General features: G+C 63.3%; 216 protein-coding genes, 2 tRNA genes, 1 pseudogene and 1 riboswitch (2 of these 220 running past the window's edge). Of the genes and pseudogenes, 108 read left to right on the top strand and 111 right to left on the bottom strand.

All coding sequences use genetic code 11. The features are described 5' to 3' along the window. Nucleotides 1-1,250, top strand: the 3' portion of a protein-coding gene (locus tag ACTJK6_RS06375) for a Wzy polymerase domain-containing protein (protein ID WP_440838559.1). Its footprint begins 487 nt before the window's first position; only the last 1,250 of its 1,737 coding nucleotides appear in the window; its start codon lies beyond the left edge, outside the window; it ends in the stop codon at nt 1,248-1,250. A gap of 169 nt (nt 1,251-1,419) precedes the next feature. Further along, nucleotides 1,420-1,902, top strand: coding sequence for a pilin (locus ACTJK6_RS06370; RefSeq protein WP_440838558.1), 483 nt, complete (start codon nt 1,420-1,422; stop codon nt 1,900-1,902). Between the two features lie 43 nt (nt 1,903-1,945). Here the strand turns inward: ACTJK6_RS06370 and moaC are convergent, their stop codons facing one another. Continuing rightward, nucleotides 1,946-2,422 (bottom strand): cyclic pyranopterin monophosphate synthase MoaC, encoded by a 477-nt coding sequence (moaC, locus tag ACTJK6_RS06365; protein ID WP_433866370.1) that lies wholly within the window; start codon nt 2,420-2,422, stop codon nt 1,946-1,948. 105 nt (nt 2,423-2,527) lie between these two features. On the opposite strand from moaC, the gene ACTJK6_RS06360 reads away from it, so the two are divergent. Beyond that, a complete protein-coding gene (locus tag ACTJK6_RS06360) occupies nt 2,528-4,231 on the top strand; it encodes a beta-barrel assembly-enhancing protease (RefSeq protein ID WP_440838557.1) in 1,704 nt (567 codons plus the stop codon). 15 nt (nt 4,232-4,246) lie between these two features. On the opposite strand, the gene ACTJK6_RS06355 is transcribed toward ACTJK6_RS06360, so the two are convergent. Genes ACTJK6_RS06355 through ACTJK6_RS06335 form a run of 5 tightly spaced genes read right to left on the bottom strand, consistent with a single transcriptional unit; the run spans nt 4,247 to nt 7,670 of the window. Beyond that, the gene (locus tag ACTJK6_RS06355; protein ID WP_440476248.1) at nt 4,247-4,828 is read right to left on the bottom strand and encodes a DUF2946 family protein; all 582 of its coding nucleotides are present in this window, start codon (nt 4,826-4,828) and stop codon (nt 4,247-4,249) included. Then, nucleotides 4,821-5,897, bottom strand: a complete 1,077-nt coding sequence (locus tag ACTJK6_RS06350) for a YheT family hydrolase (RefSeq protein WP_440838556.1) — start codon at nt 5,895-5,897, stop codon at nt 4,821-4,823. The genes ACTJK6_RS06355 and ACTJK6_RS06350 overlap by 8 nt, the downstream gene beginning before the upstream one ends. A gap of 34 nt (nt 5,898-5,931) precedes the next feature. Next, nucleotides 5,932-6,372: a YybH family protein gene (locus tag ACTJK6_RS06345; RefSeq protein ID WP_009239042.1), complete on the bottom strand. Its 441-nt coding sequence runs from the start codon at nt 6,370-6,372 to the stop codon at nt 5,932-5,934. 25 nt (nt 6,373-6,397) lie between these two features. Continuing rightward, nucleotides 6,398-7,423 carry a lipopolysaccharide heptosyltransferase II gene (gene waaF, locus ACTJK6_RS06340; RefSeq protein WP_027678124.1) on the bottom strand — a complete coding sequence of 342 codons (1,026 nt, stop codon included), beginning with the start codon at nt 7,421-7,423 and terminating at the stop codon, nt 6,398-6,400. Between the two features lie 49 nt (nt 7,424-7,472). After that, nucleotides 7,473-7,670 carry a zinc-finger domain-containing protein gene (locus ACTJK6_RS06335; protein ID WP_232042057.1) on the bottom strand — a complete coding sequence of 66 codons (198 nt, stop codon included), beginning with the start codon at nt 7,668-7,670 and terminating at the stop codon, nt 7,473-7,475. A 328-nt stretch (nt 7,671-7,998) separates the two neighbouring features. Here ACTJK6_RS06335 and ACTJK6_RS06330 point away from each other — a divergent pair, with 328 nt between their 5' ends. The 11 genes from ACTJK6_RS06330 (at nt 7,999) to ACTJK6_RS06280 (ending at nt 19,046) form a co-directional block, all read left to right on the top strand. Beyond that, nucleotides 7,999-8,793, top strand: a complete 795-nt coding sequence (locus ACTJK6_RS06330) for an AzlC family ABC transporter permease (protein WP_232042058.1) — start codon at nt 7,999-8,001, stop codon at nt 8,791-8,793. Further along, entirely contained in the window at nt 8,790-9,113 is a 324-nt protein-coding gene (locus ACTJK6_RS06325; RefSeq protein ID WP_232042059.1) for an AzlD domain-containing protein, read from the top strand. The genes ACTJK6_RS06330 and ACTJK6_RS06325 overlap by 4 nt, the downstream gene beginning before the upstream one ends. A 2-nt stretch (nt 9,114-9,115) precedes the next feature. Next, complete coding sequence (gene rarD / locus ACTJK6_RS06320) at nt 9,116-10,012, top strand: EamA family transporter RarD (RefSeq protein WP_440838555.1); 897 nt, start codon at nt 9,116-9,118, stop codon at nt 10,010-10,012. Nucleotides 10,013-10,130: 118 nt separating this feature from the next. After that, nucleotides 10,131-11,342: a phosphoglycerate kinase gene (locus tag ACTJK6_RS06315; protein WP_440838554.1), complete on the top strand. Its 1,212-nt coding sequence runs from the start codon at nt 10,131-10,133 to the stop codon at nt 11,340-11,342. Between the two features lie 49 nt (nt 11,343-11,391). Next, nucleotides 11,392-12,831, top strand: coding sequence for a pyruvate kinase (gene pyk, locus ACTJK6_RS06310; protein ID WP_322017690.1), 1,440 nt, complete (start codon nt 11,392-11,394; stop codon nt 12,829-12,831). Between the two features lie 90 nt (nt 12,832-12,921). Continuing rightward, nucleotides 12,922-13,986, top strand: coding sequence for a class II fructose-bisphosphate aldolase (gene fba, locus ACTJK6_RS06305; RefSeq protein ID WP_004636117.1), 1,065 nt, complete (start codon nt 12,922-12,924; stop codon nt 13,984-13,986). 137 nt (nt 13,987-14,123) lie between these two features. After that, nucleotides 14,124-15,047: a phosphoribosylaminoimidazolesuccinocarboxamide synthase gene (locus ACTJK6_RS06300; RefSeq protein ID WP_232042063.1), complete on the top strand. Its 924-nt coding sequence runs from the start codon at nt 14,124-14,126 to the stop codon at nt 15,045-15,047. A 15-nt stretch (nt 15,048-15,062) separates the two neighbouring features. Further along, nucleotides 15,063-15,572, top strand: coding sequence for a 5-(carboxyamino)imidazole ribonucleotide mutase (purE, locus tag ACTJK6_RS06295; RefSeq protein ID WP_232042064.1), 510 nt, complete (start codon nt 15,063-15,065; stop codon nt 15,570-15,572). Nucleotides 15,573-15,591: 19 nt separating this feature from the next. Continuing rightward, nucleotides 15,592-16,827: a 5-(carboxyamino)imidazole ribonucleotide synthase gene (locus ACTJK6_RS06290; RefSeq protein WP_260803006.1), complete on the top strand. Its 1,236-nt coding sequence runs from the start codon at nt 15,592-15,594 to the stop codon at nt 16,825-16,827. Between the two features lie 13 nt (nt 16,828-16,840). Further along, nucleotides 16,841-17,854 (top strand): L-threonylcarbamoyladenylate synthase, encoded by a 1,014-nt coding sequence (locus ACTJK6_RS06285; protein ID WP_343618048.1) that lies wholly within the window; start codon nt 16,841-16,843, stop codon nt 17,852-17,854. 145 nt (nt 17,855-17,999) lie between these two features. After that, complete coding sequence (locus ACTJK6_RS06280; protein ID WP_232042067.1) at nt 18,000-19,046, top strand: SGNH/GDSL hydrolase family protein; 1,047 nt, start codon at nt 18,000-18,002, stop codon at nt 19,044-19,046. Between the two features lie 67 nt (nt 19,047-19,113). Here the strand turns inward: ACTJK6_RS06280 and ACTJK6_RS06275 are convergent, their stop codons facing one another. The 5 genes from ACTJK6_RS06275 to ku all read right to left on the bottom strand — a co-directional run bounded on the left by ACTJK6_RS06275 (nt 19,114) and on the right by ku (nt 26,100). Continuing rightward, on the bottom strand, nt 19,114-20,286 hold the full coding sequence (locus tag ACTJK6_RS06275; RefSeq protein ID WP_440838553.1) for a tetratricopeptide repeat protein: 1,173 nt from the start codon (nt 20,284-20,286) through the stop codon (nt 19,114-19,116). A 77-nt stretch (nt 20,287-20,363) separates the two neighbouring features. Next, on the bottom strand, nt 20,364-20,891 hold the full coding sequence (gene mobB / locus ACTJK6_RS06270; protein ID WP_440838552.1) for a molybdopterin-guanine dinucleotide biosynthesis protein B: 528 nt from the start codon (nt 20,889-20,891) through the stop codon (nt 20,364-20,366). Beyond that, nucleotides 20,888-22,426 (bottom strand): D-alanyl-D-alanine carboxypeptidase/D-alanyl-D-alanine endopeptidase, encoded by a 1,539-nt coding sequence (gene dacB, locus ACTJK6_RS06265; protein WP_343618054.1) that lies wholly within the window; start codon nt 22,424-22,426, stop codon nt 20,888-20,890. The genes mobB and dacB overlap by 4 nt, the downstream gene beginning before the upstream one ends. A gap of 137 nt (nt 22,427-22,563) precedes the next feature. After that, a complete protein-coding gene (gene ligD / locus ACTJK6_RS06260; RefSeq protein ID WP_440838551.1) occupies nt 22,564-25,167 on the bottom strand; it encodes a DNA ligase D in 2,604 nt (867 codons plus the stop codon). Nucleotides 25,168-25,185: 18 nt separating this feature from the next. After that, nucleotides 25,186-26,100 (bottom strand): non-homologous end joining protein Ku, encoded by a 915-nt coding sequence (ku, locus tag ACTJK6_RS06255; protein WP_440838550.1) that lies wholly within the window; start codon nt 26,098-26,100, stop codon nt 25,186-25,188. Between the two features lie 156 nt (nt 26,101-26,256). On the opposite strand from ku, the gene ACTJK6_RS06250 reads away from it, so the two are divergent. The 3 genes from ACTJK6_RS06250 to ACTJK6_RS06240 all read left to right on the top strand — a co-directional run bounded on the left by ACTJK6_RS06250 (nt 26,257) and on the right by ACTJK6_RS06240 (nt 28,871). Next, nucleotides 26,257-27,441 (top strand): MFS transporter, encoded by a 1,185-nt coding sequence (locus ACTJK6_RS06250; protein ID WP_414561386.1) that lies wholly within the window; start codon nt 26,257-26,259, stop codon nt 27,439-27,441. Between the two features lie 205 nt (nt 27,442-27,646). Beyond that, nucleotides 27,647-28,036 (top strand): hypothetical protein, encoded by a 390-nt coding sequence (locus ACTJK6_RS06245; RefSeq protein ID WP_232042074.1) that lies wholly within the window; start codon nt 27,647-27,649, stop codon nt 28,034-28,036. Nucleotides 28,037-28,055: 19 nt separating this feature from the next. Continuing rightward, nucleotides 28,056-28,871: a hypothetical protein gene (locus ACTJK6_RS06240; protein WP_232042075.1), complete on the top strand. Its 816-nt coding sequence runs from the start codon at nt 28,056-28,058 to the stop codon at nt 28,869-28,871. Here ACTJK6_RS06240 and ACTJK6_RS06235 read toward each other — a convergent pair. Next, nucleotides 28,861-29,649 carry a DUF1045 domain-containing protein gene (locus tag ACTJK6_RS06235; protein ID WP_440838549.1) on the bottom strand — a complete coding sequence of 263 codons (789 nt, stop codon included), beginning with the start codon at nt 29,647-29,649 and terminating at the stop codon, nt 28,861-28,863. The two genes, ACTJK6_RS06240 and ACTJK6_RS06235, sit on opposite strands and share 11 nt — an antisense overlap. Nucleotides 29,650-29,657: 8 nt before the next feature. Beyond that, complete coding sequence (locus ACTJK6_RS06230; RefSeq protein WP_440816146.1) at nt 29,658-30,833, bottom strand: alpha-D-ribose 1-methylphosphonate 5-triphosphate diphosphatase; 1,176 nt, start codon at nt 30,831-30,833, stop codon at nt 29,658-29,660. Nucleotides 30,834-31,002: 169 nt separating this feature from the next. Here ACTJK6_RS06230 and ACTJK6_RS06225 point away from each other — a divergent pair, with 169 nt between their 5' ends. Then, nucleotides 31,003-33,726 carry a sensor domain-containing protein gene (locus ACTJK6_RS06225; protein ID WP_316868394.1) on the top strand — a complete coding sequence of 908 codons (2,724 nt, stop codon included), beginning with the start codon at nt 31,003-31,005 and terminating at the stop codon, nt 33,724-33,726. A 150-nt stretch (nt 33,727-33,876) separates the two neighbouring features. After that, entirely contained in the window at nt 33,877-35,289 is a 1,413-nt protein-coding gene (locus tag ACTJK6_RS06220) for a methyl-accepting chemotaxis protein (protein ID WP_440838548.1), read from the top strand. A 546-nt stretch (nt 35,290-35,835) separates the two neighbouring features. On the opposite strand, the gene ACTJK6_RS06215 is transcribed toward ACTJK6_RS06220, so the two are convergent. The 4 genes from ACTJK6_RS06215 to ACTJK6_RS06200 form a co-directional block, all read right to left on the bottom strand. Further along, nucleotides 35,836-37,158: an MFS transporter gene (locus ACTJK6_RS06215; RefSeq protein WP_440838547.1), complete on the bottom strand. Its 1,323-nt coding sequence runs from the start codon at nt 37,156-37,158 to the stop codon at nt 35,836-35,838. Between the two features lie 169 nt (nt 37,159-37,327). Beyond that, a complete protein-coding gene (locus ACTJK6_RS06210) occupies nt 37,328-38,686 on the bottom strand; it encodes an amidase (RefSeq protein ID WP_440838546.1) in 1,359 nt (452 codons plus the stop codon). Nucleotides 38,687-38,713: 27 nt separating this feature from the next. Continuing rightward, entirely contained in the window at nt 38,714-39,391 is a 678-nt protein-coding gene (locus ACTJK6_RS06205) for a DUF2848 domain-containing protein (protein ID WP_440838545.1), read from the bottom strand. Between the two features lie 45 nt (nt 39,392-39,436). After that, nucleotides 39,437-40,159, bottom strand: a complete 723-nt coding sequence (locus ACTJK6_RS06200) for a GntR family transcriptional regulator (RefSeq protein WP_147216420.1) — start codon at nt 40,157-40,159, stop codon at nt 39,437-39,439. Nucleotides 40,160-40,335: 176 nt separating this feature from the next. Between ACTJK6_RS06200 and ACTJK6_RS06195 the strand changes: the two genes are divergently transcribed. From ACTJK6_RS06195 to ACTJK6_RS06185, 3 genes are all read left to right on the top strand, one after another. Beyond that, entirely contained in the window at nt 40,336-41,601 is a 1,266-nt protein-coding gene (locus ACTJK6_RS06195; protein WP_440816161.1) for a flavin-dependent oxidoreductase, read from the top strand. Nucleotides 41,602-41,649: 48 nt separating this feature from the next. Continuing rightward, nucleotides 41,650-42,783, top strand: coding sequence for an ABC transporter substrate-binding protein (locus ACTJK6_RS06190; RefSeq protein WP_260802987.1), 1,134 nt, complete (start codon nt 41,650-41,652; stop codon nt 42,781-42,783). Between the two features lie 73 nt (nt 42,784-42,856). Continuing rightward, complete coding sequence (locus ACTJK6_RS06185; protein ID WP_232042084.1) at nt 42,857-43,372, top strand: MarR family winged helix-turn-helix transcriptional regulator; 516 nt, start codon at nt 42,857-42,859, stop codon at nt 43,370-43,372. Between the two features lie 74 nt (nt 43,373-43,446). Here ACTJK6_RS06185 and ACTJK6_RS06180 read toward each other — a convergent pair whose 3' ends face one another. Further along, the gene (locus ACTJK6_RS06180; RefSeq protein WP_147216428.1) at nt 43,447-43,788 is read right to left on the bottom strand and encodes a hypothetical protein; all 342 of its coding nucleotides are present in this window, start codon (nt 43,786-43,788) and stop codon (nt 43,447-43,449) included. Nucleotides 43,789-44,131: 343 nt separating this feature from the next. Between ACTJK6_RS06180 and ACTJK6_RS06175 the strand changes: the two genes are divergently transcribed. After that, a complete protein-coding gene (locus ACTJK6_RS06175; RefSeq protein WP_232042085.1) occupies nt 44,132-45,346 on the top strand; it encodes an HD-GYP domain-containing protein in 1,215 nt (404 codons plus the stop codon). Nucleotides 45,347-45,363: 17 nt separating this feature from the next. On the opposite strand, the gene ACTJK6_RS06170 is transcribed toward ACTJK6_RS06175, so the two are convergent. Continuing rightward, the gene (locus tag ACTJK6_RS06170) at nt 45,364-45,525 is read right to left on the bottom strand and encodes a hypothetical protein (RefSeq protein WP_260802985.1); all 162 of its coding nucleotides are present in this window, start codon (nt 45,523-45,525) and stop codon (nt 45,364-45,366) included. Nucleotides 45,526-45,754: 229 nt separating this feature from the next. On the opposite strand from ACTJK6_RS06170, the gene ACTJK6_RS06165 reads away from it, so the two are divergent. The 3 genes from ACTJK6_RS06165 (at nt 45,755) to ACTJK6_RS06155 (ending at nt 49,554) form a co-directional block, all read left to right on the top strand. Next, nucleotides 45,755-46,741: a DUF6685 family protein gene (locus ACTJK6_RS06165; RefSeq protein WP_232042087.1), complete on the top strand. Its 987-nt coding sequence runs from the start codon at nt 45,755-45,757 to the stop codon at nt 46,739-46,741. A 105-nt stretch (nt 46,742-46,846) separates the two neighbouring features. Further along, nucleotides 46,847-47,263 (top strand): hypothetical protein, encoded by a 417-nt coding sequence (locus tag ACTJK6_RS06160; protein WP_440838544.1) that lies wholly within the window; start codon nt 46,847-46,849, stop codon nt 47,261-47,263. Between the two features lie 86 nt (nt 47,264-47,349). Continuing rightward, on the top strand, nt 47,350-49,554 hold the full coding sequence (locus tag ACTJK6_RS06155) for a TonB-dependent receptor (RefSeq protein WP_440838543.1): 2,205 nt from the start codon (nt 47,350-47,352) through the stop codon (nt 49,552-49,554). 54 nt (nt 49,555-49,608) lie between these two features. Here the strand turns inward: ACTJK6_RS06155 and ACTJK6_RS06150 are convergent, their stop codons facing one another. Then, entirely contained in the window at nt 49,609-50,241 is a 633-nt protein-coding gene (locus tag ACTJK6_RS06150) for a hypothetical protein (RefSeq protein WP_440838542.1), read from the bottom strand. Between the two features lie 134 nt (nt 50,242-50,375). Beyond that, a complete protein-coding gene (locus ACTJK6_RS06145) occupies nt 50,376-50,963 on the bottom strand; it encodes a hypothetical protein (protein ID WP_260802982.1) in 588 nt (195 codons plus the stop codon). Between the two features lie 173 nt (nt 50,964-51,136). Here ACTJK6_RS06145 and ACTJK6_RS06140 point away from each other — a divergent pair, with 173 nt between their 5' ends. Then, nucleotides 51,137-51,442, top strand: a complete 306-nt coding sequence (locus tag ACTJK6_RS06140; protein WP_232042092.1) for a hypothetical protein — start codon at nt 51,137-51,139, stop codon at nt 51,440-51,442. Further along, nucleotides 51,439-51,639, top strand: a complete 201-nt coding sequence (locus ACTJK6_RS06135) for a hypothetical protein (protein ID WP_232042093.1) — start codon at nt 51,439-51,441, stop codon at nt 51,637-51,639. Before ACTJK6_RS06140 ends, ACTJK6_RS06135 begins: the two co-directional genes overlap by 4 nt. Nucleotides 51,640-51,656: 17 nt before the next feature. Here ACTJK6_RS06135 and ACTJK6_RS06130 read toward each other — a convergent pair whose 3' ends face one another. Beyond that, nucleotides 51,657-51,998 (bottom strand): hypothetical protein, encoded by a 342-nt coding sequence (locus ACTJK6_RS06130; protein WP_322017673.1) that lies wholly within the window; start codon nt 51,996-51,998, stop codon nt 51,657-51,659. A 219-nt stretch (nt 51,999-52,217) separates the two neighbouring features. Between ACTJK6_RS06130 and ACTJK6_RS06125 the strand changes: the two genes are divergently transcribed. Beyond that, complete coding sequence (locus ACTJK6_RS06125) at nt 52,218-53,681, top strand: aminotransferase-like domain-containing protein (RefSeq protein WP_232042973.1); 1,464 nt, start codon at nt 52,218-52,220, stop codon at nt 53,679-53,681. A gap of 9 nt (nt 53,682-53,690) precedes the next feature. On the opposite strand, the gene ACTJK6_RS06120 is transcribed toward ACTJK6_RS06125, so the two are convergent. Genes ACTJK6_RS06120 through ACTJK6_RS06105 form a run of 4 tightly spaced genes read right to left on the bottom strand, consistent with a single transcriptional unit; the run spans nt 53,691 to nt 57,551 of the window. Then, on the bottom strand, nt 53,691-54,359 hold the full coding sequence (locus ACTJK6_RS06120; protein ID WP_260802978.1) for a PqiC family protein: 669 nt from the start codon (nt 54,357-54,359) through the stop codon (nt 53,691-53,693). After that, entirely contained in the window at nt 54,356-55,999 is a 1,644-nt protein-coding gene (locus tag ACTJK6_RS06115; RefSeq protein WP_232042096.1) for a PqiB family protein, read from the bottom strand. Before ACTJK6_RS06115 ends, ACTJK6_RS06120 begins: the two co-directional genes overlap by 4 nt. Beyond that, a complete protein-coding gene (locus ACTJK6_RS06110) occupies nt 55,996-56,733 on the bottom strand; it encodes a paraquat-inducible protein A (protein ID WP_322017671.1) in 738 nt (245 codons plus the stop codon). Before ACTJK6_RS06110 ends, ACTJK6_RS06115 begins: the two co-directional genes overlap by 4 nt. Continuing rightward, the gene (locus ACTJK6_RS06105; protein WP_394372361.1) at nt 56,730-57,551 is read right to left on the bottom strand and encodes a paraquat-inducible protein A; all 822 of its coding nucleotides are present in this window, start codon (nt 57,549-57,551) and stop codon (nt 56,730-56,732) included. Before ACTJK6_RS06105 ends, ACTJK6_RS06110 begins: the two co-directional genes overlap by 4 nt. Before the next feature lie 194 nt (nt 57,552-57,745). Between ACTJK6_RS06105 and ACTJK6_RS06100 the strand changes: the two genes are divergently transcribed. Then, a complete protein-coding gene (locus ACTJK6_RS06100) occupies nt 57,746-58,240 on the top strand; it encodes a hypothetical protein (RefSeq protein ID WP_440838541.1) in 495 nt (164 codons plus the stop codon). Nucleotides 58,241-58,263: 23 nt separating this feature from the next. On the opposite strand, the gene fghA is transcribed toward ACTJK6_RS06100, so the two are convergent. Continuing rightward, nucleotides 58,264-59,127, bottom strand: coding sequence for an S-formylglutathione hydrolase (gene fghA, locus ACTJK6_RS06095; RefSeq protein WP_440838540.1), 864 nt, complete (start codon nt 59,125-59,127; stop codon nt 58,264-58,266). 22 nt (nt 59,128-59,149) lie between these two features. Then, nucleotides 59,150-60,256: an S-(hydroxymethyl)glutathione dehydrogenase/class III alcohol dehydrogenase gene (locus ACTJK6_RS06090; protein ID WP_316868412.1), complete on the bottom strand. Its 1,107-nt coding sequence runs from the start codon at nt 60,254-60,256 to the stop codon at nt 59,150-59,152. 232 nt (nt 60,257-60,488) lie between these two features. Between ACTJK6_RS06090 and ACTJK6_RS06085 the strand changes: the two genes are divergently transcribed. Further along, nucleotides 60,489-62,291, top strand: a complete 1,803-nt coding sequence (locus tag ACTJK6_RS06085) for a methyl-accepting chemotaxis protein (protein WP_232042101.1) — start codon at nt 60,489-60,491, stop codon at nt 62,289-62,291. A 7-nt stretch (nt 62,292-62,298) separates the two neighbouring features. Here the strand turns inward: ACTJK6_RS06085 and ACTJK6_RS06080 are convergent, their stop codons facing one another. Continuing rightward, the gene (locus ACTJK6_RS06080; protein ID WP_260802970.1) at nt 62,299-62,967 is read right to left on the bottom strand and encodes a glutathione S-transferase family protein; all 669 of its coding nucleotides are present in this window, start codon (nt 62,965-62,967) and stop codon (nt 62,299-62,301) included. A gap of 131 nt (nt 62,968-63,098) precedes the next feature. Between ACTJK6_RS06080 and ACTJK6_RS06075 the strand changes: the two genes are divergently transcribed. Next, nucleotides 63,099-63,911: a DUF6597 domain-containing transcriptional factor gene (locus tag ACTJK6_RS06075; protein ID WP_440838539.1), complete on the top strand. Its 813-nt coding sequence runs from the start codon at nt 63,099-63,101 to the stop codon at nt 63,909-63,911. Between the two features lie 13 nt (nt 63,912-63,924). Here ACTJK6_RS06075 and ACTJK6_RS06070 read toward each other — a convergent pair whose 3' ends face one another. Both ACTJK6_RS06070 and ACTJK6_RS06065 read right to left on the bottom strand, forming a co-directional pair. Beyond that, nucleotides 63,925-65,682, bottom strand: a complete 1,758-nt coding sequence (locus ACTJK6_RS06070; protein WP_440838791.1) for a GGDEF domain-containing protein — start codon at nt 65,680-65,682, stop codon at nt 63,925-63,927. Nucleotides 65,683-66,035: 353 nt separating this feature from the next. Further along, entirely contained in the window at nt 66,036-66,317 is a 282-nt protein-coding gene (locus tag ACTJK6_RS06065; RefSeq protein ID WP_004629803.1) for an antibiotic biosynthesis monooxygenase family protein, read from the bottom strand. 252 nt (nt 66,318-66,569) lie between these two features. Between ACTJK6_RS06065 and ACTJK6_RS06060 the strand changes: the two genes are divergently transcribed. After that, nucleotides 66,570-67,619 (top strand): AI-2E family transporter, encoded by a 1,050-nt coding sequence (locus ACTJK6_RS06060; protein WP_232042105.1) that lies wholly within the window; start codon nt 66,570-66,572, stop codon nt 67,617-67,619. A 30-nt stretch (nt 67,620-67,649) separates the two neighbouring features. On the opposite strand, the gene ACTJK6_RS06055 is transcribed toward ACTJK6_RS06060, so the two are convergent. After that, nucleotides 67,650-68,894 carry a saccharopine dehydrogenase family protein gene (locus ACTJK6_RS06055; RefSeq protein WP_440838538.1) on the bottom strand — a complete coding sequence of 415 codons (1,245 nt, stop codon included), beginning with the start codon at nt 68,892-68,894 and terminating at the stop codon, nt 67,650-67,652. Between the two features lie 442 nt (nt 68,895-69,336). Here ACTJK6_RS06055 and ACTJK6_RS06050 point away from each other — a divergent pair, with 442 nt between their 5' ends. Then, nucleotides 69,337-70,923, top strand: coding sequence for an isocitrate lyase (locus tag ACTJK6_RS06050; RefSeq protein WP_232042107.1), 1,587 nt, complete (start codon nt 69,337-69,339; stop codon nt 70,921-70,923). A gap of 1 nt (nt 70,924) precedes the next feature. Here ACTJK6_RS06050 and ACTJK6_RS06045 read toward each other — a convergent pair whose 3' ends face one another. Continuing rightward, complete coding sequence (locus ACTJK6_RS06045; RefSeq protein ID WP_440838537.1) at nt 70,925-71,191, bottom strand: hypothetical protein; 267 nt, start codon at nt 71,189-71,191, stop codon at nt 70,925-70,927. A gap of 29 nt (nt 71,192-71,220) precedes the next feature. Between ACTJK6_RS06045 and ACTJK6_RS06040 the strand changes: the two genes are divergently transcribed. Together ACTJK6_RS06040 and ACTJK6_RS06035 are read left to right on the top strand one after the other, a co-directional pair. Continuing rightward, nucleotides 71,221-72,516, top strand: coding sequence for an MFS transporter (locus ACTJK6_RS06040; RefSeq protein WP_440838536.1), 1,296 nt, complete (start codon nt 71,221-71,223; stop codon nt 72,514-72,516). Nucleotides 72,517-72,571: 55 nt separating this feature from the next. Further along, on the top strand, nt 72,572-73,354 hold the full coding sequence (locus tag ACTJK6_RS06035) for a substrate-binding domain-containing protein (protein ID WP_232042109.1): 783 nt from the start codon (nt 72,572-72,574) through the stop codon (nt 73,352-73,354). Between the two features lie 36 nt (nt 73,355-73,390). Here the strand turns inward: ACTJK6_RS06035 and ACTJK6_RS06030 are convergent, their stop codons facing one another. After that, nucleotides 73,391-74,308, bottom strand: a complete 918-nt coding sequence (locus tag ACTJK6_RS06030) for a LysR family transcriptional regulator (protein ID WP_232042110.1) — start codon at nt 74,306-74,308, stop codon at nt 73,391-73,393. A gap of 550 nt (nt 74,309-74,858) precedes the next feature. Here ACTJK6_RS06030 and ACTJK6_RS06025 point away from each other — a divergent pair. After that, nucleotides 74,859-76,130 carry a hypothetical protein gene (locus ACTJK6_RS06025; RefSeq protein ID WP_440838535.1) on the top strand — a complete coding sequence of 424 codons (1,272 nt, stop codon included), beginning with the start codon at nt 74,859-74,861 and terminating at the stop codon, nt 76,128-76,130. A 5-nt stretch (nt 76,131-76,135) separates the two neighbouring features. Here ACTJK6_RS06025 and ACTJK6_RS06020 read toward each other — a convergent pair whose 3' ends face one another. Further along, a complete protein-coding gene (locus tag ACTJK6_RS06020; protein ID WP_440838534.1) occupies nt 76,136-77,638 on the bottom strand; it encodes a diguanylate cyclase in 1,503 nt (500 codons plus the stop codon). 842 nt (nt 77,639-78,480) lie between these two features. On the opposite strand from ACTJK6_RS06020, the gene ACTJK6_RS06015 reads away from it, so the two are divergent. Beyond that, nucleotides 78,481-78,843, top strand: a complete 363-nt coding sequence (locus ACTJK6_RS06015; protein ID WP_440838533.1) for a hypothetical protein — start codon at nt 78,481-78,483, stop codon at nt 78,841-78,843. 64 nt (nt 78,844-78,907) lie between these two features. Here the strand turns inward: ACTJK6_RS06015 and pdxR are convergent, their stop codons facing one another. Continuing rightward, on the bottom strand, nt 78,908-80,440 hold the full coding sequence (gene pdxR, locus ACTJK6_RS06010; protein ID WP_440838532.1) for a MocR-like pyridoxine biosynthesis transcription factor PdxR: 1,533 nt from the start codon (nt 80,438-80,440) through the stop codon (nt 78,908-78,910). Nucleotides 80,441-80,628: 188 nt separating this feature from the next. On the opposite strand from pdxR, the gene ACTJK6_RS06005 reads away from it, so the two are divergent. From ACTJK6_RS06005 to ACTJK6_RS05990, 4 genes are all read left to right on the top strand, one after another. After that, entirely contained in the window at nt 80,629-81,384 is a 756-nt protein-coding gene (locus tag ACTJK6_RS06005) for an SDR family oxidoreductase (protein WP_414560251.1), read from the top strand. A 93-nt stretch (nt 81,385-81,477) separates the two neighbouring features. Then, nucleotides 81,478-81,957: a carboxymuconolactone decarboxylase family protein gene (locus ACTJK6_RS06000; RefSeq protein ID WP_322018993.1), complete on the top strand. Its 480-nt coding sequence runs from the start codon at nt 81,478-81,480 to the stop codon at nt 81,955-81,957. Between the two features lie 4 nt (nt 81,958-81,961). Beyond that, nucleotides 81,962-82,366, top strand: coding sequence for a cupin domain-containing protein (locus tag ACTJK6_RS05995; protein ID WP_440838531.1), 405 nt, complete (start codon nt 81,962-81,964; stop codon nt 82,364-82,366). A 219-nt stretch (nt 82,367-82,585) separates the two neighbouring features. Then, a complete protein-coding gene (locus tag ACTJK6_RS05990) occupies nt 82,586-82,981 on the top strand; it encodes a hypothetical protein (protein ID WP_440838530.1) in 396 nt (131 codons plus the stop codon). Nucleotides 82,982-83,056: 75 nt separating this feature from the next. Here ACTJK6_RS05990 and ACTJK6_RS05985 read toward each other — a convergent pair whose 3' ends face one another. Next, nucleotides 83,057-83,836, bottom strand: a complete 780-nt coding sequence (locus ACTJK6_RS05985) for a TetR/AcrR family transcriptional regulator (RefSeq protein ID WP_316868435.1) — start codon at nt 83,834-83,836, stop codon at nt 83,057-83,059. Between the two features lie 120 nt (nt 83,837-83,956). Between ACTJK6_RS05985 and ACTJK6_RS05980 the strand changes: the two genes are divergently transcribed. The 8 genes from ACTJK6_RS05980 to ACTJK6_RS05945 all read left to right on the top strand — a co-directional run bounded on the left by ACTJK6_RS05980 (nt 83,957) and on the right by ACTJK6_RS05945 (nt 93,568). Next, nucleotides 83,957-85,642 (top strand): bifunctional 3-(3-hydroxy-phenyl)propionate/3-hydroxycinnamic acid hydroxylase, encoded by a 1,686-nt coding sequence (locus ACTJK6_RS05980; protein WP_440838529.1) that lies wholly within the window; start codon nt 83,957-83,959, stop codon nt 85,640-85,642. A 9-nt stretch (nt 85,643-85,651) separates the two neighbouring features. Next, entirely contained in the window at nt 85,652-86,722 is a 1,071-nt protein-coding gene (locus ACTJK6_RS05975) for a VOC family protein (protein ID WP_440076717.1), read from the top strand. A 33-nt stretch (nt 86,723-86,755) separates the two neighbouring features. Continuing rightward, nucleotides 86,756-87,712: a fumarylacetoacetate hydrolase family protein gene (locus ACTJK6_RS05970; RefSeq protein ID WP_440076718.1), complete on the top strand. Its 957-nt coding sequence runs from the start codon at nt 86,756-86,758 to the stop codon at nt 87,710-87,712. Then, nucleotides 87,709-89,673, top strand: coding sequence for an acyl-CoA synthetase (locus tag ACTJK6_RS05965; protein ID WP_440476606.1), 1,965 nt, complete (start codon nt 87,709-87,711; stop codon nt 89,671-89,673). Before ACTJK6_RS05970 ends, ACTJK6_RS05965 begins: the two co-directional genes overlap by 4 nt. Nucleotides 89,674-89,731: 58 nt before the next feature. Beyond that, nucleotides 89,732-90,619: an OmpW/AlkL family protein gene (locus ACTJK6_RS05960; RefSeq protein ID WP_232042123.1), complete on the top strand. Its 888-nt coding sequence runs from the start codon at nt 89,732-89,734 to the stop codon at nt 90,617-90,619. Nucleotides 90,620-91,031: 412 nt separating this feature from the next. Further along, nucleotides 91,032-91,334 carry a hypothetical protein gene (locus tag ACTJK6_RS05955; RefSeq protein WP_294868013.1) on the top strand — a complete coding sequence of 101 codons (303 nt, stop codon included), beginning with the start codon at nt 91,032-91,034 and terminating at the stop codon, nt 91,332-91,334. An 11-nt stretch (nt 91,335-91,345) separates the two neighbouring features. Continuing rightward, the gene (locus ACTJK6_RS05950; protein ID WP_440838528.1) at nt 91,346-93,085 is read left to right on the top strand and encodes a DUF2334 domain-containing protein; all 1,740 of its coding nucleotides are present in this window, start codon (nt 91,346-91,348) and stop codon (nt 93,083-93,085) included. A 351-nt stretch (nt 93,086-93,436) separates the two neighbouring features. Beyond that, complete coding sequence (locus tag ACTJK6_RS05945) at nt 93,437-93,568, top strand: hypothetical protein (protein WP_414560254.1); 132 nt, start codon at nt 93,437-93,439, stop codon at nt 93,566-93,568. Nucleotides 93,569-93,579: 11 nt separating this feature from the next. Here the strand turns inward: ACTJK6_RS05945 and ACTJK6_RS05940 are convergent, their stop codons facing one another. The 3 genes from ACTJK6_RS05940 to msuE all read right to left on the bottom strand — a co-directional run bounded on the left by ACTJK6_RS05940 (nt 93,580) and on the right by msuE (nt 96,411). Continuing rightward, nucleotides 93,580-94,605: a methionine synthase gene (locus tag ACTJK6_RS05940; protein ID WP_440838527.1), complete on the bottom strand. Its 1,026-nt coding sequence runs from the start codon at nt 94,603-94,605 to the stop codon at nt 93,580-93,582. Nucleotides 94,606-94,800: 195 nt separating this feature from the next. Continuing rightward, on the bottom strand, nt 94,801-95,784 hold the full coding sequence (locus tag ACTJK6_RS05935; protein ID WP_343618924.1) for a DUF1852 domain-containing protein: 984 nt from the start codon (nt 95,782-95,784) through the stop codon (nt 94,801-94,803). 45 nt (nt 95,785-95,829) lie between these two features. After that, nucleotides 95,830-96,411, bottom strand: a complete 582-nt coding sequence (gene msuE / locus ACTJK6_RS05930; protein WP_440838790.1) for an FMN reductase — start codon at nt 96,409-96,411, stop codon at nt 95,830-95,832. Between the two features lie 108 nt (nt 96,412-96,519). Between msuE and ACTJK6_RS05925 the strand changes: the two genes are divergently transcribed. The 10 genes from ACTJK6_RS05925 (at nt 96,520) to ACTJK6_RS05880 (ending at nt 105,558) form a co-directional block, all read left to right on the top strand. Next, nucleotides 96,520-97,443, top strand: a complete 924-nt coding sequence (locus tag ACTJK6_RS05925; RefSeq protein WP_316868445.1) for a LysR family transcriptional regulator — start codon at nt 96,520-96,522, stop codon at nt 97,441-97,443. Nucleotides 97,444-97,667: 224 nt separating this feature from the next. Then, on the top strand, nt 97,668-97,958 hold the full coding sequence (gene groES, locus ACTJK6_RS05920; protein ID WP_009238929.1) for a co-chaperone GroES: 291 nt from the start codon (nt 97,668-97,670) through the stop codon (nt 97,956-97,958). A gap of 101 nt (nt 97,959-98,059) precedes the next feature. Next, nucleotides 98,060-99,703, top strand: coding sequence for a chaperonin GroEL (gene groL, locus ACTJK6_RS05915; protein ID WP_232042130.1), 1,644 nt, complete (start codon nt 98,060-98,062; stop codon nt 99,701-99,703). A gap of 232 nt (nt 99,704-99,935) precedes the next feature. Further along, a complete protein-coding gene (locus ACTJK6_RS05910) occupies nt 99,936-101,009 on the top strand; it encodes a YjgN family protein (protein ID WP_232042131.1) in 1,074 nt (357 codons plus the stop codon). Nucleotides 101,010-101,036: 27 nt separating this feature from the next. Beyond that, on the top strand, nt 101,037-102,122 hold the full coding sequence (locus ACTJK6_RS05905; RefSeq protein WP_232042132.1) for a M48 family metallopeptidase: 1,086 nt from the start codon (nt 101,037-101,039) through the stop codon (nt 102,120-102,122). A 118-nt stretch (nt 102,123-102,240) separates the two neighbouring features. Then, nucleotides 102,241-102,687, top strand: coding sequence for a GtrA family protein (locus tag ACTJK6_RS05900; protein ID WP_232042133.1), 447 nt, complete (start codon nt 102,241-102,243; stop codon nt 102,685-102,687). A 221-nt stretch (nt 102,688-102,908) separates the two neighbouring features. Beyond that, nucleotides 102,909-104,153, top strand: coding sequence for a pilus assembly protein TadG-related protein (locus ACTJK6_RS05895; RefSeq protein ID WP_440838525.1), 1,245 nt, complete (start codon nt 102,909-102,911; stop codon nt 104,151-104,153). 9 nt (nt 104,154-104,162) lie between these two features. Then, nucleotides 104,163-104,660, top strand: a complete 498-nt coding sequence (locus tag ACTJK6_RS05890; RefSeq protein ID WP_316868485.1) for a TadE/TadG family type IV pilus assembly protein — start codon at nt 104,163-104,165, stop codon at nt 104,658-104,660. Then, nucleotides 104,653-105,099, top strand: a complete 447-nt coding sequence (locus ACTJK6_RS05885) for a TadE/TadG family type IV pilus assembly protein (protein WP_045203584.1) — start codon at nt 104,653-104,655, stop codon at nt 105,097-105,099. Before ACTJK6_RS05890 ends, ACTJK6_RS05885 begins: the two co-directional genes overlap by 8 nt. A 267-nt stretch (nt 105,100-105,366) precedes the next feature. Continuing rightward, nucleotides 105,367-105,558, top strand: a complete 192-nt coding sequence (locus tag ACTJK6_RS05880; protein WP_440838524.1) for a hypothetical protein — start codon at nt 105,367-105,369, stop codon at nt 105,556-105,558. A 385-nt stretch (nt 105,559-105,943) separates the two neighbouring features. Here the strand turns inward: ACTJK6_RS05880 and ACTJK6_RS05875 are convergent, their stop codons facing one another. The 12 genes from ACTJK6_RS05875 to ACTJK6_RS05820 form a co-directional block, all read right to left on the bottom strand. Continuing rightward, entirely contained in the window at nt 105,944-106,906 is a 963-nt protein-coding gene (locus tag ACTJK6_RS05875; RefSeq protein WP_232042137.1) for a type II secretion system F family protein, read from the bottom strand. 70 nt (nt 106,907-106,976) lie between these two features. After that, nucleotides 106,977-107,954, bottom strand: a complete 978-nt coding sequence (locus ACTJK6_RS05870; protein ID WP_316868488.1) for a type II secretion system F family protein — start codon at nt 107,952-107,954, stop codon at nt 106,977-106,979. Between the two features lie 64 nt (nt 107,955-108,018). After that, entirely contained in the window at nt 108,019-109,383 is a 1,365-nt protein-coding gene (locus ACTJK6_RS05865) for a CpaF family protein (protein WP_373407659.1), read from the bottom strand. A gap of 39 nt (nt 109,384-109,422) precedes the next feature. Further along, nucleotides 109,423-110,631: an AAA family ATPase gene (locus ACTJK6_RS05860; RefSeq protein WP_232042139.1), complete on the bottom strand. Its 1,209-nt coding sequence runs from the start codon at nt 110,629-110,631 to the stop codon at nt 109,423-109,425. 116 nt (nt 110,632-110,747) lie between these two features. Continuing rightward, nucleotides 110,748-111,086 carry a hypothetical protein gene (locus ACTJK6_RS05855; protein ID WP_232042140.1) on the bottom strand — a complete coding sequence of 113 codons (339 nt, stop codon included), beginning with the start codon at nt 111,084-111,086 and terminating at the stop codon, nt 110,748-110,750. 25 nt (nt 111,087-111,111) lie between these two features. Continuing rightward, nucleotides 111,112-113,103: a type II and III secretion system protein family protein gene (locus tag ACTJK6_RS05850; protein WP_440838523.1), complete on the bottom strand. Its 1,992-nt coding sequence runs from the start codon at nt 113,101-113,103 to the stop codon at nt 111,112-111,114. A gap of 109 nt (nt 113,104-113,212) precedes the next feature. Then, nucleotides 113,213-114,064 carry a Flp pilus assembly protein CpaB gene (cpaB, locus tag ACTJK6_RS05845; protein WP_440838522.1) on the bottom strand — a complete coding sequence of 284 codons (852 nt, stop codon included), beginning with the start codon at nt 114,062-114,064 and terminating at the stop codon, nt 113,213-113,215. 49 nt (nt 114,065-114,113) lie between these two features. Then, the gene (locus tag ACTJK6_RS05840; protein ID WP_343620006.1) at nt 114,114-115,553 is read right to left on the bottom strand and encodes an ATP-binding protein; all 1,440 of its coding nucleotides are present in this window, start codon (nt 115,551-115,553) and stop codon (nt 114,114-114,116) included. 61 nt (nt 115,554-115,614) lie between these two features. After that, nucleotides 115,615-116,160, bottom strand: a complete 546-nt coding sequence (locus ACTJK6_RS05835) for an A24 family peptidase (protein ID WP_316868493.1) — start codon at nt 116,158-116,160, stop codon at nt 115,615-115,617. 89 nt (nt 116,161-116,249) lie between these two features. Beyond that, a complete protein-coding gene (locus ACTJK6_RS05830) occupies nt 116,250-116,420 on the bottom strand; it encodes a Flp family type IVb pilin (RefSeq protein ID WP_024976443.1) in 171 nt (56 codons plus the stop codon). Nucleotides 116,421-116,466: 46 nt separating this feature from the next. Next, entirely contained in the window at nt 116,467-116,637 is a 171-nt protein-coding gene (locus tag ACTJK6_RS05825; protein ID WP_004629689.1) for a Flp family type IVb pilin, read from the bottom strand. A gap of 148 nt (nt 116,638-116,785) precedes the next feature. Beyond that, entirely contained in the window at nt 116,786-116,953 is a 168-nt protein-coding gene (locus ACTJK6_RS05820; protein ID WP_039600933.1) for a Flp family type IVb pilin, read from the bottom strand. 963 nt (nt 116,954-117,916) lie between these two features. Between ACTJK6_RS05820 and ACTJK6_RS05815 the strand changes: the two genes are divergently transcribed. The 4 genes from ACTJK6_RS05815 (at nt 117,917) to ACTJK6_RS05800 (ending at nt 122,793) form a co-directional block, all read left to right on the top strand. Then, entirely contained in the window at nt 117,917-119,188 is a 1,272-nt protein-coding gene (locus ACTJK6_RS05815; protein ID WP_440838521.1) for a glycosyltransferase family 87 protein, read from the top strand. Between the two features lie 124 nt (nt 119,189-119,312). Beyond that, entirely contained in the window at nt 119,313-120,512 is a 1,200-nt protein-coding gene (locus tag ACTJK6_RS05810) for a glycosyltransferase family 87 protein (protein WP_440838520.1), read from the top strand. Then, entirely contained in the window at nt 120,512-121,525 is a 1,014-nt protein-coding gene (locus tag ACTJK6_RS05805) for a glycosyltransferase family 2 protein (protein ID WP_232042977.1), read from the top strand. The genes ACTJK6_RS05810 and ACTJK6_RS05805 overlap by 1 nt, the downstream gene beginning before the upstream one ends. Nucleotides 121,526-121,527: 2 nt before the next feature. Beyond that, on the top strand, nt 121,528-122,793 hold the full coding sequence (locus ACTJK6_RS05800; protein ID WP_440838519.1) for a glycosyltransferase family 87 protein: 1,266 nt from the start codon (nt 121,528-121,530) through the stop codon (nt 122,791-122,793). Nucleotides 122,794-122,827: 34 nt separating this feature from the next. Here the strand turns inward: ACTJK6_RS05800 and ACTJK6_RS05795 are convergent, their stop codons facing one another. The 7 genes from ACTJK6_RS05795 to ACTJK6_RS05765 form a co-directional block, all read right to left on the bottom strand. After that, nucleotides 122,828-123,868: an acyltransferase family protein gene (locus ACTJK6_RS05795; RefSeq protein ID WP_440838518.1), complete on the bottom strand. Its 1,041-nt coding sequence runs from the start codon at nt 123,866-123,868 to the stop codon at nt 122,828-122,830. Next, nucleotides 123,865-125,061 (bottom strand): glycosyltransferase family 87 protein, encoded by a 1,197-nt coding sequence (locus tag ACTJK6_RS05790; RefSeq protein ID WP_322019009.1) that lies wholly within the window; start codon nt 125,059-125,061, stop codon nt 123,865-123,867. The genes ACTJK6_RS05795 and ACTJK6_RS05790 overlap by 4 nt, the downstream gene beginning before the upstream one ends. A 187-nt stretch (nt 125,062-125,248) precedes the next feature. Further along, the gene (locus ACTJK6_RS05785; protein ID WP_232042978.1) at nt 125,249-126,628 is read right to left on the bottom strand and encodes a sigma-54 dependent transcriptional regulator; all 1,380 of its coding nucleotides are present in this window, start codon (nt 126,626-126,628) and stop codon (nt 125,249-125,251) included. Nucleotides 126,629-127,752: 1,124 nt separating this feature from the next. After that, a complete protein-coding gene (locus tag ACTJK6_RS05780) occupies nt 127,753-128,277 on the bottom strand; it encodes a TPM domain-containing protein (RefSeq protein ID WP_232042151.1) in 525 nt (174 codons plus the stop codon). A gap of 15 nt (nt 128,278-128,292) precedes the next feature. Further along, complete coding sequence (locus tag ACTJK6_RS05775; protein ID WP_260802918.1) at nt 128,293-129,156, bottom strand: TPM domain-containing protein; 864 nt, start codon at nt 129,154-129,156, stop codon at nt 128,293-128,295. Nucleotides 129,157-129,169: 13 nt separating this feature from the next. After that, nucleotides 129,170-129,796, bottom strand: a complete 627-nt coding sequence (locus ACTJK6_RS05770) for a LemA family protein (RefSeq protein WP_260802917.1) — start codon at nt 129,794-129,796, stop codon at nt 129,170-129,172. A 105-nt stretch (nt 129,797-129,901) separates the two neighbouring features. Then, nucleotides 129,902-130,105 (bottom strand): hypothetical protein, encoded by a 204-nt coding sequence (locus ACTJK6_RS05765; RefSeq protein WP_260802916.1) that lies wholly within the window; start codon nt 130,103-130,105, stop codon nt 129,902-129,904. A gap of 91 nt (nt 130,106-130,196) precedes the next feature. On the opposite strand from ACTJK6_RS05765, the gene dapA reads away from it, so the two are divergent. Beyond that, the gene (gene dapA / locus ACTJK6_RS05760; RefSeq protein WP_440838517.1) at nt 130,197-131,105 is read left to right on the top strand and encodes a 4-hydroxy-tetrahydrodipicolinate synthase; all 909 of its coding nucleotides are present in this window, start codon (nt 130,197-130,199) and stop codon (nt 131,103-131,105) included. A gap of 93 nt (nt 131,106-131,198) precedes the next feature. On the opposite strand, the gene hemL is transcribed toward dapA, so the two are convergent. Then, nucleotides 131,199-132,500 (bottom strand): glutamate-1-semialdehyde 2,1-aminomutase, encoded by a 1,302-nt coding sequence (gene hemL / locus ACTJK6_RS05755; RefSeq protein WP_433866512.1) that lies wholly within the window; start codon nt 132,498-132,500, stop codon nt 131,199-131,201. Nucleotides 132,501-132,714: 214 nt separating this feature from the next. Here hemL and ACTJK6_RS05750 point away from each other — a divergent pair, with 214 nt between their 5' ends. The 6 genes from ACTJK6_RS05750 to ACTJK6_RS05725 all read left to right on the top strand — a co-directional run bounded on the left by ACTJK6_RS05750 (nt 132,715) and on the right by ACTJK6_RS05725 (nt 143,337). Then, the gene (locus ACTJK6_RS05750; protein WP_003261842.1) at nt 132,715-132,897 is read left to right on the top strand and encodes a rubredoxin; all 183 of its coding nucleotides are present in this window, start codon (nt 132,715-132,717) and stop codon (nt 132,895-132,897) included. Between the two features lie 293 nt (nt 132,898-133,190). Continuing rightward, nucleotides 133,191-133,688 (top strand): response regulator, encoded by a 498-nt coding sequence (locus tag ACTJK6_RS05745; RefSeq protein ID WP_045204650.1) that lies wholly within the window; start codon nt 133,191-133,193, stop codon nt 133,686-133,688. A gap of 30 nt (nt 133,689-133,718) precedes the next feature. Then, nucleotides 133,719-134,087 carry a response regulator gene (locus ACTJK6_RS05740; protein WP_004629647.1) on the top strand — a complete coding sequence of 123 codons (369 nt, stop codon included), beginning with the start codon at nt 133,719-133,721 and terminating at the stop codon, nt 134,085-134,087. Nucleotides 134,088-134,163: 76 nt separating this feature from the next. After that, nucleotides 134,164-134,709 carry a chemotaxis protein CheW gene (locus ACTJK6_RS05735; protein ID WP_147216855.1) on the top strand — a complete coding sequence of 182 codons (546 nt, stop codon included), beginning with the start codon at nt 134,164-134,166 and terminating at the stop codon, nt 134,707-134,709. Nucleotides 134,710-134,968: 259 nt separating this feature from the next. Next, nucleotides 134,969-137,206: a methyl-accepting chemotaxis protein gene (locus tag ACTJK6_RS05730; RefSeq protein WP_232042157.1), complete on the top strand. Its 2,238-nt coding sequence runs from the start codon at nt 134,969-134,971 to the stop codon at nt 137,204-137,206. Nucleotides 137,207-137,295: 89 nt separating this feature from the next. Continuing rightward, nucleotides 137,296-143,337, top strand: a complete 6,042-nt coding sequence (locus ACTJK6_RS05725) for an Hpt domain-containing protein (RefSeq protein ID WP_440838516.1) — start codon at nt 137,296-137,298, stop codon at nt 143,335-143,337. A gap of 67 nt (nt 143,338-143,404) precedes the next feature. On the opposite strand, the gene ACTJK6_RS05720 is transcribed toward ACTJK6_RS05725, so the two are convergent. Beyond that, nucleotides 143,405-144,961, bottom strand: a complete 1,557-nt coding sequence (locus ACTJK6_RS05720) for a cryptochrome/photolyase family protein (RefSeq protein ID WP_440838515.1) — start codon at nt 144,959-144,961, stop codon at nt 143,405-143,407. A 79-nt stretch (nt 144,962-145,040) separates the two neighbouring features. On the opposite strand from ACTJK6_RS05720, the gene ACTJK6_RS05715 reads away from it, so the two are divergent. The 7 genes from ACTJK6_RS05715 (at nt 145,041) to ACTJK6_RS05685 (ending at nt 150,620) form a co-directional block, all read left to right on the top strand. Next, the gene (locus ACTJK6_RS05715; protein WP_316878212.1) at nt 145,041-145,787 is read left to right on the top strand and encodes a pseudouridine synthase; all 747 of its coding nucleotides are present in this window, start codon (nt 145,041-145,043) and stop codon (nt 145,785-145,787) included. 96 nt (nt 145,788-145,883) lie between these two features. Further along, nucleotides 145,884-146,456 (top strand): YqgE/AlgH family protein, encoded by a 573-nt coding sequence (locus tag ACTJK6_RS05710; RefSeq protein ID WP_232042161.1) that lies wholly within the window; start codon nt 145,884-145,886, stop codon nt 146,454-146,456. Continuing rightward, nucleotides 146,449-146,880, top strand: coding sequence for a Holliday junction resolvase RuvX (gene ruvX / locus ACTJK6_RS05705; protein ID WP_440838514.1), 432 nt, complete (start codon nt 146,449-146,451; stop codon nt 146,878-146,880). Before ACTJK6_RS05710 ends, ruvX begins: the two co-directional genes overlap by 8 nt. Beyond that, entirely contained in the window at nt 146,877-147,395 is a 519-nt protein-coding gene (gene pyrR / locus ACTJK6_RS05700) for a bifunctional pyr operon transcriptional regulator/uracil phosphoribosyltransferase PyrR (RefSeq protein ID WP_440838513.1), read from the top strand. The genes ruvX and pyrR overlap by 4 nt, the downstream gene beginning before the upstream one ends. A 65-nt stretch (nt 147,396-147,460) precedes the next feature. Continuing rightward, on the top strand, nt 147,461-148,432 hold the full coding sequence (locus ACTJK6_RS05695) for an aspartate carbamoyltransferase catalytic subunit (RefSeq protein WP_065856972.1): 972 nt from the start codon (nt 147,461-147,463) through the stop codon (nt 148,430-148,432). Nucleotides 148,433-148,558: 126 nt separating this feature from the next. Beyond that, nucleotides 148,559-149,836, top strand: a complete 1,278-nt coding sequence (locus ACTJK6_RS05690) for a dihydroorotase (protein ID WP_232042164.1) — start codon at nt 148,559-148,561, stop codon at nt 149,834-149,836. Further along, nucleotides 149,823-150,620: a lysophospholipid acyltransferase family protein gene (locus tag ACTJK6_RS05685; protein ID WP_440838512.1), complete on the top strand. Its 798-nt coding sequence runs from the start codon at nt 149,823-149,825 to the stop codon at nt 150,618-150,620. Before ACTJK6_RS05690 ends, ACTJK6_RS05685 begins: the two co-directional genes overlap by 14 nt. 9 nt (nt 150,621-150,629) lie before the next feature. Here the strand turns inward: ACTJK6_RS05685 and ACTJK6_RS05680 are convergent, their stop codons facing one another. The 16 genes from ACTJK6_RS05680 to rfbB are packed head-to-tail and all read right to left on the bottom strand — an operon-like array spanning nt 150,630 to nt 165,685. Then, nucleotides 150,630-151,478, bottom strand: a complete 849-nt coding sequence (locus ACTJK6_RS05680) for a symmetrical bis(5'-nucleosyl)-tetraphosphatase (RefSeq protein WP_440838511.1) — start codon at nt 151,476-151,478, stop codon at nt 150,630-150,632. Nucleotides 151,479-151,528: 50 nt separating this feature from the next. After that, entirely contained in the window at nt 151,529-152,407 is an 879-nt protein-coding gene (locus tag ACTJK6_RS05675) for a Wzz/FepE/Etk N-terminal domain-containing protein (RefSeq protein WP_440838510.1), read from the bottom strand. 11 nt (nt 152,408-152,418) lie between these two features. Beyond that, the gene (locus ACTJK6_RS05670) at nt 152,419-153,510 is read right to left on the bottom strand and encodes an MraY family glycosyltransferase (protein WP_440838509.1); all 1,092 of its coding nucleotides are present in this window, start codon (nt 153,508-153,510) and stop codon (nt 152,419-152,421) included. 54 nt (nt 153,511-153,564) lie between these two features. Further along, entirely contained in the window at nt 153,565-154,413 is an 849-nt protein-coding gene (locus ACTJK6_RS05665; RefSeq protein ID WP_440838508.1) for a glycosyltransferase, read from the bottom strand. Nucleotides 154,414-154,425: 12 nt separating this feature from the next. Further along, nucleotides 154,426-155,352: a glycosyltransferase family 2 protein gene (locus ACTJK6_RS05660; protein WP_440838507.1), complete on the bottom strand. Its 927-nt coding sequence runs from the start codon at nt 155,350-155,352 to the stop codon at nt 154,426-154,428. A 2-nt stretch (nt 155,353-155,354) separates the two neighbouring features. Beyond that, a complete protein-coding gene (locus ACTJK6_RS05655; protein WP_440838506.1) occupies nt 155,355-156,659 on the bottom strand; it encodes a hypothetical protein in 1,305 nt (434 codons plus the stop codon). After that, nucleotides 156,659-157,741 (bottom strand): acyltransferase family protein, encoded by a 1,083-nt coding sequence (locus ACTJK6_RS05650; RefSeq protein WP_440838505.1) that lies wholly within the window; start codon nt 157,739-157,741, stop codon nt 156,659-156,661. Before ACTJK6_RS05650 ends, ACTJK6_RS05655 begins: the two co-directional genes overlap by 1 nt. Further along, complete coding sequence (locus tag ACTJK6_RS05645; protein WP_440838504.1) at nt 157,738-158,679, bottom strand: glycosyltransferase; 942 nt, start codon at nt 158,677-158,679, stop codon at nt 157,738-157,740. The genes ACTJK6_RS05650 and ACTJK6_RS05645 overlap by 4 nt, the downstream gene beginning before the upstream one ends. Further along, complete coding sequence (locus ACTJK6_RS05640; protein ID WP_440838502.1) at nt 158,676-159,923, bottom strand: O-antigen translocase; 1,248 nt, start codon at nt 159,921-159,923, stop codon at nt 158,676-158,678. The genes ACTJK6_RS05645 and ACTJK6_RS05640 overlap by 4 nt, the downstream gene beginning before the upstream one ends. After that, entirely contained in the window at nt 159,920-161,044 is a 1,125-nt protein-coding gene (locus ACTJK6_RS05635) for a DegT/DnrJ/EryC1/StrS family aminotransferase (protein ID WP_440838501.1), read from the bottom strand. Before ACTJK6_RS05635 ends, ACTJK6_RS05640 begins: the two co-directional genes overlap by 4 nt. 44 nt (nt 161,045-161,088) lie before the next feature. Then, on the bottom strand, nt 161,089-161,856 hold the full coding sequence (locus ACTJK6_RS05630; protein WP_440838500.1) for an acyltransferase: 768 nt from the start codon (nt 161,854-161,856) through the stop codon (nt 161,089-161,091). Next, nucleotides 161,853-162,263 carry a sugar 3,4-ketoisomerase gene (locus ACTJK6_RS05625; RefSeq protein WP_440838499.1) on the bottom strand — a complete coding sequence of 137 codons (411 nt, stop codon included), beginning with the start codon at nt 162,261-162,263 and terminating at the stop codon, nt 161,853-161,855. Before ACTJK6_RS05625 ends, ACTJK6_RS05630 begins: the two co-directional genes overlap by 4 nt. Next, complete coding sequence (rfbD, locus tag ACTJK6_RS05620; protein WP_440838498.1) at nt 162,253-163,173, bottom strand: dTDP-4-dehydrorhamnose reductase; 921 nt, start codon at nt 163,171-163,173, stop codon at nt 162,253-162,255. Before rfbD ends, ACTJK6_RS05625 begins: the two co-directional genes overlap by 11 nt. Then, the gene (rfbC, locus tag ACTJK6_RS05615) at nt 163,170-163,724 is read right to left on the bottom strand and encodes a dTDP-4-dehydrorhamnose 3,5-epimerase (RefSeq protein ID WP_440838497.1); all 555 of its coding nucleotides are present in this window, start codon (nt 163,722-163,724) and stop codon (nt 163,170-163,172) included. The genes rfbD and rfbC overlap by 4 nt, the downstream gene beginning before the upstream one ends. Next, nucleotides 163,721-164,605: a glucose-1-phosphate thymidylyltransferase RfbA gene (gene rfbA / locus ACTJK6_RS05610; protein WP_232042179.1), complete on the bottom strand. Its 885-nt coding sequence runs from the start codon at nt 164,603-164,605 to the stop codon at nt 163,721-163,723. The genes rfbC and rfbA overlap by 4 nt, the downstream gene beginning before the upstream one ends. Nucleotides 164,606-164,620: 15 nt before the next feature. Next, complete coding sequence (rfbB, locus tag ACTJK6_RS05605; protein WP_440838496.1) at nt 164,621-165,685, bottom strand: dTDP-glucose 4,6-dehydratase; 1,065 nt, start codon at nt 165,683-165,685, stop codon at nt 164,621-164,623. Between the two features lie 177 nt (nt 165,686-165,862). On the opposite strand from rfbB, the gene ACTJK6_RS05600 reads away from it, so the two are divergent. The 4 genes from ACTJK6_RS05600 to ACTJK6_RS05585 all read left to right on the top strand — a co-directional run bounded on the left by ACTJK6_RS05600 (nt 165,863) and on the right by ACTJK6_RS05585 (nt 170,391). Beyond that, complete coding sequence (locus ACTJK6_RS05600) at nt 165,863-167,251, top strand: phosphomannomutase/phosphoglucomutase (RefSeq protein WP_440838495.1); 1,389 nt, start codon at nt 165,863-165,865, stop codon at nt 167,249-167,251. Between the two features lie 43 nt (nt 167,252-167,294). Beyond that, nucleotides 167,295-168,293, top strand: coding sequence for a lipopolysaccharide heptosyltransferase I (gene waaC / locus ACTJK6_RS05595; protein ID WP_322016273.1), 999 nt, complete (start codon nt 167,295-167,297; stop codon nt 168,291-168,293). After that, complete coding sequence (waaA, locus tag ACTJK6_RS05590; RefSeq protein ID WP_440838494.1) at nt 168,293-169,609, top strand: lipid IV(A) 3-deoxy-D-manno-octulosonic acid transferase; 1,317 nt, start codon at nt 168,293-168,295, stop codon at nt 169,607-169,609. Before waaC ends, waaA begins: the two co-directional genes overlap by 1 nt. A 101-nt stretch (nt 169,610-169,710) precedes the next feature. Next, nucleotides 169,711-170,391, top strand: a complete 681-nt coding sequence (locus ACTJK6_RS05585; protein WP_440838493.1) for an META domain-containing protein — start codon at nt 169,711-169,713, stop codon at nt 170,389-170,391. Here ACTJK6_RS05585 and ACTJK6_RS05580 read toward each other — a convergent pair whose 3' ends face one another. The 4 genes from ACTJK6_RS05580 to ACTJK6_RS05565 all read right to left on the bottom strand — a co-directional run bounded on the left by ACTJK6_RS05580 (nt 170,392) and on the right by ACTJK6_RS05565 (nt 173,819). Further along, entirely contained in the window at nt 170,392-171,828 is a 1,437-nt protein-coding gene (locus ACTJK6_RS05580; RefSeq protein WP_343618300.1) for a TolC family outer membrane protein, read from the bottom strand. Between the two features lie 145 nt (nt 171,829-171,973). After that, nucleotides 171,974-172,306 (bottom strand): rhodanese-like domain-containing protein, encoded by a 333-nt coding sequence (locus ACTJK6_RS05575; protein ID WP_440838492.1) that lies wholly within the window; start codon nt 172,304-172,306, stop codon nt 171,974-171,976. 23 nt (nt 172,307-172,329) lie between these two features. Continuing rightward, complete coding sequence (locus ACTJK6_RS05570; protein ID WP_232042187.1) at nt 172,330-172,980, bottom strand: protein-L-isoaspartate O-methyltransferase family protein; 651 nt, start codon at nt 172,978-172,980, stop codon at nt 172,330-172,332. A gap of 95 nt (nt 172,981-173,075) precedes the next feature. Then, complete coding sequence (locus ACTJK6_RS05565) at nt 173,076-173,819, bottom strand: TetR/AcrR family transcriptional regulator (RefSeq protein ID WP_343618295.1); 744 nt, start codon at nt 173,817-173,819, stop codon at nt 173,076-173,078. A 179-nt stretch (nt 173,820-173,998) separates the two neighbouring features. Here ACTJK6_RS05565 and ACTJK6_RS05560 point away from each other — a divergent pair, with 179 nt between their 5' ends. From ACTJK6_RS05560 to ACTJK6_RS05545, 4 genes are all read left to right on the top strand, one after another. After that, complete coding sequence (locus ACTJK6_RS05560) at nt 173,999-174,256, top strand: YkgJ family cysteine cluster protein (protein WP_316878162.1); 258 nt, start codon at nt 173,999-174,001, stop codon at nt 174,254-174,256. A gap of 6 nt (nt 174,257-174,262) precedes the next feature. Continuing rightward, on the top strand, nt 174,263-174,856 hold the full coding sequence (locus tag ACTJK6_RS05555; protein WP_260802895.1) for a DUF1439 domain-containing protein: 594 nt from the start codon (nt 174,263-174,265) through the stop codon (nt 174,854-174,856). Nucleotides 174,857-174,908: 52 nt separating this feature from the next. After that, nucleotides 174,909-175,790, top strand: coding sequence for an undecaprenyl-diphosphate phosphatase (locus ACTJK6_RS05550; protein WP_027677989.1), 882 nt, complete (start codon nt 174,909-174,911; stop codon nt 175,788-175,790). A 119-nt stretch (nt 175,791-175,909) separates the two neighbouring features. Further along, the gene (locus ACTJK6_RS05545; protein WP_414560300.1) at nt 175,910-177,022 is read left to right on the top strand and encodes an NADH:flavin oxidoreductase/NADH oxidase; all 1,113 of its coding nucleotides are present in this window, start codon (nt 175,910-175,912) and stop codon (nt 177,020-177,022) included. 25 nt (nt 177,023-177,047) lie between these two features. Here the strand turns inward: ACTJK6_RS05545 and trmB are convergent, their stop codons facing one another. From trmB to ACTJK6_RS05530, 3 genes are all read right to left on the bottom strand, one after another. Then, nucleotides 177,048-177,821: a tRNA (guanosine(46)-N7)-methyltransferase TrmB gene (trmB, locus tag ACTJK6_RS05540; protein WP_440838788.1), complete on the bottom strand. Its 774-nt coding sequence runs from the start codon at nt 177,819-177,821 to the stop codon at nt 177,048-177,050. Between the two features lie 86 nt (nt 177,822-177,907). After that, nucleotides 177,908-177,981: transfer RNA gene (locus ACTJK6_RS05535), tRNA-Gly, on the bottom strand. 178 nt (nt 177,982-178,159) lie between these two features. Then, entirely contained in the window at nt 178,160-178,666 is a 507-nt protein-coding gene (locus ACTJK6_RS05530) for an Lrp/AsnC family transcriptional regulator (protein ID WP_440838491.1), read from the bottom strand. 118 nt (nt 178,667-178,784) lie between these two features. Between ACTJK6_RS05530 and ACTJK6_RS05525 the strand changes: the two genes are divergently transcribed. Together ACTJK6_RS05525 and ACTJK6_RS05520 are read left to right on the top strand one after the other, a co-directional pair. Further along, a complete protein-coding gene (locus tag ACTJK6_RS05525; RefSeq protein ID WP_440816407.1) occupies nt 178,785-179,711 on the top strand; it encodes a DMT family transporter in 927 nt (308 codons plus the stop codon). A gap of 31 nt (nt 179,712-179,742) precedes the next feature. After that, on the top strand, nt 179,743-180,948 hold the full coding sequence (locus ACTJK6_RS05520) for an amino acid aminotransferase (RefSeq protein WP_440838490.1): 1,206 nt from the start codon (nt 179,743-179,745) through the stop codon (nt 180,946-180,948). An 82-nt stretch (nt 180,949-181,030) separates the two neighbouring features. On the opposite strand, the gene ACTJK6_RS05515 is transcribed toward ACTJK6_RS05520, so the two are convergent. The 4 genes from ACTJK6_RS05515 to ubiD form a co-directional block, all read right to left on the bottom strand. Then, nucleotides 181,031-181,744 (bottom strand): hypothetical protein, encoded by a 714-nt coding sequence (locus ACTJK6_RS05515; protein WP_440838489.1) that lies wholly within the window; start codon nt 181,742-181,744, stop codon nt 181,031-181,033. Nucleotides 181,745-181,873: 129 nt separating this feature from the next. After that, nucleotides 181,874-183,928: an acetoacetate--CoA ligase gene (locus ACTJK6_RS05510; RefSeq protein WP_440838488.1), complete on the bottom strand. Its 2,055-nt coding sequence runs from the start codon at nt 183,926-183,928 to the stop codon at nt 181,874-181,876. 80 nt (nt 183,929-184,008) lie between these two features. After that, on the bottom strand, nt 184,009-185,520 hold the full coding sequence (locus tag ACTJK6_RS05505) for an NAD-dependent succinate-semialdehyde dehydrogenase (protein WP_232042198.1): 1,512 nt from the start codon (nt 185,518-185,520) through the stop codon (nt 184,009-184,011). 123 nt (nt 185,521-185,643) lie between these two features. Further along, on the bottom strand, nt 185,644-187,155 hold the full coding sequence (gene ubiD, locus ACTJK6_RS05500) for a 4-hydroxy-3-polyprenylbenzoate decarboxylase (protein WP_440838487.1): 1,512 nt from the start codon (nt 187,153-187,155) through the stop codon (nt 185,644-185,646). 538 nt (nt 187,156-187,693) lie between these two features. On the opposite strand from ubiD, the gene ACTJK6_RS05495 reads away from it, so the two are divergent. Next, nucleotides 187,694-188,881, top strand: a complete 1,188-nt coding sequence (locus ACTJK6_RS05495) for a lytic transglycosylase domain-containing protein (protein WP_232042200.1) — start codon at nt 187,694-187,696, stop codon at nt 188,879-188,881. A gap of 80 nt (nt 188,882-188,961) precedes the next feature. Here the strand turns inward: ACTJK6_RS05495 and ACTJK6_RS05490 are convergent, their stop codons facing one another. The 18 genes from ACTJK6_RS05490 to glyA form a co-directional block, all read right to left on the bottom strand. Then, entirely contained in the window at nt 188,962-190,146 is a 1,185-nt protein-coding gene (locus tag ACTJK6_RS05490) for a pyridoxal phosphate-dependent aminotransferase (RefSeq protein WP_440838486.1), read from the bottom strand. 43 nt (nt 190,147-190,189) lie between these two features. Continuing rightward, on the bottom strand, nt 190,190-190,657 hold the full coding sequence (nusB, locus tag ACTJK6_RS05485; protein WP_009238860.1) for a transcription antitermination factor NusB: 468 nt from the start codon (nt 190,655-190,657) through the stop codon (nt 190,190-190,192). A 27-nt stretch (nt 190,658-190,684) separates the two neighbouring features. After that, nucleotides 190,685-191,185, bottom strand: a complete 501-nt coding sequence (gene ribH, locus ACTJK6_RS05480; protein ID WP_004629552.1) for a 6,7-dimethyl-8-ribityllumazine synthase — start codon at nt 191,183-191,185, stop codon at nt 190,685-190,687. A gap of 81 nt (nt 191,186-191,266) precedes the next feature. After that, nucleotides 191,267-192,406, bottom strand: a complete 1,140-nt coding sequence (gene ribBA / locus ACTJK6_RS05475; protein WP_260802884.1) for a bifunctional 3,4-dihydroxy-2-butanone-4-phosphate synthase/GTP cyclohydrolase II — start codon at nt 192,404-192,406, stop codon at nt 191,267-191,269. 127 nt (nt 192,407-192,533) lie between these two features. Then, complete coding sequence (locus ACTJK6_RS05470; RefSeq protein ID WP_316868548.1) at nt 192,534-193,187, bottom strand: riboflavin synthase; 654 nt, start codon at nt 193,185-193,187, stop codon at nt 192,534-192,536. A gap of 6 nt (nt 193,188-193,193) precedes the next feature. Next, nucleotides 193,194-194,306, bottom strand: a complete 1,113-nt coding sequence (ribD, locus tag ACTJK6_RS05465) for a bifunctional diaminohydroxyphosphoribosylaminopyrimidine deaminase/5-amino-6-(5-phosphoribosylamino)uracil reductase RibD (RefSeq protein WP_260802882.1) — start codon at nt 194,304-194,306, stop codon at nt 193,194-193,196. Nucleotides 194,307-194,327: 21 nt separating this feature from the next. Beyond that, on the bottom strand, nt 194,328-194,909 hold the full coding sequence (locus ACTJK6_RS05460) for a GspH/FimT family pseudopilin (protein ID WP_440838485.1): 582 nt from the start codon (nt 194,907-194,909) through the stop codon (nt 194,328-194,330). After that, complete coding sequence (locus ACTJK6_RS05455) at nt 194,897-195,301, bottom strand: prepilin-type N-terminal cleavage/methylation domain-containing protein (RefSeq protein WP_260802880.1); 405 nt, start codon at nt 195,299-195,301, stop codon at nt 194,897-194,899. Before ACTJK6_RS05455 ends, ACTJK6_RS05460 begins: the two co-directional genes overlap by 13 nt. Then, entirely contained in the window at nt 195,298-196,053 is a 756-nt protein-coding gene (locus ACTJK6_RS05450; RefSeq protein WP_440838484.1) for a pilus assembly PilX family protein, read from the bottom strand. The genes ACTJK6_RS05455 and ACTJK6_RS05450 overlap by 4 nt, the downstream gene beginning before the upstream one ends. Before the next feature lie 29 nt (nt 196,054-196,082). Further along, the gene (locus ACTJK6_RS05445; RefSeq protein ID WP_440838483.1) at nt 196,083-197,015 is read right to left on the bottom strand and encodes a PilW family protein; all 933 of its coding nucleotides are present in this window, start codon (nt 197,013-197,015) and stop codon (nt 196,083-196,085) included. A gap of 304 nt (nt 197,016-197,319) precedes the next feature. Then, a complete protein-coding gene (locus ACTJK6_RS05440; RefSeq protein ID WP_440838482.1) occupies nt 197,320-197,919 on the bottom strand; it encodes a pilus assembly FimT family protein in 600 nt (199 codons plus the stop codon). A gap of 5 nt (nt 197,920-197,924) precedes the next feature. Then, on the bottom strand, nt 197,925-198,401 hold the full coding sequence (locus ACTJK6_RS05435) for a type IV pilin protein (RefSeq protein ID WP_433866584.1): 477 nt from the start codon (nt 198,399-198,401) through the stop codon (nt 197,925-197,927). 14 nt (nt 198,402-198,415) lie between these two features. Beyond that, entirely contained in the window at nt 198,416-202,348 is a 3,933-nt protein-coding gene (locus ACTJK6_RS05430; protein ID WP_440838787.1) for a pilus assembly protein, read from the bottom strand. Between the two features lie 63 nt (nt 202,349-202,411). Then, the gene (locus ACTJK6_RS05425; RefSeq protein ID WP_316868560.1) at nt 202,412-203,056 is read right to left on the bottom strand and encodes a pilus assembly PilX family protein; all 645 of its coding nucleotides are present in this window, start codon (nt 203,054-203,056) and stop codon (nt 202,412-202,414) included. After that, entirely contained in the window at nt 203,050-204,006 is a 957-nt protein-coding gene (locus ACTJK6_RS05420) for a PilW family protein (protein ID WP_440838481.1), read from the bottom strand. The genes ACTJK6_RS05425 and ACTJK6_RS05420 overlap by 7 nt, the downstream gene beginning before the upstream one ends. Then, nucleotides 204,006-204,641 (bottom strand): type IV pilus modification protein PilV, encoded by a 636-nt coding sequence (gene pilV / locus ACTJK6_RS05415; protein WP_316868563.1) that lies wholly within the window; start codon nt 204,639-204,641, stop codon nt 204,006-204,008. Before pilV ends, ACTJK6_RS05420 begins: the two co-directional genes overlap by 1 nt. Before the next feature lie 170 nt (nt 204,642-204,811). Beyond that, entirely contained in the window at nt 204,812-205,261 is a 450-nt protein-coding gene (nrdR, locus tag ACTJK6_RS05410) for a transcriptional regulator NrdR (protein ID WP_027677963.1), read from the bottom strand. Nucleotides 205,262-205,386: 125 nt separating this feature from the next. Then, nucleotides 205,387-206,634 (bottom strand): serine hydroxymethyltransferase, encoded by a 1,248-nt coding sequence (gene glyA / locus ACTJK6_RS05405; RefSeq protein ID WP_440838480.1) that lies wholly within the window; start codon nt 206,632-206,634, stop codon nt 205,387-205,389. Between the two features lie 134 nt (nt 206,635-206,768). Continuing rightward, nucleotides 206,769-206,898: riboswitch (ZMP/ZTP riboswitch) on the bottom strand. 139 nt (nt 206,899-207,037) lie between these two features. Between glyA and ydfG the strand changes: the two genes are divergently transcribed. From ydfG to ACTJK6_RS05320, 17 genes are all read left to right on the top strand, one after another. Beyond that, nucleotides 207,038-207,790, top strand: coding sequence for a bifunctional NADP-dependent 3-hydroxy acid dehydrogenase/3-hydroxypropionate dehydrogenase YdfG (ydfG, locus tag ACTJK6_RS05400; RefSeq protein ID WP_260802874.1), 753 nt, complete (start codon nt 207,038-207,040; stop codon nt 207,788-207,790). Between the two features lie 69 nt (nt 207,791-207,859). Then, nucleotides 207,860-208,264 carry a tol-pal system-associated acyl-CoA thioesterase gene (gene ybgC / locus ACTJK6_RS05395; protein WP_322016294.1) on the top strand — a complete coding sequence of 135 codons (405 nt, stop codon included), beginning with the start codon at nt 207,860-207,862 and terminating at the stop codon, nt 208,262-208,264. After that, nucleotides 208,261-208,953: a protein TolQ gene (tolQ, locus tag ACTJK6_RS05390; protein ID WP_004629517.1), complete on the top strand. Its 693-nt coding sequence runs from the start codon at nt 208,261-208,263 to the stop codon at nt 208,951-208,953. The genes ybgC and tolQ overlap by 4 nt, the downstream gene beginning before the upstream one ends. A 12-nt stretch (nt 208,954-208,965) precedes the next feature. Then, nucleotides 208,966-209,400 (top strand): protein TolR, encoded by a 435-nt coding sequence (gene tolR, locus ACTJK6_RS05385; protein ID WP_092971767.1) that lies wholly within the window; start codon nt 208,966-208,968, stop codon nt 209,398-209,400. A gap of 52 nt (nt 209,401-209,452) precedes the next feature. Then, nucleotides 209,453-210,481 (top strand): cell envelope integrity protein TolA, encoded by a 1,029-nt coding sequence (gene tolA / locus ACTJK6_RS05380; protein WP_260802873.1) that lies wholly within the window; start codon nt 209,453-209,455, stop codon nt 210,479-210,481. Between the two features lie 67 nt (nt 210,482-210,548). Continuing rightward, complete coding sequence (tolB, locus tag ACTJK6_RS05375) at nt 210,549-211,853, top strand: Tol-Pal system beta propeller repeat protein TolB (protein ID WP_232042218.1); 1,305 nt, start codon at nt 210,549-210,551, stop codon at nt 211,851-211,853. Nucleotides 211,854-211,882: 29 nt separating this feature from the next. Next, nucleotides 211,883-212,404: a peptidoglycan-associated lipoprotein Pal gene (gene pal / locus ACTJK6_RS05370; RefSeq protein ID WP_440838479.1), complete on the top strand. Its 522-nt coding sequence runs from the start codon at nt 211,883-211,885 to the stop codon at nt 212,402-212,404. Between the two features lie 68 nt (nt 212,405-212,472). After that, complete coding sequence (ybgF, locus tag ACTJK6_RS05365) at nt 212,473-213,258, top strand: tol-pal system protein YbgF (RefSeq protein ID WP_147216960.1); 786 nt, start codon at nt 212,473-212,475, stop codon at nt 213,256-213,258. Nucleotides 213,259-213,420: 162 nt separating this feature from the next. Next, nucleotides 213,421-214,095: a 7-cyano-7-deazaguanine synthase QueC gene (queC, locus tag ACTJK6_RS05360; protein ID WP_260802872.1), complete on the top strand. Its 675-nt coding sequence runs from the start codon at nt 213,421-213,423 to the stop codon at nt 214,093-214,095. Between the two features lie 6 nt (nt 214,096-214,101). Continuing rightward, nucleotides 214,102-215,217, top strand: a complete 1,116-nt coding sequence (locus ACTJK6_RS05355) for a YeeE/YedE family protein (protein ID WP_440838478.1) — start codon at nt 214,102-214,104, stop codon at nt 215,215-215,217. Between the two features lie 52 nt (nt 215,218-215,269). Then, a tRNA-Lys gene (locus ACTJK6_RS05350) sits at nt 215,270-215,345 on the top strand. A gap of 258 nt (nt 215,346-215,603) precedes the next feature. Beyond that, the gene (locus tag ACTJK6_RS05345; RefSeq protein WP_440838477.1) at nt 215,604-216,374 is read left to right on the top strand and encodes a sugar phosphate isomerase/epimerase family protein; all 771 of its coding nucleotides are present in this window, start codon (nt 215,604-215,606) and stop codon (nt 216,372-216,374) included. A gap of 29 nt (nt 216,375-216,403) precedes the next feature. Then, entirely contained in the window at nt 216,404-217,393 is a 990-nt protein-coding gene (locus ACTJK6_RS05340) for a sugar kinase (RefSeq protein WP_433866598.1), read from the top strand. A gap of 58 nt (nt 217,394-217,451) precedes the next feature. Next, nucleotides 217,452-218,732, top strand: a complete 1,281-nt coding sequence (locus ACTJK6_RS05335; RefSeq protein WP_433866600.1) for an MFS transporter — start codon at nt 217,452-217,454, stop codon at nt 218,730-218,732. A gap of 4 nt (nt 218,733-218,736) precedes the next feature. Beyond that, entirely contained in the window at nt 218,737-219,711 is a 975-nt protein-coding gene (locus ACTJK6_RS05330; protein WP_440838476.1) for an NAD(P)-dependent oxidoreductase, read from the top strand. 79 nt (nt 219,712-219,790) lie between these two features. Then, on the top strand, nt 219,791-220,855 hold the full coding sequence (locus ACTJK6_RS05325) for a LacI family DNA-binding transcriptional regulator (RefSeq protein WP_440838475.1): 1,065 nt from the start codon (nt 219,791-219,793) through the stop codon (nt 220,853-220,855). Further along, a complete protein-coding gene (locus ACTJK6_RS05320) occupies nt 220,852-221,337 on the top strand; it encodes a nucleoside 2-deoxyribosyltransferase (protein ID WP_440816473.1) in 486 nt (161 codons plus the stop codon). The genes ACTJK6_RS05325 and ACTJK6_RS05320 overlap by 4 nt, the downstream gene beginning before the upstream one ends. 144 nt (nt 221,338-221,481) lie before the next feature. Here ACTJK6_RS05320 and ACTJK6_RS05315 read toward each other — a convergent pair whose 3' ends face one another. Together ACTJK6_RS05315 and ACTJK6_RS05310 are read right to left on the bottom strand one after the other, a co-directional pair. Further along, a complete protein-coding gene (locus tag ACTJK6_RS05315; protein WP_232042228.1) occupies nt 221,482-221,943 on the bottom strand; it encodes an NUDIX domain-containing protein in 462 nt (153 codons plus the stop codon). A 1-nt stretch (nt 221,944) separates the two neighbouring features. Beyond that, a pseudogene (locus ACTJK6_RS05310) lies at nt 221,945-222,130 on the bottom strand (ABC transporter permease); the annotation flags it as partial. Between the two features lie 421 nt (nt 222,131-222,551). On the opposite strand from ACTJK6_RS05310, the gene ACTJK6_RS05305 reads away from it, so the two are divergent. Continuing rightward, the gene (locus ACTJK6_RS05305; RefSeq protein ID WP_260802864.1) at nt 222,552-222,917 is read left to right on the top strand and encodes a hypothetical protein; all 366 of its coding nucleotides are present in this window, start codon (nt 222,552-222,554) and stop codon (nt 222,915-222,917) included. Between the two features lie 65 nt (nt 222,918-222,982). Here the strand turns inward: ACTJK6_RS05305 and ACTJK6_RS05300 are convergent, their stop codons facing one another. The 3 genes from ACTJK6_RS05300 to ACTJK6_RS05290 all read right to left on the bottom strand — a co-directional run bounded on the left by ACTJK6_RS05300 (nt 222,983) and on the right by ACTJK6_RS05290 (nt 224,351). Continuing rightward, nucleotides 222,983-223,510, bottom strand: coding sequence for a DUF3318 domain-containing protein (locus tag ACTJK6_RS05300; RefSeq protein WP_440838474.1), 528 nt, complete (start codon nt 223,508-223,510; stop codon nt 222,983-222,985). Further along, nucleotides 223,507-223,884 (bottom strand): phage holin family protein, encoded by a 378-nt coding sequence (locus ACTJK6_RS05295; protein ID WP_024976342.1) that lies wholly within the window; start codon nt 223,882-223,884, stop codon nt 223,507-223,509. Before ACTJK6_RS05295 ends, ACTJK6_RS05300 begins: the two co-directional genes overlap by 4 nt. 140 nt (nt 223,885-224,024) lie before the next feature. Further along, nucleotides 224,025-224,351, bottom strand: a complete 327-nt coding sequence (locus ACTJK6_RS05290) for a DUF883 family protein (protein ID WP_009238780.1) — start codon at nt 224,349-224,351, stop codon at nt 224,025-224,027. 282 nt (nt 224,352-224,633) lie between these two features. On the opposite strand from ACTJK6_RS05290, the gene ACTJK6_RS05285 reads away from it, so the two are divergent. Further along, nucleotides 224,634-224,730, top strand: partial view of a peroxiredoxin gene (locus tag ACTJK6_RS05285; protein ID WP_440838473.1) — the start only. The gene runs 542 nt beyond the window's last position; the window shows 97 of its 639 coding nt (coding positions 1-97); its start codon is at nt 224,634-224,636; its stop codon lies off the right edge, out of view.

Raw genomic sequence — 224,730 nt, 5'->3', positions numbered from 1 at the left:
TGTGGGGCAATCTGAATCAACCCAATCACGTCGGCTCGTATCTGGCGTTCGGGTTGGCGGCATGTCTCTTCTTGGGCAATCGGCACAAGAAGTGGCTCGGGTTGCTAATGGTCGCGATGCTCACCTTACTGCTGGGAATGGCATTGACCTTCTCGCGAGTGACTTGGCTCCATATTGCGGTGGTTGGGCTGCTGGCCGGCATACCGCTTGCTGCAGAAACGCGTGGCCGTGCATGGCCGATCCGATTGCTTGCACTCAGCGCCCCTGTACTGCTGCTGGCACTGGCGTATCAGACCTGCGGCTGGCTGGTCGCACTCGCCAATGGCGCTTGGAATCTGGATCTGCCAGGATCCATGGGGCAACGCATGCACGAGGGCGTCGGCTTGCGCCCGCTGCTTTGGAAGCATGCTTGGCATATCTTCCTGACACATCCTTGGCTCGGTGGCGGCTGGGGCGATTACGCATGGAATCAATACGTCCAAACGGACACGGTCGGCCCAGTCGAGATGTCGATGAATGCACACAACATCGTGCTGGACTTATTGGCAAAGGTTGGCGTGGCCGGTTTGCTGGCGGTGGTGGTTCCGCTTGCTTGGTGGGCGCTTCATCTACCCAAGCGGCTGCGGTCTCCGGAGGTGGCATTCCTGTCCGCCGTGATTGCCGTGATGGTTGTGCACTCGCTGGTGGAATACCCCCTTCACTACGTGTTTTTTCTATTTCCGTTTGCCTTTGCTTTGGGATTGCTCGACAGCAAAACCCTGCGATTTCCTTCCCCGCCCGTAGCGTGGGTTTGCTCGGGTGTGATCGTTGTATTGGGTGCGGTGCTTCTTGCCCGTCTGTGGGCGGACTACCGCTCGGTGGAGCGGCTCTATTTCGTACCAGGTGCGCGCGGCGCATCGGCGGGATACCCGGGCGGCGGCCCCCTGTTGCTAACCCCTTATGCAACGTTGGTCGTCGCTATGAACGCCTCCGTCAACGAGCAGACTGCGCCGATGCTGGTGAAGCTGGAGCGACAAGCGGTGCAGTTCTACCCCGCATCGTCGACGATCCAGCGGTACGCCTTGGCGTTGGCATTTGAAGGTAGGACCGAGGAGGCAGTCATTCAGGTTCGACGCCTCCATAGTCACTACTGGACGGATTTTGCTGCGCAGAGCTTCTTGCTGAGCCAGACCTGTCAACGCAACTTTGGCAGCTTAAAGACGTTTTGTTCGCGCCTGAAATCAGAAAAGCTAATCGCGAACGCAGAGTGATGGAAAATTCAATCGAGGTTTTCTGAATTTAATGCAGCGACTTTTCTTTAAGATTTGGATTATGCGCTGGTAAAAATTCGTTGTCGGACGTCGAACTTGCAAAGTTGTCCACTACTCTCGCTTCACTCTCGGTTTCGAGTGAAGTGAAATCATAAATTGTGGAGAATCTATGCGAGTTCAGTATCGAAGCAAATCTCGTCGGCAACGAGGCTTCACCCTCATTGAGCTGATGATCGTGGTTGCGATTATTGGCATCTTGGCTGCTATTGCTGTCCCGCAGTATCAAGACTACGTGACGCGTTCAAAGTGGGCGGAAGTGTATACACAGATACAACCTTTGAAACTGGCAATTGCGGAGTGTGCCCAAAAGAATGGCGGCACGATTGCCGGAACGTGCGATACCCCCGACCTCTTAAAATCCGAAATAGGCTACGAGAATCTTCCAGATCCTGTAAATGCGAAGGTGACTCTCGACAGCGGGGGTGTCATTAACATGGCGGGAAAACCGGCTGTTGGTAGTTGCACGGTTACCGCCACTCCCGACAATAAGACCAACGCGAATGTGCTCGCGTGGGTTATGGCTGGGGTAGGAGCTCAGCCGTGCAGCAAATCGAAGACTGGTGTGTCTGCAGCGGAAAAGGCTGAAACTTAATACAGCAAGCAAGAGCGCTCGATGAGCGCTCTTTTCTTGTGCATCAATCGGCCACCCAGTCCCCCGACTTCCCCCCATGCTTTTCCAATAGCCGCACATCCCCAATCACCATCCCCCGATCCACAGCCTTGCACATGTCGTAGATGGTGAGCAGCCCCACCTGCACCGCAGTCAGTGCTTCCATTTCAACACCCGTTTGCCCTCGCGTCTCGGCACGAACCGTGCAGCGGACGCTGTGTTCGGTCTCGTCCAGTTCAAACTCCACCCCCACCTTCGTCAACGCCAACGGATGGCACAACGGAATCAAATCCGACGTCCGCTTGGAGCCTTGAATTGCCGCAACGCGCGCAATCCCCAGCACATCGCCTTTCTTGGCGTTGCCATCGCGCACCAGCGCAAACGTCTCGGGCAACATGCGGATCGTGCCGGTGGCGACGGCCACGCGGTGCGTGACGGCTTTGTCGCCGACGTCGACCATATGGGCTTGTCCAGCGGAATCGAAGTGGGTGAGTTGCGACATGAGTGACAGCGCGTTTTGCGGGGCAGGGTGCGAAGCGTTTTATGATAGCAAGCACCCGGCTTGCGGCGATGTGGCCGCGCTGATTCCGCTCTCCGTGCTTTCCGTATGACGCTTTCACTTTTTCGGCCGCGCGTCCGCAAGCTGACGGCCGCTGTGTTGTTGTCGACGTGGCTGGCGCCCCTGCCGTTGCCTGTGCTCGCGCAGGCGGCGGCGTCTGCGCCGGCGGCTTCGATCAACCCTGGCCTGGGTTCTACCGGGGCAGCCGATCAGGTGCAGAGCAACCTGAATCGCAGCGTGCAGATCGGCCGGCAGTCGCCGTATTTGCCGAAGGAGCCGGCCGTCATTGACGCGCCGACGTACGAGTTGCCCGATATGGGCGATCCGTCGACGGCGTCGTTGTCGCCCGAGATGGAGCGCCGTCTGGGCGACCGTGTGATGCGCCAGATACGCCGCGATCCGGACTTTGTGCCCGATCCGCTGATCACCGACTACCTCAACGGCATCGGCTACAAGCTGATCGAAGCGGCGCGCCGTCAGCACGTGGCGGGCAGCACGTCGGCGTCGAGCTTTGAGCTGTTCGCCGTGCGGGATCCGGGCATCAACGCGTTTGCGCTGCCGGGCGGCTACATCGGCGTGAACACGGGGACGTTGGTCGCGACCGAGAGTGAATCGGAGCTGGCCTCGGTGCTCGGCCACGAAATCGGCCACGTGCTGCAACGGCACATTGCACGCGGCATCGATAAATCCGGTGAGTCAATGTGGATTGCGCTGGCGTCGATCCTGCTGGCGGGTCTTGCTGCCACCAAGAGCGGTGACGCCGCCCAGGCGCTGGCGATGGGTGGGCAGGCGGCGGCAGTGTCGAACCAGCTCGCCTTCTCGCGCGGCGCGGAGCGCGAGGCGGACCGCGTCGGTTTCACGCTGCTCACCGGAGCTGGCTACAACCCCGACGGCATGCCGGACTTCTTCCGACGCCTGCAGCGCGTGACGAACATTGCGGATACCGGCGTGATTCCCGGTTATGCGCGCACTCACCCGCTGACCGGCGAGCGCATCGCCGACATGGAAGACCGCGCGCGTGGCTTGCCACATCCGCGCCAACCGCGCCGGCCAGAATTTGGTTTTGCGAAAGCGCGTGCGCGCGTGCTGCAGGAAACGTCGACGAGCGCCTATATCGACGTGCGAAATGCGATACGCTCGCAGTTGTCGTCGGCACCGGATGCGCCGGTCGAGAAGCGCGCGGCGCTCTGGTACGGCGTGGCCGTCGCCAACCAGATGGCCGGCCGGCTGGATGACGCTGAGCAGGCGCTGCAGGAGGCGCGACGCCTGTACGGCAACATTCCCGGCATCACATCCGGCAGCGTCGAGCTGGACGTAACGGCCATCGAACTGGCACGCGCTCGTAACCGCGCATCGGAGGCGTTGACGTTGGCGCGCGCAGCACTCACTGCGTATCCGCTGTCACGCGCGGTGGGCATCACCTATGCGCAAACGCTGCTGACAGCCGGCCGGGCCGATGACGCGATTCCGTATCTGAAAGACAAGACCCGCGAAGACACCGCCCAGCCGATCTGGTGGGACATGCTCGCTCGTGCTTATGCCGACAAGGGCAAGCGCGTTGAGCAGCATCGCGCGCTGGCGGAGAAATACGCACGGGATGGGGCGTGGGGCTCGGCGGTGGAGCAATTGAAGCTCGCCCGCGATGCGGGGGATGCGGACTTCTACACGCTATCCGAAGTCGACGCGCGCTTGCACCAGATGGAGCGGCAATACCGTGAAGAGAAGGCCGAAGACAAGGCGTTGCCCAAATAGGGCGCGCAGTTGAGGCTATTCCGCCGGCCGGGTTACGAAACCATAGCGCTTTGCGACTTCGGCGCTCGCAATTGGCTCAATGTCGAACGTCCGATCCCCCAGATTCAGCCTACCAAGCGCGGCTCCGCATGCTTCTCCGTGCCATTGGGCCAACGAGGAGAACGGCTCAAGATCGTGGTCGTGCAGCAGGGCAATGGTCTCTTCCGCGTCGCATCCGCCGACGCGGCCCGAGAGCAGCACGCTGCCGTGCTCGTCGACAAAACAGCCGCTCGGCGAGAAAGCAGCGCCCGTGGTTGTCGTAAATGCGGGCGGCGCGCCATCGGCAGACAGCCGTGCAACCCACGGCGTGTAATCGAGTTCAACAAACACCCGCTGCGGCCCGTTCTGGAAGAACCAGCGCCCGGCATCGTCATGCGCGTAGTTGCGCACGATGAAGTCGATGAGCGCCGCATGGCGAATTGGCTCGCCGGACAGTTTGTTGGCCTGCGCGTATTCGTTGCGCATGCGCCATTGGCCGCGCCGATCCAGCGCCAGCCAGCCGAAGCAATTCGGCACGTTCGGCCACTTGGCCATGGCCTGGCGGACGATGTCATCCATGAGCATCCTCCGCGTTGGCTTGGCGGCCCAGTACGTCATCGAAAAAGCGCAGGACGCGGGCCGGCATCCAATCCACGCGGCCAGTCTTGCCATGGCGCAGAAGGAAGCCGACATGGCCGCCGTGCAGCGGCTGGTCCAGCGTGATGTCGGGCGACACGTCGGCCGCGCCGGGCAGGTGTTGTCCGGGCAGGAACGGATCGTTGCGTGCGTTCAGCACCAGCGCCGGCACACGTACCTCGCGCAGCACGGGTTTGGACGAAGCGCGTGTCCAGTAGTCGAGAACGTCGCGAAAACCGTGCAGCGGTGCGGTGACGAGATTGTCGAATTGGCCCAGCGTGCGCGTGGCCATCATGGCGGCGCGGTCGTACAGACCGGGGTGCTGGTCGAGCTTGGCGTTGGCCTTGCCCTTGAGAGTGCGCAGAAACATCCGCGTGTAGACCATGTTGAAGCCCTTGGACAACGCTGCGCCGCCGGCCCGCATGTCCAGCGGCGCAGACACCGTCGCTGCGGCGCTCACGTAGCGGGCATCGGTACCGTGCTCGCCGAGGTAGCGCAGCAGCGCATTGCCGCCCAGCGAGATGCCGACGACCAGCAACTTGCGGCCCTGCGGCTGGCAAACCGTCCGATACAGGCGTTCGAGGATCCACGCAACCTCCGCGCCATCGCCGCAGTGGTACATGCGCGGCGCGAGGTTCATCTCGCCCGAGCAACCGCGGAAGTGTGGAATGACACCTTGCCAGCGGCGTGCGCGCAGCGCGTCCATCAGCAGCCGCGCGTAATGGCTGCGCGAATCGCCTTCCAGGCCATGAAACATGACGACGAGCGGCGCGTTCGCGTCGGTCTCATGCGTGGTCCAGTCGAGGTCGATGAAGTCGTGGTCGGGCGTGTCCCAGCGCTCACGCCGATACGCAATGCGCGGAAAGCGCCACAGGCGCGCGGGCACGATCGTTTGCGCATTGCCGCCGATCAGCCACCACGGCGAGCGGAACGCGTGCGGCTCGAACGGCCCCGCAAGCAGGGCGCGCAGATTCAGTTCAAGAGGAGTGGCGTGGCGAGACGGGTGGGTCATCGAAAGAGACGGTGGCCACGCCGAGCGCGGCAGCTTAGTGCAGAGAGTGCGTGACGCTGGCGATGGAAGCGGCCACGCGTTCTTCGGCGGCCTGGCTGGAATGCACGTGGGCGATGCGCCAGCCTTCGTGGTTCTGCATCAGCACGTAGGTGGTGTGCACGTACAGGTCGGCCTCGGTGGCGGTGGCCGAGAAGCGCAGCGCTTCCGTGGCTTCGAAGATGGATACGCCCAGCGACGAATGCACCTGCTGCGAGAGGCATTCGATCCAGACCGGATTCTTCTCGACCAGCGCATCGAGGCAGCCGCGCAGCTGCTCGTGGCCGTGCAGGCGCTGGCCATCGGGCAGGATGAAGCTCACCGAATCCTCATCGAGCCACAGCTTGAGCGCGCCATCGGCATCGCGGCGCTTGAGCGCATCGCGATAGGCTTCGAGGATGTCCTCGGCGGCTTCGAACAGGCGGGCAAATCGTGGCATGGCGGTGAACGTTAAGGAGAGCGTATTACTGCGGCTGCAGCAGCCGGCGCAATTCATGAAACACCATCTCGGGGCCGATGTCGCGCAGGCAGCGCAAGTGGCCCAGCGGGCATTCGCGCGCGAAGCACGGGCTGCACTCCAGATGGAGCCACATGATACTCGCAGCGGGCGACAGCGGCGGCGTGTGGCGGGGGTCGCTGGAGCCGAACACGGCCACCTGCGGGCGTCCCAGGGCAGCCGTCACGTGCATCAGGCCGGAGTCGTTGCAGATGGCGGCTTCGGCGCGGGCGAGCAGCTCGATGGCCTCGTCCAACGAGGTCTCGCCGCACAGGTTGCGCACGAACGGCGCACGCTCGACGATGGCGTTGGCCATGTCGCGGTCCTTGCCCGAGCCGAGCGCGACGATCTGCGCATAGGGGAACGAGCGGCGCAGCATCTGGGCCAGCTCTGCGAAGTGCTCGGCTGGCCAGCGCTTGGCCGGGCCGTATTCCGCGCCGGGGCAGAACGCAATCAGCCGCGCGTTGCCCGGAATGCCGAACTTGGCGGACGTGGCGGCCACGCGCTGCACATCAACGTCCAGCTTCGGATCGGGCAGCGTGTCGGGCAGCTTGGCGTGGGGCTTAAAAGCCAGCGCCGCGTAGTGCTGCACCATCGGCGGACGCGCGTTCTTGGGCGGATTCGGGTAGCGCACGTTCAGCACGCCCAGGCGCGACTCGCCCTTGTAGCCGATGCGCAGCGGAATGCCGGCCAGCCACGGGATCAGCGCGCTCTTGAACGAGTTCGGCAGCACGTACGCTGCGTCAAAGGTTTCGCCCTTGAGCTGCTGGGCGAACATCGTGCGGCTGCCGAGCTGCAGCTTGCCATGGGCGAGCTCGGTGGGCAGCACGCGCGCAATCTCCGGCATGCGCGCGAGCACGGGCGCCACCCATTTCGGGGCAATCGCGTGGATCTGCGCGCGCGGGTGCCGCGCCTTGAGTTGCGCGAACAGCGGCTGCGCCATCAGCGCATCACCGATCCAGTTGGGGGCGACGACGAGGATCTTGCGCATCATCGAATCGCCAGGCGGAAGCTGCGACCGGTGTCCTGCAGGTGAATCGGGCTCAATGGTGGCCCTTCAGTTCAACGCCGGGGGCCAGCTTGTAGACGGTGCCGCAGTACGGGCACTTGGCCTCGCCGGTGTCGGCGATGTCGAGAAACACGCGCGGGTGGTAGTTCCAGGCCGGCGTCTTGGCGGTCGGGCAATGCAGCGGCAGGTCGTCTGCGCCGACTTCGATCGTGGGTGCGGTTTGCGTGGTCATGGTGAGTGAGGAGTGCCGGCGCGGTCTGAGCAGGTCAGCCACACCGTGATATGGGCCGCAGGTTCAAAAACCGACAAAGGCGAAATTGTAAGGGGTGGGCGCAGGCGCGCCAACGCCGATTGTTGCAGTGCGTGGCGCCCGGCACGAATCCCGGCATAGGGCGGGGCACGGGCGCATTGTCGTTAAGCGGATGCTTAACATCAAAAGTATAATCGTGTGTTTCCTACGAGCCACCCATGTCGCCCCCGACGTTCCTGCGCGCCCGCGCTGCCGGCCGCCCCTGTCCGGTTGATCAAAAAGAGCCTGATTCGCCACTTCTGGGGGCGCCATGGCGCTAGTTCGCTGGGCGGCTGCGTTGCAGCGCCGCTGGGAGGCCATCGATCCGGCCGAGCGTGCGGGCTTCTTTGCAGGCGTGCGCGCCTATATGCCGTCGATGCCGCCGGTGCTGGCCTGGGGGCTGGTAACGGGCGTGGCGATGAGCAAGTCGGTGCTGACCATCCCGCAGGCCATCGGCATGACGATCTTCGTGTATGCCGGGTCGTCGCAGTTGGCGGTGCTGCCGCTACTGGCGGCGGGGTTGCCGATCTGGACGGCACTGCTGACGGCTTTCATCGTGAACGTGCGCTTCATTATCTTCAGTGCCGGGCTGATGCAGCATTTCGGCCACTTGCCGTTCATGCGGCGTGTGGTTCTGGGTGTGTTCAACGGCGATCTGCCGTTCGTGCTGTTCACCCAGCAGTACCCCTCGGCCGCGCCGCAGGCGGGCAAGGAGGGCTATTACTGGGGCATGGTCCTGCTGAGCTTCGTGGGCTGGCAGGTGTCGTCCATCCTGGGCATCGTCGCGGCGAGCCTGTTTCCTGACGCGTGGGGCCTGGCGCTGGCCGGGACGCTCGCGCTGATTCCTGTCATGGTGTCAACCATTCGTAGCCGTGCCACCCTCATGGCGGTGGCCGTGGCGGCGGTGCTGGCGCTGGTTGCCTTCAAGTTGCCGTATCGATTGAGTCTGGTGATTGCCGTGACCGGTGCCATGGCCGCCGGCCTTGCCGCCGACGAGGCTGCAGCGCGCCTGCAGTGGCAGCGCCGACGGGCCGCACAGGCGGCAACTGACGAGGGCGAAGCATGAGCGCACTCGAAATCTGGCTGGTGATTGCCGGGATGACCGTGGTGACGATCGTCACACGTTCGCTGTTCCTGATCGTGGGCAACCGCATGACCCTGCCCGTGCGCATCCAGCACGCGCTGCGCTTTGCGCCGGCCGCGGCGCTCGTCGCCATCGTTCTGCCCGACCTGCTCTTGAATCACGGGCACTTTGACGCGAGCTGGACCAACCCGCGCCTGATGGCCGGCGTTGCCGCCACCGCGTTCTATGTGGCCACGCGGCGCATGCTCGGCATGATCTTCGTCGGCATGGGCGTCTTTACCGTGCTGCGTCTCTGGGGATGAACATGTCGGGCTCCAATCGCAACGGCGCAATCTTCGCGTTTCTGGCCTACACGATGTGGGGCCTGTTTCCGCTGTACTTCAAGCTGCTCAAGGCGGTGTCGCCGGTGGAGATTCTCTCGCACCGGGTGATCTGGTCATTGGCGGTGATGGTGATGATCCTGCTCGTGAAGCGGCACTGGGCATGGCTGTGGGCGCTGCGCACGCAACCGCGTGTCGTGGGGCGCTATGCGGCCAGCACGAGCCTGTTGGCCGCCAACTGGCTGACCTACATCTGGGCCGTCAACCACGACCACGTGATCGATGCCAGCCTGGGCTACTTCATCAACCCGCTGGTGGTGGTGATGCTGGCGCTGCTGGTGCTCGGCGAGCGGCTGCGGCCAGTGCAGTGGGTGTCGGTAGCCCTGGCGGCGGCAGGCGTGGCGTGGCTGACCTGGCAGGCCGGCACGCTGCCGTGGATTGCTCTGGCGCTGGCGTTTTCGTTTGGGTTCTACGGCTTGCTGCGCAAGACTTCGCCGCTGGGTGCGCTAGAGGGGCTGACGCTCGAGACGCTGCTGCTGTTTCCGCTGGCGCTGGCCTACCTCAGCTGGCTGGCTTCGCAGCATCAGAATGCCTTCCTGGCCGCATCGCCGGGCACGCAGTTGCTGCTGGCGCTGGCCGGCCCGCTGACAGCACTGCCGCTGCTGCTGTTTGGCGCCGGCGCGCGGCGTATTCCGCTGTCGCTGTTGGGTTTGCTGCAATACGTGAGCCCGACGCTGCAGCTGCTGCTGGGCGTTTGGCTCTACAACGAGCCGTTTGCGGGCCCCAAGGTGGCCGGCTATGTGCTGATCTGGGCAGGTCTTGCTGTGTATTCAGCCGAAGGCTGGATGCGGCTGCGCCGCCGCACGCCGCTGCCGGCGTAGCCCCACCGATCGGCCTCGGCAAGACGGTCGAGCCCGGCAGGTTCGGCCGAGAAACGCACGTTTTGACCAGTCGCATCGGGTAAAATCGTTGTTTTCCGCGATTTCTTCCGAAGCTGCCATGCCTCACGTCCTGCGTCTGTCCGATCTCATCTCCGAAGGAAAGCTTGCCGGTAAGCGCGTGTTCATCCGCGCCGACCTCAACGTGCCGCAAGACGATGCCGGCAACATCACCGAAGACACGCGCATCCGCGCATCCGTGCCGGCCGTCAAAGCCGCGTTGGACGCCGGTGCCGCTGTCATGGTCACCTCGCACCTGGGCCGTCCGACCGAGGGCGAATTCAAGCCCGAAGATTCGCTGGCACCGGTTGCCAAGCGCCTGTCCGAGCTGCTGGGCCGTGACGTGAAACTCGTCCAGAACTGGGTGGATGGCGTGGATGTCGCGCCCGGCCAGGTCGTGCTCCTGGAAAACTGCCGCGTGAACAAGGGCGAGAAGAAGAACAGCGACGAACTGGCCCAGAAGATGGCCAAGCTGTGCGACGTCTACGTCAACGACGCCTTCGGCACTGCCCACCGCGCGGAAGCCACCACCCACGGTATCGCCAAGTTCGCGCCCGTCGCCTGCGCCGGTCCGCTGCTGGCTGCCGAACTGGATGCGCTGGGCAAGGCGCTGGGCCAGCCGGCCCGCCCGCTGGTGGCCATCGTGGCCGGGTCGAAGGTGTCGACCAAGCTGACTATCCTGAAGTCGCTGGCCGACAAGGTGGACAACCTGATCGTCGGCGGCGGCATTGCCAACACGTTCATGCTGGCTGCCGGCCTGAAGATCGGCAAATCGCTGGCGGAAGCAGACTTGGTGGGCGATGCAAAGGCCATCATCGAGATGCTGGCGGCACGTGGCGCGTCTGTGCCCATCCCGGTCGACGTGGTGTGCGCCAAGGAATTCAGCGCCACCGCGGCCGCCACCTTCAAGGATGTGGCGGATGTGGCGGACGACGACATGATCCTCGACATCGGCCCGAAGACGGCCGCACAACTGGCCGAACAACTGAAGACCGCCGGCACCATCGTCTGGAACGGCCCGGTCGGCGTGTTCGAATTCGACCAGTTCGGCAACGGCACCAAGGTGCTGGCCGAGGCGATTGCTGCCTCGTCGGGTTTCTCGATTGCGGGCGGCGGCGACACGCTGGCTGCCATCGCCAAGTACAACATCGCCGACAAGGTGGGCTACATCTCCACCGGCGGCGGTGCGTTCCTCGAATTCCTGGAAGGCAAGACCCTGCCGGCCGTCGAAATCCTGGAACAACGCGCGCAGAACCAGGCCGCTGTCGCCTGAGCGCAAGCGCCGCCATCATCCCCACCACAACAACGAGACACCGCCGCCCATGACCCGCGCTACCAAGATCGTCGCAACGCTCGGCCCCGCGTCCAGCACGCAGGAAGTCCTGACCCGCATGATCGCCGCGGGGGTGGACGTGGTGCGGCTGAACTTCTCGCACGGCGCGGCGCAAGATCACATCGATCGTGCGCAACTCGTGCGTGAAGTGGCGCGCTCGGTGGGCCGCGAGGTGGCCATCATGGCCGACCTGCAAGGTCCGAAGATCCGCGTTGGCAAGTTCGAGAACGGCAAGATCACCCTCGAACCGGGCGATCGGTTCACGCTTGATGCCCGCTGCGAGCTGGGCAACCAGGAGCGCGTCGGCCTCGACTACAAGGAACTGCCGCGCGACGTGGGCCCGGGCGATCTGCTGCTGCTCAACGACGGCCTGATCGTGCTGCAAGTCGAGCGCGTGGTGGGTGAAGAGATCGAGACCGTCGTCAAGATCGGCGGCGATCTGTCCAACAACAAGGGCATCAACCGCCAGGGCGGCGGGCTGTCGGCGCCGGCGCTGACCGCGAAGGACATGGACGACATCAAGACCGCGATGGCGCTGGGCGCCGATTACGTCGCGGTCAGCTTCCCGAAGAACGCGACCGACATGGAAATGGCGCGCCAGCTGGCCGCGGTGGCCGGCGCGCCGCACAACCACAAGACCCGCATGATCGCCAAGATCGAGCGCGCCGAGGCCATCCGCCCGGGCGTGCTCGAAGAGATCCTGGCTGCGTCCGACGGGATCATGGTCGCGCGTGGCGACTTGGCGGTGGAAGTCGGCAACGCTGCCGTGCCGGCGCTGCAGAAGCGCATGATCAAGCTGGCCCGCGAAAACAACAAGCTGGCCATCACCGCCACACAGATGATGGAATCGATGATCGTCAACCCGGTGCCAACGCGCGCCGAGGTGTCGGACGTCGCCAACGCCGTGCTGGATGGCACCGATGCGGTGATGTTGTCGGCGGAAACGGCCGCCGGCCGCTACCCGGTCGAGACCATCGAGGCCATGGCTGCCATTTGCGTGGAAGCCGAGAAGTCGCAATCCGTGCATCTGGACGCCGACTTCCTCGACCAGACCTTCAGCCGCATCGACCAGTCGATCGCCATGGGGGCGCTGTTCACGGCGCATCACCTGCAGGTCAAGGCGATTGCCGCGCTGACCGATTCCGGCGCCACGGCGCTCTGGATGAGCCGACACGGCATCAACATTCCCATTTATGCGATGACGCCCAACGTGGCCTCGCAGCGCAAGATGGCCCTGTACCGCAACGTGCAATCGCTGCCGCTGGCCAACAGCGCCGACCGCGACGAAGCGCTGCATCAGGCCGAAGAACTGCTGGTCGCGCGCGGTGTCGTGCAGCGCGGCGACTTCATCGTCCTGACCGTCGGCGAGCCGATGGGCCAGGCCGGCGGCACCAACACGCTCAAGATTGTTCGCGTCGGCATGCACTGACGCCCACGACGGAACGCCGTTTGCTACGTCGTTTAGATCGACCGGACGCGTTCCTGAGACCGAATACAGATCGATCCATAGGAGAAAACCATGCCACTCGTCTCGATGCGCCAACTGCTGGACCACGCCGCTGAAAACGGCTACGGCCTGCCGGCATTCAACGTGAACAACCTGGAGCAAGTCCAGGCTGTGATGGAAGCTGCCAAGGAAGCCGGCGCACCGGTCATCCTGCAGGCCAGCGCAGGCGCCCGCAAGTACGCCGGCGAATCGTTCATCAAGCACCTGATCCAGGCCGCTGTCGAGGCTTATCCGGAGATCCCGCTGGTCATGCACCAGGATCACGGCCAAAGCCCGGCCATCTGCCAGGGCGCCATCGACCTGGGCTTCGGCTCGGTCATGATGGATGGCTCGCTGCGCGAAGACGGCAAGACCCCGGCCGATTTCGACTACAACGTCGACGTCACCCGCCGCGTGGTCGAGATGGCCCACAAGGTTGGTGTGACCGTGGAAGGCGAACTCGGCTGCCTGGGCTCGCTTGAGACCGGAATGGCCGGTGAGGAAGATGGCCACGGCGCGGAAGGCAAGCTCGACCACTCGTCCCTGCTGACCGATCCGGAAGAGGCTGCCCAGTTCGTCAAGGCGACCCAACTGGACGCGCTGGCGATCGCCATCGGCACCAGCCACGGCGCCTACAAGTTCACGCGCAAGCCCACCGGCGACATCCTCGCCATCAGCCGCGTGAAGGAAATCCACGCGCGCATCCCGAACACCCACCTGGTGATGCACGGCTCGTCGAGCGTGCCGCAAGAACTGCTGGCCATCATCAACCAGTACGGCGGCAAGATGAAGGAAACCTACGGCGTGCCCGTCGAGGAAATCCAGGAAGCCATCAAGTACGGCGTGCGCAAGATCAACATCGACACCGACATCCGCCTGGCCATGACCGGCGCGGTGCGCAAGTTCCTGGCCGAAAACCCGGACAAGTTCGACGCCCGCGAATGGCTGAAGCCGGCGCGCGAAGCCGCCAAGCAAATCTGCAAGGCACGCTATATCCAGTTCGGCTGCGAAGGCCAGGCGGGCAAGATCAAGCCGATCGGCCTGTCGGTGATGGCGCAGAAGTACCAAAGCGGCGATCTCGCCCAAGTGGTGCAATAAGCATTTCGCGTCACATTTAGCAAACGGCTGGCACTGCGCCAGCCGTTTTGCATTGCATGGGCCAGCTTATGGGTCACCCCATGGGCCACGTATAATGCTGGCCTTCCACGTTTTCTTATCTCCTCCCGGGTTCCGCCGTGTCCGCCACCCCTTCATCCTCCGCCCTTTACGAATCGTCGATCACCAGCCTGCCGTTGCTCGGCCGTGGCAAGGTGCGCGAGAACTACGCTGTCGGCGACGACAAGCTGCTGATGGTCACCACCGACCGCCTCTCGGCGTTTGACGTGATTCTCGGCCAGCCGATTCCGGACAAGGGCCGTGTGCTCGCGCAGATGTCGGACTTCTGGTTCAACAAGCTGCGCCACATCGTGCCGACGCACGAGACGGGCATCGCCCCGGAAACCGTGGTGGCCCCGAATGAAGTCGACCAGGTGCGCGGCCGCGCGATCGTGGTCAAGCGCCTGAAGCCGATCCTGGTCGAAGCCGTGGTGCGCGGCTACCTGGCCGGCAGCGGCTGGAAGGATTACCAAGCGACCGGCGCCGTCTGCGGCGTGCATCTGGCCCCAGGCCTGCAGAACGCGCAAAAGCTGCCCGAGCCGATCTTCACCCCCGCCGCCAAGGCGGAGATGGGCGAGCACGACGAGAACATCTCCTTCGATGAAGTCGAGCGCCGCATCGGTCCGGACCTCGCCGCGCAGATCCGCGACGTGAGCATCCGCTTGTACAAGGAAGCCTCCGACTTTGCCGCCACGCGCGGCATCATCATTGCCGACACCAAGTTCGAGTTTGGCCTGGACGAAAACGGCACGCTCACGCTGATGGACGAGGCGCTCACCGCAGACTCGTCGCGCTTCTGGCCGGCCGATTCGTACCAGGTCGGCACGAACCCGCCGTCGTTCGACAAGCAGTTCGTGCGCGATTGGCTCGAAGCCGTGCGCATTGATGGCAAGCCGTGGCCGAAGACTGCGCCGGCACCGCAACTGCCCGCCGACGTGATCGAAAAAACCGCCGACAAGTACCGCGAAGCGCTGACCCGCCTGACCGGCGAATCCCTGCGTTAAACCGGAGCGATGACGATGACCGCACAGCAATCCGCTCCGCTCGTTGGCGTGGTGATGGGCTCCAGTTCCGACTGGGAAGTGATGCGCCACGCCGTCGACATGCTCACGCAGTTCGGCATTCCGTTCGAGGCGCAGGTCGTCTCGGCGCACCGTATGCCGGACGACATGTTCCGCTACGCCGAAGGCGCACGTGGTCGGGGTTTGCGCGCCATCATCGCCGGTGCTGGTGGGGCGGCGCATCTGCCGGGCATGATCGCCGCCAAGACGATCGTGCCGGTGTTCGGCGTGCCGGTGCCGTCCAAGTACCTGCGCGGCGAAGACTCGCTGCTCTCCATCGTGCAGATGCCCAAGGGCATTCCGGTGTCGACGTTCGCGATTGGCGAGGCCGGTGCGGCCAACGCAGCGCTGGCTGCCATCGCGACCATCGCCACCACCGACTCGGCCCTTGCCGACAAGCTCGAAGCCTTCCGCGCCCAGCAGACCGAAGTCGCGCGCGGCATGACGCTCCCCGTGCATGGCGCTTAAGTAACCTACGACCCGATTCATGGCCGACGACCTGAACCCGCGCCTGGCGCAAGCCCACACCGCGGAATCCCGCGCGCTGAACGTTCCCAACGCGATCCTGCCCGATGCCTGGCTTGGCATGCTCGGCGGTGGCCAGCTCGGCCGCATGTTCACGCACGCCGCACAGGCGATGGGCTATAAGGTTTGCGTGCTCGACCCGGACCCGAACAGCCCCGCTGGCACCATCGCCGAGCGCCATCTCTGCGCCGGCTACACCGATGAAGCCGCATTGGCCGAGATGGCCGCGCTGTGCCCGGCCGTCACCACCGAGTTCGAGAACGTGCCCGCGCAAGCGCTCGACAAGCTTGAGCAGCTCGGCGCGTTTGTTGCGCCGCGTGCCAACTGCGTATCGATCGCGCAGAACCGCATCGCCGAGAAGAAATTCTTCGCGCTGTGTGCCGCCCGCACCGGCATCCACCCCGCACCGAGCTGGGTGATCGAGCACGAAGCCGATATCGAACAACTGCCCGCCGACCTGCTGCCCGGCATCCTGAAGATTGCCCGCATGGGCTACGACGGCAAGGGCCAGGCGCGTGTCTCAACGGTTGAAGAACTGCGCGCTGCCTGGGGCGCCATGCAGCACGTGCCGTGCGTGCTGGAGAAGATGCTGCCGTTGGCGTACGAGGTGTCGGTGCTGGCCGCGCGCGGCGCCGATGGCACGACCGCCACCTGGCCGCTCGCCGAGAACGAGCACCGTGACGGCATCCTGTTTTCAACGATCATGCCCTCGCGCAGCGTGTCGGACGACATTGCCACGCGCACCCGCGCCGCCGCGGCGATGGTCGCCGAAGAGATGGGCTACGTCGGCGTGCTTTGCATCGAATTCTTCGTCTTGCAGGACGGCTCGCTCGTCGCCAACGAGATGGCGCCGCGTCCGCACAATTCCGGCCACATCACCATGGACGTGTGCGAGACCAGCCAGTTCGAGCAGCAGGTGCGGGCCATGGCCCGGCTGCCGCTGGGCAGCACGCGCCAGCACTCGCCGGGCCGCATGCTCAACGTGCTTGGCGACGTGTGGTTCGAATACGGCCTGGAACGCACGCCTGCATGGCAGGAGGTCATGCGCCACAGCGGTACCAAGGTCCACCTGTACGGCAAGGCCGATGCGCGCCCGGGCCGCAAGATGGGCCACGTGAATTGCGTCGGCACCTCGCCGGAAGTGGTGGACGAAGCGTTCCGCCATGCCGCGCACGTGCTCGGTCTGCAGCCCGCCTAAAGACGAGTCGCCCATGCCGCATCGGACCAAAACGCCCTACACCATGCCTTCCGCTGAACGCCTTGATGAGGCCGCGCGCAGGCTGGAGGCCGGCGAGCTGGTCGCCTTCCCGACCGAGACCGTGTACGGACTCGGTGCCGATGCCGAAAATCCGCAGGCGATCGCCAAGATCTACGCAGCCAAGGGCCGGCCGTCCAGTCACCCCGTCATCGTGCACGTGGTGGATGGGGCCGACATTTCCTACTGGGCCGACGATGTGCCCGGCATCGCGCTGCAGCTCATCGAAGCGTTCTGGCCGGGGCCACTGACGCTGATCCTGAAACGTGCACCGCACATCCCGGCCGCCGTGGCAGGCGGGCAGGACAGCATCGGGCTCCGTTGCCCGTCGCACCCGGTGGCGCAGGCGTTGCTCTCGCGCTTCAAGCGTGGGCGCGGCGGTATTGCGGCGCCGTCGGCCAACAAGTTCGGTCAGGTCAGCCCGACCACCGCGCAGCACGTGCGGGATGAATTCGGTGATGCCGTGTTCGTGCTCGAAGGCGACGGCGTGGACGTGGGCATCGAGTCGACCATCATTGATCTTTCACGGCTGGACCAGGGCATTGGCCCCGTGCTGCTGCGCCCGGGCGCCATCACGCCTGAAGACATCGAGCGCGTGACTGGCGAAGTGCCTGCGCTACCGGACGCCGCTGCGCCGCGTGCTTCCGGCACGTTGAAGGCGCACTACGCGCCGCGCACGCCGTTGTATTTGGTGCCCGCGGCCGATGTGCCTGCGCGCTTGGCTGCACTGCCCGCTGACAAGCGCATCGTGTGGCTTGGTGCCCCCGTGGCACTGCGTGATGGTTGCGACCAGCGCGCCGCTCCCGCCACACCCGCCGCCTACGCCAACGCGCTCTATGCGCTGTTGCGCGAACTCGATCGCGGCGCTTACGACGCCATCTGGGTGGAAACCCTAGCCGACACGCCCGCCTGGGCTGCTGTCAACGACCGCCTGCGTCGCGCGGCCGCCGCGTTCGAGACGGACCTCTAATTCTTACGGGGCGCGCGTTCGCCGTGCGCCCGGCAACCTCGCTACACTTGGGCGTTGTGTCGTTCCGCGTGCTTCAAACGCGCACGGCGAGGTTACGCACCGCGGCACCACAGACCAAAAAAATTCCACACGGGAGACAGACATCATGAAGTTGCGTCAATGGATGGGCGTCGTCGCATCGGCGGCCCTGGCCTTGAGCCTGGCGGCTTGCGGCGGCGGTGAAAGCGATCAGAGCGGCAACCCCAACGTCGCCAAGGTGCAGCGCATGGTGGTATTCGGCGACAGCCTGAGCGACGCCGGCACCTACACGCCGGCCGCGGCTGCCGTAGGCGGCGGCAAGTTCACCACCAACCCCGGTCCGATCTGGGCGGAAACCGTGGCCGGACAACTTGGTGTGGCGCTCACGCCGGCCGTGATGGGTTACGCCACCTCGGTGCAGACCTGCCCGAAACCCGGTTGCTTCGACTACGCGCAAGGCGGCTCGCGCGTGACCGACCCGAATGGCATCGGTCACAACGGTGGCGCCGGGGCGCTCACGTATCCGGTCAAACAGCAACTCGCCAACTTCTACGCGGCCAGCAACAATACGTTCAACGGCAACAACGACGTGGTGTTCGTGTTCGGCGGCAACAACGACATCTTCTACTGGGCTGCCGCTGTCGCGACCCCCAACTCGGGTGTGACGCCCGCCATCGCGACCGCACAGGTGCAGCAGGCGGCGACCGATCTGGTCGGTTACATCAAGGACATGATCAGCAAGAACGCGACGCAGCTCTACGTGTTCAACCTGCCCGACAGCAGCCTGACGCCGCAGGGCGTGGCGGGCGGCGCGACAGGCCAGGCACTGCTGCATGCACTGGTGGGCGCGTTCAACACCACGCTGCAAACCGGTCTGGCCGGCACCAGCGCGCGCGTGATCGACTTCAACTCGCAGCTGACGGCCGTGATCCAGAACGGCGCGACGTTCGGGTTCAGCAACACGAGCGTGCCTGCGTGCGATGCGACCAAGATCAACGCGCTCGTGCCGGGCGCGGGCGGCAGCTCGCTGTTCTGCTCGGCCAACACGTTGGTGGCCACGGGGGCCGATACGTCCTACCTGTTCGCAGACGGCGTGCATCCCACCACGGGCGGCCATCGCCTGATTGCAAGCAATGTGCTGCAGCGCCTGCTTGCAGACAATCTGGTGCATTGACGCTGCGCATCGCGCTTAGCAAAACGCCCGCTTCACGCGGGCGTTTTTGTTTGCAGCGATGTCTGCGTTACTTTGCGTCGGCCGTCGGCAATGTCACCGCCAGGCGGGCTAGCGTGGCCTTGAGCACATCGTTTTGCGGCGAGATGGCGAGCCCCTGCTTGAAGCAATCGTGCGCTTCGTCTGCGCGACCCAGCTTCCACAGCACTTCGCCCTTGTGTGCGAGGCCTTCCGCGCGTGCTTCGCGTACCGCGTCATCGCTCGCTTCATAGTCGCCGTCGGGTTGCGTGAACACGGCGATGGAGCGGTCAAACCACGTCAGCGCTTCGTCGTTCCGGCCGAGCCGGTACAGCGCCCAGCCCTTGCTGTCGAGGGCGAATGGGTCGTTCGGGTGCTGGGCCAGATACGCGTCGATCATTGACATGCCGCGCTCCACGCGCAGGCCCGCGTCAACGAGTTCATAGCCGTAGCTGTTGAGGCGGTCTTCCGGCACCGGCTGCAAGTCGAGGGCGAGGTCGATGCGCGCGGCATCGCGTTCCGCAATCGCCAGCGACATCAGTTTGCGCGCGATGCGGCTCTGCAAGTCTTTGCTCAGTGTCGCCGCGTTGGCCGTGAGCGTGCCGAGGTACTGCGTGTAGAGATCGGGTGCGCCGGGGGTGTTGCCGCTGTCGGCAATCGCGCGCGCCTCGCGGGCACACCACGCGTCGTCGGCCCGGCTGAAGGCCAACGTGTTTTCAAGCTGCACGGTGCGCGACTCGCGCGATTGCACATAGGCGGTATACCCGCCCGCGCTGGAGTGGCCGCAGAACAGGTATTCGCCGACGACATCGACCAAATATGGGTGCCCCTCGATCGGCGCGCCGCCGAGCGAATCGACCAGGCGGAACGATTCGCCAAGCTCGCCATGGCCGACCACCGGATTGAGCACCCAGCGTGCCGCCGCATAACGCTTCGACAACCGAACCTTGGCCGTGCGCCCGGCGCTGTCGGTCGTGCCGAAGATCACGCTGTCGGTTTCGCCCACCTGCGGCGGCTTGCCGGCGATGGTGTGGTCGGGCAGGAACAGGCGGTAGCGCGCGTTGGGCATTGCGCGCCCGGTCGCCGGGTCGACGAGCACGAACTGGTGGACCTGCGCGCCGTGCCCGAGGGTGGCATTCGGGGCGACCCAGTCACGCGCAGCGACTGGCAGGGCCGAGCAAAAAAATGCCGCGCCAAGCAGCGCGGCCGATAGACGGGAAAGCATGTTGTTGGGAGGGGGCTGGCGAAAAACTGAACCGCCCCATCATAGCCAAGCTGCCGTGCCCGGATGTTAAGAGTGCTTCATATGGGTGCATTGGCCAATTGCTGTACGGCAAACCGGTACACCGCATCGACATCGTTCAGATCCAGCACGACTACGCCTTCAGGCGGTTGCACGGCGTCAGGCGAATCGGTGGCCACCGCCACCACGCCGCCAATCTCTGGCCACAGTGGCGCGCGGCCCAGTGAAGGGCGAAACACTTCGATTTTCGGGAAGGTGCTGCGCTTATAGCCTTCTACGATGACGAGGTCGGTGGCAGGCGAGAGCAGCGCCAGCACGTCGTCAAGTTCGGGTTCCACGGCGTTGGCGTATTCGCGCATCAGCACGAGGCGTTCACCGCCCACAAGCACGACTTCGGCGCTGCCGGCTTCGCGCATACGGTACGAATCCTTGCCCGGCGAATCGAGATCGAAGCCGTGATGCGTGTGCTTGATGGCCGCCACGCGCCGCCCGTCGCGCACGAAACGGACGATGAGCTGCTCGACGAGCGTGGTCTTGCCGCTGCCCGACGTGCCGGTGATGCCCAGGAGTGCCTTGCGTGAACTCATCGCGGCGCGCCCTGGTAAATCCATTGCAGCAGTGCGTCGTGGGCGGCCTGGCCGCCGCTGGCGTTCGGGTGGTTGATCATGCTGACCACCACGAAGCGCTCGCCGTTTTCACCTTCCACGTAACCCGCGATGGCGCGCACGTCGTTGAGCGTGCCAGTCTTGATCTCGGCATTGCCCGCTACCCCGGCCCGTGTCAGGCGGTTGCGCATGGTGCCGTCCACGCCGACAACGGGCAGCGCATCGCGCAGCACGCCGCCGTTCGGGTTGGCATCAGCCTGCTGCAGCAGGCGCCCCATGTTGCGTGCGCTGATGCGCTCGATGCGCGACAGGCCCGAGCCGTTCTCCAGCACCAGTTCCGGCATCGTCAGGTTCTGTTTTGCAAGCCACTGGTTGATGACCTCGGTCGACTGCCGAACCGATGCGGGCTTGCGGCCGATTTCCGCGCCAATCGTCAGGAACAGCTGGCGCGCCATCACGTTGTTCGAATACTTGTCGATGTCGTGCACGACTTCCGACAACGGCGGGCCGTAGTGCGTGGCCAGCAGAACAGCCTGACGTGGCACCTTGCCTTCGCGCAGGCCCGGCGTGAAGCGCGTCGTGCCGCCGGCTTGCTGCCACAGCGCCAGGAAGCCGCCCCAGATGAAGTCGGCATGCGTGAGGGCGGCGATATTGAAGACGCGTTCGCCGCACGCGGCGGCATAGTGGCCGTCGAAGCTGGCAAGCACATGGCCGTCGGTTTGCGTGGAGATGTTCGCGCCGGAGGTCGTCTTCCAGTCGCCGCAGCCGCCGCGCGTGGTGCGCAACTGGTTGTCGATCTGCAACTGCGCCAGCGGCGGCGATACATCGATGTTGACCGCGCCGTTACCGGCATCCGGCGACAGCGTGAACGTCAGCGTCTTGAACGAATACAGCAGCGCGTCGGGCGCAACGTTGTAGGCGCGCGCGCTGTCACCGTCCAGCGGCGGCGCATCCGACAGGCCGCCCTCGAAGTAGGTGCGATCGAGCACGATGTTGCCGGCCAGTTCGTCCACCCCGGCGCGGCGCACGTCGGTCACCAGCTTGACGAGTTCTTCGGGAATCAGCTTCGGATCGCCCTGGCCGCGCAGGTACAGGTTGCCGTTGAGCGTGCCGTTGACCGGCGGGTTGTCGGCATAGGCCCTGGTCTTCCAGCGAAAATCCGGGCCGAGCAGGTCCAGCCCTGCGAAGGTGGTCAGCAGCTTCATGGTCGACGCCGGGTTCATTCCGGTGTCGGCATTCCACTGCAGGATGGGCGTGGCGCTGCCGGTGCGGATCACGAACACGCTCACCGCATCCAGCGGGATGTGTGCGCGTGCAAAGGCCAGCGCCACGTTGGCAGGCAATCCGGCGGGGTTGTGCGCGGCTTGGCGAGCTTGTGCCGCGGTGGCGCGCGGCGCCGCGTGGGCCTTGGCCTTCTTGGCGTGGGCCAGCGGCGAGGCCGCAATGGTCAAGAGCAACGCGCAGGCAAGCGCACTGCGCGACAGATTCAGCAAACGGGTCGGACGAATTCGGGCCATCGGCGGGGGGCAGAGTAGGGCGCACAGGTGCGCCAAGTGCAGACGCAGGCATGTTAACGCAGCAACCCCGCACCTCGGCCGACAAGCAACGGGCCGTTCACCGCCTAATTCTTTCAGGAACGCCGATGTGTGGCGAGTCAGTCATTGGCGCCGATGCGCTTGCGCATATCGGCCGTGACCGATTGGCGCGTGCCGGCGTAGTCGGCCCACGGATCACCCTTGAGCTTGGCCAGCCGCTCCGGCAGCGTGCGCAGCGTCCACTGGGCAGACGCCTGCAGCCCCTCCAGTTCGTCATGGCGGATCGGCACCGACACCGGCAGCCCAGTCCGCGCGCGCACCGAATACGCCGCCACCGTGCTTGCGCCGCGGTTGTTGCGCAGATAGTCGATGAAGATTTTTCCCACACGGTTCTGCGGGCCCATCTTGGCGACAAAGCGGTCATGGAAAGTTGCGGCCATGTGCTGCACCACGGCTTGCGCGAAGGCTTTGAGCGTGTCCCAGCCGGCCGCCTCGCGGCGCGTGAGCGGCACCACCACGTGCATGCCGTTCCCGCCGCTGGTTTTCAGGAACGCCTTCAGGCCGAGTTCATCGAGCAGCGCGAGCGTAAGCTGCGTGGCCTCGATCACCCGTGCGAAGGGTAACGCCGGGTCCGGGTCGATATCGAAGACGATGCGGTCGGGCTGCTCGATGCGGTCGGCCAGCGCATTCCACGTGTGGAATTCCACCGTGCCCATCTGCACTGCGCCGACCAGGGCTTCCGCCGAGTTGATCGCCAGCAGCGACGGATGCCCCGGATCAAGCGACGGGTCCAGCTGCGTGATGCCCTGCAGCTTGAGCGCGGCGGAATGCTTCTGGAAGAAGCGCTCGCCGTCGATGCCATCGGGCGCGCGCACCAGCGACGTCGGCCGGTTGTGCAGATGCGGCAGCATCCATTCGGCCACGCTCGCGTAATAGCGCGCAAGATCCGCCTTGGTGGTGCCGCTGGCTTTCTCGATCACGCGATCGGGGTGCGTGACATCCACACCGGCGATGCGTTCGGCGCCAGGGCGTACCTTGCGTTCGGGGGCATGCACGGCGCGGGTCTCCTTGCGGGCGGTGGCGCTGGGCGGCTTGGCTTGTTCACGCACGATGTTGCGCGCGGGTTTGTCGTCGCGCAAACCTTGAAACACCGCCTGCCGCACGATGCCTTCGCGCGTCCATTCGGCAAAGGCGATTTCGGCCACGCGCTCCGGCTTGACCCATTGCACGTCGCGCGCGTCGCTGCCGGTGGGTGGGTTGGCAAAGGGCGGCGTGTCGATGGTCTGCCCTGTCAGGTCGTGATGCAAAGCGTGCAGGCTCGTCTCGTTGAAGCCGGTGCCAACGCGCCCCGCATAGCGCAGCTTGCCCGCGTCGTCATACACCCCGAGCAGCAGCGCACCGAAGCCGCTGCGACTGCCCTTGGGCGCGCTGTAGCCGCCGATCACGAACTCCTGCCGCTGCCCGCATTTGAGCTTGATCCATGCCGGGCTGCGGCCGGCGCGGTACGGCGCATTCGCGCGCTTGCCGATCACGCCTTCGAGCGACATGCTGCACGCGGAAGACAGCAAATCTTCGGGTGCCGCGTTGAACGTGCCTGAGAACAGCACCGCATCGCGGTCCAAGTCACCCGGCGCGGCATCGAGAATGCGTTGCAGCAGCGCCCGCCGCTCGCGCAACGGCACACCGCGCAAATCCATGCCGTTGCAGAACGGGATGTCGAACAGGTAGTAGGCAATGTGTTCGGCATGCGCGGTTTCAAAGGCGTTCTGCAGCGCCTGGAAGTCGGGCACGCCGCGTTCGCCCATCACCACGACTTCGCCGTCGAGCCACGCCTCACGCAGGCCCAGGGCATGCAGCGTGCGCGCCTGGCGCGGCAGCTTGGCCGTCCAGTCGCGGCCGTTGCGGCTGAACAGGCGCACGGTGTTGCCGTCGATGCGCGCAAGGATGCGGTAGCCGTCGAATTTCACTTCGTAGTCCCACTCGCCGTGGGTTGGCGGCCCATCGACCAGCGTGGCGAGTTGGGGCTCCAACGTTCTGGGCAACGCGCTCGGCACGGCACCCACGGGCGGCTGGACTTGCGCCGGTTCTGAACGCTCAGTCTTGGCGCCATTGGCTTTGGCCTTTCCTTTGGCCCGGGGCTTTGCGCCGACGGTTTCCCCGGTGATCACGCTGGCGGGCAGTGCCTGCGTCACGTCGTAGTCTCTGGATGCGCGAACCTGATCGTCGCGTTCCTTGATCAGCAGCCACTGTTCTTTCGGATGCTTCCCCGTGCCGCGCAAATGCGTGCGCACCAGCGCCCATGCGCCGTGCAGCTTCTCGCCGTCGAGATCGAATTTGAGCTTGCCGTCGCGGTACGCCTTGCGCGGATCGCCATGCGGGCGCCAAGTGCCGCGGTCCCACACGATCACGTCGCCACCGCCGTATTGGCCTTCGGGGATGTGGCCTTCGAAATCCGCGTAGTCCAACGGGTGGTCTTCAACATGCACGGCGAGACGCTTGTCGGCGGGGTCCAGGCTCGGGCCCTTGGGGACGGCCCAACTCTTGAGCGTACCGTCGAGTTCGAGCCGGAAGTCGTAATGCAAACGCGTGGCGTCGTGCTTCTGGATCACGAAGTGCAGGGCGCCGTTTTCACGCTGCTCGTCGGCTTTGCGGCGTGCACCCGCGGGTTCTTGTGTCTGCGTGAAATCGCGCTTGCGGCGGTAGTCGGCGAGATGGCGTGGCATGGCGTCGGCTCCGTCTTGTTATGCGCGCTTGCGCGTGGCTGTCTTGCGTGCCGTCTTGGCGGCCGTCTTGCGTGGTGCCCGCTTGCGCGGGGCGGGTTCGTCGTCCGCCTCGTCGTTTGACGCTCCTTTGCCCTTGCCGCGCTTGGCAAGGCTCTGCCGCAGCAGGTCGGTCAGGTCGATCACGTTGCCGGTGCGCGGTGCAGCTTGCTCGGCTTCCATGGGCTCGACGGATTCCGTGCGGCCTTCACGCACCTTGCGATCGACCAGCGCAAGGATGTCGTCGCGGAAGGTGTCGTGGTATTCGGCAGGGTCCCAGGTGCCGCTCATGTCGTCGATCAGCTTTTCAGCCATGTCGATTTCCTTGGCCGTGAGCTTGGCGGCCTTCGCGCCTTCTTCCGGCACGTCGAGTTCGGACCAGTCGCGCACCTCGTTGGACCAGCGCAGCGTATGCAGCACGAGCACCGGCCCCATCGGGATCAGCGCGGCCAGATGCTGCTTCGTGTGCAGCACGACGTTGGCGACACCGATCTTCTGCGAGCGTGTGAGCGCCTCGCGCAGCAGTGCGTAGACCTTTTCGCCGCGCCGGTCGGGCGCCAGAAAGTAGGGCGTATCGAGATAGAGAAACGGAATCTCCGCCGCATCCACGAAGGTCAGCAAATCGACCGTTTGCGTCGAGACCGGGTTGGCGGCGCGGATGTCCTCGTCGGTGAGGATGACGTAGCGGTCTTTCTCGTAGGCGTAGCCACGCACGATCTGCTCGCGCGGCACCTCTTTGCCGGTGGTCTTGTTGATGCGCTTGTAGCCGACGCGGTCCATGGTGCGGCGGTCGAGCCAGTCGAAGTCGAGGTCGTCGCTGCGGGTGGCCGGATACAGCGCAACGGGAATGTGGACGAGGCCGAAGCTGACGGCGCCCTTCCAGATCACGCGGGGCATGGCGGGTCTCCCGATGCGGTGGATTCGACCGTGGTGACGCAAACGGCATACCTGCCTGCCGCGGGGCCGCGTCATACGCTCATCAGCCGGGCGCGGTAGCATGACGCCTTTGCGGCGCGACACATTTGCGCCGTGCGTTTTTCTCAGCGGTCCTTCATGCCTTCCGAATACGTCCAATCTGCCGGCGCGTTGCGGCCTCGCCGGCTTCCCCTGTCGGCTCGCGCGGCGACGATGGCCCTCTTTTTCGCCAACGGTGCAACGTTTGCGACGTGGGGCGTTCACATTCCGACGGTGAAGGCGCGTTTCGGGTTGTCCGAGGCATCGCTGTCGCTGGCGATGTTCATGGTGGCCGCCGGTGCCATCGTCGCGATGAAGTTTGCGGGCAAGTGGGCGGCGCGCGTCGGCACGCGGCGCGCGAGTGTGCAGGGCGGCGTGGCATTTGGTGTGATGACCGGGCTGCTCATGCTGATGCCGAGCTACCCCGCGCTGTTGGCCGTGCTGCTGCTGTTCGGCATCACCAACGCTGGTTTCGACGTGGCCATCAATGCGCAGGCCGCCACAGTGGAGGCCAATCATCACAAGCCGATCATCTCGTCGCTGCACGGTATGTTCAGCCTCGGCGGCATGGTGGGTGCGGCGGTGGGCGGCGTGCTGCTGGAACTGGGCGTGCCGCCGGCCGTGCACTGCGGCGGCATGGCGCTCGTCACCATGGCGGCTGCCTTGTGTGCCGGACCGTTCATGCTGCCCGACCACATGCATGCCGAAGGCGAACCCGCGCATCCGACCACGGGCCGCACGCTGTTCCTGCTCGGCGTGCTGGCCTTCCTGGGGCTGGTGGGCGAAGGCGCGATGTACGACTGGACGACCGTGTACATGCGCGAGATCGCTCAATCTCCGGAAGCTGTTGCCAGCGCGGGGTACGCTGCATTTTCGGGCGGGATGGCGCTCGCGCGTTTCGGTGGCGATTTCGCACGCGGGCGCTGGGGCAATATGCGCGTGCTTGGCGGCAGTGGCGTGCTGGCAACGGGCGGAATCCTGCTTGCTCTGCTGTGGCCCGCGCCGATTGCTGTCCTGACAGGTTTTGGGCTGATGGGCGTGGGCGCCGCCAACATGGTGCCGATCTTCTTCATCACCGCGTCGCGCCTGCCGGGTGTGCCGGCAGCCGAAGGCATTGCTGCCGTGGCGCGCTTTGCCTACGTGGGCTTGCTGATCGGCCCGGTCATCATCGGGCTGATTGCGCATCGCTCCGACCTGCGCTGGGGGCTGTCGGTGGTGGCGCTCACCATGGCGTTGATTGCGGTGATGGGCCCGAGTGCGATCCGCCAGCCGGAACGTCACTGATTCACCTGCGGTTCAGCACGCAATTGCCCAAAAAATATGCAGTTTCTGTGCGTTGACTTTCCTGTGCGCTTGCCATAGCTTACGACGAGGAGAGGGGGTTTCCCGGCGCCGTCGCCAACATGCCAGTGCGCATGACACCGGGATGCGTTCAAAACGAGGCTGCGCTTTCAGCCAGCCCAAACGACCCATAGGAAAGGAGCTTCAGATGCCGTACAAACGTCTTACCCTCGTGGCAGCGGTCGCTGCCGTAGCAGCCATCGGCACCGTAGCCCACGCGCAGACTGACCAGAAGAAGTTCGACCCGTATACCCAAGGCGCAAAGGTCGGCGACAAGTTCGATCCGTACCAGCAGGGTGCGAAGGCCGGCGACAAGTTCGACCCGTATTCGCAAGGCGCCAACAAGAACGACAGCACGGCCAGCGCTCTGAACCCTGGCGCCCAGCCGGCCAATGTCGAAAAGGGCAAGTACGACACGTACACCCAGGGCGCCAAGGCCGGTGAGAAGTTCGATCCGTATAGCCAGGGCGCGAAGGCCGGCGGCAAGTTTGACCCGTACAGCGAGGGCGCCAACAAGAAGGACGCGCCCAAGCAGTAAGCCCGTGCCGATCGGGTTCATGAAGACGCTGATGCATCGCCCGATGCATCGGCGTTTTTCTTTATGGAGCGCCGCCGTAGCCGTGGCCGCGATTGCACTGGCGTTGCCTGCGCAGGCAGCAGGGCTATGCTCCGCGCCTTGGGTGCACGACGGCAGCCGCGTGCGCCTGGACGGCAACGGCAAGACGCCGATGATCGTGGAGTTCACCCTGCACGACGTCAATCGCGACATGCAGGACGGCTGCGAAATCGGCCTGCACATCTACGCCAAATCGGGCTTGGTGGCGCTGGGTGGTCGGCCCATCGAGACGGTGCAGGAGCACCAGCTGTTGGTGGACGAGGCTGGCGTGGTCACGCGCATCGTCAGCATCAACGGCCGGGTGTTTGCGCAAAGCGAACATGCCGATCTGGTTGGCACCGTGAGCACGGCCATTTCCGGCATGTTCCTGTACGGTGCCGGCCTGGCGCCCGAAGCGCAGATGCTGCCGGGCGATACGTACGAATCCAGCTTCGATTTCGATGTGGTGTCGCCTCGGCTGGGGATCTCCGTCGGGCGCATGCAAGCCGAGCATGCCAAGGTGGAGGTGTCGGAGCGAGAGGTGGGGCCGCCGCAGCCGATGGACACTGTGGTCGGCCAGTTGCAGTGCCGGCCGATCCGCTACACGCGCACGGCGCGCCTCGGTGTGCTGCGGTTGGGCAATGAAACGCTCGAGCCCGACCCCACCGTTGCCCACATCACCGATTGGTACTGCCCTGAAGCGGCCGTGGTGATGCGCCAGGAGGTTGAGCAGCACGGCCAGACGCAGGTGATCGACGTGGTCGAACTCAAGCGCTGAGCGCGCTCTGCGCAGCGTCGAAGTCTTCGACGCTCCCATCAAAGCGGTACACACGTGCCACGTTGAACGGCGCGTCGGGCGCCGCCTGCGAAAACAACGCGATGTGGTCGATGGGCATGGCGGCCGGCAGCACCACGCGCGATGCTTCCAATGCGCGGTAGCACGCGAGCTGCTCGGCATGGTCGAGCCGCCCGGTCAGCGTGATGTGGAACGTGAACGTCCCAAACACATACGGATAGCCCCAGCGCTCTAGATGGCGCTCCTGCGCATCCGACAGGCCTGCACGACGGCGCCGCGCGAGTTCAGCAGGCGGGGGCGGTGCGCGGAAGGCATCGAACTCGGCGACGCACGCATCGGCGAACGCGTGGAGCGTGTCGCGCGCAGGGTCGCCATGACGCAGCCGCCAAGCGAGAAAGCCGCGCAGCGTCTGCAAGGCCGGCTCGATTGTGAAGGCGTGCTGCTGCTGCGCGAAGCGGCGCAGCGCAGCGTCCAGTTCGACGACCGTGCGATTGCCTGCCAGGCGGAAAGGCGGTTTGAACGTGGCGTGCAGGCCGTACTGGCGCGGCGCTTCGGTCCAGCGGTCGAGCGTGGCGAGATCGATACCGGCCTCGCTGACAAACGCCTCGCGCTGATCTGCGGGGATGGCGGTGTTGGAGCGCACACAGCGGCCCAGCCAGCGCGTGCCCAGGCCGTACCAAGGCTCGGGCGGCAGCAGGTAGAGCGCGTACCGCCAGGCTTCCAGTATCACTGACGGTAAAGGTGCCAGCGCTTGCTCCATGGCGCTGCTCAGCCGATCAGCGGCAACTGCCCGGCGGCATGGCGCAGTCGTCCGCCCACCACGGCCGCCACCACGCGCGGCAGCCCCGGGCGGCGGTCATCGACCACGATGGCATCGGCTCGCAGCCCTGTTGCGAGCGTGCCGCGATCCCTCAGTCCTGCGGCTTCGGCCGGGTTGGCCGCCACCAGCGCCCAGGCCTCTGCCAGCGGCACCACGCCGCGCTCGGCCAGCTTGAACGGGGCGGCCAGCAGTGCGGGGTAGTAATAGTCGGAGGCCAGCACGGTGCCCAGGCCCGCGGCCACCATGGCGGTCGCATCGGGTGCGCCGTGATGGCTGCCCCCGCGCACGACGTTGGGCGCCCCGAAGACGATATGTCCACCATGCGCGCGCGCCGCCTGCGCAACATCGGCGGTCAACGGAAATTCGGTGACGGTGCAGCCGTGCGCGTGAAACGTGTTGCGCGTGGCAATGTCGGGTTCGTCGTGCGATGCCATGCAGATGCCGCGTTGCTGCGCTGCCCGCGCGAGCGTGCCGGTCACCTCGGCGAGCCGTGGGGCGTTGACTGCGGCGGCATTCAGACGGGCGAGGAACGTGTTGATGTCGCACTCGGCCCGATCGGCGTATTGTGCGAGCTTGCGCGCGTCGCCCAGCTTGTCGCGCATCCCGGGCAGGTGATCGTTGAACGACAGGAAGTGCACGCGGCCGGCGTCCATCCAGGCGAGCGCATCGGCAACCCCGTCTGCGTGGTGCAATTCGAAGCGCAGGTGCATCAGGTGCTGGGCCCCCAGATGCGGGCGCATGGCGTCTAGGGTGTCCAGCATGCGCAGCGCGTAGGGGCGGCCGCGCAAGCCGCCTTCCCAGGAATAGGTCACGCCGTGGAATTCGGTGGTGATGCCGCAGGCCAGCAATTGGCCGTCAACGTCGGCCAGGGCGGTTTCGTAGGGAAAGGCCACGCCGGGGCGCGGCATGACCGCGCGTTCGAAGGCATCGCCGTGCAGGTCGACGATGCCGGGCAGGACGAGCAGGTCGCCGCAGTCGATCATGCCGCGCGTCGGGTTGGCGTCACAGGCGGCAATCTGCCCATCGCGAAATTGCACGGCAGCTTCCGCCAGCCCTGCGGGTAGCAAGGTACGTCGCGAAATCAAGCCGGCCACGTGGCCGACGGAAGACGAAAACGATTGCATAAGGCCGAGGTGCGAAAAGTGCGCAGAGACGTCGTGCGGGCATTGTGCCGCAACTGGCGTGCCGCTTATCCGCACATCCGCCATTTGCCCCACCCTGAAGAGGGGAGGGCCAGCCAAACGCCTTAACTTTCCCGACACATTGGTCGATATCTTGAAAAACAACCCAGATATGGACGCCACCTCTGCTGAGCGGCCTGACCGTCCCGAACCGGATGTGATCGATCAGGACAGCCCCAGGCCCTTACCGCTCGCTGATGACCGTTACGAGGCGCTCGTCCGGCAAATGCCGGATGCGCTGTACATCGTGGCGGACGACATTATCGTTTTCGTCAACGAGGCGGGCGTTCGGCTGTTTGGCGCGCAAACGGCGCGCGACATCGTCGGCCACGAGCTGGACGAGTTCGTCCACGACAATTCGACGCACCTCGCACGCCAGCGCCGGGAGTGGATGGTCACACACGGCGCAGGTTTGCCGCCCGTCGAGCAGACCTTGCTGCGCTGCGATGGCACGCCCGTGGAAGTCGAGGTGCTTTCGGCGCCGGTGCAGCTCGGCTGGCGCACCGCCATCCAGGTGGTGGCGCGCGACATCACGCAGCGCAAGCAGGCCGAACAGGCTCTGCGCGAATCCGAAGCCAATTACCGGGCACTGGCCGCCGAAACCGCACGCGCGAAGGAGTTGCTGCGCTGCGAAAAGACCGTGCTGGAACTCAGCTCGCGCAACGTGCCGCTCCCTGACCTGCTGGCCGAAGTCTGCCGGCTGGTGGAGGTACTGCTTGATGACGGCGCGATGTGTTCCGTCCTGCTCAGCGGTGACGGCGAGCACATCACGCAGGCCGTGGCCCCATCGCTGCCTTTCATCCTCTCGCAGTTGCTGGTTGGGATCGCGCTCGGCCCTTCAGTTGGTTCGTGCGGGACGGCCATGTTCCTGAACAAGACCGTGGTGGTGGAAGACATCGACGCCGACCCGCTCTGGGATGGCTACCGCGACATCGTTGCGCCGCTGGGCCTGCGCGCATGCTGGTCGACGCCCATTCGCGGCGACAACGCGCAGATGATCGGCGCGATGGGCATCTACTACGACACCCCGCGTGCGCCCACGCGCGACGCCATGGGGCTGCTCGACGGCATTACCGACATCATCGGCGTGGCCGTGCAGAAGGCGCATATCGCCCGCGATCTGCAAGAGAGCGAAGAACGCTACCGGCTGGCCGTCGACAACCTCACCGAAGGCATCGTCGTGCAGGCAGCCGACGGCACCATCCTCGCGTGCAACCCAAGCGCACGCCGGATTCTTCGGGCGGGCAACGTGTCGCCCGTCGGCACCAGCCATCTGACGCTGATGCGCCGTTCGTTGCGCGAAGACGGCAGCGAGATCCCGCTCAATGAACGCCCAACGCGCGTGGTGTTGGCCACCGGCAGGCCGCTGCTCGGCTTGACCGTCGGCCTGGAGCTGGTGGATGGCGACATTGTGTGGGTGCACGAAAACGTGCTGCCCATCGTGCGTCCCGGCGACGACGCCCCGTCGGCCGTGCTCATCTCGTTCAACGATATTGGCCCCGCGCGTGCGGCCCAGCAGCAGCTCACGTTCCTCGCGCAGCGTGATGCGCTCACCGGCTTGTACAACCGCGCTTATTTCTCGCAGCGCATGCAGGCCGTGATGGAGCAGGCGGCCAGTCAGCCCAACGAGGCACGCCAGGTCGCTGTGCTGTTCCTGGATCTGGATGGCTTCAAGAAGGTGAATGACACGGCTGGCCACGAAGCCGGTGACCACCTGCTGCGCATCGTCGCGCAACGCCTGTCGGCCTGCGTGCGCCAGAGCGATACGCTGGCGCGCCTGGGCGGCGATGAATTCGTCGTGCTGCTGGATAACGTGCGCTCGTTGGGCGAGGCGGAGCGTCTGGCCAAGCGCATCGTCCATTCCATCGCGCAGCCGTTTTCGACGAGCGGCACGGAGTATTACCTGGGCGCATCCATCGGCATTGCGGTGTACCCGGAACACGGCAACGATGCCGCCACGCTGCTGCGCTGTGCGGATGCCGCCATGTACAACGCCAAGCAGAACGGCCGTAACCAGCATCGCGTGTACACCGCGCGCTTGTCGCAGCGTGCGCAGCGCCGCTTCCAGCTGGAATACCACCTGCGCCGCGCGCTGACAGCGGGCGAGCTGTCGCTGCGCTTCCAGCCCATCGTCGATGCCACGTCGATGGACATCGTCGGCGCTGAAGTGCTGCTGCGCTGGCACAGCACGGAACTGGGCGAGGTGTCGCCCGCCGAGTTCATCCCCGTGGCGGAAGACGCCGGCCTCATCGGCGACATCGGCGAATGGGTGCTGGCGCAGGCGTGCCGCCAAGCCGCGCATTGGCGCGCCACCTGCATGCCCGAATTCTTTGTCGCCGTGAATTTGTCGCCGCGCCAGTTTGGCGAGGGGCTGGTGCCGACCATCTCGCGCTGCCTGACCGAGGCCGGCTTGCCCGCCAGCGCGCTGGAAATGGAGATCACCGAAGGCTTGCTCATGCGCGACACCGCCGCCGTGATGCCGATGCTCGACGCGCTCACGGCGCTGGGCATTCGCATCTCGATCGATGATTTCGGCACGGGGTATTCGTCGCTGTCGTATCTGCAGCGCTTCCCGATCGACAACCTGAAAGTGGATCGCTCGTTCGTCTCGGGCATTCCGCGCCACCGCGATTCGGTGGTGATCTCGCGCGCCGTGGTCGCGATGGCTGCGTCGCTGGACATGACCGTCACGGCGGAAGGTGTCGAGACGCTGGAGCAGGCCGAGTTCCTGCAAGCCGCCGGGTGCGACAAGTTGCAAGGCTTCCTGTTCGGCCCCCCCATGACGGCCGCCGCCTACGAGGCCCGGCTGCGCCGCGATCGCTCGGCACAGGCTTAGTGCTGCGCAAGGCGCATGTAATGCCCGCGTAAGCCGGTGCGGGTAGCGTCGCTCAAGCGCGCACCGCTCGCGCCGATACTCCCCGTAGAGGGTTTGCTTCGCCATCAGCGCGAGCGCACAAACAACAACGACATCTGGAGACAACCGCACGTGAAGCCATTCGTCTGGGGCCGCGGCCCGAAAGCCTCTCCCGACCTTGTAGCCCGCATTGCCGAAGAGGCCGGCCGCGTCGGCATGGGCATCTGCGAGGTCTCCGGCAACGTGGAAGACGTGGCCGTGCGGCTGCGCCGGCAGGCCGACGTGTTCGACCAGTTGCGCAACGCAGCCGATGTCACCATGCGCGGCAACCACGACATCGCCGTGGCCGCGCGGCATGCGCGCGAAGTCGCATCGCATGCCAGCGAAGAGGTGAGCGGCTCACGCGCAACGGTCGATGCATCGCTGCGCGACATTCGCGAGCTGGCCGTTGGCGTGGCGAGCATGGAGCAGCAGATTGCTGCACTGCGCGAAGCGCTGGTCCAGGTGGCGCAGGCGGCCGAGCAGATTTCGCAGATTGCCAAGCAGACCAATCTGCTGGCGATCAACGCGGCCATTGAAGCTGCACGCGCCGGCGAATCGGGCCGCAGCTTTGCCGTGGTGGCGGGCGCGGTGAAGCAGCTCGCGGGCCAGACCGCCGAAGCGACGCAGCGTATCGAAACCACCTTGGCGGATTTGTCCGGCCAGACCGACAAGCTGATCGGCGACAGCAGCGCCAACGTGGCGCGCGCCCAGCGCGTGGATGCCGGCACGCAGGCGATTGGCGCGGTGATCGGCGTGGCGGGCGAAGCCATCGCGCGCTTCGACGTCGAGGCGACGAGCATTGCCGAATCCACCGCCGCCATTGAAGGCGAATGCGCGTCGCTCGCGCGTGAGGTGGATGCCATGGCCGAGGGCGTGAAGCAATCGAGCCACAACATCGACAACGCGCAGCGGCAGCTGTCTGGGTTGCTAGGCGCGTCGGAAACGTTGATCCGGCTGACGGCTTCAACCGGGGTGCAGAGTGCCGATACGCCGTTCATCGAAGCGGTGCAAGCGGCGGCCGGCAAGATCAGCGCGCTGTTTGAATCGGCGCTGGCGCGGGGTGATATCACCGAGGGCGATCTGTTCGACCGCACCTATGCGCCGGTCCCGAATACCGACCCGCCGCAGCACATGACGCGGTTTACGGCGTTCACCGATCGCGTGCTGCCGGCGGTGCAGGAGCCTTTGCTCCAGCTGGATCCGCGCGTGGTGTTTTGTGCGGCGGTCGATACCAATGGCTATCTGCCGACGCACAACCTGAAGTTCTCGCAGCCGCAGGGTAGCGACCCGGCCTGGAACGCTGCCAACAGCCGTAACCGCCGGCTGTTTACCGATCGCACGGGGCTGGGGGCGGCGCGCAATACCGAGGCGTTCCTGTTGCAGACATATCGTCGCGATATGGGGAACGGGACGTTCGCGATGATGAAGGATGTGTCGGCGCCGATTTACGTCAAGGGCCGGCACTGGGGTGGCGTGCGGATAGGTTACAAGGTGGCCGGTTAAGGTCCGTAACGCCGTCGGTGGGGTTCCGAACTTCTCTGATGGGGTTCGGAACCGCATTCGTGAGGTTCAGAACTGCATGTGTTGGGTTCGGATCTTGGGGCCTTGGCGTTTGGAACGCCATGAATGGGGTTGGGGACCGCTTTGGGCGAGTTCGGAACCTCATCGGTGAGGTTCGGGACTGCGTTGATGGGGTTCGGAACGTCGAGGGGTGGGGTTTGGGACCTCGCTGGTGGGGTTTGGAACCTTGCTGGCGGGGTTTTTGGTGTTGATGGTGCATCCCTTGTTTCGTCCCCTGCCGGGGCCGACTTACTTTCTTTGTCTTGCCAAAGAAAGGTAAGCAAAGAAAGGCGCGCCCGAGATGGCGACTTCCCCTTGAATTTATGTCGCAGGGAGGGGAAGGAGCCAAACTCGCTGCGCTCAGACAGGGCTCCTTCCTTTTTCCTCCCTGCAACAGAAATTCAAGGCGCCATCTAGGGCAGGAACGTCAACGGCCAAACCATCGTAGTGCGTGCGGTTGCGCCACGATGGTTTGTTTGCTGTTGGGGCTTAGTGTTTGCGGGTGCCCAGGATGACCAGGACGGCGGCGCCCAGCTCCAGTGCGGCTACGAAGTAGAGGCCGGCGGAGAGGTGGCCGGTGCTCGTCTTCAACCAGCCGATCATGTACGGCGCGACGAAGCCTGCAAGGTTGCCGATGGAGTTGATGAGGGCGATGCCGCCTGCGGCTGCGGTGCCTGCCAGGAACACGGCCGGGATGGACCAGAACACCGGGAACGCGGCGAGGATGCCGATGGCGGCGAGGGTGAGCGAGATCAGCGCAAGCGCCGGCGAGCCGAGCATTGCGCCTGTTGCGACCAGGCCGGCGGCTGCGATGACGGCTGCAATGGCGCAGTGCATGCGGCGCTCGCCGGTGCGGTCGGAATGCGCGCCGTTCCAGACCATCGCAATCGTGCCGGCGATGAACGGAATGGCCGAGATCAACCCGATGTGGAAATTGCCCTGCACGCCCAGCTCTTTGATGATCGACGGCGTCCAGAAGGCGATGGTGGCGTTGCCGCTCACCACGCAGAAGTAGATGGCCGCGCAGATCCACACGCGGGCGTTGGCCAGTGCGGCGCCAAACGAGGCGTGCTTGGCGGGGTCGCGGTTCTCCACTTCAACGGCGCGCACGACGGCGTCTTGCTCGGCGGCAGAGAGCCACTTGGCCTGACGCGGCGTTTCGGGCAACCACGCCAGCACGGCAAAGCCGGCCAGCACGGACGGAATGCCCTCCAGCAGGAACAGCCATTGCCAGTTGGCGAGGTGGCCCACGCCTTCCATGCGGCTCATGATGAAGCCGGCGACCGGGCCGCCGACCACCCCGGCAATCGCAAACGACGTCATGAACAGGCCGTTGATGCGCGCGCGGTGTGCGGAGGGAAACCAGTACGTCAGATACAGCACCACGCCCGGGAAGAAGCCCGCTTCAAAGATGCCCAGCAGAAAGCGCATCACGTAGAACGAGGTCGGCGTCTTCACGTAGATCATCGCCATCGAGGCCAGGCCCCACAGGATGGTGATGCGCGCGAGCGTCTTGCGTGCGCCGATCTTTTCGAGCAGCAGGTTGCTCGGCACTTCAAACAGGAAGTAGCCGATGAAGAAGATGCCGGCGCCCAGGCCGTATACCGCTTCGCTGAACTGCAGATCCTGCAGCATCGACAGCTTGGCGAAGCCGACATTGACGCGGTCGATCCACGCGAGGATGAACAGCACCACCAGGAACGGCACCAGCCGGTACGCAATGCGGCGGTAAGTCACATCCAGCTCGGTGCTGGGGAATGGGCGGCTGGCCGGGTCCGTCGGGGTGGCCGGCATGGCTTGGGTTTGCGACATGGTTTCCTCCAATAGCGTGTGAGGGCGCCGGCGTCCCGTGTGCTGCTGTGCTTTACGAAACGCAGGCATGAGTTGGGCCCGGCGCGTCTGCTGCGCGCCTTTTTTTGGCTTGGCTTGGGGAACCGCCCGCGTGGCCCGGACGCAGGCGGCGAATGTTCTGGCTAGTCGATCAACGCAGGGCAGCCTCCACCGCCCGGCCGACGCGCAGGATGCGCGCGTCGTCGTTGGCGAGACCGCAGAGCGACAGGCCGACCGGCAGTTCACCGGCAGCGTGTACCGGCAGCGTCAGCGCGCAGCCGTCCAGGAAATTGATCACACTCGGATTGCGCAGCGCGAGGGCGTTGACGCGGAAGAACGCTGCGTCGTCAGCCTCAAGCGGTGCGACTTCGGGTGGCACGATGGCCACCGTCGGCATCAGCCATGCATCGAAGTTGCCCAGGCGCTTGCGTGCGGCGGCAATCATGCGCACGCGTGCGTTGATCACGTCGATATAGGCGGCCGCGCTCATCTGTTCACCACGGCGGATGCGCGTGGCGACGCGCGGGTCGTACTGCGCTTCGGCACGCGCGAGCAGCGAGCGATGCCATGCCCAGGACTCCGCCGCCGAGAAGCCGCCGCCGCTGTTGATTTCTGGCAGTAGCAGCAGCTCGGGAAACTCGAAACGCACGATGTGTGCACCGGCACGTTCGAGCCGTTCAACGGCGCGGTTGAACGCGACGGCGACCGTGTTGTCGAGGTCTGCGCCTACAAAGTCCTGCGTGATGCCAAAACGCAATCCGGCCAGCGGCACTGCGGTGGTATCGCATGCGTCGTTGCCGGACTCGCCGCTCAACACGGCATCGACAATGGCACAGCAATCGACCGAGTTGGCGAGCGGGCCGCCGGAATCGAGCGACGTGGACAGTGGCACCGCGCCCGTCATCGGCACACGGCGCGCGGTGGGCTTGAAGCCCGTCAGATTGCAGAACGCAGACGGAATGCGGATCGAGCCGCCGGTGTCGGTGCCCAGTGCCGCCACGGCCATGCCGCCCGCAACGGTGACGGCACCGCCCGAGGTGGAACCGCCCGCCGCGCGCGCGCCGTCTGCCGGTGTGCGCGGCGTGCCGTAGTGCGGGTTCAGGCCCAGACCCGAGAACGCAAATTCGCTCATGTTGGTGCGGCCGAGCAGCACGGCTCCGGCTGCACGCAGGCGTGCCACGGCAGCCGCATCGGCAGTGGCGCGCGGCTGGTCGGCCAGGGCGCGCGAGCCGGCTGCAGTCACCTGGCCGGCCACGTCAAACAGATCCTTGATCGACACCGGCAACCCCGCCAGCAGCGAAGGCACGTTGCCTGCCGCACGCGCGGCATCGGCGGCGCGCGCCATGGCCAGCGCGGCTTGCACGTCGATGCTCACGTAGGCGGCGCCGCCGGCGGCGCGGTGCGATTCGGCACGTTCCAGCGCGGCTTCGGTCAATGCGACGCTGGTGGTGCGGCCGGCAGCCAGGTCAGCGGCTAGCGAGCGGATCATGTTCGGACGGGGCGTCATCATGCAGTGGTCTCCGTTGGGTGGGGCGCGTCAGCCTTCAACAGGCAGCGTGTCGACAGCATAGCGATGGCGCAGCTCGGTGCCCGACACGGGGTCGATCAGGGCCATGTCGAAGGCCTCGCCAAAACCGAGTTCGCCGATGATGGGTTGCGTGCCGCAGAACATGGCGGTGCATACCGGCAGCGTGTCGTTGCCGGTGTAGCGGCGGATGAGGTCGCGCGGGTCGAGCATGCGCGTGACGCCGCCTTCCTGGTACAGCGCGGTCTGGCCGTCGCGGGTGCGCCAGGTCTTCATCTGCAGGCTGTCCCAATGGTCGGCCAGCGCTTCGAAGCGCCACACGTCGCGGCTGACGGGCTTGGCGCACATCTGCTTGGAGACCGTCACACCATAGGCTTCGACCTTGCGGTCGGTGTGGTCCGAGCCAATGCCGACCAGCAGGCCCATCGGCGTGGAATACAGCACGAACTCGGCTTCGCCGGACGAATCGGCGCCGGGAATTTCCACGGTGGCATCGGTGGTCAGCAGCGAGGCCGACACGCGGTAGAAGCACGGCACGCGCGCCGGACGCGCCACGCCGATCGCTTCAAGCTCAGCAATGTGGTGTTCAACGGCCTGCGCATCGCGGCCGGTCCAGCCGGCAATGACAAGGTGGTCCACGGTCACGTCGATGGGGCCGTGGCCAATCAGGTTCAGGTGCAGCGTGGTCATGCGGAATCCGGAAGAGACGGGGAAAGCGAACGGGGGAAGTCGGGATCAGAGCGTGCGGATGATCGTGCGGCGGAACTCGTCGATGTGCTCGCGAATGGCTTCGCGCGCCGCGGGCACGTCGCGGCGCTCCAGCGCGTCGAGCACGGCGAGGTGCTCGTCGTAGACGTTCTGCAGGTGTTGCGGCTCTGACAGCGAGAGGAACCAGAAGCGCGCCTGCTTCTCGTGCAGGCCACGCAGCAGTTCGGCCAGCACGCGGTTGCGCGAGGCAGCGGAAATGGCGAGGTGGAACTTGAGGTCCAGCGCGGCCAGCGCGGCAATGTCGCGGTGCTCGATCAGTGCGGGCGATGCATCGACGATGGCGCGCATGGCTTCGAAATCGGCCGGATGGGCGCGCTCGGCGGCCAGCGTCACGCACAGGATCTCGTTGGTGGCGCGCACCTCGATCATGTCGAGCACGTCGTTGAGCGACAGCGGCGTCACCAGCACGCCCTTGCGCGGCAGGATCTGCACCAGCCCCTCCACCTCCAGCCGATGCAGCGCCTGGTGGATGGGCGTGCGGCCCAATCCCAGAATCGTGCCGAGCTGCGCTTCGTTGAGCGGCTCGCCGGGGCGGAATTCGCACGCCATGATGCGGCGCTTGATCTCGTTGTAGGCGAGTTCACGCATGGCGGCGCCCTTGGGCGCGTGCGCCGCAGGTTCAACGGCAAACGGTGCAGACGCGGGCGACGGTGTGGAAGCACCCGAAACCAGCTTGATGGGACGCGACATTGGGGCGGCCTCGAATCTCGTAAAAGTCGAGTGATGGTATTGTGATATCTCACAGAGCGTCAAGCGGTCAACGCGCCGCATTCAGCCGCCTTCGTCTAGGTATTTGCCCTGATATGTCGCCCGCAGGATGCCGTTGCGATTCGTTATAGACTGCAACAAATTTCAGGGAGACAGCCATGAAGATCGCCATCATCGGGGCGGGCATCGGCGGCCTGACGCTCGCGTTGATGGCCGAGCGCCAAGGTTTCGAAGTCGAAGTGTGGGAGGCCGTGCAGACGCTGCGGCCGCTGGGTGTGGGCATCAACCTGCTGCCGCACGCCGCGCGCCAGTTGTGCGAACTGGGGCTGGAAGACACGCTGAGCGCGCTGGCGATTCGTACCTCCGCGCTGGCCTATTACAACCGGTTCGGCCAGCCGATCTGGCACGAGCCGCGCGGGCTGGCCGCCGGGTACGACTGGCCGCAGTTCTCCATTCACCGTGGCGAATTCCAGATGGCCCTGGCCGACGCTGTGGTTGAGCGGCTCGGTGCGGATTGCATCCGCCTGGGTCACAGCTTCGAGGCAGTCCAATCGACGGGCGAGAAGGGCGGCCCCGTGCGATTTACGCTGCGTGATCGCACCAACGACACCGTTGTCGAATCCTCGGCCGATGTGCTGGTCGGCGCCGATGGCATCCACTCGGCTGTGCGCCGGCACTTCTACCCGACGGGCGATGCGCCGCGCTTTGCGGGCCGCATGCTGTGGCGCGCCGTCACCGAGGCCGAGCCGTATCTCGATGGCCGGACCATGTTCATGGCGGGCCACCAGGACCAGAAGTTCGTCGCCTATCCGATTTCAGAACCGCTACGCCAGCAGGGTCGCTCGCGCATCAACTGGATTGCCGAGCTGCGCGTGCCCGACGAGGCGCCGCCGCGCAGCGACTGGAACCGCGAGGTCGACCGCGCGATCTTCCGCAGCGCCTTCGCCGATTGGAAATGGAGCTGGATCGACATTCCGGCTTTGATCGACGGCGCACAGGCTGTGTACGAATTCCCGCTCGTCGACAAAGACCCGCTGCCGCGCTGGACCTTCGGCCGCGTCACGCTGCTGGGCGATGCGGCGCATCCGATGTATCCGATCGGCTCGAACGGCAGCGCGCAGGCCATTCTCGATGCGCGCGCGCTGGTCGATTGCCTGCTCGCCTCGCGCGACACCGGCGTTGCCCTGCGCGAGTACGAGGCAGATCGCCTGCCGCGCACGGCCGGCATCGTGCTGCGCAATCGCCTCAACGGGCCGGAGCAGGTCATGCAGCTCGCACATGAACGCGCGCCCCGAGGCTTTGCGCGCATCGATGACGTGATCCCGCGCCCGGAACTGGAAGGGATTGCGATGCGCTACAAAAAGCTGGCCGGATTCGATCCGCAGTCGCTGCGCGATCAACCCCCCATGCCCGGCCGCGCCTGAAACAGCCGTACGTTCACACGCCAAAAACCAAAAGAGGAGAGGGGCCCCATGACCATCCGCCGCACCATCTGCGCCGCTGCTGCGCTGTTGCTCGCCACCGCTGCCCATGCCGACATCGTCGTTGGTGTGAGCCTGTCGACGACAGGTCCGTCGGCGTCGCTCGGCATCACGCAGAAGAATTCGCTGGCGTTCTATCCGGACACCATCGCCGGGGAAAAGCTCCGCCTCGTGGTTGTGGATGACGCCTCCGACCCGAGCACCGGCACGCGCCTGGCGCGCAAGCTCGTGACGGAAGACCACGTCGACATCATCGTTGGCTCGTCGGCGGTGGCGCCGTCGATTGCGATTGCCGAAGTCGCCACCGAATCGCACACGCCGCAATTGGCGTTGGCGCCGGTCGAGCTGAAAGCGGGCAAGGGCGATTGGACCTATCGTCTTGCGCAGCCGATCTCGCTGATGGCCGAGGCGATTGCCGCGCGCATGGCGGCGTCTGGTATCAAGAACGTCGGCTTCATCGGCTTTGCCGATGCGTACGGCGAGAGCTGGCTCAAGGACTTCACCGCCGCTGCCACGCCGCGCGGCATCAAGATCGTCGACGTGGAGCGCTATGCCCGCGCAGATACCAGCGTGACGGGGCAGGTCGCCAAGCTGGTCAGCATCAAGCCCGACGGGATCCTCGTGGCCGGTGCGGGCACGGGCGCCGCGTTGCCGCACACCGCGTTGCGCGAGCGCGGCTATGCAGGCCCGATCTACCAGACGCACGGCGCGGCCACGAAAGACTTGATCCGCATCGGCGGCAAGGCGGTTGATGGGGCCATCCTGCCGGCGGGCCCAGTGATCGTGGCTGAGCAGTTGCCCGACAGCCACCCCAGCAAGAAGACCGCGCTCGAATATGTGACGCGCTATGAGAAGGCCAACGGCCCCGACACGCGCACGCAGTTCGGTGCCCATACGTGGGATGCACTGCAGGTGCTCCAGCGCATCGTGCCGGTGGCGCTCAAGAAGGCCAAGCCGGGCACGCCCGAATTCCGCCAGGCGCTGAAGAACGCGCTGGAATCGGAGCATGACATCATCGTTTCGCACGGCGTGCTCAACTACACGGCCACGGATCACTTCGGCTTTGACGCACGCGGCCGCGTGCTGCTGACCATCGACCACGGCAAGTGGAAGTTGTTGAACTGAAACGCACACGCGTGCATGGCCGGCGGGCGCATCGCCGACGATAATCGAGGGGTCTTTCACCATCGACACCGCCATGCCGCGCACGCCCAAAGCAGACGACCTGTATCCCGCCGTGGCCCCTTCGGGGCACTTCAATCCGCATCTGGCGGACGTGGAGTATGGCGCGCTCGATGGGTTGGTCGGCTATGCCGTGCGGCGGGCGCAGCTACACATCTACGAAGATTTCGTGCGCTCGCTGCACGCGTGGAACATCACGCCGCCGCGCTTTTCGGCGATGACGGTGATCGCGCATAACCCAAATCTCAAGCTGACGGAGTTGGCCAACATCCTGGGTGTGGCGCGCTCGGGTGCGGTGCTGCTGGTCGATACGCTGGAAGACATGGGCATGGTCGAGCGCCTGCCCGCGCCCAAGGACAAGCGCGCCTTCCGGCTCGTGCTGACCGCCAAGGGCGCGACCACCCTTGACGACATCACCCGGGCCGTCACCGCACACGACGCCCGCGTAACGGCGCATCTTTCCAAGGATGAACGGCACACGCTGCTGGCACTGCTCAACAAGTTGGCTTCGGGGCCGGATTCCGCTTCCTGATTTGTAGCCGGTACGTACAAATGACAAGCGGCCCGAAAGTGGGCCGCTTTGCTTTGGTGCGAGGTGCGAGCGCTTCAGCGCTTGTTGGCGTCGATGGCCTTCTGCCAGAGGTCTTTGTCCGGCGGATACAGCGAGTCGAAATACTCGCGCAGCGCGCAGATTTCCTGGACGATCTCGAACGGAAATCCCTGGCGGCCGCCTCGATCGTCAATCTGCAGGCTGTTCAGGTAGCGCCGGCAGCCGATGAAATCGGCCCACTTGGCGGCGATCGTGTTGATGATGCGCGGAAACTTTCGGCCGAGTTCGATCGGCCGCACCTCGTCGGGCAGGGACGCGAGCCACCGGATGGCGTCGCGGTTGAGCGCGAAGTCATCGGCGTTCTGCTGCTTGCGTTGGGAGGTGGGATCTTGAGTCATGTCGGATGCGCATCCTTGAAGTCTAGTGTACCCCTCCCGCGCCGGGCTGCCAGCCCGACAGGCGAGGGTCTTGACGCATCACCTGTTTGATTCGACCGCCGCCACAGCCAGTGTCCCGCCGTTTGCTTGCGAAGGCTGCGGTATGCCGCGCGCCGCCGAATCCACATTTGCCTCAAGTTTTGCTCAGGCTTGCCGATAAGCCAAGCGCGGTTTGGCGCGCTGATGGACCAGAGCATCCACCAGCGTAAAGCGCCTAGACTGCGAAACACGAGCCAGTGTCGGCTGGCACGCCGCTCCCCTAATTCAATCAAAAAACCGGACTTCGAGCCGAGGTAGGCAGGGTATGAAGCGAATCGATGCGAGCCAATTGCGGGTCGGCATGTTTGTAATGAAGCTGGGTGGGTCCTGGCTCAAGCATCCGTTCTGGCGTGCGCAATTCCAGTTGTCGCACCAGGGCCAGATTGACGACATCCGCCGCGCGGGTATCACCGAGATCTGGATCGACCCCGAGCGCGGCGAAGACGTCATGGTAGAGACGCTGATGCCCGTGCCGGCGCCGGCGCCCGCACCCGAGCCGCTCACGCGAGAGACCCTGGCCGCGCGGCCACCGATCACGCCAACGTCGCTCAAGGAAGAGTGGAAGCACGCCCAGCAGCTGATGCAAAACGGCAAGGCGACGCTGGGGCACATGTTTTCCGAAGCCCGGATGGGGCGCGCGCTGGAAACCGAAAAGGCGCTGCTGCTGGTGGACGACGTGTCGAACTCCCTGGCACGCAACTCGTACGCGCTGATTGCCCTCGCGCGCCTGAAGAACAAGGACGACTACACCTACCTGCATTCGTTTGCCGTTTGCGCACTGATGGTGGCGCTGGCGAAGACGCTGGGCTTGCCTGAAGACGAGATCCGTGAATGCGGACTGGGCGGGCTGGTGCACGACATCGGCAAATCGGCCATGCCGCGCACGCTGCTCGACAAGAGCACGGCGCTGACCAAGGACGAACTGGCGCTGCTGCAGACCCACGCCGTGGGTGGCCATCACCTGCTGCAGGGCACCGGCCAGTTCAGCGAGATTGCGCGCGAGATCTGCCTGCACCATCACGAGCGCATCGACGGCAGCGGCTACCCTGACGCCCAGAAGGCCGAGGGCATCAGCCTGTGGGCCAAGATGGGCGCCATCTGCGATGTGTACGACACGCTCACGTCAAGCAGCCCGTACCACCATGCATGGTCTCCGGCGCAGGCGTTGAAATACATGATGGCGCGCACCGACACGCAGTTCGATCGCACCGTTTTCCAGGCCTTCACGCGCAGCGTAGGCATCTACCCGGTGGGCACGCTGGTGAAGCTGCGCACCAATCGGTTGGGCGTGGTGGTCCACCAGAACGAGGCGTCTGCGCTCAAGCCGGATGTGGTGGTGTTCTATTCGGGTAACACCAAGACGCGCGTGCGCCCCGAGCGCATCAGCCTGGGCAAGTCCGACGACTCCATCGTCACCGTGGAAGATGCCACCACGTGGGGTTTGTCGGACGAGGAAGTCTCCGACATGTGCCTGGTCTGAGCCGCGGGCGGCCAGGTTCAGACGTTCTCCACGGGTGGCTCATTCTGCTCGGCGGGATTCGGGCGGGTATCGCGGGGCACCAGCGGGTCGCCAGGCTTGCGCTTGGCGGGCTCGGGCTGGGCTTTCGGATTGGCGGGCTGCGTCGAATCGGTTTCTGAACGATCTGGCTGGGTGGGCATCGCGGTCTCCTGATTTGCGGATGCCTCTCTTCCAGCATGTCGCGCGCCTGGCAAGTCCCCACGTTTCATGTGTATTTTTCTTAACACGGACTTCAACAAACTTCATGGCACACCCCTCTAAAGTGGGGTACGTTTGAGTCGTTGGTTTTTACATTGCTGAACAATCGCCACACATTCAGAGCGACGTCGGCAATCCGCAAACAAACGATTCAGTCTTCCGGGGGGTGACATGAACGTTTCCAATCTCCTGCATGCGGCGTCGAACTGGGTCGTCCAGTCGCGCGCTTTCAATGTCACGCAATCGGTGGCGCACCACCGCACGCCCAGCGATGCGTTGGCGCACTGGAAACTCGATATCTGGCACAAGAGCGTGCCGTTCCTGTTCGAGGGCGGCCTTGCCGAGCCCGCGCACCAACTGTTTCCCAAGCATCTGGCGCATGCCGAATGGGTGGACGAGTTGCACCACCATCTGAGCCAGCTCGTGGGGGTGCGCCGGGAGCACTGCAAGATCGACATTCGGGCGGTGACGGGGCTTGCGCAGTCGCCGTGCTCGGTGCATTCGTTTCCGAGCATGCTGGTGTTTGCGCATCAGCATTGCCGCCGCATTCCGCACAGCACCGATGCCGACTTTGCCGCCAACCGGCGCCACGTATTCCGCTACGCAGATCAGGCCAACGTGTTTCGCGCCTACGACTTTGCCGGCGGCGAGCTGTTCTACATGAATGAGTGGGGCGCGCACCATTTTGCTGCGCTGGCACTGCAGGCTCGCACGCAGAACCGTGAGCTGCTGGTCGATGCCGAGGTGCGCCACGCGCGTTCTGCGCTCGGGTTGCGTCGGCTGCTTGACGGCTTCTACGTGATCGGCGCGCGGCGGCAAGGGCAGCAGCGCTACGGCACGCGTTTGTCGGAAGCGCTGGCCAGCCACCAGGTGCCGCATCGCTGGATGCATGGCCGCCGCGAGGCCGAAGGCTTTGAACTGTGCTTCCTACCCAAGTCGGATCGCTTTGCCAATTGCGTGGGCGAACAGCTCGTGCGCGACGGCTGGTTCGACTACGGCGCCTGGCTGGCCAGCCTGCACGATGCCACCGAGGTGGGCGCCCCGGCGCAGCGTGCCGAGGCCGCTCGCAAGACGCGCCCGAACTGGAAGCGCGTGCAGGTGCCGAGCCTGGGCGTGCCGACGGGTCTCATGCCGGGCTTCGCGCACACGCGTTTGTAATACTGGGGCGCTACGCTTGCGGGCTGTTCTGCCCCTCCACCTGACGGATTGCTGAATCAGGCGGCTGGTGTCAGAATTCGCAACTTAGTTGCATTGAGGCGCGCAATGTCGAGTGACATCGTGCGTCTGCATCTGCGCCCAACCTTGCGTTCCTTCCGCTCCTCCTTCCTCCACCTGCGTTGGCTGGCTTGCCTGCTGGCGGTGTTCCTGCTGTTTGGTCAGCAGGGCGCGCTGCGGCATGCGCTCTCGCATTGGAGCGAACTGAGCGAAGGGACTGCTCCCCAGTTCAACGCTGCCGCCATTGCCAAGCCGGCCGGCGCTGAGCGCAGCCAGCCCGCGCAGGAGCACGCCGCGTGCTTGCAGTGCGCAGCCTATGCTGCGCTGGCGGCTGCCTTGCCGATGCTGGTGGCGCTGCGCCTGGCGCATACGCGGCGCTGGCACTTTCCGCGCATCGGCTTTCATGCGGGCGCGCCGGTCTTTCCGGTGGCCGTCTGCTCGCGGGATCCTCCATTCCGCCTTTGACTCCTGCCTTGCCCCTCGGCCCGCGCGTTGTGTTGACGCATGCGCGGGCCGCTGCTTAACGCATCCGCTCGATTCAAAGGTCTTTCATGATTCCGTTCCAGCCCCGCAAGCTGGTGATGGCGCTTGCCGCCGTCCTGCCGTCCGTCGCCTCGGTTTCCGCACTGGCTCAGCAAGCGACGCCGCCGGCGTCCACGTCCGCTACGCCCGCCACGACGGCACCTGCTGCACAGCCGAAACCGGCCGCCACCAATGTGCGCGACCTCAGCGAAACCCGCGTCACCGCCAAGCGCCTGGACGCCGCACGCAATGCGCTGTCGCCGGATACCGGCAGCTCCGTCTACAAGTTCGACACCGATGACATTGCCCGCCTGCCGCTGGGCGATGCCACGCCGCTCAACCAGGTGCTGCTGCAGGCGCCGGGCGTGGTGCAGGATTCCTACGGGCAACTGCACGTGCGCGGAGACCACTCCAATCTGCAGTACCGCATCAATGGCGTGATCGTCCCCGAGCCGATCAGTGGTTTCGGGCAGATGCTCGACACGCGCTTCGCCAACCAGATCAATGTGCTGACCGGCGCGCTGCCTGCACAGTACGGCTACCGCACTGCCGGCATTGTCGACATCACCACCAAAGGTGCTTCTACCGACGAGGATGGAGAGCCGAAGGCCTTTGGCGGCGAGATCGGCACCGTGCTGGGCAGCAATGCCACGCACGAGGTCAATGCGCAGATCCAGGGCACGAAAGACCGCTTCAGCTACTACCTCTCGGGCGTGTTTGCCGAGAACAACCTCGGCATTGAAAACCCCACGGGCAACCGCAACGCCACGCACGATCACACCACGCAAAACAAGTCGTTCGGCATGCTGTCGTATCTGCTTGATAACGACAGCCGCGTGAGCTTCATGTTCGGCACGTCGAACGGCCGTTTCCAGATTCCGACGCGCCCGGGCCTGACGCCGCAATTCACGCTCGATGGCGCGGTGCCGCCGGCGTCGGAAGCGCTCAACGCCAATCAGCGTGAGAAGACCGACTTCCAGATCCTGACGTATCAGCAGAAAGTGTCGCCCAAGCTGGACTACCAGGTGTCGGTGTTCCGCCGTGCAAGCCGCATCGATTACATGCCCGATCCGATCGGTGATCTCGTCTACAACGGCGTGGCCGCCGACATCACGCGCCGCAACGAGGCCTACGGCGTGCAGGGTGACGCGAGCTACAAGCTCAGCGACAAGCACACGCTGCGTGCCGGCGTATTCGTGCAGCGCGAGCGCTACGTGGCCGACAACACCGCCAGCGTGTTTGCCGCCGACAGCACCGGTGCGCAGACCAGCACCACGCCATTCACCATCGTCGACAACCACAGCGGCAGCGGCACCACCATGGGCGTCTACCTGCAAGACGAGTGGAAGCCCACCGACAAGCTCACCGTCAACTACGGCGCACGCTACGACCGCGTCAACACCATCGTCAGCGAGCAGCAACTGAGCCCGCGCCTGGGTATGACGTACGACCTGACGCCGCGCACCCGCGTCCATGCCGGTTACGCGCGCTACTTCACGCCGCCGCCCACGGAGAAGTTCGATACCACGTCGGTGCAGGCCTTTGCCGGCACGACCAACGCGTTGCCGTCGGACGCCAACACGGCCGTCAAGTCGGAGCGTTCGAACTACTTTGATCTGGGAGTTTCGCACCAGCTCACGCCGCATCTGACGCTGGGTCTGGATGCGTATTACCGCGACGTGCGCCATCTGCAGGATGAAGGTCAGTTCGGCAACGCGCTGCTGTACTCGGCATTCAACTACGAGCGTGGCCGGATCTACGGGCTGGAAGGCAGCGCGAACTATCGCAACGGCAACTTCGGGGCGTATCTGAATTTGGCCGTGTCGCGCGCGCAGGGCAAGGGCATCGAGACCGGCCAGTTCAACTTCGGTGCCGACGAGCTGGCCTATATCAACAGCCATTGGGTCAACCTCGATCACGACCAGCGCCTGACCGCGTCGGCAGGCGTGTCGTATCGGTATTCCGGCACGACGTATACGAGCGACGTGCTGTTCGGTACGGGTTTGCGCAACGGCTTCGCCAACACCGAGCACCTGCCGGCCTACTGGCAGATGAACCTGGGCGCTGCCCGCGATTTCAACCTGCCGACGCTGGGCAAGTTCAAGACGCGCCTGATCGTGCTGAACATCTTCGACCGCAGCTATCAACTGCGCGACGGCACGGGCATCGGCGTGGGTGCGCCGCAGTTTGCGCCGCGCCGTACGTTCCTGCTGTCGGTCAGCAAGCCGTTCTAAGCAAATCGGGCCAGCACATGTGGCTGGCCCGATGCTGTATCGATTACTTCGTCATCACATCGGCGGGATCATCCCGTCCTTGCCGACCAGCACGCGCTGCGCGACCAGCGTGCCTTGCGCATCGGCGCGCACGAACATGACAACGTGCGCGCCGGCTTTCAGGTCATCGCGCCGACCCGGCTCGAAGGTGACGATCGGCACTTGCGGCGGCACCACGATGCGCTGCTCCCCATCCTTGTATTTGACCGACAGCGTGCGGCCCTGCGCGCCGGTGACGGCACCTGCCTGTTCGACGGTGCCGTTCGTCATGCTGCTGTTCGGGCCCATGTCGTACGGGCGATGGCCGCCCCCGGTGCCACGCATGGCTTCCGGAAACACGTGGACTTCGAGCGCACGCAACGTGCCGTCGGGCTGCTTGACCGCCGCCGTACCGATATAGCTGCCGGCGCGAATGGCCGACGGCTCGATCGGCGCAACCTGCGTGACGTTGATGTCCACCGGCAGTGTCACGGTGGCCTTGTTGCCGGAGGCGTCGGTCACATCGACAGCAGTGCTGTGGACGGCGTTGATGGTGGCGCGTACGCGGGTGGGCGCAGCGGTACTTTGCGCGGAGGCGGCCAACGGGAAGAGTGCTGTCACGACGGTGACAACTGCAGCGGTACGGGCTGAGAGACGTAGTCGGTTCATTTGGCAGGGGCGTGAAGTTGGCTCAAGGGGAGCGGGGTGGGCCAGCGCAACTCGCATGTGCTGCGGGGCGGCCCGCCAGTCTAGACCGGACCGCGCCCACGTGCAGGCGCGGTCCCCGTTCCGTCCGATACGGCTCAGCCACGATGCTGGCCGGGCACGCGCTTGCCTTTGTACGTCGGGCGGCTTCGGCGCATGTTGTCGGACCAATCGGTTCCGCCCTCGGTGGGCGAGTGCACCGGCACATCCCGGCTGCCCGGCTGCGGGTCGATCGGCGCTTCGTCCAGGTCGACGGCGTCCGGTGCATCGGCATCGTCGTTTTCACCGGCCAGGCCCGTGGCGTGCTCGAAGTTCTCGTCGTCGATCGGTGTGTCGACGTCGGGGTGATGGATGTCGTGTATGGCGTCGGGCATCAGGTCGCCGCCTTCGCGTATGACGGGCTCATGCCCGGCGGCGCGGCGCTCGCCGGTGCCGGTGGAGTCTGTGTCGCTGTCGAGGTTGACGTCCCCCAGGTCCGCGCCGGCCGTGCGGTTGGCTGCATTGCCGTGCGGGTGCACGGCGGGATCCTCGTCAAAGCGATCTTCAACGTCGCTGCCCAGGCCCGGGCCGCCCACCACGTCGCTGCCCGAGTCCGAACTGTCGGAGGGGCCGAGTGCGTCGGTTCCGTGACCTTTGCCGGTCTGTGCAGGTGCTTCGCCGGTGCGATACAGGTTGCTGGTTGCCATGTGGTTTCTCCATGCGTGCTTGTGCGCCAATGCGCGACACAGTGAGCGCAGCAAGGTGGATACCCGGGGCAGGGGCGCTGCACGCGTACATCTCGCACTGTTACGGCGGCACGCTGGTTGCGACGCGGTTGGGTACGGGCGATTCGTCCGTGAACCGAACCAGGAGGCTGACGATGAAGCAACACGCACAGCAACCGCACAAGCCCGCTGCCCACGCGGCGGAAAATGCGGGGGAACGCAAGAGCGAGAGCAAGAAGGGCGAGCGCGGCGATCAGGCACAGCAAGGACGGGGTGCCGCCAAGGACCGCGCTGATTCCGACCGCGCCGAGCGCACTTCTATGCAGCACGGCACAGACCCATCGGCAAAACGTCCGATGCAGGCGCCCGCCGAGGATGGCCGTGCCGCCGCGCAAGAAGGGCAATTGCCGCAGAATCAGCAACGTCTGGGGCAGCACCAGAACAGTCGGAAGCAGCCATGAGCGCCACCAAGAAGCCTCATGGCGATGACAAAGCCAAGGCGCCTTCGGGTGACGCCGCCAGGCCCGTCGTGCCGGCCATCCCAAGTGAAAGCGGCGTAGGCGAAGAAGATCCGGGCGACTTCGAGAACGCGTCGATCCATTCGGACGACGGGAAACGCCCCGGCGCCTCGCCGGCCAAGCCAGACGGGCGGCGGTAACAGCTCACCTCGTCATTTCAGCCGCGCGACGTCCGGCGCGGCTGAACCACGTTAGCCAACCAACGCCACATTGCAGACCAGGCCGGGCGCTGTGTGCGGGCGGTAGCGGCGACGATGCGCACGTGCGCGCCGATGCGGCTGTCGGCATGCAGGTGCCACCACCCGGACGTTTCCACAACGTGCGCGTGGCCGGCGCCGAGCGTGTACCGCGCTGCTGCAATCGAGCGTGATGGTGGCTCCAGGTGCAAGCAGCCTTCCAATGCCACAAGCACGGTTCCAGCGGGTAGCCAGCGCAGGCCCGCTTCTCCGGGGCAAAGCGCCAGCCATTCGGGTTCGGAAGCGGGTGCCGTTGCAGTCATGTCGATCTCCTGAACATGGCTCAAGCGTAGGGACGCGACCCAAAGCTCAACAGACACAGAAACCGGCAATGTGCGGGGCAACAGGCGTGCCCCTGTGACAATCTGTTGCGGTACAGTTTGACGTTGTCTGTATCTGTTGCGGTGGCGGCCGTGCCGGCATGATGTGTCGGATCCCTCTCCTTGCCGCCTGTCGCCGTCCGCTCGCCGCCCCTCGCCGCCATGTCCGTCACCGAGTTGACTTCCCCGCCCGCGCAGCCGCTGTACCGGACACTTGCCGATCATTACCTTGGTGCGATCCGCAGCGGGGTGTTGGCGCCGGGCGAGCGCATGCCGTCGGTGCGCATGCTGATGCGCACGCACGCGGTGAGTCTGTCGACCGCGCTGCAGGTGTGCCGGCATCTGGAGACGGAAGGCTGGCTGGAAGCGCGCGAGCGCTCCGGCTACTTCGTGCGCCAGCCGCGCCGCGCCTTGCTGGCCCCCGTCAAGGAGCCCGAAGTTTCGACGCCGGATCCTGCGGCCTACGTGGGTGTGCATGCGCGCGTGTCGGCCATCGTGGCGCGCGGGCAGCAGGCTGCTGTGCACGTCGACCTCTCCGGCGCAAGTGGAGCGGCTGCGCTGTACCCGGCGGCAGCGCTCAATCGGATTGCGTCCCAGGTGCTGCGGCGGTATCCGTTGCTGCTGACGCAGGCCGTCATCCCGAACGGTCATCCCGAATTACAGACCGCCGTGGCGCGCCGGGCGCTCGACATGGGCGTGCAGGTCGCGCCGGACGACGTGATCGTCACCCACGGCTGTATCGAGGCGGTGAACCTGGCATTGCGCGCGGTGGCCCAGCCGGGCGATACGGTGGCCGTGGAATCGCCGACTTACTACGGGCTGCTGCAGGTGCTGGAAAGCCTGGGCATGCGCGCGGTGGAAATTCCTACCAGCCCACGCACCGGCATGTCGCTTGAAGCGCTCGAGATGGCCGTGCAGGCCTACGGCAACATCCGCGCCGTGGTGGTGGTGCCCAACCTGCAGAACCCGCTCGGCAGCATCATGCCGGACGCGGCCAAGCGCCGGATGGCCGCCTTTTGCGACGCCAACCGCATCGCGCTCATTGAAGACGATACCTACAGCGCGCTAGGCGACAGCCCCACGCCGCTGAAGGCCCTCAAGGCGTGGGACCGCACGGGCAACGTCATCTATTGCGCGTCGTTGAGCAAGGTGCTCGCACCCGGGCTGCGCCTGGGCTGGATGGCGGCCGGCCGCTGGCAGGGGCGCGTGCAGATGCTGAAGTTTGCGCAGTCGCGGCCGAACGATTCGTGGTCGCAGGTGCTGGCGGGGCGCTTTATCGCCTCGGGCGCGTACGACCGTCACCTGCGCACGCTGCGCCAGACGTTGCGTGAGCAGCGCGAGCGCATGGCCGAGTCGATTGCGGGATGCTTTCCCGCCGGCACGCGGTTGTCGGTCCCGTCAGGCGGATTGGCGATGTGGGTGGAGTTGCCTGCGAACGTGTCGTCGATGGAACTGTTCGATGCGGCGCTGGCACAGGGAATCCGCATTGCGCCGGGGACGATGTTCTCGAACCTGAACCGCTTCGATCATTTTTTCCGCATCTGCTTCGGGCTGGCGCCTTCGGCCAACCTTGAAGCTGCGCTTGCCACGCTCGGCCGGCTCACGCAGGAACTGGCCGAGCGCTGACGTATCGCCTTACCGGCACCACGCCGGCACAGCGGAAGGTGTTTCCAGACCCTGCACGCTCTGCGCAATCTGTTGCGACCACTGCTGCACGAGCCGTTGCGTGGATGACACCACCGCATCTACGCCCGCATTCGCATCCGCACCTGCAGGTTGCCCATTCACGGGCAGCGCAAGCGTCGTCTGGCAGGTCAGGGCGGCGGTGCTCGCGCCTTGGGTGGCCGCATCGCGTGATACGCGCCAGGTCACCAGCGCCGTCACGCCTTGTCCGGGCCGCGCGTCATAGCTGCGCATTTCAGCGCCGATGCGGTAGAGGGGCACGCCCGCCGGTGCAGCAGCGCCTCCCACGTCCACCGCAGACAGCGTTGTCGCCAGGTCCGCAGACAGCGCATCGCGCAGTTCCGAACCGAACGGCGCGGCCCAGCGCTGCTGCTCAAGCGCCACCACTTCGCTGTCGGACGTACGCAGCACGATCTGCGGCTTGTCCAGCCGATCGGGCACCCGCACGCCCGAGAGGCGGAAGGCGCGCTGGAAACGGCCGGTGCCCGAGGCTTCGGGGCGCACCGACAGCGTATGCAACGTCGGCTCGGGCGAAGCGCACGCCCCAACCAGCAACGCCACGGCGGCGGCGCTGGCCAGGCGAAGGGAAGAAGACAGCATCGTCGTTTGCATCGGCATCATTGCGCGTCCTTTGCCTTGCCGCGGATCAGCGCTTCCGGGTGGCGGTCCAGATAGTCGGTCAGCACGCGCACGGACGCGGCGGCCTTGGCCACCTGTTCCAGCGTGTCGCGCGCATTGCGTTGCAGCGGGGCATCGTCGGAGAAGACCTGACGCGCAGAATCCAGCGTGCGGCGCGCCTCGGCCAGCGTTTCCTTCATCTGCGGGGCGAGATCGCTGTTGACGGTCTTGGCCAGTTGCTCGGTTTGCTTGAGCGTGGCGTCGAGCGTCGTCAGCGTGCGGTGCACGTCCTGCCCGATCTGCTCGAACGGCACTTTGTTGAGCTTTTTAGCGATGCCGGCAATCTGTTCTTCGATGTCGTCGGTCGGGTTGTCGGCGGTCGGGAACACATAGGCGCCGTCGCGCTCACGCATGCCGAAACGCGGCGGTGTCTTGTCGCGATCGGCCGAGTCGATGAAGTCGAGGTTCACGAACTGCTGGCCCGTCAGCAGGCTCGCGCTCTTCAACTGCGCGCGCATGCCGTTCTTCACCAGCACGTCGAACTGCGTGCGGACGTCCTCGGCGGCGTGCTGCGGATTGTCGTCGCGGATGTCCATGCCGAAGCGCGTGGGATACAGCGTGGCCGTCACGGGCAGCACGAACTCGTGGCGCTTCTTGCTATAGTGGATGCCGATCGATTTGATCTCGCCCACGTTGATGCCCTTGAATTCCACCGGTGCCCCCACGTTGAGGCCGCGCAGCGAGCGGTGGAAGTACATCACCACGGTCTGCGACAGGTGTTCGGGGTCCTTCAGTGCCATGGTCTCGTTGCGCACGAGCGGGAACTCGGCGTCGGAGGCAGCGGGCGCGTGATCGGCTTCTTCAGGCGTCTGGAAAGCGATGCCGCCCAGCGCCACGGTCAGCAGCGATTGCGTATCGACCTTCAGGCCGCTGGCGTCGAGCTTGAGGTCGATGCCGCTGGCGTTCCAGAAACGCGTGCCGCGTGCCACAAACTTGTCGAACGGCGCGTTGACGAAGATGTGCAACGTCACGCCCTTGCCGTCGGTGTCGATGTCATAGGCCGTGACCTGGCCCACACGCACGCGGCGGAAGTACACCGGCGCGCCGATATCGAGCGAGCCCAGGTCGGGCGCATGCAGCGTGAACTGTTTGCCGGGCGCATCCGCGGAAATGGCCGGCGGCGTGTCGAGGCCCTTGAAGGTGGATTTCTTCTCCTGCGAGCGGCCCCCGTCCACGCCGATGTACGCGCCGGAGAGCAGTGTGCCGAGGCCGGAAATGCTGCCGGCCGCCACGCGCGGGCGCACCACCCAGAAGCGTGTGTCCGATGCGGCAAACGCCTTGCCATCATGCGTCAGTTCGATCAGTACCACGGCGCCAGACCGGTCCTCCGTGAGGCCCACCGCCTTGACCACGCCGATATCGACGCTCTTGTATTTCACGCGGGTCTTGCCGGCTTCGATGCCCTCTGCCGAGCTGAAGGTGACGGTCACCTGCGCGCCGCGCGCCAGGATCACGCGCGCCATGAGCGTGGCGCCCACCAACAGCGCCACGATCGGCACCAGCCAGATCAGCGAGGGCAGCCAGCGCTTGCGCTTCGTGCGGCGCGGCCCGGGAATGTTTTCGTTATCGACGGGGTCGGTCATACATCGGTCTCTTCAGGATCGGGCTCGTCGATGACGTCCCAGATCAGGCGGGGATCAAAACAGCGGGCGGCGAACATGGTCAGCACCACCACGGCGGCAAACGGGCCGACACCAGGGCCGGGCTTGATGATGGCCAGCGTCGACAGATGTACGAGTCCCGCCAGCAGTGTCACCACAAACACATCGAGCATCGACCACCGGCCGATGATCTCGACCAGCGCATACAGGCGCGTGCGCAGTCGCGGGTTCCAGCGCCAGCGCTGCTGCACCGACAGGCAAAGCACCGCCAGGATCCCGAGCTTGGCCAGCGGCACCAGGAAGCTTGCAATGAACACGATGATGGCCAGGTGCCACGAACCCGACGTCCATAGATAGACGATGCCGCTCATGATGGTGTCCTGCTGCGTGCCGAGCAGGGTGTCGGTAATCATCACGGGCAGCAGGTTGGCCGGCAGGTACATGGCGGCCGCCGCAATCAGCAGCGCCCAGCAGCGCGCCAGGCTGTCGGGCTTGCGCACGTGCAGGGGCGACATGCAGCGCGGGCAGACCGGCGCCGCGGCGGTCTCGTCGGGTGCATCTTCGTGGGTAAGCACCGCTTGCGTGGCGGCCTCCGATTCGGGCATGCGCGCCAGCAGGCCGCAGTGCTCGCATGTCGCCAGGCCATGTGCGGCGGCGCGCAGCGGGCGGGCTTGTTGCGCCGGCTGTGCGGAGGCAGACGTCGTGGCGCTGCTCATGGGCGGTCCTCGCCGGGGCGGGCCGCGGCATCCGCGCCGGTGGGCGCATCGACGTGTGAGCCCGGCGGCAGCGTGAGGCCGATCTCGCGCCAGAACGGTCGCAGGTCGATCGACAACGCCACCGTCAGGAACACGGTGAGCGCGGCAAACGCCCACAAGCCCGCATCGGCTTCCAGCGACACCATGCGCGCGACTTTGATGAGCGCCACCACCACGCCCAGCATGAAGATCTCGACCATCGCCCACGGGCGGATCAGCGCTGCCGCGCGCAGCACCAGCGCTGCGGCCGGATGCTGGCGCCCACGCCATCGTGCAATGAGCAGTGGGGCAAGCACCGACATGTACATCAGCGGGAAGAACACCGTGGTGAGCGCCACCAGCACGGCGGCGAACAGCATGTCGTAGTCGTACAGCGCCACGATGGCGCCCCACAGCGTGGTGGCGTGCCGGTTGCCGCCACCGTTCATCTCGGCAATCGGAAAGATGTTGGCGACGATGTAGACGATCAGGCCCGTCAACACCAGCGGCAGCAGTACCGAGAGCCGCTCGCTCTGGTTGCGGTACAGCTTGACGCCGCAGCGTGTGCAATGTGCCTCTTCATCCAGCGCAATGACCTCGTGGCGATGCAGGGTGTCGCAGTGCTCGCACGCGATCCAGGCATCGGGATCGCCGGGCAGCGGCTGTGCGACCGGGGCGGCCTTGGCGTTGGGGGCGTCGCCCGCTGCGCGCCAGGACTGCGGCAGCGGGAAGGGGAATTTCACGTTAACAGCTCCATCGTCGGGCTGAAGGCGCGGTGGCGGCGTTGCAGATGCAAGCACCGGAGCACGGACAGCCGGGCAGGCGATTATACATACACGATTGAATGTATAGCTGAGTGCGGACCTCCGCATTTTGACGCACGGTCACAAGCAAATATCCCGCCAATCCGCACGATCGACATGACATGGCGTGACGGCGGAACGGGCCTTGCTGCCGTCGAAGGGGCACGTTCTCAACCTCAAAGGAGCAATTCATGACGTATCTCCGTGCCTCTTCTTTAATCGTCGCACTGGCGCTGGCGGGCGGTACCGCCGCGGCGTATGCCCAGACGGGGGCAACCCAATCCAATAGCACGGCTGGCGGCAGCAGCATGTCTCCAGCGGGTAGCACCAGCACCGGCGCAACTGCGACGGGCACGGGGGGTGCCGCCGCCGACAGCAATTCCGCCAACAGCGGCCGGGACGCCACCCGCAACCGCAACGCCACCGGTAAGCAAGGGCACTCCAGCAATATGCGCTCGCGCTCGAGCGGCGGTTACGGCGGTAGTGCCAATGATGCGACCGGCAGCGCGACCGGTGGCGGTTCGGGTGGAATGGGCGTAGGCGCCCCAGATAACGGCGGGTCGATGGGCGCGCCCGGCGGCGGTAGTGGCGGTGGGGCTGCTGGCCCGGGCGGCGGCAGTGGCGGTGCGGGTACCGGAGGCGCCGGCGGGGCGGCGGGCGGCAGTGCCGGTGGTGGCAGCCGCTAGCCCAGCCGCGCGCTTACCTGCGGCTAGCGCAGTTGTGCTGCGTGATGCAGCAGGTGGTCTTCGATGAAGCTCTCGATGAAGTAGTAGCCGTGATCGTATCCCGAGTGGCGGCGCAGTTGCAGCGGTTGCCCGGCTGCGGCGCACGCCGCGGCAAAGTCATCGGGGTACAACTGCTCGGCGAGAAATTTGTCGGCCTCGCCCTGATCGATCAGGATGCCGCCGGGGAACGGGCACGATGCCTGCCGCATCAACTGGGTGGCGTCGTGGGCTGCCCAGGCGGCGCGATCGTCCCCGAGATATCCGGTGAACGCCTTGATGCCCCACGGGCACACAGACGGATGCGCGATGGGCGCAAACGCAGAGACGGAAGCGAAGCGCTCCCGGTGGCGCAAGGCCAGCGTCAACGCGCCGTGGCCGCCCATCGAATGCCCAAAGATGCCGATGCGTCCCGGTGCCACCGGAAAGGCCACGCGCGCGATGTGGTGCAGCTCGTCGGCAATGTAGCTTTCCATGCGGTAGTGCTGGCGCCACGGTGCCTGCGTGGCGTCGAGGTAGAAGCCGGCGGCGATGCCGAAATCCCAGCTATCGGTTTCGCCGGGGATGTTCGCGTCGCGCGGGCTGGTGTCAGGCGCGATGAGGATGAGGCCTTCACGTGCCGCCACGCGCTGCGCGCCGGCCTTGATGGCGAACGTCTCCTCCGTAGCCGTCAGGCCGGCCAGATAAAACACGGTGGGGCACCGCGTGCCTGCCAACGCCTGTGGCGGCAGGAAGACGGAGAAGCGCATCGGCAGCCCGATTGCCGTCGAGGTATGCCGATAGAAGCGCTGCACGCCGCCAAAGCAGGCGTGCTCCGAAAGTAGTTGAAGTTCCGGTACCGGGATCGTCATCGCGTGGCTCCATCCTCAAGGTTCAATACAGCACGACCGAACGGATCGACTCGCCGCGCTTCATCAGCTCGAAGCCTTCGTTGATGCGCTCCAGGGGCAGCCTGTGCGTAATGAGATCGTCGATGTTGAGCTTGCCTTCCATGTACCAGTCGACGATCTTCGGCACGTCGGTGCGGCCACGTGCGCCGCCGAAGGCCGAGCCTTTCCATTCGCGGCCGGTGACGAGCTGGAACGGGCGCGTGCTGATCTCCGCGCCGGCCTCGGCCACGCCGATGATGATCGACTGGCCCCAGCCCTTGTGGCAGCACTCCAGCGCCTGACGCATGACCTTCGTGTTGCCGATGCACTCGAACGAGTAATCCGCGCCGCCATCAGTCAGCTGGATGATGTGGTCCACTACGTTCTCCACATCGTCTGGGTTGATGAAGTGCGTCATGCCAAATTTGCGTGCCATCGCCTCGCGTGCGGGGTTCAGGTCCACGCCGATGATCTTGTCGGCGCCGACCATCTTCGCGCCCTGGATCACGTTCAGCCCGATGCCGCCCAAGCCGAACACCACCACGTTGGCGCCGGGTTCCACCTTGGCCGTGTACACCACCGCGCCCACGCCCGTGGTCACGCCGCAGCCGATGTAGCAGACCTTGTCGAACGGGGCGTCGGGGCGGATTTTTGCCAGCGCAATTTCCGGCACGACGATGTGATTCGCAAACGTTGACGTACCCATATAGTGGAACAGCGGCTTGCCATCGAGCGAGAAGCGCGACGTGCCGTCCGGCATCAGGCCCTTGCCCTGCGTGGCGCGAATCGCCTGGCACAGGTTGGTCTTGCGCGAGAGGCAGAACTTGCACTGGCGGCATTCCGGCGTGTAAAGCGGAATCACGTGATCGCCCGCTTTCAACGACGTCACGCCGGCGCCCACCTCCAGCACGACACCCGCGCCTTCATGGCCGAGGATCGCCGGGAAGATGCCTTCCGGGTCAGCGCCCGAGAGCGTGTAGTAATCGGTATGGCAGATGCCCGTCGCCTTGATCTCGACCAGCACCTCGCCGGCACGCGGTCCTTGCAAGTCCACTTCTTCGACAGTGAGCGGAGCACCGGCTTTCCAGGCGATAGCGGCTTTGGTTTTCATGCGCATTCCTTTTTTTGAAGTGGGGCCTGCCCGACGTGGGCAGCGTAGGGAGGGCGATTGTAGAACGTTGCCTGCTCCGGCAACGTGATAGCAGAGTCATGTCACGCAGATCAGACTTCAGATTTCCTTATGACGGCCGTTTCTTGTGCGACGGCATGGCCGACAGGGTCGTGTGCCGCATGCCTTACATGGTGGAATCCCTGCCATGGGCCTCGTAGTAGGAAACCATACCGTGCTTGCATCCATCCGTACCCGCATTTTGCTGACTTGTGTTGCCATCGTGGTCGGCGCATTGACCTTCGCTGGCGGCCTCAACTATCTCGTCACGCGTTCGTACAACGACGAGTCCATCCGCCAGAACCTGCAGTCCGTCGCACGCGGCCACATTGCCGGTATCGACGACTGGGTAGCGTCCAAGACGCAGATGATGGTGTCGCTGCAGGACGTGGCAGTGTCTGCCGATCCGATTCCGGTTTTCAAGGCCGTGCATAAGGCCGGCGGCTTCATCAACGTCTATGTCGGCTACCCCGACAAGTCGTACAAGTTCTCCAACCCTGAAGGCATTCCGCCCACGTATGACCCGACCGCGCGCCCCTGGTACAAGCAGGCGGTGGAGGCCGGCAAGCCCGTGGTGACGCCGCCGTACGTGAGCGCCAGCACTGGCCAACTCGTCGTGACTTTCGCGGTGCCCATCCTGGAAGGCAGCACGCTCAAGGGCGTGATTGGCGGTGACGTGGCGATGGACAGCGTGATCGCCAACGTCAAGGCCATTCACCCGACGCCGGCCAGCTTCGGCTTCCTGGTCAATGCGGCCGGCAAGATCGTCGCGCACCCGAATGACAAGCTCACGCTCAAGCCGGCAACCGATCTGTCGGCAGGGCTGAACGAAGCCACGCTGGCATCGCTGGCGCAGGCGGAGAAGCCCGTGGAAGTCACGGTGGATGGCGCGTCCAAGCTGCTCTACCGCCAGGGCGTGAAGGGCACCGACTGGGGCCTGGTGGTGGCGCTGGACAAGTCGGATGCCACTGCCGGCATGCGCTCGCTGGTGATGACGTCGATCGGCGCGCTGGTGGGTGTGGCCATCGTTGCCGCCCTCATCGTCGGTGCGATGACGGCACGTGCGTTCCGCCGCCTGTCGATGATCCGCGATGCCATGGACGACATCGGCTCGGGCAGCGGTGACCTCACCAAGCGTCTGCCGTCCGATGGCGAAGACGAAGTCGCGCAGATCGCCCGCTCGTTCAATACGTTTGCCGACAAGCTCACGGCGGTGATGCAGCAGATCCGCCTGGGCAGCGATTCGGTGCGCTCGGCCGCGCAAGAAATTGCTGCCGGCAATGCAGATCTCTCACAGCGCACGGAAGAGCAGGCCAGCTCGCTGGAAGAAACCGCATCGAGCATGGAAGAACTGACGAGCATCGTGAAGCAGAACGCCGATAACGCGCGTCAAGCCAGCCAGCTTGCCGTGACGGCATCTGACGTGGCCACGCGCGGCGGCAACGTGGTCGGCCAGGTTGTTCAGACCATGGGCGGCATCAACGAGAGCAGCAAGAAGATCGCCGACATCATCGGCGTGATCGAAAGCATTGCGTTCCAGACCAACATCCTGGCACTGAATGCCGCGGTGGAAGCCGCACGTGCCGGCGAGCAGGGCCGCGGCTTTGCCGTGGTGGCCAGCGAAGTGCGCAGCCTGGCACAGCGCTCGGCCGGCGCGGCCAAGGAAATCAAGGCGCTGATTCACGATTCGGTGGATCGCGTGAGCAACGGCACGGCGCTGGTTGATCAGGCCGGGGTGACGATGGCGGAGATCGTCGATGCGGTGAAGCGCGTGACCGACATCATGGGCGAGATTTCGTCAGCGTCGGAAGAGCAGAGCAGCGGCATCGAGCAGGTCAACCAGGCCGTCAACCAGATGGACCAGGTGACGCAGCAGAACGCGGCTCTGGTCGAGCAGGCCGCGGCCGCTGCGGAATCGCTGGAGGAACAGGCCCACAACCTCAACGAGGCCGTGGGGCAGTTCCGCCTGTCGCACTGAACCGGGCTCAGGCCTGGGGAGCGGCTGCGCCGGCGGCCGCTTTGGCCTGGTCCTGTTCTTCCGCCAGAGCGAGGTCTGCGGCCCGGGCGCGCTTGACCGCGGGCCGTGCCAGGATGCGGTCGATATACGCGCGCACCACGGGCGTTTCAGGCATCAGCTTGAACATCGTGATCCAGTCCAGTGCGGCGCCCCAGAGCACGTCTGCCGCCGTGAAGCGCTCGCCGAGGAAGTAGGGCCCTTTGGCCAACTGGGCGTTGATCGCGGCAATGACCGTATCGAAGTCGCCATAGGGTGAGGTCGAATACGCGGCAGGCGGGCGGCCCATTGAATGGTCGACGACAGCGGGCTCGAAGCACGAACCGTAGAATGCCATCCAGCGCAGATATGCGCCGCGCAGCGGGTCGCCCACCGCGGGCGACAGCCCGGCTTCCGGATACAGTTCTGCCGCATAGAGATACACCGCCACCTGCTCGGTGACGACCACATCGCCGTGACGCAGCGTCGGCACCTTGCCTAGCGGGTTCATCGCGAGAAACTCCGGCGTCTTGTGCTGGCCCGTGGTCAGGTCGAAGGCGTGTACCTCGTAGTCGGCACCGAGTTCTTCGAGCAGCATGCGCATGCCCCGCGAGCGGCTGCGCGGCGAGTGGTAAAGGATCAGGTGGCGGTCTTGGGGCATCGTCGGCTCCGTATGCGATGGAAACGGGTGAGGAAAGACTGTCACTGTAGGCGCGGGGCATGCCTGCGTCTTGGAAAAATCCGCTGCGGCGGTGCATCATCGCGGCATTGTCTTCGCCCCCCGCCGCTTCCATGACCGATCTACGTGACGTTGCCGCCAAGCCAAAGGGTGTGGTCGATCCGCTGGCATTTCGCCAGCGCTTCCGCCTGAACCGTTACGAGCCGAGTGCTGCGTTGGCCGGGGTGCTCGAGCACCACTGGATTGTCGAATGGGACTTGCGCGGCCAGCCGCCCTATACGCAGCGCACGCTGCCGTATCCGTGCGTCAACCTGGTGTTCGACCGTCGGCAGACCGCTGTCTTTGGCGTGGTGTCGGGCGCGTTTGAAACCACATTGGCTGAGACGGGCCGCGTGATCGGCCTGCGCTTTCGGCCAGGTGCGTTTCGCGCGTTCTTCGGCAAGCCGGTGCGTTTGCTGACCGACAAGACCGTGCCGGTTTCCGATGTGCTCGGCATTGGCGATGCGCAGGCAGAAGAGATTGTGCTGGGTGCACGGGACGACGCCGGCATGGTGTCTGCCGCCGAAAGGCTGCTGCTACGCGTGCTGCCGCCGCCCGATCCGCAGGTTGAGCGCATCCACAGCATCTTGCAGTCGCTTCACCAGGACGCACGCCTGACCCAGGTGCGCGACCTTGCCGAGCGCGCCGGCATGAGCGAACGCACGCTCCAGCAATTGTTCTCGGAGTATGTTGGCGTGACGCCCAAGTGGGTGATCCGCCGTTACCGCTTGCATGAAGCGACTGACCAGCTTGCCAACGGCGCGGACGTGGATCTGGCTGAGCTTGCGCACGGGCTCGGTTACTTTGACCAGGCCCACTTCACGCGTGACTTCCGCCGCCTTGTCGGTAAGGCGCCCGCGGAGTATCGGCGCGCCAATCAGGCCTAGCGCGCCCGGCGCATCAATCCGCCGCGAGCGCCACGTCTGGCGACGCAGGCGGGCGGTCCGTCATGACGCAGTTGCGCCCCGCCAGTTTGGCGGCATACAGCAATCGGTCTGCACGCCGCAGCAGTGGCTCCAGTTCGGGGCCATCGGCCGCAGGTGCCGCCGCCACGCCAAAGCTGGCCGTCATGCGGCACGGCAGATCGGTGCCGGTGGGCACCGTCACCTCGGCAATGCGATGGCGGAGGTGATCGGCCACCGCGCGCGCCTGCGCGAGGTTATCTGCCCACACCATCACCGCGAATTCTTCGCCGCCGATGCGCGCCACCATGTCGGCGGACGGGCCCTCGGCGCGGCACAGGCTTGCAACCGTGCGCAGCGCTTCGTCGCCCACGGCATGGCCGTACGTATCGTTGATGCGCTTGAAGTGGTCGATGTCGAACATGATGAGCGCAATGAGCCGCGCTTCCGGCTGCGGCGATTTGCACATCGCGCTGGCGCGGTCTTCAAAGGCGCGGCGGTTGAGCAGATGCGTGAGCGGGTCGGTCTCGGCCATGCGCGCAAGTTCCCGCATCAGGTGCGCGCGCTCCAGTTCCAGCCGGCGGCGCTCGATGCTGTTGATGCGCAGCACGCGGATCGCCTCGAACATCGCGCGGATCTCGCGTCGCGCGAAACCGGTCGGGATGTGCACGCTCAAGTTGCCGCGCGCAATCCCGTCGATCAGCCGCGTGGCATTGACAAACGGCCCCACCACATTGCGGCGGAACGAGATCGTCATCCATGCCAGGGCGCCCAGCACCGACACCACGGCGGCCGCCGAGCCGATAAGCACCAGCAGCATCGCGCGCCGATGTTCGCGGATGTCGTCAACCGCCAGGCCCAGCACGATGTCGCGGAAATCCGTGATGGCGCGCATGGTGGGCACGTAGCGCTCGGCAAATGCGGCAGGGGTGATATCGACGCCGCCGGGCTGGCTGGCCTTCTCACGCACGGTGGCCACGTAGCGCAGCCCGTCGCCGAAGTATTGCGCGCCGAGCGTGGTGACGGCGTGCTGGTTCAATGCCGCCTGCGCGCCCACGCGGGTCTCGATCATGCTGCGCAGCTGGTCAATGCGGCCTTGTGTGCGTTCGATGGCAAGCTGCTCTTCAAATGTGAGCATGCGGTGCATGGCCAGCGCACCGGTAAAGCGCGAACCGAGCTGGCCCGCGTATTCACGCAAATCGGCCGACAGCCGCGCCAGCGTCAGGCAATTGAGCACGTCAGGATCGCCGCGCGTGATGTTGGCCGTGCGCGCGTTGACGATGGGCAGGAATTCCGGGATCACCGCGATCATGCGGTTCACGCCGTCGGCCAGGTCGCTGCTGCTGCGCGAGCGCAAGGGCAGGGCGGTCAGCCGGTCGATGTTGGCGCGGGCCGCGGCCAAGTGCGTTTGGGCGCGGCCTGCTGCCTTGATGTCGGCTTCGCAGCCTGGGCAATGTTCCGGACCCAACGCGTCGAGTAACTCGGCGATGTGTTTGTCGCTGGCGGCGCGCATGTGTTGCAGGGCCGCGATGCGCTCGGCCAGTACCGGCAAGTCTTCGCCCAGCACGCCGTTGGTCGGGCCGCGTTCGGCTGAAACCTTCTCCATGGCCAGCAGTGTCATGCGCAGCGCCTGGACGCTGCGGGCTGCATTGTCGGCGCGGCCGTACGCCAGCCACGCGTAGCCCAGCAGCCAGCACGATAACGACAACACCGGAACGAGGACGATGGCGACGCTGGCGCCAAAGCGCCTGTCCATCGACGTTTCAGAAGACATGAACGGAGTGGTTGAGCGTCTTGGCGGGCGGTTGGGCAGAGCCGGGAGGCTGTTGCGAACGGGTGGCACAGGTGCCCGCGCTCATTGCCGCACGCAGTGCACATCTCTGGCTAACGGCAGCATCGGGGGCTTCTTTACGCTGCCATTCAACCCGCGCCGCGGGAGCGGACTGCAAACAAATGCAAAAGGATTCTTACGAGATGTTCAGGCCAGAGCGCAGAAAAAGGAGCTGGACGGTCAGGCGCGTAACGCTGGCAAGGCACGAGATGAGTGCAAGCTGAGAACGCCGCGTATCTCGTGCCTTGGGGGAGGATCGATGGATTCGGGCGGGCCGATTACTTGACTGCCACCTCCGAGTGCACGACTTCCGGCGCCTTGGCGAAGAACGGCCCTACCAGCTTGCGCCATTCCTGGAAGTCGTCGGACTCGCGAAAATCGACCATATGGTCTTCCACGGTGTTCCAGCGCACGAGCAGCACGTAACTGGTGTCGCGCTCGACGATGTGGTGCAACTCGGCGCCGTGGCAGCCCTTGGCGCGGGCAAACAGCGGCAGGGCTTGCTGGACGGCGGCTTCAAACTCGCGCTGCTTGCCGGCGAGGATCTCGATGTGGGCCATTTCGAATACCACGTTGTGCTCCGTTCGGTTGGATGGGTGAGGAGACTATAGCTGGCAATGCCCGTTGCCATAGCCCGGCCGGCTTCGGGGTTGTTCGACCGTGGGCGCCAGCCTTCGACGGGCTTCGTAAGCCTGTCTGCCCCGCCGGCCGCCCCTATGACAACCGCGGTTGCGCGGGCATACTCGGATTTCATTGCCTGGCCTGGATCCTGCTCGGGCCTTTTAGACGTCACCTTCAAGCGAAAGCAACCCATGGATAGCGGAAACGACCACCAGAAATTTTTCTACCTCTTGCTGTTCGTCGTCACGCTCGGGCTCTGCTGGATCCTCTCGCCGTTCTTTGGCGCGGTGTTCTGGGGTGTCATCCTCGCGATCCTGTTCCAGCCCGTGCAGCGCGCGCTGGTCGCCCGGATGGGCAAGCGGCGCAATCTTGCTGCGCTCACCACGCTCGCCCTCATCATCCTGATCGTGATCCTGCCCGTCATCTTTGTGACGGCGACCATCGTGCAGGAAATCGGTGTTGCCTATCAGGAGATTCAGAGCGCGCAGCCGAATTATTCCCGGTACCTTTCGGAGGCGGTGCATGCGCTGCCAACCTGGGTGCAGCAGTTGCTTGCCAAAGCCGGCCTGACCAACATTCCAGGCATCCAGAAAAAGCTGGCCGACGGCGCCGCGCAGATCAGTCAGTTTGCCGCCACGCAGGCGCTGAGCATCGGGCAGAACACGTTCCAGTTCGTGGTCGGCTTTGGCGTAATGCTGTACATGGTGTTCTTCCTGCTGCGCGATGGCGCCGATATCGGCCGCCGCGTGCGCCGCGCGCTGCCGATGGATGAAGAGCACAAGCGCCTGCTGCTGAGCAAGTTCACCACTGTCGTGCGCGCCACCGTGAAGGGCAACATTGCCGTTGCGCTGGTGCAGGGGGCACTTGGCGGGCTCATCTTCTGGTTCCTCGGCATTGACGGCGTGGTGCTGTGGGGCGCGTTGATGGCATTCCTGTCGCTGCTGCCCGCGATTGGCGCGAGCCTCGTGTGGATTCCGGTCGCGGTCTACTTCCTGATGGTGGGCGCGATCTGGAAATGCGTGATCCTCGTTGCGTTCTGCGGCGGCGTGATCGGCCTGGTCGACAACTTGCTGCGTCCGCTGCTGGTCGGCAAGGACACCAAGATGCCCGACTGGGTCGTGCTGATCTCCACCCTGGGCGGAATGGAGCTGTTCGGCATCACCGGCTTCGTGATCGGGCCGCTGGTCGCCGCACTCTTCATGGCCAGCTGGGACATCTTTGCGCGCGGGCAGAACGATTGATGCCTCGGTCGAGCGGGTGTTTTATCGCGCTTATATCCGCTCGAAGCGCAGACCGGCATGGCGGGTCAGGCGCTCGATGAAACGCTCATCAAACATCGTGGCCGGCGTCCAGAAGCCGCCCGGGCGCCCGGTCTTGGTGCCGTCTTTTACGTGGTCCAGCGCGAGGCTGGCGGCCGCCTGACCCAGCATCTTGCCGGTCGAGCCATAGCCGGGGTCGCGATCCCCGGTCACCTTCACGCGCAACGTGTTTCCTTGATCGGTGCGGCCAAAGAGGCGCAGGTCGTAGCGGCCTGCCAGCTGTGCCGCTAGCGTGGGGCCTTCGCCGGGTTTGGGCAACAGAAAGCGCTCCATCACGATGCGGGCGGGCTTGACGACAATGCCGAGCATGAATGCGCCCAGGCCGGCGACCATCGCCACGGCCCTCAAACGGCCGCTCAGGCCGGACCCCGTCATCACCGCTTCGTCGTAGATGAATGGGTTGCCATAGGCGTTGCCGGACAGGGCGTTGGAGCGGTGCACCACGCGCTCGTTAATGGCCGCCATGACGAAGGGCGCAATCCACACATCGAAATCGGCATCGAATGCTGCGCCCCGGACCGAGCGCTGGCGTGCAGTGAAGCCGTGGCCCTTGGGGCATAGGGAGTAAGGGTCGGCCAGTTCCCTGCGCAAAGCGGGGTCGGCAGCGGCTTCTTGCACGACGTTGATCAGGCTGGCCACCGTGCCGCCAGATGCGCCGCCCTTGAGTGTCTTGACCCGCAACTTCACCTGCGTGGCCGGCGTACCCCATTCCCGCATGGCTTGTTGCTGCAGGAAGTAGACGCCCATGTCCGATGGCACCGAGTCGAAGCCACAGCAATGCACGATGCGTGCTCCCGATTGCTGCGCCGTCGCTTCATATTTGTCGATCATGCGCCTGATCCATTGGGTCTCGCCGGTGAGGTCGCAGTAGTCTGTCCCGCTTTCGGCGCAGACCTTGATCAACGGCTCGCCGTATAGCGCGTAAGGGCCCACCGTGGACACCACTACCCGCGTTTGCGCGCATAGGACGCGCAATTGGGCTTCGTTGGCAGCATCCGCCACGATGATCGGAACCGACTCTCCTGCTGCACCCAGTGAACGTTTGACCTCCAGGAGCTTTGCTTCGGATCGTCCGGCAATGGCCCAGCGCAGCGTTTCCGCATCGCCCGAGAAATGTTCAGCCAGATATCGGGTCAGGATCTGGCCGACAAAGCTGGTGGCGCCAAAGACGACCACGTCGTAGTCCGGAGCGAGCATGGAGTCTTCCTTTTGCTGTGGGCGGATGAGGGCGCTGGCCTGCGCCACTTCGATCGTTGAGCGGCAAGCACATAGTGGGGGCGCCGAGCCCGCCCGGCAACTGGCTGCGCGGGTATCACCGCTCCAGGTTGACGCGCGTCGCTCGGTGCTGCACCGGTGAATTTGCCGGACTTCAGCACCTGAAAGGCCGTTTCATATTGCGGAATTTGCCCCGAAATTCTTCGTTACCGCCGTCCCGTTTGCTGAAAACACGTTCCGCATCGCAAAATTTGTTTGCTATCTCTTTGAAAAATAAAGAGAAACTAAGTCTTATGTCTTATATAAGACCTTGCTGCGACGCGTCAAAGCCGACCTACAATAAATCCACGCTGCTCGCTTCGAACTCCGTAGCTGCACACGCAACCGATTCTTCTCAAACGCGCTTTATTTCCAGGAAATTGACATGGCCCAGTATCAAGACGACATCAAGGCAGTTGCCGGTGTGAAAGAAACCTACGGCAGCGCATGGAACGCGATCAACCCCGAGTACGCTGCGCGCATGCGTGCCCAGAACAAGTTCAAGACGGGTCTGGACATCGCCAAGTACACCGCCAAGATCATGCGCGCCGACATGGCCGCCTACGATGCCGATCCGGCCAAGTACACGCAGTCGCTCGGTTGCTGGCATGGCTTCATCGGCCAGCAGAAGATGATTTCCATCAAGAAGCACTTCAAGAGCACCGAACGCCGCTACCTGTACCTGTCGGGCTGGATGGTCGCCGCACTGCGCTCGGAGTTCGGCCCGCTGCCGGACCAATCGATGCACGAGAAGACTTCTGTCAGCGCGCTGATCCGCGAGCTGTACACGTTCCTGCGCCAGGCCGACGCCCGTGAACTGGGTGGCCTGTTCCGCGAACTGGACGCCGCCAAGGACGCAGCCGCCAAGGCCGCCATCCAGGAAAAGATCGACAACCACGTCACCCACGTGGTGCCCATCATTGCCGACATCGACGCCGGCTTCGGCAACGCAGAAGCCACGTACCTGCTGGCCAAGCAGTTCATCGAAGCGGGCGCCTGCTGCATCCAGATCGAAAACCAGGTGTCGGATGAGAAGCAGTGCGGCCACCAGGATGGCAAGGTCACCGTGCCGCACGAAGACTTCCTGGCCAAGATCCGCGCGATCCGTTACGCGTTCCTGGAGCTGGGCGTGGACGACGGCATCATCGTCGCCCGTACCGATTCGCTGGGCGCAGGCCTGACCAAGCAGATCGCCGTGACGAACACGCCGGGCGACCTGGGCGACCAATACAACGCGTTCCTCGACTGCGAAGAGCTGTCGGCCGACCAGCTGGGCAACGGTGACGTCGTCATCAAGCGCGACGGTAAGCTGCTGCGTCCGAAGCGCCTGCCGAGCAACCTGTTCCAGTTCCGTGCCGGCACCGGCGAAGCACGTTGCGTGCTGGATTGCATCACCTCGCTGCAAAACGGCGCAGACCTGCTGTGGATCGAAACCGAAAAACCGCACATCGGCCAGATTGGCGGCATGGTCAAGGAAATCCGCAAGGTCATCCCGAACGCCAAGCTGGTGTACAACAACAGCCCGTCGTTCAACTGGACGCTGAACTTCCGTCAGCAGGTGTATGACGCCATGAAGGAAGCGGGCAAGGACGTCTCGGCCTACGAGCGCGGCCAGCTGATGAGCGCCGAGTACGACGACAGCGAACTGGCGAAGCTCGCCGACGAGAAGATCCGCACGTTCCAGGCTGATGCATCGCGCGAAGCCGGCATCTTCCACCACCTGATCACGCTGCCGACGTACCACACCGCCGCGCTGTCGACCGACAACCTGGCCAAGGAATACTTCGGCGACCAGGGCATGCTCGGTTACGTGGCTGGCGTGCAGCGCAAGGAAATCCGCCAAGGCATCGCCTGCGTCAAGCACCAGAACATGTCGGGCTCGGACATCGGCGACGACCACAAGGAATACTTCAGCGGCGAAGCAGCGCTGAAGGCTGCGGGTAAGGACAACACGATGAACCAGTTCCACTGATTCATTGATGGACTGATCCGGTCATACCCCAAGCAAAACGCCAACCCATTCCGGGTTGGCGTTTTTTATTTTGCAGTTCCGACGCAGTGAATTGCTTGAGCCCGTCTTGCAGCAGTGCGGCCCCCGAGTTGCGCGGCGAAAACGTGGCGATGCAGGCCAGAAACGATTGATAACCAAAGCACATCAATCCTTCCGAAAATTGCACTTCTCGTTTGTCGGTCTCCCGGTGAATATTGCCAAAACGACAAAGCGCCGTTCGACGGTGCATTCTTTTTTTGGCTTCCAGGAGACACCTCGATGCACCCCCAGTCCAGCCTTTCGACCGGGCAATCAAAGGCCGCCGCGGTCTTCCGCGTCACTGCCGGGAATTTCCTGGAGCAGTTCGACTTCTTCCTGTTTGGCTTCTACGCCACGCAGATCGCCAACGTCTTCTTCCCAGCCCAGAGTGAGTTCGCCTCGCTGATGATGACCTTCGCCGTTTTTGGCGCCGGCTTCCTCATGCGGCCGCTGGGCGCCGTCGTGCTCGGTGCGTACATTGACGATGTCGGTCGCCGAAAGGGCTTGATCGTCACACTGTCCATCATGGCAAGCGGGACCGTGCTGATCGCGTTCGTTCCCGGCTACGCCACGATCGGCCTCCTGGCGCCTGCGCTCGTGTTGCTCGGGCGCCTCCTGCAGGGCTTCTCGGCGGGTGCCGAGTTGGGCGGCGTATCGGTGTATCTGGCCGAGATGGCCACGCCGGGCCGCAAGGGTTTCTTCACGAGCTGGCAGTCGGCCAGCCAGCAGGTCGCAATCGTCGTGGCGGCGGGCCTGGGGTTTGTGCTCAACCAATGGCTGAGCGCACCGGCCATCGCCGCATGGGGATGGCGCGTGCCGTTCTTCGTCGGTTGCATGATCGTGCCGTTCATCTTTGTGCTGCGCCGTAATCTTGAAGAAACGCAGGAGTTCAAGGCACGCAAGCATCGCCCGAGCATGAAAGACGTATTCAGCACGCTGGCGCAAAACTGGGGTGTCGTCATCGCCGGCATGATGCTGGTTGCCATGACCACCACGAGCTTCTACCTCATTACCGTGTATGCGCCCACGTTCGGCAAAACGGTCTTGCACCTGAGCACGGCCGACAGCCTGCTCGTCACGCTGTGTGTGGGGGTGTCGAATTTCGTGTGGCTGCCGATTGGGGGTGTGCTCTCTGACAGGGTCGGCCGCCGCCCGCTGCTCATCAGCATGACGGTGCTGACCATCGCCACCGCCTATCCGGCGCTTTCGTTCCTCGCGCACGCGCCGAGCTTCATGAACATGCTGCTCGTGCTGCTGTGGCTGTCGTTCATGTACGGCATCTACAACGGCGCGATGGTCGTTGCGCTCACGGAAGTGATGCCCGTGGAGGTGCGCGTTGCGGGTTTCTCCCTGGCCTATAGCCTCGCAACAGCAGTGTTTGGCGGTTTTACCCCCGCCATCTCGACAGCCATCATCCACATGACGGGCGACAAGGCCGCCCCCGGCTACTGGATGAGTTTTGCCGCCGTGTGCGCGCTCCTGGCGACGTTGACGCTGTATCGCCGTCGCGCGGTAGCGCTGGCTCCGGCCCACTGACGCAGAGCGCGTTCCGCATATTCACAAACACGTACGACCTGGCATGACCATCACCATGAAGACTCTGTTTCTGAAACTGTGCGCAGCCGCGCTCGTCGCAACCTCCGCAGTTGCGGCCCACGTGCAGGCGGCCGAGCTGCACGTCATGAGCTCCGGTGGCTTTACCGCCGCCTACAAGGTGCTCGGGCCGAAATTTGCATCGCAGACGGGCAACACGCTCAACACCGCGCTTGGGCCCTCGATGGGCAAGTCGCCCGAAGCCATTCCGAACCGGCTTGCGCGCGGTGAGCCTGCCGACGCCGTCATCATGGTCGGCTACGCGCTCGACGATCTGATCAAGCAGGGCAAGGTCATCCCGGACTCACGCGTGGAACTGGCCGACTCGCGCATCGGCATGGTCGTGCGCGAAGGCGCGGCCAAGCCCGACATCAGCTCCCCGGAGGGGCTCAAGCAAGTGCTGCTGCATGCCAAGTCGATTGCCTACTCGGACAGCGCAAGCGGCGTCTATATCGAGCGCGAGCTGTTCAAGAAGCTCGGCATTGAAGATCAGGTCAAGGCGAAGGCGAAGATGATCCCGCGCATTCCGGTGGCGTCAGTGGTGGCCACCGGCGACTACGAAATCGGCTTTCAGCAAGTGAGCGAGTTGCTGCCGGTGCAGGGCGCAACCTTTGTCGGCAAGATTCCGGAGTCGCTGCAATCGGTCACGCGCTTTGCCGCGGGCATCCCCGTTGGTGCGCAGCATCCGAAGGAAGCCAAGGCGCTTCTCGACTATCTTGCTTCGCCCGGTGTGCAGGCAGATGTGAAATCGACTGGTCTCGATTCGGTACTTGCCCATTGAGGCACCGCGCCCGCGTGGCACGTCAAGCGGCGCTGGCTATGCATTGCTTGCTGTCACGCCGCCACGCTTCGCTTCAATGATCATCCGGTGAAAAGCCTCGGCGGCCGGTGTGAGCGCCCGGCCGCGCCGCTTCACGATCCCCACGCGCCGGTTCACCACCGGCTCCACCAGCGGCACGCTCGTGAGAATCGGGTGGTCGCGCCCCGGCATGGCCATCGATGGCACCGCGGCAACGCCAAGCCCCGCTTCAACCAACCCCAGCATGGTGGTGACGTGCCGCGTCTCGCACACGCTGGGCGCTCGCGGCGCCACCGCTGACAGCGCCTGGTCCAGCAACAGGCGGTTGCCTGACGTCTTGTCCACCGAGACGTATTCGTGCGTGTAAAGCTCGTTCCACGTCACGCGCTTCTTTCGGGCGAGCGGATGATCGCGTCGGCACGCTGCAACAAACCGCTCCTGCAGCAGCATCTTGAATTCGATCTCGGGCTCCTGGCTGCCCATGAAGCTCACGCCAAAATCTGCCTCGCCGCTGATGACGGCGCCGAGCACTTCGTTCGCGCTTGCATCCAGCAGCTTGACCCTGATGCGCGGAAAGCGGCGGTGGTAGGTCGCAATCAAGTTCGGCAGAAAGTAGTAGGCCACCGACGGCACGCATGCGATGGTCACGTGCCCGAGGCGGCTCGATGAAACGTCGCGGATGCCGAGCAGGGCGACGTCCAGATCGTCGAGCAATTGTTCAGCACTGCGGGCAAACACGCGCCCGACGGTGGTGAGCGTGACGCTGCGCGTGGTGCGTTCGAACAAGGGCACACCCAGCGCGCTCTCGAGCTTGTCGATCCGACGGCTCAACGCGGGCTGGGAAATGCTGATCGCCTCGGCGGCCTTTCGGAAGTTGCCCAACTCCACCACCGCCCGAAAGGCCTGCAAGTCCGTCAAATCGAAATTGATGCCCACCGGCTTGCCTCCACATCGCAGATGCGCAGCATTTTGCGCGATTTATCACCGGGTGACACGGGGCGGACAAGGACGGAAGCGATGCGGCGGTCACGGTGATGCGCCCATTTGCGCAAGAGACCGTGCCCGAATGTTGGCCGGCATGCGACCCGGCGCTTTATCAAAAAAGCTCATCAAATCTGCCAATGCATTGAAATGTGCTGACGCTTCGTGTCACATGTCGCACCAAACCGCATCACCCCTCTTTCGTAGGGGGTGTGGCACGGTTCGTGCAATCTTGCGCGCGGTTTGACGACAACAAGAAAGTCGGGAGGTGTGTGAGCAACAAGCAGGTACCCCGGGGTACCGCTGTTGGAAGAGGCTTGCCCCACGGGCAGCATGGTGAAAATTTCGCGCCGACACTTCGACGTTCGACGGCCTTGTCGATGATCTCCGCATCTATCACGACGCGCTCAGCGCTGCCCAGATTGCGTCACTCATGGCGAGTTGATTGCCACGGGCCCGATGGGGCCCAGCAATCAGATGCACCTTTTCTTTCAAGGATTTTTTGATGACCGTGTTTTCTCAACGATGGATTGCCGTCGCAGCGATTGCGTTTGCGCTAGCGGGCTGTGGTGGCGGATCCGATAGCACACAGCCCAGCAGCACGACCGGCACGGGCAGTGGCACAGGGGCGCAAGGCGGTACCAGCGGTGGCACCAGTGGAGGGAGCACCGGCGGCCAGACCGGCGGAAATGGCGGTGGAACCACCGGCGGCAGTACATCGACCCAGTCGGCCAGCGCCGCCCTCGTCCAGAAATTGGGCAAGCCTTCGCGCGTGCTCGTGGGCCTCGGTTCGGGCCAGTCGATTTCGGATATGCAAAGCCAGGGCATTCGACCGGACATCATCGATGTCTACCTCGTGGGTGCGGGGCCTGGCTCGTGGCCCTACTGGAACAGCCCCGACGGCGCCTACATCACGTACAGCGCGCAGGCCGCGCAGGCCTATGGCGCAACGCCGATGTTCACCTTCTATCAGATGGCGCAGAACGGTGACGGCAACCTCAGCGGCATCACCGATGCGACGTTCATGAACACGTACTGGAGCCAGGCGCGATTGATGTATCAACGCATTGCCGCCCTGAACGCGCCCGTGCTGGTCAACCTGGAGCCCGATTTCTGGGGCTACGTGTGGGCGCAAGCCCCGAGCCATGACCCCACGCAGATGGCCGCGGTGGTGAACAGCCAGCCAGAATGCAGCAGCCTGCCCAACACAGCCGCCGGCATCGGGCAGTGCCTGGTGCAGATGGCGCGCCAGATCGCACCCAAGGCGCTGATCGGCTTCCCGCCCGCGTTCTGGTCAGGATCGCCGACTGCGGTGGCGGGGGAAATGCGTGCTGCGGCCGCGCACCAAGCCGACTTCATCGTTGCGCAGACCAGCGACCGTGACGCCGGATGCCTGGAAGTTGCCGCCGTGTCGGAGTGCACGGGCCGCAGCGGCACGTTCTACTGGGACGAGGCCAACATCAACACGCCGAATTTCCACCAGTCGCAAAGCAGCTACCTGGACTATCGGACCGCATTGGGCAATGGGCTGCCGATTCTCTGGTGGCAGACGCCGCTGGGTGTGGCGTCCAGCACGCCGGGTGGCACCAACCAGCACTATCGCGATAACCGCGTCGATTACATGCTGCGCAACACGCAGGAATACGGCGACGGCCATACCTTCGCCATCGTCTTCGGCTCGGGCGGTACGTACCAGACGACGATCAACACCGACGGTGGCCAGTTCGCGCGCCTGCTCGGTCTGTATCTGGGCGGGGGCGGGGCCACGCTGCAATAACCGGGCTAGGCAGCCGTCGCACAGTCAACGCGGTTGCGGCCTTTGCGCTTGGCCTCGTAGAGCGCATCGTCCGCAGCCTTGGTCAATGCGTCCAGCGACGCGAAGCTCGCGCGCCGCGCCGTAGCGCAACCGATGCTCACCGTGAAGGGGGCCAAGCCTGTGTTGCCGGTGCCGGCGCGGGTTCCTTCCACTTCGGCGCGGATCGCTTCGGCGATCCGCGTGGCGCCGGCTTCGTCCGTATCGGGCAACAACACCACGAACTCTTCACCGCCGTATCGGGCTGCGAGGTCGCCGCGCCGTCGCGCATGCTTGGAAATGCAGTTGGCGAGGACCTGGAGCGCGGAGTCGCCCTGGGCATGCCCGTGCTCGTCGTTGTAGCGTTTGAAGTGATCGGCATCGACAAACAGCACAGATAGTCGACTGTCATTGCGCTGCAGGCGGTCCCACTCGTTTTCCAGTGCGACATCCAGTGCGCGCCTGTTCTTCAGTCCGGTCAGCGGGTCGGTTTGCGTAAGCTCGCGCAGATGGCTTTCGGCCATCACGCGCCCACGCAGTGCAAAAGCCAGCAGCCATACGCCCGCGCAGAAGGCGAGGCTGACCGACAGCGACGACAACCCGACGATCCACGACAGCCGGTGCCAGGGTGCAAGTGCATCGCTCATTGCCGGGGCCACCACGGCGATGAAGGGTGTGCCCGGCACACGTTGGAATGTATAGAGGCGCAGCACGCCGTCGCTGGCCGACCGTGCTACGTAGAAGCCGGATTCCTGATTCACCATGCGCGGGAACGTCAACGATTTGCTGAAATTGAGCGTGCGGGCTGCGCCGGGAGGCGGATTTCTCGCCACCAGCGTTCCGTCGGTGCGGACAATGGCCGTGATGCCACGCGGCCCGACATCGAGCTTCCCAAGAAGCTGCTTGAAGTAATCGAGGTCGATTGCCACCAGCGCGGTGCCCGCGAACGTCCCGTCGGCTCGGTTCATCCTTCGGCTCAGTGCAATGGCCTCCACGCCTGCGCGTGAGCGCGCCTTATAGACGGCGGAGATATAAAGGCCAACGTTTGCGTGGTCGCGCTGGACGATGAAGTAATCCCGATCGCTGAAATCCCAGTGGTGCGTCGAGGAGCAGCAACCGTCAACGAGCCGGCCCTTGTCGTCGGTCACGCCCATGCCGGTGACATATCGGGCGGAGGCCGTCTGGCTGAAAAGCAGGTCGTGCTGTACCTCTGGATCGAGTTGCCGGATGCCGGGCTTGTCGAGCGCGGCAATCAGCATCAGCAGAGACTGATCCGCCGATTCAACGGTGCGCGAGATGTGGCTTGCCAGAACGGCGGCGACATTCCGCGAGGTTTCGTTAGCGTGCTCGATGGCCGTTTCGCGGTTGGCCCACAGTGTCAGCGCACTGATTGCCAGGACAATCAACGTCAGCAGCGTTCCCAGCGCACCAACGATAAAGGGATGGTGGCCTGCCGATGTGGCCAGCCGTCGGGCAAGGGGGCGAAGGGGCATGTCGTGGTCTTGGGCGCAACGACCGGCCGCATGTCTGCCTTTTCGACGGGGCAGACCGCGGTCGGTCTGGGGCGCGCGCGCGGCACGCCGTCACCGCTGGTAATCGGCACAAGACAGAAGAACTGCAGTCCGGCGAGCCGCTTTTATTGCGGGCCTTTCCCATTCGGCCGAGATGCCGCCACGCCTGTATGCGGCTCAGCCGGCGATCGCGGCGGCGAAGTCACGATACGAGCTCGACATCGCCGGCCTGCGGGACCATGCCACCGCTTACGTCGCTCTCAGCATCCAAGCGCGGAGCACGAGGCCCAGACCGTGGAGTTCGAGTGTTGGAGAGTGAAGCTCGACTCTGGAACCGTGGAGGGCGATCTTCAGACAGTGACGCTCCACTGTGTGAGCTTCAGGCGCCAGTCTCAAACCGTCGGAGGGCCACGCTTTGACACTGACGCCCGACCCTCGAACGGTGGAACGCCAGTGTTTGACCCTGAAGTTCGACTGTTTGAGGGTGACACTCCACTGTCTGAGAGTGGAGCGTGACCTTCCGACTGTCGCTGCGCGTGAATCAATAATCCAACTTTCGCCGCTGCTCCCATCGCTATAATCCATCCCGCTGCCGCACCAACGGCAGCCGGGTTTGGCGACCTGCATAGCAGTTCTTAGAGAGGCTATCGCGCAAGCGATGGTCCGCTCCTGCTCGCATGCGTTTTTTATGGCGGGCCGGGCGGGGAGACCTTCGGGTCTGCCGGTCGTTCTCTAAGGGCCGGTTCGCCAGCCCCGCCGTCAGGCCCGCCACCCCTCGTCTGGCGACGAATGGCGTGCCTCCACTGCAACTTAGAGAGGCCGACATGCCACCTGTCGAAAGCGGGCACCGCCCCGCGTCTTACCCATCTCCACCCGCACCACCCACGCCCACGTCATCCGACACAGGCAGGCTCACCAAAAACCGCACCTACCTGAACGGCGCCATCGCAGCGCAGGCGTATCTCAAGCGCACGCGCACCGCCATGTGCACACACGGCCAATGCCGGCCGGGCATGCTGCGTGAGCAGCTTCAGCACCTCTCCACACACGCGTTCCCACCGGCTTTTATCAAAGGCTTTATGGATGCGATTGATGCGTACGTATCAATGTCGCTCTGGGGCCGCGATGTCGATCCGCAGACGTGGGACGTGCTAGCCGCCATAGAGCGGCGTGGCTACAGCCAATAACAACAGATTGACGCATTCCCGGGACGGGCGGGAATGCCCAGGCCAGCCGGGCGGAACCATCGTGTCAGTCAGGCAAGCACGTACGCAACGTTTGAGCGAGTCGGGCCGCTTCACCTGCATCGGCAATGTTGGCGAAGCCGATCACAAGACCGCGCGGCACATGGGGTGTCCGACCATTCGCGTACCAAATTGAAAGTGGCAGCACGGCGAGCCCGGCCTCACGCGCACGCGCGGCAACGGACACATCGTCGACCGGCCCGGCTGTCCCGTCGGTGAGGTGCACCGCGAACTGGACGCCGCCGGGCGGCAATTCGACGCGCAATCGCGGGCCGAACGCATGCTCCAGCGCGTGCGCGATCAGCATGCGGCGCTGCGCGTACAACGCACGCATGCGCTTTACATGGCGCGCGAAATGTCCTTCGTCCATGAAATCTGCAACGGCCGCCTGCAACAGGGTTGGCGAGCCGGCGTTCATGCTGCACGCCACCCGCCCGACGCGCTCGATGGCGCGCTCCGGCACGACCGCATACGCGAGCCGCAAACCGGGAAACATCATCTTGCTGAACGTGCCGCAATAGATAACGTGATCATGGCGGTCAAGGCTCTTCAATGCCGGCAATGGCCGGCCTTGATAACGGAACTCGCTGTCGTAGTCGTCTTCAACAATCCAGCGAGACCCTTTCTCGGCCCAATCCAGCAGCGCCATGCGTCTGGCGAGCGAAAGCGTGTGCCCCAGCGGGCTCTGATGAGACGGCGTCACCAACGCAAAGCGCGCTTGCGCGTCCAGTGCGATACCGCGTTCGACGTTGAGGCCTTCTTCATCCACCGGCACCGGCACAAGTTGGATGCCCGTTTCGGCAAGAAAGCTGCGCGCCAGCAGGTAGCCAGGGTCTTCAAACCATACGCGATCGTTCGGTTGCGCGAGACTGCGCAGCACGAGTTCCAGCGTTGCGCGATAGCCGCCGGTGACGAACACCTGCTCGGGCAAGCAGGTGACGCCGCGTGCCAGCCCGAGATAGGTGGCGATGTGTTCGCGCAGCGGCCGGTAGCCAGCCGGATCGGGGTACGCAAGCACGGCACGTTCGCCGCTGCGCGCGCGGCGCGATACGAGCCGATTCCATACCTTGCGCGGAAAGGCGTCCAGCGCGGGCAGGCCGGGTTGCAACGGGCGCGGCTCGCCGCTCATTGCGACGGCGATTGTCAATGGGCGCGCGGGGGTTTGCGGCATCCGATCTGACGCGTCGGACATCTTTTGTGCGCGCTTTTTTCCCACGTCCCGCTTGCCGCTTGCATCTTCCGCCGCGGCCCGACGTGATGAGCGCACCACCGCGGCCGGCAGCGACGGCGACACAAACGTGCCGGCCGCCCCGCGCATCTGCAGGTAGCCCTCATCAACAAGGATCGTATAGGCCAACTCGACGGTGCCGCGCGCCGTGTTCAGTTGTGCCGCCAGGCCCCGCAATGCGGGCACGCGATCGCCGGGGCGCAGATGCCCAGCCGCGATCGCCGTCCTGAAGCGCTCGCAAATCTGCTGATAGACGGGCAATGCCTCTTGCCGATCGATTTCGATGGTCAGCGCGGGTGTGGGAGCGGTCATGGCGGCCTCGTCTGCAAGAGAGGTGGAAACGACTTGGACTAGTCATTTCGACAATTCTTGGCCCTTATTTATAGGGCGTGATTGTTCCACACTGGCCTCAAGCGATGCGACGACAGCGACATGTTCGGACGGCGCCGCGCCCCTCCAGCACCTTGTGCGTTCACTGACTCTCATCCGGAGAAGTTGCCATGAAGATTGTCGTCATCGGTGGTTCGGGCCTGATCGGCTCACGTGTTGTCACGCTGCTCAGCGAAGCAGGACATGCGGTGCTTGCCGCCTCGCCGCGCAACGGCGTCAACTCCGTAACGGGCGAGGGCCTGAGCGACGCACTCACCGACGCGGATGTCGTTGTTGATGTGACGAATGCACCGTCGTGGGAGCCGCAAGCGGTGCTCGACTTCTTCCGCAGCTCGGCGCGCAATCTTGGCAAGGCAGAAGTTGCCGCGGGTGTGCGCCATCACGTTGCGCTGTCCATCGTCGGCACGGATCGGATGGCGGACAACGCCTATTTCACTGCCAAAGTGGCGCAGGAAGAAGCCATCGAAGCGGCCGGCGTGCCGTACACGATCGTGCGTGCAACGCAGTTCATGGAGTTCATCGGCGGCATTGCCGACTTCAGCACGGTCGCAGGCACGGTACGCGTGGGCGACGGCCTGTTCCAGCCGATCGCGGCGGACGATATTGCGGCAATCCTCGCTCAGGTGGCACTCGCGGCACCGCTGAACGGCACGGTCGACATTGCCGGACCGGACCGCGCGCCCTTCGCCCAGATCATCGCGCGCTATCTGGAATCCATCGGCGACGCACGCCAAGTGGTGACCGATCCCGACGCGCGGTACTACGGCGGCCTGGTCGAGGAACTGTCGCTCGTGCCGCTCGGCGAGGCTCGAATCGGTCGCATCGGTCTCGATCAATGGCTTGGCACGCAGGCAAAAGACCGTTGATCAGCGGCTGACATATCCCAAACAACAAGCCCAGGGCGGCGCATCTCGCCGTTGCCGGGCACGACCACTCGGTCTTCTCCACTGGAGCGCTTCATGACGCAACGCCTCAACTACTTTCAGCAATCCCCGGAACTGAGCAAGAAGCTCGTGGAACTCAACACGCTGCTTCAGAAAACCACAATCGAGACGTACATCCGTGAGCTTGTCGAACTGCGCGTGTCGCAAATCAACGGCTGCGCATTCTGCGTCGACATGCACGTCAAGATGGCGAAGATCCACGGCGAGCGTGAACTGCGCCTGTACCACGTGGCGATCTGGCGGGAGTCGACGCTGTTCTCGCCGCGCGAGCGTGCTGCGCTGGCGTGGGCTGAAGTGCTGACCCAGATTCCCGCCTTGGGCGTGTCGGACGACATTTACGACAGCGTGCGCGCCCAGTACTCCGAAAAGGAGCTGGCCGATCTGACCTTCTTGGTGGGCGCGATCAACAGCTGGAACCGGCTGAACGTGGCGTTCCGCATGGTGCCCGGTTCGTCGGACAAGGCATTCGGCCTGGACAAGGCCCACCTGGAGTAATGCCATGAAAAATCCAGTGTGCTTCGCTGCAGCCGTGGTGTGTTCGTGCCTGCTGATGGCGCAGTTGGTCAAGGCGGCGCCAGAAGCAAGCGTGACGCCGTTGCGCTCGGAAGCGTTGCCCGAGTTCCCGGGCAAGGAGGCCGAGATGATCGTGGTGGACTATCCGCCGGGCGCGGTCGACCCCGTGCATCGTCATGACGCGCACGCCTTTGTCTATGTGCTCGAAGGCAGCATCGTCATGAGTTTGAACGGCGGCAAGGAGGTCACGCTCAAGGCCGGCGATACGTTCCACGAAGGTCCCAACGATGTCCACACCGTCGGGCGCAACGCCAGCGCCACGCAGCCAGCCAAGTTTGTGGTGTTCCTGATCAAGAAGAAAGGCGCGCCGATCCTGACACCGGTGAAGTAGCGCTGTCGTCCACGCCCGTATTGGCGATCCAGGTGTCGGTTGTGCTGTCGCCCCCAATGACAAATCGAATGGCGCGCGAATCTTGAGCTATCTCAACGGATGAGCAGAACAGCCGCCTAGCATGAAAGGGACGGCGTGCGTGACAAACGCATGGCGCTCATCCACTGCTTGCGTCGCGCTGGGAAGCAAGATGCAAGCGGGTTGTTCACGGAGATTGTCATGCGAGGCTGGCTTATCCCCATCATGCTTGCGGCGACGCTGAGCGGCTGCGCGTCGACCGAGTCCGTCAAGGCGTCGCAGCAAGAAAGTGTGCATCGGGTCTACGCGGCACCCTACAACTCGGTCTACGCTGCCACACTTGCTGCGGCGAAAGCGCAGAAACTCGAACTCGTGGAAAGTGACCCGGCGGCAGGGCGCATTGTTGTCTCCCACGGCATCTCCTTGTGGAGCTGGGGCGAACGCATTGCGATATGGCTGCATCGGCTGAACGAGTCGAACACGGACGTGGCGATCGTGAGCAAGCCGATCCTCGCGCCGCTCAACTTTCCGCCGGACTGGACATCGAAGCTGTTCGAGCAGATCGCGACTGAGCTAAAGGCTCCTCCGGCAACCTAGTAAGGTTGCGCGCCACCATCGTCCCGGCACCGGTCGTAAGCGGGACCGTTCTGCCGTATAAGTTCGCAGGGTCTTCTACGGTTGCGCTTGTAAAACCTCGGCGTTTGCGCCCATCTTTGGCAATGGGCGATGCGCAATCTCTTCGGCTTCTGTGTGGCTCAATCCGAGCATGCGCAGCAGCGCGGATGCCGCCCGTTCCGGAAGATCGCTTTCATTGGGGGCTAGGTCTTTCAGCAGCGTGGCTGCCGGCTCCGATTGCGCATCGATCTGCACGCCTACAGCCACGGCGGCGAGGACGGTGCCGCCAACGGAAATCAGGCTCATCAATGGATCGGGTGCGTCAAACCGACGTGCCGCCACGCCCCGCCCGATGTCGCGAAGCAGCCGCTGGCCAAGCCCACGGCTGAGGATGCGCGGCGAGAATCCTTCGCGAATCAGGAATTGCCCCCACACCGGCTCACGTCGCGCGCGTAGCAGCGTGTGCCGCACGGATACGGCAATCACTTCGGCAGGGTCGGCAAGGCCGCCGGCAATCCGGTCCAGCGTGTCTGCGAACTCCTCGAACACCCAGTCCGTCAGCGCCAGGTAGATCGCCTCTTTCGATTCGAAGTGGTTGTAGAACGAGCCAAAGCCGACATCCGCGGCCTCGGTGATCTCGTTGATCGCAACGCCCTCCATTCCCTTCTCGGCCATCAACTTGAGCGCTGCCTCTAACAGGCGCGACCGTGTCTCGCGTTTGCGACGCGCTCCACGTGGCTCCTTTTCTTCAACGACGGTGGCGGCTCGTGCGGCCGCGGTAGCCGCTGTGGCGGATTTGGAGGCCTTGGCGGGGCGGGGCGGGGAAGTCCGGGGCATGGAGTCGAGTCGATGAAGCGGGGGTTAGAGTTTAACCTGATCAAAGTTGACAAAGTTATCAGTTATGATTTGAATATCGAAAACGCCCAGCCCATGGGCGATACAAGAACAGGAGTTCGCGTGGAGACAGCTGCACACGAGGCGCAGGAAGCGCTTCCGTTCGCGCCTCGATCAACTCAGGCGGTCGATTTGCCTTCCGCAGTCGACGTGCTGATCGTGGGTTTCGGCCCAGTAGGCGCCATGGCGGCAAATCTGCTGGCCAGATACGGCGTACGGGTACTGGTCGTGGAAAAATCCACCGAGATCTTCATGGCGCCCCGCGCCATCGCACTCGACAACGAAGCGCTGCGCATCCTGCAGATGGCGGCTATCGGCGAGCGCGAACTCGACACCATCGCGATCCCGTTTGTGCGTATGCGCTCGCCGGTGTTTGGCGAATTCGCACGCGTCAATACGCTCGGCGGCGCCGATGGCCATCCAAAGCTCGTCACGTTCTACCAACCCGATCTCGAGCGCAGCCTGCGGCGCCAGCTCCAGCAGTACGACGGCGTGCACACCGCGCTGGGCGCCGAGTGCAACGGGCTTGAGGCCGCCGACGACCACGTCGTCGCCTCAGTCGCGTTGGCTTGCGGACAGACGCATCGCGTGCGTGCGCGCTACGTCATCGGCGCAGACGGCGCCAGCTCCGTCGTTCGCGGGTTGATCGGCCAGGCCTTCAAGGGCAAGACGTTTGCCGAAGACTGGCTCATCGTCGATGCGCGCAACGTGCCGAGCCCGATCGACCACGTTGAGTTCCTCTGCAACCATCGCCGCCCGACGCCTCACATGACAGCCCCGGGCGGCCGCGAACGCTGGGAGTTCATGCTCAGTCCCGGTGAGACGCGCGCCGAAATGGAATCGGACGAACGCATCCGCACCTTGCTCAAGCCTTGGTGCAACGTCGACGACATCGTCATCGAGCGCAAGGCCGTCTATCGCTTCCACGCGCGCGTGGTCGATACGTTCAGCAGGGGGCGTGTCTTTCTTGCCGGAGACGCAGCGCACATTACGCCGCCCTTCGTTGGACAGGGGCTTGTTGCTGGTCTGCGGGATGTGGCCAATCTCTGCTGGAAGCTGGCATGGGTCGTCCAGGGCCGCGCGGCGCCGGGCATTCTTGATTCGTACGATCGCGAACGCCGCCCGCATGCGAAGGCGATGATCAATCTCGCGAAGTTCATGGGCAAGCTCGTGATGCCGCGCAACGCCGGCGTTGCGTTGCTCACGCACGGGCTCATGCGCTTTGTGCGCATGGTTCCCCCGTTGCGTACCCAGCTCGAAGAACTCGGCATCAAGCCGAAGAACGCGTTCGCACGGGGCCTGTTCGTCAATGGAAAAGGTGGTTCCCGGTTGCGCCGTGGCGCCGTGCTTGCCCAAGGCTGGGTCCGCGGCAGCGATGGCACGGCTCAACTGAGCGATGACGTATTCGGCGGCGCGCTCGCGTTGATCGGCTTTGGCCAAGACGTCAGCACACAACTGGATGCCGACACGGCCAACACGTTTGCCGCCGCCGGCGGCAAGGTGTTCCGCATCACGCATCGCGGCCAGCGCCTGCACGTGGCGCAAGGCGAGTCGTGGGAAGACCTGGAAGGGGTTTTCCTGCCGCGTTCGGTGCCCTTTGGCTGGGCCGCTGTCGTCCGCCCCGATCGCACCATCGTCCATGACGGCCCGGCACAGGACGCCGCGCGCCTTGTACGAGAAAGCCTCGCATTGCTCGGCGCATCGGCCGGGCAGGCGTCTTCCCTGGCACCCGCCGCACGCGCCGCTTGAGGTCTCACCATGAAACTCACGACTGCCCAACCTGCCCGCCACCCGAACCCGACCACCAAGGCGATCGAACTCGCTTACCTGATTTTCGAGCGGCCAGACCTGACCAAGGCAGAGCAGTTCCTGACCGACTTCGGTCTGCACACCGTGGCGCGCGATGACGAACGGCTGTTCATGCGAGGCACCAGTGCCGCCCCGTTCTGCTACGTCGTCCACAAGGCAGATACAGACCGCTTTGTCGGATTCGGCTTGCGTGTTGCCGACAGCAAAGACCTGGAATCGCTGGCCCGCGTGCCGGGTGCGTCAGCCGTGGAGCCCATCACCGCACCGGGCGGCGGACTGAGCGTACGCCTGCGTGATCCGTCTGGCTTTCGCGTCGACGCCGTCTGGGGCCAGGCGCCCAGCGGCACGCTGCCGCACCGTTCGGCCATGGCGCTCAACACGGCTGACAGCATTGTTCGGGTGAATGACACGCAGCGCGTTCAGGCGAAGCCGCAGGAGGTCATCCGCCTGGGCCACGTCGTGCTGGAAGTGGCCGACTACCAGGCCACGAGCGCTTGGTACACACAGCACTTTGGCTTCATTCCCAGCGATGTGCAGGTGCTGCCCGATGGCTCACCGGCGGTGGCGTTCATGCGGCTCGACCTGGGCGCAACGCCTGCCGATCACCACACGCTCGCGCTCGCCCAGGGCTTCGCGCCCATCTACAGCCACAGCGCATTTGAAGTGATCGACGCCGATGCCATCGGCATGGGGCAGCGCATCCTGCGCGAACGCGGCTGGAAGCATGCGTGGGGCATCGGCCGGCACATCCTGGGCAGCCAGATCTTCGACTACTGGCAAGACCCCTGGGGCGACAAGCACGAACACTACTGCGACGGCGATATGTTCACCGCCGACCAGCCGACCGGCATCCACGCCGTGAGCCGCGAAGCGATGTCGCAATGGGGTCCGGTCATGCCGCGCAGCTTTACGAAACCCAAGCTCTCCCTCTCCAAGCTTGTCGCCCTGCTGAAGAACCTGCGGAACAGCCCCGACCTGACAGTCGGCAAGCTGCGCACGCTGGCCAAGCTCTTCGCGTAACCCCGCTTCATTTACCGACAGCCCCGATACGCCATGACATTGAATGTTCTGCATTACCGATACCAGGGTCGCGCCCAGTGGGGAGTGATCCGCGCCGGCATGATCACGCCCGTCCCGGGGGAGTATCCGACCACCTCCGCCTTTCTCCAGTCCAACACGGTCGAGGCGCTGTCCGGATTGGCCGGCCACGCCATCAAGGTGTCGGAGGTTGAGATCCTCTCGCCGGTCACGCGCAACCAGCAGTTCATCTGTCTGGGTGCGAACTATCGGCAGCACATGATCGAGTCGGGCATGAATCCGGACGCCAAGCACTTCAACATGGTGTTCACCAAGGCACCGGGCTGCATTGTTTCGGCCACTTCGGATCTTGTGCGGCCACGACACGTGCAGTTTCTCGACTATGAGATCGAACTCGGCCTCGTCATGAAACGCGAGGTAACAACGCGCCAGCCGGTAACCGACGCCAACCTGCACGAGTACGTAGCCGGCATCGTCATCGTGAACGACTACTCGGCGCGCGACATCCAGATTCCGCAGATGCAGTTCTACAAGGGGAAGAGCTATCGCACGTTCGGCCCGGTAGGCCCGTATCTGTGTCTGCTGCAGCCGCGCGACTTTGGCCGGCTGCGCGACCTGCAACTCAGGCTGACCGTCAACGGCGTGACGCGGCAGAGCGACTGCACCGCCAACCTGGTTCACGGCCCCGCAGAGACCTTGACCGAGTTGTCGGGCGTTCATGATCTGCACACCGGCGACCTGATCGCCACGGGCACACCCGCCGGCTGCGCGCTGAGCGTTCCGTCCCCCGCGAAGCAGCGCATCGCCGCGCTGTTGCCGGAAGTTACCAAGTGGCGGATGTTCATGAAGGTGCAGGCTGCGCGCCCGCAATACCTGAAGCCCGGCGACGTTGTCGAAGCGCGCATCTTCAGCGCAGACAGCGAGATCGACCTCGGCACGCAGCGCAACCGCGTGGTGGAAGACGCAGCATGAACGGCATTGCAAACCAGAGCGACATCCTCGCCATTGAAGCGCGGGGAATGCCCGCAGACCTACCGACCAGTACGTACGAGATGATCCGGCGCGGCGCCGCCATCAATCCGTCTGCTCCGGCGCTCTCGTTCTTCCTGCGCGCGGCAGATCATCGCAAGGCGCAGACGTGGACGTATCACGAGCTGGTGCGAGACATCACGCGCACGGCCAACCTGTTGACGCGGCTCGGTATTCGCCGCGATGAAGTGGTGGCCTACGTGCTGCCGAATCTGCCCGAAACACATTTCGTGATCTGGGGTGGTGAGGCAGCAGGCACGGTCTGCGCCATCAACCCGCTGCTTGAAGGGCCCGCCATTGCCGATCTGCTCAAGGCTGCCGGCGCGCGCGTGCTGGTCACGCTTGCGCCGTTTCCGGGCACCGATCTGTGGCCGAAGGTGCAGCGCATTCTGGGCGAGGTGCCATCGCTGGAGCATCTGGTGCTCGTCAACCTGGCCGACCGCGTGCGCGGGCCCAAGGGCTGGATGGCGCGGCTCGTGCAGCGCCGGGAATGCAAGCGGCTGTATGGCCGGGAAGGTGTGCGCGCCGCCGTGCCGCGACATATCCACTTGCACGACTTCGGCACGGCGATGGCGCGTGAATCTGGCGCAACGCTGGCGTTTCCGCGCGTCTTCAAGGCGGGGGATACCTCTTCATATTTCTGCACAGGCGGCACCACCGGCCTGCCCAAGATTGCCATGCGCAGCCATGGCAACGAGGTAGCCAATGCGTGGGCCGCAGGCCAGTTCCTGGGCAACAGCGTCGGCCCTGGCAAAACGATCTTCTGCGGGCTGCCGCTGTTTCATGTGAACGCGGTGCTGGCGACCGGGCTTCTGCCGTTCTCCAAGGGGGCGCACGTGGTGCTCGGCACCCCCCAGGGGTACCGCGGCGAAGGCGTCGTCCCCCGCTTCTGGGAGATCGTCGAGCGCCACCGCATCAACTTCTTCAGCGCCGTGCCAACGCTTTATGCAGCATTGCTCGATGTGCCCGTTGGCAAGCGCGACATCAGCTCGCTGCAGTACGGCCTGTGCGGCGCGGCACCCATGCCCGTCGAAGTCTTCCGCACGTTCCAGCAGCGCACCGGCGTCAAGATTCTGGAGGGCTACGGCCTGACCGAAGGTACGTGCGTGAGCAGCGTCAACCCACCGCTGGGCGACCGGCGACTCGGCTCTATTGGCCTGCGCGTACCGGGCCAGCGCATGAAGGCCGTAGTGCTCGGTGAAGACGGCCGGTATGTGCGTGATTGCGGTACGGATGAACCTGGTGTCCTCGTCATCTCGGGCCCGAACGTATTTAGCGGCTACGTGCAACCTGAGCACAACAAGGGCCTGTGGATCGACCTGGGCGATGGCCGGGCGTGGCTCAACACGGGTGATCTCGGCCGCATGGACCATGACGGCTACTTCTGGCTGACCGGCAGAAAGAAGGAGCTCATCATCCGCGGCGGCCACAATATTGATCCGGCCACCATTGAAGAGCCGCTGCACCGGCACCCGGCTGTCCAGATCGCGGCGGCCATCGGGCGACCCGATGCACATGCCGGCGAGCTGCCCGTGGCGTACGTCCAGCTCAAGCCCGGCGCCACAGCCAGCCGCGAAGAACTTGCCGACTTCGTCCGCCAGACAATCCTTGAGCGCGCCGCGCAGCCAAAGCAGATCCACATCGTTGATGCCATGCCGCTCACGGCGGTGGGCAAGATCTTCAAGCCCGCGCTCAAGCGCATGGAAACCGCCGATGCCTTGCACTGCGCACTGCGCGAGGCAGGCATCGAGGGCGTGCGCCTCGTGCTGGACGAAGACAAGACCACCGGCATCTCGGTACGTGCCGGCCTGCGTGACCCAGCATCGCACGACGGCGTGGCAGCGGTCCTTGGCCGATTCCCGTTTTCGTTTTCTATCTCGCCAGACGGAGGCGCGCCTCCCTAGTCCGTCACGCCCCAGCCTGCCTTAGCCAATACAACGATTTCAAAACAGGAGACACACCATGGCGCACTTCACTCTGCGCTTCGCCCCCGCTCGTTCTTTTTTTGCCGTGGCAGCCGCCATCGCAATGGCAGCGCCCGTGGCGCATGCCCAATCCAACGAGGCGCAGACCGCCAGCGATGGCAGCTTCTTTGACCGCTACATCCGCGGGCGCAACGTGCTTTCGGTTGGGGTGCTTCATATTCAACCCACGGATTCGTCAACGCCGCTGTCCACCTCGACCAGCGCGCTCGGCCTGGGCACCTATGAATCGCCTGGCACCAGTGCCAAGACGGGCAGCTCAACCACGCTGTCGCTCACGCAGACGTATTTCGTTAACGACAACTGGGCCGTCACGGCGGTCGGCGGCATCCCGCCCACCACGAACATCTACGGCCGCGGCAAGGTCGTGGCGCCCGTGCCGGGGCTTGGAAATCTAACGCTCATTGATCTGGGGCTGCCTAAGAACAACCCCGTTGCATCTGCCCGTGCGTGGAACCCGGCGCTCATTGGGCAGTACTACTTCGGCACCGCGCAGAGCAGGCTGCGCCCGTTCATTGGCGCGGGCGTCAGCTACAACTTCTTCACCCAACTGCGCCTGAACTCGAATTTCGTCAGCGCCATGCAGAACCTCGGCCAAGTCCTGCAGTTGGGCATGGGCCAGATCCCGACCGGCCCCGCCAAAGTGTCAGCAGCGACCTCCAGTTCCTGGGCGCCCGTAGCCAACATCGGCATGTCGTACGAGTTCGCCCCGAACTGGACGCTTGTCGGTACCGTCGCCTATCTGCCTTTGAAGACTACATCCACCATCACGCTGCGCAGCCAGGAAGGCCAAGTGCTGGCCGTCAACAAGACGCAGATCAACGTGAAGCCGGTCGTCTTCAGCCTGAATGTTGGATACCGGTTCTAGTGGATCGAGAATGGAAGGCCAATAGCCAGCGTCGAAACTCTGCGGGCGGCATGCGGCCCTCAAACAGTCGCATTCCACTGTCTGAACTCCGAATTTTCGACCTCCGGGGCGACTCAGGCCAGCCTGTTTCACGGTTGAATCCGTTTCGGCGTTTTTTTTGAAGAAGCGCCATCGCCAAAGCGCTCAGGTGTAGTGCGTTCGAGCCTTTAGCCGACTTGGTGTGATTTTTGCACGGCTCATACGACCTCAGCGCCATCAGCCCTTTACATAGCGCGGTCAGAACGTTCGACAAGTGGCATCGAGAGGGAATGGCACGAGGGCCGTCAAATCTCGTTGTTGCGGCAGTGTTTGGAAAACCGGGACGAGCGCTTCCCTGAGGTGAGGGAGGCACGTTTGGTCAAGGGGACAAATCATGACATCCAAACATTGCGCGCCAGCGTGGGCATGCACGGGCCTGCTGGTAGCCGTGATCGGGCTTGTGGGGACAGCAGAGGCGGCGGGGCCGACAAGCGTACCCAACAATGCCGGCTTGAACCCGCCGCATATGCAGAACGGCAAGGTGGTCCCGCCGCCGCGCCCGAGTGTGCCGACGGTGATCGTGCCGGGCATGCCGCGTTCGCTCATGCGTGAGGCAGAGCACGGCCATAGCACGGGCGGCACGATCGCCTCTCCGGCGTCGGTACATCGCCAGGACGGCAAGGTCTGGGTCGACTAAGGGGCACGATCATGAAAAAAGTCATCCTGGCGTGCCTACTCGCGCTCAGTCTTCTTATCGTGTATCGGCCGATCACGATGCCATCGGCGCAGGCCGCAACGACCTTGAAGGTGCTGGTGCTGTATGACGCACCGCCAAACGACCCCTACAGCAATCTGGGGTTTGCCTACGCAATCATGCTGCGTAACCTGCTCGGGCACTGGAATACGACGGTCAGTCTGGTGCCGATCCAGAACTACACCGCTGGCTCGGTGCAAGCCAACCAGGCCACGTTCTATCTGGGCGATTACTACAACAACACCATCCCCGCCGCGTTCCTCAAGGACGTAATGTCGACCACCTCCACGGTGGTGTGGTTCAAGTACAACCTGTGGGAACTGGCTTGGGACACGGTCGATTACACCAATCCGACCTTCACCCAGAAATTCGGAATAGCCTTCGACCAGGTCTTCGGCTTCAACGGCAACGTCTATCCGTCGTCGAGCAATCCGAATCCGGGATTCTTCGATACCGTGACGTACAAGGGCATGTCGATGGTGAAGTACTACAGCTTCAATGCCACGACAGGTGCCGTCAGCGCTGACCCGGACATCGGCATCACGCAGGTGACGGACGCCACCAAAGCACAGGTGCTAGTGAACATCACTGACAGCCAGAGCGGGGCGGTTGCGCCCTATGTGGTTCGCTCGGGCAACTTCTGGTATTTCGCCGATCAACCGTTTTCATATATCGGCCCGCGTGACCGCTACCTGGCGTTTTGTGATCTGTTGCACGACATTCTGGGGGACAGCGCGTCAACGGCGTACACCCACCGGGCCATGGTGCGCTTTGAAGACATGAACGCTTATACGAGTACCAGTTCGATGAAGAAGCTCACGGACTATCTGTACAGCAAGCACATTCCGTTTTCGATGGCGACCATCCCCGTCTATACAGACCCGAACGGGTACTACAACAACGGCGTGCCGGAGACGATTACGCTCGCTAACGCGACCGGGTTGAAATCTGCAATCAACTACGCGCTCAAGCGCGGGGGTAAGGTGATGATGCACGGCTACACGCATCAGTACGAGAACATTCCCAATATCGACAACGCAGTGAGTGGCAATGATTTCGAGTTCTGGTATGCGACCGCCAATACCCCGACCGACGACGACTCACTTCAGTGGGCTGGAGGGCGGCTGGATGCGGGCCTCCAGCAGTTCACCAATAACGGTTACAAGCCGTTTGCGTGGGAAGCCCCACACTACGAATCGTCGCCGCTGTCGATCGCTGCAGTGCCGCCACGCTTCAACTCAACGTACCAGCGCGTGGTGTATTTCGCCTGCACCAACAACACCACGAGTAGCGTCACCAATACCAATACCATTTGTAGCAATGGCGATCTGTACACGCTCAATTCAACGGCCAACAACCATGCGTTTGCGGTCGGGCAGTTCTTTCCGTACGTGATCTATTCCGATTACTACGGCCAACGCATCATTCCTGAAAACCTGGGCAACATCGAATACAACATCTGCAATATCGATCCGTTCTCGTGCCTGACCTACACTTGGCAAGATATTTACCTGAATGCTCAATATGCTCGGGTGGTGCGCGACGGTTTTGCCTCGTTCTTCTTTCACCCGTTCTGGCTGGACTCCGATATGTCAGGCACGGCTGCTTCCAACGCGTTCCAGGATTTCCAGAGCCTAGTGAGCGGCATCACTGGCCTGGGTTACCAGTGGGCGGATGCAAGCACGCTTAAATAGGGTGCCTGGATGTAAACCGGCAAGGCGGCGGAGCCCACACCGCCGCCTTGCAGGCGGCGCGAAAAGCCGTTGCTATAGCCAGTCTGCGAGTTTCACCGAGGCCGGTTTACCGTCAATCATCGTTGCCGGTCGGTCGGGGCAATTGTCGGTGGTTAGTCGGGCATGGTTGTCGCTAGATGGTTGTCGGCGGCACCCGGTCTGTTTGTCGCTGGTGGGGTGCTTCCAAATATCTCGCGCCAGGAGTTCGAGACCTCCTGCATGCAAGACGTCATGCCGGGCCGCCTCGTTATCTGCAAAGACGAGGTGACCGAATCGGTGGACCCGGAAGCCTTCTAGCTGCGGCTGTGGAACATGTTCATCCAGCCGCTCCACTGCCTGCTTGAACTGCCGCAGATCGACCGCATCCGCTGGCACCTCTTTACCGATGTGCGCATCGTCAGCCGGCAAGGCAGCCCGTTTGAGGCGGATGACCGGTCGCGATGACCGGGCGGACGTTACGCCTTAGCAAGCCGCTCCTTGGCCAGTCTCGTGCCTTCTGCCAGCGCTTCCAGCTTGCGCCACGCCACGTCCCGCGCCATCGGCGCCAGGCCGCAGTTCGTGCACGGGAACAGTCGCTCCTTCGGCACGAACGCCAGCGCCCGGCCGATGGTGTCAGCCACTTCCTCAGGTGTCTCGACCACGTCGCTGGCCACATCGATCACGCCGACCAGCACGTCCTTGCCGACCAGCAACTTCATCAGGTCGGGCGGCACATGGGAGTGGATGCATTCCAGGCTCACCTGGTCGATGCGGCTGCGGGCAAGCGCAGGGAATACCGCCTCGTACTGACGCCATTCGTCGCCCAGGGTGCGCTTCCAGTCGGTATTGGCCTTGATGCCGTAGCCGTAGCAGATGTGCACCGCCGTCGTACAGGTCAAGCCCTGCGCCGCGCGCTCGAGCGCCTGCACGCCCCAGTCAGCGGCGTCCTTCATGTAGACATTGAACGCGGGTTCGTCGAACTGGATGATGTCCACGCCATCGGCTTGCAGTGCGAGCGCTTCCTGGTTGAGCAATTCCGCAAACGCGAAGGCCATCTTGACCTTGTCGCCGTAGAAGCGGTCTGCCACGGTGTCGACAATGGTCATGGGGCCGGGCAGCGTAAACTTCAGCTTCTTCTTCGTGTGGGCGCGCGCCAGCTGGGCTTCGAAAGCGTGCACGCGGCCCTTCAGGCGCAGGGCAGAAACCACCTGCGGCACCATCGCGTCGTAGCGGTTGTCGCGGATGCCCATCTTCACCTTGTGCTCGAAGTCGATGCCCTCGACCTGCTCGAGGAAGCCGTGCACGAAGTGCTGGCGCGATTGCTCGCCGTCGCACACGATGTCCAGGCCCGCGTCTTCCTGGGCTTTGATCCACAGCAGCGTCGCGTCGGCCTTGGCCTGGAGCAGCGCATCGCCTTCAGCCCTCCACTGAGGCCAGAGTTTGTTGGTTTCAGCCAGCCAGGCAGGCTTCGGCAGGCTGCCGGCGATGGAGGTTTCAAACATCGGAGGATTCCTTTCAAGAAAGATGGGTGTGGCAAACGTGCTTCGGGACCGTTTTGCCAGAGCAGCCGCGGGATGGTGTGTTATGTGGGGCAGGACTGCCGGCAGCGCCGATGCGAGTGCCGCTAGACAGGGTCATTCGCTTCGGCAAGCCTGGTCAACGAGATGTCGGAAGAATGGCCCATGTATTTTGGCCAGTCAGAGCGCGAAATCGGTCGCCCATTGTTCAAGGACGCGCTTATAGGGCTTGATGAAATGCTCCTCTGCAAACTTCCCTTGTTTGACAGCCAACTGGCTGCGTTCTTCCCGGTCATAGACAATCTGCGTCACCGAGTAATCCTGATGCTTCAGGCTCGGTTGATAGAGTTTTCCTGCTGCAGCATTGGCGTTGTAAATTTCCGGACGATAAATCTTTTGAAAGGTCTCCATGGTGCTGATGGTGCCGATCAATTCGAGATTCGTGTAATCACCCAGCAGGTCGCCTTGAAAGTAGAAAGCCAAGGGTGCAACGCCATTCGGCGGCATGAAAAACCGAACCTGCATCCCCATCTTTGCGAAATACTGGTCAGTTGAGGACAGTGCATTCTGTTGGTACTCCACACCCAGTACGGGATGCTGGTTCCCGGTCCGCCGATAGGTCTTGCTGGTCGAGGCGCTGATGCAGATGACAGGCGGCTTGCTGAAGCGCTCCTTGTAAGCGCGCGAGTTGACAAATTGCTGGAACAGCTTGCCATGCAAGTCGCCAAAATCGTCTGGAGTGCTGAATTCCGCTCGATGGGCGTTGTACTCCGGAAGCAGGACGCTGAAGTCGTAATCGCGCACGTAGGAAGAAAAATTGTTTCCCGCGATGCCGTCGATGCGCTTGTTCGTTGTCCTGTCGAGAATGCTGGTTTTCAGTATCTCGATCAGCGGAAATACATCGTTGCTGCTTTGGGCGTCAAGGTTCATCTCGACAGAGATGATCTCGAGTTCGACAGCGTAGCGATCTCCCGTGGGATTGTCCCAATGCGCCAAATCATTGAAGCGATTGTCAATCATCCGCAGTGTGTTGCGCAGGTTCTGCTGCCGATTCTTTCCGCGGGCCAGGTTGGCAAAGTTTGTGGTGATGCGAGTGCTGTCCGATGGCTGATAGTTTTCATCGAAACAAATGCTTTTGAGGCTAAAGGTGAGTTCTTGGTTCATTGTGATCCAGTGACCTAATTTCGGAGAGAAAAGCCAATTCGTGTTTCAGGCCACAACCACCGCATCGGCCAGAGACGACCTGGCGTTGTGCGTCAATTCGACCAACGGCAATGCCCGTTGGACGGCCAGTCTTGCCCGCTCAGTCAGGGCCTCGTCCTGCAGGCGGTAATCCACGAAATCCTTGTCGGTCGCGTAGACGCCCAGCGGCAACGTGCGTGCCTGGAAAAAGCTGAACAGCGGCCGCAACTGGTGGTCGATCACCAGGGCATGGCGCTCACTGCCGCCGGTGGCTGCCAACAGAACGGGTTTGTCGATCAGGGCGTCCTGGTGAATGAAGTCGAAGAAATGCTTGAACAGCCCGGTGTAAGAGCCGCGGTAGACCGGCGTTGCCACCACCAGGACGTCAGCTTGCTCGACCGCCGCGAGCTCCCGCTCCACCGTATCGGGCAGTTGGGATCGCCAGACCGCGCCGGCAAGCTGTGGTGCGAGTTGGCCCAGTTCGATCAGGCGTTGTTGGCACGGAACCTCGTCGGCGATCAGATCCAGCAGGTGCTCTGCCAGGGCTGCAGCCTTGGAGGGGCGTTGCAGTCCGCCGGAAACCGCTACTACTCGAAGTGGACGTGTCATTTTTGCTTTCAGATGGCTGCGATCGAACAATCGGAACGCATGGTATTGATGTGGATCAATGAAGTAAAATGGTTTTATTTCACAAATTCATGAATAGGAATCATGTGAATGCTTGAGCGCATCCACCTCAGCATCGTTCAGCAGGTCGAGAAGCAAGGGTCGTTGACGGCCGCCGCAGGCGTACTGAACCTGACCCAGTCGGCCCTGAGCCACAGCATGAAGAAACTAGAGCTTCAGCTGGGCACCGACATTTGGCTGCGCGAAGGACGAAGCCTGCGCCTAACGCAGGCCGGCCAATATCTGTTGGCCGTGGCGAACCGGGTGCTGCCGCAACTGGACTTGGCCGAAGAGCGCCTCGGCCAATTCGCGCAGGGCGAGCGCGGGGCGCTGCGTATCGGCATGGAATGCCATCCCTGCTACCAGTGGCTGCTCAAAGTGGTGTCTCCCTATCTGGCCGCATGGCCCGACGTGGATGTGGACGTCAAGCAGAAGTTTCAGTTCGGCGGGATCGGTGCGTTGTTCGGCTACGAGATCGACCTGCTGGTCACGCCGGACCCGTTGTTCAAGCCGGGGCTGAAGTTCGAACCCGTATTCGACTACGAGCAGGTGCTGGTCGTGGCCCGGGGCCATGCCCTGGCTTCGGCGGCCTATGTGAAACCCCAGCAGTTGACCGGGGAAGTGCTCATCAGCTACCCCGTGGACATCGAGCGCCTGGACATATACAGCCAGTTCCTGTTGCCGGCCGGTGTAACGCCCAGGCGCCACAAAGCCATCGAAACCACCGACATCATGCTGCAGATGGTGGCCAGCGGCCGCGGCGTGGCCGCCCTGCCGCGCTGGCTGGTCGAGGAATACGCGGCCAAGATCGACGTGGTGCCCGTGCGGCTGGGCGCGCGCGGCATCGCCAAGCAAATCTTCCTGGGCGCACGCGAAGCGGACACCGCCATTGACTACGTGCGGGCCTTCATTGAACTGGCCCGCGAGCCTGCAATTGCTACCAACACTGCCATTGCCCAAGGAGCCAAGGGATGAACACCGATCGGCAAGCTGGGTGGTCACCGGGAGCGCTTGCTGTCATCGACATCTCGACATGAATTTCAGCGCCCGTTCTTGAAATCGTCATACCCCGTCCCTATAATTAGCACTCGCCGGGCAGGAGTGCTAACAACGCCTCCGGTCCCCGATGCTTTCCCGATGCGCCGCGTTCTGCGGCGCGTTTTGTGAATAAACACTCACTTTGCATTGAGGAGTTGTGTATGAACCTGCGTCCTTTGCACGACCGCGTGATCGTGAAGCGCCTGGACAACGAAACCAAGACCGCTTCGGGCATCGTCATTCCTGACGCCGCCGCTGAAAAGCCGGATCAAGGCGAAGTGCTGGCCGTCGGCCCGGGCAAGAAAGACGACAAGGGCAATGCGATCGCGCTGGACGTGAAGGTCGGCGACCGCGTGCTGTTCGGCAAGTACGCCGGCCAGGGCGTCAAGGTGGATGGTCAGGAAGTCCTGGTCATGCGCGAAGAAGACATCATGGCCGTGGTGCAAAAGTAAGCACGCGCTCTGTCGCATCGCTTACCTGTAACCCAATCCTCATTGCCGGCGCCGCTGACTGAGCGCGCGGGCAACATCCAAAGATTTCGGAGATTCTCAAGATGGCAGCTAAAGACGTAGTGTTCGGCGACGCCGCACGTGCCAAGATGGTCGAAGGCGTGAACATTCTCGCCAACGCAGTCAAGGTGACCCTGGGCCCGAAGGGCCGTAACGTGGTGCTGGAGCGCAGCTTCGGTGGCCCGACCGTGACCAAGGACGGTGTGTCGGTCGCCAAGGAAATCGAGCTGAAGGACAAGCTGCAGAACATGGGCGCGCAAATGGTCAAGGAAGTCGCTTCCAAGACCAGCGACAACGCCGGTGACGGCACCACCACCGCAACGGTGCTGGCCCAGTCGATCGTGCGCGAAGGCATGAAGTACGTTGCCGCCGGCATGAACCCGATGGACCTGAAGCGCGGCATCGACAAGGCTGTGACGGCCGCCGTCGAAGAGCTGAAGAAGATCAGCAAGCCGACCACCACCAGCAAGGAAATCGCCCAAGTTGGCGCCATCTCGGCCAACAGCGATGAATCCATCGGCCAGCGCATCGCTGAAGCCATGGACAAGGTTGGCAAGGAAGGCGTGATCACCGTGGAAGACGGCAAGTCGCTGGCCGACGAGCTGGACGTCGTGGAAGGCATGCAGTTCGACCGCGGCTACCTGTCGCCGTACTTCATCAACAACCCGGAAAAGCAAGTTGTCCAGCTGGACAACCCGTTCGTGCTGCTGTTCGACAAGAAGATCAGCAACATCCGCGACCTGCTGCCGGTGCTGGAGCAAGTGGCCAAGGCTGGCCGTCCGCTGCTGATCATTGCTGAAGACGTCGAAGGCGAAGCCCTGGCAACGCTGGTGGTCAACAACATTCGTGGCATCCTGAAGACCGCCGCCGTCAAGGCTCCGGGCTTCGGCGACCGCCGCAAGGCCATGCTGGAAGACATCGCCATCCTGACGGGCGGCCAAGTCATCGCTGAAGAAGTCGGCCTGACCCTGGAAAAGGCAACCCTGAACGACCTGGGCCAAGCCAAGCGCGTTGAAATCGGCAAGGAAAACACCACGATCATCGATGGCGCAGGCGACGCCCGCAACATCGAAGCCCGCGTGAAGCAAGTGCGTGCCCAGATCGAAGAAGCGACTTCGGACTACGACCGTGAGAAGCTGCAAGAGCGCGTGGCCAAGCTGGCCGGCGGTGTTGCCGTGATCAAGGTTGGCGCTGCCACTGAAGTCGAAATGAAGGAAAAGAAGGCCCGCGTGGAAGATGCGCTGCACGCAACGCGCGCTGCCGTGGAAGAAGGCATCGTGGCTGGCGGCGGTGTTGCACTGCTGCGCGCCCGTGCACTGATCTCCGGTCTGAAGGGTTCCAACCCTGATCAAGACGCCGGCATCAAGATCGTGCTGCGCGCCATGGAAGAGCCGCTGCGCCAGATCGTCACCAACGCTGGCGACGAGGCTTCGGTTGTGGTGTCGAAGGTGATCGAAGGCAAGGGCAACTACGGCTACAACGCCGCCACCGGCGAGTACGGTGACCTGGTGGAAATGGGCGTGCTGGACCCGACCAAGGTGACCCGCACCGCGCTGCAGAACGCCGCTTCGGTTGCTTCGCTGATGCTGACCACGGATTGCGCCGTGGCAGAACTGCCGAAGGACGATGCAGCTCCGGCAATGCCGGGCGGCATGGGTGGCATGGGCGGCATGGACGGCATGATGTAATTTGCCGCACCGGCCCTGGCCCGGCCATCCTCCGGGATGGCTGTTCCAAACAAAAAAACCCCGTGGGTGCGAGCCCGCGGGGTTTTTTGTTGCCTGCTTTGTTAAGACGACGTTAACGCTGCAACGCAGTGGGCTTGGCTACAATCGGCCCACCCGCGAGCCTCAGCGTCGTTGAATATCGATACGCGTCCTGAAGCGGGGCACGACAACAAATCAGGGAAGGGAAAAACAGATGAACGACATCGCACGCGAGTCCATCCTGGGCAGCGCCCCCGCTCCAGCAGCGCCGCAACCCTTGCGACTGCGCTTTATCGGCAGCGGCTCGGAATACTTCCGTATCTGGATCGTCAACCTGCTGCTGACCATCGTCACGCTGGGCGTCTACTCGGCATGGGCAAAGGTGCGCACGCTGCAGTATTTCTATCGCAACACCCAACTGGCCGGATCGAGCTTCGATTATCACGGCAGCCCGATTGCCATTCTCAAGGGCCGCGCGATCATTTTCGTGTTGGCGCTTGCGTTCAACTTGCTCGGCCATTCGTCAGCTGCGGTGGGGCTGGTACTGCTTGCGTTGATGGCCGCTGCGTTCCCGTGGCTGCTCGTACGGTCGCTGCGCTTTCGCATGGCCAACTCCAGCTACCGTGGGCTGCGCTTCGCCTTTACGGGCAAGGATGCCGAGGGCTACATGGTGTTCCTGGTGTGGCCGATCCTGAGCGTGTTCTCGCTCTACCTGTTGGCGCCGCTGGCGCATCAGCGCTTCAAGCGCTATCAGCACAAGAACACGCGCTTCGGTACCGCGCCGTTTGATTTCTCGGCCACGCCGGGCAACTTCTACGGCGTGTATCTGCGCACGTTCGGGCTGGCAGTGCTGGCCGTTGTGGTGGCTGGTGTGCTGTCGCTGTTGCTGGGGGTGTCGTTCCATCGTGCGCCAGGCATCGGCCAGATCTTCGGCTTCATCGTCATCGGCTTGTTCATGTATGCGGCGATGCTGTTCCTGACCCCGTACGTCCTGTCGCGCCTGCAGAACCTGGTGTGGAGCAACACGACGCTGGGCGCGCACCGTTTTCAGAGCCAAGTCGGTGCTGGCAAGCTGTTCTGGATCTTCGTGTCGAACGCGGTGATGATCGTGATCACCGTCGGCCTGTTCACACCGTTTGCACGTGTGCGTACTGCACGCTACAAGCTCGAATCCGTGACGATGTTTGCATCGGGATCACTCGACACCTTCGTGGCTGGCGAGACCACCAAGGTGAGCGCCCTGGGCGACGCCACCGTGGACTGGTACGACATCGATATCGCGCTGTAACCGCGCTGCAAGGCAAAGGCACCCGCTGTGATTCTCGCGACCTACTTCGACGGCCGTACCTCGCGTGCGCAACCGGTGCGCCTTGCTGTCGAGGCGGGCGAGGCGGTGTTGTTCGACCCCGAAGGCACGCCACTGCGCCGTGCACCGCTGTCTACGCTGCGGGTGTCGGAACGCGTCAAGCATGCACCGCGCCTGATTACGTTCGAAGACGGCGCGTTTTGCGAGATCACCGACCCCGCGGAGCAGACGTCGTTGAACGCGCTGCTGCATCGCACCGGCTATCGGGAGGGGTGGGTCGTGCTGGCGCAGAACAGCTGGAAGCTGGCGCTGGGCGCGCTGCTGGCCATGGTGGTGGTGCTGGCACTGGGGTATCGCTACGGCTTGCCATGGGGTGCCAAGGTGGTGGCCAACATGGTGCCGCAGCGCGCCGAAGCACAGCTCGGGCGCAGCACGCTCAAAGCCATGGATGAACGCTGGCTCCGGCCAAGCAAGTTGCCCGTCGCGCAGCAGGACCGCATCCGCGCACGCTTTGCGGCGCTGCAGAGGCCCCCGCAGGCCACGCACACGTATCACATCGTCTTTCGGGATGCCGACATCGGCGCCAATGCCTTTGCGCTGCCGGGCGGGGACATTGTCGTGACCGATGCGCTGGTGAAGCTGGTGGGTGAGGGCGATGGTCTGACGGGTGTGCTGGCGCACGAGGCTGGTCACGTGGAATATCGCCATGGGCTGCGGCAGGTGATTCAGTCGTCGGCCATTGGCGCAACGGCGGCGCTGTTGTTTGGCGATGTCTCGACGATCCTGTCGGGTGTGCCGGCGGCGCTGCTCACGCTGCGCTATTCGCGTGACTACGAGCGCGACGCCGACCGCTATGCCGCGCTGCTGCTGCAGGAGAACGGCTTGTCTGTCGGCGCGTTTGCCGACGTGCTGCAGGCGCTGGAAGACACGCATGGCGGTACGCGCAAGGCGGATGCCGCCAAGAAGGGCGACGCCGCCAGCGATGACGATGCTTCGGCGTTTTTCTCATCGCACCCGCTCACGCGCGAGCGCATCGACACGCTGCGCCGCTTTGACCGCACGCACGGCGGCAGTGACAGCGGCGACGCGGACTGAGGTGTCGCGCACTCCGCTTATCAAGCTCGTCCAATTCCTGACAGCTTCGTCATCCGTTTGATCGATTTTCCCCCTGCCTCGTGCCACCAAGAATGGTGACAGAGGGACGGGGGACATCATGCGACACGCTGAAACGGGCGTCATGAACGCATTGGCAGGTCTGCTGCCGCCAACGCTTGCGCAGCGGCTGCCGGACCGCATGATGGTGATCCGAGTGCTGCGCTTCGGGGTCTCGGGTGTTGCGGCAACCGGCATGCACGTTGCCATCGCCACCACGCTCATCAACGGCTTTTCTGCCTCCCAGGTGACGGCCAACGGCGTAGCGTTCGTCTGCGCCAACGTCTGCTCGTACCTGCTCAACGCGCTGTGGAGCTTCTCGGCCAAGCCGGGGCGCGCCAATTTCCTGCGCTTCTACGCCGTCTCACTGCTCGGCTTGGCGCTGACGCTTGCGATCTCGTGGCTGGCGCAGACGTTGGGCCTGAGCTACTGGGCCGGGCTTGCGGCCATCCTGTCAGTGGTGCCGCCGCTCACCTTTTTATTGCATCGGTTCTGGACGTTCCGCTAGCGGAGGGCAACATGGGCTGCCTGCACAAACCGCCCGCTATGCAAGCCACCAAGCGGCTTCGCGTTTCATCGCTGAATCATACCTACGGCCAGTTTCGGACTGCGTCCGTGGCGGCTACAACTGACGATAAGGGACGGGGAGATCTGCAAGCGACCGGCGAGCCGCGGCAGGTAGTCGATACAACGCCCGATAGCCATTCACACCGGCGGAGGCGAAGGCATATGCGCACGCATACCAAACAGAGAGAACGCGGGGCGGTGCTCCCGATGGTTGGCCTGATCCTTGCCGTGTTGCTGGGAATGGCAGGCCTGGTCATCGACCTGAGCGGCCTGTTCGTGGCCAAGACGGAGCTTCAGTCAGCGGTGGATAGCTGTGCCTTGTCTGCAGCGCAGGAACTGGACGGAGCATCAGATGCGCTGACCCGGGCGACGAATGCGGGGCTGACAGCGGGCAACGCCAACCGCGTCGTCTATCAAGCATCGTCGGCGTCGTTGGCGAACGCGGATGTCACGTTCAGCACGGCACTGAACGGGACCTACAGCGCAGCCGGCGTGGCGTCGAGTTCGTCGAGCTACGTCAAATGCACGCATACCAAGAGCGGGATCACCGCGCGTCTGATCAAGTTCGTTGGCGGCGCCACAAGCAATGCTGTTGCCGCACTGGCGGTGGCCACGCGTGTACATGCGCAGAGCACGTGCCCCATTCCCGTGGCCCTGGTCCCGAAAGCCGTTGGGACCGCCCCCAACTATGGCTTCCAGATCGGTGAGTGGGTCAGCATGCTGTATGCCGGTGGCTCCCCCACGCCTGGGGAGATGGGTTGGTACAACCTCGACGGCTCCACCAATGCCAACGAGACGAAAACCGAAATGGATCAGGGCTACTGCAATTCCAAGATCGGTGACCAGCTTGGTACACCGGGTGCGAAGGTGTCAGTTGACGACAACTGGAATGCACGCTTTGGCATCTACAAGAACAAGTCAAATGCATCGCAACTGCAGCCGGATTTCACGGGCTACTCCTATACATCGACCAACTGGACGAACGCAGTGCCGCAGAACGCCTACAGCGGCACACCAGCATCGGGCTCGGACACGAGCGCTGCAAATTTCAAGAACAAACGGCTTGCCTATGCCAACTACGACGATACCGGGACGAGTGTCACCGGCGGCGACAAGATCACCGGGCTCAACGTCAAGGGCGGCTACAAAAGTCTTGCGACAAGCGGAAGCAGCGGAGATCTTGCCACCTATGGGGCGAACCGGCGTGTCGTCCTGGTGCCCGTCATCTCCTCCACGTCAAAGATCATCGACTACGCCTGCATGCTGATGTTGCAGCCCATTGACGGTGTCCACAATACGCCGCAGTTCGAGTTCCTCGGCAACGCAGGGTCCGCCAGCAGCCCGTGTTCACCCAGTGGTCTGGCTGGCGGCAGCAAGGGCCCCTTGGTTCCAGCATTGGTGCAGTAGGAGCGAACCATGAAGACACGACAACGACAACATGGTGTGGCGCTGGTCGAACTGGCCATCATGCTCAGCCTGCTGCTGGCCATCACCTTTGGGATAACGGAGTTCGGCCGGGCGATCTACACCTACAACACCCTGGCAAAGGCCACGCGAGACGCCGCCCGTTACCTGAGCACGCAGGCCGCCGGCAACGCGACCTCCTATACGACGGCAACCAATCTGGCGGTCTACGGCACGCCGACTGTCGGCAGCACGCAAGCGCCCCTCGCACCAGGGCTGACGTCCAGCATGGTTTCCATTTGCGATGCGTCCAACACGAGCTGCACGTCCAACATCGCACAAGGGACCAACCCGGCCATCAATACCGTCACCGTCACGATCTCGGGCTACACGTTCAACCCGGTAATCGACATGATGGCGTTCCTGCGCTTCTATGCGGGCGGCAGCGGGTCGATCACGTCGTTTCCGTTTGGGAACATCTCAGTGACCATGAGGCAGTCCTATGAATAAGCATCAGAAAGGTACGACGGCGGTTGAGTTCGCCATTGTGGTGGCGCTCTTTCTGACGGTGCTGCTTGGCATCCTCGACTTTGGGCGCATTCTATTTACCTGGAACGCCGTGGGAGAAGCGACGCGCTGGGGCGCGCGACAGGCGGTGGTTTGCGGTCAGGGCTCGACATCTGTGTTGAGCAAGATGCAGACCATTCTGCCGACGCTCACGTCCGCGAATGTGTCGGTGCAGTGGTACGACACCAGTGGGGCGGTGAGCACCAGCTGTGATGCTACGAGCTGCGGTGGTGTTGCCGTCAGCGTGACCGGTATGACAGTGGCACCTTACTCGCCTGCTACCTGGATTGGTTTTTCTCAACTCGCTGTGCCGGGGTTTTCGACTTACTTGCCGCGAGAGGTCATGGGGCAGGATCCAAATAGCAGTAGCGTTTGCTCTTGAGGGTTCTTTTCTCGCTGCTGGTTGGATTCATTTTTTTCTTGAGGGATGGGCTTTGGGGTCTGTCCCTTTTTCGTTTTCTGCAGGGGTGTTTTTTTTTGTTCTTGGTGCATCCCTTGTTTCATCCCCTGCCGGGGCTGACTCGCTTTCTTTGTCTTGCCAAAGAAGTAACCAAAGAAAGACACGCCCGAGGTGGCGACTCCCTCCTAGGATTTTTGCCGCGGGGAGGGGGGTGAGCCAAACTCGCTTCGCTCAGACAAGGCTCCTTTCTTGATCCTCCTCGCAACGAAAATCGAAGGCGCCATCAAGGGCAGGAACATCAACGGCCACACCAACGGTGTGCTGGCCCAGGGGGCGCCAATTTTTGCTGTTGTTGCCCGCCTTGCTTCGCGTTGTGTTGTTGGTTCCTGCTGCGCTGGTGATCGATGGTTTGGCCTTTCCCTGCCCTATGCGGCGACTTGAATTTCTGTGAGCGGGCGGAAAAAGGAAGGAGCCTTGTCTGAGCGCAGCGAGTTTGCCTCCTTCCCCGCGCGGTCACATAAATTCAAGGGGAAGTCGCTGCATCGGGCGTGCCTTTCTTTGATTACGTCTTTGGCAAGACAAAGAAAGCGAGTCAGCCCCGGCAGGGAATGAAACAGGGGGGGAACACAAAGGTCTGCACCGGCAGAGGATGCAAGGGAGGCAAACCACCGGGCTCAATCCCCAAGCAGAAGCACCACTAACCCCAACCGCTCGAGATACAAAGGAAAAAACCCGGCGCGCGTCCGGGAACTGGACCACCGCGCTAGCACATACGCCAGGTGATAGTCCGGGGGCCTTTACTACCAGCTATGGTTGCGCGCGCATGTCAGCCTCCCGAGCCTGTCATGGTCGGCAGCAGCACACGGTAGATCTGGATGAATGCAGGGCCGAGCAACACCAGCAGCAGCGTCGGGAAGATGAAGAAGATCAGCGGGAAGAGCAACTTCAGCGCGATCTTGGCGGCTTGTTCTTCCGCACGCATCCGGCGCTTGGTGCGCAGCATGTCGGACAACACGCGCAGCGAGTCGGCAAGGCTGGTACCGAAACGGTCTGCCTGGATCAGCATCGATGCAAACCGGTCGACGTCTTCCACACCGGTGCGCAGCGCCAGGTTGGTGAGTGCTTTTTCCTTGGGAAACCCCGAACGCAGTTCCAGCAGCGTGAGTTCCATTTCTTCAGCCATGACGGGGCAGCGCAGTGCGAGTTCGTCCGACACGCGCATCATGGCGGCGTCCAAGCCAAGTCCGGCTTCTACACACACCGTGAGCAGGTCGAGCATATCGGGAAACTCCTCAAACACATCGCGCTGACGATGCTCGACCTTGCGTGCCAGTGCCGCATTGGGTAGGTAATAGCCGATGGCGCTCAGTAGCCCCAGAACGGCGAGGACCACCTCCTGGTCGTGATGTTCCGGTCGGCTGCTCAGCACCAGCAGTGCCGTCAGCGGGAAGAGGATTGCCAGCACCGTCTTCACACCAAAGTACAGCGACGGCGCCCACGGTTGCCGCCAGCCGGCATTCATGAAGCGGGTGCGCAGTTGCGAGTTCTCCCAGCCGTCTTTGGGCAACGACAGTTGCGAGACCGGCTTGGCCCAGGTGGCCAGTTTCTCTACCCAGGCATGGTCCGGGCCGCCGGCCAGGTCTGTGCCCACGGTCTGGCCGCCGATCTGTTGCATCCGGCCGCGTGCGCGGTTCGGAGAGAACAGGTGCAGTAGCCCAAGTGCACCGCCAAAGGCAGCCACGAAGATCAGGACCAGGATGAAATATTGATTGGAATAGAGCGCTTGCATGATCGTCTCCCCCCAAGAAAACGAAATCACGTTGTCAGGTCAGGTCACCGTGCTGGATATCGCACGTCCGTCAGACCCGGATGCGGATGATCTTGCGCATCCAGATCAGCCCCATCACCATGTTGAACAGCGCCAGGCCGATCATCTTCAGGCCCATCGGGTCTGTCCATAGCACTTTCATGAAGTCCGGATTGACGAAGAGGATCATGCCGGCCGTGCCGAAGGGCAGCAGCCCGAGAATCCATGCCGACAACCGCCCTTCGGCTGAAAGCACGCGGATCTTGTCGTACAGCTTCAGGCGCTCGCGCACAAGGTTGCCGATGGTGTCGAGAATTTCCGCCAGATTGCCGCCGCTCTCGCGCTGGATGAGCACGGCAATCACGAAGTAGCGCAGGTCATTGACGGGCACACGCTTGGCGAGGTTGGTCAAGGCTTCATCGAGCGACACGCCGTAGTTGATCTCTTCGAATGTGGTGCGGAACTCGGGGCCCATCGGCTCCTTGATCTCCTGCCCGACCATGCCCAGCGCGCTGGCGAAGGAGTGGCCGGCGCGCAGTGCACGGGCGATCATGTCCACCGCGTCGGGAAGCTGCGCTTCCAGCTTCTTCAGGCGTTTGCGCCGCTGCGATGCGATGTGCAAGACCGGCAGCGCAGACATGAGCAGCGCGCAGGCCGTCACGATGCCAAACGGGAACGGCAGCAACGCACCTACTGCCAGCACTCCGACGCCAATCAGGATGGTGTATCCCAGGAGCTGCGCGACCGACCAGGCGCTGCCGGATTGCTCCAGCCAACGGTCGATCGTGCTCACGCGAGGCAGATTCATCAACCAGCGCTGGAACTGCGGTGACTCGCTCAGCAGGCGTTTCTTGAGAATCGAGAGCTGTTCGGTGCCGATGTGTCCGCCCGCGGACAGCGCACGGATGCGGGCATCAACACGCTTGGCCTCGGGGCCGTGGTAGTTGTTCCACCACTGGTAGACCCCCTCGATGCAGAGCACGACGGCCGCGAACAGCAGGATTGCGAACGCGTAGAAGATTTCGTTCATTTAGGGTGCCCCCGTTTCTAGATCGCGCCTGGGCCACACTGGCGGTGGCTTTGGCTTCAAGCCTTTAGACCTCAAAGTGCCTTTGCGGGTCAAAGGTCTCGTCTGGCAAGCCCACCCCGAACACGCGCAGCCGCTCGGCAAATTTCGGATAGACCCCCGTGGCGCGGAAGTGCCCCTTGACCGAGCCGTCTTGCGCGATGCCCGTGCGCTGGAAGGTGAAGATTTCCTGCATGTTGATGACATCACCTTCCATGCCGGTGATCTCCTGGATGCTGATGACTTTGCGGCGCCCATCCGTCAAACGCGCCACTTGGATGATCACGGTGATGGCCGAGGCGATCTGCTGCCGGATCGTCTTGGGTGGCAGGTTCAGGCCTGCCATGTTCACCATGTTTTCCATGCGCGTCAGCGCATCGCGCGGGGTGTTGGCGTGCACGGTGGTGAGTGACCCTTCATGACCGGTATTCATGGCGTTGAGCATGTCCAGGGCCTCGCCGCCCCGCACTTCGCCCAGGAGGATGCGGTCTGGCCGCATGCGCAGGGCGTTGCGCACCAGTGCACGCTGCGTGATCTCGCCTTTACCCTCGATGTTGGGCGGGCGCGTTTCCAGGCGCAGCACGTGCGGTTGGCGCAGTTGCAGTTCTGCGGCATCTTCAATGGTGACCATCCGCTCGTCCGCCGGGATGAAGCCTGAGAGGATGTTCAGGAGTGTGGTTTTGCCGCTGCCCGTGCCGCCAGACACCAGCACGTTCACCTTGGCCTGTGCCAAGGCTTGCATCAGCTTGGCCATGGGGGGCGTGAGTGTCTTGAGATCAATCAGGTCCGACACCTGCAGCGGGTTGGTCGCAAACCGGCGGATCGAGAGCAGCGGGCCATCGATGGCCGAGGGCGGAATGATGGCATTCACCCGCGAGCCGTCGGGCAGGCGCGCGTCCACCATCGGGCTGGTTTCATCAATGCGACGACCCACGCGCGAGACGATCTTCTCGATCACCTTCATCAGGTGTGCATCGTCGTAGAAGGTGACGTCGGTGAGTTCCAGCTTGCCACGGCGTTCGACGTAGACCTGCTTTGCCGTGTTGACCAGGATGTCAGACACCGTCGGGTCCTGCAGCAGCGGCTCGAGCGGGCCGAAGCCGAACATCTCGTCATACACATCGGTGGTCATCTGCCGGCGCTCGGTGTCGTTGAGCAGCAGCTTTTCCTCGTCGATGATGTTGTTGACCAGGGTGCCGATCTCGTGGCGCACCTGCTCGGTCGGGAAGCGGGCCAGCCGTTCCAGATCCACGCGGTCCAGGACCACTTCGTGCACGGTTTTCTTGAAGTCTCGATAGGCCGGATGGCCCGCCACCTTGTGGTGGTATGGCGCGTGCCCGTTCATGGACATCGGCGCGTGGTCCGGGCGGGAGAGTTGGTCGCGGATCGACATGATGGGCTCCGTCTGACTGGCGAAATGGACAGGAGAAACTCAGGCAATGTTCGGAGACGACGTCTTGGCCCGCGAGAAGAACTTGCTCAAGGAGAAGCCTTTCTCTTGGGATGCGTGACGATCGTTCTCGCGCGCTGTGGCGAAGACGTTGGCTAATGCCGTGAGTGCCTTGGCCATGGCGCTGCTGCGGTGATGCTGGGCAATGGGCATGCCCTGGCAGATGGAGTCATCCACCGAGGCAGCATCTTCGGGAAGCACATGGAAGAGCTTCTGTCCGAAGACTTGCTCCAGCGTGCTGCGTGGCAGCTCGTCGCGCTTGCCATGCCGGTTGACCAGGATGCGCAGCTTTTCGGCGGGGTAATGCAGGCCGTGCAGGATATCCAGCAGGCGCCGCCCCGTGCGGGCAAAGGCAATGGTCGGCTGGACCACGACGCAGATCTGGTCGCAGTGGTCGAGCACCGCAATCGACAGCGGGTTGATCGCCTGCCCGACGTCCACCAGGATGAAGTCGTAGATCGGTGACACCAGCGAGAGTACGTACTCGATCTTGTCCTTCTTGATCTCGCCCGCCTTGATGGGGTCGCTGGCGCCGGCCAGGACGTCAAAGTCCTTGGCCACGCGTGTCAGACACGCTTCCAGGAAGGCATCGTCCAGGCGGTCGACCTGTGCGCACACTTCGGACAGCGTGGCGGGTGGTGTCTTGTTGCTCACCAGAAAGTGCGTGTCGCTGAACTGCGTGTTCAGGTCGATCAACAGCACGCGCTTGTGTTCGTGTGCGGCCAGCGTGTAGCCGACGTTGCTGGCGATGAAGCTGGAACCGGCGCCGCCCTTGCTGGAGATGAAGGCAATCACGCGCGCTTCCTCGCGTGTTCTCGGGATGTGGTTGGTTTCCAGCCGCGTGAGCGCTGTCGTCAGTTGGGCGCGTTCCAGCGGCCAAGTCAGTATGTCGCTGACGCCGGCGCGCAGTGCGCGAATCAGGTCGTCGCGCTCCTGGGTTTGCGTGACGAGGATGCAGGGCAGGTCAGTGAACTGCTGCCGCAGCAGTTCGATGCTCAGCATCTGGCTCGGGCCACCGCTTGGCTGGTCGATGATGAGCGCATCCGCGCCGCGCAGTTGGCAGGCATGCGTGGACAGGCTGCCCGGTGCAGCATGCAGGTGCATGACCTGGTAGCTGCCGGCGGCGGCTACCAGGCGTGCAAGGTCCGCCAGGCGTTCACCGTCTTCGGAGGCAATCAAGATCTTGAGCATGGCAAAGCTCCCCGTTCGATCGTGTGTTCTGTATGTCGTTGCTTCGCGCCGTGACAGGGCTGGCCTGGTATCAGGCTGGCGATGGCGGATGCTGTTTGGGCACCCGCCAAGTGCTGTCAGCGCGAGAAGCTGCCGGACATCCCGCTACCGCCGTACCCACTGCTGCCGAATCCGCCGTACCCACCGCTGCCGGTGCCAGTACCCCCAGCGGGGAAGCGGGTCATCGAACGGTCATAGTTGCTCATGGCGGCTACTGCGGCTTTGCCGTCATAGCCATTCAGCGCGGGCAACCCGGCAGGTGCGTCGGGATTGATCACCTGTGCTTGCTTGACGCTGGTGACGGCCTCACCGAAGTGCTTGTCCCAGTTGGGTGTCGTGGTCATGCAGGCAGTCAGGGCCTGGCAAGCCAGGATCGCGAGTGCGGCGCGTTGCAGGTATTTGAGATTGGTGTTCATGGCATTTCTCCACATGGTTCCCGGGTTAGCGTGTCTGCGGGGTTGTGGTCGTGTCGGCCACTGCCGTCGGCCGGCCCTGCGTCTTGGTTCTGGCCTGGGCCAGCCGTGCTGCGGTGGCTTCGATTCGGGCGACACGCGCGGCGTTGTCGTCCGTGGACACCGTGGCCGAGGTTGTGGCGGACGCGGGTTCCACAACCGGTTGCGTGGCCGCTAGCTTTTCGGGCGTGGCGTTTGCCGGCTGCGTGGGCGGGGCGATGCTCACCTCAGTGCGTGGTGCAGGGGTGGCTGGGGCCACCGGGGCGGGCGTAACCGGAGCCGGCATCGGCGCCTGCGAGCTGGGCGCAGCGGGTGCGCTCGGTACCTGCGCAGGTGCTTGCGGTGCCGTTGCAGGTGCGGCAGCCGTTGCTGGTTTGGCCGTACGGTTCTTGGCGCCGGAGCCTTCCATGTTGCCCGTCAGGTAGACGGCAAGGTCGCTGGGCGTCGAGAAGCTGTCAGTCGGCAGCGGATACGAGGCTGTCTGCATTGGCTGCACCAGGCGCGGCGTGATGACGATGACCAGCTCCGTCAGATCATGCTGGAACTGCGTGCTGCGGAAGAGCGTGCCCAGGACGGGGATTTCACCCGCGCCAGGCAGTGCCTTCAGCGAGCCGCGTGCGTTGTCTTGCAGCAGCCCACCGATGGCGAAGCTCTCGCCGTCACGCATCTGCACAGTGGTGGAGGCGCGCCGCGTGGTAATGAGCGGCAGGATGGTCTGGCCGTTCGTGTTGGCACCGGTAACAGTTGCGCCCGTGGGTGAGAGTTCCGACACCTCCGGTGCCACCTTGAGGTTGATGCGCCCATTGGCCATCACGGTCGGCGTGAACTTCAGGCCAACGCCGTATTCCTCTTCTTGCAGCGTGATGGTGGGTGCACCACCTGAGCTGCTGCTCTGCGCAACCGGGATGTAGATCTTGCCGCCTGCCAGGAAGCTGGCTTCCTGCCCACTGAGCGTGACGAGATTCGGCTCGGCAAGAATCTTCACCAGGCTATCGTTCTTTTGCGCATCCAACTCAACCTGGAAGGGCCGGTTGTTCGCCTTGTTGGCAAAGAGCGCGGTAGACGATCCGGTTAGCAGGGAGGTCAAGAGGCCGCCGCCCCAAGAGCCGAATCCGCCTTGGATATTGAGTGCCGAGCCCAGCTGGTTCAGCAGGGTCTTCGACACTTCCGCCACCTTCACTTCCAGCATGACCTGCTGCGGTGTATCTACGATCATCATGTTGATGACGCTGGCACCGCCGGCGGCACCACCACCGCCGAGTGCACCTGCCGCGCCGCCGCCCTTGTCCGCACCGCTTTGTGCAGAGGCTGCATAGGCGTGGGCGATTTCCATGGCTTGCTGTGCCGCCTGTGCGCTCGACACGTTGCCGGCCAGTACCAGGCTGTCTGCCGCGGTCGTCACGCGAATCTTGCTTTCACCCGGCATCAGTTGCGCGAGCGAAGTCTGCAGGCCACCGGCATCGGCGTTGACCACCACATTGACGATGCTGCAGGCGCCGCTGCGACCCTGCACGATCATGTTGGTGGTGCCGACACTGCGGCCCAGCAGATACATGGATTGCGGCGACACCATGGTGGCTTGCACCACGGCTGGGTTGCCGAGGGTGCGATTGCGCACCGGCTCCGGCAGCGAGATGAGCGAAGACTTCCCAACAGGCACCACCACGCTGCTTTCGCCGCGCACGGCGCCTGTGCAGTTTGGGCCCCGTACGTCAGCGACCGGCGCGGTCGCCAGCGCCGGGTTCATGCTGATCGTCATCTGCACCGGTGCGGTTGCCCCGGCACGAGACTGCACCACGACCGGTGCTGTGGTGGACTTGGCTACGGCGCCTGCTTCCATGGCCGTTTGTGCTGTCGCGTGCGTTGGCATGCAGAGCATGGCACCGGCGGCACTTGCCAGGGCGAGCATGCGCGTGCTGCCGAGGATCTGTCCGCTACGTAGCGCGACAGTGGCGACATTGGTTTTTTGGTTCGTATTCATATCTCCCCCCCCGAGGGTCTGCTGCACAGGATGAAAATGCGGTTGATACGCTGTGGCTGGTTAACCTCTACGTTGCAATGCGTGTTGAAGGACTGTCAGGTGTAGCGGGTCAGAAGCACTCCATGCTGCCTTGCACGCCAGCCAGTACACCGATGCAGTCGCGTTGCCGGCTCGGACCCGAGGCAACGTGGCGCACCTTGGCGGTTGCACGGGTCGTGCTGACCATCACCACCTTGGGTGTGGGCTCGGCTGCGGGCGTGCCCAGCAACGTGCCCTTGGTGGCGCCGCCGGTTGCCGTGGCGGCCACGTCGACCTGATTGCGCAGCACCAGCGAGAGCGTTCCGACGCTGCGTGCCACATCGAGCTTCTCTGCCTGCTCGGGTGTGACTTCCAGCGTGACCGCGTTGACGACCTTGGGTTGCGTGTCGTCTCGGCTGACTTGCTGTGCGACTGCCAGCACCAGGATCTTTTCCAGCACGATCTTGGAGATGCTGTTGCTATTGTTGTTCGCGCTCTTCGCGTCTTCATTGGTGTTGACGATCACGTCGACCAGGTTGCCTGGCAATGCGAAGCCCGCTACGCCCACCACGTCATTCACACGCACGGTGATGGCGCGCTTGCCTTCCGCGATGACGGCGGAAAGGCCGCCCTTGGTACCGATCGGTGCGAGCTTGCTCTCCAGGATCGGTTCGCCTTTCTGCAGGCTCGCGCGCACCACACGCCCTTGCAGCGCCTTGGGATCGTCAAACGTGCCCGGCGGCAAGCTGCCGGCTGGCCAACTGACCATGCGCAATTGCTCATTGCCCAGCGGTTGGCCAAGATCCATGTCGCTGGCGGCCACCGCGACTTGTTTGACGGAGCTGGATGACTGCTGAGACAGCCAGCGTGATGCAGAGACAACGGCCGCGATCCCTGCCACCAATGCGACGACCAGCATCACGATTGCACGCGCGTTTTTCATGATGAGTTCCCCCTTCTGAGATCAATAGAGCGGATCGGATCGGCAAGGCTCAGGTGAGCGCCTGCTTGTCCTGCCGCCAGCCCATGCCCGCACTCATGGAGTCGGTTGTCTTGAAATCTGTGTGCGAACAGAAGTAGATGTCCCACGCCCGGCGCAGTGCCTCTGGGGTTACCTCGGACGGCCCGCCGTGGTACTGGACGGCCGAGGCCACCAAGCGCAGCAGATCGCGTGGAATGCAGGCCAGCAATGGCTTGCCGCTGACTTCGTGCAGCGCTTCGCGCAGATAATCGAAGGCGGCATCTGCGTTCTCCAGGCCGAGTTCCTGCGCAGCGCGCAGATAAACCTCCCGATAGTCGGCCACCGAGAGCGGCCCTACGTAAAGCTTGCTGCCGAGCCGGCGCAGGAAGGCGTCGTCGCCCAGCTGAGCCGGTTCAAGGTTGGTCGAGAAGATCGGCCAAACATCGAACGGCACGGAGAACCGCACGCCATTGCGCAGCGAGAACATGTCGACGCGGCGGTCCAGTGGCACGATCCATCGGTTGAGCAGCTCGCTCACGCCCACTTGCTGGCGGCCAAGGTCATCGACGATGTAGATGCCGCAGTTGGCCTTCATGTGAGGGGGCGCTTGATAGAAGCCGGTCGTGCCGTCATAGCGCAACTCGAGCATCTCCAGCGTCAGCTCGCCCCCGGAGAGCACCGCGGGCCGATGGCACATCTGCCAGCGGCGGTCCAGTGGACGTCGGGCCACGGGGCTCTCTTCATCTTCCTGCGCTACGTGCACGAGGGGGTCGAAGATCTGGATGATCTCGCCCGCGATCGTGATGGCGTGCGGTACCGGCACGGCGCCGGGCAGCAGCATCCCGAGGTGCTGGGCGAGATAGGTCTTGCCGCCGCCGGCAGGGCCGTAGAGCATCAGCGCGCGGCTCGTGTTCAGTGCGACGCCGACATCGTCGAGCAGGTCCGGCGGCATCACGAACGTGCTGAAGGCCGCGGTGACATCAGACTTGGACAACGAGGCAAACTGGATGGAGTGCCGTTGAACGGATTCAACATAGGCTTCCAGCGTGACGGGTGCGGCGCCGACATAGCTGCAGCGTGCAGTGAACTCAGCCGCGCGCACATAGCCGGCGTCGGTCAGGTGAAAGCGCACGTCCAGGTCGTTGGCGCCACGGTGGGCGACTTCCAGCATGCGCTCGCGCACGGCGTAGGCCGCCACTTCATTGATGACCATGGCGGGCAGCTTGATGGTGTCCATCAGCATGACCAGCGTGGCGCTGCGATGCAGGTAGGCCACTTTCATGAGCAGGCCGAGCAGCAACGAGATGTCCAGGCCCGTTTCGGCCACGGTGCGCGGCAGGATGTGCCAAGGGGCAGCGGGCTCGCGACGGGAGGCGTCCAGCCCGGTGGGCGATGGCACAGCTTCCAGCGAGCGCGGCGCATGTTGGACGCCCCCGAATTCTGTGTGCTCGATTTTTTGGTCCCCGATCATCTTCATCACCATTTGGCTGTGTGAATACGAAGTGCGTGCCCAGATGTGCAAATTGCGCGCATCAAGCCGATGCAAACAGGACTGCAATCGTGCCGGCGGCAATCGCAACGCCGTACGGCAACGTGCCCACCGACCAAGAGGCATCGGCTTGCGGCGTTGGTGCGCCGGCTTCCCTGCTGATCTGCCCCGACGTCAACAGGACGTCGCGCAGGTTGCGGCGCAACTGCGCCATGCGCTTATGTCGAAGGGTCAATACCAGCGCCCAGATGCCACCGATCACGAACGTGGCCATTGCAATCTCAAAAGCCATGAACGCACCAAGCCATGCGCCTACTGCCGCCATGAGCTTCACGTCGCCCGCAGCCATGCCGCGCAGCAGATAGAAAGGCAGGAAGATCGCCAGGCCCGTAAGCCAGCCGCACGTCCACTCCAGGGCGCCGTTGCCGAAGCCATGGATTGCTACCTGCAACGGCAGCGCCGCAAGCCATGCACCGAAGGTCAGCCAGTTCGGGATGCGGCGATGCTGCGCGTCGATGGCCGCCGCTATCAGCGCTACGCCCATGGCAACGGGGCCAATCATTGACGAGAGCAGGGTGGCGTCGTTCATGGTGTCCTCGGGTTCTTTGGTGCGACTGCGTGTTCAGTTCAATGAGGTCGGGACTCGCAAGCGTTGTTGCTATTCGGTGCGGAGCAACATCACGGGATGGCCGCAGCGATCATTTCGTAGAGAGACTTCACACTGCTACCCAGCGCCACGACGGAGCCGAGAATGACGATCGCGATAAGTGAACCCAGCAGTGCGTACTCGATCGAGGTAACGCCTTGATCGTCGCGCAGCCACTTCCTGGGGTTGATTGGCTTATGCATGCCGGTCTCCTGCGTAGCGCTGGTCGCTGACCGTGTTGGCAGTCCGCTAGAGCGCGGCCGCAATGTTGGAAAACACCGTACTCAGGTTCGTGCCGACGAGCTGAACTGAGGCGATGATCACCACGGCGATCAACGCCGCGATCAGGCCATATTCGATTGCAGTGACGGCTTGTTCGTCGTACAGGAACTGCTGTAGAAGCGTGCTGTAGCGGTTCATGACAATCTCCCTTTTGCCTAAGGCAGAAGTTCTGCCGGTTGTTGCTGGAGCGTGGGTTGCCACGTTCATGGCGACCCACGCTTGCACTTGCTTGGCATGCATTGCTGGGCAGCAATGCGGTGGGCCTCGCGTTTGCAACATCAGCGCGTTAAAGCGCGTTTGCGATGTTGTTGAACACGGTGCTCAGGTTGGTGCCGACCAGCTTGACCGAGGCGATGATCACGACAGCGATCAGGGCGGCGATCAGGCCGTATTCGATGGCGGTCACACCATCTTCGTCACGGGCGAATTGCTTGAGTGCGTTGAGGTAGTTCATGACAATCTCCTTCAGTGGAAAAAATGCGCGTTCGAAAAGCCAGAGTGAGGGAGGTCATGTCGGCGGCGCACAGATGGCACAAGCATGAAACGGCCAGCAGCCCTTGCTGCCGTCACCTGCCCGCAGGAACTCACGTGACACGCACCGGGCGGCGTCGCGCAGGGTGCTGTCCCGTATGGGCGATGTGAGCGTGTTGTTGGTCGGCATTTCTCTCGATCCCTTTTTCAATTCGTTGCTTTGAATTGGAGATTCCGTTTCGCTTCGCCGTCTGCTGTGAACTTGCTGCTCCCCGTTCAAGGCGGCGGTGACGATGTCCTGCGATCTGGCATAGGCAAAAGCCGGGCCACCCCCGTGCACTTCCATGTGCGACAAGGCTTTGCGGGCGATGGGCTGAATTCGAGGGGGCGTGCCTGACAGTTGGTTCCGGCGTTCTCGGGGGCGGAGTTGCCAGGGGGAAACGCGTAGCGAGGCCCGTCGATTTGGATGAGGCTACGTAGGGATGACGCAGCACAGGGGTGTCCTCATTCAAACGGACAGGTGGGGGGGTAGCGTAGTGGATGGTGGAAATCGCCGCTGGGTAGGCTGGGGGTCTGCGTGAGGCTCGTCGCCGGGCCCCAGCTGGCGGTGTGCCAATGGCCGGGCGACGTTTCCGGATGGAAACGTTGATGGATCCTCCTTGCGTATCGCTTGGATGGTTGCGCGTAGCAAGGCCGCAGCAACAACGCATCGCGGGAAATGTCCCCGTGCTTCAGTGCTGAAACGTCGATGCAATTTCGACGCTTGGGCGGCGCTCAACACAGACCGCAGGCGCGTGCCGTCCCTTGCCTTATCCGAGTGAGCGAACAAGACTGGGCTCTAAGACCCGCACGCGGCGTGAAGCCGTCGCGCGCGTGACGAAGCCCCACTCAGCGCAGCGCAGACATCGTGTGCCGCGCATCACCCGGAACCGACGCGAGGAGCAGCATGAGCCAGAGATCTGTGCGTCTGCCAGCCACGCGCAGTGCCGCTGCAGCAATTCGTGCAACCGGTGAGGATGCTGCCGGCCACTGGATCGATCTGGCCCGAGTGCGCGCCTACAGCGGTGCGCTGCTGGTTCTGTTCTGCGTGCTGCTGCTTGGCTGGGCCTGGACGAGCAATGGCTTTACCGATGTGACGATGTCGCGTCCTGGAACGGATTTCTCGGCGTTCTGGGGGGCCTCCCATCTCGCGCTGACGCAGGGGCCCCTGCATGCATATGACGTGCGCGAACTGACTGCGGTGATTGCCGAGCATGGAACGTTGGGAAAGGGGGCGGAGCTGATCCTTCCCTGGCTCTATCCGCCGACCTTTCTGCTGATGGTCTTGCCGCTGTCGTTGTTGCCGCTGACTTTGAGCTACCTGCTGTTCCTGGCCGGCACGGGGCTCGTCTATTTCAAATCGATCGGCATGTTGACGCGGGCACAGCACCCCTGGCGCCAAGGGTTGTGGTTGCCTGTGCTGGCCGCTCCGGCAACGCTTATCACCATTCTTGCTGGCCAAAACGCGCTGTTGACAGCCGGTGTGGCAGGTGCTGCGGTGTATCACCTGAACAAGCGCCCCGTACTTGCCGGTGTGCTGATCGGCTTGCTTGCCATCAAGCCGCAGCTGGCGGTGTTGTTCCCGCTGGCCCTGGTGATGGCGCGTGCATGGACGGCGCTGGCCAGCGCGCTGCTGACAACCGTAGCGTTTGCGAGTGTCAGCGTGCTGGTCTGCGGCTGGCGGACGGTGCCGGCGTTCCTTGCCAACGCGCAATGGGTGCGGGCGAGCTTCATCGAGGGCGGCGCCAACCTATGGTGGGGCATGCCAACGCCTATTGCAGCCGCCCGGCTGGCCGGGTCGAGCGTGAACGGTGCGTACGCCGTACAGGTGCTGACAGCGCTGGCGATGGCCGCCGCGATGGCCTATGTCTGGCGGCGGACGACGGCGTTTGAGTTACGTGCTGCGGCGCTGGCGATTGCCACGCTGATGGTGTCGCCATATCTGCGTGACTACGAACTGACATGGTTGGGGCTGGCCATTGCCGGTCTGGTTGGCGCCGGTGTGCATGAGGACAGTGGCCATGGCCTGGCGAGCGGCGAGCGGGCGCTGCTCGTTGTGGCCTGGCTGCTGCCGATCTATGAGCACGCTAATCCTTATCTGAAACTGCCGCAGATCGGGCCCCTGGTTCTGATCGCCATGATGGCGCTTGTTGTGCGGCGCGTGGCAAAGCGGGTGTGAGGGTGCCATGTCCATCGCCTTGAACCTTCTAAAGCACAGGGCGCCTGAGGTGTCGACAGCGTCTCCAGTGGCCGCCGCGGGTGCTCGCCACTGGTTGGGCGCGGACCGCCTGCGCGTGTACTCGATGGCTGCGCTGGCCTGCTACGTCGCGTACTTTGTAATCTGGGCCGTTCGCGCCAGTGTGTTGAAGGTCGCGGGTGTCTTTCCGCTTGGCGGCGATTTTCTGGTGTTCTGGGGCGCCGCGCAGTTGGTGCTGCAAGGGCACCCACTCGCTGCCTACGATGTGGCTGTGCTGCATAACGTGGAGCTGGCAACCGTCCCGCTGGTGGCGACAACCCAGGGGTTGTTGCCCTGGTTCTATCCGCCAACCTTTCTGCCCTTCGTCGCCCCCTTCGGGCTGCTGCCGTACTGGCTTGCCGTGCTCGTCTTCCTGAGTATGAGCGTCGGGTGCTTCCTGTGGGTTGTCGGCCGGATCGTGCCATTGCGGCAGGCATGGCTGCCGTGCGCGGCGTTTCCGGGGATTGCGGTCGTGCTTGCAACCGGGCAGAACGCGTTGCTCTTGGCGGCGTGTGCTGGTTTGGCGCTCACATTGCTGCATTCCCCTCGCCCCAAGCGGCCCGCAAGCCCGATCGCCGCGGGCATGTTGCTCGCCCTGCTGACAGTGAAACCGCAATTGGCGGTGATGTTTCCGGTGGCGCTGATGTGCGCCAGAGCCTGGAAAGCGTTGATTGCAATGGCGCTGACCTCGCTCGCATTGGTAGTGCTGGCGCTGCTGGCGTTCGGGCCGCAGTCGTTCATTGCCTTTCTTCACAACGCGGCGTTTGCACGGTCGGCGGTGGAATCCGGCGCAGTCCATCTGGAGCGCATGCCCACCCTCTTTGCCATGGTCAAGATGCTGCACGGCAGCGTGATGCTGGCCTACGTGCTGCATCTGATGGGGGCCTTCACGGCCTGTGCCGCAGTCGCCTATGCCTGGAGTCGGCCTTGCAGCTTTGCACTGCGCGCCGCAGCCGTGCTGACGGCAACCATGCTCGCCAGCCCCTACCTGTACGACTACGACTTGGCCTTCCTCGGTCTGGCCATTGCCTGGCTGGCCTCCTACGCGTTGCGGGATGGGTGGCTGCCCGGTGAACGTGAAGGGCTCATCCTGCTGTGGCTTCTGCCGCTGGGCGGAATGCTCTTGATTGACCGACTCGGCTTTCAGCTGATGCCGCTTGTATTGCTGCTTGCACTCGCGCATATCGCGCGCCGTATTCATCTTGAGCGCACACGCAACGCGTCACGCAGCCGCGTGCCAAGGCGCCTTGGACGGGGAGAACAATGATGTTGGATTACAAGAGAAACCAACTCCTTTCGCTGGTCGTACCGTTCTATAACGAAGGCGAGGCGCTAGAGTCCTTCTTTGCACGGGTCGTGCCGATCCTGGAGTCGATCGAGTTCACGCAGTTCGAGATCGTGTGCGTGAACGACGGTAGCAAGGACGACACCCTGCAGAAGTTGATCGCCGTGTCACGCACGGACGAGCGTGTACGGGTGATCGATCTGACACGCAACTTCGGCAAGGAAGCCGCGTTGACGGCCGGCATTGACGAGGCACTTGGTGATGCCGTCATCCCAATCGATGCTGATCTGCAAGACCCGCCGGAACTGATTCCCACCCTGGTAGCGCACTGGCAGAAGGGGGCGGAAGTGGTCCTTGCACAGCGCGCCAGCCGGGCCTGCGACACCTTTCTCAAGCGGGTGACTGCCGCCGCGTATTACCGCGTCCACAACACGTTGTCCGACCTGAAGCTGCCGGAGAATGTTGGCGATTTCCGCTTGATGGACCGCGCGGTCGTCAATGCGCTCAAGCAGTTGCCCGAGCGGCACCGGTTTATGAAGGGCCTGTTTGCGTGGGTGGGTTTCAACACCGTGATCGTTCCGTACGAGCGCGAGGCACGCAGCGCAGGTCAGTCGAAGTTCTCCGGCTGGCGCCTGTGGAACTTCGCGCTGGAAGGCATCACCAGTTTCAGCACCTGGCCGCTGCGGAGCTGGACGTATATCGGTTTGGCCATTGCAAGCCTGGCATTCGTGTACGGCAGCTACATCATCGCTCGCACCATGGTTCTGGGTGTGGATGTGCCGGGCTATGCCTCGCTGCTGTCGCTGCTGCTGTTTTTTGGTGGCTTGCAATTGATCGGGCTGGGCGTGGTGGGCGAATACATTGGCCGCATCTACGACGAGGCCAAGGGGCGCCCGATCTACCTGGTGAAGCGCCGCTATCAGGAGCGCCGGCTGCGCAACCGGTTCACGGGTGAGCGGCGCGTCATTCAGATGGTGCGAGGTCAGCGCGGTTAGGCGTGTTCCAGCAAGAGAGGCGCGTCATGTCGGCAATGGATTCTGGGCGCCTGGCCCGTCGCCTGACCATCTACGCGATGGCAGCATTGGCGCTCCAGATCCTGGCGTTGATGATCTGGGGGATCCGGTTTTACCTGCTGCACGACTGGACAGCGCCAATGCTCGGCTACGACTTTTCGGTATTCTGGTCTGCCGCCCGGGTGACGATGGAGCACAACGCAACAGCCGTGTTTTCTGCGCAATGGATGCAGCCGCTGGAAGAGTCGCTGCGGCACCAGATCGGCTACTCCCCATGGCCTTATCCGCCCACCTTCTTGCTGGCAGTCATTCTCTTCGGACTGCTGCCATTCGGGGCCGCCCTCATCCTTTACTTTGTGCTCGGCTTGTCCGCTTATGGCGCGATGCTTGTGCGTATCAATCGCAACGTCGATCGTGCATGGTTGCCTTGGTTCGCCGCGTTCCCGGGGGTGCCTGTCGCGCTGGGGTTGGGCCAGAACTCGCTTCTGACAGTGTCTGCAGCGGGTGCCGCGCTTGTCTTGCTTGAGACAAACGCGGGCGTTGCCGGACTGTGTATCGCGATACTGGTGATCAAGCCGCAGTTTGGCGTGCTGTTTCCGCTGGCGCTTGTGTGCGGTCGGCAATGGAAGGCGCTTGTTGTGGCGGGTCTGTGCACCTTGGCCTTCGTTGGAGGCAGCGTTGCTGTCTTCGGAGTTGACGCATGGCGCGCGTTTGCAGCGTATCTTCCCGAGTTCAGCCGGATCGCGGTGGAGCAGGGCGGCCGTGAAATGTGGCTCGGCATGCCAACCGTGTTCGCCGTGAGCCGCGGCGTGGATCTACCCGTGAGCGTGGCTTATGTTGTGCATGGCTTGGTCGCTGCGCCTGCCGTGATCGTCATGACCTTCCTGTGGGTCAGGCGCGCGAGGTTCGAGCTTCGCGCAACGGCCTTCGTCGTGGCCACGCTATTGATGCAGCCCTACATCATGTTCTACGACCTGGTCTGGTTGATCCTGCCGATCGTCTTTCTGATGCGCGATGCCAAGGTCCAAGCGTTGAATCGTCTGGAGTGGATTCTGCTGATTGCGGCGTGGCTGGCACCTGTGCAGGGCGTTCTCGCGGCCTATGTCGGCCGCTATCTTCAGGTGCTGCCTGCGGTGCTGGTTGCGTTACTGGTGATGGTGATGCGGCGTCATTTTGCATCCATTGCAGGAAGCACGCATGCTGCTGACTGTCTTGCCGACCATGTGGCAGGCGTATCCCGCGTCGTTTAAGTGTTTGTTGCCGAGTAAGTTGCGCCCCCATGCGTTAGCGTTGTGGCACCTGCGATGACGTTGCACGCGAGAGCATTTGAGACCACGCATTGAACCGGTTACGAAACGGCAGCTCGACGTAGTTGTGCAGCACATGGGCGGCGGCAAACGCCCAGAAGAGAAACAGCGCGTAAGTGACAAGTTGATCCGCGAGCCCGACGTCCGCCGGCATGCTCACGACAAGCGGCAGCATGACGCCATGTGCCAGATACAGCGGATATGACACCTTGCCAAGATACTGCGCCGCCGGCGTTTGGAGGATGTGCGAGACGGGGCCGCGATCACTGATGAGCGCACCGATCAGCGCGCCGAACGTCAATGGCGCGGTCAGTGCAGACCCGGGAAGGGCATCTGCCGAAATGAGCAGGAACAGCGCTGCTGAAAATGCCGTCACCTGAAAGACGGGGTGGCTCGCCCAGGTAATAAGGCGATCTCGGAACTCATAAAGGAGGGCGCCGATGAAGAAGCCTGCAATACACCGCAGCCAGCCGAATTGGTGAACCAACTTACTGAGGCAGCCGCCCTGGAGAAGACAGCGTCGGTCGATCTCGATCCAGGCGGCCAGCGCCCACGCGGTCAAGCCTAACGCTGCGAATACCACCATGCGGGTGCGGCCGCGCATCAGGATGCAACCCGCACCGAACACAAAGTAGACGTACATTTCGTCGCTGGCGCTCCAGCTCACGGCGTTGCCGATGCCAGCCTGGAAGACGTTTAGGCCCTGCGACATGGTGGCGAGTGCCAGCGCCTCGCCAAACGCCGGCAGATGGCGGGCCACAATGAGGGCCAAGGCCGTGGTTGCGATGTGCGTTGGCCACAGACGGCCAATGCGGCGGATCATGAACGTGCGCAGCGATGCAAGATTCGACAACTGCGGGCCACACGCGCTGCTGATGACGAAGCCGCTCAAGACAAAGAAGAGGTCCACAGCAAGATAGGCGTTGGCAGAAAGCGGGTGCGGCCATGCGCAGAACATGTGATGCACAACGATAAACAAGGCCGCGATGCCGCGCAGGCCCTCAAAGCTTCTGTTCACGCCGTTGTCCCCTGCGCCGGGTTGGATGCGTGTGCGCCAATCGCGGCTGCGGGTGGTGTTGCAGCGTCGGAGCATTCGTGGCGTGCGATCACGCGTTGTGGTGCCCGCGCCCGCCGCACGATGATGGCGAGCAAGGCCACCAGCACGATCGGCGCCCATTGCCCTGTCCGGTGCGAAAGCACGGCGAACAGGCCTTGTGCAGGTACCAGCCAGGCGGCAAGCAGCACCGCATTTTCGAAGCGGTTGCTGCTGTGGCGCACGAAATCGACCGCAAGCCAGGCCATCGGCAAAGCGAGCCAGGCGAGGTCGTAGTAGATGAGATAGGGCTGCACCATCAGCGTTGCAACGGGCAGTGAGGCAGCGCGCAACTCAAAGCGGCAGGCGCTGCGCCATAACCAAACGCAGACGGCAATCACGAGCATCGCCACGCCGGCGTGAGCCGCATATGACACCGTGGTCGAGCACCCGGCAGATCGCAGCGTGCCGAATACCGTCGGCGCGCCATACAGGATCACACCACCATTCTCGACAATGGCGTGGCGGAACATGGCCATGCTTCTTGCGGCGGCTACAAAGGTGGCTGTGCCAAATGCGAGCCAACTCACCGCCAAAGTCAGCACCGAGAAGAACGCTGCCGATGCAAGCGCGCGCCACTGGCGCTCGCAGAGCAGGTATAGCGGGAACAGGATGCCCAGTTGCGGTTTGATGCACAACATGGCGATGCAAGCACCTGCCGCCACCGGAGATCGCCGCAGCAGCACCAGCGCCGCACCCGCAGCCGCTGCGGTGAAGAGCGAATTCTGACCCGTGACCAGCGTGACCCACACGCCTGGGAACGCAACCGCCGGAATGAGCCAGGGCAGCCGCAGCGAGTCTGGCACCGACCGCAGCGTTTTGTTGAGTATCCCCAGAAAAAGCGCAATGCCGCAGCCTGAGAAAACCACCGTGGCTGCACCAAACGACAACGCGCCAATCGGGTAGATCAGCAGCAGAAACGTTGGAGGATAGGAGAACGGCCCAAAGATGTCGGGCGGCAGGATGGCGGCTTCCGCAGCACGCAACAACCCCCAGTCATAAGCTGCTGCCGCGCCGTGCGTGATGGCCAGGTTGGCGGCACTCCAGAAGACAGCCAGATCCCACCCCGGCGACGGAATGGTGGTGTTCTGCAGGATGTGGTGGCCCCACCACCACATGCCGAGCAGGAAGTACTCAAGGAAGAGCAGGGCCCCGCCATAAACATGCAGCCGGCGGGACCCCTGCCAACTTCCCCCCCTCGCTCCCCTCGACTTCGGCGCTGGTTCAACCCGCGCCGTATCCTGCTGGCTGACTGACATGGTCCGCCCCTGTTATTTTTTCTGTCCCCGCCTTTCCCCCTTGCCTTTACCCCTGTACGCACACCATCCCAAGTTCGCCCTTGCGGATCTGCAGTTTGTGCTCGCGCATCATCCGGAACAGCGTGACGCGTGAGATGCCGAGCTCTTCGGCCACGTCGATGAGCCGTTCATGATTGCGTTGCAGGGCTTCTTTTACGGCACAACGTTCGGCTGCTTCCCGGGCCTCAGCCAGGGTAGGCGGGCGCGACGGCTCGACGGGCGGCTGCAGGTCGAGATCGGCCGGCTTGATGATGCCGTCTTCGCACATGGCTGCGGCGTGCCGGATGCGGTTGATCAGCTCCCGCACGTTGCCCGGCCACGTGTGCGCGCTGAGGGCGCGCAGCGCCGCTGGTGAGAACCCCTTGATGTGTTCGGGCGAATGGCTGCGCACGCTGTTGAGGATGTGTTCGGCCAGCAGCAGGATGTCGGTGTCGCGCTCGCGCAGTGCGGGTTGCTTGACGCGCAGCACGCACAGGCGGTGATAGAGATCGCCGCGAAAGCGTTCCGCCGCAATGGCTGCTTCCAGGTCGACATGCGTGGCTGAGATGACGCGCACGTCGACGGCAACCGACTCTGTGCCGCCCAGTCGTTCGATGCAGCCGGTTTCCAGAAAGCGCAGCAGGCTGGTCTGGCTTTCTAGCGGCATGTCGCCGATTTCATCCAGGAAGAGGGTGCCCCCGTGCGCCATCTCGATGCGGCCGAGTTTGCGCTTGACCGCGCCAGTGAAGGCACCGCGTTCATAGCCGAACAGCTCGGACATCAGCAGCGTGGGCGGAATCGCCGCGCAGTTGACGGCAATGAATGGCTGGCCGGCGCGCCGCGAGGCACAGTGGATTGCGCGTGCTGCGAGTTCTTTGCCTGTTCCCGATTCACCTGAGATCAGAACTGGGGTATCCCATTTCGAGACTTTCTCGATGCCGCGGAACAGGTTCTGCATGGCGGGACAGTTACCGATCATGCCATCGGGGCGCAGCGCATCGCGTGTGAGCGTTGCCGCCGGGCGCAGGCTTGCCATGCCGACTGCGTGCCCCAGTGCGTGTGCCAATTCGGCGCTGTCGCACGGGATGTTGTAGTAGTCGACAAAGTACAGGCCGAGCAGCTTGCGCATCGGGTCAGACAACATGTCGCCGTTACCGACCACTCCGATCCAGCCAATGTTCTGCCGGGCAAGCCAGGGTTCCAGTTCTTCCAATTCGGCGTCGGAGTAACCGCAATCCAGATCCAGCAGACCGCCCAGGACGGGCTCATCGCACAGGTTCAGCGCTTCAAGGTCGCGGCGGTTGTTGGCGAAGAGCAGTTGCCAACCCTGTTGAGCCAGGTAGCGGCAACGCGTTGCATCGTGACGCAGTGAGACATAGAGCAACGGGCGGTTGATGTACGCGTTCATGTTTTCCCCCAACGTTTTTCTATGGGGCCGCGTACCGCTGTTGCGGCCACCAATGGACTGCCAAGTCAACCGTCGGACAAGGGCGGAAAGCCGTCCGTCCGCAAATGCAGTCTGGGGGAGGAACCTCTATGCACCATGCGGCTGTCGGCGTGCGGTGCATGCCTGGCAACCTGGCGGTCTCGTTTGTTCGAGACTGGCTTTGACGTCGGTTCGCACCGACGTTACCCCCGGACAACTTCTAATTCGACTTTCACTGCTACGAGTGGACTCCCCTCGCATTGCCCGAGGCCGTTATGAATGGCTGTATCAGGCTTGTTCTCGGGTGCTTGGCCATCTGGTGTGGCCGCTGCACCGCCTTTGTTCTGAGCTTCCCCTCGGAGTGCCGTTGGATTTGCACTCCGTCTTGAATCTGTCCTGCGGTCTCGGCGGCGGCGTTTCACGCTGCTCTGGTTTGATTGCCGAGCCTCCGGATCGCTGATTGGCCTTGCTGGCCCGGACAGTAGAGCGACGACCATGCCACGGCGGATAAACCGTTGAGCCACAACGATTCCAGCCCGAATCAAAGTATTTGCAGTGGCAGGCGCTGGTCGGATGTTTCGTATTGGATACGTGCCGGATACCGACAGTGGGCACTGAAAATCGCCTCAGATGGAGGTGATTTGTGCGCAATAAATCGCGCAAACGGACGCAAAAAGTGACGTTAAATTCCTGTTGCGGTGCAAAGGTTCGGGGGTAACCAGAGGGGCCCCGAATGGTTGCATTCATGAAACATGGGTCGCAAATCTGGCAATGCGGAGCCACCGTAGCAGGTGCCTTCGTATCGCACGACGCACATGTCCGTCGCGGAAAGGTGTAACGGCTTCTCGGCGATGTGGGTGACGGCACCGCAGAACATGAAGCAGACGCCTGAGGTGCAGCGCCCGTCAGGTCATCCTAAAAGATGAGGCGCCTGATTGCCTGAGCGTGTTGCTCATGCGTTCCATCGCGCGTGCGCTTTCGTACCAAAACTGAAACACGTGCGGTGGAGGTGCACGTGCAGTCGGATCTTTGCGAAACAACGCTACGGATGTGGCGGCAGATCCGGCTTGGGACGCTGCTTGGCAGCCTCACTCAACGTAGCGCCGTTACAGTACGACCGGCCGGTCGCTCAGCTCATTGGTGCGCGGCGTGCCATCGGAAGGCACGTGTGTGGCGAGGAGGTCGTTGATCTGCGCCAGCGCATCGAGCACCGGCGTCATGCTCACGCGTTGCGCGAAGCCGCGCGTGATGGTCTCGCAGATGGTGCGCCACGTGTGCGCGTCCACCTTGGCGGCGATCCCGTGGTCGGCCAGGATCTCAACCGCGTGGTCGGCCAGGTTGATGTAGAGCAGCACGCCCACGTGCTCGCGCGTGTTCCACACCTCCAGCAGCCCGAACAGCATCCGGGCGCGGTGACGCGGCGACACACCGGCCCACGCATCGCGCACCGGCAGCGAGCTTTCGATGACGACCCGCACTTCACCGCGATGGCGTTGTTCGCCTTCGCGCACGGCGGCTTCGAGTTTTTGCAGATCCGCCGGCGGAAACGCACGCCTGGCGTGCGACGACGTCGTCAGCAGGTGGGTGATGGCACGGCGAGCGCCGTGGGGGTGTCGGGTCGTGGAAGCCATGGATGCGTTCACCGGTTACCAGTTGCCGGAGGCGCCACCGCCACCGAAATCACCACCGCCGCCACCGCCAAAGCCGCCGCCTCCACCGCCACCGCCACCGAAGTCGCCCCGGTCGCGTCCCCATTCGCCGCCCAGGCCTCCGCCAAGGCCGCCAATCGTGCCCGGGCCCCAGCCGCGGTTGCCCATCATCACGCGCGAGCCCGGCCGGCCGGGCAGGCTGCCCGTCACGCGCCCGCCCGAGCGCATGGCCGCACTCAGCACGAAGAACACGATGATCGCCAGCGGAAACAGCACGGGCAGCCAGTCGCCGATGCCGCCGCCGGATGGCTGATGCTTCGCCCGCTCTGCCGGCGGCAGGCTCTCTTGCGCAATGACAGTCTGGATGGCCGAGATACCTGCCGACAGCCCGCCGTAGAAATCGCCCTGGCGGAAGTGCGGCGCCATCACGTCCTGCAGGACACGCTTGGACTGCGCATCCGTCAGCGCCCCTTCCAGCCCGCGCCCGACCTCGATACGCATCTTGCGCAGCGACGCCGGGTTGTCCTTGGCGATGAGGATGATCGCGCCGTCGTCCACGCCCTTGCGGCCGGCCTTCCACGCATCGGCCACACGAATGCCGTACGCCTCGATAGGCTCCGGCGCGGTGGACGGCACCATCAGCACGAAGATCTGGCTGCCGCGTTGCTGTTCGTAGTCGGCCAGCACCTGTTCGAGCGCGCTCTTCTGTTCGGCGCTGAGCGTGCCGGTCAGGTCGGTCACGCGTGCAGCCAGCGGCGGCACGGCCACCATGTCGCTTTGCGCGCGCGCGGGCAGCGCACTGGCCAGCCACAGGGCCGCAGTCAGCAGGAAGGCCAAGCAGGCACGCGCACGCATCGACATGATCGTCAGCTCGTCAGAACTTCACCGCCGGGGCGGTGGAAATACCTTTCTCATTCTCGACCGTGAAGTTCGGCTTGACCTGATAGCCCATCACCTTGGCCGTCAGGTTGGTCGGGAAGCTACGGGCTAGCACGTTGTACTCCTGCACCGATTTGATGTAACGCTGACGCGCTACCGTAATGCGGTTCTCGGTGCCTTCCAGCTGCGATTGCAGATCGCGGAACGACTGGTCAGCCTTGAGCTGCGGATAGTTCTCCGACACCGCCATCAAGCGGGACAGCGCGCTCGAAAGCTCGCCCTGCACCTGCTGGAATTTCTGAAACGCTACCGGATCGTTCAGCACCTCCGGCGTGATCTGGAAGCTGGTGGCCGCGGCGCGGGCCTTGGTCACGGCTTCCAGCGTGTCCTTCTCGTGCGACGCATAGCCCTTGACCGTATTCACCAGATTCGGAATCAGATCCGCACGGCGCTGGTATTGGTTGACCACCTCGGCCCAGGCAGCCTTGGTGGCTTCGTCCTTCGCCTGGAAATCGTTATAGCCGCACGCAGACAGAAACGGCGCAGCCAGCACGGCCAGCGACAGTGCCAGCCAGCGCAGCACCGAAAAACGCGTCGAACGGAAGGTCAGGGCAGGGGTCATGAAGTCCTCTAGATCTGAGTCTGAAAAGAATGTGGCATGAGACTGACATCGCCTCATGTCGTTTCAGCGCACTTTAGCTTATGCGCTTGACGCTCCAGTCACACATCAGTACGGTATGGGGACTTTTTTGACAATTTCCATGCGCGCGATTTCCCGTTCCTCGTCGATCTGCTCGGCACCGGCATTCAGCCTGTCGGTCTTGTCGACGCTCGCGCGCGCCAAAAAAGCCACCAAACAGCCGCTCGTCTGACCGGAGCGCTGTTCCGTCAGATGGGCGACGGAGCAGCGGTTGACCGATACGTTAGACACGGTTGCCTCCCACCCGCATCTCGCGGGGCCGCATTCCCGAAGCGCTCCTGACGGTTCTTCACCGGTCGTTGATTCGTCCAGGAGTGTTGTCGTGCTTGAAAATTCATCCACCAATCTGTCCACCCACGAACGTCCGTCTTATGCGGGCATCTGGGTGCCCATCGTGACGCCGTTTGCCGATGACGCTGCGCGGTCGGTCGACTACGGTGCGCTGTATGCATTAGTGGTCCGGTATCGCGCGCTGGGCGTCGCCGGCTTTGTGGCGTGTGGCAGTACTGGCGAAGCCGCGGCGCTGACCGATCAGGAACAGGCCGACGTGCTCGATACGGTACGTGCCGCCGCCGACGGCTTACCCGTGGTGATGGGTGTCTCGGGTAGTGCTCTCGTGTCCGTGCGCGAGCGAATGCTGCGCCTCGCCGAACATCGGCCGGCGGCGTTTCTGATCCCGGCGCCTTCCTACATTCGCCCGTCGCAGCGCGGGATCATCGAATACTTCACCGCATTGGCCGACGCCTCGCCGGTGCCGGTGCTGCTGTATGACATTCCGTATCGCACCGGCGCAAACATCGAGACCGAAACGCTGCTTGCGCTGGCGGCGCACCCGAACATCCGTGGCATCAAGGATTGTGGTGGCGATGCGGACAAGACGCAGCGCGTAATTGCCGATGGGCGGTTGCAGGTCCTGGCCGGGGAGGACGCGCAGGTGTTCGGCACGCTATGCGCGGGCGGCGTCGGGGCGATCATTGCTGCCGCGCATGTCCGCACGGAGCTGTTTGTTGAGATGGCAAGGGCGGTGCAAGAGCAGCGGTTGAACGATGCGCGACGGTTGCATCATGCGCTGGCGCCGGTGATCCGGTTGCTGTTTGCCGAGACGAATCCGGGGCCCTTGAAGGCCTGGCTGGCTGCTGAGGGGCTGATTCGGAATGTGTTGCGGGCGCCGATGATGGCGGCTTCTGAGGGGTTGGGGCGGGAGTTTGGGGAGGTGGTTGGGCGGGTTTGATTTTGTTGTTGGTGGTTCATCCCTGTTTCAGCCCCGGCAGGGGGTGAAACAGGGGACGCACCACTAACCCCCATCCCCAAAATACAAAAAAACTCAAACAGCCTTAAACGCCTTCCGAGCTGACTCAAACGTCGCATCCAAAATCGCATCATCGTGCGTGGAAGACACAAATCCGGCCTCGAACGCTGACGGGGCCAGATACACACCCTGATCCAGCATTGCGTGGAAGAACGCATTGAAGCGCCCAACATCGCTCTTGGTCACTTCAGCAAAGCTCGTCGGCACGCCTTCGCGGAAGTAGATGCCGAACATGCCGCCCACGCTGTCAGCGGCAAACGGCACGCCAACTTCACGCGCGATATCGGCCAGGCCATCGACCAGCTTGCGTGTCTGCGCCGCCAGTCGGTCATGGAAACCCTCCGCAGCGATCAGCCGCAGCGTGGTGAGCCCGGCCGCCACGGCCAGCGGATTTCCCGATAGGGTGCCCGCCTGGTACACGTTGCCCAGCGGTGCCAGGAACCCCATGATGTCTCGGCGGCCGCCAAACGCAGCGGCCGGCATGCCGCCGCCAATCACCTTGCCCAGGCACGTCAGATCCGGCTTGATGCCGTACAGCGCCTGCGCGCAACCGAGCGCCACGCGGAAGCCCGTCATCACCTCGTCGAAGATCAGTACGGCGCCATGCTCGGTGCACAGCGAACGCATGGCCTGATGGAATTCGGTGCTGCCACGCACGAGGTTCATGTTGCCCGCCACCGGCTCGACGATCACGGCGGCGATTTCCTTGCCGTGGCGGGCGAAGGCCTCGCGCAGCGCGGTGACGTCGTTATACGGCAGCACCATCGTGTGCTTGACCACGTCTTCCGGCACGCCGGCGGAAGAGGGCGCGTTCTGCGTCGTATCGGCAAACGTCAGCAGGCCCGAGCCGGCCTTGACCAGCAGGCTGTCGGCATGACCGTGGTAGCAGCCTTCGAACTTGACGATCAGGTCGCGCCCGGTAAAGCCGCGCGCCAGACGCAGGGCGCTCATGGTGGCTTCGGTGCCCGACGACACGAGCCGCACCTGCTCGATCGACGGCACGAGCTTGCAGATTTCCTCGGCCATGACGACTTCGGCCTCGGTGGGCGCGCCGAACGAGAAGCTGTCGGCCGCCACTTCCTGCACGGCGCGGACGACATCCGGATGCGCGTGGCCAACGATCATCGGGCCCCAGGAGCCCACGTAGTCGATGTAGCGGGTGCCGTCGGCGTCCCACAGGTGCGGGCCGGCTGCCTTGGCAATGAAGCGCGGCGTGCCACCCACCGAGCGGAAGGCGCGTACCGGGGAGTTCACCCCACCTGGGATGGTCTTCTGGGCACGTTCAAACAGGGCAGCGCTGCGGGAGGGTGTCGACATGGATGCGGTTGAGAGCAATAGGCGCCGCGCAGAACGCCGCTGCGGCAAGGTTGAAAGGCACTTTTGAGGCGATTATGTGGTGGTTTGCCGCAGATACGGGTTGAATGCAATCAAACACCGTGTCTGCCCGGCGCGTGTTCTGGCGCACCCGGGCGTGATTCGGTACCATCTGGCCTGCCATTTTAATAGACGGAACCCACCGAAGCTTTGCCCTATGGAACAACAGATTGAATACAAGACGTGGATGTGCCTGATTTGCGGCTGGATCTACGACGAAGAACAAGGCGCCCCGGACGACGGCATTGCGCCCGGCACGAAGTGGGAAGACGTGCCCATCAACTGGACGTGCCCCGAGTGCGGCGCGCGCAAGGAAGACTTCGAAATGGTGCAGATCTGATCCGGATCTGACCTGTCTCCCGTCAGCAAGTGAGCGTTTGCCCTCTTGCTGACAGCCAAGTATCAGGAAGTGACGGTTCGATGAAATGGGCTCGTCGCTTCCATGCCACAAGCGCTCGGCGGACAGCCGGCGCCATTGACGGCGAATAGGTGACTTGTCACACTTCGTCAAATTCTGAGCTTCACACTTCATAAGCGGGCCGGGGGGCGTAGTTTTGAAGTCGTCGCCAGCTTGGGCCTTTTCCGTTTGGAGGGCACGCTGCGTGGCGATTTGCCGCGATCCATCCGGTCAGAATGTCGTGGCGACCCGTGGTCGCGCACTGCGAGAACATGATGCAATCCGCGCGGGTGGAACAACTGGCTGACTCCCAACCGCTGGCGAACTCTCCGCTGGCGCATTCCCTGACAGGCTGCAAGGTGCTGGTGATCGACGATTCCAGCACCATTCGCCGTACCGCGCAGATTTTCCTCACCCAAGCCGGGTGCCAGGTCATGCTGGCCGAAGACGGCTTCGACGCACTGGCCAAGGTGGGTGACCTGAAGCCCGATCTCGTGTTCTGCGACATCCTGATGCCGAATCTCGACGGCTATCAGACGTGCTCGCTGATCAAGAAAAGCCCAAAGTTTCATGCCACGCCTGTGATCATGCTGTCTTCGCGCGACGGAATTTTCGACCGTGCGCGGGGCAAGTCGGTCGGGGCGGTGGACCACCTTGCCAAGCCGTTCTCGAAGGAAGCGCTGCTGGAGGCGGTCCAGACGCATTTGCCGGTGGCGCCAGCTGCCGCGCAGTGATGGCATCTCTCTTAACGAAGGACTGTTTGTATGGCAATCAAGAAAGTGTTGGTGGTCGATGATTCTCCGACCGAAGCGCTGCATCTGTCGGAGATCCTCGGCAAGAACGGTTTCAAGGTGACGGTCGCTGCCGATAGCGAGCAGGCCATGACCAAGCTCGAAGCCGAAACGTTCGACCTGATCCTGATGGACGTGGTGATGCCGGGCCAGAACGGCTACCAGGCGACCCGCGCCATCAAGAAGGACGAGCGCTTCCAGGGCATCCCCGTGATCATGTGCACGACCAAGGGCCTGGAGACCGACCGCGTGTGGGGCATGCGTCAGGGCGCATCGGACTACATCGTCAAGCCGGTCAAGGCCGAAGAGCTGCTAGAAAAGATCGCCAAGCTGGCGCAGTGATCCTGCGGCAGTTCGTTTAGAAGCGCGACGTCGAGACCGCGCGCAGCAAAGAACCAGCACCGGACATGAGCCAGACGTGAACGAACAGCGCACCAACCTGACCTCCCGCCAGCGCCTGCACGAATACCAGGCGATGCTGGCCCGCCGCCTGCAAGAGGCGCGCGCCAAGTCGTCGACGGAAGGCTTTCTGGGCGTGCAGATCGGCGAGCACCACTGGCTGCTGTCCCTGACGGAAACCGGCGAGGTGCTGGACTACCAGCCGCCCGCACGCGTGCCGCTCACGCAGCCGTGGTACCTCGGTCTCGTGAATGCGCGCGGCAACCTGCTGGGCGTGATCGATTTCGGCCTGTTCTGCGGTGAAGCACCGACGGGTAGTGGCAGCGGCGCCAAGATCGTGGTGCTGTCCAAAGACCCGCAGCGGGCGTGCGCAATCGTTGTGCCGCGCGTGGCGGGGCTGCGCAGCCTGAGCGACCTGCAGCCTGCGGAAGCCACCGTGGAAGAGGGGCGTCCTTGGCTGGGCCGTGCCTGGCGCGACGTGCACGGCACGCAGTGGCGTGAACTGGACGTGCGGCAGTTGCTGGCCGATCCGGCGTTCCTGCAGGTCGGCCGCAGCCGCGCATAAAGCGATTGGGGAATCAGGCCGTAGAGCCGTAGAGCAAACAAGAAAAGATTGGGCACGCCGCAACGGGAGCGGGGTGCGCAGGGGCAAGAGGCGGTGCATGGCGCGCGCAACAGGGCGCGCCAGGTGGCCAAGTGTATTCACAGGCACCGCCGAAGGTGCGTACCACGCCGGTTAGAACAAGGCGCGGACGCGGACGGGAAATCCATGCGGCTGATCTCGATAGAACGAGACGGCAGCATCGACAAGACAAGAGGGTCCTATGGGGTTCAAGTGGTTCAACGCAGGTCGCCGTGCCGCAGAGGCAGGGGCGCCGGAGGTTGCAGTGGAGGGCGCGTCGGCGGCTTCCGTGCAGTTGGCGCAGTTGGACAATGCGCCCCATACGGATGACGACAATCCCGCTGGGCCGCCCACGCAACTGGGCCGCTCGCCCATGGATGCCGTGGTTGGCTGGATGGAGCGCGTGCCGTTTGCCGCGCAGCAGCGTGTCTTCACGATCGGCCTGGTGGTTGGTCTGCTGGCGCTGCTGATCTCGGTGTACCTGGATAACCGCCAGGCCAACAACGGTTCGGTGCAGATTGAAATTGCCGGTGACACGCTGATGCACTCGCAGCGTCTGGCCAAGGCAGTGCCGGTGGCGCTGCTGGGTAACACCAACGCATTCACCCAGCTCAAGGAGAGCCGTGCGCGCTTGCAGGAGAACCTCGAGGCGTTGAAGAACGGCAGCTCCGAGCGCGGCGTGCGCGCCTCGGGTGGCGAGGCCGAAGCGCTGCTCGACAAGTCGATCGAAGAGTGGAAGCGCAGCGACAAGAGTGCCCAGGCCATCCTGGCGCAGGAAAAGACGCTGGTGGCGGTGGGTAAGACGCTGAACGTGTTCAACGCGTCGAACCCCGAGCTGCTGGAAGAAGCCGAGCAGATCTCGTCGATGAAGCTGCAGACCAACGCGCCAGCCCGTGAAGTGGCCGCCTCGTCGCAGCTCGTGATGTTGACGCAGCGTCTGGGTAAGAACATGAACGAGTTCCTGGCCGGCGAAGGCGTGAACCCGGAAACGGCGTTCCTGCTCGGTAAGGACACCAACACCTTCCGCGAAACCCTGAACGGCCTGCTCAACGGCTCGGAAGCGCTGCGCCTGTCGGCCGCCACCGATGCCGAGACCAAGGGCTACCTGCAAGAGCTGTCGACCCGCTTCGACAATGTGCAGAAGACCACGCAGATCATTCTTGAAAACCTGCCGGGCCTGATTGCCGCAAAGCGCGCCCAGCAACAGATCTTCAACGACAACGAAAAGCTGCGTGCCGACCTGTCGGACCTGCAGTCGGCCTATGCCGGCAGCGTGCGCAGCCGTCCGGTGACGCTCGGTGCGGTGGTGCTGTCGGCCATTCTGACCGTGGTCTGCCTGGCCGGCCTAGCCGCCCTGTACCTGCGCGATTCGCGCGTTCGTACGATGGAAGCAGAAGCCCGTCAGCGTGAGGCTGAAGAGCGCCGGATGGTGGAAAAGCGCAACAACGATTCCACCCAGGCTGCAATTTTGCGTCTGATGAACGAGCTGCAGGACATTGCAGACGGTGACTTGACCAAGCAGGCCACCGTGTCGGAAGACATCACCGGCGCCATTGCCGACTCGGTGAACTACACCGTGGAAGAACTGCGCGAGCTGGTCGGCCGGGTGCAGCAGACGGCCGAGCAGGTGACGCAGGCATCGTCGGCGGTGCAGACCACGTCGGAAAGCCTGGTGGCCGCATCGGAAGAACAATCGCGCCAGATTCGCCAGACCGGCCAGTCGGTGGTGGAGATGGCAGACCGCATTACGCAGGTCTCGCGCGGCGCAGCCGAATCGGCCAACGTTGCACGCGCCTCGCTGGCCGCTGCCGAGCAAGGCCAGCAGGCCGTGCAGAACGCCATCACGGGCATGAACGACATCCGTGACCAGATTCAGGAAACCTCGAAGCGGATCAAGCGCCTGGGCGAATCGTCGCAGGAGATCGGTGAAATCGTTGAGCTGATCTCGGACATTACCGAGCAGACCAACGTGCTGGCACTGAACGCGGCCATCCAGGCGGCATCGGCGGGTGAAGCCGGTCGCGGCTTCTCGGTGGTGGCAGAGGAAGTGCAGCGCCTGGCAGAACGTTCGGCCGAGGCAGCCAAGCAGATCGGCGCGCTGATCCGCACGATTCAGACCGACACGCAAGACGCGGTGCACGCCATGGAGCGCAGCACGGCGGGTGTGGTGGAAGGGGCGAAACTGTCCGATAACGCCGGTGCCGCACTGGTGGAGATCGGCCGCGTGTCGCGCCAGCTTGCCGAACTGATTGAGAGCATTTCGCAGACGACGTCGCACGAAGCGACGCTGGCTTCGGACGTTGCGCAGAACATCGAACAGATCCTGCACATCACGGAACAGACGTCGACGGGTACGCGCCAGACCGCACAGTCGGTGCGCCAGCTCACGCAGCTTGCTGAAGAACTGCGTGACTCGGTGGCGCGGTTCCGCATCGCCTGATCTCGTCACCACTGGATTTCGGGCGGGAGCGCCGAAGGGGCCACCCCGGGGCAATCGCGGCAACCGCCACCTGCTTTTTGGAAGCACACATGCGTCATCAATCTGCCGCCGAGCCCGCCCAGTCCCATCCTGTCTCGCTTGAGGCGATCGGGGCCCCTGCGGTTCGTCCGAAAGCTGCCGTGCCCGCGCGTGACCTCTCCGCGCTGGCGTGGGTCGCGCCCAACATGCGCGCTGCGCTGGACGATGCAGTGCGCGAGTTCGGCGAATACGCGGCCGAGGTCATCGCCAATCCGGAAGTCATCGGTGCGCGCGATACGACCTCGCTGCGTCTGGCTGGCCAGTATCTGCACCAGGCTGCCGGCGCGCTGCTGATCGTCGGCCTGCGTGGTGTCGACGTGTATTGCCAGGCCGCCAAGCGTCTGCTCGAAGCCGTTGATGCCGGCTCTGTAGCCGCCGATGTGCAGACGTTGGACGTGTTCTCGCGCGCGGTGCAGGCCCTGCAGGAATACGTGGCCGACCTGATGGCCGGCATGGCTGAAGAGCCGCTGCGCCTGTTCCAACCGTATCAAGCCGTGCTCGCCCGTCTGGGCGAAGAGCGCATCCACCCGGCTGACCTGTGGGCTGATGAACTGCGCCATCTCCCGGCGCTGCTGCTGCCCTCGCGCGATCTGCCAGGGCTGGCACGCCTGCGCCGCAAGTTCGAACTCGCGTTGCTGACCGCGCTGCGCGCACCGGCATCCAACGCCGATGGTGCGCAGGTGGACCCGTCCGCCGCTGCTGCTGCCTATGCGCCGCTGGAAGAGCTGCTGCATGGCATTCGTGCGCTCGAGCGCGAGCCGCGCCGCACCGGAGATGATCTGCAGCGTGATCTGTGGCTGGTGCTTGCCCTGACCTTTGGCGCCTTGCGTGCCGGCTTGGTGCCGGCCGACATGACCGCCAAGCGTTTGGCGGCACGCGTCAACTTGCTGCTGCGCCAGTACTCGCACAACAACGTCCACCTGCCGCAAGGCCTGCTGACCGACGCGCTTTACCTGCTGGCCGGCATGGCCTACAGCAACGCGCCCGCAACGCCGGTGGGCGACGACACGCTCGGCCCGGATATCGTGGCCTGTGTTGAGGCCTTTGCGATTCCGCCCACGCACGCACCGGCTGGCGCACTGCATACGCGCCAGTATTACGCGCTGCTGCCGACGGACGCCAGTGACACGCTGCAACGCGTTGGCCGCTCGCTCGAAACGCTCAGTCAACAGCCCGCACCGGCCGCGGACGAACTCGATGCCGCGCTGCAGACGCTTGCGCTGCATGCCGATGCGCTCGGCCAACCGGCCCTGTCTGACCTGTCGAACCGACTGACCGAGGCTGCCGGGCAGGACGTTGCACCCACGCTGCAATTCCTCTCGCGCATGCTTGCACGCCCGTGGGCCGTTCATGGTGAATCCGGCGACTTGCGCAGCGCGTGGTTTGCCGCCCGCTGCAGCGAACTGGCCGAACGCACCCGCGCCACACAAGACGGTCACGCCGTGCCGGCACCCGCATGGCTCACGCTGCTGGCCGAAGAGGCCGCACAACGCCGCGTGCGCGCCGAGCAGGTTCGCGCACTGCAAACACTCCTGGCCTCTGCCGAAACGCACCTCGACGCGTTCGAGCGTGAGGGCGAAGAAAGCGGCGGCCTGCAAGAAGCCACGCGCCTGTTTGGCGAAATGCAGAGCGCCTTTGCTGCGCTGGACGCTTATGAGGCGGTGCACGCCACCGAAGCTGCGCAATCGACCATCAACGCGTTGCAGGCCGCGGGCGACGGCGCAACTGCCGATCGCGAACGCTACCTGGCTGCGCTGGCTGGCAACGTCAGTGGCCTGCAGGCATTGCTCGACGCGCTGTCGGCCGGCACGGAACTGACCGGCGGCCAGGTCGACGAGATCGTCATTGAAGGGCAGCTAACGCCGACCGAGCGCGAAACCGCATGGCGCGAGTTCGCCTTCGATACCGAATCTGGAATGCTGGCCCGGCGCGAGCCGCAATCCGAAACGCTTGCCGGCGCGGACGTGGCCAATGCCGATGCCGCATCGCCGCTGCAATCGCTGCTCGATCGTCTGCTGGCCAAGCAACCGGTCGACCCGACCGACCCGCTGGCTGCCGAGTTGCGCAGCGCGCTGCAGGAGGCGCGCGACGCCGCCGCCATCGACGACGATCCGGCTCGCCGCCGTCGCCTGGAAGAGGCGCTGGCCCAGTTCGATGCCTGGCAGGTCGGCAGTGCCGGCGCGCTGGAGCGCATGCAGGCTGCATTGGCGGCACCGGCTGCCGTGCCTGCCGCCGCAGCCGCCGCCGCGCCTGCAGCCGTGCGGGATACCCAATCCATCGATGCCGAGCTGCTCGACATCTTCCTGTCTGAGGCCGAAGAAGTGCTGGCCGGCGTGCGTGCCGACCTGCATGGCCTGCAGGCCGCTGCCGACATGGGCACGGGCGGTTTGGCTGCCGGCCCCGACCTGGACTTGCTTACGCAACTGCGCCGCGCGTTCCACACGCTCAAGGGCTCAGGCCGCATGGTTGGCCTCACGCGCTATGGCGAAGCCGCCTGGGCCATCGAGCAGGTGATGAACGTCTGGCTGGCCGAGAGCCGCGTGCCGACGCATGACCTGGCCGCGCTGCTCACGCGCGCTGAGTCGGAGCTGTCGACGTGGGCCTCCGCGATTGCGCAATCGCCGCAAGCCGATCACGCCATCGAACCGCTGGTCGCGGCCGCAGAGCGTGTGCGCCATGGCGGCCCGTTCGTGTGGCTGGAAGCCGTGCCTGAAGCGCAGGCCGCTCCCGAGCACGTTGAGCCGCAAACACCTGAAGCACCGGCTGCGGAACCCGCATTGCAGGACACCCACGCGGTGCAGCCGATGGAGTTGGCTGCACCGGATGCGCCCGTTGCAGAAGCCGAAGAATCCGTCGCGCTCACGTGGGATGACGAACCCGCACTGCCCGAAGTCGACGCGCCAATGCCCGAGGCCATCGCAACGGCGGTCGAGCATGAGGCAGTCGAGCCGGTCGCAGGGCACGTCGAAGAGTCCCATCAGGAAGCTGCCGCTGAACCGGTTGCCGCCGATGCCGACGCCAAGGTGATCCCGTTCCCGTTCGCGCAGACCGGCGAACCGGAGGAAGCCCCGCACGACGATGGCGTGAAGGAGATTGGTCCGGTCCGCATCAGCGTGGCGCTGTACAACGTCTACCTGCAGGAAGCCGACGATCTGATCCGCCGCCTGGGCGTGGATTTCTCGGAGTGGCGCCATGAAGGCCGCACGCCGCCGAGCGAGCTGGCACTGCGCGCCGCGCACACGCTGCAAGGCAGCTCCGCCGTGGTCGAACTGGAGCCCGTGCGCCAGTTGGCTGGTGCGCTGGAGCAAGTGCTGCTGAACCTGAATAGCCGACCGGTGGCGATGCATCCGGGTGACTTCCGCCTGCTCGATCAATCCATCGAGCGCATGCGCGGCATGCTGCATCAATTCGCCGCCAGCCTCTGGCCGGAAGCTGACGAGGCGATGCGCCGCAGCCTCGACGAACTGTGCGAGCGCCTGCTCGTGCGTCCGCGCCTGCCGCTGGAGCCGGCGCCCGCCGCCTTTGCCGAAGCCGAACAAGCCGAGAACGAAACCGCTGGACTGGCCGGCGAGCCCGCGTTCGAGCCAGCGGAAGTCACACCGACGTTCGTGCCGTCTCTGGTGCCGGTGCACGAGTCGCCGGTTGCCGAGCCGGCCGTGGGTGAGCTGGTTCGCCAGGCACCGGCCGACGCGCTCGACCCGGCCCTGCTGGAAATCTTCCTGGAGGAAGCGCACGTTGCGCTGCCCGAGCTGGGCCAGCACCTGCGCGCGTGGGAAGCCGCGCCGCAGGACCGCAATGCCGCCGGCCTGCTGCTGCGTAACCTGCACACCGTCAAGGGCAGTGCGCGCATGGCCGGCGCCATGACGCTGGGCCAGGCCGCGCACGAAATGGAAAGCGCCATTGAAGGCGGCCTGCGCCAGAACCGCGTGGACGACGCGCTGTTCCGCAAGCTCTACGTCTGGTTTGACCGCATTCAGGCGCACGTCGATGCACTGGGCACGGGCAACCTGCTACCGCTCGATGCCGGCCTTGCCGACGCAGCCGATGCGCAGCAGACGGCCGCCGACGCGCAGGCATCGTCCTCCGCATCGATGCTGCCGGCGGTTGCGGTCTCGACGAGCGTGGATCTGACCGGCACGCGCAGCCCAGAAGCCGAAGCGCTGGAAGTGGCCGAACGCCAGCGCGCGATGGTGCGGGTGCAGGCGCGTGCGCTTGATTCGCTCATCAACGATGCGGGTGAAGTTGGTGCGGCGCGTGCGCGTTTGGAGTCGGAAGTCGATGCGCTCAAGACCTATCTGTCGGAACTGAACGACAACGTGGCGCGTTTGCGCTCGCAGGTGCGCGAGATCGAAATCCAGGCCGAAACGCAGATGGAGTCGCGCATTGCCGATGCCGCTGCCCACGACGAATCGTTCGATCCGCTGGAGTTCGACCGATTCACGCGCTTGCAGGAACTCACGCGGATGATGGCCGAGTCCGTCAATGACGTGGCAACGGTGCAGCAGAACTTGTTCCGTGGTTTCGATCAGGCATCGCTCGATCTGGAAACGCAGGCGCGCCTCACGCGCGGCCTGCAGCGCAGCCTGATGCGCGCGCGCATGGTGCAGTTCGATACCGTGGCCGACCGTTTGTATCGCGTGGCCCGCCAGGCCGCGTCGGAAACCGGCAAGGAAGTCCGGCTGTTCATCAAGGGCGGTACGGTGGAACTGGATCGCAGCGTGCTGGATCGCATGGGCGGCCCGCTGGAACACATGATCCGCAACGCCGTCGCACATGGCATTGAATCCGCCGACGAGCGCCGCGCCAAGGGCAAGAATCCCGCTGGCGAACTGACGCTTGAAGTGCAGCAGGAAGGCAACGAAGTCGTGCTGCATTTCGTCGACGATGGCGCTGGGCTGAACCTCGACCGCATTCGCGCCCGCGCACTGGAGCGCCAGCTTCTGGCGCCCGACGAGGAGGCCAGCGACGCGCGCCTCACCGAGATGATCTTCACGCCGGGCTTCTCCACGGCGGATCAGGTGTCCGAGCTGGCCGGCCGTGGCGTGGGCATGGACGTGGTGCGTGCCGAAACCGTCGCCCTGGGCGGCCGGATCTCGTTGCAGACGACGCCGGAAGTCGGCACGCGTTTCACCATCCACTTGCCGCTGACCACTGCCATTACGCAGGTGCTGCTGGTGCGTGTGAGCGAGCGCGTGTATGCGATTCCGTCGGGCATGATCGACCACGTGCAGCAGCTGCGTCCGCAGGCGCTGGCCGAGGCGTACAACGCAGCTGCATTGCAATTGCCGACCGGCCCCGTGCCGTTCCACTACTTTGGCGCGCTGCTCGAAGAAGCGAAGTCCGTCACGGGCGGGCGCAAGTACTCGCCGGCCGTGGTGGTGCGCAACGGTGCCGAGCGCGCCGCAGTGCACGTCGACGAAGTGATCGGCAACCGCGAAGTGGTGGTCAAGCACATCGGCCCGCACCTTGCGCGTCTGGAGGGTATTGCCGGTGCGACCACGCTGGGCGACGGCGAGATCGTGCTGATCTACAACCCCGTGGTGCTCACGCAGCGCTTCGAGCGCGAAGCCGCTGTGCGTGGCCTGTCCGATCAGGAAGCGACGGGCGCCGTGGCCGAGCTGCACCGCGACGGCAGCACCGACGCCGTGCCGGGCTTGGCCACACAGCCAATCGTCATGGTGGTCGACGATTCGCTCACGGTGCGCAAGGTCACGCAGCGTCTGCTCACGCGCTCCGGCTACCAGGCCGTGCTCGCGCGCGACGGTGTGGACGCGCTGCGCCAGTTGCAGGAGGTCACGCCCGACGCGATGCTCGTCGACATCGAAATGCCGCACATGGACGGCTTCGACCTTACGCGCAACGTGCGTGCGGACGAACGTATCGGCGCCACGCCGATCATCATGATCACCTCGCGTACTGCGGACAAACATCGCCGCTACGCCGCGGAGATCGGTGTGAACGTCTACCTGGGCAAGCCGTACAACGAAGAGGAATTGCTTCGGCATCTGCGCAACCTCATCGGCGAGCGTGCGCCGGCGGCCAACGCAGGCTGACGCGCATCGCAGAAACAATAACGGGCCGGTAGAACACCGGCCCGTTGTCTTTGGTGCGTGGCGATCTTCAATCGCCTTCGCCGTCTTTGCTCAGCGCCGCCGCCTCGGCACCGGATGTGCGATGTGCCTTGGTGACGGCATAGCGGTCGAGCGTCGCTGCGCGCGCGGCGGCATGATCGACGATCGGCAAGGGATACGTCTCGCCCAACGCAACGCCCGCGTCCCTCAGCACATTGGCGGGTGCCGTCCATGGCGCGTGGATGTACTTGTCAGGCAGCTTTGCCAGCTGCGGCAGGTACTTGCGGATGAAGCGGCCCTGCGGGTCGAACTTCTCCGATTGCGTGACGGGGTTGAAGATGCGGAACCACGGTTGTGCGTCACACCCGCTGGAGGCCGCCCATTGCCAGCCGCCGTTGTTGGCGGAGAAGTCGAAATCGTTGAGCACGTCGGCAAAATACTGCTCGCCGCGTCGCCAATCGATGCCAAGATCCTTGATGAGAAAGCTCGCCGCCACCATGCGCAGGCGGTTGTGCATGTAGCCGCTCTGGAAGATTTGCAGCATGGCGGCGTCCACCAGCGGGTAACCGGTGCGCGCGGCCTTCCAGGCTTCGAAGCGCGCGTCGCCGGTGTCGCCGTCTACCCAGCGGATGCGATCGAATTCCGGGTGGAATGCGGCGCCGTCGGCTAAGTCCGGCCGGTGGTGCAGGATCATGAAATAGAAGTCGCGCCAGACCAGCTCCGACAGCCACGTCGCCGCCCCTCGGCTGCCGCGCAGCATGGCGGCGTGGGCACGCGCTGCCAGCGTGCGGATCGATACGGTGCCAAAGCGCAGATGCGTTGACAGATAGCTTGGGCCGCGGACGGCCGGAAAGTCGCGGCGCGCATGGTAGTCGTCCATGCGCTCCTCAAACTCGTCGAGCAAAGCCTGGCCGCCCGACATGCCGGTGGGCAGGGCAATCTCCGACAAATTGGTGGGCGCAAAGCCCATCGCTTCCAGCGCAGGCGTGGCGTACGCAAGCGCCTGCGGCGGCTTGGCCAGCGCACCGAAGTACGGCTCTGTCGGATACGCGCGCAAGTCGAACGGCGTCAGAGCGGCCAACCACGCGTTCTTGTAAGGCGTGAAAACGCCGTACGGTTTGCCTTGTCCGTTCAGGATTTCGTCGCGCTCGAAGATCACCTGATCCTTGAAGTCGAACCAGGCGCACGGCTGCTGGGCCAGCACTTTGCGCACGGCTTCATCGCGGGCCTGCGCGGAAGGCTCTTCATCGTGGTTAGCGAAGACGGCTTCGATATTGAGCTCGCGCGCGATCTCGGGAATCGCCTGGCGGGGGTGGTCATGCACGACGATGAGGTCGCCGCCGGCCTCGCGCAAGGCGCTGCGCAGTTCCTCGATTGACGCGCGGATGAACTCGATACGGCGGTCGGCCTTGAGCCCCCGCGCAAGCAGCGCGTCGAGGATGTCGCGGTCGAATACGAACACGCAATAGACTTCGCGGCAGTGGCGCAAGGCATAATGCAGCGCCGCGTGGTCGAAGTGCCGCAGATCGCGCCGGAACCACACCAGACCGCGCTGGAAGTGTGCTCCGATGTTGTACGGCTGGCGGCTTGGGGCGGTGGAGGGCATCGGCTGGAATCGGTTGCTCTTTTGACCGGCCGAGCGTATCGCAAAAATCGCCCCTTTTTGTCTTGTTCACGTTGTTGTCATGGCTGATTCTTCTCGTCTTCCGCTGTATCGCATCCTGCAATCCCAGGGCTTCGGCACGCGCCGCTATTGCAAGGACCTCGTGCTCGCGGGGTTGGTATTCATCAACGGCGTCGAGATGGAAAGCCCTGACGCGCTCGTGGATACGGCTGGCTTGGTGCTGGATGTCGACGGCGAGCGTTGGGCATACCATGCCCGCGCCTATTTGATGCTCAACAAGCCGGCCGGCGTGGAGTGCTCGCAAAAGCCGAAACACCATCCGAGCGTGTACACCCTGCTGCCGGTGCCGCTGCGCGAGCGCGCTGTGCAATGCGTCGGGCGGCTTGACCAGGACACCACGGGCCTGCTGCTGCTCACCGACGACGGCCAGTTCGTTCACACCATCACGAGCCCGCGCCACCAGGTGCCCAAGGTGTACGAGATCACCACCGCCGAGCCCGTAGCCGATGCACAGATCGCCCAGTTGTGCGCCGGCGTGCTGCTGGCTGACGAGAATGAAAACGTTGCCGCCGCCTGGGCGGAGCGTGTCGATACGCACCACCTGCGCATGGCGCTCACGCAAGGCAAATACCACCAAGTGAAACGCATGGTGGCCGCCGCCGGTAACCACGTGGCCGGATTGCACCGCAGCGCCATCGGCGGGTTGTCGCTGGGCGATCTGGCACCAGGTGAATGGCGCTGGCTGGAAGCCGCAGATCTGGAGGCGCTGAACACCACGCCGCCGCACGCAGGCGCGGCGAGTGCCTAAAGCGCCACAATGCGCACACGCAAAAAACCTTGCGCCGAGGGTCGATTCCTCCAAATGAGAGGGGCGGCGGCCGGGGGCTTTTGGTAAACTCCTCCCATGGCCTCGCCTGACGCACTTATCAATCTCACGAATCAGTTCCTGATCGCTATGCCCGGCATGGCGGATTCCACGTTTTCGGGCGCGGTCGTGTACATGTGCGAGCACAACGAGCGCGGTGCGCTCGGGCTCGTGATCAACCGCCCCATCGACATCGACCTGGCGACGCTGTTCGACAAGATCGATCTCAAGCTCGAAATCCATCCCCTCGCAGAGCAATCCGTGTATTACGGCGGCCCGGTGCAGACCGAGCGCGGCTTCGTGCTGCACGACGCCACGGGCGCGTATTCGTCGTCGCTGGCGGTGCCGGGCGGGCTGGAAATGACCACCTCCAAGGATGTCCTCGAAGCCGTCGCCCAAGGTGCCGGCCCGCACCGCTTCATCCTCACCCTCGGGTATGCCGGCTGGAGCGCCGGCCAACTGGAAGACGAAATCAGCCGCAACGGCTGGCTGACCGTCCAGGCGGATCCCGAGATCATCTTCAACGTGCCTGCCGAAGAGCGGTTTGCCGCGGCGCTGAACCTGCTCGGTATCAACCCCGCCATGCTGTCGGGAGAGGCCGGGCATGCCTGAGCCGGCGCGTCCGGCCACCCCTTCCGTGCCCGCAGAGGGCACCTTGCTGGCATTCGATTACGGCGAAAAACGCATCGGCGTGGCGCTGGGTAATTCCATCACGCGCTCTGCACGGGCGCTGGAAATCATTCCGAACCGCTCGATCGATTTCCGGTTCGCACAGATCAGCCGGCTGGTGGGCGAATGGCAGCCGGTTGGCTTCGTGGTCGGCATGCCTGTTCACCCCGACGGTGAAGAGCAGCCGATGATCAAGCTTGCCAAGCGCTTCGGCAATCAATTGCACGGCCGCTATGGCCTGCCGGTTACCTGGGTGGACGAGCGTTATTCGTCGATCGCCGCGCAGGACGCCGGTGCCTCCGACGATGTGCTCGACGCAGAAGCCGCGCGCATCATCCTCCAACAGTTTTTCGACGAACACGCATGACATCGCAACAGATCGATGCCGAGGCGCTGTACCAGAGCCTCGTTGCACAACTGCGCACGCGGCTGGCAGACGGCCATACCTGGTCGGTGGCCGGCATTGTCAGCGGCGGCGCCTGGATCGCCAAGCGGCTGGCACATGACCTTGGTCTGCCCGAATACGGCGTCGTCAACGTTGCGATGCACCGCGACGACTACGCCAAGAAGGGCCTGCACGCCAAGGCGCAGCCGACCACGCTGCCGTTCGACGTGAACGAGCGCCGCATCCTGCTGGTGGACGACGTGCTGGCCAGCGGCCGCACCATCCGCGCGGCCATCAACGAGCTGTTCGACTACGGCCGGCCGGCGGCGGTGGAGCTTGCCGTGCTGGTCGACCGCGGTGAACGCCAACTGCCCGTTGCTCCCGATTACATCGGTGAACGCATCACCCTGCCGCCCAACGAATCGCTCGTGCTGAGCGAAACCGGCGAGGGCGCTTCCGCCCGCTTCACCTTCACGCGCGAGCCTAAGGGCACTTGAGTTCGCGCCCCGCCCCGCACCCGCTTTGACCGGACCTGTACTGACCTCGTCGCCCTTCGTTTCTCATGCCCAAGACTTTTGCCAACCCGCAGCTCACGAAAAACGGCGAGCTCAAGCATTTGCTGTCGATCGAGGGGCTGTCGCGCGACATCCTCACGCACGTGCTGGACACCGCGCAGCAGTTCGTCTCCGTATCGGACTCCGACCGCGAAGTGAAGAAGGTGCCGCTGCTGCGCGGCAAGAGTGTGTTCAACCTGTTTTTCGAGAACTCCACGCGCACGCGCACCACGTTCGAGATCGCGGCCAAGCGGCTGTCGGCAGACGTGATCAACCTGAACATCAATGCGTCGTCCACCAGCAAGGGTGAATCGCTGCTCGACACGATCAACAATCTGTCGGCGATGCAGGCGGACATGTTTGTCGTCCGGCATGCCAGTTCGGGTGCGCCGTACCTGATCGCCGAGCACGTCGCACCGCACGTGCACGTCATCAATGCTGGCGATGGCCGTCATGCGCACCCCACGCAGGGGCTGCTCGACATGTACACCATCCGCCACTACAAGAAGGATTTCTCCAATCTGACGGTGGCGATCGTCGGCGACATCCTGCATTCGCGCGTCGCACGCTCCGACATCCATGCGTTGACGACGCTGGGCTGCGCGGAAGTGCGCGCCATCGGCCCGCGCACGCTGCTGCCGGGCGGGCTGGAGCACATGGGTGTGCGCGTCTTCCACAACATGGAAGAAGGCCTGAAGGGCGTGGACGTGGTCATCATGTTGCGCCTGCAGAACGAGCGTATGAGCGGTGCGCTGTTGCCCTCCGCGCAGGAATACTTCAAGGCTTACGGTCTCACGCAGGAGCGCCTGGCGCTGGCTAAGCCCGACGCCATCGTCATGCACCCTGGCCCGATGAACCGTGGCGTGGAGATCGACTCCGCCGTGGCAGACGGCGTGCAATCGGTGATCCTGAATCAGGTGACGTTCGGCATTGCGGTTCGTATGGCGGTCATGGGCATCGTGGCGGGCAACAACGACTGAGATCGATGAAAAACGATTCTGGCGGCCCGGCGCCGACTTGCCGTACTTTTTGTACTGTCTGCGTCGGCGCCGAACCGCCAGAACCGCTTCGCTTCGTTTTGCATCATTCTCAAAAATATTGAAACGATGAAACTGCATATCAAAGGCGGCCGCCTGATCGACCCGGCCAACGGTATCGACGCACAACAGGATCTGTACATCGCGGCGAGCAAGGTGGTCGGTGTCGGCCACGCGCCGGCAGATTTCCATGCCAACAAGACCATCGACGCGACGGGCCTGGTTGTTTGCCCAGGCCTGATTGACCTGTCCGCACGCCTGCGTGAGCCGGGCTTCGAATACAAAGCCACCCTCGAATCGGAGATGGCGGCGGCGATGGCCGGCGGCGTAACCTCGCTGGTGTGCCCGCCAGATACCGATCCGGTGCTGGACGAACCCGGCTTGGTGGAGATGCTCAAGTTCCGCGCGCGCAACCTGAACCAGGCGCACGTGTATCCGCTCGGCGCACTCACCGTCGGCCTGAAGGGTGCGGTGCTGACCGAGATGGCCGAATTGACCGAATCGGGCTGCGTGGGCTTCTCGCAAGCCGACTCGCCGATCATCGATACGCAGGTGCTGATGCGTGCCATGCAGTACGCGCAGACCTTCGGCTTTACTGTCTGGCTGCGCCCGGAAGATCCGTATCTGGGCAAGGGCGGTGTGGCCGCAAGCGGCCCGCTGGCTTCGCGCCTGGGCCTGTCGGGTGTGCCGGTGATGGCCGAGACCGTACGCCTGCACACCATCTTTGAGCTGATGCGCAGCACGGGCGCGCGTGTGCATCTTTGCCGCCTGTCGTCGGCGGCCGGCATTGATCTCGTGCGCCGCGCCAAGGCCGAAGGTTTGCCGGTCACGTGTGACGTGAACGTCCACCATATCTCCCTGACCGACGTCGATATCGGCTACTTCAATTCGCAGATGCGCTTTGTGCCGCCGCTGCGCTCGGGCCGCGATCGTGATGGCATCGTGCGTGCGCTCGCCGACGGCACCATCGACGCGATCTGCTCCGATCACACGCCCGTGGACGACGACGAAAAGCTGCTGCCGTTTGCCGAGGCCACGCCCGGCGCCACCGGCCTCGAAACCCTCCTGCCGCTCACGCTGCGCTGGGCTGCCGAGCACAAGGTGGATCTGCCGAAGGCGCTGGCGCGCATCACCAGCGAGCCCGCCCGCGTATTGGGCCTGCAGGCAGGCTCGCTGGAAGTGGGTGCGATGGCGGATGTGTGCGTGTTCGATCCGGATGCGACCTGGAAACTCGAGCCGCGCACCCTGCGCAGCCAAGGCAAGAACTCGCCGTACCTGGGCTTTGAGCTGGCCGGTCGCGTACGTGCCACGATGGTTGCTGGCCATCTCGCCTATGACGGGCATTGATCAGGACATGGCAGGCGTGCCCGCAGAGGGAAACGCGCCGCAGCGCAAGCATGTGCTGCGCAAGCTGCGATTGCTCGTGCATCTGGCAGAAGGTCTGATCACGTGCGCGCTGCTGTTCTGGTGGGTCAAGCTTGAGACCAAGCAGAGGCTGATCCGGCGCTGGTCGCGCAAGCTGCTTGCGTTATTCCGCGTCTCGCTCGTTGTGCATGGCGAGCCGGTCGCGGGCAAGGAACTGGCTGGCTCCATGCTCGTGTCCAACCATGTCTCATGGATCGACATCTATGCGATCAACAGCTGGTATCCGCCGCGCTTCGTCGCCAAATCGGAGATTCGCAACTGGCCGGTGATTGGCTGGCTGTGTGCGCAGACCGGCGTGCTGTTCGTCGAGCGCGCCCGTAAGCGCGACGCGCATCGCATCATGCACGTCATTGCCGATGCGATGCGTTCGGGCGATGTCATCTGCGTGTTTCCCGAGGGCACGACGTCTGACGGGCTGCAGCTGCTGCCGTTCCACGCCAACCTGTTTCAGGCGCCCGTCAGTGCTGGCGCACCAATCCGCCCACTGGCGCTGCGGTATCGCATTGCCGCGACGGGCGCGTTGACGACCATTCCCGCGTACATCGGCGATCTGTCGATGATGTACACGATCAACGCCATGCTGAACGGGCCGCCGTTGCTGGTCGAGGTATTCGTAGGCCCCGCCGTGGCTCCGGAGATGGACCGCCGTGCGCTGGCCGCACATAGCCACGACGCCGTTGCGACCCTGATCGCTCGCGCGGGCTAGCTCAAACGGCTACTTCTTTTTGTGCGCGAGCGGGTCCTGCGCCTGCTCGCAATCCACTTGGACCACGTCACGACCGGCCGGCGCCAACGACATTTTCGCCGCTGTCAGCTTGCCCCCCCACACGCAGCCGGTGTCCAAGCCCATCACATCGTCGCGCATCACGAGCCCGCGTGTGGACCAATGCCCAAACACGATGGGTGTGCCGCGTGTGCGGCGGCCCGGCACGTCGAACCACGGCATGTGGCCATCCGGCGCGCCATCGGCATCCGTTGTTTCGAACTCCATCGTGCCATCTGGCTTGCAGAAGCGTAGGCGAGTGAGAGCGTTGATGGTCAGACGCAGCCGATCCATGCCGACGAGATCGTTGCTCCACTTGGCCGGATGGTTGCCGAAGGCATCGGCCAGGAAGGTTTTCCAATGTGGGCTACGCAACTCGCGCTCCACCGCGCTGGCTAGCTCCAGCACATCGCCTGTTGTCCACTGAGGCAGGACGCCGGCGTGCACCATCAGGAAGCTGTTTTCGAAGATGGCCAGCGGCTGGTGTCGTAGCCAGGTGATGAGTTGGTCGCTATCGGGGGCGGAGAGGATGTCGGCGATGGTGTCTCGCTTGCCGGGTCTCCGTACGCCTGCCGCCACCGCAAGCAGATGGATGTCGTGGTTGCCGAGGACGGTGTGTGCGCGTCCTGATTCGCAAAGGGCGATGACCTGACGTAGCGTAGCCAGCGAGTCGGGGCCGCGGTTGATGAGGTCGCCGACGAAGCGTAGGGGGGCGTTGGCGGGGAGAGAGGCCAGCAGCGACTGGAGGGGGGAGCAGCAGCCTTGGAGGTCGCCGATGGCGTGGGGAGATTGCGGATTCATGGCAGATGTCTCTCAAACGCCATCATTGCGAAGAAATCGACCTTACGCAGTTATGCGGCACGAGTCTGTTGGCGCTCCCTCACCAGGGCTATAGCAAATGTGATAGCCAATCCAAAGATGGCACCAGCCAGCAGAAACGCCGAACGCCTCGGAAACACAGGCCGTTGCGATACCGTAGCGTCGGAGAATGTCCTAGTGTTGAATGTCCGGGTTGGGCTCATCTGTTCGTTCAACTCAGAGAGTTGGAGCTGAAGTTTGCTGATTTCGACCTCGGTCTCATGCAAAACGCTGGTCAGTAGCACATTCTCGGCGAATGTTGATGCTCCTTGATTTGCTGCTTTGGGAACACTGGTCAGCTTGCGTGCCTGCTCTAGCCGCTGCCGTGCGTCGGCAAGATGGCGAGAAACAAGGTCGTAGTCGCTCTTGTACCGATCAAGCGTTGGCTGTAACAGAGCGGCATGGGCTCGCATGAGCTGATTCTGGACGGCCAGCAAAGTGCGTTGTGCGTCTTGCTGGCTAAAATCGCGTACTTTGATCTCGACAAGCTCCGATGTGCGAAGCACACGTGCGTTGAACGAATTCCGGATCAGATCGGCGCGTCGTGATGTGCCAGACTTTATTGGAAGTCCCATGTTACCTAATAGCGTGTCTGTGAAGGCATCTGCCTTTAGGCGTTCGACGGTTCGTGCCGGCGTCTCAATGAGGACGGGACCTTGTGTTGGATGGTAGGGCGAACTTGCGGCTTGCACTTGTCCGACTTGGACGATTGCCGTTGCTTCCCATTCTGCGGGGAGGATATAGGCGAGTCCTATGCCCAATGCGGCACAAGCCAATGTGCCAATAGCCAGCTTGATCGCATGGCGCCTCAGAAACGAGAACACTTCGTCAAGCGTAAGTGGGTCGTGATCCAATGCGGTGGAAGAGCTCATTCAATCGAACCTTATTTCTTAAAGATAAGCCAGCGCGGCGCCCTGAAGCGTACGATGCTTTGATATAGCCAAACATAAAAAACGATAAAGATGGCGGAGAACAGCGCAAGAATCCACGTTTTGCCCCAGAAAAGTGTGGCTGGCAGGACGGCTAATAGACTCAACAACCACAGATAGGGCGAGGTCATTGAGTTCCGCCTCAGGCGATGGCGTTCACTCTTACTGCCTACTGCCCAGCGCATTAGACGCTTATAAATCAACATATGAAGATGTACGCCATCAGGGATCCCGGGTGACATACCGCGCAACATCTTCTTTCGATAGATTGAAAACAGTGTCTCGAAGATTGGATAAATCAACATTAATACGGGATACCAAGCTGAGACTGAAGGATTGCGCGTCACGAGCAGCAATACGGCCTCCGCAAGGGCAAACCCAATAAAGTAAGCTCCGCCATCACCTAAGAAAATGAGACCGCTTGGGAAATTCCACATGAAAAATCCCAATATTGCCCCAGCCATAGCCAATGCAATGGAGAGTACAAGAGTATCGCCGACCTGGAGTGCGACATACGATACAGATAAAAACATCATAGTCGCGACCATACTAGCTAATCCGTTGAAGCCATCGATGATGTTCACTGCATTGGCTAGACCTGCCACCGCCAATGAAGTGATCGCAATGGATACGGGTAAATAGGCTAGGACGATGTCCAACCACGGAATATCAATCCGGACGACGCGCGCGTCTAGGAGCCACATTGCGGCCAGCGCAGAAATCATCGTAGCAATCAGGCGGACGCGTGGACTGACAGATTTCGTAATATCTTCAATAAGGCCAGCTAGAAAAGCTGGCGTTCCAGCCATCACCAACATCAAGAAGCCGCGCCATTGCAACGCGTCGTGCCACCATAGAAGCGTTCCAGTACCTACAGCGGCAAGCGCAATCCCTACCCCGCCGATACGTGGTACTGGGCGAGTATGAAACTTTTGTGCTCCTGTTAAATCTAGATCGGCAGAGAAACGCTCGTGAATGTGAGCGTACCGCACAATCAACATTGTGAAAATAAAGGAAATTATAAATCCGGTGCTGAAATTGAGCATGTGCGAGCTAAACTTGTACGCGCGATTCTAGTTCATTCAAGCGAATTTTGAGAATTAGGATTGCGCCTTTGTTTTTGTGCGTAGCGCCTTTGCATATAATCGACCGCGAATCGCGGTCGGCAGCAACCGAGGTACGGCACGCAGAAGAAAATTCGTGATTGCAGTCAACGGTGAAATGAAGCCATGCAGGCAAAACTGGCGTTGCGCCATCCATTCGCTGCGTACGTACGCAGCGCCTCCCCGGCGCGCAATCATCTCGAGACCTGCCCTGGCATGTACGAGCAGATCTGACTGATTTGCTGCCTCCACACCGGCATGCAGCATCCTAACCCATAGCCAGTAGTCTTCCATCCACGGCAGATCTCGGTATCCTCCGACAGCTTGTACTGCTGACCGTTGATACATCACTGTCATGTGGTTGAATGGATTACGCCGGCGTGCGTAGCGAACAATCGCTTCGTGTGTCAGCGGCACGCTGCGCACTCGTGTAATGATTTTAGGGTTTGCTTCGAATTCACCGATCCAAGATCCGAGAAGTCCCACCGTGGGATGAGCATCCAGAAACGCGTGTTGGCGAGCAAAACGCTCCGGATGCGACCAGTCGTCGGTATCAAAGCGGGCAATCCACTCGTGCTTACATTGTTCGAGGCCAGCGGCAAGAGCGCGGGCAAGGCCCACGTTCTTGTCAAGAGCCACGATTTTCATCGCCAAGGCGGACTCATAGCGCTGGAGTACATCGAGATGATCCTTTCTGACAGGACCATCTAGCACGATGACCGTTTCGTCCGGTTGCAGCGTCTGCCGGGTCAGACTGGCAAGCGCCACTTCAAGCGCTGCGGGTGATTCCCGAGCGTACAGTGACATCAAGACGGAGAACGGCCGAGGGTTAGCGGTGATCATCATGGTGGAAGTCGCTCAAAGAGGTCCGTACCGGCCGGCAAAGCCATGTGCAATTCCCTTAATCATCATCCTGAGTTGCATTAATCTCGGCGGATTGAAGAGCGTGAAGACAATAAAGCCCGCTACAGTCCGGAGCAGATCGCTGCGCTTCCAGTAAGTCGGTACGTAGGCCAGCTTCTGCATGTAGATTGCATTGCGCATGGTGTAGTAGTGACGCACCGGTTTGTGCAGCGGGACGAAGAAGTTGGGCAGCACCTGAATGCGATCGTCGCCCAAATTATGGTAGAGCAGTGCTTCCCCGATACCGTAGCAATGTAGCCCTGCAGCGCGAGCTCGCGCACCCCATTCCACGTCAACATACTCAATGAAGAGCTCCTCTTTCATTAAGCCGATTTGTTCGAGTACTTCGGTGCGGATCAATGTGCCGGATGCGAGAAGCGAGAAACACAGAATCTGGCTGCTTTCGGGTGAAGTCACCGTGCGACGCTTGTGCCCATTTTCGAAGGTAATGAAGGGAGCCTTCTCGCCAGTCGTTTCATCTATCAACTGCGGGCCAACCGCCGCTACGGTGGCGCCTGCCGCAAGTAGCGTCGCTTCCGCGCTCAACAGCCTGGCAAGCATGTCTGGGGCAGGGCGGCTGTCTTGGTCGAATAGGACGACATGTGTGGCACCGTGCGACATCGCGTCCCGAATGCCGCGATTTTGCGCAGCAGCGATGCCTTCATTGCTTTCATTGCGCAGCCACCTTGTTCTTGGGGGGCTCCTTTCGATTAGGGGGGCGATCATGGCTTCTGGGGAGCCGTTGTCGACGACAATCGTAAACGCCTGTTGCTGTTCCAGTGCTTCAATAAGCGCCAGGGTTTGAGGCCAGTCTGGCCAATAAGTGACCACTACGGCATAGAGATCGACCTGAGAGTCAAGCATGGAGGTGGTAGTTGTCATCTTCAATGCGATCGCAAGCGCGATTGGTATGTCATACAGCGTTTCGCGATTTGGAGTACTAACCAGACAAATACGAGATTAACTGCGAAATCGAGAGCAACTTTGAAGTATAGAAACTCGGTAAAGATGTTGATAAGAGGTAGTCGAGCTAGCTGCCATAGCAATAATGGCAAGTAGTACTGGGGCGCATGACGTACAAAGGGCTGCGCAAGGCGCAACATAATCACTAGGTTAAGCATGACCATCAATGGGCCTATCAAAACCGATAGTGAGCCAAAAATCGTCCAGGCATGGGCTAAGTAATAGGTGTTGGCGTTAAGCCAAGTGTCTCCTGCGTTGGGAAATAAAATCTTGACGACTTCTGCCGCAGGATCCAGTTGAGGCACGCCAAAGAGTGGTGCTAGCGGCAACCCTAGCCAAGCGTAGTCGGGGCTTGGCCGCAGGAACTCGTAGATGTAGAACATCCCCTCCATCTGTCCGACGAACAGCCGGTACAAGGTGCTCTGAAGGAGTGTCGGATCGAAATTGTAGCCAAGGGTGACTACAAACATGAGTAGAGATAAGGCAAGGCCCAGCAGGGCACCTATGATGATGTGGCGGAACCTTCCCGTTCGTGTGTATAGCACCCAGAAGGTGAGCAACATCAGCAGCACCAAAGTGTACTTCTGGACATCGTACACAGCGTTCACGATCATCAGTGGCAGGTTCCAGAACAGCACGACCCGCTTGGCGCGACAATGTGGGTCGTATGCAACCAGCGAGACTGAAATCAAGTAAACGACAGACGTAAAGGAACGAAAAATATAGTTCAGTCCGAATACTGTGATTCCATCTTGATTGGTTAGTATGCGAACCTTTGCTTCCGCCGCACCTTGGACGTCTCCCTTAAGAGCGAGCACCAGCGGAATTTCGCTAACTGATACAAGCTTTATCACAAGGATGAAAGCTGACGCGATCGTTAGTATCCGCAAAGCATTTATGTCGGCCTCGGTCTTGCGATACTGCATCCGGACAAAGAGCCGCGTGTGAAATGCGACGGCCAGCATCCAAAGGAGTATACCGATGCTCGTCATCGTACTGACAACTCCATAGCGCATCGTCGATTGCGCTATTTCGTTTTGGAGGTCATAGAGGAGCGGAAAGCCAAACAGCCCGATTGCCAAGGTTCCGGGAACCGTGACAAGAAAGATTTGCATGCCAATCGGAAATGCGAGCGGATGTGGCTGCTGCCCGATATAGTTGAAGCCGGCCAGCCGGAGCGCAAATGCTCCGGTCAGTGCAAACAGGATCGAGACAGCAATAAGCATTATGCCGATTCCGTTTTGCGAGGCAGGGAAGCGGCTAGCGCGTCTTTCAAACGCAGAAATTTTCTTTCAAAGATCGAGAAAGAAAGTTGCGCGACGACAATAGTGACGCCAAGCACGATCACGGCGCGAATCACTCGTAGAGCTGTTGACGGTGCCGCAAGATGATACCCGAGGAAGCGGTCAGTCAAAATGAGAATCAGGCCGTGGTAGAGGTAGAGGCCGTAACTGATCTTGCCGAGTTGCCGCAGCGGTGCCCATTCAAGCATTGCTAGTAACCGTCGAGGGCCAGCCAACACATACCAAAGCAAGGCGCTGTAAAAAAGGCAGACGATTGAGAAGAACCAGTCACCGAGCGGACTGCGAACCCAGCCGGTGGGCGTCCACATTGCTTCGTAGCCGATCAGGCAAACTGCTGCTAGCAACAATAGCCCTGCAGCAGTCAGTAATCGACCCGACCAACTCGGCGCTTGCCGCTCGCCATAGAGCAAGCTCAAGCCAGCGCCCATCGCGAGGCCATCGGCGCACGAGGGTAGTGTGGCGAACTGGAGAAACGGGTTGCCTGTCCACTGCGAGATGGCAATTCGTGCACCGATGCTTAGCACGACGGTCATGACAATGACCCACGGCAAGCGCCTGCGCCCGGCCCACCAGATGATCAAGGGCCAAAGAAGATAAAATTGTTCCTCGACCGCAAGAGACCATGTGTGACCAAGTACCCATGGTGAAGCAAACGAACTCGCTCCGAGCGGATAATTCTGGAGATAAACGAAGAACGTCCAAAGGTTTGGAATTTTATAGTGGCTGATTAGAGCTAATACGCACGCCACGGCCAAATACGCATAATAGAGCGGAAAAATGCGCAAACTCCGTCGGATATAAAATTCGCGTAGGTATGTGCTCCAGAACGTATTCGATCGATCCCGCAAGGACAAAAGAATCCTCGTGATAAGAAATCCGGAAATTACAAAAAACAAGGGTACGCCAGTCCACCCCCATGCAAATCCGGGCACTTCAAGATGAAAAAATATGACCGAGAGTGCAGCCAGTGCTCTGAGGCCATCGATGCCTGGAATATGTTTCATTTAGCAGGAGCCCAGTAGATTAAATCGGCTCGTACTGCGAGCAGCATGCAGGTGGCAATCAGGCGAGCCATAGCACAGCGTACTGCCGTGAAGGGTTTGCGCCATATGGGGCTTGTATAAACGGCCGAGGTGTTGGACCAGATGCGTAACTGCAACGCAAGTTTTGCACTGCCAGTAAATGCCGGAAGCAACTTACGTTCGATGCGCATGATTTCCTGACCGATGCGAATCTGGCGCAATTTGTTTCCTGAAATGGACGTACCATGTATCCGGTATGCTGCAACCGGCTGGTCGAGATACAGAAGGGTTTGGTCAGCGAGTAATCGCAGATAGTAGTCGCGATCTTCAATGAAGAATCGCTCGTCGTACTTCCCAACTGTATCGAAAGCCACGCGGCGCGCCATGAACACCGGACCCGGAACAGACCAGTTCAGGATCAATTCAAGCGCCCGTCGTCGGTCACTTGACAGGGCTGCCACATCTGCGTGGAAGCGTTCGCGCAGGACTGACTTCGCAATTTGTCGGCCATCATCGTCGATTGCCGTCGCATCGGCGAAGATTGCAAGGGCGTCGGGATGATTCAGTAGGACTTGCAATCGGGAGCGAATACTGTCCGGCAACAGGAGATCATCGCTGGCAAGGAAAACCAAGAAATCGCCGCGAGCGCGCTCGATAAGCCGGTTTAATGTCCGCGTGATACCTTGGTTTTGCTGAGTTGATAGGTCAATGCGCACGAAATTACTTTCGTGCCGCTGAGCCCACGTGCGAGCGATGTTAAGTGATTCGTCTGACGAACCATCGTCGATTGCGATAAGTTCGAGATGAGTCCAGCCTGTCGACAAGAGGCTATCTAGGCAATCCTCGATGAATCTCGCGTGGTTAAAGATCGGTACCAGTATGCTTACCAGCGGAGCAGTGTGATTCTGTAGAATGCTCATAGCGCTCGAGCCTGTTTCAGACCAATCCATAAGGCTACGCAGTAACCGATGTAGTTCACGGTGTGCGCAAGTACGACACCCTTTAGGCCAAACAACGGCACAAATGCCAGCGTGAGGCAATAGAAGCTCAGGGAAAATAAAATTTCGGCGCCGACGAATAAGCGGCTCAACGCCTTGCTGAGTACGAGGTAGCCCAGGAGCCAGCCCGCCATTTTGAAGAAATCGCCGAGCAACTGGAGCGGAAGAACTTCACGCATGCCATCGAAGGATGCGGAGAACAATAGCGGTATCCACCAGCCACGGGTCAGATAAACAGCTGTGAGTCCGACGGCCAATGCCGGAGCGAGAATGCGTGCGGCGTGCAGCAGTTCACGACGTACGGCGTCCGGACTGGTCAACTCGGCAAAGCGAGGCAGGAAATAGGTGGCGAGAGTCGTCGTCAGTAACATCAGATAAATGTCGCTGATCTTCCAAGCCGCTTGCCACAGGCCAGCTTTTTCTAGCCCAAGCTCAGACGTCAGATAGGAGCGGACCAATATCTGAGTAATTGGTGCTGCAACGGCGGAGGTAATCAGCATTACAGCGAAATGCCCTAACTTTCGAGCTATCTGTTGGTTGAATGGCCCCCAGAGCTTTGGCAGTGCGAACCATGCTGTTCGCCAGCAGATTGTTAAAGTTGCAACAAGCGCGACGGACTGATTGATACTGAGTGCGATCAGTGCGCCTTGTAACCCGTTCCACTGAGTCAATCCGATAGTCAGCGCCAACGTAACTAGACTGCCGGCGATATTGGCAGCAACGAAGCGCGTGATCTCCTTCCGGCCGTTCAGAATTGCAAGCAGCAGGGCGTTAAGGACGAACGCTGGCAGCAGAAGCCCGAACAGCACGAAGGTTAGCGCATAATCCTCGGCCCCTAGGAACAAGCGTGAGAGAGGGAACGCGAAGAGCGCGATGGCGCAACCGACCGCAATTGAGCAAATTGCCGAGATGCGCGTTGCCGTTTGCCACACAGCTATCTGCGAGGACTCTAGCGTACTGTACTCGGCGGTGTACTTGACTACGCCGTTATTGATCGCACCGCTCCCCACGTTTGTGATGATGGAAACGGTATTCTGCAATTGGCCAATCAATGCATAGCCGGCAGGGCCGACAGTGACCGCGAACACTTTGTTCAGCACAAGCGCGGCGATGGTCTTCACCATCACCGCGATGCCGTTAAGAAGGCTGGTGCGAACTAGATTCACAGTTTCGTGATATCCGCTGCAAGCTCACCACAGACCACACGAACGGTGTGGATCACTTCATCCACTTGTACGTCAGTCATGACGGGCGACATCGGAAGGCTCAGCGTCTCGCGATGGATTCGCTCGCTGATTGGGTACGCGCCTTCTCCGAAACCAAGGTCGCGGTAAGCACCTTGTAGATGTGGCGGCGTGGGATAGTGGACAACTGTACTTACACCTCGTTCGCTAAGCGCACGCTGGAGCGCGTCGCGGTTCGGGTGGCGAATTGCGTAGATGTGCCACACTGATTCCACATCGTTGGCCTTGACGGGCAGTCCGAGGCCGCAATCGATCAGAGCTCTCGTGTAGCGATCGGCGATTGATCGTCGTCGCGCATTGTCGGCGTCAAGCAGTACCAGTTTTGCGCGCAGAATGGCGGCCTGAATTTCGTCCAGCCGGGCATTGAACCCCGCCGTCTCATGCAGATATTTTTTCTGAGAACCATAGTTGGACAGCATCCTAATGCGTTGCGCCAATGCCGAATCGGACGTTGTCACAGCGCCGCCATCGCCGAGCGCTCCGAGGTTCTTTCCCGGGTAGAAGCTGAAGGCTGCCGCATCACCAAGACTGCCCGTGCGCTTACCGCTGTATCGTGCACCGTGAGATTGGGCGGCATCTTCGATGACTTTCAGGCCATGTTGGTGCGCGATCTCCAGAATGGGATCCATATCTGCGGGCTGGCCATACAGATGAACGGGGATGATTGCACGCGTCCGAGGCGTGATTGCCGCAGCGATCAAGGCAGGATCAAGATTGCACGTGTCTTCGCGCGGTTCCACCGGAACCGGCGTTGCTCCGGCGAAGGTGACCGCCAACCATGTAGCGATAAATGTGTTAGATGGCACGATGACTTCGTCACCTTCTCCGATCGACATGGCCCGCAAGATAAGATGCAGCGCGTCCAACCCGTTACTGATACCGATACAGTGCTTGGCTTCGCAGTAAGCGGCAAAATCGGCTTCGAATGCTTCGCATTGCTTGCCATGGATGAACCAGCCGGCATCAAGAACTTCGGTGAATGCTGAAATCAATTCGGCTCGTTGCCGCGCATTGACGCTCTTAAGATCGAGAAACGGAATCATCGATAAAATCTCGGCACAGTTACTGTTATTTCCTTAAACCGCGCTTACTCGGCGCACTTTGTGTTGGCGAGCGCGTTGGCCGCTTCTATCCATTTCGCTACCACGGTCTCTGGATAGCCGCGGTGGAAATGTGAAGTCCAAGGATATGCCGGTCGATCAGTACCGTCTTGAAGCTTAATTTTACTAGTCTCGCACAGCATCTTTGCCGGAGATCCGCCCACGACCGTGTGCGGGGCCACATTCTTGGAGACGAGACTGTGTGCGGCGACAAGCGAATGCGAGCCGACTGTGACGGCTGGTAGTACGACGGACATCGTTGCAACTACCGCGTAGTCCTCCAGCACACATCCCTTCAGGACATTGCTAGGGGGGTGCGGATCGTTGGTCAGGACAACATATGGAAAAATCCATACGAAATCGCCAACTCGCGACGCCTGCCCGATGTGTACATTGCTATGCGTCCGGACGTAGTCACCGATGATGCAATGTCCCTGGATGTCGCTCAACGTCCCGAGTTGGAAATTGACTCCACAGCGTGTCATCTCGCGCACCGTAACCCGGTGGCCGGTTATCAGTCGCTCTCCAAACGACGAGCCCTCGTAAAAGACACTGTGAGACCGGATCAGAGAGTGCTTGCCAATGCGCAGGGGCTGTCCGTCGGATAACTTACTTGGATGCCCGATCTCGCAGAATCCCTCGATCTGTGTACCTTCGCCGATCTCGACGTTGGAGTGAATCACACTGAATGGCCCGATCGAAACATTAGCCGAAATGTTGGCCTCAGGCGAAACGATAGCAGTGGGATGAATCATGATCTCTCCTTGGTCATGGAAACAAAGGTCTCGTGATCCCGAATGTAGTCTTCCGGGTCGTAAATCTTATTTGCCAGCACAAGCAGCACACAATCTGGCGTGAAATCGAACATTTCACGCCAGATCATTGGCCCGATAAACAGACCTTTGGCCGGAGAATCGAGCCTGACGACCTCCCGTTGCTGGCCGTCATCCAGCAGAAAGCTGCAGGCGCCCTTGACGCAAACTGCGACTTGCAGCAGGTCCGCATGGGCGTGATATCCCCGCCGGACCCCGGGCGCCGTATCAAAGATGTAGTACGCACGTGCAACGTGAAAGGGTACGTTGCATCCCTGCTCCAGCGCGATCAACGAACCGCGCTCGTCACCTTTGACGTCAAAGCTGATCAGATGCGTGTTAGTAAGCATGAATTCGTTCAGCTGAGATTGGGGCGAGACACTTGGTCAGCGATTGCTCCCAGCTCTCTGGTACGAGTCCGAAAACTGACTGCAACTTGTCCAGCGCCAGTCGCGAGTTCCTGGGCCGGGCCGCAGGCGTCGGGTATTCCACGGCAGGAATCGGCTCGACGGCCACACCTGTGATGCCTGAGCGTTGCAGGATGGCCTCGGCAAAGCCGTGCCAACTTGTGCTGCCGCTGCTGGTCAGGTGATAGATGCCACCTTGGGCGGTCCACCAGGCGGGATCGGCTTGCGTGCTGCCGAGTCCACGGGCGATAACGTGGCCGGTCAGGTCAGCAATGGAACGAGACCACGTGGGCGCACCGATCTGGTCAGAGACGACACGCAGTTGCGGGCGTTCCGTGGCCAGCCGTTGAATTGTGACCAGAAAATTCTTACCACGCGCGCCGTACACCCAGCTAGTGCGAAAAACCAGAGTGGCCGGATTGGCGCCTAATGCGTTGTGCTCGCCTGCCAGCTTGGAGGCGCCGTAGACGTTCAGCGGGTTAGTGCTGTCTGTTTCCGTGTAGGCGCCGTCCTTGCGGCCGTCAAACACATAGTCTGTTGAGTAATGGATGAATGCAGCTTGCGCGCGCTTGCACTCCTCGGCGAGGACACCCGGAAGATCGGCGTTGAGCAGGAACGCCGTATGACGCTCCTGTTCCGCCTTGTCCACGGCGGTATAGGCGGCGGCATTGACGACGATCGACGGCTCAATGCTGCGGATGAGCGCGCGCACTGCGTCCAGGCGGGACAGGTCCACCACCGAACGATCAATGCTGATGATCTCCCCCAGGCCTTGCAGGCTGCGCAGCAGTTCCCAGCCAACCTGGCCGGTTGTGCCCGTCACGACAATACGTGGTCGCGCGCACGTGGTCATGCGAAAACCTCGGCGTTTGCAAAGGCTGCGGCGGCGGCATCTTTTGCGGCCAGGGTGGGCTCCGCGCCCGCCAGGGGCCATTCAATGGCGATTGTGGGATCGTTCCATACAACGGACCGCTCGTGTTCCGGGTACCAATAGTCGGTCGTCTTGTAGAGAAATTCGGCTGTCTCGCTCAAGACCAGGAAGCCGTGGGCGAAGCCGGGGGGGACCCAGAGCTGACGTTTGTTGTCGGCCGACAGGTGGACACCGGCCCATTTGCCGAAGGTCGACGAAGACTTGCGCAGATCGACGGCGACGTCAAAGACTTCGCCGGAAATCACGCGGACCAGCTTCCCCTGAGCATGCTCGATCTGATAGTGCATGCCACGCAGAACGCCCTTGCGGGACATCGAATGGTTGTCCTGCACGAACGGTGTGCTGACACCGGTCAGAGCCTTGAATTCCCGCGTGTTGAAGCTCTCGAAAAAAAAGCCACGGTTGTCGCCGTAGACCTTGGGCTCGAGAATAAGCACGCCCGGCAGGGTGGTTTCTGTGACGTTGAGGTTCATCGAGGGCCATCCTCGGCGACAAGCTGGCGGAGATACGCGCCGTAGCCGTTCTTGGCGAGCGGCGCAGCCAGTTTCTGGACTTGTTCCAAATCAATCCAGCGCTGGCGGAATGCAATCTCTTCGGGGCAGGCAACCATCAGGCCTTGGCGGCGCTGAAGCGTAGCGATGAACGTCGCGGCCTCAATGAGCGAGTCGTGCGTGCCTGTGTCAAGCCACGCATAGCCGCGTCCCATGATTTCCACTTCCAGGGTGCCACGCTCAAGATAGCGCTGATTAACTTCCGTGATCTCGAGTTCGCCGCGCGCCGACGGCTTGACCTCTGCGGCGATCTGACAGACATCCGCGTCATAGAAGTACAGGCCAGTGACCGCGTAATTCGAGCGCGGTTTGACAGGCTTTTCCTCAAGGGAGACCGCGCGCATGCCACTGTCAAATTCGACCACGCCATAGCGCTCCGGGTCGTGAACATGGTAAGCAAAAACGGTGGCGCCGCTGGCCCGTGCGCTGGCCCGGTTCAACTGCTTTACCAGATCGTGGCCGTAGAAGATGTTGTCCCCAAGTATGAGCGCAGATGGGTCACCGCCGACGAAATCCTTGCCGATGATGAAGGCCTGTGCCAGTCCGTCCGGCGACGGCTGGACAGCATACTGAACATTCAGTCCCCACTGGCTGCCGTCACCGAGCATCTCGGAGAATCGGGGAGTGTCCTGCGGCGTGGAGATGATCAGGATGTCGCGAATCCCTGCTAGCATCAGCGTGCTGAGCGGGTAGTAGATCATCGGCTTGTCGTATACCGGGAGCAGTTGCTTCGAAACGGAATGCGTGATCGGGTACAGCCGTGTTCCAGAGCCACCTGCTAAGATGATGCCTTTGCGTGTCATGAAAAATCCGGTTGGTTAGCGGCGGCCACTGTAGTTTACGTCGACCCACTCCCGATAGGCTCCAGAGGTCACGTCAGCCACCCAATCCTGATTCGCAAGATACCATTCGACCGTTTTGCGCAAACCGGTTTCAAAGGTTTCTGCCGGTTTCCAGTTCAGTTCGCGCTCCAGCTTGCGTGCGTCGATCGCATAGCGGCGATCATGGCCCGGGCGGTCCTTCACGAAGGTGATTTGGTCGCGGTATGAGCCACCCTGCTGGCGCGGTTTCAATGAGTCGAGAAGATCGCACAACGTGTGAACGACTTCGAGGTTGTTTTTCTCATTCCAGCCGCCGACGTTGTAGACCTCGCCCACTTTGCCGGCTTCAAGCACACGGCGGATCGCGGCGCAGTGGTCGCCGACATATAGCCAATCCCTCACATTAAGGCCATCGCCGTATACCGGCAGGGGCTTGCCCGCCAGGGCGTTCGCAATCATCAACGGAATGAGTTTCTCGGGGAAATGATACGGGCCGTAGTTATTCGAGCAGTTGGTCGTCAAGACCGGCATCCCATAGGTATGGAAGTAGGCGCGGACCAAATGGTCTGAACCTGCTTTCGATGCAGAGTACGGACTGTTGGGGGCGTAGGGCGTCGTTTCCGTGAACGGTGCGTCGTCCACGCCGAGCGAGCCATAGACCTCATCGGTGGAAACGTGATGGAACCGGAAGCCTTCGCGTGCCGAACCCTCTAACTTGTTCCAGTACGCACGCGCGGCCTCGAGCAGCGTGAACGTGCCGACCACGTTCGTTTGTACGAAGTCTGCCGGCCCGTGGATCGACCGATCGACATGGCTTTCCGCCGCAAAATGCACAATCGCCCTGGGAGCATACTTTGCTAGGAGGCTGTCCATCGCGGACCGATCGCAGATATCGGCACGAACGAATGTGTGCCTAGCATCTCCATCGAGCGGTGCAAGCGTTTTCAGATTGCCGGCGTACGTCAGCTTGTCGACGTTGACTACGGGCTCGTCGGAACCGCGCAGCCAATCCAGCACGAAATTGGCGCCGATGAAGCCGGCGCCGCCTGTAATCAAGATCATGCGATTTGTAAGGGTAGTCGTTGCGCGAAGGACCTAGACGAGGGATCGGTCCAGCGGTTGTGGGAAGAGGCGGAGGGCTCATGAGAGCCAGCCAAGTATTATAAAGGGTCAACGGTTAGAATCCGAAACCACTTGTAACATTCGCCGCACACTGCGTTTCAATGTGCCGAGAACTTCATGACACAACTGAACCCCACCATCTTCAAAGCCTACGACATCCGCGGCATCGTCGGAAAAACCGTCGATGCCGAAACTGCACGCCTCATCGGCCGAGCCTTCGGCTCTGCAGCGCGCGCCAAGGGCGAATCCGCCGTCGTCATCGGCCGCGACGGCCGCCTGTCGGGCCCTGATCTCCTGGCAGCACTGGCAGACGGACTGCGCGCAAGCGGCGTCGATGTGATCGATCTGGGCCTCGTAGCCACGCCCATGGTCTACTTCGGTACGAACATCGAGCTGGCTCGCCGTCGCGCCACGTCGGGCGTGATGGTTACGGGCAGCCACAATCCGCCCGACTACAACGGCTTCAAGATGGTGCTGGCGGGCCAAGCCATCTACGGCGACCAAATCCAGGCTTTGCGCACGCGCATCGAGCAGGGCGATTTCACTGAAGGCGCCGGCGCCTACGTCCAAGTGGATATCCGCCAGCAGTACATCGACCGAATCGTCTCGGACGTCAAGCTGAGCCGCCCAATGAAGATTGCCGTGGACTGCGGCAACGGCGTGGCCGGTGCGTTTGCGCCGGAGCTGTTCCGCGCGATGGGCTGCGAGGTGACGGAGCTGTTTTGCGAGGTGGATGGCCATTTCCCGAACCACCATCCGGACCCGGCCCACGTCGAGAACCTGCAGGACCTCGTGCGCACGCTGCAAACGACCGACTGCGAACTGGGCCTCGCCTTCGACGGCGACGGCGACCGCCTGGGCGTGGTGACCAAGGACGGCCAGGTCATCTTCCCCGACCGCCAGTTGATGTTGTTCGCGCAAGAAGTCCTGTCGCGCAACCCGGGCGGCGAAATCATCTTCGACGTGAAGTGCACGGGCAAGTTGGCGCCATTCATTCGCGAGCACGGCGGCAAGGCCACGATGTGGAAGACGGGCCATTCGCTCGTCAAGGCCAAGCTCAAGGAAACGGGCGCTCCGCTGGCCGGTGAGATGAGCGGCCATATCTTCTTCAAGGACCGCTGGTACGGCTTTGATGACGGTCTGTACACGGGCGCGCGCCTGCTGGAGATCGTCTCGCGCCTGGCCGATCCGAGCGCCACGCTCAACGCGCTGCCGAACTCGCACTGCACGCCTGAGCTGCAATTGAAGTGTGCCGAGGGGGAATCCTTCGAACTTCTCGACAAGATCAAGGCCAACGCCACGTTTGCCGGCGCGAAGGAAGTGAACCGCATCGATGGCGTGCGCGTGGAATACGAAGATGGCTTCGGCTTGGCACGTCCGTCCAACACCACGCCGGTGGTGGTCATGCGTTTCGAGGCCGACAACGATGCCGCGATGGCGCGCATCCAGAGCGAATTCCGCCGCGTGATCCTGGCCGAGAAGCCGGACGCGCAACTGCCGTTCTGATCGCACGGTCCGCACTCATGAAGTTGGGGGAAAGGGTGACGGCATGCGTGTGCTGATCGTCAAGGTATCGTCGCTTGGCGACGTGGTGCATTGCACGCCGGTCGTTGCCGATATTCTGCGTGCCCATCCGGATGCCGAGATCGACTGGGTGGTTGAAGAGGGCTTCGCGGGCATCGTCCGCATCGTGCGCGGCGTACAGGGTGTGATTCCGTTTGCATTGCGACGTTGGCGCAAGTCGCTTGGTTCCGGCAGAACCTGGGGCGAGATGGCAGCGTTCCGCCGTGCGTTGCGCGCCAATACGTACGATGCTGTGCTGGACACGCAGGGGCTCATCAAGACTGCACTCATTGCCGCGCAGGCGAAGCTGACGCCGAACGGTTTTGTGGCGGGCCTCGGCAATCGTTCGGAAGGCGCCGGCTATGAGCCCGCCGCTAAGCTGTTCTATCAGCGCAAGATCGAGATGGAGCCGCGTGTGCACGTGGTCGAGCGCTCACGCCGCATGGTGGCGGAGGCGCTCGGTTACGCGCTGCCCGATACCATCGATTTCGGTTTGCAGCCGCCTGCCGAGTTGCCGTTCAAGCTGCCGCGTCCATACGTGGCGCTGGTGCATGCGACTTCGCGCGCCGACAAAGGGTGGCCGCAGGCTGCGTGGGTTGAGGTCGCACGCGAGCTGCTTGCGCGCGACTACGCCGTTGCTCTGCCGTGGGGCAGCGAGACCGAGCGGCGCACAAGTGAATCGATCCGCGAAGCCATCGTCGCTGCGGTGCCCGGCACGGTGGGGCGCGTGGTGATTCCGCCGCGCATGTCGCTGCCCGATGTGACGGCGTTTCTCGATCAGGCGACTGCGGTGGTAGGTGTGGACACCGGCCTTGTGCACATTGCCGCCGCGCTGTGCAAGCCGACCGTGGCGCTTTACAACTTCACGACGTCATGGCGCACGGGCGGTTATTGGACGCCCAACGTGCACGACCTTGGCAGTGCCGAGGCCCATCCCACCAGCGCGCAGGCGCTTGATGCGCTGCGTGCGCTGGGTGTGCTCTGATGCTGCGCGTTCTGTATCGCTGGTTGTGGCGCATTGCGTTGCCCTTTGCATTGCTGCGTCTGTGGTGGCGCGGCCGTAAGGAGCCCGGTTATCGCCAGCACGTTGGTGAGCGGCTTGGCTTCTATCCGCCCCGCCCGAATCCGGATCGCCCTTTGCTGTGGGTGCATGCCGTGTCCGTTGGCGAGACGCGCGCAGCGCAGCCGCTCATCGATGCGCTGCTTGCGCGCTTTCCTCACCACGCCGTGCTGCTCACGCACATGACGCCGACGGGCCGCCGCACCGGTGCTGAATTTGCGGCGCAACGCAACGGCCGCGTCATCCAGGCGTATCTGCCGTACGACTTGCCGAGTGCGGTCGACCGGTTCCTGCGCCACTTCCAGCCGCGCCTTGGCTTGCTGATGGAGACCGAGATCTGGCCGGTACTGATCGAACGTGCCTATGCCGCTGGTGTGCCGATGGTGCTCGTCAATGGACGCCTGTCTGCGCGCAGCCACCGGCGTACCGCACGCCTCGGTGACGCAGCGCGCCAGACGTACGCACAACTCGCCGCCGTGCTGGCCCAGACGCCCGACGATGCCGATCGCTACCGCTCGCTCGGCGTGCCGCGCGTGCGCGTGACCGGCAACCTGAAGTTCGACATCACGCCGCATGTGGACCAGATCATGGCCGGCCGCGTGCTGCACGATGCGCTACGTGGCCGATCGGCATGGGTGGCGGCCAGCACGCGTGAGGGCGAAGAGGCCTTGCTGCTCGACGCTTGGCAGGCGCATCGCGCGCAGCATGTCGGGCGCCGGCATGCCTTGCTGATTCTCGTGCCGCGACATCCGCAGCGTTTTGATGAAGTGGCCCAGGCGGCCGAACGCGCGGGCTTGCGCGTCGTGCGTCGCAGCGCATTGTCGGTGTCTGCGGCAGGCTTGGCGGACGCCGATGCGCTTGCCGATGCCGACGTCCTGCTCGGGGACTCGATGGGCGAGATGGCGTTGTACTACGCGGCCGGGGAGGCGGCGTTCATCGGCGGCAGTTTGCTTCCGCTTGGTGGGCAGAATTTGATCGAAGCCTGCGCGGTCGGCACGCCCGTGGTCATCGGTCCGCACACGTTCAACTTTGCGCAGGCGACACGCGATGCAGTGGCCGCGGGTGCCTGTGAGCAGGTGGAAGACGCTGCTGCAGTGATACGTGTGATCGACGCTTGGCTGTCGGATGCCGATGCGCGCGAAGCCGCATCACGCGCCGCGCTGGCCTTTGCTGCCACGCACGGGGGTGCAACCGCCCGGACGGTGGAGGCGGTGGCGTCTTTGGTATTGCCGACGCTGTAACGCAGTGCACGTTCGGCACGAAAAGTGCGAACTCATGGCGAGCCGGGCAGACTAACGGCTCTTCATGTGGTTTGCATTCCGTCATCGTTTACGACCCGTTCATGTCCCAACCGAATCGTCCCAAGCCGAGCCTGCTGCAAACGCCGCGCCGCGTGGTGCTGACCGCCGTGGCACTGGCCGCAGTCACCGCCGCCACCATCATCGGTGCCGGCTGCATGACGCCAACGCCTTCATCCGCGCCCGCGGCGGCCGCCCCCGTGGTGGCCTCAGCGCCGGCCGCTGAAACCAAACAGACACCCGCCAACGCAGCGCCCAACCCGGGCCAGGCGACGCTCGCGCAAGCGCAGGGCGAGGGCCGCTCGCGCTTCGTGCTCGTGCGTTGGCAAGAGCCAGGCGCCGCGCCCAAGGAATTGCCTTCCGCCGAGGGCGACGACGCCGAACCGGCTACGCAGCCGATTTCAATCGAATTCAGTGCTGGCCTGGAGGCGGCCAACGGCGTGGCGTCCGGCTACTCGGGCTGCAATCGCTTCTCGGGGCCTTATGAGAAGCTCGCCTCGGGCATGCGCTTTGGCAACCTGGTGTCGACGCGCATGGCGTGCGACCCGACGCGCATGGAGCTGGAGACGGCGTTCCTGGAGGCGCTCAAATCGCCACTGGCGACCGTCGGTATGCAGCCTTCGGCCAACGGCAAGCAGGGCCGCCAGGTCATCTGGAAAACCAGCGGCGGCGCGTTGCTGCAGTTTGCCGAGCGGCCGCTGCCGCCGCGCGGCCAGACCCACTAGTCAGTGTTTGGCCGATTTGCCGGCACGTTTCGCCAGTTCGGGTTTGGCGCTTGCCGGCGGCAACGCGGTGATATCGCTTGAGCCATTGGCCGTGAGCAGCGTGTTCACCTGGATCACGTCTGCCTCGCTTAACGAGCCGGCGGCGGACTTCAGCCGTAGCCCGTTGACGATGGTGTCGTAACGCGCGCGTGCCAGATCGCGCCGCGCTTGAAAGAGCTGCGCCTGCGAATTCAGCACGTCGGTGCCGATGCGCACGCCCACACCGTAGGCGAGCTGGTTGGAGTCGTAGGCTGTGCGCGCCGACAGCTCGGCCGCTTCCAACGCTTTGACCTGCGCCAGCCCTGCGATTACGCCGATGTACGCTTGCCGTGCGCCCTGCTCGGCAGAGCGGCGGGCGAATTCTAGGTCGTTTGCGGCCTTGGTTTCCAGCGCGATGTTTTCACGCACGCGCGACTGGATCGCACCGCCTGCAAAGATCGGAATCGACACCTGCACGCCAATCTGGGAGCTGTCAAAGCGCGCGCCGCCCGGCAGCGATGGCAGATATTGGTTACCGCTGGCATTGGTGTGACCAGTCTGCGCCACCAGATCGACCGAGGGCAGATGGCCTGCGGTCGCCTTCTTCACATCACGCTCTGCGCTTTGCAGGTTGTATTGCGCCAGCGCCACTTGCAGGTTGCTGCTGCGCGCTTGGTCCACCCAAGGCTCTGCTGAAGCCGGTTCAGGTTGGGGGATCGTAACGCCTGGGCGCACGCCGGCCAGCGTGCCAACGGGCTCTCCGATGATCTGCTTGAGCGCCGATTGCTTGATCTCGAAGTCGCTGCGTGCGGCGATGACGCTGGCGTCGATGGCATCGCGGCGTGCCTGCGCGTCGTTCGCGTCGGTGATGTTGGCGTTGCCGACGTCGAAGTTGCGGCGCGCCTGTTCGTATTGCTGCTGGATCGCATCGCGCTGCGCGGTGGCGAGCTGCAGCGTGTCCTGCGCGTTGAGCACGTCAAAGTACGCCTGCGCCGTACGCGTGATGAGATCGAGCTGCGCTTGCGCGAGCGAGGCCTCGGCGGCCTGCGCGGCAATTTCGCCTTGCTTGTAGGTTTCCCAGCGGTCCCAGCGGAAGAGCGGCTGCGACAGCGACAGCGTCCAGCCCGTCGATGAGAACGTCTTGTTGAATTCGGCTGGAGCGGTTTGATCGAAGATGACGCGCGTGGAACTCCAGGCGCCGCCAATCTGCGGCAGTAAGCCGGCGCGGCCTTGCGTGAGCTTCTCGCGTTGCGCGAGCGACTGCGCGCGGGCCGATGCGAATTGCGGATCGTTGGCCAGCGCGGCGCGATAGGCAGAGAGGAGGTCGGTCGCAGCCGGCGTGTTCGATTGGGACTGCGCCCACGCGAACATCGGCATCATCGAACAGCACAGCACAACAAGCGAACCGCGCGCGGCCATCCGCGTACGGCTACTGCGAGCAACAGGCATAAAGCCCCCGAGCGAGGAGGAAACGTTCGCGTTCGGAAGGCAGCGCGGGCGCGTCAGACCCTGTTCAGTGTCTGTGGAGCGTGAACAAGGTTTTGCCCGGCGGCGGCTTCCCCAATCAGTACGTCGCCATCTGCGGATCCACCTGGTGAGCCCAGGCATGGACGCCGCCTTGCAGGTTGTAGACACGCGCGGCATCAAAGCCACCTTGCGTGATCAGATACTGCGCAACCTGCGCGCTGCGTCCGCCGTGATGGCAGATGCAGACGATGTCTTGGTCAGCATTCAGCTCGCCGGCACGCGCCGGAATCTGGTCCATCGGAATGTGCGTAATGCCGGGAATGGCACAGATCTCCAACTCCTCCGTCCAGCGCACGTCGAGCAGGACGGGCTTCGTGCGCGACGCGTCGGCGAGCCAGTGGGCGAGGGCGGTGGGAGCGAGCTGTTGCATGATGATTGGGGAGCCGAGATGGATCAGAAGCGGAAAAGCGACGGTGCGGGAACGCCCACCAGCGGCGCCACGTACGTCTCGAACAGGTTGCGCGTCTGATATTCGGTGTTCGAGATGCGCGTGATCAGTTGTGCTTCCATGACCGGTGCGCCACCCACGAAGATCGACAGGCGACCCCCAACCTTGAGCTGCTTGAGCAGCGCTTCAGGCACGGCGGGCACCGAGCCCGAGACGCAGATGACGTCATAGAGGCCATCGCCCCAGCCTTGTGCGCCGCTGGCTTCGACCACGTCGACGTTGGTGACGCCGTTGCGCGAAAGGTTGTCGCGAGCGAAGGCGACAAGCTCCGGCACGATGTCGAGCGTGGTGACCTGGCGGCCGCGATGGGCGAGCAGGGCAGCCATATAGCCGGAGCCCGCGCCGACTTCCAGCACGTCTTCGTGCTTGCGCACGGCCAGCTCTTGCAGCACGCGGGCTTCCACGCGCGGGGCCAGCATGTTCTGGCCGCCGGCCAGCGGGATTTCCATGTCGACGAAGGCCAGCGCGCGGTAGGCCTCGGGCACGTAGTGTTCGCGCTTGACGACGCTGAGCAGGTCGAGAACGTCGGTATCGAGCACGTCCCAAGGACGGATTTGCTGCTCGATCATGTTGAACCGGGATTTTTCGATGTCCATGGGCATGCCTTCCACGCGGAGCGAGTGATGCAAATGAGGGTTTGACGACAAACCCGGCATTTTAGCAAGTCCGGAGGACATTCCGGCAGACGTTGTCATGACGAGGCCCCTTTATCGGGGTGGCCGCCAGCTTCGGGTAGCGTGCGCCACGGTTGCGCAGTGAGCGCGGGGGGCGGCGGAATCACGGCGCCCGTCACCGGATTGCGCAGCACACCGTGCAGCAACAGCGACACGACGTGGGCGATGAACGCTTTGGGTTCCAGAGCCCGGTGCGAGCACGGGCCGAACGAGTGCTTCCACATCATCAGGAAGATCATCGGCGCGACCATGGTCAGCGTGGTGAGGTCGATGTCGACGTCGCGGAATTCGCCGCGGGCCATGCCGCGTTCGAGGATGCGCGCGAACAGGCGGTCGCAGCGCTCGATAACTTCCTCGTGGTAATACTGCGCCAGGTCCGGAAAGTTGCCCGATTCGGCCATCAGCAGTTTGGTGAGGCCCGAAGCTGGCGATTCGCCGATCAGCTCCCACCAGCCCATCAGGATCTCGTGCAGCAGCGCTTCGCTGGTGCCGTCAAAGCTATCAATCAGGGCTTCGCCCTCGGCCAGCGCGGGCACCAGGTTTTCCTGCACGACGGCCTTGAACAGCTCTTCCTTGTTGGCGAAATACAGGTAGACCGTGCCCTTGGACACGCCGGCGGCCGATGCCACGTCTTCCAGGCGCGTGGCCGCATAGCCACGCGCCACGAACAGGTTCAGCGCGGCGGCGACCAGTTCCTGGGGGCGGGCCTCTTTGCGGCGCGTCCAGCGTTTGGAGGAAGACTCGGAATCTTGATCAGTCACGGCGGTAGGGCGCGGTCAGTGCGCACGGTCACTGACTCACAGATAACTTACTTTCCGGTCATTAATGTACGCATGCCGCAAGGGTGGGTCAAGCGGCATCGGCAATGTCAATCAGACTGGGCCTCGAATGTGCTGGTGCACAATAGCGGTTTCCGCCCGATTTCGTTGACTTGGACAGCATGGACTGTCGACCTCACTGCGGCGCGTGCTGCATCGCGCCTTCCATCTCCAGCCCCATTCCTGGCATGCCGAACGGCAAGCCGGCCGGCGTGCGCTGCGCGCAACTGGATGAGGCCAACGGTTGTCGTATCTTCGGCCAGCCGGAACGTCCGGCGGTGTGCGGCAGCCTGCAGCCCGAGCCCGACATGTGCGGAAGCTCGGCCACGCACGCCATGCAGTTTCTGACCCGACTTGAAATCGCTACCGCAGCGCATTGATTCGTTATGACCGACTCCACGAAACCTGCTGCCCGCTCCAACCGCATCCGCTGGTGGTCGGGGGCTGCCGCCGTTGCCGTGGCCATTGCCGTCGCGCTCGTGGCTTGCATGCCGACCGGCTGGACCGGTGACGGCTACACCTTTTCCCGCGGCCAGATGCAAGACGCGCTTGCGCGCAAGTTTCCGTTCCAACGGCGCTTTCTCGGCTTCTTTGACGTGACGCTGTCCAATCCGCAGGTGTCGCTTGACCCCGCGCGCAACCGCATCGCCATCCAGGCAGACGCTGTGGTGCAGAGCGGCCTGTTCCGCCAGCCGCTGACGGGGCCGCTGGCCGTCTCCAGTGGCTTGCATTACGACTCGCCCACGCATTCGATTCGCCTGGATCAGCCCAGCGTCGATCGCTTCGATTTGCAGAACGTGCCCGGCGGCATCGGCCCGCAGATCAGCTCGATCGGTTCGTTGATTGCCGGCCAACTGCTCAGCGACTACGCCGTCTACACGTTCAAGCCCGAACAGCTGAAAGTGGCTGGCATTGCCGTGGAGCCCGGTACAATCACGGTTTTGCCCGAAGGCGTGCACGTTCAGGCCAAGCGGCCCTGAATTTCTGCTGCGCGCCCAGCGCTTCGTTTTCTTCTTCCTCTTTGCTTATTGCATGGATATCGCACTCGCCATCAAAGCGCTGATTCTCGGCATCGTCGAAGGCCTGACCGAGTTCCTCCCCATTTCCAGCACCGGCCATCTGATCCTCGCTGGCCAACTGCTCGACTTCAATGACGAAAAGGGCAAGATCTTCGAGATCGTGATCCAGTTCGGCGCCATCCTGGCGGTGTGCTGGGAGTTCCGTCACAAGATCATCGACGTCATCAAGGGTCTGCCGAATGACCCGCGCCAGCAGCGTTTTGCGATCAACGTGATCGTGGCGACGATTCCCGCGATCACGCTTGCGCTGATCTTCGGCAAGGCCATCAAGGCGCATCTGTTCAACCCGATCGTGGTGGCATCGGCGTTCATCCTCGGGGGCTTCGTGATTTTGTGGGCCGAATGGCGCGAACGTCATCGCGGCGAGACGCACGACCCGCGCGCCAATGCGCTGCTCGAAGCCGCCAAGGCTGGTGCGCCGCGCATTGAAACGCTGGATGACCTGCGCATTTCCGATGCCATCAAGGTGGGCTTCGCGCAGTGCTTCGCGCTGATTCCGGGCACGTCGCGTTCGGGCTCGACCATCATCGGCGGCCTGCTGTTCGGGCTGTCGCGCAAGGTGGCGACGGAGTTCTCCTTCTTCCTTGCGATTCCCGTGATTTTTGGCGCGACGGTGTACGAGCTGTACAAGTCGCGCGCGCTGCTGTCGGCTGACGATCTGTCGATCTTCGCGGTCGGTTTTGTAGCCGCATTCATCTCGGCATTCTTCTGCGTGCGCTGGCTGCTGAAGTTCATTGCCACGCATGATTTCCGCGGCTTTGCGTGGTACCGGATCATCTTCGGCATCATCGTCCTGGTGACGGCCTATACGCACCTCATCGCCTGGCAAGCCTAAGCCACCGGCGAGCATTTCCCTTTCTCGGTGCGAGGCTTTCGCACCGTCTGCACGATCGGGCGGATTCGGACACACTGACGGTTTATTTAGCCAGCCGCTGACTGCCGAATCTCCCGATCATGAGTGCTCTCTTCCAGCCTTTTTCCCTGCGCGGTCTCACGCTTGAGAACCGCATCGTCATCTCGCCGATGTGCCAGTACTCGGCCGACAACGGCCAAGCCACGGCGTGGCATCACACACATTTGGGTGGTCTGTCGCTTTCGGGCGCCGGGTTGCTGATGATCGAGGCGACGGCCGTGTCGCCGGAAGGCCGCATCACCAACGGCTGCCTGGGTTTGTGGGACGACACGACCGAAGCCGCGCTTGAGCGCACGCTGGCAGCCATTCGCCAGAACGCGCTGGTGCCGATCGGCATGCAGATCGCGCACGCGGGCCGCAAGGCTTCGAGCGCTCGGCCTTGGGAAGGCGGCGCATTGTTGGCGCTCGATGCCGGCGGCTGGGAAACGATGGGTCCGTCCGCGTTGCCGCAGCGCCCCGAAGAGCGCGCTCCGCGTGAGATGTCCGATGCGGACCTCGCCCGCGTGCGCGACCAGTTTGTCGACACCGCACGCCGCGCTGTGCGGCTTGGCCTATCGGCCATCGAGCTGCACGCCGCCCATGGCTATCTGCTGCACGAATTCCTGTCGCCGATCGCCAATCAGCGTACCGATGCCTATGGCGGTTCGCGTGAGAACCGCATGCGCTATCCGCTGGAGATCTTTGACGCGGTGCGCGCCGTGGTGCCGGACAACATTCCGGTTGGCGTACGCGTGTCTGCCACCGATTGGGTGGAGGGCGGTTGGACGCCGGAGGATTCGGTGGCTTTTGCGCAGGCACTGCGTGTCCGCGGCTGCGATTGGATCGATGCGTCGTCAGGCGGGGTGTCGCCGCTGCAGCAAATTCCGCTGTCGACCGGCTATCAGGTGCCGTTTGCCGAGAAGATCCGCCATGAAGCGGATATCCCCGCCATCGCCGTCGGCCTCATCAACGAGGCGCATGAGGCGGAAGCCATCGTTGCGCAAGGGCGTGCGGACTTGGTTGCTGTCGGCCGGGCGTTCCTCTACAACCCGCACTGGGCTTGGGCGGCGGCCGCTGAATTGGGCGCGACGGTCAAGGCGCCGCCGCAATACTGGCGCGCCTTCCCGCGCCACGCCAAGAACCTCTTCGGCGATACGCATTTCGGCGCACGCTGACGCGCGCCAGCGTGCGCGGACGTGGTCAGGCCCGCTTGCGGAAGACCACGTCCCACACGCCGTGCCCGAGGCGCAGACCGCGTTTCTCGAACTTGGTGACGGGGCGATAGTCGGGGCGCGGCGCGAAGCCCTCGGCGGTGTTCTCCAGCGTCGGTTCTGCGGAAAGCACTTCCAGCATCTGGTGGGCGTATTCCTCCCAGTCCGTCGCGCAATGCAGATAGCCGCCGGGCTTCAGGTGGGCCGCCAGACGCGCCACGAAGGGGCTTTGGATCAGGCGTCGCTTGTTGTGGCGCTTCTTGTGCCACGGATCCGGGAAGAACACGTGAATCCCATCGAGCGTGCCTTCCGGAATCATGTGCGCCAGCACTTCCACGGCATCGTGCGAAACGATGCGGATGTTGCCGATCTCGCGTTCGCCGATCAGCTTGAGTAGCGCACCGACGCCCGGCTCATGCACTTCCACGCCTAGAAAATCGTCGTCCTGACGCAATTGCGCGATGTGCGCGGTGGTTTCGCCCATGCCGAAGCCGATCTCGAAGATGCGCTTGGCGCCGGTGCGGCCGAAGGCGGCGTCCCAATCCAAGGGCTCGGCAGCGTAAGGCAGCAGGAAGCGCGGGCCGAGTTCATCGATGGCGCGCTGCTGACCGGTAGACGTGCGGCCTGCGCGGCGGACGAACGAGCGGATGCGGCGCGGGTGGCCGGTTTGCTCGCCAGTTTCAGCGTCTTCCGCGGTATTGGTGTCTTGCGATTCCGGCGTAATGTCGTCGGGGCCGGTGCCCGGCTGTTCGATGGGCTGCATGAAGATCCCGTGCCGGTTGCCCGTCGATGGAATGGCGGGCGAGCAGGCAACAAAAAAGCCGCCGAGGGCGGCTTCAGACTGTTCGGTGGAGCGGGCGATGGGAATCGAACCCACGGCTCTAGCTTGGGAAGCTAGGGTATTACCATTATACGACGCCCGCGTAGCCCACCATTTTATGCGGGGTTGTGGGGGTTGGGCAAGTGAGAACAACGCGGGCGGCGAATCTGAAGTGACGTACACGCCTTCCCGAGGTGATCACCTGAAGTCGGAGGCAGCGACGACGTGCGCTGCGCCGATGCGAGATCCACGGCCGGCGTCCGGATTCTTTGTCGGTGGCATTACCCCGCCGATGGCTTTGCGTGCCGCCGCGCAGTACTCCTCTTGTTCTCATCCCACGCAGGAAACACCGTCGAGCGCTTGACCACGCCATACGCGAAGCTCGTGTCGATGGCGGCGATGCCCGGAATGGCATGCAATTGCCCGCGCACGAACTGTTCGTAGTCCTGCAGGCTTTCCACCAGCACGCGCAGCAGGTAATCCGCCTCGCCGGTCAGCACATAGCAATCGAGGATCGCGTCGATTGCGCGGATGCGGTTCTCGAACGTCGAGACCACCTCCCGCGAGTGCTGCTGCAGACGAATATGCACGAATGCCGTGACCGGTAGCCCATACGCCTCTTCATCGACGATGGCGGTGTAACCGCGAATGATGCCCGCGTCCTCCAGCAACCGCAGCCGGCGCAGGCAGGGTGAGGGCGACAGGTTCACCCGCTCCGACAACTCCTGGTTGGTCAGTCGGCCTTCTTTTTGAAGGGCGGCGATGATCTGCCTGTCTTTCTTATCCATGTGATTTTTCCGGAGTGGCAGGTTCTGCCAAAGCAACGCTCAGCATTAGTGGAAATAGCAAGATACTACTTTTCATGCTGGGGCATTCTGTCTCCATTCTGAAATCGAGGGTGGCGGCATGCGTGGTTCGACATTGACGGTGGGCGTGGGAGCGCAGGCGGGGCGAAACGCCTTCCAGGCCAACCCGCTGATCGGGTATGCGGCGATGGTGCTGACGGTGCTCATCTGGGCCGGGTTCGCGCTGTCGATCCGGGCGATTGGCGCTTCGCCGCTGGCGCCTGCCGACGTGGCGCTCATCCGATTCGGCCTGCCGACCGTGTTGCTGTTGCCGTTCCTGCCCTCCCGCTGGCCGATGCTGCGGCGGGTGAAACCGCTCAGCGCGCTGATGGTGTTGGCGGGCGGTGGCGTGCCGTTCTTCTTCATGGCTTCGGCCGGCGGCAAGGTGACATCGGCCGCCCACGTGGCTGCGTTGATTGCGGGTACGACGCCGCTGTCGGTGGCGCTGATCGCGTATGTGGTGGACCGCCAGCGCATCGCGGCGGCACGCGGGCGCGCCATCGCGATCATCCTCGCTGGCGTGCTGCTCCTGCTGGTATCGCAATCGCATGTGTCGCATGGCGCGTTTGTCGGCGGCGCCGCATTGCTGTTGCTGGCGAGTCTGCTCTGGGGCAGCTACACGCTGGGGCTGCGCCGGGCGGGGCTCGATGCCATCGGTTGCGCATTGCTGTTGAGCGTGCCGTCCTTCTTGCTGACGGCGCTGCTGGTGGGCCTGGGCGTGGTCGACAGCCATGCCGGGCACTTCACCGTGGGCAGCGCCATGCCTTTCCTGCTGGCCCAGGGCCTGGGGGTTGGCGTGATTTCAAGTCTGTCTTATGCGCTGGCGATTCGTCATCTGGATACGCCGCGCTGTTCCGCCATCGGCTCGCTGGCGCCAGCGCTGGCTTGCCTCGGGGCGGTGCCTTTGCTCGGTGAATCGCTGACCCTGACCGTTGCCTGCGGCATTGCTGTGATCACCGCTGGCGTGATCCTCGCAAACCGCGCGTAGACCATCGCATCGTCCTTCCGGAGACCACGTCATGCTCGCAACCCTCGCCACCGTTGCCCCGGACCCGCTGTGGGGGCTGACTGCGGCTTTCCGTGCCGACCCTCGGCCCGACAAGGTGGATCTTGTGGTGGGTGTCTACCGCGATGACAGCGGGCAGACGCCGGTCATGGCCGCAGTGAAGGCCGGCGAGGAGCGCCTCGCCGCCGCGGGTGCCTCCAAGGCTTATCGCGGGTTGGCCGGCAACGCCGATTTCAATGTCGGGTTGGCGACGCTGCTGCTCGGCAACGACGTAGGTCGCCTGGCGCGCCAGCACACGATGCAGACCGTGGGCGGGACCGGCGCGCTCAGGTTGCTCGCCGACTTCATCGCCGTCGCTTCGCCCGGTGCTCGCGTCTGGGTGTCTGACCCTGGCTACGTCAACCACGTGCCCATCATGCGAGCGGCGGGGCTTGCAGTGGACCGCTACCGCTGGCACGCCGAAGGCGGGGTGCTGGACGCGGATGCCATGTTCGCGGACCTGTGGGCCGCGCGTGCAGGCGATGTCGTGCTGCTGCATGGTTGCTGCCACAACCCGACGGGCATCGACATGAGCATGGAGGTCTGGCAAACCGTGGCGGAGCGCTGCGCGAAGCAGGGCCTGATCCCGCTGGTCGACATGGCGTATCTGGGTCTCGCCGATGGTCTGGAGCAGGACGCCGCGGGACTGCGGTTGCTCGTCGATGCGCTCGATACGGTGCTGGTGGCGGCAAGCTGCTCGAAGAGCATGGGCCTGTACTGCGAACGCACCGGCGCGGCGATGGTAATCGGCAAGAGCAGGGCAGCCCTGCAGCCCGTTGGCGGCGTGCTGGAGCGCATTACACGTAGCAACTATTCGATGCCGCCGGACCATGGCGCTGCCATCGTGGCTGCCATCCTGGGCGATGCCGCATTGACGGCGTCCTGGCGTAACGAGTTGGAACACATGCGTCAGCGGATCGTTGGCAACCGGCGCCGCCTTGATGGCGCATTGGCCAGTCTGGGCGCTCCCGTTGCGCTACAGAATCTGTCGCGGCACAAGGGCATGTTTTCCATGCTGCCGTTGGATGCCGATGCCATGGAGCGTTTGCGCGCAGATCACGCCATCTATGGCACTCAGGGCGGCCGGATCAATATTGCAGGACTCGCACCGGAGCAGATTGACCGGGTTGCGGGCGCGCTCGTGGCCGTGGTCTTGGATATGGCGTGTGCGTTGGCCTGATCGACGCGGATGACTTCGCTTGAACGCAAGCAGTCTGCTCTGCACTGTCTCGGCGTAGTCCACGCTCACACTGGGCCGTGGCCTAACGCCGCCCCGACATCGCCTGCATTGCCGCATCCACAAACTTCGCCGCGGCGTGCTCGCCGGCCGTCGGGGCTGCGGCCTTGGCGCACGCGGCCACCACGTCGCAGAGCGATTGCGGATCTTCCTTGCAGGCGCGTAGCAGCGGCATGGCAGCACCTGCAGCTGAACCGAAGTGCTGCACAGCCAGACGCATCAACTCGACCTTGACCACGTTGGGCAGCACGTCGGCCAACTCCGGCGGCACGGCAGCCTGTGGCGCAGAAGAAGCCGGGACTGGCGCCGCACGCGGCTTGCCGGTGTCATTGGCGGCGGGCTCGTCGATGGGTGCTGCGACCGCTTGCAGGCCCAGCGTCATGCCGGTCAACGGTGGCAGTTCGTCGTAGATGAGCGACAGGGCGGCAGGTGCGCCCTCGGCTTGATCGTCAAGCAGCGGCCGGTTGAAGTGGGCGATGGGATCGAACGGTTCAGCGGCCGATGCGCTTTCACGCGGGATACCGGGCAGCACGTCGACCATGCCGGCCTGTTGCAGCCCCACGAGCAGTTCGTCCAGATCGGGCCAGTCGCTCAGCAGCTGATGCAGTTGCCCGACGGTACGGGCACCGTCGATGAGGATGAGCAGATGGCGCTGGCGCATCTGCATATCGTGGCGGCGCTCGGCCAAGGCTTCACGGCCGTCCTCCGTTTTGACCAGGACGTTCGACGTTGCAAGCATGGTGACTCCCCGTTAAGCAGCTCGCCCGGCATCTTGATGTGCCGGTGCAAGCTGTACGTTAGTCATCACATCCGGGCCTTGCCATCGTTCGATTGGCGGAGATTGTGAAACGAGGGGCCAACGATTGGTCTAGCTCCGCCACGACTCCAGTGCCGGCGCGGCTTCGCCCTGCGCGCTACTTTGCCGAACCAGCGACCCGGCGTAGCTCGCATACCACGCCAGCACGTCCGGATTGGCCATCGCGTCTGGGTTGGCGATGCGCTCGACCTGTGCGCCAAGCAGCAGTTTCTTGATCGGCACCTCCATTTTCTTGCCCGAGAGCGTGCGCGGCACACCGGGCGCCTGCACAACCACGTTGGGCACATGCCGGGCCGATAGCCCTGCCTTGATGCGCGCGTTGATCGTGCTGCGCAGCGCGTCGTCGAGCGTCGCACCCTCGCGCAGCACGACGAACAGCGGCATGAACGATTCCCGGCCGAGGAATTCCAGATCGACGACGAGGCTGTCGAGCACTTCCGGCAGATCCTCCACCACGCGGTACAGCTCCGCCGTGCCCATGCGGATGCCATGGCGGTTGATCGTGGCGTCCGACCGGCCGTAGATAATGGCGCCGCCGCGCGGGGTGATCTTGATCCAGTCGCCATGACGCCACTGGCCCGGGTACATGTCGAAGTAGCTGTCGCGGTAGCGGCTGCCATCGGTGTCGCCCCAGAAGAAGAGCGGCATCGATGGGATGGGTGCCGTGCAGACCAGTTCGCCCACTGCGTCGATGAGCGGCTGGCCGGCCTCGTCGAGCGCTTCCACGCGCGAACCGAGGTTGCGGCATTGCATCTCGCCCGCATAGACGGGCAGCGTGGCGACGCCGCCCACGAAGCAGCCGGCAAAGTCGGTGCCGCCGGAAATCGGGTTGAGCCAGACGTCGGCTTTGACGTGGCGGTAGATCCAGTCGTACGCCTCGGCCGAGAGCGGCGAACCGGTCGAGCCGACCGCACGCAGTTTCGACAGGTCGAAATCGCGACCGGGCTCGATGCCGGCCTTCAGGCAATTGGCGAAGAACGCCGCCCCGGCGCCAAAGAACGTCACGCCCGCATCCTGCGCAAAGCGCCACAGCGTATTGAGATCGGGCGTACCGGGATTGCCGTCGTAGATGGCGAGCGTGACGCCGCCAAGCAGGCCGCTGGCCTGCGAATTCCACATGACCCAGCCGGTGCTGCTGTACCAGTGGTAAACGTCGTCGGGACCCAGGTCGAGATGCAGCGCGCCCATCATCGTCTGCACCAGCAGCAGGCCGCCGTGGCCGTGCACGATGGGCTTGGGCATGCCGGTGGTGCCGGACGAATAGAGAATCCACAGCGGGTGGTCTGCAGCAACTGGCGTGACGACGAGCGGCACATCGTTGGCCGTGAGGTCGCGCCAGTCACGGGCCTCCGGGAAGCGTGCGCGGTTGATCTTGCCCAGCAACTGCGGCACGAGGACAAGGTGTTCGACCGAGGGCAGCGCGGCAACCATCTCGGCGACCACGTCGGCGCGGTCGAAAGCGCGCCCGCCGTAGTGATAGCCGTCCACCGCGATCAGCACCTTGGGCTCGATCTGTCGGAAGCGGTCCGTGACGGCCACCTGGCCCATGTCGGGCGCGCAGACGGACCAGATGGCACCGACGCTGGCTGTGGCGAGAAACGCCACGATCGCGTCCGGCGTGTTCGACAGATAGGCGGCAACGCGGTCGCCCGGCACCACACCCATCTTGCGCAGTGCATCGGCTAGCGATGCGACCCGGCGGCGCAGTTCGCGCCACGATAGGTCGGCCAGCGGCTTGGTCTCGCTGGCGTAGCGGATGGCGGTGCGGTCGGGGCTGCCGCCTTCCTCCACATGACGCATGACCTGATCGACGTAGTTCAGCCTTGCGCCGACGAGCCATTGCGCGCCCGGCATGGTGCGGTCGCCCAGCATTTGCGTGAAGGGCGTCGAGGCGCGCAGGTCGAGATAATCCCAGACGGACGTCCAGAACGCGTCCAGCTCGGTGGTGGACCACTCCCACAGTTGCGCGTAGCCCTCGGGCGTGGTGGCCGAGAAGCGCAGGCCGCGTTCGCGCGCGAGCCAGTCGAGGTAGTGGGTCAGGCGCGAGCGCGCGATGAAATCCGCCGATGGCGTCCACAGCAGGGCGCCTTCCTGGATGGTGCTCATGTGTCTCCTCCGCCGGTCAGGCAAGGGGGAAGGCCGCCCGCTCTATCGATGTGGCAGGTCGGCCGGTAGGGGATAACGGTTCAGATGCCGCCCATGCACAGATACTTGAGTTCGAGGTACTCGTCGATGCCGTAGACCGAACCTTCGCGGCCCAGCCCCGATTGCTTGATGCCGCCAAACGGCGCCACCTCGTTCGAAATGAGCCCCGTGTTGATGCCGACCATGCCGTACTCGAGCTGCTCGGCCACGCGCCAGATGCGGCCGATGTCGCGGCTGAAAAAGTACGACGCCAGGCCAAATTCTGTGTCGTTGGCCAGGCGCACGACTTCCGCTTCGTCCTGAAACTTGAAGATGGCGGAAACGGGGCCGAAGGTTTCTTCGCGCGCGATCAGCATGTCGGGCGTGGCATCGGCCAGCACCGTGGGCTCGACGAAACGCTGCGAGCCGAAGCCCTGCATCAGCTTGCCGCCGGCGGTCAGGCGCGCGCCTTTCTGCGTCGCGTCGTCAATGTGGCGCTGCACTTTCTCCACGGCCTGGTCGTCGATCAGCGGGCCTTGCACCACGCCAGATTCGAAACCGTTTCCAACCTTGATGCCGCGCACCTTGGCCGAGAGCTTCTCGACAAACGCGTCGTACACCGAGGCATGCACGTAGAAGCGGTTCGTACACACGCAGGTCTGGCCCGCGTTGCGATATTTCGACTGCACTGCGCCTTCCACTGCGGCATCGATGTCGGCGTCGTCGAACACGATGAACGGCGCGTGGCCGCCCAGCTCAAGCGCCACCTTCTTCACCGTCGGCGAGCATTGTTGCATCAGGATGCGGCCCACCGGCGTCGAGCCCGTGAACGACAGATGCCGCACGATCGGCGATTCGCACAGGGCCTTGCCGATGGCAATCGAGCGATCCGCGTCACCCGTCACGACGTTGACCACGCCCTTCGGAATGCCCGCGCGGTGCGCCAGTTCGGCCATCGCCAGCGCGGACAGCGGCGTTTGCTCGGCCGGCTTGATGACGATGGTGCAGCCTGCCGCCATGGCTGGCGCCACCTTGCGGGTGATCATCGCCAGCGGGAAGTTCCACGGCGTGATGGACGCACACACGCCCACCGGCTGCTTGAGCACGACCATGCGCTTGTCGCGCCAGGTGCTGGCCATCACGTCGCCGGAGACGCGCTTGGCCTCTTCGGCAAACCATTCGATGAACGACGCACCATAGACGATTTCGCCCTTGGCTTCGGCCAGCGGCTTGCCTTGTTCGGCGGTCATCAGCGCGGCGAGGTCGTCGGCATTGGCGATCAGCAGATCGAACCAGCGGCGCATCAGGCCGGCGCGCTCCTTGCCTGTCAGCTCCCGCCACGCGGGCCACGCCGCATTGGCTGCGTCGATGGCGCGCAGTGTTTCTGCGTGGCCGAGATTGGCGACGTCGGTCAGGTGTGCGTTGGTGGCAGGGTCGTAGACGGGGAAAGTCGTGCCGTCTGCTGCGTCGGTCCATGCGCCGTCCACGTAGGACTGCGTTTTGACGAGCGTGCGGTCTTTGATGCGCTCCAGCGCGTTGGCGGCGGTGCGGGAAGAGTCGAGTGCTTCGGCCATGGCGGTCTCCGAAAAGGAAGCAGGCAGACCGGAAGGCCTGCCTTTTAGATGCAGCAGTCGCTTAACTCACTAAGAATAACCGAACGATCGTTCGCTCGCAGACTGGGCCGCCAGGCCTTGTGGTTATTGGAAGAGCGTGTCCCACATGGTGTCGACACGGGCCTTGACGGCGGCATCCATGACGATGGGTTGGCCCCATTCGCGGGTGGTTTCGCCCGGCCATTTGTTGGTGGCATCGATCCCCATCTTGGAGCCCAGGCCAGACACGGGCGACGCAAAGTCCAGATAGTCGATCGGCGTGTTTTCCACCATGACCGTGTCGCGCGCCGGGTCCACGCGGGTCGTGATCGCCCAGATCACTTCCTTCCAGTCGCGCAGATTCACATCGTCGTCCACCACCACGATGAACTTCGTATACATGAACTGCCGCAGGAAGCTCCACACGCCGAACATCACGCGTTTGGCGTGGCCGGTGTATTGCTTCTTCATGCTGACCAGCGCCATGCGGTAGCTGCAGCCCTCGGGCGGCAGATAGAAATCGGCGATCTCCGGAAACTGCTTCTGCAGCAGCGGCACGAACACTTCATTGAGCGCCACGCCGAGCACGGCGGGTTCATCGGGCGGCTTGCCTGTATACGTAGAGTGATAGATCGGGTCGCGGCGCATCGTGATGCGCTCGACCGTGAACACCGGGAACCAGTCCTGCTCGTTGTAATAGCCGGTGTGATCGCCGAAGGGTCCCTCCAGCGCATGCTGATAGCCGCTCGGGTGCGTCGGATCCGGCTGGATGTGGCCTTCAAGGATGATTTCTGCGCTGGCCGGCACTTGCAATTGTGCTTGCGCGAGCGAAGGCGTGAGGCATGTCCCAAGCTCAGTCCGGCTGCCACGCAGCAGGCCGGCAAACTGGTACTCAGATAACGTATCCGGCACCGGCGTCACTGCGCCGAGAATCGTGGCCGGGTCGGCACCCAGCGCCACCGCAATCGGAAACGGCTGGCCCGGATTGGCGATGGCGTGCTCGCGGAAATCCAGCGCGCCGCCCCGGTGCGCCAGCCAACGCATGATGAGCTGGTTGCGACTGATGACCTGCTGCCGGTAGATGCCGAGGTTCTGCCGCTTCTTGTGCGGCCCGCGCGTGATGACCAGCCCCCATGTGACAAGCGGCGCCGCATCGCCGGGCCAGCACGTCTGTACGGGAATGCGCGAGAGGTCGACGTCATTCCCTTCCCACACGATCTCCTGGCACGCTGGCGACGACACCTTGCGGGGCGCCATGTCCCACACGGCCTTGGCCATTGTCCACAGCTTGCCGGCTTCACGCAGACCGCGCGGCGGTTCGGGCTCTTTCAACGCAGAGAGGAGTCGGCCCACGTCACGCAGTTCATCAAGCGACTCCGCGCCCATGCCCAGCGCCACGCGGCGCGTGGTGCCAAACAAGTTAGCCAGCACCGGTATGTCGTACTTCTGTGCGCCGTCCACCGGTTGCTCAAAGACTACCGCCGGGCCTTCGGAGCGCAGCAGGCGGTCACAGACTTCGGTCATTTCCAGGCGCGGTGACACCGGCTGGCGCACGCGGCGCAGTTCGCCCGAGCGCTCAAGCTGGGCGAGAAAGTCACGTAAGTCCCTGTATTGCATGGAGATTTTGTAACCAAAGGTAAGGTGGATCGCCTGTCGCGCGGAGGGGCTGGCCCCCCAAATGGTCGTCGGGGCGACATTTTTTTGGTGTAGGCGGGGTGGCCGCGATTGTACGGCCAAAACCGCGCGACCCCCTGATGACAGAACGCATCGCAGGTCAGCTAGTCCCAACAATGCGGGCCAAGTCATAACTTTTTGATATAAAAACTTACTTCTTTATGATTGACTTGGAATAACGCGCTTCCTACAATCCAATCCGATCTGGTAATTGTTGCAACGCAACATGTTTTCGGCTAATGCCATCGCCCAACTCTCCAACGTATGAGGGGCGACACCAGAACACATCAGCATCGCTGCGGGACGTGACCTCCCCAAGGACACGGCCCGCATTTCTCTGGGCACTAGGGGAGTGCCCCCAACAGATGCCGGCTGACTGCAACAGCGCGGCATCCTTACTAAAAACCGTTGCGATTCGAGACGCACGGCGCCATGCAAAAGAAAGGCGTCTACCGGATCTGCGCAGCGGACGGAGGTAAGTATGAACGGTTGGAAAACCCTTCATTCTTCCGGGATCGGATCGGCGCTGCAACGCCGGCTCGTCGCCCCGGTTGGCCGCCGCCTCGCGCGTGCAGGTCAAGTTGCGCTGCCTCGTAAGCTGCGCATGGAGTTGAACGCAGGGGGCGCTGCCGCGTCCCGCAATGAGTTGCATCCTGGCGTGCTGCTGGTGTTCCGCAGCGGGCATGTCGTGCTCAATAGCATCGGCTTGCTGGCTGTGGTTGCTGCAGTCGCACTCTCGCTCAATAGCGAGTGGCGTGCCGCGGTCGCTCAACGCGTGCTGCATTTCACACCGGGTGTCGACACAAGTGTTGCCTCGGCCAATCCGTCACCCGCGGTTGCGGCTGGCGTGCAGCCGGTCGCCTTTGCGCCCACTGCGCCGTCCGCCGGTACCGGGGCTGTTCAGGCTGTGGCCCCTGCTACGGCCCAGGGCGGCACGGTCGCGGCTGCCGGTTGGGACGCGCTCTCGAAGGTGCCGTCCGTGGCCGAGTTGGCCGCGCAGATCCCGAACACGCAAGTCGTCCGCGACGCGCGTGAGTCGGCAACCGCCGGTACCCCGCGAGAGCAGGCTGCGGTGGCGGAATACATTGCCCGCAAGTACCGCGTGGCAGCCACGGCCACTGGCCAGTTGGTGAAGGCGGCCTATCAGACCGGCAAGGAAGTCGGCCTGGATCCGCTGCTCATCCTGGGCGTGATGGCGATCGAGTCCAGCTTTAACCCGTTCGCCGAAAGCGGTATGGGGGCGCAGGGCCTGATGCAGGTCATGACCAAGGTCCACCAGGACAAGTACGAGGTGATGGGCGGCGTCGGTGCCGCGCTCAATCCGTACGCCAACATCAAGGTCGGTGCGCTTGTGCTGAAGGATTGCATCGCGCGTGCAGGATCGATTGAAGGCGGCCTGAAGCTGTATGTCGGTGCGGTCACGCAAGGCGACGGCGGCTACGGCGGCAAGGTGTTGCAAGAGCGTTCGCGCCTGCGCATGGTGGCTACCGGCCACCGTTCGCCGATGACGGCGGCGTCGGAGCGGGAACCGGTGAAACCGGTCGCGACTGCAACGCCCGTGACGCAAGCCGATGCGAAGACGCAAGCCGCCAAGGCGGCCGACAAGCAACCGGCTACAGGTCAGCAGGAAGAGGCGCGTCTGGACGACAAGTCCCAAGGCCAGGCCTGATCGACTTGCTTGGTTGCGCTATATAAGAAAGGCCGTCCTTCGGGACGGCCTTTTTGCTTGGACGAGGCGCGAAGATCGTTTTACCGGCCGAACAGCTTGGCCAACCTTTCGACCGCTTCTTCCAGATGCGTCATCGACGTAGAGTAAGACAGTCGGATATAGTGCTGCGCCGTGTGCGGGCCAAAATCCAGCCCTGGCACCAGCACCACGCCGGCGTCATGCAGCATCGACTGGGTGAGGGCATCGGCATCGCCTGCATGCGGATGATTCACGCCGCGGCAATCGGCGTAAACATAAAACGCCCCGTCCGGCTTGACCGGTACCTTGAAGCCAATTGATTCCAGCGCCGGCACGATGAAATCGCGGCGGCGACGGAATTCGGCCTTGCGCGCTTCGTAGATGGCCAACGCTTCCGGCTCAAAGCATGCGAGCGCCGCGTACTGCGCCACCGCCGACGCGCAAATGAACAGGTTCTGCGCGACCTTCTCGAACTCGGGCACCAGTTCGGCGGGCGCCACCAGCCAGCCAAGTCGCCAGCCGGTCATGTTGAAATACTTGGAAAAGCTGTTGATCGTGACGACATCATCGCCGAACGACAGTGCTGAGACCGGTGCCTGGTCGTACGAGAGGCCTTGGTAGATCTCGTCGACGATGGAAAATCCGCCTCGCGCGCGTACCGTCTGCACGATGCGCTGCAGCTCGTCCGGCAGGATCGACGTGCCGGTCGGGTTGGATGGAGAGGCCAGCAACACGCCCTGCGTGCGTTCCCCCCAATGTGTCTCGACCTGTGCGGCCGTCAACTGGAAACGCTCTTCCGGCCCCGACGGTACTAGCTTCGCCTCGCCATTGAAGGCAGCCACGAAGTGACGGTTGCACGGATAACTCGGATCGGGCATCAGGACTTCGCCGCCAACCTCCACCAGCACCGCACACGCCAGCAGCAACGCCGCCGACGCGCCCGCCGTGACGATGATGCGCTCGGGGGCGATGTCGAGGCCGTAAACGGTGTGGTAGTAGCGGGCGATTGCCTGGCGCAGCGGGCGAATACCCAAGGCCCCGGTGTACTGCGTGACGCCGCGTCGCATGGCGTCGGTCGCGGCTTGCACGACGGGATCGGCGGCGGTGAAGTCCGGCTCGCCGATGCCCATGTGGATAATGCTGCGTCCCGCCAGTTCCAGCTCGCGGGCCTGCTTGGCCAGCTCCATCACGTGAAAGGCGCGGATATTGGCCAGCCGGGCGGCTGTCTGCAGGCGGTGGGCGTCCATCTTGAGGCGAAGCGAAAAGGTAAAGCGAAGAGCAGACGCCGGATTACCGGCGGGCAGCGACCTCGACCGCGCGCACCTGGGCGGCCAGCTTGTCCAGCACGCCGTTGACGTACTTGTAGCCTTCCACACCGCCGAAGGTCTTGGTCAGTTCAACCGCCTCGTTGATCACGACCTTGTACGGGATGTCAACGCAGTGCACCAGCTCGTACGCGCCGACCAGCAGGGCGGCACGTTCGACTGGTGACAGCTCGGCAACCGGGCGATCCAGGTACGGTGTGAATGCCTCGGTCAGCGTGGTCTCTTCGCGGATGGCACCGTGCAGCAGCGCATCGAAGTGCGCGCGGTCGGCCTTGTTGAAGCCTTGCGCGTCCTGCAGATGCGCCTCGACCACACCCGGGTCGTTGCGATTGAGCAGCCATTGATACAGACCTTGCAGCGCCAGTTCGCGCGCACGGCGGCGCGCGCTCTTGGCGGGCGCCTTGGCCTTGGCTTGGGAATTGTCTTGCGTCATGGGAAAAGCCTTTGCGCGAGGAAGCGCTTATTCGTTCTCGCCGTCGTCGTCCTGGCCGTGATCCTGCAGACCGTCGAGGTCGTTGGTCAGGTTGGCCATTTCGACGGCGGTACGGGCGCAATCACGACCTTTCTCGCGGGTGCGGGCGTGGGCCTGTGCATCGGTGTCGGTGGTCAGGATGCCGTTGGCGATGGCGATGTTGAAGTCCAGGCCCACGCGCGTGATGCCGGCGCCCGATTCATTGGACACCAGTTCGAAGTGGTACGTCTCGCCGCGGATGACGGCGCCCAGCGCGATCAGCGCGTCGAACTGGCCCGATTCGGCCATCTTCTGCAGGGCCAGCGGGACTTCCAGCGCTCCCGGCACGGTCACCAGCAGCACGTCTTCGCCGGCCACGCCGAGTTGTTCGAGTTCAGCGACGCAAGCTTCGCGCAGCGCTTCGCACACGGGCTCGTTGAAACGCGCCTGGACGATGCCGATGCGCAGGCCTTCGCCGTTGAGATTGGTCGGGTAGAAGCCGTGGTCCATGGTGTATTCCGGTTGGGGTTGCCAGTCGGGCAACGTCAGAAAAAGAAAGCCGATGCGGCAGACTCGGCTGCCGCGGGAGATTCAATGCGTGGCAGTGGATGAAGCGGAAGTGACGTCCGGGGCATCTGCCATTGACTGATATGCCGTCACTTCCAGGTCGTAGCCGACCATGCTCGGCAGCTTCAACGGCGAGGCCAGCACACGCATCTTGCCAACGCCCACCTCCTTCAGGATTTGCGCGCCGATACCGTAAATGCGCGGATCGGGTTTGGTACGCGGGCGCTCTTGCGGCGCGTCCAGCGCGGAGAACTGGGTGAACAACCGGTCTGCCGAATCGCCGCAATTGAGCAGCACGACCACGCCGGTCGGGGCAGCCTGCACGGCGCGCAGGGCGGCGGGCACGCTCCACGAGTGCGTCGTGCGCTGGCACTCCAGCAGGTCGAGTACAGACAGAGGCTCATGCACGCGCACCAGCGTTTCGGTGTCCGGCGTCGGCGTGCCCTTCACCAGCGCCAGATGGGCGCGGCCCGCCGCGCGATCGCGGAAAGCGACGGCATGGAACGTGCCGAACTGCGTCTCCATCGTGCGTTCGCCGACCCGCTCGACGATGCTCTCGGTGCGGCTACGGTATTGGATCATGTCGGCAATCGTGCCGATCTTCAGGCCGTGCTTCTTGGCGAATTCCACAAGGTCCGGCAAGCGCGCCATGGTGCCGTCGTCTTTCAGGATCTCGCAGATCACGGCGGCTGGGGTCAGGCCAGCCATCGCGGTCAGGTCGCAGCCAGCTTCGGTGTGGCCGGCGCGCATCAGCACGCCGCCCTTCTGGGCCCGCAGCGGGAAGATGTGGCCCGGGTTCACCAAGTCCGACGGTTTCGCGTTCTTGGCAGCGGCCACCTGAATGGTGCGTGCGCGGTCGGCGGCGGAAATGCCGGTGGTCACGCCTTCAGCCGCTTCGATCGACACGGTGAAATTGGTGCCGAACTGCGTACCGTTGCGGCTCGCCATCATGGGCAAGTCGAGCTGGTCGCAGTGTTCTTCGGTGAGCGTCAGGCACACCAGGCCGCGCGCGTGCGTGACCATGAAATTGATGGCTTCCGGCGTGACGAAATCGCTCGCCAGGATCAGGTCGCCTTCGTTCTCACGGTCTTCCTCGTCCACCAGGATGACCATCCGGCCGGCGCGGATTTCGGCAATGATTTCTTCGACTGTGGCGATCGACATGGCGTAGCAGGGGTGCGCGCCGCTGGCCAACGCCCGAAAATCGCTAATTTCGGGGGCCGTGCGACTGCGTAAATGGGAAGCCCGCTATTGTACGCCAAGGTGGCCCCAAGCCAGCGGGGCCAGCGGTTCAAACGGCTGCCAGGGGCTTGGCGCCCACGGGCAGGCCGATGGCGGCATGGGTGAGCATGCGTTCTACGTAGCGGGCGATCAGGTCGATCTCCAGGTTGACCTGGCTGCCGGCCTTCAGATGCTTGAGCGTGGTGACCGCCACCGTGTGTGGGATCAGATTGATCGAGAACTCGCAGCCGTCTGCGTCGTCGCGGACGGTATTGACCGTCAGCGACACGCCGTTGACCACCACGGAGCCCTTGTAGGCGAGATACTTGCCCAGCTCTGCCGGGGCCCGCACACGCAGTTCGTGCGATTCGTTGACCGGGGCGAAATGCGTGACCGTGCCGAGACCGTCCACGTGGCCCGACACGAGGTGCCCGCCGATGTGGTCGGCCAGGCGCAGCGCCTTCTCCAGGTTCACCTCGCCCGGGCGTTCCAGCCCGACTGTCTTGGAGAGCGATTCGCGCGACACATCCACGTCGAAGTGGCTGTCAGTTTTGGCGACAACCGTCATGCACGCCCCCTGGATAGCGATCGAATCGCCCAACGCCACGTCCGCGAGCGGCAGACCGCCCGAGTCGATGGACAGGCGCACGCCTGCATCGGCGCTGTCGCCAAGCGGCGAGACGGTTTCAATATGGCCAACTGCGGCGACGATTCCGGTGAACATAAGCTATCAATCCGTGGGGTTGCGGCGCGCCAGGATGCGGAGGTCGCCCCCGATGCGCGAAATGTCGTGAAAGAAGAATTCGGCCGCGCCTTCCAGCGTTTGCAGCGGCCCCATATTGAACATGCCTTGGCCCGAGCCGAGCACCTTGGGCGCCAGATAGACAAGGATCTCGTCAACCAGCCCTTCGCGCAGCAGCGAGCCGTTGAGCTTGAAGCCGGCCTCAACATGCAGCTCGTTGATCTCGCGGCGGCCCAGTTCGCGCAAGACTGCGGCCAGGTCGACCTTTCCATCAGCGTTTGGCAGGAGGATGACCTCCGCGCCGCGCTCGCTCAACGCACGCATGCGGCCGGCTTCGGGTTGGGCGGCGAAAATCAGCGTCGGCTCGTGGTGCCCATCTGCGGTGAGGATATGGGCGTCGAGCGGTACGTCCAGCGCCGAGTCGATCAGCACGCGGCGCGGCTGGCGTGGCGTATTGACGGCGCGCACGGTCAGCCGCGGATTGTCTTCGCGCACCGTGCCGATGCCGGTGAGGATGGCACAGGCGCGTGCGCGCCAGCGGTGGCCGTCGTTGCGCGCTTCAGTTTCGGTAATCCACTGGCTGATGCCATTGTCCAGCGCGGTGCGGCCGTCCAACGATGCGCCGACCTTCACGCGGACCCACGGTGTGCCGCGCGTCATGCGTGAAACGAAACCGATGTTCAGCTCACGCGCCTCCCGCTCCAACAGTCCGCAACGCACGTCCACGCCGGCATCGCGCAGCCTCTGCAAGCCCCGTCCGGAGACGGCGGGGTTGGGGTCCTCCATGGCTGCGACCACGCGCGCAATACCGGCTTCGACCAGTCGATCTGCGCAGGGTGGGGTGCGGCCAAAGTGGCTACAGGGCTCCAGCGTCACATATGCGGTGGCGCCGCGCACGTCCTGGCCGCGCGACTGGGCATCCTTGATGGCTTGGATTTCAGCGTGGTCCTGGCCGGCAGGTTGCGTATGGCCTTCGCCGATGACGGTGTCGTCACGCACGATCACGCATCCGACGCGCGGGTTGGGTGTAGTGGTGAACAAGCCTTTCTCGGCCAGCGCCAGGGCGCGCTGCATCATGGCGTGGTCGAAGTCGGAGAACATGGGAAAAAGCGGGAATTTGGGTTAATCGTCGTTAGCTGAGGCGCCGGTGCCGCACGTTTTAGCGTCCTTGGCCGGATCGCAGATGCGGGCGCGGCCTGCGGAGTTGATGCGGACGCTCCGCACATGGGCTCCAGACCGGATCGTCAGCGTGCCGTAGAGCTGGCTGCCGTTGCGCTGTCGCGAGTATCCCACAGGTGCATAAGACAGGGTGTCGACATCCCGCTGCGACGGTGTGAACGTAAATTGGACCTGCGGCATCACTGGAGGCGAAACATGCACCAAGATAGCCTCGGTGTCCGGTTCCAGCGGCGTCGCCTGGGTTTGCGGCGAGGGCGTCATATACAACGCCCATCCCGATGACCAGCGCTGCTGTGCGTCGAGTGGGCCGAGGTGAATCCATGCACGCTGACTGCGCGACATGGCCTGCGCCAGCGCGATCGCGCTGACAAATCGGTCGGCCAGAACGACGACGGTCTCGCGTTGCCACCAATTCAAGCCGGCGGGCGCCGCGAACACCGCGAGGATCGCCATGACACTCAGGACGACAACGAGCTCAACCAGTGTGAACCCGGTCCGCAGGCGAGACACCTTCATGGCCAGCATGCAGACGATGCCGGCAGCCGGTCGTTGCCGATCTGCGTGAATCGTTCGCCGGTGTTGCGCAGGATAAGCGCGCCGCAGTTGGTATCCGGGTGCACTGGTCGGGCGCTGACTTCAATGCAATGCGCCGAAGCGCGGCCGTTGCACGGGCTAGCGAGCAGGTTATAGCCGGGGACGTGTTGCGGCACGCCTGCAGGTATGGAGCCATTGCCTGTTTGCGCGTATTCGCGTTCCAATTCCACCATGGTTGACATTAGCGCCGCATGCGCCGCAGCCCGCCGCGCGCGCTCATGGTGTTCTGACCAAGTTTGTATGGCGGCGCCCGCCAACAGCGCTGCGATAGCCAATGCAATCGTGAGTTCGATAAGCGTGAATGCAGCAAGGCGATGCTTCATCGCAGGCCTTCCTCGATCAGTTCACGCCAGCTCAGGCGGCCTAACAAGAAGGTTTGCGCGTGGGTGTCGATCGCGTCCTCCCGGTTGCTGATGGTGTAGACGAGTTGGGTCACCGTGCCATTGGAGTGAATGACAGGCGGTGCAGATTCGGTGGTGGACTGAAGCGTGGATGTGCTGCGCGGCATTCGTGGGCGGAAGACCGTCTGCAGCACGACGCTGACGGCAGGGTCGGCGCCAAAGCCTGCGGCCGTGATCCGATATAACCAAGACGATGAGGTGCCATCGGATTGCGTAGCCTGGCCGTGCCAACGGTCCGGAATCGGCTCAATGACGTACCGGGCAGCGCGGCCAGCAATGCGCTCGCTGCCCGGCAGGTGTGCATCGATCTCTATCGCAAAGGTGGGGGTTTCCAGCAGTTGCGCCAACGACCAGAGCGATTCGCCGGGTTGCGGCTGGCATAGCCCGCGCGCGGCGCCGCTGCCGCATGCCCCGGGCGAGAAGCCGCGTCGCGAAACCGGATCGAGAGCGGTGATACGTTCCTGCGGCAAGGCAGCAACACATTCGAGATTCGTGGGCGTCTCGGTGGCGACGGACAGTTCGCACTCGGCCGCATTCAGCGCTACTTCAGCGGCGTACTTGGCCAAAGCGCGATCGGCGGTGAGAGACGTGTGGTGCCGCTGGTCGACCACCAGATGGAAAGTCGCCATGGTCAGCAGGCCGAGCAAAGCCACCGCAGGCATCACGATGATCATCGAAAAACCACGCACCCTAGCGCTATCGCTCAACATACGTCCACGTCACAGGCGAGCGGATTGCGTAAGCGTACCGTCGCGGTGAAGACCGCGCGGCGGCGTTGGGGTTGGGTGGGCGTGAATCGCAGGTCCTGTGCGTTGATGCCTTCGACTTGCTGGACCTTGGGAAATAGCGCAAGTGTGGGCATGGTCTGGTTGGCTGACCCGGGCGCGTTGTAGTCGCCGCGAACGACCAGCGCGATGTGCACCGCTTGAACCTGGCGCCATTGCTCGGTGGTCAGCGAGCGCGCAGACATCGTGGTGGTCGAGGTGCCGCCAGCGGTGCGGACCACATACAGAAGCTGCATTGTTTCGACGCCGCGGACCATGCCATTAGATGTCCAGCGGCCCGCCACTGTCTGTCCGGCTTGATGCCTTCGCGAGCGGCACATGAGCTGTGGTTCTTGATCCGATGCACGGGTGAGGTAGAGCAGCATGGATCCCGCACGCTGCGCGTCGCTGCCGTTTTGGACGCGCTCAGCGACCCCGTAGCCGGAGCAGTCGATGATGCTATCGTCAGCTCGCTGCGGGTTGGTCCGCATGCTGCGACCAGCAAAGCGCACCAGCACGGCGTCGCTTCCGTGCACGTCACCGCTGTTGCAGTCGAGGGCTTCCGCTTCGCGAGGGGTGCAACTGTCCGAACCTTGAATCGACGGAGTTGCGTTCGCGTCTGGCCATCGGCGTTCTGGCGATGCTGCTGGCGAATCGGTGACCCATCCCGCTTGCTGCAGTGCCGTTGTCAGCAATTCCAGCGCTTGCGTGCCGCGACTTTCGATCAGGGCTTCGTCCGCAATGCGCTGATAGCTTGCACGTGCAAGGAGTGTCATTTGCAGCGTGATGCCGAGCACGATCAACCCGACCAGCATGCCAATCAGCAACTCCACCAACGTCGCGCCCCGCTGAGCATGAGAGAGGCGGCACATGTCAGCGCACGTTCGCGGATTCGACGCGGGTGTTTTGCGTTCGGACGTCGGCCGATAGCTGACGCAGGCTTCGGCTGGTTGTCTCCATCCGCTCAAGTGCGGTTAGGGTGCCCGCTGCACACAAGGACAGTACTGCTAGTGCGACGAGGGATTCGAGCAGGATGGCGCCGTGTTGGCGCGGAGCAGGGCGGATGACGTGACGGCTGTACTTAGGCATGGTCGGCAAAGGGGCTTTGAGCGCCACAAGAACCGACCTACCTTAGGAGATATGCGGGGGTTTGACTGTCACGTTTGGTGGCGCTCACTACTGAGTCGCCGTGGCAACGCAGGTGCTATCAACCGCGGGATCACAGGTTCGGGCGCGACCCAGTGCGTTGATGATGACGCCGCGTGAAGGTGGTTTGCCGTCGACAAACTTCACTATAAACGTTGCGTTGACCTGTGCGACTTTGCCAGGGGTGGTCACGGTGTAGCCGACTGGTGAGTAAGTCAACGAGGTCTGGCTGGAGGTCGAACTCGCGATGTTAGCGGTGCTCTTGAACGCCACCGTCATGGTTGCGGGCATTGCGTCGTACTGGCCAAGCAATTTGTCTGCGGTGGCGCTATATGTGCCGTTTGGGCTTTGCCCCTCTGAGAAGACGCGCACGCCGCTGTTCCAGTTTGTGCCATCTACCGGAGCGATAGTGACGTAACTGTTTGTGGCGATGGCGATAGAGCGCGCTTGACCGATCGCTGAAGTGATCGAATCGACGGCGGTAATGACCCGCTGCTTACGCATGAAGTCATTCAGGCTGGGGCCAGCGAGCATGAGTATGACAGCAGCCACCGTGATGGTGGCCATGAGCTCCAGTAGCGTGAAGCCTCCGGGCCGGATAACCGGTAAAGGTTTGGAAGGCGTGCGCATCCCGGTCACCAGCAGCCCTGCGTGGACGCATAGGCCCCGCTTGTCACCATGTTGAACTTCTCGCCTGTACTGCGGTAGATAAGCGAACCGCAGGTTGTATCGGCTTTGCCAGCGACGGGCGTGGCAGTTAGCTCAACGCACTGATCTGCTTGTCCACCGACCGGCTTGTCGGCGCATAGGGCTGCACCAATCGTGTAGTTGCTGCTGCTGGGCGAATCACCGGAGTACGCATTGAACCCAGTCCACGCAGTCCCACCACCCGCCGCCGGCGCATAGCTGTTGACCTGCGCGAAATGGCGCTCGAACAGTTGCATGGTGGACAGGAGCGCCGCCTTCGCCTCGGCTCGTCGCCCCTTCTGAACGAACTGGTTATAGCTAGGGTATCCAATGATGGCCAGGATGCCGACAATCGCGACCACGATCATCAGTTCGACCAGCGTGAAGCCACGCTGGCGAGAAAGGACGGAGCGTTGGAGTTGCATGTTGGCGCCTTCCATCAGTTCAGCGTGAAGTTGCGGACTTCGCGCCAGCCGGCACGGCCGCGTCGCTGCGTAATCTGCGTGACCGAGCCGCCCGACCCTCCTGAGCCATTTGAATTGCCCACCGTCAGACCCTGAGTACCCGATGAGAGCACGATCTTGGTCTTGGTTTCGACCGTGCCGCCCACCGAGTCGCGCGAAGCATTGGCGATGGAGATGACGATCAGCGACGGTGCACCGAGCAGGCCGGTAGACGACTGATAGCCTGTGGTCGTGCCACCCAGTGGCATACCGCTCAGCACATTCAACGCATAGCTGCGGCTGCTGCCGTTGTTGCCGCACGCATCGCCGCCGGTGAGCGAGTTGAAGTAGACGACCCCGTCGGAAGCCACGGCCGCTGTGACTTGCTTTTCCGTGTTGTCAGGGAAGTCGAGCACCCAGCCAGGCTTGCGGGGGCTGGTGTAGCCCACACCTGCGGCCCCCGTTGCATACGCAATGGTGTATGACTTGCCATCCGAAGATGCCGTCGCTGTCAATTTGTTGAGCTTGCTGCGGTCCGTGATGTAGTTGGTGCTGCCGCCGTCATCGTAGATGCCGTAGAAGCTGTTGTACTGCGTCGGCGTTCCGGTATCGGACGTTTCGTAGTACTTGCCCGTGCCGAACAGGATCATGTAGCCGCCTGGCGCATAGACAATCTGCGGTGCCATGGTGATCGGTTGCTTCCGGCCCGGCGTGCTGTAGTTGTCGGTTGCAGCAAACAGCGGCTTCTTGATCGTTCCGCCGCCGTAGTTGGGCAGGGCGGTGGAGGTCTCATTCCAGGTGGTGCTGTCGCCGGAGAGTACAAACTTCCACAGGTTGCCTTGCAGGTCGCCTGCGTAGGCTGCCATGGCGCGGCCATTGACGGCGGGCACGATGGCAGGCGTCGACAGCCCATTGGCGGTCGTGTACGGCGGCGTGCCACCGGGGATCGGGGTGACGATCTTGAAGTAGTTGGTGTTGCGCTGCCAGGGAGTGCCAGCCGGCTTGTCCAACGACAGCAGGAACAGTGCCGCCGGCGCGTTCGCGTTGTAGCTGCTATCGACCGCGTTAGAGTTCAGGCCGTTGCCGACCATCACGAACCACTTGTAGATCGGCACATTTGGATTCTTCGATGTATCTGTGCCAGTTTGCAGCTTGACGACGAGCGGGGTGCCCATCACGTTGCCCATGTCGGCGTCGTCTTTGTCGGTGAACTCCCACAGCACGTTGGAACTCGTAAACGAGCCACCTTTGGACCCAGTGGGATCAGTCACGTCGAGGGCGTATACGCCTTGAGCTCCGCCACCGAAGCCGCCAGTCAAAACTGTCCGCCAGTTCCCGTTGACTTGCGCTTCGGCAGCGACCGGTGTGGCATCTACGAACAGGCGGTGTGCGTAGCCGGGGAATGTCAGTTGATTCAGGCTCGTGAAGACTGCATTCGGTACATACGCGAAGACTTCGCTACCCGTGCTGGCATTGAAGCCATGCACCATGCCGTCGTTGGCACCCACGTAGATCATCGGCGTACGACCGTTGTAGGTGCCAGTGAAGGTTGCGTAGCCCGTGTCCGTGATGGCGCCCGAAGGGTCGCCCACATAGGTTGGCGCAGAGCCGATGATGTCGCCGAGCAGGCTATTGCGAGCGCGGAAGATGCCGCTGGAATTGCTCGTGGTGTTTTCCTTACTCTGATCGCCTCGCAGATAATTCAGGCGATCTTGGCCGCTGCTGTCCGCTGCACCGTTGTCAGGATTGGTATTGAGCAATGCTTGCTGGCTTTGCGAGATATTCGCCCACGCGAAAGCCACACCCTTTCCTGTGTCCGAGTTCGTGGTGAACACGGAGCGGCCGGTGTATTTGGTCCCCGATGTGCCGCCGTACGCAGTCGTGAGTAAGGCACCCGCCTCCCATGTCGCCTGCGAACTGACTTGTACATTGGAGCCATTCAGCGTGAGCTGATACGCCGCAAGGCGGCCGTTCCACTTCTGGTCGAAGCCAGGGGCGTATACGTAAGTGTTGTTCCCCGAGTCACCGGTGATGCGCGCGCTCGACAGCGCAACACCCGACAGCGTGCCAGCGTACGAGACAATCTGCGCGAAGATATTCTTGATTGCGGCGATCATCGTGGCGGGTTGGCCACCCAGGAACCAGTTGTAAGGAATGTTCGAGCCAGTCGGAGCCGCTTCCCATTCGGTGTTGTTGTTGACGACTGTGATGCCGTCCGCGCCAAATGTCTTGAACGGATTGCCGTCGTTGTTGGCATCCTGGAAGCCGCCGTACTTCGCGGCTAAGAAGAATTGGCTCTGGCGCTGTGTGTCGCCGACGGTACCGTTGCCATTTTCGTTGACGTCAATGACGAACGTGGTGACACGCGCCGTCGGCATATCGGGACGAAAACCGTATGTGTGCGCCCAGTAGGCGACACCCGCTAGGTAATACGAGGCCCAGTGGGAAGTCGCGTGGTTGATGTCGCCCAGGTTGGTGAAGGAGGTGTCTAGTGGTCTGCCGTTGCCAGCCGCGGGCGTGTTTGTTTCGAGCGCCCCGACCCTGTTAGTCCAGTCTCGTACGTCGAAGTTGTCGTAGGTACTGACGGCCCGAGTCGGATCCCCTTGGTTGGATACTTGGTTGCCAGGGATGTAATGATCTTCGTGGGTATTGATGTCGCCGATCAGGAAGTCGTAGTTGCGCTGGCAGCCGCTCAGCATCGGGTCGGTATCCCAGGTGGTGTACACCGGGAAATTGTCCGAATACGTGGAGTCTGGCAGGCCAGCGATCGCTTCTGGCGTCGGTTTTTGCTTGAATTGCAGATAGCGAATGCTCTCGTAAAACATTTCGCTCACGGGGTCGTAGGTCTTGTAGTTGCCAGTAGGGTTGTCGGTCGGGCCTCCGAGATCGCCCATGTTTCGGCCTGACAACTTCACGCTGGTGCGGCCAAATTTATTCAGGTAGTTGATAACGCCGCTCGTGCCTTCGGCTGCCTTCAGGGGGTTTGTAGCGAATACCCCGGTTGAGGCATCGAATTCCGGTGCAGAGTTGGTGATCGCATTCAGGTTAGTGTCGACGGCCGTTGAGCCCACGTACTTCATGGGAGCCCGTAGGACGCCACCGTATCGCTCGTTTTGCGTTAGCTTTGTGTCATTTGTGCTGTCGTTCAGATAACCGAATGCCGCAAAGCGCATGCGGTCGGCGTTGAGCTGCATCTGACCGACCGGCTTGTAGTTGCCGTTGTAGTTCAGGCAGAGATCGGTGCGAGTCGAGCCTTCATTTGTGTCGCACACCTGTACCTGTACCCGGTACGACTGGCTAGCGTATTTGCCGGGGTTGCCGCATGAGGCTTTAGAGTCGTCTTGACTGGAGAAGAAGATATGGTTACCGCACGACGCGATGTAAAGCTTCGAAGAGGTGAACGGCGTGACCTTGCTGGGCGCACTTGCATTGCCAGAGCCATCGATGCTCTTGAGTGGGAAATATGAATTGCTCTTGAAGAAATCATCGCGCAGTACCGCACGCTGTAGCACGGTCTGGGTTTTTGTATCGATGACACGGTCGCCGCCGGTCATCGCCATGCGGAATTCATCGATAGCGGATGAAGCCGCCCAATTCATGAAATTGCCTGAGAAGGTGCCCGAGCATTCGAAGGATGAGTTCGTCGCACCCGAAATCGTGAAGTAACCGTTGGTAGAGTCGTAGGTGTAGCACTTGGTCGGATTGAAGTAACCAAGGAACGTCTGGGTCTTATCGTAGGCGCCACGATACGCTGCGCCCGTCGTCGGAAATTCCACCGACAGTGAGAGCATCAGGTTGGGGTGCACGTTCTGGCTGCGCCCATATAGCGGGACAGTGGAGATCGCCACGGTTGGCACGCTGTTGGCCGCGCCCATGACCGAAACCCAGCCCATTGCAAAGACGGCCAGCAAGCCGCGGATGATTTTCATGGTGTTCAGCCCCCCGAAAAGGCTTTGTTTTTTTGCCATGTTTGTCGTGTCGCCCAGTGCTGGTCAGCCCGGTGTATCCGTCTTGCGATAGACCGACTGCAGCATGACCTGTGCCCCGAGATTGGGCCCCCAACCGACTGCCGTGATGCGGTAGAGGAAAGTGGCCGGTCCCTGCACATTCCCGCCGATCGTTCTGTCTGGCAGGATCTCGATGATGTAGCGCGGCTTTTGTGCGGGCAGCAGGCCCGTCCCCGTGGGAAAGGTCCGGCCAGTGAAGTCGCCGAAACCCACCGTCTGTGGCGTGCCGGATGTGCTCCAACTCACCGTGTTCCAGACTGCGGTGGCGCCATCCGGAGCAGGTTGGCACAGCCCCTGATAGGGCGTCGTTGTGCCAGGGCCGCCGGTGTTGCAACCGCTGCCAGGAAAGCCAGTGGTTTTGGTTGGATCGAAGATTGCCGACCGCGTGTTGGTGGCAGTACCGTTGCCGGCCGATGCGTTTTGGATATCGTATTCAGCGTCGCGCAAGGCCGCCTCGGCCGCCTGGAAAGCGATGTCGGTGTCGCGCTGGTTTCGGCTCATCCGCTTGGAGTCGATCGCCAGCCGCGCGCCGCCGATTGCCAAGAGGGTGATGACGAGCAACATCACCAGTGCAGTGATCAACGCGAAGCCCATCGTACGCCCTCGAGCGCGAGTGGAGATCATCAGCATGACGGATCTCCCGAGAAGCAGGTCATGTAGTTGCGCGTTTGCACCGTGGCGGTAAAGAGTCGGCGCGCCATCTGCGTGTTTGCCGTGGCTTGGTAGGTACCGTCGACATAGGTGTATTGCTTGCCGAACAAGGTGAACTTCTGTGCGCCGCTGCCAACGTCTGCACTGGCGTTGTCGGCACGTACTACCAGTGCCACTTTGACTGCGTAGACGTTCTGCCAGTCGGTCGTCGACATGTCGGTGGCGCGTTTGAACACGTCCGGCACCGCGTCGCCGTCTACCGATACGCCATACAAGAACTGCAGCGACTCCACGCCCGGCACCAGCTGCTGGGTGGCGAACGTGGTCGTAGCGGCGCCTGTGCTGTCGCGCTGTCGGAACTTGCAGGCGAGGTACGAACCGGTGCTGTCCGTCTGAACGAAGAATATCGACAGGCCACGTTGGCTCGCTGCAAGGTCGATGCTGGTGGGCGAGGCGACGCCTTGGCCGGAGCAGTCGACCATCGAGTTATCCGGCACGGTCGGATTCGCAGCGGTGCCGGAGCCAAAAAAGCGGATCTCCAGAGCATCGTTGTTCTTGTCCACCATGGTGTTCTTGCACGATGCCGGCACCGTTTGCGAAAGCGATTCCACATCGGCTGGGTTATCGCAGCCGTCCACCCCGCTGATCATGGGCGGGTCGCTTTGAGCAAGCTGGATCATTCCACCGCCCGACGTATTCGGCGGCGAAAACGCCGTTTGCCGAAGGGCTCGCGTGATGACGCCGAGGGCAAACTGTCCGCGCTCTTCTAGGTTCGAGCTGTCGTCGATGGTCGTGTAGGTCGAGCGCGTCATCAGATAGAACGACACGGTCGCAACTAGCACCAGCAACGAGATCACCAAGGCGACCATCAACTCGATCAGCGAGAAACCGCGTGCACGAGCTGCCGAGCGAAAGGGAGGGCGACGCATCACTGGCCTCCCGTATCTACAACGACAACCATCTGCGGATTTGGCGCCACCGAGCTGGCCGCATCTGCGGCGTTGGCCGCCGCCGCACTCGCTGACAAGTCCTTGTTGGTGAAGCGCGAAACCCAACCCATCTTGATCACTACCGGCGACGTGGCCGCCTTATCGCAGGTCCATCCGCTGAAACCGCCGGTAGTAGAGTAGGTCACGGTGTCACGGCAAACGACTGCGCGGCCGCCCGGTAGAGCGCCCTGAACGGCGCTTGCCCACTCGATGACATCGAATTGTGCGGCGGCGGCGGCGCATACGGCGCTACCCGACGTGCATCCACAGTTGGTCGCGCCGGTGGCGCAACTCTGTGCATAAAAATTGATGGCGGACGTTCCGCTGGCGCTTTGAGTATCGACGAAGTACGGCGAGCTGGCGGTGCCCAGGGTGCTGGAATTGGCCCGCATGCGATCCGCCATATTCGACGCCAATTGCAGGGCCAGCGTGTCATACGCTCCCTGCTGCGTGAACCGATACGACTTGATTAAAAGATTGGCGACACTGAGCACGCCGACGGCCAAAATCAGCACGGCGATCAATGCTTCGAGCATAGTGAAGCCAAGCGCTTTCCCCGGCAAAGCGTGGCGCATGGTGACTCCCGCGAATTGTTCCGACCAACTATTTTTTTAATGCTTCTTTCGTCACTTATCCGGGCATGCTACGCCAAGATTGTGACAAAGTGCTACTTCTTTGCTTTGACAGCGGATTAAACCGAAATTTTGGTCGGAGCGCTAGTTCGGGCAGCGGTGGAAAACAGGGCTTATTGGCGGAATTCGTCGAGCATGTCGCGAAATTCCGACACATCCTCAAAACTCCGGTACACCGATGCAAACCGGATGTACCCGATCTTGTCCAGCCGCTTGAGTTCGCGCATCACAAGCTCGCCCACGCGGTCGCTGCCGATTTCCTTCTCGCCGTGGCTGAGCAGTTTTTCTTCGATGCGGGCGATGGCCTCGTCGATGGCCTCGGCGGAAACGGGGCGCTTGCGCAGCGCAAGGCGCATGGAGTCCTTGACCTTATTGCGGTCGTAATCGACGCGGCTGCCGTTCTTTTTGACGACGGCGGGAAAGAACAGCTCGATGCGTTCGTAGGTCGTAAAGCGGCGGTCGCAGGATTCGCAGCGGCGGCGGCGGCGCACGGTGTCACCTTCTTCCGACATGCGGGTATCAATCACCTGGGTGGCCGCGTGGCCGCAAAAGGGGCATTTCATGCCGGTGGTCTCCTCGGCAACCTCAAAGAACGCACTGCGCTAAAAGAACAACGCCGCGATGGCCTGGGCAGGCGCATCGCGGCAGAGTACTACGTGGCCGGGAGATCCGGCCATCAGCGGATGCCTTACGCGTAGACCGGGAACCGCTTGGTCAGCCCGGCCACCTTGGCGCGCACGGCGGCGATGTTCGCTTCGTCGTGCGGGTTGTCCAGCACATCGGCAATCAGGTGGGCGACCGTCACGGCCTCGGCTTCCTTGAAGCCGCGCGTTGTCATGGCCGGTGAACCCAGGCGCACGCCCGACGTCACGAACGGCTTTTCCGGGTCATTCGGAATCGCATTCTTGTTGACGGTGATGTGTGCGTCACCCAGCACCTTCTCGGCTTCCTTGCCGGTGATCTTCTTGGCGCGCAGGTCGACCAGCATCACGTGGCTTTCCGTGCGGCCCGACACGATGCGCAGGCCACGGGCCATCAGCGTTTCGGCCATGGCTGCCGCGTTCTTCACGACTTGTTGCTGGTAAGCCTTGAACTCTGGCGACAAGGCTTCCTTGAAGGCCACTGCCTTGCCGGCGATCACATGCATCAGCGGGCCGCCCTGGATACCCGGGAAGATCGCCGAGTTGATGGCCTTCTCGTGCTCAGCCTTCATCAGGATCACGCCGCCGCGCGGGCCGCGCAGGCTCTTGTGCGTAGTTGTCGTCACAAAGTCAGCGTGCGGCACCGGGTTCGGGTACACACCTGCGGCGATCAAGCCAGCGTAGTGCGCCATGTCGACCATGAAGTACGCGCCGATCGACTTGGCGATTTTGCCGATGCGCTCGAAATCGATGCGCAGCGCAAATGCCGATGCGCCGGCAATGATCAGCTTCGGCTTCTTCTCTTGCGCCAGGGCTTCGAGCGCGTCGTAGTCGATGTCTTCCTGCGCGTTCAGGCCGTAGCTCACAACGTTGAACCACTTGCCGCTCATGTTGAGCGCCATGCCGTGCGTCAGGTGGCCGCCTTCGGCCAGGCTCATACCCATGATCGTGTCGCCCGGCTTGAGCACGGCGAAGAACACGCCCTGGTTGGCCTGCGAGCCCGAGTTCGGCTGCACGTTGGCGGCTTCCGCGCCAAAGAGCTGCTTCACGCGGTCGATGGCGAGCTGTTCCACCACGTCTACATAATCGCAACCGCCGTAGTAACGCTTGCCGGGGTAGCCCTCGGCGTACTTGTTGGTCAGTTGCGAGCCCTGCGCGGCCATCACGGCCGGCGAAGTGTAGTTCTCGGAGGCAATCAGCTCGATGTGGTCTTCCTGACGCTGATTTTCCTTCTGGATGGCGGCAAAGATTTCGGGATCGATCTGGTCGATCGTATAGCGGCTGCGTTCGAACATGGCGAGTGTCTGGTCTGAAACGAAACGGAAAAGGCGGAGATCGGGCGAGGCGTGGGGAAACATGCGCGCGGCTTGAACGACTGCGCTCGGTGTTGGCCGACTGCAGCGGGTGTCCAAGTCACCCTGTGCTTCCCATTCGCTGCCCAGGCGAGCGGCAGGCGCCGTTGTGCATGACGCCAGAAACCTTGCGCTTCCTCGTGGTCGCTGCCCACATGTCGAAGCCGCTCAAAGCAGCTTCAGGATTCGCCAGTCGCGCAAGGTGGAATGGTTGCCCGCGAGTGTACGACAGCCCCATGGTCGCCGCAAGAAGCGAGCGTGCAGACAAGCACATTGCAGTGCAATGCGGTTCAAGGCTTCAGGTAAACTCTGATTTTTCGCTTTCTTAAGGTCCGGAGACACTTCCATGATCGTATTCGTGACCGGCGCAACCGCCGGGTTCGGCGCGGCCATCGCGCGGCGTTTCGTGCGAGAAGGCCATCGTGTGATCGCGGCAGGCCGCCGCCAGGACCGTCTCGACGCGCTCAAGGCTGAATTGGGCGACGCCGTGCTGCCATTCGTGCTGGACGTGCTGGACGCCGATGCCGTTGCCGCGTTGCCGGGCACGCTGCCCGAAGGCTGGCGTGAAGTCGACGTGCTGGTCAACAACGCCGGTCTGGCGCTCGGCCTCGAACCCGCCCAGCGCGCTGATCTGTCCGATTGGGACCGCATGATCGGTACCAACTGCTCCGGGCTGGTCCATATGACGCGTGCGTTGCTTCCTGCCATGGTTGAGCGCAACCGCGGTCACATTATCAATATCGGCTCCATCGCCGGGACGTACCCGTATCCGGGCGGCAACGTGTATGGCGCGACCAAGGCGTTCGTGCGCCAGTTCTCGTTGAACTTGCGCGCGGACCTGACCGGTACGCGCGTACGCGTCTCGAACGTCGAGCCAGGTCTTTGCTCCGGCACCGAGTTTTCCAACGTGCGTTTCAAGGGGGACGATGCCCGCGTGGAGAAGGTCTACGAAGGCACGGAAGCCCTGACCGCTGACGACATCGCCGAGGCCGTCTACTGGATGGCGGCGCTTCCCGCGCACTTCAATGTCAACGCGATGGAGCTGATGCCCGTTTGCCAGTCATTCTCGGCCACCAGCGTGACGCGAGGCATGGCCTGAATCCCAGCGCAAGCCCTCGGCCGGTCGGTGGATGGCTGGCCGTCACTTGCGTCTTGGTAAAATTACCCGATGGCTTCTTTTGACTGGAACCTGCGCGTGTATTGGGAAGATACCGACGCGGGTGGCGTGGTGTTTTACGCCAACTATTTGAAATTTTTTGAGCGTGCCCGCACCGAGTGGCTGCGCGCGCTTGGGGTCGACCAGCAGGCGCTGGCCGATACGACCGGGGCCATTTTTGTGGTGCGCAGCACCGCTGTGGATTACCGCGCGCCGGCGCGCCTGGACGACCTGCTGCAGATCCGTTCGCGTATGGAACGGGTCGGCCCCGCGTCGGTCCAATTCGCCCAGGAAGGCTGGCGCGGCGACGTTTTGCTCGCATCAGGCACGATTCGTGTTGGATGTGTCGACCGGCTCACTTTCCGGCCGACCCCGATTCCCGCTCCCATACTCGCAACCATCAAAGCCGCCGCATGAATCCCGTCGAGGTCACACAAGATCTGTCGATCGTCTCGCTGGTGCTGCACGCCAGCCTCCTGGTCCAATTCGTCATGGGCCTGCTGCTGGTGATGTCGCTGTTCTCCTGGACGTACATCTTCCGCAAAGCCTTTGCCCTGCGCGCCGCGCGCAGCCAGACAGAATCGTTCGAGCGCGATTTCTGGGCCGGCGGCGACCTGCAGGCGCTGTATCAGAGCGCCGCCAACAACCGCCACACGACGGGGGCGCTCGAGCGCATCTTTGAAGCCGGCATGCGCGAATACCTCAAGGCGCGCGAGCTGCAGCGCGGTGGCGGCGATCCGAGTGCCATTCTGGATGCTTCCCGCCGTGCCATGCGTGCGGCCTACCAGCGCGAGATGGATTCGCTCGAATCGCACCTGCCGTTCCTGGCGTCCGTCGGCTCGGTCAGCCCGTACATCGGCCTGTTCGGGACCGTGTGGGGGATCATGAACGCCTTCCGCGGCCTGTCCAACGTGCAGCAGGCGACGTTGTCGGCCGTGGCGCCCGGTATTGCCGAAGCGCTGGTCGCCACGGCCATCGGCCTGTTTGCGGCCATTCCGGCGGTGATTGCCTACAACCGCTACGCCACCGAGATGGACCGCCTGGCCAACCGCTTCGAGAGCTTCATGGAAGAGTTCTCGAACATCCTCCAGCGCCAGACGCGCTAAGGAGCCGCGCTCATGGCTACCATCCAGCGAACGCGCCGCGCCCGACGGGCCAAGGCCGACATCAACGTCGTTCCGTACATCGACGTGATGCTGGTGCTGCTGGTCATCTTCATGGTGGCGGCGCCCGTGGTGAACCCGGGGGTGGTCAATCTGCCCTCGGTGGCCAACGCCACGCCGCAACAGACCCAGCCGCCCATCGTCGTGACCATCAAGGGTGACGGCACGATCCTTGCTCGCGTCAAAACAGGTTCAGGTGCAATCGAGCAGAAGCTCGCCAACAACAACGAGCTGCGCGCATTTGTGAAGCAGCGCACTGACGAAAATCCCGATCAGCCCGTCGTGATTGCCGCCGACAAGTCGGTCCAATACGACCGCGTGCTGACCGTAATGAGCGTGCTCAAGGGCGATGGCGTCAAGCGCGTCGGCCTGATGGTGAAATCGTCATGAGCACGTTGATGAACCGAGCGTTGACGAACCAAGGCGGGGCAACCTGACCGTCATGACTACGACGTCGTTGCATCGTTATGAGCCTGTGCGCGAGCGTGGCACGCTGCGCGCGTTCGGGCTGGCGGTCCTGACACACGTTCTGCTGATCATCTTTCTGTACTTTGGCGTGCAGTGGCAGAGCAGCACCCCGCGCGGCGAAGAGGCCGAGCTGTGGGACGAGGCTGCGGTTCAGCAGGCCGTGCAGCAGGCCGCGCCGGTGCCTGAGGTCAAGCCGGAACCGGTGATCAAGGCGCCGCCGGCCAAGGTGGAAGAGGAAGCCGATATCGCGCTGGAGCAGCAGAAGCGCAAGCGTGAGCAGGAGGCTGCCGCCGCCCGTGAGGCCGAGCTTGCCCGCCGAGCCGCGGAAGACCGCGCCGAAGCACAGCGTCAGGCCCGTCTGAAGGAAGAGCAACAGGCCCGCCAGGCGGAACTCCAGCGCAAGGCCCTGGCCGAACAGCAGGCCAAGGAAAAGGCAGCTGAAAAGGCCGCGGCGGACGCGGCGCAGGCTCGCAAGAATGCGCAACTGCAAGCCCAGGCCGAAGCCAAAGCCAAGGCGGAAGCCGAAGCGAAGCAGAAGGAGTTGAAAGCGAAGGCCGCTGCAGAAGCCAAGGCCAAGGCCGATGCCGAGCGCAAGGCGAATGAATCGCGCGCCAATGCGCAACGCCAGGCGCAGCTGGATCGGCTGCGCGCAATGGCGGGTGCGGGTGCGACTGGCACGGTGGCGGGCTCTGGCGGTGGTGTCGGCAATGCTCAGGGCACGGGTGGTACAGCATCGGCAGGGTATGCCGAGCGTGTGCGAGCCAAGGTCAAGCCGAACATCCTGTTCGATCCTTCGGCCGTCAATGGCAACCCATCGGCGGTCGTGTCGGTGCAGATGGCGCCGGACGGTTCGATCTTGTCCAAGCGGCTGACGAAATCGAGCGGCAACGGCGCCTATGACGAGGCTGTCATGCGCGCGGTCGAGCGCTCTGATCCGTTGCCTCGCGACACCAATGGCAAAGCGCCGTCGAGCGTCATCCTGACGTTCCGGCCGAAGGAATAACGGGTCGGTGCTCGCCTACGCGGCGTCGGCCAACGGTACTCAGATTCCGGATTTGATAGTAGGGAAGATGAACATGATGCGAACGATGTGGATCCCGATGTTCCGACGCGCAGCGCAGGCGCTGCTGCTGACTGCGGCAAGCGCCGGCGTGGCCCATGCCCAGCTCAACGTGGAGATCTCGGGCGTCGGCGCCAGCCAGTACCCGATCGCGATCGCCAACTTCCAGGGTGAGGCGCAGGCTCCGCAAAACCTTTCGGCGATTGTCCGGGCAGACCTGGTGCGCAGCGGCCGCTTCTCAAACGTCGATGTGGCCGGCGCCGTGGTGCCGGAAAGCCCGGCACCTGACCTGGGTGCATGGAAAGCCAAGGGCGCCGCAGCCTTCGTGGGCGGCACCGTGACCCGCAACGGCGATCGCTACGAAATCCGCTTCCGCCTGTACGACACGGCCAAGGGCGAAAGCCTGGGCGGTCTGTCGCTTACGCGCGGCCCTGGTCAACTGCGCTTGGCCGCGCACGAAATTGCCGATTACATCTATCAGAAGCTGATTGGCGAGCGCGGTATTTTTGCGACGCGCCTGTCGTATGTGTCCAAGGTCGGCCGCCGCTTCCAGCTGCAGATTTCCGACTCGGACGGCGCCAATCCGCAGATCGCATTGACGAGCAATGAGCCGATCATCTCGCCGTCGTGGTCGCCGGACGGCACCAAGGTCGCGTATGTGTCGTTCGAAAGCAAGAAGCCGGTGGTGTACGTGCATGACCTGGTGGCGGGCCGCCGCACGGTCATCTCGAACCAGAAGGGCAACAACTCGGCACCGGCCTGGTCGCCGGACGGCCGCCACGTGGCGGTGTCGCTCTCGCGCGATGGCAACACGCAGGTCTACCTGGTCAACGCCGATGGCTCGGGCCTGCGCCGCCTGAGCCGCAGCAGCGCCATCGATACGGAGCCGTCGTTCTCGCCGGATGGCCGTTACATCTACTTCACGAGCGATCGTGGCGGCGCCCCACAGATCTATCGCATGTCGGTTGACGGCGAAGAGGCGGGCGGTGCGCAGCGCGTGACGTTCAAGGGCAACTACAACACGAGCCCGCGTGTGTCGCCGGACGGCAAGCTGCTGGCGTACATCTCGCGTGTGGGCGGCGCGTTCCGCCTGTACACGCAGGACTTGTCCAACGGCGATGTGAACGCGCTGACGGATACATCGCACGATGAATCGCCGAGCTTTGCTGCCAACGGCAAGTTCATCCTGTATTCCACGCGCGTTGGCGGCAAATCGGTGTTGGCCGCCGTGTCGACCGATGGCCGTACGCGTCAGGTTCTTTCCCTCCAGGCCGGCGAAGTTCGTGAGCCGGCGTGGGGTCCTTTCATGCAATAACGAAGCTGTTCCACTAGGAGAAATCGGACATGTCGAAGTCCCAAACCATGATCAAACTCGCAGCCATTGCCGCGCTGCTGGCCCTGGGCGCTTGCAGCTCGGGCGTGAAGCTCGATGACACCGCCAAGAACGGTACGGGCGGTGCCGCCGGCACGGGCGCTGATGCCCGCACGGTGACCCCGGTGGACGTGGGCCGTGACGAGCTGACCGACCCGAACAGCCCGCTGGCCAAGCGCAGCATCTACTTCGATTTCGACAGCTACTCGGTCAAGTCGGAGTACCAGGGCCTGCTGGGTCAGCACTCGCGTTACCTGCAATCGCATAACCAGCGCAAGATCCTGATCCAGGGCAACACCGACGAGCGCGGCACGAGCGAATACAACCTCGCACTGGGCCAGAAGCGTGCAGAGGCCGTGCGTCGCGCCCTGTCGTCGATGGGGGTGCCTGACAGCCAGATGGAAGCCGTGAGCCTGGGTAAGGAAAAGCCGCAAGCGACCGGCCACGACGAAGACTCGTGGGCACAGAACCGCCGCGCCGACATCGTCTATTGATCGGTACGGTTTGAAGTGGAACGCGCCGGCTGCGAGGTTGCGGCCGGCGTTCTTACGTTGGCAATCACATGAATACGATGATGAAACAGCGCGCTTATGGGGCCACGCGTCGGGCCATCCTGATGGCGACGCTCGTCGCGGGTGGCGCCCTCACCATGGCCGGCCCGGCGGCAGCGGGGGTGTTTGACGACGATGAGGCGCGCCGCGCCATCATCGACATGCGCGACAAGTTCAACAACTTCCAGTCGACGGCGGCCCAGCGCATCGATCAGAACAGTAAGAACCTGATCGATGCGCAAAACCAGATCGAAACGCTCAAATCCGAAGTGGCTCGCCTGCGGGGGCAGAACGAAGTCCTGCAGAACAGCGTCGATACGCTGACCAAGCAGCAGAAGGATTACTACGCCGACCTCGATGCGCGCCTGAAGAAGTTCGAGCCGCAGCAAGCGACGGTGGACGGCCGCGAAGGCATGGTCCAGCCGAACGAGAAGCCGGAATACGACGCTGCGCTCAAGGCATTCCAGGGTGGCGACTTCAAGGGCGCGGGCAACCAGTTCTCGGCGTTCGTGAAGAAGTATCCGCAAAGCCCGTATCTGCCGCTGGCGCAGTTCTGGCTGGGCAATGCGCTCTATGCGCAGCGCGACTACAAGGGCTCGAGCTACGTGCTGGAGAACATGGCACGCAGCAACCCGCAGCATCCGAAGGCGCCCGATGCGTTGCTGCAGGTGGCGACCAACCAGGGTGAGTCGGGCCAGAAGGCGGCCGCACGCAAGACGCTGGAATCGGTGGTCTCGCAGTATCCCGGTACCGAGCAGGCCAAGACCGCGCAAAGCCGCCTGAAGACGATGCGCTGAACGGCAAGCTGCAAGGCATATGAACAAACGCCCGCCCGTGGCTGCACCGGCGGGCGTTTTTCATGGGGCGCCGAATGGCGGGCATATGCCGCATCCGGCGCGGGCAGGGCGGCGGCACGCTAAAATGCGGACCTTCCCGATTTGCTTCGCAAGGCTTCGCCCATGAAAAAACGCGCCATCGTCCTGCTCTCCGGCGGGCTGGACTCTGCCACCGTGCTCGCCATGGCCAATGCCGATGGCTTTGAGACTTACGCGCTGTCGATGCGCTATGGCCAACGCCACTCCTCCGAGTTGGAAGCGGCCAAGAAAGTGGCGGCGACGCTGGGCGCAGTGCGCCATGAAATCGTCGATCTGGACCTGCGCAAGTTCGGGGGCTCCGCGTTGACGGACGATGCGCTCGATGTGCCGACCGACGGTGCGCAGTCGGGCATCCCGATCACGTATGTGCCGGCGCGCAACACGATCATGCTGTCGCTGGCGCTTGGCTGGGCCGAGGCGGTTGGCGCGCGTGACCTCTTCTTTGGCGCGAATGCCGTGGACTACTCCGGCTATCCGGATTGCCGCCCCGAATACGTTGCCGCTTACGAAACGCTCGCCAACCTCGCGACGAAGGCTGGCGTGGAAGGCGAGCGCATCCGCGTGAACGCACCCATCATCAACATGACCAAGGCGGAGATCATCCAGGCCGGCGTGCGGCTGGGCGTGGACTACGGCCTGACCGTGTCGTGCTACAAGGCCGACGACGAAGGCCGCGCGTGCGGCGTGTGCGATTCGTGCCGCATCCGCAAGGCCGGGTTTGAAGCCGCCGGCGTGCCCGACCCCACCCGCTACGTCTAACGCACCATGCCCGATATCGACCTCAACGCGTTGTCCCACACGGTGCTGTGGGCCACGTTCGCGCTTACGTTCGTGTTTGGCGCGATCCTACAGCGCACACACTTCTGCACGATGGGTGCGGTGTCCGACGTCGTCAACATCGGCGACTGGAACCGGTTGCGCATGTGGGCGCTGGCCATCGGCGTGGCCATGATCGGCACAGGATGCCTGAGTTGGCTTGGCCTGATCGATACAAGCAAGACGATCTACACGGCAAGCAAGCTTCTGTGGCTGTCTTCGCTCGTGGGCGGGCTGCTGTTCGGCTTCGGCATGGTGCTGGGCTCGGGCTGCGGCAGCAAGACGCTGGTGCGCATCGGCGGCGGCAATCTCAAGTCGGTCGTGGTGTTCGTGTTCCTGGGGCTGGCGGCATACATGACGCTCAAGGGCGTATTTGGCGTAGTGCGTGTGGCCACGGTGGATAGCGTTGCCATTGCGCTGCCGACGTCGCAGGATCTGCCTAGCGTGCTGAGCCACGCGTTCTCCACCGATGTGCGCATGCTGCGCCTGGTGCTGGCGCTGATGATCGGCGGGGCGCTGTCGCTGTGGGCGCTGCTCGCGCGTGATTTCCGCACGGGTGACAACCTGCTCGGCGGCATCGGCGTCGGGCTCATCATCGTCGGCATGTGGTATGTGTCGGGGCATCTCGGCTACGTGCAGGAAGATCCGAACACGCTGCAGGAAGCGTTTGTGGCGACCAACAGCGGCCGCATGGAAGCGCTGAGCTTCGTTGCGCCGGTGTCGTACACGCTGGAGTGGCTGATGTTCTTCAGCGATACGTCGAAGGTGCTGACGGTCGGCATCGTGAGCGTGCTGGGGGTGATTGCTGGCTCGGCGGTGGTGGCACTGGCCACGCGCACGTTCCGCTGGGAAGGCTTTGCCAATGCCGAGGACACGGGCAATCACATCATTGGCGGCATCCTGATGGGCATTGGGGGCGTCACGGCGCTGGGATGCACGATCGGGCAGGGCCTGTCGGGCGTGTCGACGTTGGCGATCGGCTCGTTCATCGCGCTGGCCGGTATCGTGATCGGTGCGGTGCTGGCGCTCCGCTACCAGATGTGGCGGATGGAGCGGCTTGTCTGACCGGAGGGGCGTTGACAGAGGCGCGGATATCTTCCTATAATCGCGGTCTTTGGGGTCTTTAGCTCAGTCGGTAGAGCAGTAGACTTTTAATCTATTGGTCGCGGGTTCGAATCCCGCAGGACCCACCAAAAATTCGAAGGGCTGACAGGTGACTGTCGGCCCTTTTTGTTTGGGTGTCCTTCCGCCCAACTTCGTCTCTTCGGGCGCTCTCTGCGTGGTCGAGCATCCACATCGATAGCACGGTGTGCCTTCCCGATAGCGTCCTCACCTGACCGCCGCGTCGCTTTCCGCCCGCGCCGCTAGGGATTTCCTCTATAGCGCTCCTTACCTGCAGCAACGACCATATCTTCCATTGGAACCGGTTCCATACGGAGAAAAGAGCACAAATGGCAGATATCGTGATCGTGGCGAGCGCGTTTGGCGCCGCCCACGTGCTCGAGCAGGGGCATCACGCCTATGTTCCCGTGGCCGCATCGGTCGGTGCTGCCGGCTTCGAGGTGCGGCGCGAACTCTTGCCCGCTGGGCTCGATGGCACGGTCTCGGCGCAGCTCCTCGCTGCCTTGGGCCGGCTGATTGCCGCGCATGGCCTCTGGGCGGTCTATTCGACGCCGGCCACGCTGTACACGGACGACGGCGCTCTGGATGCTGCCGCTATTCGCGGCGCGCTGGCGGAAGCGCAAATCTTGGGCGCGCGCATCGTGAAGTTCCAGCTTGGCGGGTTTGCCGGCGATGCGTCGGCAGAAGTGCTGGCCCAGCTGCTGCAAGGCTGGCGCCCCCGGGTGCTGGTGGAGAACGGTCAGCAGACGGTGGGCGGCTCCCTCGCGCAGTTCCGAGGTTTGTTCGACGCATTGGAAAGCGCGGGTGTGGCCGACATGCTGGGCATGACATTCGATGTTGGCAACTGGGAGTGGTCGGGTGAAGCGCCGCTGGCGTGTGCGCGAGCCCTAGCCCCCTATGTGGAATACATCCATTGCAAGAGCGTCGCAGGTGAGGGGGCACGCCGCTTTGCGGTGGCGCCAGCGGGCAACGATGCGGGGTTCGCCGCTGTGTTGGCAGCATTGCCGGGCGATGTTCCGCGCGGCATCGAATTTCCGTTCGACGCGGTCGATCTCGCCGCCGATGCCCATCAGCATGTCACGTGGCTCAAGGCCGCCTGACTGTGACTCGACATCAAAGGAGCTTACGCATGTCACAGATGTTGGATGTCATCACCTACGGCGAAGCCATGGCGATGTTCGTAGCGACTGCGCCCGGGCCGCTGGCCCAGGCCACGCAATTCACCAAGCGCATCGCGGGTGCCGATCTGAACGTGGCCATCGGCTTGAGCCGCCTCGGTTTTCGCGTCGGCTATGTGAGCCGAGTTGGGCAGGATTCGTTTGGTGAATACGTGCTGGAAACGCTGGCGCGCGAACGGATCGATGCCTCGTGCGTGGTGGTGGACCCGCAATATCCGACCGGCTTCCAGCTGAAGTCGCGCACCGACGATGGCAGTGACCCGCGTGTGGAGTACTTCCGCAAGGGATCGGCCGCGAGCCGGCTCTCCTGCGCCGACTATGTGGCCGACTATGTGCTCGGTGCTCGCCATCTGCATCTGACGGGTGTGGCCCCCGCGATTTCCGCATCGTCGTGCGAACTTGCGTTCCACCTCGCACAAGAGATGCGCGCGGCCGGTAGATCAATCTCGTTCGATCCGAATCTGCGCCCAACGCTGTGGCCTTCCGCTGCGGACATGGTGAGCACGCTGAACGCGCTGGCGGCCCTTTCCGATTGGGTGCTGCCTGGCTTGGCCGAGGGACAGCAGCTGACCGGCTATGACAACCCGGCCGATATCGCGCGCTTTTATCTCGATCAAGGTGCACGTGGCGTTGCCATCAAGCTGGGTGCTGCAGGCGCGTACTACCGGACCGCCGACGGAGCAGAAGGCATCGCCGAGGGTGTGCGTGTGGAGCGCGTTGTCGACACGGTGGGCGCGGGTGACGGCTTTGCCGTGGGCGTTGTCAGTGCGCTGCTTGAAGGGCAGTCACCCGAGTTGGCCGTTGCGCGAGGCAACCGTATCGGCGCGCTGGCGATCCAGGTGATCGGGGATTCCGAAGGCCTGCCGACTCGCGCTGAGCTTGATGTGCTTGAGCAAGCGGCGCGCATTGTATGCGAGCCGGAACCCATTCCCAGCGTGTAACGCAGCGCTTCGACTGCCGCCCTCGCGGGCAACGCAAACCATCAAAGGAGACACGACCATGGCAACGCAACTGGCTGCGCGGCGCTGGTGGATGATCATGCCGATCGTCTTTATTACCTACAGCCTGGCCTACCTCGATCGCGCGAACTACGGCTTCGCGGCAGCGGCCGGCATCAATCACGATCTGGGGATCAGCCAGGGGCTGTCATCGTTGATCGGCGCGCTGTTCTTCCTCGGCTATTTCTTCTTCCAGATTCCGGGCGCAATTTACGCAGAACGCCGCAGCGTGAAGAAGCTCGTGTTCATCAGCCTGGTGTTGTGGGGCTTGTGCGCGGCGCTGACGGGCGTCGTGAGTGACATTCCCTCGCTGCTGGCGATCCGGTTTGTGCTGGGTGTGGTCGAGGCGGCCGTCATGCCTGCGATGCTCATCTACATCAGCAACTGGTTTACCAAGCACGAGCGTTCGCGCGCGAATACGTTTCTGATTCTTGGTAATCCCGTGACGGTGCTCTGGATGTCGGTGGTGTCGGGCTACCTCGTGCGCGAGTTCGGCTGGCGCCATATGTTTATCGCCGAGGGCGTGCCCGCCATCATCTGGGCCGTGTGCTGGTGGTGCGTGGTGCAGGACAAGCCGGCGCAGGCATCGTGGCTGAGCACACAGGAAAAGCGCGACCTGGAACAGGCATTGGCGGCGGAGCAGGCGGCCATCAAACCGATGCGCAACTACGGCGAGGCTTTCCGCTCGCCAGTCGTCATCAAGCTGTGCGCGCAGTACTTCTGCTGGAGCATCGGCGTCTATGGCTTCGTGCTGTGGCTGCCGTCCATCGTTAAGAATGGCTCGTCGCTCGGCATGGTCGAGACGGGCTGGCTGTCGGCGTTGCCGTATCTTGCTGCCACCATCGCGATGCTTGCGGCGTCGTGGGCGTCGGACAAGATCGGTTCGCGGCGCGGTTTCGTTTGGCCGTTCCTGCTGGTGGGCGCTGCGGCGTTTGCTGCATCGTTTGCACTCGGGTCAACGCACTTCTGGTTGTCGTACGCGTTGCTCGTCATTGCCGGCGCGGCGATGTATGCACCGTATGGTCCGTTCTTCGCCATCGTGCCGGAGCTGCTGCCGAAGAACGTCGCGGGCGGTGCGATGGCGCTGATCAACAGCATGGGCGCCCTCGGTTCGTTTGTCGGCTCGTACTTCGTCGGCTACCTGAACGGTGCCACCGGCTCGCCGCTGGCGTCGTACGCATTCATGAGCACCGCGCTTTTTGCGGCCGTGATCCTCACGCTCTGCGTCAAGCCGCAACCGCGTGATGCTTACGCGCTCGCGCACCCCCTGCCTGGAAAATGAATTGATGAAACCTCTCGTCGTTGCCTATAAGCCATTGCCCGACGATGTCGTCGCCCAATTGCGCGAGCATGTCGAACTCGTGCAGGTCGACGGCGCTGCGGCGTTGACCGAAGCGCTTGCCAACGCCGAGGGCGCGATCGGTGCGAGCCTGAAGATCACGCCGCAGATGCTCGACCGCGCGCCCCGGCTCAAGGCGTGGTCCACGATCTCCGTCGGCTATGACAATTTCGACGTGCCCGATCTCACGCACCGTGGCATTGCGCTGGCGCACACACCGGATGTGTTGACCGAGTCAACCGCCGATACCGTGTTTTCGCTGATTCTCGCGTCGGCCCGGCGCGTCGTTGAGCTGGCCGAGTGGGTCCGGGCAGGCAACTGGCAGCGCAGCATCGGGCCCGAGCTTTACGGCACGGATGTTCAGGGCAAGACGATCGGCATCGTCGGGCTGGGTCGCATCGGTGCGGCAGTGGCTCGCCGTGCTGCGCTAGGTTTCCGTATGCGTGTGCTGTACACGAACCGGCACCCGCATCCCGACGCCGAAGCGCAGTACGGTGCGCGCCGCGTGACGCTCGACACGCTGCTGGCCGAAGCCGATTTTGTTTGCCTGCAGGTGCCGCTGACGCCTGAAACGCAGCACCTGATCGGCGCGGCAGAACTGGCGAAGATGAAGCGCAGCGCGATCCTGATCAATGCGTCGCGTGGGCCCGTCGTTGACGAGGCAGCGCTCATCCATGCATTGCACAACGGCACGATCCGCGGCGCTGGGTTGGACGTGTTCGAGCGCGAGCCGTTGGCCGCCGATTCGCCACTGCTGGCCATGAAGAACGTAGTTGCATTGCCCCATATCGGCTCAGCAACGCACGAGACGCGACACGCAATGGCCCGCTGCGCCGCCGACAACCTGGTCAAGGCGCTGGCTGGCACGTTGCGTGAGAACCTGGTCAATCCACAGGTATTGGAGCCCTCTCGCGCTTCATGAGTCGGGTACCGGGATTGCGCTATGATCCTCGCACCCTGGCTCCGGCCCCTCGCGCCGACGGACCGTTCTGAAGCGCATCGTGACTGATTCCCCATCCTCTTCCTCGCGCCCTGCGACCATCACCGATGTGGCCCGCGAAGCGGGAACCGGCAAGACCAGCGTGTCCCGCTATCTGAATGGAGAGACACAAGTCCTTTCCGAAGATCTGCGACAGCGCATCGAAGCCGCCATCCAGCGGTTGAACTACCGGCCCAACCAGATGGCGCGCGGTCTCAAGCGCGGCCGCAACCGTCTGCTCGGCATGCTGGTGGCTGACCTGACCAATCCTTATACGATCGAAGTGCTGCAAGGCGTGGAGGCAGCCTGCCACGCGCTGGGCTACATGCCGCTCATCTGCCACGCCGCAAATGAGATCGAGATGGAGCGCCGGTTCGTGCAGTTGCTGACGACGTACCGGGTCGAGGGATTGATCGTCAACGCGCTCGGTGCGGAAGAAGCCGTGCTGCGTCCGCTGCGGGGCGGCGGCATTCCTGCCGTGCTGGTGGATCGCACGGTCGAAGGGTTCGACGCCGACCTGGTGGGCCTCGATAACCACGACGCCATCAGGTTGGGTGTGCAGCATTTGCTGGATCACGGTTTCGATTCCATCCAGTTCATCGTGCAGCCGTTTGAGCAGGTCAGTTCGCGGCGTGAGCGCGAACTCGCCTTCCGAGAAACGATGGCAGCGACAGGGCGTCCAGCGGAGCCGACCGTGGTGCTGGACCCAACCGATCCGGCCTCAGTCGAGCGTGCGCTGGCAGAGATCGATGCACGCATCGATGCAACGCACCAGCAGGGGGGAAAGCGACTGGCGCTGTTTATCGCCAACGCGCCGGTTGCGCTTGTCGTTGTGCGGCATCTGCGCACGCAATTTGGCCCAGCTTGGCAGGAGCGGACGGCGCTGCTGTCGATCGATGATCCGGAATGGGCGGAGTTGATCGGCATCACCACGATCCGGCAACCGACGTACGACATCGGCTACAAGGCCGTCGAATTCGTGCATGAGCGCATCGAAGGTGTGAGCGGCGACGCCCGTGTCGTGTTGCTACCGGGCACGCTCGTCGAACGTGCTTCCACGTTGCGTTCGCTGCAGGCCGCGTCATGACGTTGCGTCTCTACCTCGCCGGGCCGGACGTTTTCCGCCCCGAACCCATCGTGCATGGCGAAGCGCTTAAGGCGCTGTGCGCGGAGTTCGGCTTCATCGGCCTGTATCCGCTCGACAACGCGATCGCCCCGCAGGCTGATGGCTTTGCGACCGCCGCGGAGATCTACCGCCAGAACATCACACTAATCGACTCGGCCGACGCGGTGCTCGCCAACGTGGCGGATTTTCGCGGCCACGAGCCCGACTCCGGTACGTGTTTTGAAATCGGCTACGCCATCGCCCGCGGCAAAGACGTGTGGTGCTACAACGTGCCTGACGTGCCGCTGGTCGGTCAGGTGCCGAACACCAATGGCAACGATGCAGACGGCTGGGCCGTGGAGGATTTCGGCCTGCCGCGCAACCTCATGATCGCTTGCAGCTGCCGCCTCGTCGTGGGCGATGTGCGCGTGTGCCTGGAGCGCATGCGTGCGCACTACGCCTAGTTGCGAGCTGGATATGCGGTTGCGGATTGCTTCCTTCCGGGCAGGCGAGGCCATCCACTTCGCGCCAGGCTGCCCCGACAAAGATCGGCGCACGTTGCATCGCGCGAACTTTGAAGGTGACGTGCCGGTTTAGGGCCCGTTCGTCTACAGCCCGGCCTCGGCCAGGCGGGCATCAATACTCGCCAGCGTCAACGTCTGTGCAAACAGCCGCGTGAGCGATTGGCTTGCATACTGCGGCACCTCGTCCGCTGTGGTCCAACGGTACGCATCCATCTCGGGGATGAGTCTGCCGGTGTGATAACTGTTGAACATCGATGTGCACGTGAGCGTGTCGAGTGCAACTTCTGCGCGGCGCAGGCGCGTGGCGAACAGGTGCAGTTCCTTGTCGCGGCGATAGGGGAAACGGCCGAGCTCGATCAGTGCGTGGCTGTCGAGCACGAGGCCGGTTTCCTCGCGCGTCTCGCGCAGGGCGGCGTCGCGATCGTTTTCGCCCGGGTCGGGGGCGCCTTTGGGGATGTCCCAGTGGCGCGTCTCGGTGGCGTGGGCGAGGAGCACATCGCCATCTTCGTTGAGCAGGACGAGGCCGCAGGACAGGGCGATCGGCATGTTATTTCGCTCCGGAGCGTTGCGTGATGCGTGCGGTCAGCGATTGGTGCTCGCGGCTGAATAACCGGCGATAGGCCAGCAGCACAACCGCGACCGTGCCCAGCCCCGAAGACGCCGCCAGCAGGAACATGATGATGAGCTGGTAGCGCACAGCCTCCAGCAGCAGCTCGCTTTCGCCCGCGCCTGAGGGCCCGGCCAGCGCAATGCGATCGCCGGCCTGCACGGCAAGCGTGGCAGGTTGCAGCAGCGTGACGCCGGTGCGTGCATCGCGGCGTTGGAGATGGGAGGCGGCCAGCATGGTGGCGCGAGTGTGTTGCGTACAGTACGGCATCAATGCCCGGCTCTTATGCATTATGCATATGAGCGGAGGCTGGGCTCCTCCGCCGTAATCCTGAACTCGCCAGCGCAGGCACCGTGCCGTCGCCGCGTCGTGACGCCATCCCCGTGCCATGCGGAATGCCCCCTAGCCCAAACGGAGCAGCCTGAATGCGCTGGCCGGTGGCCGATGTCGGACGAATCCGACATGCCATTCAGCCACGGGCGGGTCGCCATTTGCACATACCGGGCATACGATCCAAACATCACTATAAGAAGAGATGGAGGGCGCCATGGAGACCGACAAAGTGCAGGTTGCCCACCCGTGGTGGCAGCCGGGAGTTTTTGCATCTGCGCCAGCCATTTTTCTCTGGATCTGCGCTGAATTGCCTCCCGATATGCTCGGCGCCATCTTCCACGCGGGTACGTCGCCCGACTCGCTTCGGCACGTGGGTGACACGCTGTTCGTGATCGGCTGGACCGCCAGCGGCGCGCTCATGTGGCATGGCCGGCGGCGCATCGGGCATGACGCGGACGTGACAGAGCAACCGGCTTCCGCGGCGGTGGAGGCGACGGAGCAGCCGCACGGGCTCGCTGGTTTGCGCCAGAACATGGCCCGGCGCTGGGAGCGCATGCGCCATCCGATTCCGCTGCACTGATATTGCGCTGCCGCAAACAAGAAAGGCCGGATTGCTCCGGCCTTTTTGACGCGCGGGAAGCCCTTTCAGGAGGTGCTGCCCGGAATGATCTCGTTCGCAGCGGCATTAGACGCAGACGTTGCCGTACTGACCGGCTCGCCTTGTGCATCTTGCCATTTCTTGTAGCCCCACCAAGCCGCTCCGGCCACGATTCCGACCTTGCCGAGCTTGCGCGTGATCCGGCCGATGACGGTGCGGCGCAATCCTGCATACGCGAGCGACAGCGCGGTGCCCACTAGCGGATATTCACGCGCAATGCCGAGCGCTCGCATCAGGCCATTGGGGCGCGCGAGCGGGCGGATGACGCTGGGCAGCAACGCGCCGAGGCCGCCCAGGCTGAAGGTACGACTGGCGGCGCGATGAACATCGTTGCGGGCTTGAGCGTAGTCGTAGCGCTCCAGCGCGGCGCGGGTCAGAAGCAGTTCCTTGCGGACGCTCAGTGGCAGGCGCGTTTCGGCGCCGCGGCGTGATGGCCGCACATGATGTCGCGCACTCGATGCGGGTTCGTTCATAGACGGGCCGGGCGACGGCGTTTGTTCGGTGGGATCGGTCATCGGCGCAGGATCTCCCGGTCTTTGTCGAGCTCGGCCAGCGTGGCCTCGAACAGTGGCGGGGCGTTACGCAGCAGCGAGCGTACCTTCCACAGGCACGCCGCCGCGCCCAGCGCATACAGCGCTGCCATGACGGCAAGGGACTGCCAGCGATACGTATCCCAGCAAAGGATGACCACCAGCGCCGTCAGTGTCATGATGGACAGGCCGATGAGGCTCACGGCCAACATGCCCAGGAAGGCGGTCCCGAGTAGCCGTTCTTTTTCTTCAGCCAGTTCGACGCTGGCCAGCTCGAGCCGCGTCTGCAGCATCGAGACGACCGTGCCGGCCAGTTTCTTCAAGGAAGCGAACAGCTTTGGGCTGGTGTCGTCGGTCATGAGGTGTGGAAAAGGTGCTAGGCCAATGGCGCCACTGCGGACCCAGCACGCGCCATGCCCGGAATGGAGCCCCCAAAATGCAACTGGCCGATGGCGCGATCCACAGGGCGCGCGCCATCGGCCAGAAAGGGTGCTGCGGGTTACTTGCGGTTGAGCAGCAGGCCGATCAGCAGGCCCACGCCGGCCGCCACGCCCACGGCTTGCCACGGATGATCGTGGACGTAGTCATCGGTGGCGCGTGCGGCAGCCTTGCTCTTGTGGACGACCGCGTCTTGCAGATCCTGCGCCTTCTCCTTGGCTTGGCGGAGCATGCCCATGCCACGCTCGCGCAGTTCGGCGGCCTTTTCGCCGCTGCTGGAGGCAGCTTGTTTGAGCAGGGTTTCAGCGTCGGACAGTACAGTCTTCACGTCGGTCATCAGTTTCTCCTTATTGACGGAATCGGCCAGGTTGGGGGAAGTGTTCGTCATGGTCGGGTCCTCGGTGTCGGGGGGTAGTTCAATCGTCAATCTGTCGATGCGCTTATTCGCTAGCATATGTGTGAGCACTGCGAAACTTCAAGCGCTCGCGTCGCGCGCACTGCGATGGATCAAGGCTTCGGTCATTGTCCGGCAATGTGCGCACGCCTTCCACCCTGTTGTCAGCAAATGCCGCGCCTAATGACGAAAAGTGATGTTGTTGTGAATTTATAGTCGTTTTGGTTGGATGGCAATCTGGCTATAGTGGTTCCCAATCTGTGTATGGAGGACACGATGTCTCTACGTTTGGGCGATATCGCCCCTGATTTCGAGCAGGATTCCAGTGAAGGCCGCATCAAGTTCCATGAGTGGCTGGGCAATAGTTGGGGCG

The sequence above is a fragment of the Ralstonia sp. 22086 genome, from assembly GCF_052045975.1.
In the GTDB taxonomy this organism is placed as follows: Bacteria; Pseudomonadota; Gammaproteobacteria; order Burkholderiales; family Burkholderiaceae; genus Ralstonia; species Ralstonia wenshanensis.
The sequence above is the reverse complement of the archived record's forward strand: the minus strand, read 5'-3'. Positions and strand labels throughout refer to the sequence as shown.

Excerpts from the sequence above, each read along its gene's own strand:
- ACTJK6_RS05295 (WP_024976342.1), bottom strand. The coding sequence starts at position 223,884 with ATGACCGACGACACCAGCCCAAAGCTGTTCGCTTCCTTGAAGAAACTG.
- ACTJK6_RS05945 (WP_414560254.1), top strand. The coding sequence starts at position 93,437 with ATGTTCATCCAGCCGCTCCACTGCCTGCTTGAACTGCCGCAGATCGAC.
- ACTJK6_RS06185 (WP_232042084.1), top strand. The coding sequence starts at position 42,857 with ATGCCGCGCACGCCCAAAGCAGACGACCTGTATCCCGCCGTGGCCCCT.
- ACTJK6_RS05955 (WP_294868013.1), top strand. The coding sequence starts at position 91,032 with ATGACATCCAAACATTGCGCGCCAGCGTGGGCATGCACGGGCCTGCTG.
- ACTJK6_RS06245 (WP_232042074.1), top strand. The coding sequence starts at position 27,647 with ATGCCGTACAAACGTCTTACCCTCGTGGCAGCGGTCGCTGCCGTAGCA.
- ACTJK6_RS05355 (WP_440838478.1), top strand. The coding sequence starts at position 214,102 with ATGCCCGATATCGACCTCAACGCGTTGTCCCACACGGTGCTGTGGGCC.
- ACTJK6_RS06055 (WP_440838538.1), bottom strand. The coding sequence starts at position 68,894 with ATGCTCGCTCCGGACTACGACGTGGTCGTCTTTGGCGCCACCAGCTTT.
- ACTJK6_RS06050 (WP_232042107.1), top strand. The coding sequence starts at position 69,337 with ATGGCCCAGTATCAAGACGACATCAAGGCAGTTGCCGGTGTGAAAGAA.
- ACTJK6_RS05625 (WP_440838499.1), bottom strand. The coding sequence starts at position 162,263 with ATGCTTACTAACACGCATCTGATCAGCTTTGACGTCAAAGGTGACGAG.
- rfbD (WP_440838498.1), bottom strand. The coding sequence starts at position 163,173 with ATGACCACGTGCGCGCGACCACGTATTGTCGTGACGGGCACAACCGGC.
- ACTJK6_RS06040 (WP_440838536.1), top strand. The coding sequence starts at position 71,221 with ATGCACCCCCAGTCCAGCCTTTCGACCGGGCAATCAAAGGCCGCCGCG.
- pal (WP_440838479.1), top strand. The coding sequence starts at position 211,883 with ATGTCGAAGTCCCAAACCATGATCAAACTCGCAGCCATTGCCGCGCTG.
- ACTJK6_RS05925 (WP_316868445.1), top strand. The coding sequence starts at position 96,520 with ATGCTTGAGCGCATCCACCTCAGCATCGTTCAGCAGGTCGAGAAGCAA.
- ACTJK6_RS05655 (WP_440838506.1), bottom strand. The coding sequence starts at position 156,659 with ATGCTTATTGCTGTCTCGATCCTGTTTGCACTGACCGGAGCATTTGCG.
- ku (WP_440838550.1), bottom strand. The coding sequence starts at position 26,100 with ATGCCCCGCGTGATCTGGAAGGGCGCCGTCAGCTTCGGCCTCGTCCAC.
- ruvX (WP_440838514.1), top strand. The coding sequence starts at position 146,449 with ATGCCTGAGCCGGCGCGTCCGGCCACCCCTTCCGTGCCCGCAGAGGGC.
- ACTJK6_RS06235 (WP_440838549.1), bottom strand. The coding sequence starts at position 29,649 with ATGGAGCAAGCGCTGGCACCTTTACCGTCAGTGATACTGGAAGCCTGG.
- ACTJK6_RS05490 (WP_440838486.1), bottom strand. The coding sequence starts at position 190,146 with ATGGACGCCCACCGCCTGCAGACAGCCGCCCGGCTGGCCAATATCCGC.
- ACTJK6_RS06115 (WP_232042096.1), bottom strand. The coding sequence starts at position 55,999 with ATGACCGACCCCGTCGATAACGAAAACATTCCCGGGCCGCGCCGCACG.
- ACTJK6_RS06045 (WP_440838537.1), bottom strand. The coding sequence starts at position 71,191 with ATGCACCGTCGAACGGCGCTTTGTCGTTTTGGCAATATTCACCGGGAG.
- ACTJK6_RS05785 (WP_232042978.1), bottom strand. The coding sequence starts at position 126,628 with ATGAACGCGTACATCAACCGCCCGTTGCTCTATGTCTCACTGCGTCAC.
- ribBA (WP_260802884.1), bottom strand. The coding sequence starts at position 192,406 with ATGTCGATCGCCACAGTCGAAGAAATCATTGCCGAAATCCGCGCCGGC.
- groL (WP_232042130.1), top strand. The coding sequence starts at position 98,060 with ATGGCAGCTAAAGACGTAGTGTTCGGCGACGCCGCACGTGCCAAGATG.
- tolQ (WP_004629517.1), top strand. The coding sequence starts at position 208,261 with ATGAATCCCGTCGAGGTCACACAAGATCTGTCGATCGTCTCGCTGGTG.
- ybgC (WP_322016294.1), top strand. The coding sequence starts at position 207,860 with ATGGCTTCTTTTGACTGGAACCTGCGCGTGTATTGGGAAGATACCGAC.
- ACTJK6_RS06110 (WP_322017671.1), bottom strand. The coding sequence starts at position 56,733 with ATGAGCAGCGCCACGACGTCTGCCTCCGCACAGCCGGCGCAACAAGCC.
- ACTJK6_RS05525 (WP_440816407.1), top strand. The coding sequence starts at position 178,785 with ATGCGTGGTTCGACATTGACGGTGGGCGTGGGAGCGCAGGCGGGGCGA.
- ACTJK6_RS06025 (WP_440838535.1), top strand. The coding sequence starts at position 74,859 with ATGACCGTGTTTTCTCAACGATGGATTGCCGTCGCAGCGATTGCGTTT.
- ACTJK6_RS05695 (WP_065856972.1), top strand. The coding sequence starts at position 147,461 with ATGCCCAAGACTTTTGCCAACCCGCAGCTCACGAAAAACGGCGAGCTC.
- ACTJK6_RS06205 (WP_440838545.1), bottom strand. The coding sequence starts at position 39,391 with ATGACCACGCTGCACCTGAACCTGATTGGCCACGGCCCCATCGACGTG.
- ACTJK6_RS06060 (WP_232042105.1), top strand. The coding sequence starts at position 66,570 with ATGGATAGCGGAAACGACCACCAGAAATTTTTCTACCTCTTGCTGTTC.
- ACTJK6_RS05305 (WP_260802864.1), top strand. The coding sequence starts at position 222,552 with ATGGAGACCGACAAAGTGCAGGTTGCCCACCCGTGGTGGCAGCCGGGA.
- ACTJK6_RS06215 (WP_440838547.1), bottom strand. The coding sequence starts at position 37,158 with ATGTCGCAAACCCAAGCCATGCCGGCCACCCCGACGGACCCGGCCAGC.
- ACTJK6_RS06145 (WP_260802982.1), bottom strand. The coding sequence starts at position 50,963 with ATGGCAACCAGCAACCTGTATCGCACCGGCGAAGCACCTGCACAGACC.
- ACTJK6_RS05900 (WP_232042133.1), top strand. The coding sequence starts at position 102,241 with ATGCGACACGCTGAAACGGGCGTCATGAACGCATTGGCAGGTCTGCTG.
- ACTJK6_RS05630 (WP_440838500.1), bottom strand. The coding sequence starts at position 161,856 with ATGATTCATCCCACTGCTATCGTTTCGCCTGAGGCCAACATTTCGGCT.
- ACTJK6_RS06090 (WP_316868412.1), bottom strand. The coding sequence starts at position 60,256 with ATGAAAACCAAAGCCGCTATCGCCTGGAAAGCCGGTGCTCCGCTCACT.
- ACTJK6_RS05650 (WP_440838505.1), bottom strand. The coding sequence starts at position 157,741 with ATGAAACATATTCCAGGCATCGATGGCCTCAGAGCACTGGCTGCACTC.
- ACTJK6_RS05710 (WP_232042161.1), top strand. The coding sequence starts at position 145,884 with ATGGCCTCGCCTGACGCACTTATCAATCTCACGAATCAGTTCCTGATC.
- glyA (WP_440838480.1), bottom strand. The coding sequence starts at position 206,634 with ATGTTCGAACGCAGCCGCTATACGATCGACCAGATCGATCCCGAAATC.
- ACTJK6_RS06125 (WP_232042973.1), top strand. The coding sequence starts at position 52,218 with ATGTCCGTCACCGAGTTGACTTCCCCGCCCGCGCAGCCGCTGTACCGG.
- moaC (WP_433866370.1), bottom strand. The coding sequence starts at position 2,422 with ATGTCGCAACTCACCCACTTCGATTCCGCTGGACAAGCCCATATGGTC.
- ACTJK6_RS05600 (WP_440838495.1), top strand. The coding sequence starts at position 165,863 with ATGACACAACTGAACCCCACCATCTTCAAAGCCTACGACATCCGCGGC.
- queC (WP_260802872.1), top strand. The coding sequence starts at position 213,421 with ATGAAAAAACGCGCCATCGTCCTGCTCTCCGGCGGGCTGGACTCTGCC.
- ACTJK6_RS05685 (WP_440838512.1), top strand. The coding sequence starts at position 149,823 with ATGACGGGCATTGATCAGGACATGGCAGGCGTGCCCGCAGAGGGAAAC.
- ACTJK6_RS05575 (WP_440838492.1), bottom strand. The coding sequence starts at position 172,306 with ATGCAACAGCTCGCTCCCACCGCCCTCGCCCACTGGCTCGCCGACGCG.
- ACTJK6_RS05550 (WP_027677989.1), top strand. The coding sequence starts at position 174,909 with ATGGATATCGCACTCGCCATCAAAGCGCTGATTCTCGGCATCGTCGAA.
- waaF (WP_027678124.1), bottom strand. The coding sequence starts at position 7,423 with ATGATGCGCAAGATCCTCGTCGTCGCCCCCAACTGGATCGGTGATGCG.
- ACTJK6_RS06345 (WP_009239042.1), bottom strand. The coding sequence starts at position 6,372 with ATGCCACGATTTGCCCGCCTGTTCGAAGCCGCCGAGGACATCCTCGAA.
- ACTJK6_RS06135 (WP_232042093.1), top strand. The coding sequence starts at position 51,439 with ATGAGCGCCACCAAGAAGCCTCATGGCGATGACAAAGCCAAGGCGCCT.
- ACTJK6_RS06350 (WP_440838556.1), bottom strand. The coding sequence starts at position 5,897 with ATGACCCACCCGTCTCGCCACGCCACTCCTCTTGAACTGAATCTGCGC.
- ACTJK6_RS05660 (WP_440838507.1), bottom strand. The coding sequence starts at position 155,352 with ATGACAACTACCACCTCCATGCTTGACTCTCAGGTCGATCTCTATGCC.
- ACTJK6_RS05820 (WP_039600933.1), bottom strand. The coding sequence starts at position 116,953 with ATGAACTACCTCAACGCACTCAAGCAATTCGCCCGTGACGAAGATGGT.
- ACTJK6_RS05420 (WP_440838481.1), bottom strand. The coding sequence starts at position 204,006 with ATGCGTCGCCCTCCCTTTCGCTCGGCAGCTCGTGCACGCGGTTTCTCG.
- ACTJK6_RS05720 (WP_440838515.1), bottom strand. The coding sequence starts at position 144,961 with ATGCCCTCCACCGCCCCAAGCCGCCAGCCGTACAACATCGGAGCACAC.
- ACTJK6_RS06170 (WP_260802985.1), bottom strand. The coding sequence starts at position 45,525 with ATGCCCACCCAGCCAGATCGTTCAGAAACCGATTCGACGCAGCCCGCC.
- ACTJK6_RS05455 (WP_260802880.1), bottom strand. The coding sequence starts at position 195,301 with ATGAAGCATCGCCTTGCTGCATTCACGCTTATCGAACTCACGATTGCA.
- ACTJK6_RS06120 (WP_260802978.1), bottom strand. The coding sequence starts at position 54,359 with ATGATGCCGATGCAAACGACGATGCTGTCTTCTTCCCTTCGCCTGGCC.
- ACTJK6_RS05300 (WP_440838474.1), bottom strand. The coding sequence starts at position 223,510 with ATGACCGATCCCACCGAACAAACGCCGTCGCCCGGCCCGTCTATGAAC.
- ACTJK6_RS06355 (WP_440476248.1), bottom strand. The coding sequence starts at position 4,828 with ATGGATGACATCGTCCGCCAGGCCATGGCCAAGTGGCCGAACGTGCCG.
- ACTJK6_RS05510 (WP_440838488.1), bottom strand. The coding sequence starts at position 183,928 with ATGAGCACCATCCAGGAAGGCGCCCTGCTGTGGACGCCATCGGCGGAT.
- ACTJK6_RS06240 (WP_232042075.1), top strand. The coding sequence starts at position 28,056 with ATGAAGACGCTGATGCATCGCCCGATGCATCGGCGTTTTTCTTTATGG.
- hemL (WP_433866512.1), bottom strand. The coding sequence starts at position 132,500 with ATGTCGACACCCTCCCGCAGCGCTGCCCTGTTTGAACGTGCCCAGAAG.
- fba (WP_004636117.1), top strand. The coding sequence starts at position 12,922 with ATGCCACTCGTCTCGATGCGCCAACTGCTGGACCACGCCGCTGAAAAC.
- ACTJK6_RS05520 (WP_440838490.1), top strand. The coding sequence starts at position 179,743 with ATGCTCGCAACCCTCGCCACCGTTGCCCCGGACCCGCTGTGGGGGCTG.
- ACTJK6_RS05315 (WP_232042228.1), bottom strand. The coding sequence starts at position 221,943 with ATGCCGATCGCCCTGTCCTGCGGCCTCGTCCTGCTCAACGAAGATGGC.
- ACTJK6_RS06175 (WP_232042085.1), top strand. The coding sequence starts at position 44,132 with ATGAAGCGAATCGATGCGAGCCAATTGCGGGTCGGCATGTTTGTAATG.
- ACTJK6_RS06020 (WP_440838534.1), bottom strand. The coding sequence starts at position 77,638 with ATGCCCCTTCGCCCCCTTGCCCGACGGCTGGCCACATCGGCAGGCCAC.
- ACTJK6_RS05745 (WP_045204650.1), top strand. The coding sequence starts at position 133,191 with ATGTCGTGGCGACCCGTGGTCGCGCACTGCGAGAACATGATGCAATCC.
- cpaB (WP_440838522.1), bottom strand. The coding sequence starts at position 114,064 with ATGAAAAACGCGCGTGCAATCGTGATGCTGGTCGTCGCATTGGTGGCA.
- ACTJK6_RS05665 (WP_440838508.1), bottom strand. The coding sequence starts at position 154,413 with ATGATGATCACCGCTAACCCTCGGCCGTTCTCCGTCTTGATGTCACTG.
- ACTJK6_RS05715 (WP_316878212.1), top strand. The coding sequence starts at position 145,041 with ATGGCTGATTCTTCTCGTCTTCCGCTGTATCGCATCCTGCAATCCCAG.
- ACTJK6_RS05635 (WP_440838501.1), bottom strand. The coding sequence starts at position 161,044 with ATGATTCCGTTTCTCGATCTTAAGAGCGTCAATGCGCGGCAACGAGCC.
- ACTJK6_RS05440 (WP_440838482.1), bottom strand. The coding sequence starts at position 197,919 with ATGCGCACGCCTTCCAAACCTTTACCGGTTATCCGGCCCGGAGGCTTC.
- ACTJK6_RS06100 (WP_440838541.1), top strand. The coding sequence starts at position 57,746 with ATGACGTATCTCCGTGCCTCTTCTTTAATCGTCGCACTGGCGCTGGCG.
- ACTJK6_RS05335 (WP_433866600.1), top strand. The coding sequence starts at position 217,452 with ATGGCAACGCAACTGGCTGCGCGGCGCTGGTGGATGATCATGCCGATC.
- ACTJK6_RS05725 (WP_440838516.1), top strand. The coding sequence starts at position 137,296 with ATGCGTCATCAATCTGCCGCCGAGCCCGCCCAGTCCCATCCTGTCTCG.
- ACTJK6_RS05690 (WP_232042164.1), top strand. The coding sequence starts at position 148,559 with ATGAAACTGCATATCAAAGGCGGCCGCCTGATCGACCCGGCCAACGGT.
- trmB (WP_440838788.1), bottom strand. The coding sequence starts at position 177,821 with ATGCAGCCCATCGAACAGCCGGGCACCGGCCCCGACGACATTACGCCG.
- ACTJK6_RS05545 (WP_414560300.1), top strand. The coding sequence starts at position 175,910 with ATGAGTGCTCTCTTCCAGCCTTTTTCCCTGCGCGGTCTCACGCTTGAG.
- ACTJK6_RS05990 (WP_440838530.1), top strand. The coding sequence starts at position 82,586 with ATGCGAGGCTGGCTTATCCCCATCATGCTTGCGGCGACGCTGAGCGGC.
- ACTJK6_RS05825 (WP_004629689.1), bottom strand. The coding sequence starts at position 116,637 with ATGAACCGCTACAGCACGCTTCTACAGCAGTTCCTGTACGACGAACAA.
- ACTJK6_RS05975 (WP_440076717.1), top strand. The coding sequence starts at position 85,652 with ATGAAACTCACGACTGCCCAACCTGCCCGCCACCCGAACCCGACCACC.
- ACTJK6_RS06190 (WP_260802987.1), top strand. The coding sequence starts at position 41,650 with ATGACCATCCGCCGCACCATCTGCGCCGCTGCTGCGCTGTTGCTCGCC.
- ACTJK6_RS05775 (WP_260802918.1), bottom strand. The coding sequence starts at position 129,156 with ATGTCGATGCGTGCGCGTGCCTGCTTGGCCTTCCTGCTGACTGCGGCC.
- ACTJK6_RS05340 (WP_433866598.1), top strand. The coding sequence starts at position 216,404 with ATGTCACAGATGTTGGATGTCATCACCTACGGCGAAGCCATGGCGATG.
- ACTJK6_RS05805 (WP_232042977.1), top strand. The coding sequence starts at position 120,512 with ATGTTGGATTACAAGAGAAACCAACTCCTTTCGCTGGTCGTACCGTTC.
- ACTJK6_RS05875 (WP_232042137.1), bottom strand. The coding sequence starts at position 106,906 with ATGCAAGCGCTCTATTCCAATCAATATTTCATCCTGGTCCTGATCTTC.
- rfbC (WP_440838497.1), bottom strand. The coding sequence starts at position 163,724 with ATGAACCTCAACGTCACAGAAACCACCCTGCCGGGCGTGCTTATTCTC.
- ACTJK6_RS06080 (WP_260802970.1), bottom strand. The coding sequence starts at position 62,967 with ATGCCCCAAGACCGCCACCTGATCCTTTACCACTCGCCGCGCAGCCGC.
- ACTJK6_RS05430 (WP_440838787.1), bottom strand. The coding sequence starts at position 202,348 with ATGAAAATCATCCGCGGCTTGCTGGCCGTCTTTGCAATGGGCTGGGTT.
- ACTJK6_RS05815 (WP_440838521.1), top strand. The coding sequence starts at position 117,917 with ATGAGCCAGAGATCTGTGCGTCTGCCAGCCACGCGCAGTGCCGCTGCA.
- ACTJK6_RS05425 (WP_316868560.1), bottom strand. The coding sequence starts at position 203,056 with ATGCTGATGATCTCCACTCGCGCTCGAGGGCGTACGATGGGCTTCGCG.
- ACTJK6_RS06230 (WP_440816146.1), bottom strand. The coding sequence starts at position 30,833 with ATGCAATCGTTTTCGTCTTCCGTCGGCCACGTGGCCGGCTTGATTTCG.
- tolA (WP_260802873.1), top strand. The coding sequence starts at position 209,453 with ATGACTACGACGTCGTTGCATCGTTATGAGCCTGTGCGCGAGCGTGGC.
- ACTJK6_RS05580 (WP_343618300.1), bottom strand. The coding sequence starts at position 171,828 with ATGGCCGCGCGCGGTTCGCTTGTTGTGCTGTGCTGTTCGATGATGCCG.
- dacB (WP_343618054.1), bottom strand. The coding sequence starts at position 22,426 with ATGGCCCGAATTCGTCCGACCCGTTTGCTGAATCTGTCGCGCAGTGCG.
- ydfG (WP_260802874.1), top strand. The coding sequence starts at position 207,038 with ATGATCGTATTCGTGACCGGCGCAACCGCCGGGTTCGGCGCGGCCATC.
- ACTJK6_RS05840 (WP_343620006.1), bottom strand. The coding sequence starts at position 115,553 with ATGATCGGGGACCAAAAAATCGAGCACACAGAATTCGGGGGCGTCCAA.
- ACTJK6_RS06210 (WP_440838546.1), bottom strand. The coding sequence starts at position 38,686 with ATGATGACGCCCCGTCCGAACATGATCCGCTCGCTAGCCGCTGACCTG.
- ACTJK6_RS06275 (WP_440838553.1), bottom strand. The coding sequence starts at position 20,286 with ATGCTTTCCCGTCTATCGGCCGCGCTGCTTGGCGCGGCATTTTTTTGC.
- mobB (WP_440838552.1), bottom strand. The coding sequence starts at position 20,891 with ATGAGTTCACGCAAGGCACTCCTGGGCATCACCGGCACGTCGGGCAGC.
- ACTJK6_RS06155 (WP_440838543.1), top strand. The coding sequence starts at position 47,350 with ATGATTCCGTTCCAGCCCCGCAAGCTGGTGATGGCGCTTGCCGCCGTC.
- ACTJK6_RS06280 (WP_232042067.1), top strand. The coding sequence starts at position 18,000 with ATGAAGTTGCGTCAATGGATGGGCGTCGTCGCATCGGCGGCCCTGGCC.
- waaA (WP_440838494.1), top strand. The coding sequence starts at position 168,293 with ATGCTGCGCGTTCTGTATCGCTGGTTGTGGCGCATTGCGTTGCCCTTT.
- ACTJK6_RS05940 (WP_440838527.1), bottom strand. The coding sequence starts at position 94,605 with ATGTTTGAAACCTCCATCGCCGGCAGCCTGCCGAAGCCTGCCTGGCTG.
- ACTJK6_RS05890 (WP_316868485.1), top strand. The coding sequence starts at position 104,163 with ATGAAGACACGACAACGACAACATGGTGTGGCGCTGGTCGAACTGGCC.
- ACTJK6_RS06075 (WP_440838539.1), top strand. The coding sequence starts at position 63,099 with ATGACCGATCTACGTGACGTTGCCGCCAAGCCAAAGGGTGTGGTCGAT.
- ACTJK6_RS06285 (WP_343618048.1), top strand. The coding sequence starts at position 16,841 with ATGCCGCATCGGACCAAAACGCCCTACACCATGCCTTCCGCTGAACGC.
- ACTJK6_RS05495 (WP_232042200.1), top strand. The coding sequence starts at position 187,694 with ATGAACGGTTGGAAAACCCTTCATTCTTCCGGGATCGGATCGGCGCTG.
- msuE (WP_440838790.1), bottom strand. The coding sequence starts at position 96,411 with ATGACACGTCCACTTCGAGTAGTAGCGGTTTCCGGCGGACTGCAACGC.
- ACTJK6_RS05965 (WP_440476606.1), top strand. The coding sequence starts at position 87,709 with ATGAACGGCATTGCAAACCAGAGCGACATCCTCGCCATTGAAGCGCGG.
- tolB (WP_232042218.1), top strand. The coding sequence starts at position 210,549 with ATGAACATGATGCGAACGATGTGGATCCCGATGTTCCGACGCGCAGCG.
- ACTJK6_RS06195 (WP_440816161.1), top strand. The coding sequence starts at position 40,336 with ATGAAGATCGCCATCATCGGGGCGGGCATCGGCGGCCTGACGCTCGCG.
- ACTJK6_RS05445 (WP_440838483.1), bottom strand. The coding sequence starts at position 197,015 with ATGTGCCGCCTCTCTCATGCTCAGCGGGGCGCGACGTTGGTGGAGTTG.
- waaC (WP_322016273.1), top strand. The coding sequence starts at position 167,295 with ATGCGTGTGCTGATCGTCAAGGTATCGTCGCTTGGCGACGTGGTGCAT.
- ACTJK6_RS05450 (WP_440838484.1), bottom strand. The coding sequence starts at position 196,053 with ATGATCATCGTGATGCCTGCGGTGGCTTTGCTCGGCCTGCTGACCATG.
- ACTJK6_RS05560 (WP_316878162.1), top strand. The coding sequence starts at position 173,999 with ATGGACTGTCGACCTCACTGCGGCGCGTGCTGCATCGCGCCTTCCATC.
- ACTJK6_RS06065 (WP_004629803.1), bottom strand. The coding sequence starts at position 66,317 with ATGGCCCACATCGAGATCCTCGCCGGCAAGCAGCGCGAGTTTGAAGCC.
- ACTJK6_RS05950 (WP_440838528.1), top strand. The coding sequence starts at position 91,346 with ATGAAAAAAGTCATCCTGGCGTGCCTACTCGCGCTCAGTCTTCTTATC.
- ACTJK6_RS05675 (WP_440838510.1), bottom strand. The coding sequence starts at position 152,407 with ATGAGCTCTTCCACCGCATTGGATCACGACCCACTTACGCTTGACGAA.
- pyrR (WP_440838513.1), top strand. The coding sequence starts at position 146,877 with ATGACATCGCAACAGATCGATGCCGAGGCGCTGTACCAGAGCCTCGTT.
- ACTJK6_RS05730 (WP_232042157.1), top strand. The coding sequence starts at position 134,969 with ATGGGGTTCAAGTGGTTCAACGCAGGTCGCCGTGCCGCAGAGGCAGGG.
- ACTJK6_RS05835 (WP_316868493.1), bottom strand. The coding sequence starts at position 116,160 with ATGAACGACGCCACCCTGCTCTCGTCAATGATTGGCCCCGTTGCCATG.
- ACTJK6_RS05680 (WP_440838511.1), bottom strand. The coding sequence starts at position 151,478 with ATGAATCCGCAATCTCCCCACGCCATCGGCGACCTCCAAGGCTGCTGC.
- ligD (WP_440838551.1), bottom strand. The coding sequence starts at position 25,167 with ATGCCACGCCATCTCGCCGACTACCGCCGCAAGCGCGATTTCACGCAG.
- ACTJK6_RS06015 (WP_440838533.1), top strand. The coding sequence starts at position 78,481 with ATGCCACCTGTCGAAAGCGGGCACCGCCCCGCGTCTTACCCATCTCCA.
- ACTJK6_RS05935 (WP_343618924.1), bottom strand. The coding sequence starts at position 95,784 with ATGAACCAAGAACTCACCTTTAGCCTCAAAAGCATTTGTTTCGATGAA.
- ACTJK6_RS06225 (WP_316868394.1), top strand. The coding sequence starts at position 31,003 with ATGGACGCCACCTCTGCTGAGCGGCCTGACCGTCCCGAACCGGATGTG.
- ACTJK6_RS05870 (WP_316868488.1), bottom strand. The coding sequence starts at position 107,954 with ATGAACGAAATCTTCTACGCGTTCGCAATCCTGCTGTTCGCGGCCGTC.
- purE (WP_232042064.1), top strand. The coding sequence starts at position 15,063 with ATGACCGCACAGCAATCCGCTCCGCTCGTTGGCGTGGTGATGGGCTCC.
- ybgF (WP_147216960.1), top strand. The coding sequence starts at position 212,473 with ATGAATACGATGATGAAACAGCGCGCTTATGGGGCCACGCGTCGGGCC.
- rfbB (WP_440838496.1), bottom strand. The coding sequence starts at position 165,685 with ATGATCTTGATTACAGGCGGCGCCGGCTTCATCGGCGCCAATTTCGTG.
- ribD (WP_260802882.1), bottom strand. The coding sequence starts at position 194,306 with ATGTTCTCCGACTTCGACCACGCCATGATGCAGCGCGCCCTGGCGCTG.
- pyk (WP_322017690.1), top strand. The coding sequence starts at position 11,392 with ATGACCCGCGCTACCAAGATCGTCGCAACGCTCGGCCCCGCGTCCAGC.
- ACTJK6_RS05470 (WP_316868548.1), bottom strand. The coding sequence starts at position 193,187 with ATGTTCACCGGAATCGTCGCCGCAGTTGGCCATATTGAAACCGTCTCG.
- ACTJK6_RS06140 (WP_232042092.1), top strand. The coding sequence starts at position 51,137 with ATGAAGCAACACGCACAGCAACCGCACAAGCCCGCTGCCCACGCGGCG.
- ACTJK6_RS05330 (WP_440838476.1), top strand. The coding sequence starts at position 218,737 with ATGAAACCTCTCGTCGTTGCCTATAAGCCATTGCCCGACGATGTCGTC.
- tolR (WP_092971767.1), top strand. The coding sequence starts at position 208,966 with ATGGCTACCATCCAGCGAACGCGCCGCGCCCGACGGGCCAAGGCCGAC.
- ACTJK6_RS06315 (WP_440838554.1), top strand. The coding sequence starts at position 10,131 with ATGCCTCACGTCCTGCGTCTGTCCGATCTCATCTCCGAAGGAAAGCTT.
- pdxR (WP_440838532.1), bottom strand. The coding sequence starts at position 80,440 with ATGACCGCTCCCACACCCGCGCTGACCATCGAAATCGATCGGCAAGAG.
- ACTJK6_RS06325 (WP_232042059.1), top strand. The coding sequence starts at position 8,790 with ATGAGCGCACTCGAAATCTGGCTGGTGATTGCCGGGATGACCGTGGTG.
- nrdR (WP_027677963.1), bottom strand. The coding sequence starts at position 205,261 with ATGAAATGCCCCTTTTGCGGCCACGCGGCCACCCAGGTGATTGATACC.
- ACTJK6_RS06150 (WP_440838542.1), bottom strand. The coding sequence starts at position 50,241 with ATGAACCGACTACGTCTCTCAGCCCGTACCGCTGCAGTTGTCACCGTC.
- ACTJK6_RS05750 (WP_003261842.1), top strand. The coding sequence starts at position 132,715 with ATGGAACAACAGATTGAATACAAGACGTGGATGTGCCTGATTTGCGGC.
- ACTJK6_RS05960 (WP_232042123.1), top strand. The coding sequence starts at position 89,732 with ATGGCGCACTTCACTCTGCGCTTCGCCCCCGCTCGTTCTTTTTTTGCC.
- ACTJK6_RS06250 (WP_414561386.1), top strand. The coding sequence starts at position 26,257 with ATGCCTTCCGAATACGTCCAATCTGCCGGCGCGTTGCGGCCTCGCCGG.
- ACTJK6_RS05505 (WP_232042198.1), bottom strand. The coding sequence starts at position 185,520 with ATGGCCGAAGCACTCGACTCTTCCCGCACCGCCGCCAACGCGCTGGAG.
- rfbA (WP_232042179.1), bottom strand. The coding sequence starts at position 164,605 with ATGACACGCAAAGGCATCATCTTAGCAGGTGGCTCTGGAACACGGCTG.
- ribH (WP_004629552.1), bottom strand. The coding sequence starts at position 191,185 with ATGGACCACGGCTTCTACCCGACCAATCTCAACGGCGAAGGCCTGCGC.
- ACTJK6_RS05320 (WP_440816473.1), top strand. The coding sequence starts at position 220,852 with ATGACGTTGCGTCTCTACCTCGCCGGGCCGGACGTTTTCCGCCCCGAA.
- ACTJK6_RS05515 (WP_440838489.1), bottom strand. The coding sequence starts at position 181,744 with ATGCTTGCAACGTCGAACGTCCTGGTCAAAACGGAGGACGGCCGTGAA.
- ACTJK6_RS06330 (WP_232042058.1), top strand. The coding sequence starts at position 7,999 with ATGGCGCTAGTTCGCTGGGCGGCTGCGTTGCAGCGCCGCTGGGAGGCC.
- ACTJK6_RS06005 (WP_414560251.1), top strand. The coding sequence starts at position 80,629 with ATGAAGATTGTCGTCATCGGTGGTTCGGGCCTGATCGGCTCACGTGTT.
- ACTJK6_RS06130 (WP_322017673.1), bottom strand. The coding sequence starts at position 51,998 with ATGACTGCAACGGCACCCGCTTCCGAACCCGAATGGCTGGCGCTTTGC.
- ACTJK6_RS05850 (WP_440838523.1), bottom strand. The coding sequence starts at position 113,103 with ATGAATACGAACCAAAAAACCAATGTCGCCACTGTCGCGCTACGTAGC.
- ACTJK6_RS05860 (WP_232042139.1), bottom strand. The coding sequence starts at position 110,631 with ATGCTCAAGATCTTGATTGCCTCCGAAGACGGTGAACGCCTGGCGGAC.
- groES (WP_009238929.1), top strand. The coding sequence starts at position 97,668 with ATGAACCTGCGTCCTTTGCACGACCGCGTGATCGTGAAGCGCCTGGAC.
- rarD (WP_440838555.1), top strand. The coding sequence starts at position 9,116 with ATGTCGGGCTCCAATCGCAACGGCGCAATCTTCGCGTTTCTGGCCTAC.
- ACTJK6_RS05570 (WP_232042187.1), bottom strand. The coding sequence starts at position 172,980 with ATGGACATCGAAAAATCCCGGTTCAACATGATCGAGCAGCAAATCCGT.
- ACTJK6_RS05995 (WP_440838531.1), top strand. The coding sequence starts at position 81,962 with ATGAAAAATCCAGTGTGCTTCGCTGCAGCCGTGGTGTGTTCGTGCCTG.
- ACTJK6_RS05770 (WP_260802917.1), bottom strand. The coding sequence starts at position 129,796 with ATGACCCCTGCCCTGACCTTCCGTTCGACGCGTTTTTCGGTGCTGCGC.
- ACTJK6_RS06035 (WP_232042109.1), top strand. The coding sequence starts at position 72,572 with ATGAAGACTCTGTTTCTGAAACTGTGCGCAGCCGCGCTCGTCGCAACC.
- ACTJK6_RS05985 (WP_316868435.1), bottom strand. The coding sequence starts at position 83,836 with ATGCCCCGGACTTCCCCGCCCCGCCCCGCCAAGGCCTCCAAATCCGCC.
- nusB (WP_009238860.1), bottom strand. The coding sequence starts at position 190,657 with ATGACGCAAGACAATTCCCAAGCCAAGGCCAAGGCGCCCGCCAAGAGC.
- ACTJK6_RS06200 (WP_147216420.1), bottom strand. The coding sequence starts at position 40,159 with ATGTCGCGTCCCATCAAGCTGGTTTCGGGTGCTTCCACACCGTCGCCC.
- ACTJK6_RS05885 (WP_045203584.1), top strand. The coding sequence starts at position 104,653 with ATGAATAAGCATCAGAAAGGTACGACGGCGGTTGAGTTCGCCATTGTG.
- ACTJK6_RS05865 (WP_373407659.1), bottom strand. The coding sequence starts at position 109,383 with ATGTCGATCCGCGACCAACTCTCCCGCCCGGACCACGCGCCGATGTCC.
- ACTJK6_RS05790 (WP_322019009.1), bottom strand. The coding sequence starts at position 125,061 with ATGTGGTGGTGGGGCCACCACATCCTGCAGAACACCACCATTCCGTCG.
- ACTJK6_RS05435 (WP_433866584.1), bottom strand. The coding sequence starts at position 198,401 with ATGCAACTCCAACGCTCCGTCCTTTCTCGCCAGCGTGGCTTCACGCTG.
- ACTJK6_RS06360 (WP_440838557.1), top strand. The coding sequence starts at position 2,528 with ATGACGCTTTCACTTTTTCGGCCGCGCGTCCGCAAGCTGACGGCCGCT.
- ACTJK6_RS05645 (WP_440838504.1), bottom strand. The coding sequence starts at position 158,679 with ATGAGCATTCTACAGAATCACACTGCTCCGCTGGTAAGCATACTGGTA.
- ACTJK6_RS06370 (WP_440838558.1), top strand. The coding sequence starts at position 1,420 with ATGCGAGTTCAGTATCGAAGCAAATCTCGTCGGCAACGAGGCTTCACC.
- fghA (WP_440838540.1), bottom strand. The coding sequence starts at position 59,127 with ATGACGATCCCGGTACCGGAACTTCAACTACTTTCGGAGCACGCCTGC.
- ACTJK6_RS05345 (WP_440838477.1), top strand. The coding sequence starts at position 215,604 with ATGGCAGATATCGTGATCGTGGCGAGCGCGTTTGGCGCCGCCCACGTG.
- ACTJK6_RS06000 (WP_322018993.1), top strand. The coding sequence starts at position 81,478 with ATGACGCAACGCCTCAACTACTTTCAGCAATCCCCGGAACTGAGCAAG.
- ACTJK6_RS05780 (WP_232042151.1), bottom strand. The coding sequence starts at position 128,277 with ATGGCTTCCACGACCCGACACCCCCACGGCGCTCGCCGTGCCATCACC.
- ACTJK6_RS05670 (WP_440838509.1), bottom strand. The coding sequence starts at position 153,510 with ATGCTCAATTTCAGCACCGGATTTATAATTTCCTTTATTTTCACAATG.
- ACTJK6_RS05460 (WP_440838485.1), bottom strand. The coding sequence starts at position 194,909 with ATGCTGGCCATGAAGGTGTCTCGCCTGCGGACCGGGTTCACACTGGTT.
- ACTJK6_RS05810 (WP_440838520.1), top strand. The coding sequence starts at position 119,313 with ATGGCTGCGCTGGCCTGCTACGTCGCGTACTTTGTAATCTGGGCCGTT.
- ACTJK6_RS05740 (WP_004629647.1), top strand. The coding sequence starts at position 133,719 with ATGGCAATCAAGAAAGTGTTGGTGGTCGATGATTCTCCGACCGAAGCG.
- ACTJK6_RS05585 (WP_440838493.1), top strand. The coding sequence starts at position 169,711 with ATGTCCCAACCGAATCGTCCCAAGCCGAGCCTGCTGCAAACGCCGCGC.
- ACTJK6_RS06160 (WP_440838544.1), top strand. The coding sequence starts at position 46,847 with ATGTCGAGTGACATCGTGCGTCTGCATCTGCGCCCAACCTTGCGTTCC.
- ACTJK6_RS05970 (WP_440076718.1), top strand. The coding sequence starts at position 86,756 with ATGACATTGAATGTTCTGCATTACCGATACCAGGGTCGCGCCCAGTGG.
- ACTJK6_RS05530 (WP_440838491.1), bottom strand. The coding sequence starts at position 178,666 with ATGGATAAGAAAGACAGGCAGATCATCGCCGCCCTTCAAAAAGAAGGC.
- ACTJK6_RS05895 (WP_440838525.1), top strand. The coding sequence starts at position 102,909 with ATGCGCACGCATACCAAACAGAGAGAACGCGGGGCGGTGCTCCCGATG.
- ACTJK6_RS05855 (WP_232042140.1), bottom strand. The coding sequence starts at position 111,086 with ATGAACACCAATCTCAAATACCTGCAACGCGCCGCACTCGCGATCCTG.
- ACTJK6_RS06070 (WP_440838791.1), bottom strand. The coding sequence starts at position 65,682 with ATGGACAGGCGCTTTGGCGCCAGCGTCGCCATCGTCCTCGTTCCGGTG.
- ACTJK6_RS05555 (WP_260802895.1), top strand. The coding sequence starts at position 174,263 with ATGACCGACTCCACGAAACCTGCTGCCCGCTCCAACCGCATCCGCTGG.
- ACTJK6_RS06290 (WP_260803006.1), top strand. The coding sequence starts at position 15,592 with ATGGCCGACGACCTGAACCCGCGCCTGGCGCAAGCCCACACCGCGGAA.
- pilV (WP_316868563.1), bottom strand. The coding sequence starts at position 204,641 with ATGCGCCACGCTTTGCCGGGGAAAGCGCTTGGCTTCACTATGCTCGAA.
- ACTJK6_RS05830 (WP_024976443.1), bottom strand. The coding sequence starts at position 116,420 with ATGCATAAGCCAATCAACCCCAGGAAGTGGCTGCGCGACGATCAAGGC.
- ACTJK6_RS06165 (WP_232042087.1), top strand. The coding sequence starts at position 45,755 with ATGAACGTTTCCAATCTCCTGCATGCGGCGTCGAACTGGGTCGTCCAG.
- ACTJK6_RS05910 (WP_232042131.1), top strand. The coding sequence starts at position 99,936 with ATGAACGACATCGCACGCGAGTCCATCCTGGGCAGCGCCCCCGCTCCA.
- ubiD (WP_440838487.1), bottom strand. The coding sequence starts at position 187,155 with ATGCAATACAGGGACTTACGTGACTTTCTCGCCCAGCTTGAGCGCTCG.
- ACTJK6_RS06180 (WP_147216428.1), bottom strand. The coding sequence starts at position 43,788 with ATGACTCAAGATCCCACCTCCCAACGCAAGCAGCAGAACGCCGATGAC.
- ACTJK6_RS05290 (WP_009238780.1), bottom strand. The coding sequence starts at position 224,351 with ATGACGAACACTTCCCCCAACCTGGCCGATTCCGTCAATAAGGAGAAA.
- ACTJK6_RS06335 (WP_232042057.1), bottom strand. The coding sequence starts at position 7,670 with ATGACCACGCAAACCGCACCCACGATCGAAGTCGGCGCAGACGACCTG.